At 61.1% G+C, this 230,686-nt stretch carries 198 protein-coding genes, 4 tRNA genes, 1 pseudogene and 1 riboswitch; of the genes and pseudogenes, 107 read left to right on the plus strand and 96 right to left on the minus strand.

Annotated elements, in window-relative coordinates; genetic code table 11:
- The coding region (locus E4021_RS18580) for a transposase (RefSeq protein WP_168797527.1) at positions 1–281 on the plus strand (281 nt) is incomplete at its 5' end.
- Between the two features lie 403 nt (positions 282–684).
- On the opposite strand, the gene E4021_RS08360 is transcribed toward E4021_RS18580, so the two are convergent.
- The 3 genes from E4021_RS08360 to E4021_RS08370 form a co-directional block, all read right to left on the minus strand.
- Positions 685–756 (minus strand) — tRNA-Glu (locus E4021_RS08360).
- A gap of 98 nt (positions 757–854) precedes the next feature.
- Positions 855–926 (minus strand) — tRNA-Glu (locus E4021_RS08365).
- Between the two features lie 124 nt (positions 927–1,050).
- A complete protein-coding gene (locus tag E4021_RS08370; RefSeq protein WP_136458309.1) occupies positions 1,051–1,773 on the minus strand; it encodes a hypothetical protein in 723 nt (240 codons plus the stop codon).
- A gap of 86 nt (positions 1,774–1,859) precedes the next feature.
- Here E4021_RS08370 and nhaD point away from each other — a divergent pair, with 86 nt between their 5' ends.
- The gene (nhaD, locus tag E4021_RS08375) at positions 1,860–3,284 is read left to right on the plus strand and encodes a sodium:proton antiporter NhaD (RefSeq protein ID WP_136458311.1); all 1,425 of its coding nucleotides are present in this window, start codon (positions 1,860–1,862) and stop codon (positions 3,282–3,284) included.
- A 12-nt stretch (positions 3,285–3,296) separates the two neighbouring features.
- Entirely contained in the window at positions 3,297–3,680 is a 384-nt protein-coding gene (locus tag E4021_RS08380) for a lipocalin-like domain-containing protein (protein WP_136458313.1), read from the plus strand.
- Here the strand turns inward: E4021_RS08380 and E4021_RS08385 are convergent.
- The gene (locus tag E4021_RS08385; protein ID WP_136458315.1) at positions 3,648–4,892 is read right to left on the minus strand and encodes an S-adenosylmethionine:tRNA ribosyltransferase-isomerase; all 1,245 of its coding nucleotides are present in this window, start codon (positions 4,890–4,892) and stop codon (positions 3,648–3,650) included. The genes E4021_RS08380 and E4021_RS08385 overlap by 33 nt on opposite strands.
- A 161-nt stretch (positions 4,893–5,053) precedes the next feature.
- Here E4021_RS08385 and sppA point away from each other — a divergent pair, with 161 nt between their 5' ends.
- Positions 5,054–6,832: a signal peptide peptidase SppA gene (gene sppA, locus E4021_RS08390; protein ID WP_136458317.1), complete on the plus strand. Its 1,779-nt coding sequence runs from the start codon at positions 5,054–5,056 to the stop codon at positions 6,830–6,832.
- 26 nt (positions 6,833–6,858) lie between these two features.
- Here the strand turns inward: sppA and E4021_RS08395 are convergent, their stop codons facing one another.
- The 6 genes from E4021_RS08395 to E4021_RS08420 form a co-directional block, all read right to left on the minus strand.
- Positions 6,859–8,610, minus strand: coding sequence for a BamA/TamA family outer membrane protein (locus tag E4021_RS08395; protein ID WP_136458319.1), 1,752 nt, complete (start codon positions 8,608–8,610; stop codon positions 6,859–6,861).
- Positions 8,610–10,373 carry an apolipoprotein N-acyltransferase gene (lnt, locus tag E4021_RS08400; protein WP_136458321.1) on the minus strand — a complete coding sequence of 588 codons (1,764 nt, stop codon included), beginning with the start codon at positions 10,371–10,373 and terminating at the stop codon, positions 8,610–8,612. The genes E4021_RS08395 and lnt overlap by 1 nt, the downstream gene beginning before the upstream one ends.
- A gap of 16 nt (positions 10,374–10,389) precedes the next feature.
- On the minus strand, positions 10,390–11,124 hold the full coding sequence (gene recO / locus E4021_RS08405; protein WP_136458323.1) for a DNA repair protein RecO: 735 nt from the start codon (positions 11,122–11,124) through the stop codon (positions 10,390–10,392).
- A gap of 525 nt (positions 11,125–11,649) precedes the next feature.
- Positions 11,650–12,777 (minus strand): 4-hydroxyphenylpyruvate dioxygenase, encoded by a 1,128-nt coding sequence (gene hppD, locus E4021_RS08410; protein ID WP_136458325.1) that lies wholly within the window; start codon positions 12,775–12,777, stop codon positions 11,650–11,652.
- 188 nt (positions 12,778–12,965) lie between these two features.
- A complete protein-coding gene (bamA, locus tag E4021_RS08415) occupies positions 12,966–15,506 on the minus strand; it encodes an outer membrane protein assembly factor BamA (RefSeq protein ID WP_136458327.1) in 2,541 nt (846 codons plus the stop codon).
- A 59-nt stretch (positions 15,507–15,565) separates the two neighbouring features.
- Positions 15,566–16,324, minus strand: coding sequence for an isoprenyl transferase (locus E4021_RS08420; RefSeq protein WP_136458328.1), 759 nt, complete (start codon positions 16,322–16,324; stop codon positions 15,566–15,568).
- Positions 16,325–16,550: 226 nt separating this feature from the next.
- Between E4021_RS08420 and E4021_RS08425 the strand changes: the two genes are divergently transcribed.
- Together E4021_RS08425 and E4021_RS08430 are read left to right on the plus strand one after the other, a co-directional pair.
- Positions 16,551–19,349 carry a TonB-dependent receptor gene (locus E4021_RS08425; RefSeq protein WP_136458330.1) on the plus strand — a complete coding sequence of 933 codons (2,799 nt, stop codon included), beginning with the start codon at positions 16,551–16,553 and terminating at the stop codon, positions 19,347–19,349.
- A gap of 35 nt (positions 19,350–19,384) precedes the next feature.
- Positions 19,385–21,034, plus strand: a complete 1,650-nt coding sequence (locus tag E4021_RS08430) for a T9SS type A sorting domain-containing protein (protein WP_136458332.1) — start codon at positions 19,385–19,387, stop codon at positions 21,032–21,034.
- 58 nt (positions 21,035–21,092) lie between these two features.
- Here E4021_RS08430 and E4021_RS08435 read toward each other — a convergent pair whose 3' ends face one another.
- Positions 21,093–22,139: a hypothetical protein gene (locus tag E4021_RS08435; protein ID WP_136458334.1), complete on the minus strand. Its 1,047-nt coding sequence runs from the start codon at positions 22,137–22,139 to the stop codon at positions 21,093–21,095.
- Positions 22,140–22,273: 134 nt separating this feature from the next.
- On the opposite strand from E4021_RS08435, the gene E4021_RS08440 reads away from it, so the two are divergent.
- Positions 22,274–23,062 (plus strand): SAM hydrolase/SAM-dependent halogenase family protein, encoded by a 789-nt coding sequence (locus tag E4021_RS08440; protein WP_168797528.1) that lies wholly within the window; start codon positions 22,274–22,276, stop codon positions 23,060–23,062.
- Positions 23,063–23,076: 14 nt separating this feature from the next.
- On the opposite strand, the gene E4021_RS08445 is transcribed toward E4021_RS08440, so the two are convergent.
- Positions 23,077–23,628 carry a DinB family protein gene (locus E4021_RS08445; protein ID WP_136458338.1) on the minus strand — a complete coding sequence of 184 codons (552 nt, stop codon included), beginning with the start codon at positions 23,626–23,628 and terminating at the stop codon, positions 23,077–23,079.
- A 47-nt stretch (positions 23,629–23,675) separates the two neighbouring features.
- The gene (locus E4021_RS08450; protein ID WP_136458340.1) at positions 23,676–24,377 is read right to left on the minus strand and encodes an alpha/beta hydrolase-fold protein; all 702 of its coding nucleotides are present in this window, start codon (positions 24,375–24,377) and stop codon (positions 23,676–23,678) included.
- 59 nt (positions 24,378–24,436) lie between these two features.
- On the opposite strand from E4021_RS08450, the gene E4021_RS08455 reads away from it, so the two are divergent.
- The 14 genes from E4021_RS08455 to E4021_RS08520 all read left to right on the plus strand — a co-directional run bounded on the left by E4021_RS08455 (position 24,437) and on the right by E4021_RS08520 (position 41,273).
- Positions 24,437–25,279: an alpha/beta hydrolase gene (locus E4021_RS08455; RefSeq protein WP_168797529.1), complete on the plus strand. Its 843-nt coding sequence runs from the start codon at positions 24,437–24,439 to the stop codon at positions 25,277–25,279.
- 49 nt (positions 25,280–25,328) lie between these two features.
- Entirely contained in the window at positions 25,329–26,120 is a 792-nt protein-coding gene (gene cysQ / locus E4021_RS08460) for a 3'(2'),5'-bisphosphate nucleotidase CysQ (protein ID WP_211096995.1), read from the plus strand.
- On the plus strand, positions 26,120–26,887 hold the full coding sequence (locus E4021_RS08465) for a glycosyltransferase family 2 protein (protein ID WP_136458344.1): 768 nt from the start codon (positions 26,120–26,122) through the stop codon (positions 26,885–26,887). The genes cysQ and E4021_RS08465 overlap by 1 nt, the downstream gene beginning before the upstream one ends.
- A 51-nt stretch (positions 26,888–26,938) precedes the next feature.
- On the plus strand, positions 26,939–28,177 hold the full coding sequence (locus E4021_RS08470) for a protoporphyrinogen/coproporphyrinogen oxidase (RefSeq protein WP_168797530.1): 1,239 nt from the start codon (positions 26,939–26,941) through the stop codon (positions 28,175–28,177).
- Between the two features lie 6 nt (positions 28,178–28,183).
- Positions 28,184–29,419, plus strand: coding sequence for a kynureninase (kynU, locus tag E4021_RS08475; RefSeq protein ID WP_136458348.1), 1,236 nt, complete (start codon positions 28,184–28,186; stop codon positions 29,417–29,419).
- Positions 29,420–29,664: 245 nt separating this feature from the next.
- Positions 29,665–30,573: a DUF3089 domain-containing protein gene (locus tag E4021_RS08480; RefSeq protein ID WP_136458350.1), complete on the plus strand. Its 909-nt coding sequence runs from the start codon at positions 29,665–29,667 to the stop codon at positions 30,571–30,573.
- A gap of 107 nt (positions 30,574–30,680) precedes the next feature.
- Complete coding sequence (locus tag E4021_RS08485; protein ID WP_136458352.1) at positions 30,681–31,187, plus strand: pyridoxamine 5'-phosphate oxidase family protein; 507 nt, start codon at positions 30,681–30,683, stop codon at positions 31,185–31,187.
- 136 nt (positions 31,188–31,323) lie between these two features.
- Positions 31,324–32,055: a hypothetical protein gene (locus tag E4021_RS08490; protein ID WP_136458354.1), complete on the plus strand. Its 732-nt coding sequence runs from the start codon at positions 31,324–31,326 to the stop codon at positions 32,053–32,055.
- 34 nt (positions 32,056–32,089) lie between these two features.
- Positions 32,090–32,575, plus strand: a complete 486-nt coding sequence (locus E4021_RS08495) for a peptide-methionine (S)-S-oxide reductase (RefSeq protein ID WP_136458356.1) — start codon at positions 32,090–32,092, stop codon at positions 32,573–32,575.
- Between the two features lie 120 nt (positions 32,576–32,695).
- Positions 32,696–33,310: a GldL-related protein gene (locus E4021_RS08500; RefSeq protein ID WP_136458358.1), complete on the plus strand. Its 615-nt coding sequence runs from the start codon at positions 32,696–32,698 to the stop codon at positions 33,308–33,310.
- 56 nt (positions 33,311–33,366) lie between these two features.
- Complete coding sequence (porM, locus tag E4021_RS08505; RefSeq protein ID WP_136458360.1) at positions 33,367–35,034, plus strand: type IX secretion system motor protein PorM/GldM; 1,668 nt, start codon at positions 33,367–33,369, stop codon at positions 35,032–35,034.
- 153 nt (positions 35,035–35,187) lie between these two features.
- Positions 35,188–36,096 carry a type IX secretion system ring subunit PorN/GldN gene (porN, locus tag E4021_RS08510; RefSeq protein WP_136458362.1) on the plus strand — a complete coding sequence of 303 codons (909 nt, stop codon included), beginning with the start codon at positions 35,188–35,190 and terminating at the stop codon, positions 36,094–36,096.
- A gap of 171 nt (positions 36,097–36,267) precedes the next feature.
- Positions 36,268–39,678 carry a transcription-repair coupling factor gene (gene mfd, locus E4021_RS08515; protein WP_136458364.1) on the plus strand — a complete coding sequence of 1,137 codons (3,411 nt, stop codon included), beginning with the start codon at positions 36,268–36,270 and terminating at the stop codon, positions 39,676–39,678.
- A gap of 125 nt (positions 39,679–39,803) precedes the next feature.
- A complete protein-coding gene (locus tag E4021_RS08520) occupies positions 39,804–41,273 on the plus strand; it encodes an arylsulfatase (protein ID WP_136458366.1) in 1,470 nt (489 codons plus the stop codon).
- Positions 41,274–41,305: 32 nt separating this feature from the next.
- Here E4021_RS08520 and E4021_RS08525 read toward each other — a convergent pair whose 3' ends face one another.
- Positions 41,306–42,058 carry a hypothetical protein gene (locus E4021_RS08525; protein ID WP_136458368.1) on the minus strand — a complete coding sequence of 251 codons (753 nt, stop codon included), beginning with the start codon at positions 42,056–42,058 and terminating at the stop codon, positions 41,306–41,308.
- A 420-nt stretch (positions 42,059–42,478) separates the two neighbouring features.
- Between E4021_RS08525 and E4021_RS08530 the strand changes: the two genes are divergently transcribed.
- The 4 genes from E4021_RS08530 to E4021_RS08545 all read left to right on the plus strand — a co-directional run bounded on the left by E4021_RS08530 (position 42,479) and on the right by E4021_RS08545 (position 50,341).
- Complete coding sequence (locus E4021_RS08530) at positions 42,479–45,322, plus strand: PQQ-dependent sugar dehydrogenase (RefSeq protein WP_136458370.1); 2,844 nt, start codon at positions 42,479–42,481, stop codon at positions 45,320–45,322.
- 31 nt (positions 45,323–45,353) lie between these two features.
- Complete coding sequence (locus E4021_RS08535) at positions 45,354–46,394, plus strand: sugar phosphate isomerase/epimerase family protein (protein ID WP_136458372.1); 1,041 nt, start codon at positions 45,354–45,356, stop codon at positions 46,392–46,394.
- Between the two features lie 323 nt (positions 46,395–46,717).
- Positions 46,718–47,881, plus strand: coding sequence for a LamG-like jellyroll fold domain-containing protein (locus E4021_RS08540; RefSeq protein WP_168797531.1), 1,164 nt, complete (start codon positions 46,718–46,720; stop codon positions 47,879–47,881).
- A gap of 150 nt (positions 47,882–48,031) precedes the next feature.
- Positions 48,032–50,341, plus strand: coding sequence for a glycoside hydrolase family 2 protein (locus E4021_RS08545; RefSeq protein WP_136458376.1), 2,310 nt, complete (start codon positions 48,032–48,034; stop codon positions 50,339–50,341).
- Positions 50,342–50,345: 4 nt separating this feature from the next.
- Here E4021_RS08545 and E4021_RS08550 read toward each other — a convergent pair whose 3' ends face one another.
- Positions 50,346–51,215 carry a DUF6503 family protein gene (locus E4021_RS08550; protein ID WP_136458378.1) on the minus strand — a complete coding sequence of 290 codons (870 nt, stop codon included), beginning with the start codon at positions 51,213–51,215 and terminating at the stop codon, positions 50,346–50,348.
- A gap of 156 nt (positions 51,216–51,371) precedes the next feature.
- Here E4021_RS08550 and E4021_RS08555 point away from each other — a divergent pair, with 156 nt between their 5' ends.
- The 7 genes from E4021_RS08555 (at position 51,372) to E4021_RS08585 (ending at position 60,642) form a co-directional block, all read left to right on the plus strand.
- On the plus strand, positions 51,372–51,689 hold the full coding sequence (locus tag E4021_RS08555; RefSeq protein WP_136458380.1) for a hypothetical protein: 318 nt from the start codon (positions 51,372–51,374) through the stop codon (positions 51,687–51,689).
- A gap of 43 nt (positions 51,690–51,732) precedes the next feature.
- Complete coding sequence (locus tag E4021_RS08560; protein WP_136458382.1) at positions 51,733–56,031, plus strand: CusA/CzcA family heavy metal efflux RND transporter; 4,299 nt, start codon at positions 51,733–51,735, stop codon at positions 56,029–56,031.
- Positions 56,024–57,265, plus strand: coding sequence for an efflux RND transporter periplasmic adaptor subunit (locus E4021_RS08565; RefSeq protein ID WP_136458384.1), 1,242 nt, complete (start codon positions 56,024–56,026; stop codon positions 57,263–57,265). The genes E4021_RS08560 and E4021_RS08565 overlap by 8 nt, the downstream gene beginning before the upstream one ends.
- Positions 57,266–57,341: 76 nt before the next feature.
- Positions 57,342–57,542 (plus strand): hypothetical protein, encoded by a 201-nt coding sequence (locus E4021_RS08570; RefSeq protein ID WP_136458386.1) that lies wholly within the window; start codon positions 57,342–57,344, stop codon positions 57,540–57,542.
- Positions 57,543–57,776: 234 nt separating this feature from the next.
- Positions 57,777–58,313, plus strand: coding sequence for a GNAT family N-acetyltransferase (locus E4021_RS08575; protein ID WP_168797532.1), 537 nt, complete (start codon positions 57,777–57,779; stop codon positions 58,311–58,313).
- 189 nt (positions 58,314–58,502) lie between these two features.
- Positions 58,503–59,306, plus strand: a complete 804-nt coding sequence (locus tag E4021_RS08580) for a phosphatase PAP2 family protein (protein WP_136458390.1) — start codon at positions 58,503–58,505, stop codon at positions 59,304–59,306.
- A gap of 172 nt (positions 59,307–59,478) precedes the next feature.
- Positions 59,479–60,642 (plus strand): MFS transporter, encoded by a 1,164-nt coding sequence (locus E4021_RS08585; RefSeq protein ID WP_136458392.1) that lies wholly within the window; start codon positions 59,479–59,481, stop codon positions 60,640–60,642.
- A 96-nt stretch (positions 60,643–60,738) separates the two neighbouring features.
- On the opposite strand, the gene E4021_RS08590 is transcribed toward E4021_RS08585, so the two are convergent.
- The 16 genes from E4021_RS08590 to E4021_RS08660 form a co-directional block, all read right to left on the minus strand.
- Positions 60,739–60,954 carry a heavy-metal-associated domain-containing protein gene (locus tag E4021_RS08590; protein ID WP_136458394.1) on the minus strand — a complete coding sequence of 72 codons (216 nt, stop codon included), beginning with the start codon at positions 60,952–60,954 and terminating at the stop codon, positions 60,739–60,741.
- Between the two features lie 43 nt (positions 60,955–60,997).
- A complete protein-coding gene (locus E4021_RS08595) occupies positions 60,998–63,247 on the minus strand; it encodes a heavy metal translocating P-type ATPase (protein ID WP_136458396.1) in 2,250 nt (749 codons plus the stop codon).
- 183 nt (positions 63,248–63,430) lie between these two features.
- Positions 63,431–64,024, minus strand: a complete 594-nt coding sequence (locus E4021_RS08600; protein WP_136458398.1) for a DUF2911 domain-containing protein — start codon at positions 64,022–64,024, stop codon at positions 63,431–63,433.
- 44 nt (positions 64,025–64,068) lie between these two features.
- On the minus strand, positions 64,069–64,206 hold the full coding sequence (locus tag E4021_RS18060) for a hypothetical protein (RefSeq protein WP_168797533.1): 138 nt from the start codon (positions 64,204–64,206) through the stop codon (positions 64,069–64,071).
- Positions 64,207–64,336: 130 nt separating this feature from the next.
- A complete protein-coding gene (locus tag E4021_RS08605) occupies positions 64,337–64,666 on the minus strand; it encodes a four-helix bundle copper-binding protein (protein ID WP_136458400.1) in 330 nt (109 codons plus the stop codon).
- Positions 64,667–64,683: 17 nt separating this feature from the next.
- Positions 64,684–65,136, minus strand: coding sequence for a DUF305 domain-containing protein (locus tag E4021_RS08610; RefSeq protein ID WP_136458402.1), 453 nt, complete (start codon positions 65,134–65,136; stop codon positions 64,684–64,686).
- 86 nt (positions 65,137–65,222) lie between these two features.
- Positions 65,223–65,774, minus strand: a complete 552-nt coding sequence (locus E4021_RS08615; protein WP_136458404.1) for a DUF3347 domain-containing protein — start codon at positions 65,772–65,774, stop codon at positions 65,223–65,225.
- 82 nt (positions 65,775–65,856) lie between these two features.
- On the minus strand, positions 65,857–66,426 hold the full coding sequence (locus E4021_RS08620; RefSeq protein WP_136458406.1) for a helix-turn-helix transcriptional regulator: 570 nt from the start codon (positions 66,424–66,426) through the stop codon (positions 65,857–65,859).
- 14 nt (positions 66,427–66,440) lie between these two features.
- The gene (locus tag E4021_RS08625) at positions 66,441–68,222 is read right to left on the minus strand and encodes an efflux RND transporter periplasmic adaptor subunit (protein ID WP_136458408.1); all 1,782 of its coding nucleotides are present in this window, start codon (positions 68,220–68,222) and stop codon (positions 66,441–66,443) included.
- A gap of 12 nt (positions 68,223–68,234) precedes the next feature.
- Positions 68,235–69,449, minus strand: coding sequence for a TolC family protein (locus E4021_RS08630; RefSeq protein ID WP_168797534.1), 1,215 nt, complete (start codon positions 69,447–69,449; stop codon positions 68,235–68,237).
- Between the two features lie 29 nt (positions 69,450–69,478).
- Entirely contained in the window at positions 69,479–73,228 is a 3,750-nt protein-coding gene (locus E4021_RS08635; RefSeq protein ID WP_136458412.1) for an efflux RND transporter permease subunit, read from the minus strand.
- A 71-nt stretch (positions 73,229–73,299) separates the two neighbouring features.
- The gene (locus tag E4021_RS08640) at positions 73,300–73,719 is read right to left on the minus strand and encodes an HYC_CC_PP family protein (protein ID WP_136458414.1); all 420 of its coding nucleotides are present in this window, start codon (positions 73,717–73,719) and stop codon (positions 73,300–73,302) included.
- Positions 73,720–73,860: 141 nt separating this feature from the next.
- Positions 73,861–74,184, minus strand: coding sequence for an ArsR/SmtB family transcription factor (locus E4021_RS08645; protein WP_136458416.1), 324 nt, complete (start codon positions 74,182–74,184; stop codon positions 73,861–73,863).
- Positions 74,185–74,187: 3 nt separating this feature from the next.
- Positions 74,188–74,661, minus strand: coding sequence for a DUF6428 family protein (locus E4021_RS08650; protein ID WP_136458418.1), 474 nt, complete (start codon positions 74,659–74,661; stop codon positions 74,188–74,190).
- A 94-nt stretch (positions 74,662–74,755) separates the two neighbouring features.
- Positions 74,756–76,768 carry a heavy metal translocating P-type ATPase gene (locus tag E4021_RS08655; RefSeq protein ID WP_136458420.1) on the minus strand — a complete coding sequence of 671 codons (2,013 nt, stop codon included), beginning with the start codon at positions 76,766–76,768 and terminating at the stop codon, positions 74,756–74,758.
- Between the two features lie 57 nt (positions 76,769–76,825).
- Entirely contained in the window at positions 76,826–77,395 is a 570-nt protein-coding gene (locus tag E4021_RS08660; protein WP_136458422.1) for an HD domain-containing protein, read from the minus strand.
- Positions 77,396–77,621: 226 nt separating this feature from the next.
- Between E4021_RS08660 and atpD the strand changes: the two genes are divergently transcribed.
- On the plus strand, positions 77,622–79,139 hold the full coding sequence (gene atpD, locus E4021_RS08665) for a F0F1 ATP synthase subunit beta (RefSeq protein ID WP_136458424.1): 1,518 nt from the start codon (positions 77,622–77,624) through the stop codon (positions 79,137–79,139).
- Between the two features lie 119 nt (positions 79,140–79,258).
- The gene (locus E4021_RS08670; RefSeq protein WP_136458426.1) at positions 79,259–79,570 is read left to right on the plus strand and encodes a F0F1 ATP synthase subunit epsilon; all 312 of its coding nucleotides are present in this window, start codon (positions 79,259–79,261) and stop codon (positions 79,568–79,570) included.
- Between the two features lie 81 nt (positions 79,571–79,651).
- Here the strand turns inward: E4021_RS08670 and E4021_RS08675 are convergent, their stop codons facing one another.
- Positions 79,652–80,485: an alpha/beta fold hydrolase gene (locus E4021_RS08675; RefSeq protein ID WP_136458428.1), complete on the minus strand. Its 834-nt coding sequence runs from the start codon at positions 80,483–80,485 to the stop codon at positions 79,652–79,654.
- A gap of 207 nt (positions 80,486–80,692) precedes the next feature.
- On the opposite strand from E4021_RS08675, the gene E4021_RS08680 reads away from it, so the two are divergent.
- The 29 genes from E4021_RS08680 (at position 80,693) to E4021_RS08820 (ending at position 100,433) form a co-directional block, all read left to right on the plus strand.
- On the plus strand, positions 80,693–81,286 hold the full coding sequence (locus E4021_RS08680) for an HAD family hydrolase (protein WP_136458430.1): 594 nt from the start codon (positions 80,693–80,695) through the stop codon (positions 81,284–81,286).
- A gap of 32 nt (positions 81,287–81,318) precedes the next feature.
- Positions 81,319–82,281, plus strand: coding sequence for a signal recognition particle-docking protein FtsY (ftsY, locus tag E4021_RS08685; RefSeq protein ID WP_136458432.1), 963 nt, complete (start codon positions 81,319–81,321; stop codon positions 82,279–82,281).
- A 269-nt stretch (positions 82,282–82,550) separates the two neighbouring features.
- Complete coding sequence (gene rpsL, locus E4021_RS08690; protein ID WP_104419864.1) at positions 82,551–82,925, plus strand: 30S ribosomal protein S12; 375 nt, start codon at positions 82,551–82,553, stop codon at positions 82,923–82,925.
- A 71-nt stretch (positions 82,926–82,996) separates the two neighbouring features.
- A complete protein-coding gene (gene rpsG / locus E4021_RS08695) occupies positions 82,997–83,473 on the plus strand; it encodes a 30S ribosomal protein S7 (protein WP_136458434.1) in 477 nt (158 codons plus the stop codon).
- Between the two features lie 46 nt (positions 83,474–83,519).
- Complete coding sequence (fusA, locus tag E4021_RS08700) at positions 83,520–85,652, plus strand: elongation factor G (RefSeq protein WP_136458436.1); 2,133 nt, start codon at positions 83,520–83,522, stop codon at positions 85,650–85,652.
- Between the two features lie 127 nt (positions 85,653–85,779).
- Positions 85,780–86,088 (plus strand): 30S ribosomal protein S10, encoded by a 309-nt coding sequence (gene rpsJ / locus E4021_RS08705; protein ID WP_099106033.1) that lies wholly within the window; start codon positions 85,780–85,782, stop codon positions 86,086–86,088.
- A gap of 124 nt (positions 86,089–86,212) precedes the next feature.
- Positions 86,213–86,833 carry a 50S ribosomal protein L3 gene (gene rplC, locus E4021_RS08710; RefSeq protein WP_136458438.1) on the plus strand — a complete coding sequence of 207 codons (621 nt, stop codon included), beginning with the start codon at positions 86,213–86,215 and terminating at the stop codon, positions 86,831–86,833.
- A 27-nt stretch (positions 86,834–86,860) separates the two neighbouring features.
- Complete coding sequence (gene rplD / locus E4021_RS08715; protein ID WP_136458440.1) at positions 86,861–87,514, plus strand: 50S ribosomal protein L4; 654 nt, start codon at positions 86,861–86,863, stop codon at positions 87,512–87,514.
- A complete protein-coding gene (gene rplW / locus E4021_RS08720; RefSeq protein WP_136458441.1) occupies positions 87,507–87,803 on the plus strand; it encodes a 50S ribosomal protein L23 in 297 nt (98 codons plus the stop codon). The genes rplD and rplW overlap by 8 nt, the downstream gene beginning before the upstream one ends.
- Before the next feature lie 87 nt (positions 87,804–87,890).
- Positions 87,891–88,727, plus strand: a complete 837-nt coding sequence (rplB, locus tag E4021_RS08725; RefSeq protein WP_136458443.1) for a 50S ribosomal protein L2 — start codon at positions 87,891–87,893, stop codon at positions 88,725–88,727.
- A 3-nt stretch (positions 88,728–88,730) separates the two neighbouring features.
- Positions 88,731–89,000, plus strand: coding sequence for a 30S ribosomal protein S19 (gene rpsS, locus E4021_RS08730; protein WP_136458445.1), 270 nt, complete (start codon positions 88,731–88,733; stop codon positions 88,998–89,000).
- A gap of 122 nt (positions 89,001–89,122) precedes the next feature.
- Positions 89,123–89,521: a 50S ribosomal protein L22 gene (gene rplV / locus E4021_RS08735; protein ID WP_136458447.1), complete on the plus strand. Its 399-nt coding sequence runs from the start codon at positions 89,123–89,125 to the stop codon at positions 89,519–89,521.
- A 6-nt stretch (positions 89,522–89,527) separates the two neighbouring features.
- Complete coding sequence (rpsC, locus tag E4021_RS08740) at positions 89,528–90,286, plus strand: 30S ribosomal protein S3 (protein ID WP_136458449.1); 759 nt, start codon at positions 89,528–89,530, stop codon at positions 90,284–90,286.
- Positions 90,287–90,576: 290 nt separating this feature from the next.
- Positions 90,577–90,996, plus strand: coding sequence for a 50S ribosomal protein L16 (gene rplP, locus E4021_RS08745; protein ID WP_136458451.1), 420 nt, complete (start codon positions 90,577–90,579; stop codon positions 90,994–90,996).
- A 62-nt stretch (positions 90,997–91,058) separates the two neighbouring features.
- Positions 91,059–91,319, plus strand: coding sequence for a 50S ribosomal protein L29 (rpmC, locus tag E4021_RS08750; protein ID WP_136458453.1), 261 nt, complete (start codon positions 91,059–91,061; stop codon positions 91,317–91,319).
- A gap of 8 nt (positions 91,320–91,327) precedes the next feature.
- Positions 91,328–91,762 carry a 30S ribosomal protein S17 gene (gene rpsQ / locus E4021_RS18390; RefSeq protein ID WP_136458455.1) on the plus strand — a complete coding sequence of 145 codons (435 nt, stop codon included), beginning with the start codon at positions 91,328–91,330 and terminating at the stop codon, positions 91,760–91,762.
- 33 nt (positions 91,763–91,795) lie between these two features.
- Positions 91,796–92,164 carry a 50S ribosomal protein L14 gene (rplN, locus tag E4021_RS08760; RefSeq protein WP_099106022.1) on the plus strand — a complete coding sequence of 123 codons (369 nt, stop codon included), beginning with the start codon at positions 91,796–91,798 and terminating at the stop codon, positions 92,162–92,164.
- 12 nt (positions 92,165–92,176) lie between these two features.
- Positions 92,177–92,545, plus strand: coding sequence for a 50S ribosomal protein L24 (gene rplX / locus E4021_RS08765; protein ID WP_136458457.1), 369 nt, complete (start codon positions 92,177–92,179; stop codon positions 92,543–92,545).
- The gene (gene rplE, locus E4021_RS08770) at positions 92,545–93,108 is read left to right on the plus strand and encodes a 50S ribosomal protein L5 (protein WP_136458459.1); all 564 of its coding nucleotides are present in this window, start codon (positions 92,545–92,547) and stop codon (positions 93,106–93,108) included. The genes rplX and rplE overlap by 1 nt, the downstream gene beginning before the upstream one ends.
- A complete protein-coding gene (rpsN, locus tag E4021_RS08775; RefSeq protein WP_099106019.1) occupies positions 93,108–93,377 on the plus strand; it encodes a 30S ribosomal protein S14 in 270 nt (89 codons plus the stop codon). The genes rplE and rpsN overlap by 1 nt, the downstream gene beginning before the upstream one ends.
- A gap of 63 nt (positions 93,378–93,440) precedes the next feature.
- Positions 93,441–93,851, plus strand: a complete 411-nt coding sequence (gene rpsH / locus E4021_RS08780; RefSeq protein WP_136458461.1) for a 30S ribosomal protein S8 — start codon at positions 93,441–93,443, stop codon at positions 93,849–93,851.
- A 60-nt stretch (positions 93,852–93,911) separates the two neighbouring features.
- Positions 93,912–94,469 (plus strand): 50S ribosomal protein L6, encoded by a 558-nt coding sequence (rplF, locus tag E4021_RS08785; protein ID WP_136458463.1) that lies wholly within the window; start codon positions 93,912–93,914, stop codon positions 94,467–94,469.
- A 13-nt stretch (positions 94,470–94,482) separates the two neighbouring features.
- Positions 94,483–94,836, plus strand: a complete 354-nt coding sequence (gene rplR / locus E4021_RS08790; RefSeq protein WP_136458465.1) for a 50S ribosomal protein L18 — start codon at positions 94,483–94,485, stop codon at positions 94,834–94,836.
- An 11-nt stretch (positions 94,837–94,847) separates the two neighbouring features.
- The gene (gene rpsE / locus E4021_RS08795) at positions 94,848–95,423 is read left to right on the plus strand and encodes a 30S ribosomal protein S5 (protein ID WP_136458467.1); all 576 of its coding nucleotides are present in this window, start codon (positions 94,848–94,850) and stop codon (positions 95,421–95,423) included.
- Between the two features lie 46 nt (positions 95,424–95,469).
- Positions 95,470–95,646, plus strand: coding sequence for a 50S ribosomal protein L30 (rpmD, locus tag E4021_RS08800; protein WP_136458469.1), 177 nt, complete (start codon positions 95,470–95,472; stop codon positions 95,644–95,646).
- Between the two features lie 107 nt (positions 95,647–95,753).
- Positions 95,754–96,200, plus strand: coding sequence for a 50S ribosomal protein L15 (gene rplO, locus E4021_RS08805; protein ID WP_136458471.1), 447 nt, complete (start codon positions 95,754–95,756; stop codon positions 96,198–96,200).
- An 11-nt stretch (positions 96,201–96,211) separates the two neighbouring features.
- Positions 96,212–97,582: a preprotein translocase subunit SecY gene (secY, locus tag E4021_RS08810; RefSeq protein ID WP_136458473.1), complete on the plus strand. Its 1,371-nt coding sequence runs from the start codon at positions 96,212–96,214 to the stop codon at positions 97,580–97,582.
- Between the two features lie 105 nt (positions 97,583–97,687).
- The gene (locus E4021_RS08815) at positions 97,688–99,079 is read left to right on the plus strand and encodes an MATE family efflux transporter (RefSeq protein WP_246050256.1); all 1,392 of its coding nucleotides are present in this window, start codon (positions 97,688–97,690) and stop codon (positions 99,077–99,079) included.
- A gap of 103 nt (positions 99,080–99,182) precedes the next feature.
- A complete protein-coding gene (locus E4021_RS08820) occupies positions 99,183–100,433 on the plus strand; it encodes a BaiN/RdsA family NAD(P)/FAD-dependent oxidoreductase (protein ID WP_136458475.1) in 1,251 nt (416 codons plus the stop codon).
- Here E4021_RS08820 and E4021_RS08825 read toward each other — a convergent pair.
- Both E4021_RS08825 and E4021_RS08830 read right to left on the minus strand, forming a co-directional pair.
- A complete protein-coding gene (locus E4021_RS08825) occupies positions 100,430–100,825 on the minus strand; it encodes a hypothetical protein (protein ID WP_136458477.1) in 396 nt (131 codons plus the stop codon). The genes E4021_RS08820 and E4021_RS08825 overlap by 4 nt on opposite strands.
- Positions 100,826–101,032: 207 nt before the next feature.
- Positions 101,033–102,595 carry a sodium:solute symporter family protein gene (locus tag E4021_RS08830; RefSeq protein WP_136458479.1) on the minus strand — a complete coding sequence of 521 codons (1,563 nt, stop codon included), beginning with the start codon at positions 102,593–102,595 and terminating at the stop codon, positions 101,033–101,035.
- A gap of 95 nt (positions 102,596–102,690) precedes the next feature.
- On the opposite strand from E4021_RS08830, the gene E4021_RS08835 reads away from it, so the two are divergent.
- From E4021_RS08835 to E4021_RS08860, 6 genes are all read left to right on the plus strand, one after another.
- Entirely contained in the window at positions 102,691–103,383 is a 693-nt protein-coding gene (locus E4021_RS08835; protein ID WP_246050257.1) for a M15 family metallopeptidase, read from the plus strand.
- A gap of 10 nt (positions 103,384–103,393) precedes the next feature.
- Entirely contained in the window at positions 103,394–104,929 is a 1,536-nt protein-coding gene (locus E4021_RS08840) for a BCCT family transporter (RefSeq protein ID WP_168797535.1), read from the plus strand.
- A 124-nt stretch (positions 104,930–105,053) separates the two neighbouring features.
- Positions 105,054–106,025 (plus strand): AAA family ATPase, encoded by a 972-nt coding sequence (locus E4021_RS08845; protein ID WP_136458483.1) that lies wholly within the window; start codon positions 105,054–105,056, stop codon positions 106,023–106,025.
- A 69-nt stretch (positions 106,026–106,094) separates the two neighbouring features.
- The gene (locus tag E4021_RS08850) at positions 106,095–106,457 is read left to right on the plus strand and encodes an SET domain-containing protein-lysine N-methyltransferase (RefSeq protein ID WP_136458485.1); all 363 of its coding nucleotides are present in this window, start codon (positions 106,095–106,097) and stop codon (positions 106,455–106,457) included.
- A gap of 685 nt (positions 106,458–107,142) precedes the next feature.
- Positions 107,143–107,796, plus strand: coding sequence for a hypothetical protein (locus E4021_RS08855; RefSeq protein ID WP_136458487.1), 654 nt, complete (start codon positions 107,143–107,145; stop codon positions 107,794–107,796).
- Positions 107,797–107,876: 80 nt separating this feature from the next.
- A complete protein-coding gene (locus E4021_RS08860) occupies positions 107,877–108,749 on the plus strand; it encodes a glycosyltransferase family 2 protein (RefSeq protein WP_136458489.1) in 873 nt (290 codons plus the stop codon).
- Here E4021_RS08860 and E4021_RS08865 read toward each other — a convergent pair.
- Genes E4021_RS08865 through E4021_RS08875 form a run of 3 tightly spaced genes read right to left on the minus strand, consistent with a single transcriptional unit; the run spans position 108,715 to position 111,253 of the window.
- Positions 108,715–109,692 (minus strand): L-histidine N(alpha)-methyltransferase, encoded by a 978-nt coding sequence (locus E4021_RS08865; RefSeq protein ID WP_136458491.1) that lies wholly within the window; start codon positions 109,690–109,692, stop codon positions 108,715–108,717. The two genes, E4021_RS08860 and E4021_RS08865, sit on opposite strands and share 35 nt — an antisense overlap.
- Before the next feature lie 3 nt (positions 109,693–109,695).
- Positions 109,696–110,955, minus strand: coding sequence for an ergothioneine biosynthesis protein EgtB (egtB, locus tag E4021_RS08870; RefSeq protein WP_136458493.1), 1,260 nt, complete (start codon positions 110,953–110,955; stop codon positions 109,696–109,698).
- 16 nt (positions 110,956–110,971) lie between these two features.
- Positions 110,972–111,253 (minus strand): DUF427 domain-containing protein, encoded by a 282-nt coding sequence (locus E4021_RS08875; protein WP_136458495.1) that lies wholly within the window; start codon positions 111,251–111,253, stop codon positions 110,972–110,974.
- Between the two features lie 76 nt (positions 111,254–111,329).
- Here E4021_RS08875 and E4021_RS08880 point away from each other — a divergent pair, with 76 nt between their 5' ends.
- Entirely contained in the window at positions 111,330–111,956 is a 627-nt protein-coding gene (locus tag E4021_RS08880; RefSeq protein ID WP_136458497.1) for a TIGR04282 family arsenosugar biosynthesis glycosyltransferase, read from the plus strand.
- Positions 111,957–112,011: 55 nt separating this feature from the next.
- Here E4021_RS08880 and aroC read toward each other — a convergent pair whose 3' ends face one another.
- The 3 genes from aroC to E4021_RS08895 are packed head-to-tail and all read right to left on the minus strand — an operon-like array spanning position 112,012 to position 115,133.
- A complete protein-coding gene (aroC, locus tag E4021_RS08885; RefSeq protein ID WP_136458499.1) occupies positions 112,012–113,094 on the minus strand; it encodes a chorismate synthase in 1,083 nt (360 codons plus the stop codon).
- Between the two features lie 57 nt (positions 113,095–113,151).
- The gene (locus E4021_RS08890; protein ID WP_136458501.1) at positions 113,152–114,126 is read right to left on the minus strand and encodes a glycosyltransferase family 2 protein; all 975 of its coding nucleotides are present in this window, start codon (positions 114,124–114,126) and stop codon (positions 113,152–113,154) included.
- Entirely contained in the window at positions 114,123–115,133 is a 1,011-nt protein-coding gene (locus E4021_RS08895) for a glycosyltransferase family 2 protein (RefSeq protein WP_136458503.1), read from the minus strand. The genes E4021_RS08890 and E4021_RS08895 overlap by 4 nt, the downstream gene beginning before the upstream one ends.
- A gap of 65 nt (positions 115,134–115,198) precedes the next feature.
- Here E4021_RS08895 and coaD point away from each other — a divergent pair, with 65 nt between their 5' ends.
- Positions 115,199–115,678 carry a pantetheine-phosphate adenylyltransferase gene (gene coaD, locus E4021_RS08900; protein ID WP_168797536.1) on the plus strand — a complete coding sequence of 160 codons (480 nt, stop codon included), beginning with the start codon at positions 115,199–115,201 and terminating at the stop codon, positions 115,676–115,678.
- Here the strand turns inward: coaD and recR are convergent.
- Positions 115,643–116,242, minus strand: coding sequence for a recombination mediator RecR (gene recR, locus E4021_RS08905; protein WP_136458507.1), 600 nt, complete (start codon positions 116,240–116,242; stop codon positions 115,643–115,645). The genes coaD and recR overlap by 36 nt on opposite strands.
- A 154-nt stretch (positions 116,243–116,396) precedes the next feature.
- Between recR and E4021_RS08910 the strand changes: the two genes are divergently transcribed.
- Entirely contained in the window at positions 116,397–117,734 is a 1,338-nt protein-coding gene (locus E4021_RS08910; protein ID WP_136458509.1) for a pyruvate dehydrogenase complex dihydrolipoamide acetyltransferase, read from the plus strand.
- Positions 117,735–117,752: 18 nt separating this feature from the next.
- On the opposite strand, the gene E4021_RS08915 is transcribed toward E4021_RS08910, so the two are convergent.
- Complete coding sequence (locus tag E4021_RS08915) at positions 117,753–119,930, minus strand: DUF6851 domain-containing protein (RefSeq protein WP_136458511.1); 2,178 nt, start codon at positions 119,928–119,930, stop codon at positions 117,753–117,755.
- A 146-nt stretch (positions 119,931–120,076) separates the two neighbouring features.
- On the opposite strand from E4021_RS08915, the gene E4021_RS08920 reads away from it, so the two are divergent.
- The gene (locus E4021_RS08920; protein WP_136458513.1) at positions 120,077–121,063 is read left to right on the plus strand and encodes a TerC family protein; all 987 of its coding nucleotides are present in this window, start codon (positions 120,077–120,079) and stop codon (positions 121,061–121,063) included.
- A gap of 18 nt (positions 121,064–121,081) precedes the next feature.
- Here the strand turns inward: E4021_RS08920 and E4021_RS08925 are convergent, their stop codons facing one another.
- Together E4021_RS08925 and E4021_RS08930 are read right to left on the minus strand one after the other, a co-directional pair.
- A complete protein-coding gene (locus tag E4021_RS08925) occupies positions 121,082–122,188 on the minus strand; it encodes a TRAP transporter substrate-binding protein (RefSeq protein ID WP_136458515.1) in 1,107 nt (368 codons plus the stop codon).
- Positions 122,189–122,352: 164 nt separating this feature from the next.
- Positions 122,353–123,024 carry an IMPACT family protein gene (locus tag E4021_RS08930; RefSeq protein ID WP_136458517.1) on the minus strand — a complete coding sequence of 224 codons (672 nt, stop codon included), beginning with the start codon at positions 123,022–123,024 and terminating at the stop codon, positions 122,353–122,355.
- Between the two features lie 823 nt (positions 123,025–123,847).
- Between E4021_RS08930 and queE the strand changes: the two genes are divergently transcribed.
- On the plus strand, positions 123,848–124,483 hold the full coding sequence (queE, locus tag E4021_RS08935) for a 7-carboxy-7-deazaguanine synthase (protein WP_136458519.1): 636 nt from the start codon (positions 123,848–123,850) through the stop codon (positions 124,481–124,483).
- Between the two features lie 124 nt (positions 124,484–124,607).
- On the plus strand, positions 124,608–124,817 hold the full coding sequence (locus E4021_RS08940; protein WP_136458521.1) for a hypothetical protein: 210 nt from the start codon (positions 124,608–124,610) through the stop codon (positions 124,815–124,817).
- A gap of 74 nt (positions 124,818–124,891) precedes the next feature.
- Here the strand turns inward: E4021_RS08940 and E4021_RS08945 are convergent, their stop codons facing one another.
- The gene (locus E4021_RS08945) at positions 124,892–126,358 is read right to left on the minus strand and encodes an NAD-dependent succinate-semialdehyde dehydrogenase (protein WP_136458523.1); all 1,467 of its coding nucleotides are present in this window, start codon (positions 126,356–126,358) and stop codon (positions 124,892–124,894) included.
- A gap of 94 nt (positions 126,359–126,452) precedes the next feature.
- Between E4021_RS08945 and E4021_RS08950 the strand changes: the two genes are divergently transcribed.
- Positions 126,453–127,004 (plus strand): type 1 glutamine amidotransferase domain-containing protein, encoded by a 552-nt coding sequence (locus E4021_RS08950; protein ID WP_136458525.1) that lies wholly within the window; start codon positions 126,453–126,455, stop codon positions 127,002–127,004.
- A gap of 278 nt (positions 127,005–127,282) precedes the next feature.
- Positions 127,283–127,356 (plus strand) — tRNA-Asp (locus E4021_RS08955).
- Positions 127,357–127,498: 142 nt separating this feature from the next.
- On the opposite strand, the gene E4021_RS08960 is transcribed toward E4021_RS08955, so the two are convergent.
- The 6 genes from E4021_RS08960 to E4021_RS08985 form a co-directional block, all read right to left on the minus strand.
- Positions 127,499–128,020 (minus strand): DUF937 domain-containing protein, encoded by a 522-nt coding sequence (locus E4021_RS08960; RefSeq protein ID WP_136458527.1) that lies wholly within the window; start codon positions 128,018–128,020, stop codon positions 127,499–127,501.
- Positions 128,021–128,102: 82 nt separating this feature from the next.
- On the minus strand, positions 128,103–128,342 hold the full coding sequence (locus tag E4021_RS08965) for an anti-sigma factor (protein WP_136458529.1): 240 nt from the start codon (positions 128,340–128,342) through the stop codon (positions 128,103–128,105).
- A gap of 91 nt (positions 128,343–128,433) precedes the next feature.
- A complete protein-coding gene (locus tag E4021_RS08970; RefSeq protein WP_136458531.1) occupies positions 128,434–128,868 on the minus strand; it encodes a DUF2147 domain-containing protein in 435 nt (144 codons plus the stop codon).
- 161 nt (positions 128,869–129,029) lie between these two features.
- Positions 129,030–130,427, minus strand: coding sequence for a peptidylprolyl isomerase (locus E4021_RS08975; protein ID WP_136458533.1), 1,398 nt, complete (start codon positions 130,425–130,427; stop codon positions 129,030–129,032).
- 8 nt (positions 130,428–130,435) lie between these two features.
- Positions 130,436–131,290, minus strand: a complete 855-nt coding sequence (locus tag E4021_RS08980; RefSeq protein WP_246050258.1) for a hypothetical protein — start codon at positions 131,288–131,290, stop codon at positions 130,436–130,438.
- Positions 131,287–133,230 (minus strand): peptidylprolyl isomerase, encoded by a 1,944-nt coding sequence (locus E4021_RS08985; protein ID WP_168797537.1) that lies wholly within the window; start codon positions 133,228–133,230, stop codon positions 131,287–131,289. Before E4021_RS08985 ends, E4021_RS08980 begins: the two co-directional genes overlap by 4 nt.
- 130 nt (positions 133,231–133,360) lie before the next feature.
- Between E4021_RS08985 and E4021_RS08990 the strand changes: the two genes are divergently transcribed.
- On the plus strand, positions 133,361–136,273 hold the full coding sequence (locus tag E4021_RS08990) for an FAD-binding and (Fe-S)-binding domain-containing protein (protein ID WP_136458537.1): 2,913 nt from the start codon (positions 133,361–133,363) through the stop codon (positions 136,271–136,273).
- A gap of 4 nt (positions 136,274–136,277) precedes the next feature.
- On the opposite strand, the gene E4021_RS08995 is transcribed toward E4021_RS08990, so the two are convergent.
- The 5 genes from E4021_RS08995 to E4021_RS09015 form a co-directional block, all read right to left on the minus strand.
- Positions 136,278–136,880, minus strand: a complete 603-nt coding sequence (locus tag E4021_RS08995; protein WP_136458539.1) for a trimeric intracellular cation channel family protein — start codon at positions 136,878–136,880, stop codon at positions 136,278–136,280.
- A gap of 329 nt (positions 136,881–137,209) precedes the next feature.
- Positions 137,210–138,151, minus strand: coding sequence for an NADP-dependent oxidoreductase (locus E4021_RS09000; protein ID WP_136458541.1), 942 nt, complete (start codon positions 138,149–138,151; stop codon positions 137,210–137,212).
- Positions 138,152–138,205: 54 nt separating this feature from the next.
- Positions 138,206–138,796: a DinB family protein gene (locus tag E4021_RS09005; protein ID WP_136458543.1), complete on the minus strand. Its 591-nt coding sequence runs from the start codon at positions 138,794–138,796 to the stop codon at positions 138,206–138,208.
- Positions 138,797–138,873: 77 nt separating this feature from the next.
- A complete protein-coding gene (locus E4021_RS09010; RefSeq protein ID WP_136458545.1) occupies positions 138,874–139,668 on the minus strand; it encodes an SDR family NAD(P)-dependent oxidoreductase in 795 nt (264 codons plus the stop codon).
- Between the two features lie 42 nt (positions 139,669–139,710).
- Positions 139,711–141,216, minus strand: coding sequence for an alpha-amylase family glycosyl hydrolase (locus tag E4021_RS09015; protein WP_136458547.1), 1,506 nt, complete (start codon positions 141,214–141,216; stop codon positions 139,711–139,713).
- 168 nt (positions 141,217–141,384) lie between these two features.
- Between E4021_RS09015 and E4021_RS09020 the strand changes: the two genes are divergently transcribed.
- Positions 141,385–141,900 (plus strand): PepSY domain-containing protein, encoded by a 516-nt coding sequence (locus tag E4021_RS09020; protein ID WP_136458549.1) that lies wholly within the window; start codon positions 141,385–141,387, stop codon positions 141,898–141,900.
- A gap of 41 nt (positions 141,901–141,941) precedes the next feature.
- Positions 141,942–142,598: a DedA family protein gene (locus tag E4021_RS09025; protein WP_136458551.1), complete on the plus strand. Its 657-nt coding sequence runs from the start codon at positions 141,942–141,944 to the stop codon at positions 142,596–142,598.
- Positions 142,599–142,628: 30 nt separating this feature from the next.
- Here the strand turns inward: E4021_RS09025 and E4021_RS09030 are convergent, their stop codons facing one another.
- Genes E4021_RS09030 through E4021_RS09040 form a run of 3 tightly spaced genes read right to left on the minus strand, consistent with a single transcriptional unit; the run spans position 142,629 to position 145,988 of the window.
- Positions 142,629–143,597 carry a succinylglutamate desuccinylase/aspartoacylase family protein gene (locus tag E4021_RS09030; RefSeq protein WP_136458553.1) on the minus strand — a complete coding sequence of 323 codons (969 nt, stop codon included), beginning with the start codon at positions 143,595–143,597 and terminating at the stop codon, positions 142,629–142,631.
- Positions 143,584–144,552 carry an ATP-grasp domain-containing protein gene (locus E4021_RS09035; protein ID WP_136458555.1) on the minus strand — a complete coding sequence of 323 codons (969 nt, stop codon included), beginning with the start codon at positions 144,550–144,552 and terminating at the stop codon, positions 143,584–143,586. The genes E4021_RS09030 and E4021_RS09035 overlap by 14 nt, the downstream gene beginning before the upstream one ends.
- Entirely contained in the window at positions 144,549–145,988 is a 1,440-nt protein-coding gene (locus E4021_RS09040) for an ATP-grasp domain-containing protein (RefSeq protein WP_136458594.1), read from the minus strand. The genes E4021_RS09035 and E4021_RS09040 overlap by 4 nt, the downstream gene beginning before the upstream one ends.
- 207 nt (positions 145,989–146,195) lie before the next feature.
- Here E4021_RS09040 and E4021_RS09045 point away from each other — a divergent pair, with 207 nt between their 5' ends.
- Positions 146,196–146,711 carry a hypothetical protein gene (locus E4021_RS09045; protein ID WP_136458596.1) on the plus strand — a complete coding sequence of 172 codons (516 nt, stop codon included), beginning with the start codon at positions 146,196–146,198 and terminating at the stop codon, positions 146,709–146,711.
- Positions 146,712–146,799: 88 nt separating this feature from the next.
- The gene (locus E4021_RS09050; RefSeq protein ID WP_168797538.1) at positions 146,800–149,628 is read left to right on the plus strand and encodes a TolB family protein; all 2,829 of its coding nucleotides are present in this window, start codon (positions 146,800–146,802) and stop codon (positions 149,626–149,628) included.
- 8 nt (positions 149,629–149,636) lie between these two features.
- On the opposite strand, the gene E4021_RS09055 is transcribed toward E4021_RS09050, so the two are convergent.
- The 4 genes from E4021_RS09055 to E4021_RS09070 form a co-directional block, all read right to left on the minus strand.
- Positions 149,637–150,296, minus strand: a complete 660-nt coding sequence (locus E4021_RS09055) for a CBS domain-containing protein (RefSeq protein WP_136458600.1) — start codon at positions 150,294–150,296, stop codon at positions 149,637–149,639.
- 25 nt (positions 150,297–150,321) lie between these two features.
- Positions 150,322–151,266, minus strand: coding sequence for an NINE protein (locus E4021_RS09060; protein WP_136458602.1), 945 nt, complete (start codon positions 151,264–151,266; stop codon positions 150,322–150,324).
- A 20-nt stretch (positions 151,267–151,286) separates the two neighbouring features.
- Positions 151,287–152,534, minus strand: coding sequence for a PP2C family protein-serine/threonine phosphatase (locus E4021_RS09065; RefSeq protein ID WP_136458604.1), 1,248 nt, complete (start codon positions 152,532–152,534; stop codon positions 151,287–151,289).
- Positions 152,535–152,613: 79 nt separating this feature from the next.
- Entirely contained in the window at positions 152,614–154,851 is a 2,238-nt protein-coding gene (locus tag E4021_RS09070) for a patatin-like phospholipase family protein (protein WP_136458606.1), read from the minus strand.
- A 23-nt stretch (positions 154,852–154,874) separates the two neighbouring features.
- Between E4021_RS09070 and E4021_RS09075 the strand changes: the two genes are divergently transcribed.
- The 3 genes from E4021_RS09075 (at position 154,875) to gyrB (ending at position 159,013) form a co-directional block, all read left to right on the plus strand.
- Positions 154,875–156,107: a class I SAM-dependent rRNA methyltransferase gene (locus E4021_RS09075; protein ID WP_246050259.1), complete on the plus strand. Its 1,233-nt coding sequence runs from the start codon at positions 154,875–154,877 to the stop codon at positions 156,105–156,107.
- Positions 156,108–156,162: 55 nt separating this feature from the next.
- A complete protein-coding gene (locus E4021_RS09080) occupies positions 156,163–156,861 on the plus strand; it encodes a glycosyltransferase (protein WP_136458608.1) in 699 nt (232 codons plus the stop codon).
- A gap of 187 nt (positions 156,862–157,048) precedes the next feature.
- The gene (gene gyrB, locus E4021_RS09085) at positions 157,049–159,013 is read left to right on the plus strand and encodes a DNA topoisomerase (ATP-hydrolyzing) subunit B (RefSeq protein ID WP_136458610.1); all 1,965 of its coding nucleotides are present in this window, start codon (positions 157,049–157,051) and stop codon (positions 159,011–159,013) included.
- An 87-nt stretch (positions 159,014–159,100) separates the two neighbouring features.
- Here the strand turns inward: gyrB and E4021_RS09090 are convergent, their stop codons facing one another.
- Complete coding sequence (locus tag E4021_RS09090; RefSeq protein WP_136458612.1) at positions 159,101–159,619, minus strand: Dps family protein; 519 nt, start codon at positions 159,617–159,619, stop codon at positions 159,101–159,103.
- A 78-nt stretch (positions 159,620–159,697) separates the two neighbouring features.
- On the opposite strand from E4021_RS09090, the gene E4021_RS09095 reads away from it, so the two are divergent.
- A complete protein-coding gene (locus E4021_RS09095) occupies positions 159,698–160,111 on the plus strand; it encodes a ribonuclease P protein component (RefSeq protein ID WP_136458614.1) in 414 nt (137 codons plus the stop codon).
- Here the strand turns inward: E4021_RS09095 and E4021_RS09100 are convergent.
- Positions 160,094–161,344, minus strand: a complete 1,251-nt coding sequence (locus tag E4021_RS09100; RefSeq protein WP_136458616.1) for a dipeptidase — start codon at positions 161,342–161,344, stop codon at positions 160,094–160,096. The two genes, E4021_RS09095 and E4021_RS09100, sit on opposite strands and share 18 nt — an antisense overlap.
- Positions 161,345–161,552: 208 nt before the next feature.
- On the opposite strand from E4021_RS09100, the gene E4021_RS09105 reads away from it, so the two are divergent.
- Positions 161,553–163,766: a M28 family peptidase gene (locus E4021_RS09105; protein WP_136458618.1), complete on the plus strand. Its 2,214-nt coding sequence runs from the start codon at positions 161,553–161,555 to the stop codon at positions 163,764–163,766.
- A gap of 49 nt (positions 163,767–163,815) precedes the next feature.
- Positions 163,816–164,304, plus strand: a complete 489-nt coding sequence (locus tag E4021_RS09110) for a hypothetical protein (protein ID WP_136458620.1) — start codon at positions 163,816–163,818, stop codon at positions 164,302–164,304.
- A gap of 112 nt (positions 164,305–164,416) precedes the next feature.
- Here E4021_RS09110 and E4021_RS09115 read toward each other — a convergent pair whose 3' ends face one another.
- Both E4021_RS09115 and E4021_RS09120 read right to left on the minus strand, forming a co-directional pair.
- Positions 164,417–165,517 carry a VWA domain-containing protein gene (locus E4021_RS09115; protein WP_136458622.1) on the minus strand — a complete coding sequence of 367 codons (1,101 nt, stop codon included), beginning with the start codon at positions 165,515–165,517 and terminating at the stop codon, positions 164,417–164,419.
- Positions 165,510–166,856 carry a serine hydrolase domain-containing protein gene (locus tag E4021_RS09120; RefSeq protein WP_168797539.1) on the minus strand — a complete coding sequence of 449 codons (1,347 nt, stop codon included), beginning with the start codon at positions 166,854–166,856 and terminating at the stop codon, positions 165,510–165,512. Before E4021_RS09120 ends, E4021_RS09115 begins: the two co-directional genes overlap by 8 nt.
- 723 nt (positions 166,857–167,579) lie before the next feature.
- Here E4021_RS09120 and E4021_RS09125 point away from each other — a divergent pair.
- Together E4021_RS09125 and E4021_RS09130 are read left to right on the plus strand one after the other, a co-directional pair.
- A complete protein-coding gene (locus E4021_RS09125) occupies positions 167,580–169,865 on the plus strand; it encodes a DUF5682 family protein (protein ID WP_136458626.1) in 2,286 nt (761 codons plus the stop codon).
- Between the two features lie 320 nt (positions 169,866–170,185).
- Complete coding sequence (locus E4021_RS09130; protein ID WP_136458628.1) at positions 170,186–171,295, plus strand: DmpA family aminopeptidase; 1,110 nt, start codon at positions 170,186–170,188, stop codon at positions 171,293–171,295.
- A 9-nt stretch (positions 171,296–171,304) separates the two neighbouring features.
- Here E4021_RS09130 and E4021_RS09135 read toward each other — a convergent pair whose 3' ends face one another.
- Entirely contained in the window at positions 171,305–173,218 is a 1,914-nt protein-coding gene (locus E4021_RS09135) for a TonB-dependent receptor plug domain-containing protein (RefSeq protein WP_136458630.1), read from the minus strand.
- Between the two features lie 140 nt (positions 173,219–173,358).
- Positions 173,359–173,553, minus strand: a riboswitch (cobalamin riboswitch).
- 129 nt (positions 173,554–173,682) lie between these two features.
- On the opposite strand from E4021_RS09135, the gene E4021_RS09140 reads away from it, so the two are divergent.
- Together E4021_RS09140 and porG are read left to right on the plus strand one after the other, a co-directional pair.
- A complete protein-coding gene (locus tag E4021_RS09140) occupies positions 173,683–175,905 on the plus strand; it encodes a DUF5916 domain-containing protein (RefSeq protein WP_246050260.1) in 2,223 nt (740 codons plus the stop codon).
- 89 nt (positions 175,906–175,994) lie between these two features.
- Positions 175,995–176,867, plus strand: coding sequence for a type IX secretion system protein PorG (gene porG, locus E4021_RS09145; RefSeq protein ID WP_168797540.1), 873 nt, complete (start codon positions 175,995–175,997; stop codon positions 176,865–176,867).
- A 3-nt stretch (positions 176,868–176,870) separates the two neighbouring features.
- Here porG and E4021_RS09150 read toward each other — a convergent pair whose 3' ends face one another.
- Positions 176,871–177,962 carry a quinone-dependent dihydroorotate dehydrogenase gene (locus tag E4021_RS09150; protein ID WP_136458632.1) on the minus strand — a complete coding sequence of 364 codons (1,092 nt, stop codon included), beginning with the start codon at positions 177,960–177,962 and terminating at the stop codon, positions 176,871–176,873.
- Between the two features lie 10 nt (positions 177,963–177,972).
- Entirely contained in the window at positions 177,973–178,788 is an 816-nt protein-coding gene (locus tag E4021_RS09155) for a universal stress protein (RefSeq protein WP_168797541.1), read from the minus strand.
- 122 nt (positions 178,789–178,910) lie between these two features.
- Between E4021_RS09155 and E4021_RS09160 the strand changes: the two genes are divergently transcribed.
- The 5 genes from E4021_RS09160 (at position 178,911) to lpdA (ending at position 185,465) form a co-directional block, all read left to right on the plus strand.
- A complete protein-coding gene (locus E4021_RS09160) occupies positions 178,911–180,224 on the plus strand; it encodes an ATP-binding protein (RefSeq protein ID WP_136458636.1) in 1,314 nt (437 codons plus the stop codon).
- A gap of 1 nt (position 180,225) precedes the next feature.
- Positions 180,226–181,470 carry a tetratricopeptide repeat protein gene (locus E4021_RS09165; protein WP_136458638.1) on the plus strand — a complete coding sequence of 415 codons (1,245 nt, stop codon included), beginning with the start codon at positions 180,226–180,228 and terminating at the stop codon, positions 181,468–181,470.
- A 90-nt stretch (positions 181,471–181,560) separates the two neighbouring features.
- On the plus strand, positions 181,561–182,703 hold the full coding sequence (locus tag E4021_RS09170; protein ID WP_136458640.1) for a DNA polymerase III subunit: 1,143 nt from the start codon (positions 181,561–181,563) through the stop codon (positions 182,701–182,703).
- Positions 182,704–182,796: 93 nt separating this feature from the next.
- Entirely contained in the window at positions 182,797–183,990 is a 1,194-nt protein-coding gene (locus E4021_RS09175) for a PSP1 domain-containing protein (protein ID WP_246050261.1), read from the plus strand.
- A gap of 71 nt (positions 183,991–184,061) precedes the next feature.
- Positions 184,062–185,465 (plus strand): dihydrolipoyl dehydrogenase, encoded by a 1,404-nt coding sequence (gene lpdA / locus E4021_RS09180; protein ID WP_136458644.1) that lies wholly within the window; start codon positions 184,062–184,064, stop codon positions 185,463–185,465.
- 155 nt (positions 185,466–185,620) lie between these two features.
- On the opposite strand, the gene E4021_RS09185 is transcribed toward lpdA, so the two are convergent.
- From E4021_RS09185 to E4021_RS09255, 15 genes are all read right to left on the minus strand, one after another.
- Positions 185,621–187,216, minus strand: a complete 1,596-nt coding sequence (locus E4021_RS09185; protein ID WP_136458646.1) for a M48 family metalloprotease — start codon at positions 187,214–187,216, stop codon at positions 185,621–185,623.
- Positions 187,213–188,175: a hypothetical protein gene (locus E4021_RS09190; protein WP_136458648.1), complete on the minus strand. Its 963-nt coding sequence runs from the start codon at positions 188,173–188,175 to the stop codon at positions 187,213–187,215. The genes E4021_RS09185 and E4021_RS09190 overlap by 4 nt, the downstream gene beginning before the upstream one ends.
- Positions 188,168–189,376: a CHASE2 domain-containing protein gene (locus E4021_RS09195; protein ID WP_136458650.1), complete on the minus strand. Its 1,209-nt coding sequence runs from the start codon at positions 189,374–189,376 to the stop codon at positions 188,168–188,170. Before E4021_RS09195 ends, E4021_RS09190 begins: the two co-directional genes overlap by 8 nt.
- A 6-nt stretch (positions 189,377–189,382) precedes the next feature.
- Positions 189,383–190,216 carry a hypothetical protein gene (locus E4021_RS09200; protein ID WP_136458652.1) on the minus strand — a complete coding sequence of 278 codons (834 nt, stop codon included), beginning with the start codon at positions 190,214–190,216 and terminating at the stop codon, positions 189,383–189,385.
- Between the two features lie 21 nt (positions 190,217–190,237).
- Complete coding sequence (locus E4021_RS09205) at positions 190,238–191,446, minus strand: caspase family protein (RefSeq protein ID WP_136458654.1); 1,209 nt, start codon at positions 191,444–191,446, stop codon at positions 190,238–190,240.
- Between the two features lie 46 nt (positions 191,447–191,492).
- Positions 191,493–193,907: a tetratricopeptide repeat protein gene (locus E4021_RS09210; RefSeq protein ID WP_136458656.1), complete on the minus strand. Its 2,415-nt coding sequence runs from the start codon at positions 193,905–193,907 to the stop codon at positions 191,493–191,495.
- Between the two features lie 123 nt (positions 193,908–194,030).
- Positions 194,031–194,561, minus strand: a complete 531-nt coding sequence (locus E4021_RS09215; protein WP_136458658.1) for a hypothetical protein — start codon at positions 194,559–194,561, stop codon at positions 194,031–194,033.
- A gap of 108 nt (positions 194,562–194,669) precedes the next feature.
- Positions 194,670–196,145 (minus strand): tetratricopeptide repeat protein, encoded by a 1,476-nt coding sequence (locus tag E4021_RS09220; RefSeq protein WP_136458660.1) that lies wholly within the window; start codon positions 196,143–196,145, stop codon positions 194,670–194,672.
- 106 nt (positions 196,146–196,251) lie between these two features.
- Positions 196,252–197,085, minus strand: a complete 834-nt coding sequence (locus tag E4021_RS09225) for a caspase family protein (protein WP_136458662.1) — start codon at positions 197,083–197,085, stop codon at positions 196,252–196,254.
- On the minus strand, positions 197,075–199,495 hold the full coding sequence (locus E4021_RS09230) for a caspase family protein (protein ID WP_136458664.1): 2,421 nt from the start codon (positions 199,493–199,495) through the stop codon (positions 197,075–197,077). Before E4021_RS09230 ends, E4021_RS09225 begins: the two co-directional genes overlap by 11 nt.
- A 230-nt stretch (positions 199,496–199,725) precedes the next feature.
- Positions 199,726–200,784, minus strand: coding sequence for an endonuclease/exonuclease/phosphatase family protein (locus tag E4021_RS09235; protein ID WP_168797542.1), 1,059 nt, complete (start codon positions 200,782–200,784; stop codon positions 199,726–199,728).
- Positions 200,785–200,789: 5 nt separating this feature from the next.
- Positions 200,790–201,797 (minus strand): rhomboid family protein, encoded by a 1,008-nt coding sequence (locus E4021_RS09240; RefSeq protein WP_136458668.1) that lies wholly within the window; start codon positions 201,795–201,797, stop codon positions 200,790–200,792.
- Between the two features lie 83 nt (positions 201,798–201,880).
- Complete coding sequence (locus E4021_RS09245; protein ID WP_136458670.1) at positions 201,881–202,747, minus strand: rhomboid family intramembrane serine protease; 867 nt, start codon at positions 202,745–202,747, stop codon at positions 201,881–201,883.
- A 66-nt stretch (positions 202,748–202,813) separates the two neighbouring features.
- A complete protein-coding gene (gene mutL, locus E4021_RS09250) occupies positions 202,814–204,661 on the minus strand; it encodes a DNA mismatch repair endonuclease MutL (protein ID WP_136458672.1) in 1,848 nt (615 codons plus the stop codon).
- A gap of 43 nt (positions 204,662–204,704) precedes the next feature.
- Positions 204,705–205,025 carry a hypothetical protein gene (locus E4021_RS09255; RefSeq protein WP_136458674.1) on the minus strand — a complete coding sequence of 107 codons (321 nt, stop codon included), beginning with the start codon at positions 205,023–205,025 and terminating at the stop codon, positions 204,705–204,707.
- Positions 205,026–205,240: 215 nt separating this feature from the next.
- Here E4021_RS09255 and E4021_RS09260 point away from each other — a divergent pair, with 215 nt between their 5' ends.
- The 4 genes from E4021_RS09260 to E4021_RS09275 all read left to right on the plus strand — a co-directional run bounded on the left by E4021_RS09260 (position 205,241) and on the right by E4021_RS09275 (position 208,146).
- A complete protein-coding gene (locus tag E4021_RS09260; RefSeq protein WP_136458676.1) occupies positions 205,241–205,726 on the plus strand; it encodes a DUF6702 family protein in 486 nt (161 codons plus the stop codon).
- A gap of 49 nt (positions 205,727–205,775) precedes the next feature.
- The gene (locus tag E4021_RS09265) at positions 205,776–206,852 is read left to right on the plus strand and encodes an ATP-binding protein (RefSeq protein WP_136458678.1); all 1,077 of its coding nucleotides are present in this window, start codon (positions 205,776–205,778) and stop codon (positions 206,850–206,852) included.
- Between the two features lie 190 nt (positions 206,853–207,042).
- Positions 207,043–208,005, plus strand: coding sequence for a methylenetetrahydrofolate reductase [NAD(P)H] (metF, locus tag E4021_RS09270; protein ID WP_136458680.1), 963 nt, complete (start codon positions 207,043–207,045; stop codon positions 208,003–208,005).
- Positions 208,006–208,072: 67 nt separating this feature from the next.
- A tRNA-Met gene (locus E4021_RS09275) sits at positions 208,073–208,146 on the plus strand.
- An 84-nt stretch (positions 208,147–208,230) separates the two neighbouring features.
- Here the strand turns inward: E4021_RS09275 and E4021_RS09280 are convergent.
- Positions 208,231–208,995 (minus strand): NIPSNAP family protein, encoded by a 765-nt coding sequence (locus E4021_RS09280; protein ID WP_136458682.1) that lies wholly within the window; start codon positions 208,993–208,995, stop codon positions 208,231–208,233.
- Positions 208,996–209,106: 111 nt separating this feature from the next.
- Between E4021_RS09280 and E4021_RS09285 the strand changes: the two genes are divergently transcribed.
- Complete coding sequence (locus tag E4021_RS09285; RefSeq protein WP_136458684.1) at positions 209,107–210,378, plus strand: alpha-amylase family glycosyl hydrolase; 1,272 nt, start codon at positions 209,107–209,109, stop codon at positions 210,376–210,378.
- Between the two features lie 58 nt (positions 210,379–210,436).
- On the opposite strand, the gene E4021_RS09290 is transcribed toward E4021_RS09285, so the two are convergent.
- From E4021_RS09290 to E4021_RS09315, 6 genes are all read right to left on the minus strand, one after another.
- Entirely contained in the window at positions 210,437–211,300 is an 864-nt protein-coding gene (locus E4021_RS09290) for an aldo/keto reductase (protein ID WP_136458686.1), read from the minus strand.
- Positions 211,301–211,435: 135 nt separating this feature from the next.
- Positions 211,436–214,837, minus strand: a complete 3,402-nt coding sequence (locus tag E4021_RS09295) for a HEAT repeat domain-containing protein (protein ID WP_136458688.1) — start codon at positions 214,835–214,837, stop codon at positions 211,436–211,438.
- Positions 214,838–215,135: 298 nt separating this feature from the next.
- Positions 215,136–215,618 carry a DUF4199 domain-containing protein gene (locus E4021_RS09300; RefSeq protein ID WP_136458690.1) on the minus strand — a complete coding sequence of 161 codons (483 nt, stop codon included), beginning with the start codon at positions 215,616–215,618 and terminating at the stop codon, positions 215,136–215,138.
- A gap of 232 nt (positions 215,619–215,850) precedes the next feature.
- Positions 215,851–218,691 carry an ATP-dependent Clp protease ATP-binding subunit gene (locus E4021_RS09305; protein WP_136458692.1) on the minus strand — a complete coding sequence of 947 codons (2,841 nt, stop codon included), beginning with the start codon at positions 218,689–218,691 and terminating at the stop codon, positions 215,851–215,853.
- A 14-nt stretch (positions 218,692–218,705) separates the two neighbouring features.
- Complete coding sequence (locus tag E4021_RS09310; RefSeq protein WP_136458694.1) at positions 218,706–219,770, minus strand: hypothetical protein; 1,065 nt, start codon at positions 219,768–219,770, stop codon at positions 218,706–218,708.
- On the minus strand, positions 219,760–220,338 hold the full coding sequence (locus tag E4021_RS09315; protein WP_136458696.1) for an RNA polymerase sigma factor: 579 nt from the start codon (positions 220,336–220,338) through the stop codon (positions 219,760–219,762). The genes E4021_RS09310 and E4021_RS09315 overlap by 11 nt, the downstream gene beginning before the upstream one ends.
- A 226-nt stretch (positions 220,339–220,564) precedes the next feature.
- On the opposite strand from E4021_RS09315, the gene E4021_RS09320 reads away from it, so the two are divergent.
- The 4 genes and pseudogenes from E4021_RS09320 (at position 220,565) to E4021_RS09335 (ending at position 223,716) form a co-directional block, all read left to right on the plus strand.
- Positions 220,565–221,227 (plus strand): transposase, encoded by a 663-nt coding sequence (locus E4021_RS09320; protein WP_136458698.1) that lies wholly within the window; start codon positions 220,565–220,567, stop codon positions 221,225–221,227.
- 276 nt (positions 221,228–221,503) lie between these two features.
- Entirely contained in the window at positions 221,504–222,586 is a 1,083-nt protein-coding gene (locus tag E4021_RS09325; RefSeq protein WP_246050262.1) for a mannose-1-phosphate guanylyltransferase, read from the plus strand.
- 20 nt (positions 222,587–222,606) lie between these two features.
- Positions 222,607–223,389 (plus strand): annotated as a pseudogene (locus E4021_RS09330) (RHS repeat-associated core domain-containing protein); the annotation flags it as partial.
- Positions 223,390–223,716: a hypothetical protein gene (locus tag E4021_RS09335; protein ID WP_136458702.1), complete on the plus strand. Its 327-nt coding sequence runs from the start codon at positions 223,390–223,392 to the stop codon at positions 223,714–223,716.
- Positions 223,717–224,322: 606 nt separating this feature from the next.
- On the opposite strand, the gene E4021_RS09340 is transcribed toward E4021_RS09335, so the two are convergent.
- The 4 genes from E4021_RS09340 to E4021_RS09355 form a co-directional block, all read right to left on the minus strand.
- The gene (locus tag E4021_RS09340; protein WP_136458704.1) at positions 224,323–224,751 is read right to left on the minus strand and encodes a hypothetical protein; all 429 of its coding nucleotides are present in this window, start codon (positions 224,749–224,751) and stop codon (positions 224,323–224,325) included.
- Positions 224,738–226,576 (minus strand): peptide MFS transporter, encoded by a 1,839-nt coding sequence (locus E4021_RS09345; protein ID WP_136458706.1) that lies wholly within the window; start codon positions 226,574–226,576, stop codon positions 224,738–224,740. Before E4021_RS09345 ends, E4021_RS09340 begins: the two co-directional genes overlap by 14 nt.
- Positions 226,577–226,696: 120 nt before the next feature.
- Positions 226,697–227,056, minus strand: coding sequence for a hypothetical protein (locus E4021_RS09350; RefSeq protein WP_136458708.1), 360 nt, complete (start codon positions 227,054–227,056; stop codon positions 226,697–226,699).
- A gap of 5 nt (positions 227,057–227,061) precedes the next feature.
- A complete protein-coding gene (locus tag E4021_RS09355; RefSeq protein ID WP_136458710.1) occupies positions 227,062–229,533 on the minus strand; it encodes a penicillin acylase family protein in 2,472 nt (823 codons plus the stop codon).
- A gap of 91 nt (positions 229,534–229,624) precedes the next feature.
- Here E4021_RS09355 and E4021_RS09360 point away from each other — a divergent pair, with 91 nt between their 5' ends.
- A complete protein-coding gene (locus E4021_RS09360; RefSeq protein ID WP_136458712.1) occupies positions 229,625–230,035 on the plus strand; it encodes a hypothetical protein in 411 nt (136 codons plus the stop codon).
- Positions 230,036–230,686: the final 651 nt, after the last annotated feature.

The following is a 230,686-nucleotide window of genomic DNA, read 5'->3' on the forward strand; positions in this document are numbered from 1 at the left end:
GCGCGAAGAAGCTTCTTGCGGACAGTGCTTACACGGGCCAATTTGCTGTGTTGATGAGCCAACTTGACCGAGTAGTATTTGAGTGCCCTAGCCGTCCGCCGGATCAGCGGGGTTTTGTCGTCGAAGCGAAGCGTTGGGTGGTTGAAAGAAGCTTCGCCTGGATGAATTTCTTCCGTCGAATCATCAAGGATTACGAGCGAACGATAGAAAATTCTGTAGGCTTTATTCTTATGGCTAATATTCAGATGGTTATATCGTCACTAGCCGCCGACGGCCCCTGAAATTTTTAGACATGCTCTAAATCGTAAATCCAAAAATTGTAAATTCTCCTGGGTCGAGTGATGAATCACTGAAAGAGGAGGGAAACGATTTATGATTGGCAAATTACCATTTACAAATTACCATTTGCCGTCGTCGGAGGCGGGTAGATTTACGATTGGCAATTTCAGATTTACAATATGCGGTCGTGTCAGGCAGCGTCGGGCGACGGCCAAAATGGTAAATCGTAAATCCAAAAATTGTAAATGGTAAATTGAAAACTCCTCTGTTCGGGCGCCAAATGGGCCGGAGGAAAATTTACGATTGACTACTGGTGATTGACAATTTGCGGTCAGGGGAGAGAGCTCCGCGAGGACGGCCAAATTGTAAATTGAAAGTGGTAAATCCAGCAATCGTAAATCAAAGTAGCCCGTAGGGGAATCGAACCCCTCTTACCAGGATGAAAACCTGGCGTCCTAACCGATAGACGAACGGGCCAAAATAATTCTGCTTGCAAGGTACAGTTGGCGGTCGATGGAAATGGATCCGGCGACGGACAAATGGTAAACTGTAAGTCCAGAATTGGTAAATCAAAGTAGCCCGTAGGGGAATCGAACCCCTCTTACCAGGATGAAAACCTGGCGTCCTAGCCGATAGACGAACGGGCCATATTAGTTTGCAAGGGATGAAGTTGACGGGTCGCGTAAATTTCATCCACCGGCGTTCCGGCTTTTGCGGTGGCAAAGATACTTAGTTGAGGGAAAATCGCAAGGAATTTCGGAGAAAAATCAATCAGGAGCCTTCTCCCTGCGGCCGTTCCTGGCGACCAAGCGTGCTGCGCAGGCGCTCAAGCCGGTCCCGCAAGGCCTCAGCCTGTTCGGCCTTGCTGCTGCTGGCGGCGCTGTTGCTGAGCTCTACGATGGTGTCTAGCTGAATGGTATCCTGTTCGATGCTGAAGCGGGTCTCTTCCACGGCTGCCTCATCATCGAAGTTGGTCCGGCGCAGTTCGCGCAGCTCCCGCCGTCGGGCGGCCATACTTTCCACGAGTCGGTGCCGGTCGAGGAGCTCGCGCAACTTGACCGCGCACTCGGAGAAAAAACTCGCCTTGGCGTGGCGCAGGCTGAACTCCGCTTCCAGTTCCTTGATGATGGCCTGGGCTTTCGCTACCTCCGCCTCGTCGGCGGCCGGGTTACGGGCGAGGTCGTCGCGCAGGGTGGCAATACTTTTCAGAATCCGTTCCCCCTCATCGCGGAAGCCTTCCTCGCGCCGACGGCAATCGGCCAACCGTTCGGACACCCGCCGGGAAAAATCAGACTCCGCACCGCCCTTCTTGCCCTTTTTACCAAAAAGGTCAGTGAGTTGGTTGCCGAGCAGAAAAAAGCCGACGGTAGCGCCGATAGCAAAGGCCATAAAGGCCATGGGTGGATGGATGCGGAGCAGCAGGAGCAGACTCAGAAGGGCCGCTCCGCCAAGGAGAAGAAGTCGCGTCAGGTCGTTTCCTTGTTCCGGTTTCATGCATAGCAAACTGTTTTTCGGCGGTGGTAGTTGCGTACTATTCGTATAATTGCCAGCAGGAGAACCTCCACCGTAAACCATTAACTATGATCGCAGCAATAGTAGCCTGTTTTGTCATCGGTTACATCGTAATCGTTTTCGAACACCCCCTCCGTCTTGACAAAACAGTCCCTGCACTGCTTATGGGTGCGATCTGCTGGGCCTTGCTCAGCCTCGGTTACAACGCGGGGCTGCTGGAGATCGTCAACACCGAGGGCGAGGTTTTCAATATGTATAACAGCCTCAGCGGCGATGCTATGGAAGTGGGCCACGCCGGTGCCCACGAAGTAGCCGAAGAGGGCTTCGTCGGGGCTCTGTTGCACCACCTAGGTAAAACCGCCGAGATCCTGATCTTCCTGATCGGCGCCATGACCATCGTGGAGATCGTCGACCTGCACCGCGGTTTCGACATCCTTAAAGGCTGGGTAAAGACCCGCTCGAAGCGCCGCCTGCTCTGGATCGTGGGCGGACTGGGCTTCATCCTCTCGGCCATCATCGACAACCTCACGGCCACCATCGTACTGGTCACCCTGCTGCGCAAGCTGGTGCCGGACCGCGACCAACGCATCTGGTACGTAGCCCTTATCGTGATCGCGGCCAACGCCGGTGGCGCCTGGTCGCCCATCGGTGACGTAACGACCACCATGCTGTGGATCGGCAAACGCGTCAGTACGGCCGGCCTGATGGAGTTCCTGATCGTGCCCTCCCTGATCTGTTTTGCCCTGCCATTCGCGGTGGCCAGCTTCCTTAAGCCCTTCCAGGGAGAAATCAATATGGTGGAAGTCGACGAGGACGACGAAGAGCAGGGTCGCCTGCTGTCCAGCAAGACAATGCTGTTCCTCGGCCTGGGGATGATCGTTTTCGTGCCCATTTTCAAGACCATCACCCACCTGCCCCCCTACCTGGGTATGATGCTGAGCCTCGGTGTCGTCTGGCTGGTATCGGAGTACATCCACCCCGAAGAGGACTTTACCGAAGAGCGAAAGGTGCAGTACTCGGCCCATAAGGCCCTGAGCCGGATCGAGATGTCCTCCATTCTGTTTTTCCTCGGTATCCTCATGGCCGTTGCCGCCCTGGAGACCGTGGTCGTCAACGGAGTAGGTGCCCTGCGGGCCGTAGCCGAAAGCCTGCGCGCCGTAATCCCCAGTGAGGATGTGGTCATCATCATCCTCGGATTCCTCTCGGCCATTATTGACAACGTACCGCTGGTTGCCGCCTCCATGGGCATGTACGACCTGCAGAATTACCCCATCGACGCCCGCCTGTGGCACTTCATCGCCTACAGTGCCGGTACCGGCGGCAGCATGCTCATCATCGGTTCCGCCGCCGGCGTGGCCGCCATGGGCATGGAGCGCATTGACTTCATCTGGTATTTCAAGAAAATCGCCTGGCTGGCCATGATCGGCTTCGCCGCCGGTGCCGTCGCCTTCATCATTATTGAGTCGGTGTTCAACATCGGCGTGACCCACTAACGCTCCCTCCGCTTGCTGCGACTGTCCTGCCTTTTCCTGTTATCCCTTCTATTCCTCCACTGCGAACGGGAAGACGACCTGCTGTACGGCGAATGGCGCGGTAGCCTGGTGACCGAAGACGGCGACAGCCTGAAACTTGATCCCCGGGAGATCACTTTCGACTTCCGGCCGGACAATCGCTACGAGTTCACCTCAACGCTGCGGTACCAGGAAGCGGGTACCTGGCGGTACGACGACGGATACCTCTTCGCCCAGGATACCACCCAGCCTACCAACCCCGAAAGGGTAGTGTCGGTGGAGAAGCTCACCCTGGATACCCTGATACTGCGTATGAAAGCCGACTCAGCCGAGCGGCTCGTGACCTTACTCCGCACCAGCGCTCCGCCGCCACAGTAAGCTGCTGTCGCCGTAACTGAGGAAACGGAAATCGTGCGCCAGGGCGTGATTGTAGATCCGCCGCCAGTCTTCCCCGACCATCGCGGCCACGAGCAGGAGCAAGGTCGACCGCGGCTGGTGAAAATTGGTGATGAGCCCGTCCACCACCCGCGGCCGCACGGCCGGCGTGAGCAGCAACTGGGTATAACCACTGAAGGTATCCCGGCCTTCCTGTTGCAGATGTTCCAGGAGGGCGGCAAGCGCGGGTGCCACATCCCGTTCCGAGAAGCGGGCATCGCTGGCTACCCACTGGTCGAGTGAATCACCCGCCGCTTCTCCGCAAAGCAGGCGGGCACCGAAGTAAAACAGACTTTCCAGGCAGCGCATGCTAGTGGTGCCGACGCTCACTACAGGCCGGCCGGCGGCGATTTGATCGTGGAGAGTCCGCAGCAGCGCGCGATCTACGCTGAAGTACTCGCGGTGCATGACGTGGTCGCCCAGGGTATCGGAGGTAACCGGCTTGAAAGTGCCTGCGCCGACGTGGAGGGTGAGGGTGCGGAACGCGCTACCGCCTTCCCTGAGCCGGGCCATTACCTCGGGCGTGAAGTGCAGGCCGGCGGTGGGGGCAGCCACCGACCCCTCCTGCTCGGCGAAGACGGTCTGGTAGCGGTCGCGATCCGCGGCCTCGGCGGGGCGGCCGAGATAGGGGGGCAGGGGAATGGAACCGGCGGCTTCCAACACTTCCCCGAAACTCAGGGGGCCGTCCGCGCGCCACGAAAAGGTGATGCGAAAGGTATTGTCCAACCGGTCCCCACGCGTAGCGGTGAGCCGGCATTCCAGTTTCCCCACCCACACGCGGGCCTCGATCCGGCCGCTTTTCCAACGGCGGTTGCCGCCCACCAGGCATTTCCATTCGACCGCTTCGGTGCTGCCGAGTGAGCGGGCGTAGTCGGCCGGGTCTAGTGGCTCGAGGCAGAATATTTCCAGGGGGCGCCCGTCGGGCAGCGTGAACAGCAGGCGGGCGTGGATGACGCGCGTCTGGTTACCGATGACGAGGGTGCCGGCCGGAAGGAGTTCGGGTAGTTTCGCGAAGCGGTGCGTATCGATACGCCCTTCACGGTAGTGCAACAGTTGGGCCTGCGCACGGTCGGGCAGGGGATAGCGGGCGATGCGTTCGTCGGGCAGGGAGTAATCATAATCGTCGATGCGCAGGGCGCGGGCGTCCGGAGTCATGGCCGCAAAGGTAGCAGTAGGGTCGCTTTTTGTGGATGGGGCGCGCGGCGGCGGGAAAACTCCGTCCACTTTATCGGCACGTTGATCGAAAAGGCCGGGGGCATGCACAACCCATTGCGTTACTTGTGGCCTTTACCACGGTACATCTTTAATCTTTCGGTATGCCTAATTTTCTGAAGCTTCTACTCGGTTCCTGCCTGGGCACCCTCCTGGCCCTCGTTGTTCTGATTCTCATCGGCTCCGCGATCGTGGGCGGAATCGCCGCCAAAGGTCAGGACAAACCACAGGTAAGTCAGAATTCTATCCTGACCATCGAACTGGATGGTCTGCCGGAACTTACGGGCAACGTAGCCGAAAGCGACATCTTCGCTTCCCTGAACGGTGAAGAGAAACTGGGGCTGCACGACATCATCCGCGCGATCGAGCACGCCGCCACCGACGACGATATCAAAGGTATCTACATCGGTAAGGAGCCCAGTGGGGTACCCTTCACCACCTTGCGTACCCTGCGTGAAGCCATCCGAGGCTTCAAGGAATCCGGTAAATTCGTGGTGGCGTACTCTCCTTACTATACCCAGAGTGCCTACTACCTCGGCAGCGTGGCCGATGAAGTGTACCTCGGCCCCCTGGGCGTAGTGGATTTCCGGGGACTGGGTGCCGATATACCCTTCTTCAAGAACGCCCTGGACCAGGCGGGCATCAAGTTCGAGATCTTCTACGCCGGCGATTACAAGAGCGCCACGGAACCCCTCCGCCGTACCGAAATCAGTCCGGAGAACCGCGAGCAGACCAAGGAATTCCTCAACGACCTGTTCTCCGTAATGCTGGAGGACATCAGTGCCTCCCGCAACGTTTCTACCGCTCAGCTCCACGCCGCGGCCAGCAATATGACCGGCTGGAAAGACCAGGAAGCGGTGGACGCCGGACTGATCGACGGCATCCGCCACCGCACGGAAGTAGACGAGCTCCTGCACGACAAGGTAGGCTTCGACTACGACGAGAAACTCAAGCTCATTGAGTTGTCCGACTACTACGCCGCCCGCCTGAATCGACTCGAGGGTGGCGACGACGAAATTGCCATCCTGGTAGCCGAAGGCGGCATCGTCGACGGCGACGGCGACCTGGGCAGCATCGGCGACCGGAAGTACGTCAACGAGATCGAAAAACTGGCCGAAGACGACGACGTACGCGCCGTGGTGCTGCGCGTCAACAGCGGTGGCGGCAGCGCCAGCAGCAGCGAAAACATCTGGTACGCCGTCGAAAAACTCAAGGCGGCTGGCAAGCCGGTGGTCGTTAGCATGGGCGATTACGCCGCCAGCGGAGGATACTACATCTCCGCGGCCGCCGACAGCGTCTTCGCGGAACCCACTACCATCACCGGTTCGATTGGGGTCTTCCTGACCTTCCCCGTGATCCGCGAACTGATGGAAGACAAGATCGGCATCAGCTTCGATACCGTAAACACCGCCGCGAATGCCAACGCCTTCAGCCCCTTCCGCGAAATGGGAGAAGACGAACGGGCCCTGCTCAATCAGCGTACGCAGTCCATCTACCAGACCTTCCTATCGCGCGTGGCCGACGGTCGCAACCTCCCCGTCGAGAAGGTGCGCGAAATTGCCGGTGGCCGCGTCTATAGCGGTACCCGGGCCCTGGAAATCGGTCTGGTGGACCGACTCGGCGGACTGGAGGAAGCCATCGCCTCCGCTGCTCACCTGGCCAATATGGAAGACGATTACTCCATCGCCCACTACCCCAAGGTGAAACCCTACTGGGAAACCATTCTCGAAGAACTGATGGGGGAATCGGACGACAACCGCGTCGTGAGCAAAGTGCTCAAGGACCAACTCGGCGAATCCTCCTATCGCCACTTCGAACTCATCCGCGACCTCACCCGTCTGCAGGAACCCCAGGCCCGACTGCCTTTGATAGTCACGTTTTAGGTCAAGAAGTAGTAGGCTACCGTTCCCTAGAATACACTCACGTAACCCAGGTGGACCTTGGGGGCACCCAGGTCCAGAGGCGCGGTATTCGTGCGTCCTAGGGCCAGGCTCAGGGCGAACAGCCCGGCACGGGTATCGAAGGTGACGCCACCGCCGAAACCCAGTGGGTAGTCGATCGGTACCGTGGGGCGCGAGGCGGTTCGGGCGTTCAGGCGGGCGCCATCGGCGAAGGCGAAGAGGTAGGCGCGCTCACCCAGGAGCAGTCGGAACTCGGCGGTAACCACCTGGTAGTCGGTCGCGAATAGTTGCTGCTCGTCAAATCCCCGCAGCAGGCGGGCCCCGCCGATCCTGAATTGCTCATTGGCCAGGACGGAGCGGTTGGTCAGTAAAGCCCGGCCGCGAAAGCCGAGGTACACCACCGTCCCCGGGAATGGATCGAAGAAGAAGTCCAGCGCACCGCTCAGCTGATACTGCGTACTCCGGGCGGAGAGGCTGTCGGCCACCTCTCCCACGAAGTTGACGTCGCGCAGGCGGCGGAAGCCGGCGGCCGCGCTCAGGTCCACGACGTAGCCGTTGCGCGGACTGAAGCGGCGATCCGTGCGGTTGCGCCTGAGCTGCAGTCCGAACAGCGACCGACTCACGCCCAGGGTGTCGGGCAGTAGTCCGTTGACCAGCCGGGTGCTGTCGAGGCCCGGCACGAGGGTGCGCCGCTGCTCCCAGAAGGCCGATACCCGGTCGTTGCCCTCCCGCAGGTAGGTAGCGGCCAGGTGCCAGCCGAGATTGAGGAAAGAGGTATCGCGGCGGTAGAGTTCCAGTTCGCCCTCAAATCCAAACGGCAGTCCGAGCAGAAAAGGATAATCCACCGCCAGCTGCAGTTCCTGGGTCTGCGGTTTGAGTTGCTCGAAGCGGGCGGCGATGCGTTCGCCCTGGCCGAATCCATTATATAATTCCCCGTTCAGCTCGCCGGTGATGAGGAGGCGGCCGGTCTGGTTGCTGTTGGGCAGTACCCCGATCACGAAGTCGAACCGGCTGGCCGGCCGCCGCTCCAAGGGCAGGTCGATAAAGGCGAGGCTGTCGCGAAAACTCACCGTCGGCTGCCCGGTAACGCTGAGATAGGGCAGTTGGGCCAGGCGGCTGCGCAAGCGCCGAACACGGCGCTGACTATACAATTCGCCGGGCACCAGGCCCAGGTACCGCTCGACGAATACACTGCGCACGCGCACGCTTTCCGGGACGCGGACGTCGCCGATCAGGATACGTGGCCCGGTTCGCACGTCAAGGGTGGCCGAGAGGGCACCCGGTGCGGTCCACTCGATGTCCGTCAGCCCTACGGAAGTGAAAGGGTAGCCCTCGGCGGCGGCGCGGGCGATCAGGGTATCGCGTACGCCCGCCCACGCCTGCGGCGAGAGGGGGCGTCCACGGGCGAAACGGCGGTCGCGGTAGCCGGCGCGGCGGGCCCAACGTTCCACGTCGGGATCCTCGGGAAGGTGGAGGGCCGTCCACACGTATTCCGGACCGCGGTGCAGTACAGCCGTCAATTCCCGCTCTCCGGTGGCGTAAAGGCTGTCGACCGAAGCTTCCCAGCGGGCGGATTCCAGCTGGCGTTGCCGCCATTCCTGCAAATAGGCCGCGATGGCCAGGGAATCGGTGAAGCGTCCCGGCAGCCGGTCGTCGAAGGAGAAGTCGGTGGAATTAACGCGCAGGGTCCAGGATCCCGGCACCTGCGTCCGCGCCAGAAGGGGTAGCAGGAGGGGGAGGAAAAAAAGTAGCGCACGCATCAGGGCTGCAACGCTCCGCTCCGCCGCCTTAGCGTATGGGCGATATTGGAAAGCAGGGCCATGACGGCCAGTAGCCCCGCTACGCGCGCTACGATGTCGCCGAACCGGACGTAGGGCGTGACTGCCGCGTTGAGCTGCAGGCTGCCGTTGAGGTAGCCGCGCTCGTCGTAGTAGGTACGGCTCTCGATGTGCCCCCGCTGGTCGATGAAGGCGCAGGCACCGAGATTGGCGGATCGCACCACCGCCCGACGGGTTTCGATGGCGCGCAGGCTGGAAAACCAGAGGTGCTGCCGGTGCCCTGGGGTATCGTCCCACCAGCCGTCGTTCGTCATCACAAAGGCCGCCTCGGCCCCCTCGCGCACGTAGCCGGTGAAGTATTCCCCAAAGACACTTTCGTAGCAGATCACCGGGGCCACCGCGGCCGGTCCGCCGGTGAAGGGAGTGCGCGTAGCCTGGGTACCCAGACCTGCCACGCTGCCGCCCAGGCTGTTGACCAGGGGCTCCAGAAAGAACAGCGCCTTGCGGAAGGGGAAACTTTCCGCGCCCGGAACGAAGACCCCCTTGCGGTAGGTCTGTACCTCGGCCGGGGTGGAGGTACTTACCTGCACCGCGCCGTTCAGGGCTTCGAGGGCAATTTCGCCGCCGTCCGCGGCGGGGTAGTAGCGCACGGCATCGGTCACCGGTTCGCCGGGATCAAAGCGGCGGTAGGAACTGACTCCCGTAACCAGGTAATCTACCCGGTCGGCGGACAGCTCGCGCAGGAAGGAGGCCAGGGCGGGGGCCGCCAGGGGATCCGTTTCCTCCACGCTGCTGAATGTGGTCTCGGGCAGCAGCAGGTAATCTACCGGTCCTTCCACGGCATTCAGTGCTTCCGTGGTCAGTTGCTTCAATACCCGGAGCTGCTCTTGCACGGGCAGGTTGAACTTCTCGAAGTGCGGCTCGAAATTGGGTTGAATGGCACTGACCGTAATGCGCTGACCCGCCGGCGGTGTGTAGGTTGCGTAGCGCAGCAGGGAGGCCGCCAAAGGAACCACGACCGCCAACGTGAGGGCGTAGGGGAAGGGGCGGGGCCGCGGCCGGAGCAGGTAACGCAGCACGAGCCAGTTGACCGCCAGGATCCATGCGCTGCCACCGAGCACACCGGTGATCTCGTACCACTGGATGAGGGCGGGAAACTGCGCCAGACCATTGCCGAGGGTCAGCCAGGGCCAATTCAGCGACCAGTTATAGTGAAAATGCTCGAAGCTTACCCAGAAGACGATCAGCGAGAGGTAGCTCACCTTGGGCGATACCCGGCTGGTCCAGTGAAATAGCAGCCACGGGATGCACATCAGCAGGCTGTTCACTACCACGGCGAAGAGCCCGGCGAAAAAGGCTGTGTTCGTCACCCAGAACGTGGCCAGGATATTGTAGAGTAGAAAGGCGTTGAAACCGTGCCAAAACACCAGGCGCGTGCTCCGTTCCTCCCGCTGCAGCAGGAGCAGGGGCACCCAGGCCACAAACAGCAGTATCGGAAGCGGCAGGTAGCCGGGAAAACCGAGTCCAAGCAGCAGTCCGCTACCCGTAGAGAGGAGGAGCCGGCGGCGCGCGGGTGCCGGGGCCCGTCGGCTCACGAGCAGGGCGGTTCCGGCCCAGGCCGACAAGTACAGCAGCAGGGGGAGGTAGCCCCAGAGTTCCTGTTGCTGGGCCCGGGCATACATCAGGTAAGCGGTCATCGCGGAAAGCAGCAGGCAGCCGATGGCGTAGGGTGTGCGGGAGCGCATGGCGGCAAAGATAACCTTACTTCCGGCTGGCCATCACGTCGCGCAGGATGCCGAGGGAGTTGATCTCGCGCATCCCCTCGATGTGGTGGCGGTAGTAGCGCATGAGGTCGGTAAGGAGGCCGGAGCGTTCCTCCCGGGTGGTCTGGACGTCCGCCAGGCCCGCGCGGTCGGCGTGGAGCAACCGGTACATGAGGGCGGCCCGCTTGTCGTCAAGATATTCGGTGTGCCCGGGGAAGCCACCAATGAATCGACCCTCCTTAAGGTCGAACAACGGCGTGGCGGTGGTATGCTCGCCGGAAGGCAGGAAGCCGAGGTGGGTGGTGAGTTCCAGCAGGAAGTGGAGGTGTATATTCTGGATGGGTCCCGTGGTGGTGTCCAGAAAGGCAAAGGCGTCGAACAGGAACTGGAACAGGGCCGTATTCTCCTCCGATTCGCGGATGCTGTTGCGGGCCACTTCCAGCATGAAAAGCCCGATCGTACCCCGCTCTACCTCGAAAGGAATCCGGGTGTAGATCTGGGCGGGCCTTACTTCCTTCATGCGCGTGAGCTCCTTGCCCGGCCGCTCGTAGGCGATGATGTCGACCAGATTCATCAGCTGCAGTTTGCTAGCCGGGGTAGAACTGCGCGCCTTGCGTACGCCGCTGACGATGTACTTCCGAATGCCCCGCTCCTCGGTGTATACCTCCAGAATAAGGGACGACTCCCCGTATTTTGTGGACCGAAAGATGATGCCGCGGGTTTTCAGGAGCATAGGTCAGGGGGTCAGGGGGTCAGGGGGTCAAGGAGTCACGGGGTCAAGGGCGTTACGCCTATCCCTCGCTTCGCTCGGGCAAGGTAAGGGGTCATAGGGTCAAGGTCGTAGCATTCATCCCTCGCTTCGCTCGGGCCGGGTTTAAGGAGTCAATGGGTCAAGGTATCAAGGGGTGAATGACATCGCGCTTATTCCTCACTTCGCTCCGGGCTGGGGCAATCAACACCTTGCCTCACCCACCCAAGCGAAGCGAGGGGTAGATGCAGTGCAATTGACACCTTAGCCAATTGAAACCTTAGCCCCTTGAACACCCACCCGAGCGAAGCGAGGGGTAGCTGCAATGCAATTGACCCCTTAAACAATTAACACCTTAGCCCCTTGAACACCCACCCAAGCGAAGCGAGGGGTAGCTGTAGTGCAATTGACACCTTAGCCAATTGAAACCTTAGCCCCTTGAACACCCACCGGAGCGAAGCAAGGGGCAGCTGCAGTCCAATTGACACCTTAGCCAATTGACCCCTTCACCTAAAGCGTGCCGCGCAGCTCCTGTTCCCGTTCAATAGCTTCGAAGAGGGCCTTGAAGTTGCCTTTGCCGAAGCTGGTAGCACCCTTGCGCTGGATGATCTCGTAGAACACCGTGGGGCGGCTGCCGATGGGGCGGGTGAAGATCTGGAGGAGATAACCTTCGTCGTCGCGGTCGACCAGGATGCCGAGTTCGCGCAGGGGGTCTACGGATTCGTCGATCTTGCCGACGCGGTCGAGCAGGTCATCGTAGTAGGTGGCGGGTACGCGGAGGAACTCTACGCCGCGGTCGCGCAGTTTGGTGACGGTTTCCACGATGTTGTCGGTGGCGACGGCAATGTGCTGGATGCCGGGTCCGCCGTGGAATTCGAGGTACTCCTCGATCTGGGATTTTTTGAGGCCGGGGGCCGGCTCGTTGATCGGGAATTTGATGCGTCCGTTGCCATTCGACATCACCTTGCTCATCAGGGCGGTGTACTTGGTGCTGATGTCCTTGTCGTCAAAGCTGATGAGCTGCTTGAAACCGAGGACGTCGGCGTACCACTGTACCCACTTGTTCATTTGTCCTTCGTCGACGTTGGCCACCATGTGGTCTACGAACTTGAGGCCAATGCTCTCGGGGCGGTACTCCGGCTCCCAGGCCACGAAGCCGGGCAGGAAGACGCCGTCGTAGGCCGAGCGCTCCACAAAAACGTGTACCACGTGGCCGTAGCTCTTCACGGCCGAGCGGATAACATGGCCGTGCTCGTCCTTTTCCTCGCGGGGCTCGAAGTACGCTTCCGCTCCTCGCTCAGTGGCGGTTTCGAAAGCGGCGCGGGCGTCGTCTACCCAGAGGGCTACGGTACGGACGGTGTCGCCGTGACGGTCGATGAGCTTACCGATATCGGTATTGGGCTTCAGGGGGGTAGTGAGCACCAGGCGGATCTTGTCCTGCACCAGTACGTAGGATTCACGGTCCTTCAGTCCGGTAGACAATCCGGCGTAAGCCAGCGGCTGGAAGCCCATGGCCGTCTGGTAAAAATGGGCCGACTGCCGGGCGTTTCCGACCAGCATCTCGAAGTAGTCGGTGCCGTTGATGGGGAAGGCATCGGTAGAAACGTCGGGCGTGGTGGAGGGGGCGGATTGGATCATGATCGTCTTATTTACTTGCTGTGACAACTATTGCAAACACAAATATAAGAATTGCGCGCCGGTTGCCTTCCCTAATTTACACATCTCTTTGTTTTCGCCAACGGCAAAGGAGGAAAGCGTCGGGTACTACACCCGGGCGGGAAGCAGGATCACATATTTTCGACAGCCCGACCGGGGATGACGTAATGCTATTCCGGTTCGAAGCCGAGAATGATGTTGAAGGTGCTCAGGTTACCCTTTTCGGTGAGGGCCTTGTTCTTGTCGAAGCCGTAGCCCCAGTCGAAACCGAGGGTACCGAACATCGGTAGGAATACCCTCGCGCCGAGGCCCACGCTGCGCTTGAGGTCGAAGGGGTTGAAGTCGCGGGAGGTCCGCCAGGCATTACCGCCCTGCGCGAAGGCCAGGACGAAGATGGTGCTCGACGGGTTCAGCGAAAGCGGGTACCGCAGTTCCACGGTGTACTTGCTGAAGATGGGCGTGGCGATCTTGCGTGAGCCGCCGCTTTCTGTAGTGATGAAGTTGTTGGGCAGGTCCTCGATCTCGTAGCCGCGCAGGCTGACGATGTCGACGCCGGCGAAGGCGAACTGCTGGTTGTTGACGCCGTCGCCACCGAGCTGGAAGCGCTCGAAGGGGCTCACGCCCACGGCATCGTCGTAGCTGCCGAGGTAGCCGATCTTGGCTTGTGTCTTGAGGATCAGCTTCTGGGTGATGGGGGTGTACCATTCGGCGTTGAGGCGCCACTTGTGATACTCGACGTAGCGGAAGCGCTCCTCGACGTCCTCGAGCAGGTTCGGGTTGTCGCGGATGCCCAGTTGGCGGTAGGGTGGGGTGGCCTGGAGGGAGAGCTCGATGTTGGAACCCTGTTTGGGATAGATCGGGTCGGTGGCCGTATTGCGCGACAGCGAGAACTGCAGGCTGAAGTTGTTGTAGTTGCCGGTGGTGACCTGCTCGTTCTGGTCGGTGGTGAAGAGTTCACCCCAGTTGTCGAGGGTCAGGGTCTGCAGGTTCAGGCCGGTGCGGAAGACGAAGTTGTCGTCCGGCCAGCGCAGTCGGGTACCGAGGCTGACGGCGGCCTGCTGGATGATCAGCTTGCGGGGCACCGTGCTGGTGCCGAAGTCGTACTTGTTGTAAAAGGCCGACACCGACAGCGAGGTGGGTCGCTTGCCACCCAGCCAGGGCTCGGTGAGGCTGGCGTTGTAGCTCTGGTAGAAGCGCCCGTTGGTCTGGGCCCGCAGCGAAAGGCGCTGTCCGTCGCCCTGCGGGAGGGGGTGCCAGGCTTCGCGGTTGAAGACGTTGCGGAGACTGAAGTTGTTGAAGGTTACGCCCAGGGTGCCGATCACCCCGCGGCGGCCGCCCCAGCCGGCACTGAGTTCCAGCTGGTCGCTGGGTTTTTCCTCTACGGTGTAGATGATGTCCACGGTACCGCGGTCGGGGTTGACGGGGGTCTCGATGCCGAGCGTTTCCTGGTTGAAGTAGCCCAGTCCGATAATCTGCCGCTGCGAGCGGATGATATCGGAGCGGCTGAACTTCTGGCCCGGGCGGGTGAAGAGTTCGCGGCGGATGACGTGCTCGTGCGTGCGGTCGTTGCCGTTGATGACTACCTTGTCGATGGTGGCCTGGGGGCCCTCGAAGATGCGCATTTCCAGGTCGATGGAATCCCCTTCGATGGCGACCTCGATGGGGTCGACGTTGAAGAAGAGATAGCCGTTGTCCATGTACAGGGAGGACACGTCGGCATTGTCCTGGCTGAAGCTCAGGCGCGTTTGCAGCTCCTCCTCGTTGTAGATGTCGCCGCGGGTGATGCCGAGTACGCGGGCAAGGGTCTCATCGTCGTAGATGGAGTTGCCTTTCCACGTGATGTTCCGGAAGTAGTACTGGTTGCCTTCGTTTAGGTTGATGTCGATAACCAGGTCGCCGTCCTCATCGCGGTAAACGCTGTCGCTGACGACGCGGGCGTCGCGGTAGCCGAGGGTATTGTAGTAGGCGATCACCGCTTCCTTGTCGGTCTCGAATTCGGAGGGGCGGAATTTGGAGCTTTTGAAGATGCGGCCCTTCTCGCTGGTCTCCTTCATTTGCTTGCGGAGCTTCTTGTCCTTGACGGCTTCGTTGCCGATGAAGTTGATGTCGGCGATCTTGACGCGGTCCTGCCGGTCGATGTCAAACTGCAGGCGCACGGAGTTGGGGCGGGTGGTATCGGGTATCTCCTCCACGGAAACGGTGGCGTCGAGGTATCCCTTTTCCACGTAGTAGCCGCGGATGGATTCGGCGGCGTTGACCTTGGCGTCCTCGGTGACGATGCCGCCGCGGACGATGTACTTGTTCACTTCCTCGTTGAGATCGTCGTGGCGGCTCTGCTTGGCGCCGGTAAAGTTGTGGCGCAGGAAGCGGGGGCGCTCTTCCACCCGAACGGTGAGGAATATGACGTCGCCGATGGTCTTTTCCTCCTCGATGGAGACGTTGGTGAAGAGGCGCAGGCGCCAGAGGTTGCGGATGGCGCGGGGAATATCGGGACCGGGAATGCGGATCTCCTGCCCCACGCTCAGGCCGGTAACGCCGATGATGGCGTTTTCTTCGGCGAAGTAGGCGCCTTCAATCTTGATGCCGCCGATCTCGTACTCCTGGGGTTCGCTGTAGTCGAATACGGGCTGGCCCAGGGTATCAGTCTGAGCGGAAAGAGTAGACCAACAGCCGAAGCAGACGAGGCAAAAAAGAAAAAAGCTAAATCTCATGCTAGTACGGTTTGCCGGCGGGGGAGCCGGCCGTCGGGGGTAAGGATAGAAACTAACGTTCAGGGGTTGGTCGCCTGCTTCAATTGTTCGCTCGTTTTGCCGAAGCGTCGTTCCCTTTGCTGGAAATCGACGAATGCGGCGTAGAGGTCGGGCTTGCGAAATTCGGGCCAAAATACGGGGCTGAAGTAGAATTCCGCGTAAGCCGCCTGCCACAGGAAAAAGTTGCTGAGGCGGTGTTCGCCGCTGGTCCGGATGATGAGTTCCGGATCGGGGTAGGCGTGGGTGCTCAGGCGGGCGCTCAGGGCGGCTTCGTCTACGGCTTCGGCCTGCATGCGGCCGGCGCCTACTTCCAGGGCCAACTGGCGGGCGGCCCGCGCCAGGTCCCACTTTCCGCTGTAGTTGAGCGCGAGGATCAGGGTCATGCCGTCACCCTGGCTGGTCTGCTCGATGCCGAAAGCCAGCGCATCGCGGGTGGCTTCGGGCAAGCCGGCGGTGTCGCCGATGGTCGCCAGGCGGATGCCGTTGTCGAGCATCATCTTCATCTCACTCCCGATGGTGTCGACCAGGAGTTGCATGAGGGCGCCGACCTCCATCTCGGGGCGATCCCAGTTTTCGGTGCTGAAGGCGTACAGGGTCAGGTAACCCACGCCGAGTTCGGCGCAGCCTTCCACGGTGGCCCGCACGGCCTCTACGGCGCTGTGGTGACCGAACACACGGGGCTTGCCCTGGCCCTGGGCCCAGCGGCCGTTGCCGTCCATAATAACCCCGACGTGGTGGGGCAGACGGTCCTTGTCAATTTGTTGCTTGAGCTCCTGCATAATTAAGGACGCGCAAAGGTAAGGGATTTAGTTTGGTCGGCCGGGGGGAGATTGGACGGGACCACTTGACATGGCTTGTTTTAGCCGACGGACCCGGCACCCGCGCTCCGCCGCAAAGTCGATTGTGAGGGGTGCTAGCGAAATTTCACTAAATTGCGGACGCGATGGGTGGATCTATATTCACCCCTTCAGTTTGATCATGTAGCCCCCTTTAGCCAAGAAAATAATGAGGTTATCTACCCTTCTAGCCGTTTGCTGCCTGGCGATCAGCGGTACCCTTTCTGCTCAGGTCACCCTGAACGGCACCATCCTCGACGCGGAAAACGGCGATGCCCTCATCGGGGCCACCGTGCTGGTCAAGGGAACGGCCAACGGCACCGTAGCGGACGTTGACGGCAGCTGGCAACTCACCGTCAGCGGCCTGCCGATCATCCTGCAGTTCTCCTATACGGGCTTCGCGCCGACGGAGCTGGAAGTGACCGATCCGGAGCAGGATCTGACCGTGCGCCTCGGCGACAACGCGGTGACCACCGACGTAGTGGAGGTGCGCGGCCGCCGCATCAGCGAAAAACAGCAGCAGGCCGCCCTGACCGTGGAAACCCTCGACGCCATCGCCATCAAGGAAACCGCGGCGGCCAACTTCTACGATGGCCTGGGCAGCCTGAAGGACGTTGACCTCACCGCCGCCAGCCTGGGCTTCAAGATCGTGAACACCCGCGGCTTTAACAGCACCAACCCCGTCCGCTCCCTGCAAATTATCGATGGAGTGGACAACCAGAGTCCGGGACTCAACTTCAGCCTCGGTAACTTCCTCGGGGCCTCGGAACTGGACGTCAACCGCGTCAACCTGGTGGTAGGGGCCTCCTCGGCCTTCTACGGGCCGAACGCCTTCAACGGCGTGATCGCGCTGGAAACCAAGGACCCCTTCCTGCAACCCGGCCTCTCGGCCCAGGTAAAGGTGGGCGAACGCAACCTTATCGAGGGCGGGGTGCGCTGGGCGCAGGCGCTCAAGAACGACGACGGCAACCCCTGGTTTGCCTATAAGCTTAACCTCTTCGGCTTCCGGGCCGACGACTGGGTAGCGGACAACTTCGACCCGGTCTTCGGAACCGAACTGGGCCGCGACAACCCCGGTGGCTACGACGCGGTCAACATCTACGGCGACGAGGCCAACAACTCCTTCGACTTCCGCCGCGACCGCCGCGCACCGGGCCTTGGCGTGATCCGCCGGCAGGGGTACAAGGAAGAGGACCTGGTGGACTACGACAGTGAAAACCTCAAGGCCGGGGCCGCCTTCCATTTTCGCCTCAACCCCTCGCGTACCCTGGAAAGTACCGAACTGCTGCTGGCCACGAACTACAGCACGGGTACGACCGTCTACCAGGGCGACAACCGCTTCAGTCTGCGCAACATCCAGTTCTATCAGCACCGGATCGAACTGCGCAACCGCGACAACTTCTTCCTGCGCGGCTACGTGACCCACGAGGACGCCGGCGACAGCTACGACCCCTACTTCACGGCCATTCAGCTGCTGAACCGGCATAAGTCAGACGCCCAGTGGCAGACCGACTACCGCAATTTCTGGCGGGGCAACATCTCGCCCCAGCTGACCAATATGGAAGGCTACCCAGACTGCTTCCCGCAATCGTGCGACATCACCGAGTTCCGCGAGCGCGTGGCCGCTTTTGTGGCGCAGCCCGCCATCCAGGCCCTGCTGCCCGGCTACCACCAACAGGCCCGTGAAGTGGCCCAGCGCGCCATCGCGCCGGGTACCGAAGACTACTACGAAGTGGGCACCCAGCGTTTCCAGGATGCCTTTGACGAGATCACCGGCACCCTGATCAGCGAGGGCGGCACCAAGTTCTACGACAAGAGCGCCCTCTATCACCTGCACGGGGAAAAGCAGTTCGCCGACGTCTGGCAACCCAATGAATCGAGTGACCTCGACCTGACGGTAGGTGCCAACTATCGCCTTTACACCCCCGACAGCAAGGGTACCATCCTGCTCGATACGATGGGCCGCAACATCGACACCTGGGAATACGGCGTCTACGGCGGCGGCACCCTTAACCTCCAGAACCGCTACAGGATCAGCGCCAGTCTGCGGGCCGACAAGAACAAGAACTTCGACCTGCTCTTCAGTCCGGCCGCCAGCTTCGTCTACACGCCTACCGACCGGACCACCCTGCGGGCCTCCTTCAGCTCGGCCATCCGCAACCCGACGCTCAACGACCAGTACCTGTTCTACAACGTCGGCCGGGCCATCCTGCTGGGCAACATCGACGGGGTGGAGAATCTGGTCACGATCCCCAGCCTGGTCAACTTCGTCAACAGCGGCGACGAAACCGTGCTGGAATACTTCGACGTTCCGGCCATCCAGCCCGAAAAGGTGAAGACCGTAGAGGGTGGTATCCGTACCACGGTGGGCAGCAGCCTGTTCCTGGACGCGACCTACTACTACAGCCGCTACGACGACTTTATTGGCTTCAACCTCGGTGCGGACGTTGACTTTTTCTCCGGCATCCTCAGCGGTGCCCAGGCCTACCGCGTGGCCGCCAATGCCCGCGACCGGGTTACCACCCAGGGCTTTAGCCTGGGTACCAACTTCTACTTCGCCGACTACTACGCCCTGAACGGCAATTACAGTTGGAACCGCCTGAACACCGAAACCGACGATCCCATCATTCCGGCCTTCAACACGCCGGAGCACAAGTACAACCTGGGCATCTCCGGCCGTAACGTTCCCGTAAACCTGCTGGGCGGCGCCCTGACCGATTTCGGGTTCCGTGTGAACTACAAGTGGGTGGACGGTTTCATCTTTGAGGGGAGCCCGCAGTTTACCGGCTTTATCGAGAGTTATGGCCTGCTCGATGCACAAGTGAACTTTGCCCTACCCGGTATCAATACAACCCTTAAGTTAGGGGCCAGTAACCTACTGGATAACCAGGTCTTTCAGGTATACGGCGGGCCCCGCATCGGTCGCCTGGCCTACCTGACGGCTACCTACCAGCTGGACCAACGCTAAATCGCTAATCGCTCTATTCTAACAACCTACTACTTATGTTAAGAACCTTTACCCTCTCTGTAGTCGTGCTGCTGCTGGGCCTGTGCACGGGCCTGACCGCGCAGACGCGCTTCATCGACCCCATGTTTGAGGTCAGCGCACCCACCACTGACACCTTCGGTCAGAACATCGACGTATTCCTCCGGGGCGTCAATCAGCTGGAGGTCGATGTGTACGAGCCGGCCGACGATACGACCACCCAGCTGCGGCCGGTAGTCGTTATGTTCCCCACCGGAAACTTCCTCATTCAGTACCTGAACCAGGGACCCTACGGCAGCCGCCGCGATTCCGGCCTGGTTGCCATCATGTCCGAACTGGTCACTCGTGGCTACGTAGGCATGGCCGCCGAATACCGCACGGGCTGGTTGCCCACCGCCCAGGATCAGGACGTACGCACCAGCACCCTGCTGAAAGCCGCCTACCGTGGCGGACAGGACGCCCACACCCTGGCCCGCTTCCTCCGCAAGACGGTTGCCGAAGAGGGTAACCCCTACCAGATCGATACAAGCCGTATCGTTTTCTGGGGACTCGGCACGGGCGGCTACGTCACCATGACGCACGCGTTCCTCGATGACGTAGAGGAGATCCTGGCCGACGACCGCTTCTACGACGTCAACGACCAACCCTACGTCAGTCAGAACATGGATTCCAACCCCCAGGGTACCCTGCCGGCCGCCATGCCCGACGGATCTGGCGGACAGGTCCCCACCAACATTCCCAACCATGTAGGCTACAACTCCAACGTGGCCATGTCGGTCAACGCCGGGGGCGCCCTCGGTGATCTCGACTGGATGGAAGGCAAGGAAGGCGAGCCGCTGGTAGTGGGTTTCCACAGCGCCAGTGACCCCTTCGCGCCCTTCTCGATCGGCGACGTTATCGTACCCACCACTGGTGACCTCGTGGTTGACGGCGTAGCGGGAACTGAGCAGATCATCGAAAAGGCCAATATGCTGGGCCTGAACGACGCCATCGCCGCCGCCAACACCACGGACCTGCCCGATATGTACAGTGACCTGTCAGTGGCCGTCAACGCCCGCAACGAAGTCTACAAGTCGATCGTCGTGGATCCCGATCCCGACAACGTGACCGGCGATGAGGAATACGAACTGTCGCACGACAACATGTACCCCTTCGTCTACCCCGGTGAAACCTTCAGCTCCCCCTACAACTGGATGGATCCCGCCAAGGTACGCGCCGAAATCACCGCCTTCAACTCGGTGACCGGACAGAACATCAACGCCGATTTCGTGATCGCGGGTGAGAACATGTTCAACCCCAACGCTACGGACGCTGCCGCGGCCCGTACGGTAGTGGATACCATGATCGCCTACTTCGTGCCCCGCGCCTACATCGGCCTGGACCTGGCCAACCTGTCGACCAGCACCGAAGAGGTAATCTCAAACGCCACCGTTGGCCTGGACCTGTTCCCCAACCCCACCACGGCCGGATTCACGGTACGGGTGGCCGAGAACCTGCGCATCCGCCAGATCGATATCTTCGATATCAACGGTCGTCGCGTCGCGCAGATCACCGGACTGGGACAGTCTTCCTACACCATCGGTAGGGGCGACCTGCCCAATGGACAGTACATCGTCCAGCTGCGGCTCGATGAAGGTACCACCGCCCGCAAGGTGATGCTGCGGTAAACTCCGCCGCTCACCCCGGGTAAAAGAACCCCGTCGGCTCCGGCCGGCGGGGTTCTTTTCATTTAATCAGTTCCTTCGGGGGTGCCAGGAACACCCCGATGCAGAAGAAGGGGCGGGCCTCGACCCTGGTCTCCAAATCAAGGTCGATATCCGAGGCAGGATTGAAACGGGTATTGACCGGCAGGTAGTAGCCCGCCTGCCCGAAGGCCCAAACCCAGGCGCTGAGGTTGTGCTCGTACTGCAGCATGGCGCGTACGCCGTTGTTACGGAGGAAGTACTGGCCGAGGTCCGAGAAATTGCCCCGGTCTTCGGTGTTCAGCGCGTAATATTTACTGTCGAAGGTGGCGCCGATCAGGAAGGTATTGACCAAATCCCGACCGACGTTGCGGCGCAGGTAGGCCTGGCCGGGCAGGGCGGTCTGGATGCCCCAGTGGGCGTTGAAGGTGCGGTTGTAAACAAAGAACGGTATGGCGATCTGCCGTGCCTTGTTGTTGCTGTAGGTGATGCCGACGGCCCATTCCTCGTCGGGGCTTACTTTCTTGCCATAGACCGCCGCGGCGCTGTAGGTACGGTAGATGCTGCCGAAGTCGATCAGCCCCTGGTAGTCGCCGTTGAGCGACATTCGGAACCGCCCGGAGGAATAAAAGCGCTCGTCCCAGCTGTGGGTGAAGTAGGCCGACAATTTGTTGGCCTTCAGCCGGCGCTCGTCGAGCAACTGGAAGAGGGTGAGGTGCTGTTCGTGCCCCGCGTAGGGATTACTGAAGAAGTATTTCTCGGTATCCCATTCGTAGCCTAGCAGGATCTTCGTCTGCGGCTTGTTCATCAGCGGCACCTTGAACTTGAAGGTGAACTGCTCCAGGTGGGTCACGGTCTGCTTGCCCCCGCCGAGGTCGTCGCCGGCATCCCATTGGAACTGCGGCTGGGTTTCGTAGCGGATCGACACGCCACGGCTTTGACTGCGGTAGCGGACGCCGGGTCGGGAGTACACCGGGTGGTCGTCGGTGAGTACTTCCAGGTTCCCCTGCTCCATTTCTATTTGCGCGGCCGCGGGTGCCGAGAACAGCAACAGGAGCAGAAAGGGTAGGTAGGGGTAGAGGTAGCACATGCGACGGAAGATGGATTTGATAAGAGAAAGAAAATCCACCTGGTATAACCTGGCCCGCCCGCCCCCGTGTTCGCGGCCAACGACTATCAGGTATTTCACCGCGATGCTCTTACTTTGCGGGAAACCCTGCGCCCTTGGCCACCGCTAATTCCCCTTTGCTGACCCTGACCACCGATTTTGGCCGCAGCGACTTTCACCTGCCGCGCCTGAAGGCCCAGTTGCTTTCCGCCCAGCCGGACCTGCGGATCGTCGACATCAGTCACGATATCCCCACCTACGATATCGTGCGGGCGGCCTTCATTTTCAACAAAGTATGGGACCACTATCCGCAAGGGACCATCCACCTGCTGAGCGTGTACGATTTTTACCAGCCGCGGGGCAGGTTCCTGGCGGCCTGCTATGGCGGCCATTATTTCATCGCGCCGGACAACGGCATTTTCTCCCTGATCTTCGGCGAGGTTCCGGAGCAGACCTACGTACTGGACGACTACGACAAGGACGCCTCCCTGAGCTCGATTTACGCCCGGGCGGTCAGCCACCTCGCGCGCCGCAAGCCGTTCCACGAAATTGGCGTACCGGCCACCCGCTATACGGAGCGCCTGGCCTTTCAGCCGGTGATCGGGCCTACTTACATCCGGGGATCGGTGGTGTTTATCGACCGCTTCGACAACGTGACCACCAATATCACCCGCGAGCTCTTCGAGCAGGTAGGGGAGGGCCGGGGCTTCCAATTGCTGGTCAAGCGGATGCCCCCGCTCGACGGACTCAGCTTTCGCTACCACGACGTGCCCGAGGGAGAGGCACTTTGCCGCTTCGACTCCGATGGCTACCTGGAGATCGCGGTCAACCTCGGCCGCGCCGCGCCGCTCCTCGGCATCAACGTAGAGGATACGGTGCAGATCGAGTTTTTCAGCGTCTCCTGACGTTAGGCGGCTGGTTATTGCGTCGGCCCGCCCTCGCCACCGCGGGCAAAGTGCTCCGCGTTGTAGCCGTCGGACGCACCCCGGGGGATGGACAGCGACTGCCAGTCCGTGCCCCGAATCTGCTTGGCAAGCAACACGATCTGCCCGACGTGGTAACTGTAATGGGCCAGTTGGCGGTTCAGGGCTTCGATTACGGTGTGGGCCTCGTTGCGGATGTAGACCACCGCAGTGAGCTGTTTCGGGGAGAGTTCCGCCAGGACGGTCTCCAGCACCCGCCACCCTTCATCCCAGGCGGCCTGCAGGGCGGCGCGATCCGGAAAATCGTCGATGAACTCGGTATCCCGCTGCCGCCAGGGCTTTTCGCCGTCGCTGTGGAGGAAGTCCGTCCACCGGCTCCGCATATTCCCGGCCAGGTGCTTGACGATCACCGCGATGCTGTTGGTGCGGGCTACATCGTCTTGCTGAAGCTCCGGGAAACTGAGCTGATCCATGGCCGCCTGCCCAAGCCGGCGGTAGTAGGCGAAGCGGGCGCGGTAGCTGGCGAGCAGGTGGCTGGAGAGGTCCATGGAGAGGTAGGATTTACGGCCGGGTACGGCACCCGCACTCCGGTGCCCTATATCAGACTGACGTAATGCGGGAACATTTGCAGCCAGAGGGGCCAGTCGTGCTCGATGTTGCCGCGGACGTCGAGCCAGTGGTCGATTCCCTTACGGCGGAGTTTCTCGGAGAACTTCAGGTTGGTGTCGAGGCAGATGTCCCAGTTGCTGGTGCCGAGTACGATCTTCATATCCCAGAGATGGGGATCGTTGGCGCCTTCGATGAAATCCATGGGATTGTTGAAGTAGGCGTTGTCGTCGTAGTAGCCGCGCAGGAACGACTTGATGTCGTAGGCACCGCTCATGTTGAAGAGGTGGCTGACCATTTCCGGGTGGCGGAAGGCAAAGTTGGTGGCGCTGAAGCCGCCGAAACTGATGCCCGCGCAGGCGATGCGACCGGAGGGTGTGTTCCAGCGGATCTGGGGAACGAATTCCTCGTGCAGGAACTTGTCGTACTGGATATGCCGCAGGAGCCGGTGCCGCGGATGAATGTTGGCATACCAGCTGGCGTCGTTGATACTGTCCGGACAAAACACCTGGATGAAGCCGCGCTCGACGAACCAGCGGACAGACTCGATCATGCCGCGGTCCTTGGCCTCGAAGTAGCTGCCGAGCGTGGTGGGGAATACCACGACCGGGTAACCGCGGGTGCCGAACGTGAGCATCTTGATGTTGTGGCCGAGGTGGTGGCTGAAAAATTCGGTGTAGGTTTCGTGCATTGCGGCGGGCTGAGGAGCGTCAAGGTAGCAAACCGCGCCAATACCGCTACCTTTGGTCCGTGAAACCGCTCTCCTTTTTCCGGCAACTCGCGGGCAGTCTGCTCTCTCCCCGGAAACGTTTACTCCGGCGTACCTACACCCTCCAGAGCGTTCACCTTCGCCGGAAGGTGACCCTGGATGTTTACCGCCCCGCCGTGCCCCCCTGGCGCCTGCTCTCGCTGGTCGTGTTCAACGACGGTCAGGACCTGCACCGGATGGACATGGCGGAGCGCCTGAGCCGCCTGTTCCGGTCGGGCAACCTGCCGCCCACCCTGGTGGTCGGCGTACACGCCGGCGATCGGATGCGGGAGTACGGCACCGTCGGCCGGGCCGACCACGCGGGCAACGGCGAAGGGGCCGCCGACTACGAGAAATTCATCACCCTGGAACTCCTGCCCTGGCTCGAGCAACGCAACAACCTGTTTCACGGGCCCGCGCGGCGTAGCATTGCCGGCTTCAGTCTTGGCGGCCTCAGCGCCTTCGATTTGGCGTGGCGTAACCCCGGGGCGTTTCGCACCGCCGGCGTATTCAGCGGATCGCTGTGGTACCGGTACGCTAATTTCGATCCGGAATTGCCGGATGCCAACCGCATTGTACACGATTACGTGGCCCGCAGCAAAATAGGGTCGATCCCCAACCGCTTCTGGTTCATGGCCGGTACAGACGACGAAGCGGCGGACCGCAACAACAACGGGGTGATCGACGCCATCGACGATACCCTTCAACTCATGGCCTTGCTGCAGGAGAAGGGCCTCAAGGTAGGAAAGGATATGGCCTACGTCGAAGTGGAGGGCGGTAAGCACGAGCCGGAAACCTGGGGCAGGGTGATCGGAGACTTTCTCACCTGGGCGGTGAAGAGCTGAGTCCCGTACGGCTGCTGGACAACCACAACATTCGTCCTACCTTTGCTGCATGCAGATAGACTACCTGAAACTGGCCGAGGAAGTGGGCCAAATCGCCCGCCGCGCCGGCGCCGCTATCCTGGATATCTACAATGGCGAAGACTTCGGCGTGGAGCAGAAGGCCGACGACAGCCCCCTCACCAAAGCCGATAAAGCCGCCAATGAGGTGATCGTAGCCGGCCTCAGAGAGCTGACCCTGCAAGCCCCCGTGGTATCGGAAGAAGGGAAAGACATCCCCTACCGCGAGCGGGAACAGTACACCCGCTTCTGGCTGGTCGATCCCCTGGACGGTACCAAGGAGTTCATCAAGCGCAACGGTGAGTTTACGGTCAACATCGCCTTGATCGAGAATGGCCGGCCGGTGCTCGGGGCCGTTTACGTCCCCGCCACCGATGAACTGTATTATTCGGCGCAGGACCGCGGCGCCTGGCTGGATGGTACCGGCCGCATACAGGCGGCTTCCTTCACCCTCCAGGATTCTAACCTGCGCGTGGTGGCGAGCCGCAGCCACCTCAACGATAAAACCCGGGAATTCATGGACCAGCTCAACGAGCCGGAGATCGTGAGCCGGGGCAGTTCCCTGAAAATACTCGAACTGGCCCGGGGCGCCGCCCACCTCTATCCCCGCCTGGCCCCGACCATGGAATGGGATACCGCCGCCGCCCACGCCATCCTGCTGGAAGCGGGCGGCCACCTGGTGAACGACGAGACGGGCAAGGAACTCGTCTACAACAAAGAGGTACTGCGTAACCCCCACTTCGTGGCCTACGGGCAGGTCAGCGAGGGGCAGCTGAGCTGCTGATGCGCCGCCCGCTGTCGATCATCTATACCACCTTCAACGAGGTCGATATCATCGAGCCATCGCTGCTGAGCGTGGCGGGGTGGACCGACGACCTTCACGTGGTCGACAGTTTCAGTACCGACGGAACGGCAGGACTGCTGGCGGCCCGCTCGGACGTCCGGCTGAGTCAGCGGAAGTACAGTGGGCCATCCGACCAGAAAAACTGGGCCATCGAACAGGCCCGCCACGAGTGGATCCTGCTGCTGGACGCCGACGAGATAGTGCCGCCCACCCTGCGCAGCGAGATCGCCTTGCTCCTTGATACTCCTAAACTGCTCGACGCCTACTGGATCGGGCGCGATAATTTCTTCATGGGGCGCCGCATCCACCACAGCGGCTGGGGCAACGACCGGGTGGTCCGGCTGTTCCACCGCGACCGGGCCCGCTACAACCGCAAGCAGGTCCACGAGGAAATCGAGACCGCGGGCCTGCAGGTAGGCCACCTTAAGGGCAGGCTGCAGCACTATACCTTTAAAAGCGTCGACCACTTCCTGGACAAAACCCGACGCTACGCCCGCTGGAAAGCCATGGACCAAGCCGCGACCACCCCCCGGATCGGTCTGTTTCACCTGCTCATAAAACCGATCTTCCGTTTTTTTCGCCAATACGTGGTGCAGGGGGGCTTCCGCGACGGCCGGGAGGGGCTGATCATCTGCACCGTGGTGGCCTACGGCGTCTTCCTGCGTTACGTATACCTGCTCGCAGAGCGGCGGGAATCCGGCAAATGATTGGTCTGCCTCGGCTTAGTTTCCCATCTTTGCAGCGCTAAATACCCAGTCTTGACCGATACCAAGTTCGTCATTGTCGGGGGAGGCGTGGCCGGATTGGTCGCTGCCCTCACCCTGGAAGCCGCCGGCCATGCCCCACTCTTGCTCGAAAGCAGCGATGAAGTGGGGGGTAGACTGCGCACGGACGAGGTCGATGGTTTCCGCCTCGACCGCGGCTTCCAGGTGCTGCTCACGGAGTATCCGGAAGTAAAGCGGTACCTCGACCTGGAGGCCCTCGGCGTTCAGGCCTTCCGCCCCGGTGGCCACGTACACACCCGCCAGCAACACTTCCGCTTTGCCGACCCACTGCGCGAACCCGCTCAGTTGTTCCGGTCGCTGCTTTCTCCCGTCGGCACCCTCAACGACAAGATTCGCCTGGCCCAACTGGGCTTCAAGGTGATGCGGCTCACCCCCGAGGAATGCTTTGACGACCATACGTCGCAGGCTACGCTCGACTTTCTTTGGGAGTACGGGTTCAGCGAACAGATCGTGGAGCGGTTCTTCCGTCCCTTCTTCGGGGGCATCTTTCTCGAACAGCAACTCCAGACGCCGGCCGCCCTCTTCCGCTACATCCTTAAAATGTTCGCCCAGGGCAAGGCCGTACTGCCGGCCGACGGTATCCAGGCCATCCCCCGCCAGCTCGCCGGCCGACTGGAACGCACGGAAATCCGCACCAACTGCCGGGTCACCGCCGTAGAAGGTGATGTAATCCGGCTCGACGACGGTAGTACCCTGCCGGCCCGTGCCATCATCGTGGCCTGCGCCCCCGGCGAACTGTTTCCGCAGTTGGCGGGCTACCCCCAGCGGTGGAAGTCCACCACCAACCTGTACTTCTACAGCAAGCGCCGGCAAAAGGAAAATCGCCTCATCAACCTGGTCTCCGACCCCACCAGCACCATCAACACCTTCTGCGTACTGGATGAGGTAGCGCCCACCTACAAGCTGAACCAGCAGGGCGGCTCCCTCATCAGCGTCAGCCTGAAGGAGTGCCCCGAGAGCGACTCCGTGGCCCAGGTCGAACAGGACCTGCTGCGCCACACCCGCCTGCCGAACGATGCCCTGAGCTTCATCCGGCGGTACGACGTACCGCACGCCCTGCCGGAAGTGAACCCGGTGGCCTATCAGTACGATGCTACCCACAGCCGGCTCATCGACCGGGTCTTTCTGGCCGGCGACCAACAACTCAATGGCTCCCTCGACGCCGCCATGCGCAGCGGACGCCTCGCGGCGGAGGGGGCACTACGCACCTAGCCAACTATGTTACGCCACGAATTCCACCTGCCCAGCGGCCGCGACGGCCAGCCCCTGATCTATTTTTGCGGCAACAGCCTAGGGCTGCAGCCACGCGCCGCGGCGGATCGCCTGCAACAGGAACTTGACAGCTGGCGCGAGCGCGGGGTGGAAGGCTGGTGGGGTGGCCCGGAAGGCGGATGGCTTGGTTACCACCGCCGCCTGCAGGAAGGCCTGGCCCGAATCGTCGGCACCCGTCCTGAAGAAGTGGTAGCCGCCAATGCGCTGACGGTCAACCTCCACCTGCTCATGGTTTCTTTCTTCCGGCCCGCGGGCAAGCGCCGGAAGATCATCATGGAGCGAGGCGCTTTTCCCAGCGACCAGCACGCCGTGCAGGCCCAGTTGCGGTACCACGGACTGGACCCCGCGTCGGATCTGATCGAGGTGGGCCCCCGCCCGGGCGAGACGACCATCGCTACGGAGGATATTATCGACGCCATAGAAAGGGCCGGGGACGAACTCGCCCTGGTGCTGTGGACCGGCGTGCAGTATTACACGGGACAATTCTTCGATCTGCAAAGAATTGCGGACGCGGGCCGCAGGGTAGGGGCTACCATCGGTTTCGACCTGGCTCACGCGGCCGGCAACGTGCCCCTGGCGCTCCACGACTGGGAGTGCGACTTCGCCGTGTGGTGCAACTACAAATACCTCAACGGCGGGCCGGGCGCGCCGGGCGGCCTTTTCGTGCACGAGCGCTACGCCGAGCGACCCGACCTGCCCCGCTTTGCCGGTTGGTGGGGGCACCGCGAGAGCGACCGTTTCCTGATGAAGCCCGCTTTTCACCCGGCCGCGGGTGCCGCCGGGTGGCAGGTTTCCACGGCCCCCGTGCTGGGGCTGGCGCCTTTGTTGGCCAGTCTGCCCCTCTTTGATCGGGCGGGCGGGATGTCAGCGGTACGGGCCCGCAGCCTGGAGCTTACGGGGCGACTCTACGCCGATCTACAGGAAATGAAAGGTATGCAGCTGCTCACGGGTGGTGATCCCGCGCAGCGCGGTGCGCAGGTGTCCGTCTACGTGCCCGGCCACCGTCCCGATCTGGAAAAGCAACTGTCGGAACTAGGGCTGATCTGCGATTACCGGCAGGATAACCTGGCGGGAAGTGAGGGTGGGGTGCTGCGGCTTGCCCCGGCCCCCCTCTACAACACCCTAGAGGAAGTGGCCCGCATCCCCGACCTGCTGGAGCAGGCCCTCCACCCAATTCGGTAGCCGTGCAAACTTCTGGTAAAATATCAGGGTTGTACCTACAACTATCCGAACCAAAACATGACAATATTTCTCCTGGCCATTCTGGCGCTTATTGGCGTCTACCTTTCTCAGGACACGCGCGTCCACCAATAATTCCGGGGGCCTTCCTCCTTATATGGCTGGTGTTTTCACTGGCCGGGTGCGCCTCTGTGCCACCGCTTCCCGGCACCGGCGATCTGCCTACGCCTCCCCAACCTGATTATGGAATGACCGCCAATTGGGCGGCACTTCCCTTCACCGATGATCCCGCCGATCGTACTCCGGGCGACAGTCTTCGCGATCAACAAGCCTCGGCACCGGCGGATGTCTTCTTCATTCACCCTACCATTTACACCGCTACCCGGAAGGACAATCGCTTCTGGAACGCGAGCCTGAACGACGCCAGGTTGAACGCCGCCGTCGACGAATCGACCATCCTCAACCAGGCCAGCATCTTCAACGCCGCGGGGAAAGTTTACGCCCCCCGCTATCGGCAGGCGCACCTCAGTGTATTCTACGACGACGGCGCGGCCGTGAAGCAACGCGCCCTGGATACCGCCTACGCCGACGTGCTGGCCGCCTTCGATTATTATCTGCGCTACTACAACCACGGTCGCCCAGTAATCATCGCCGCCCACAGCCAGGGCACCCTGCACGCCGAGCGGCTGCTGGCCGACCGCTTTGACGGGAAACCCCTGCGCGATCAACTCGTGGCCGCTTACCTGGTGGGTATGCCGGTCATGCGCGATCAATTTTTTGATATCCCGGTGTGTGAATCGGCCGGGCAGACGGGCTGCTTCGTGAGCTGGCGCACCTACCGCGACGATTTCGTGCCGCCACCCGGGGCCGACCGGCCGGGCGTAGCCGTGGTCAATCCCCTCACCTGGACTACCGCTACCACCCGCGCGCCCGCCGAGCTTAATGAGGGAGGTGTACTATACAACTACGACGCCGGTCCCATTCCGCATCTGGTAGGGGCCGAGATCCGGGGCGGCGGCCTGTTTACCGACCGACCACGCTTCTTTGGCGATATTTTCTTTTCTACCCGAAATTATCACGTCGCGGACTACAATCTCTTCTGGGTGAACGTCCGAAAAAATGCTCGGACGCGGGTGCAAGGCTTCCTCGGAAATTAGCCCGGCACCTGCGGCCGCGCCCACCCTTACGATTCGGTAACGCTTTAACCCCCGCCGGGGCCCGAACCGGCGGTGGAAACCCTACGTTTGGCTAACAAAAAACACCCATGGGCAAGACCGAAAACCTCTTCAGCCGCGAGGCCATCGAAAAAATCAAGAAGATCACCGACGATACGCGCACCTGCATGTTCTGCACCAACCTGGGGCAGAAACCCTTCAGCAGCACGCCCATGGCCACCCAGAAGGTAGAGGACGATGGCTCCATCTGGTTCTTCAGCGCGAAGGACAGCGACCGGAACGCCGACCTGCAGCGGGAGTCGGAAGCCCAACTGATCTACAGCAGCCAGAAGCACGAGGAATACCTGAGCTTGTACGGTGATGCGGTAGTCCTCTACGACCGCCAGAAGGTGGAAGAATTGTGGTCGCCCCTGTCCAAGGTATGGTTTCAAGAAGGTCCGATGGACCCCAACCTCAGCCTTATTCACTTCAAACCACGGGAGGGTTACTATTGGGATACCCAGCACGGCAAGGCAGTCGCCTTCGCAAAAATGGCCGCTTCGGTGGTGATTGGCAAGACCATGGACGATGGAGTACAGGGTAAGGTAAAGCCTTGATTAACAGGATGGTGCACAAGTATATCCGTTTATAAACGTATATATTCGCAAGTAAACGGATAGTTGACGACTGTTGGATTGCGGTGACCGGAAGTTTGGGACGAAATCAAATCATTCATCCCAAACGCCTTGTACCGTGACCAGAACTGAACTTACCTCCTACCTCCACGCCCTTTACAGCGGCTTCGATCCTGCCACCAATCGACCCGCGGGCCGGGGAAGCTGCCTTGCCGATCCGGACGTCCACCGCGGGTTGGGCCATTTGCTGCGCGGGCTGGCCGACCGCGATACCGCCGCGACGGCCATTACCCAGCCGGAAATTGACTCCCTTACCAGTGATCTGCGGGCGATGGGGTACGAACCGACCGCTACTCAGGTGGCCAAGATCCTGATCGGCAGCGCCAGTATCATCGATCCCCGGTTGCGGTGCCTGCCCGCCTTTCGCAAGTACCGGGGCGTATTTCCCCGGCGGGCCATCGTGGCCGCGCTGCGACCGTACCTCGAGAACAGCCACGTGGAAGATACTTTCGCCGAGCCCGCACCGGACGATTGGGAACGCGAGGAATTCTTCGACACCGGGCACTTCGACAAACTGAGCAATGAGAAAGCGGAGGAATTGCGCGAGGAGATCGGGCAGCTGGGCCTGAAGAAAGCAACGGAGAAACTACCCGCCTACATGCAGCGGGCGCGGCAGCGACTGCCGCGGTCGTTCGAGCCCTGGACGCGGGAGGAGCGCGGCCTTCTGATTGAAGCTATGTGTTATACCAACGACAGCGAACGGCTGGCCGGACTCTTCGGGCGTTCGGCGTCGGCCATACGACGGGAAGGGAAAAGACTGATCTGGCAGAGTCGTCAAAAGGCGGCGTGAGCATCTAAAATTACCCTGCCGGTGTTTACGGGGGGTGCGTGAACAACAGCGGATAGGTTTAGGTGGCGGATGTCACTGGTGTACGGAGGGCGTATTCGTCTCACTTGCCGGCGTTGACCGGGTGGATCAGGGGTGGATCGCTTCCGTAGCGCCGGATACGTCCTATTCCGAAGCGGTCATCGTGTATTACGATCCGGACCGCATATCCCTGCGTGAATTGTTGGCCGTACACCTGGAAACCCACGCTGCCAGCAGTTCTCACGCCCTGCGTAAGCGCTACCGATCGGCCGTCTATACCTTTTCGGAGGAACAGGATCGGCAGTGCCGGCACTTGCTGGCCGAGCTGGCAAGGGCGTACAGCAGTGGGATAATAACCCGTGTATTGTCTTATGGTGCCTTCCGGCAATCCCTGCCGGAGCACCAGGACTATTACCGCAGTGATCCTGAGCGACCGTTTTGCCGAAGGTATATCAGTCCGAAGCTAGAGCGGCTGCGGGCTGACCGTCCATACCTTTTTTGATGCATAAAGCAATAAGGGCTATGTTCACGCTGTTAAAACCCCGTTCATTACCATGGTGCGGCTGCCGCAGTCGGCTCGCCTCCCTTTTCTCTCCCGTTATTCCTAATCCATACTACTCCTATGGGCTTTTTTAAATCCCCCACGTTCAAATACATCAAGAACTTCATCATCGGTGTCGGCGCGGCCGTCGTCATGCTTGGAGCGCTTTACAAGATCCAGTCCTGGGAAATGCCCACCATTGGTGGCGTTACGATTGACTTGCTGACCCTCGGACTTGGGGTGGAGGCCGGTCTCTTCCTGCTGATCGGTATCCTGGGTCCCGACCCGGACTACTACTGGGACAAGCTGTACCCCGGCCTGTCGAGCTACGACGGCGACGTACAGCCCCTCACCCCCGGTGCCGTCACCACTACTCCGCAGGTTGCCGCGCTGAACGGCGAGGTGGTCGAGGAGCAACTCGGCGGCATGCTGGTGGAGCTTCAGACGATGTCGAAAAGCATGAGCAGCCTCAAGGCCCTGCAGGACGCCGACTTCAGCGGCACCTCCGCGCAGATCAAGCAGATGGGCAACTTCTACGCCAAGCTGAACGAGGCCATGGCCGACCTGGCCGCCACTTCCGACGAGACCAAGATCTACCAGAAGAACCTGCAACAACTCAACGGTAACCTGAGCACCCTGAACAGCGTGTACGGTAACATGATCAGCGCCATGCGCGCGCCCGTGGCCAAAGTTTAATCCCAATTCTAAACTCCTGACCGCCCCCGCCCCGGTGGTCCCAACTTTTTCATTGTATGTCAATTCCAAAGGAACCCCGGCAGTTGATGATCAATATCATGTACTTGGTATTGATGGCACTGCTGGCCCTCAACGTCTCCGCTGAGGTGATGGATGCCTTTCAAACCCTCGACCAGGGCAACAAGAACAGTATCGCCACCGTAGACGAACAGATTGAAGAAACCGTTGCCAGCCTTAACGACCTCCTCCAGGACGAGTCGAAAGCCAAGTACCGGGTACTTCAGCCCGCCATCGAAGACATCCGCCGGGAGGTGGTCACCTTTAATACCTACGTCAGCGGCCTGCGCGACACCCTCATCGACGTCAGTGGAAACAACGACGGAGAAGTCACCATGGAAGGTGACTACATCGAGAGCCATGGTGTACTTGCCCCCAAGGGTAAGAAAAACAAAGACGTGACCACCCGCCTGCTCGTGCAGGGCCCCAACGGGTCGATCAAGGAAGGTGTAGGTGCCGGTGAAGAACTCAAGCAACGCATCATCGAGACCCGCCAGCGCCTGATCGACATTTACAGCAACCTGCTCAACGAGCACGGCGAAACCCTGCAGCTCAACGAAGCGCAGCGGCAAGCCCGCATCGCCAGCGTGGCCGAGAACATGCCCTTCAGCATCGACGACGAAACCTGGCGCACCTCCAACAACAAGAAGGTGAGCTGGGCCGACCACAAGTTCGGTCACATGCCCCTGGCCGCGGTACTTCCCCTGATGTCGCAGATCCAGTCGGACCTGAAGGTATCGGAGGCCAACCTCGTCAACGACATCGTCCAGATGGCCGGCGGCAAGCAGATCGTCTTTGACAAGTTCTTCCCCGTCTTCCAGGCCGACAAGAGCTACGTCATCGGCGGCGAACGCCTCAACGCCAAGGTGTCGGTAGGCAGCTACTCCTCCGCCCTGCAGCCCGAGAACATCGACCTGCGGGTGAACGGACAGCGCCTCAACATCAAGCCCGACGGTACGGCCGATTTCAGCCTGGTCGCCAGCGGATCGCCCGGTCCGAAGACGATCCAGACCAGCGTAGCGGTCACCAACCCCCTCACCGGCGAGGTGACCCGCGAGAGCGGCACCTTCACCTACGAGATCGGCACCCGTTCGGTAGCCGTTTCTGCCGACAAGATGAACGTATTCTACATGGGTGTCGACAACCCCCTCACCGTAGCCGCTGCGGGTGTAGCCTCCAATGACGTGCGCGTCAGCTTCGGCGATGCCATTACCGGCTCCGGTTCCGGCAACAGCTACGTGGTCCGCGGCGTACGCCCCACCGGCAACGGTACGACCAACGTTACGGTAACCGCCAACGGCCAGACCCTGGGTACCTTCCCCTTCCGCGTCAAGCCCATCCCCGATCCGGTACCCACCATGGGCGGCGAGCAGGGCGGCGACATTGCCAACTCTACCTTCCGCGCCCAGCGGGGACTCTTTGCGGAGCTGAAGAACTTCGACTTCGACGCCCGTTGTGAGATTGCCGGCTTCCAGATGCTGTACGTTCCCGCCCGGGAAGACGCCCTGGTGGCCTCCAACCCCGGCGGTGCCTTCGGCGGACAGGCCGCAGCCCTCGTGGGCCGCGCCAAGCCCGGCGACAACTACCTTTTCAAGAACATCAAGGCCAAGTGCCCCGGCGACAGCGCCCCGCGCGACCTCGGTACGATGTCTTTCACCATCCGATAAGCCTCCGGCCGGCCACCTGGCCGACCAACCGCACCGGGCCGGTAGCAGTTCCCGCTGTTACCGGCCCGTTTTCGGTGAGGGGCATACCACGGCGCGGTCGAACAACGTTGTGGCTAAGTCAGTATGATTAATTTTCAAACCACCTCATTCCACATGAAGGCAGCCTATAAGATGGTTCTGTTGCTCCTGCTCGCGGCGTCCGCCGTAGCCACGGCCCAGCAGACCCCCACCAACCCCGAGCAGCAGCCCAGCACCTTTACGCTCCCCGGTGCCGGTGACGACAATGTCCTCATGCAGGACGGTGAGTTCGAACCCCCGCTGAACGATATTGTCGACGGCACCTCGATCCGGGAGCGCCGCGTGCTGCCCTACGAAAACCTTCGTGAGGCCGACATCATGTGGAAGCGCCGCATCTGGCGCCTGATCGACGTCCAGGAAAAGATTAACCTCCCCTTCATCAACCCCCAGCGCCCCCTGATCACCATCCTGCTGGAAGCCGCCCAGAGCGGTGACCTGCGCGTGTTTGACCCCATCGGCGGAGACAACTTCTCCATGCTGATGGATGAGCAGACCCTGCAGCAGATGGCCGGCGGAATCGACACCGTACTGGTGACCGACCCCAATACCTACGAGCAGGTAGAAGTATACGAGGAGCGCCTCTTCGACCCCACCAGCGTGATGCGCTACCGGGTGCAGGAGATGTGGTTCTTCGACAAGGAGAGCAGTACCATGAAGGTCCGTATCCTCGGCATCGCCCCCATGATCCAGGAAACCACCGAAAACAGCCGCACCATCGAGCGCCCCATGTTCTGGGTGTACTACCCTGAGGCCCGTCAGCTGCTGGCCAACGAGAGCGCCTTTGCCTACGGCAACGACGCGGCCAACCGGAGCTGGGAAGACGTTTTTGAATACCGCTTCTTCAACAGCTACATCACCAAGGCCAGCAACGTGCTCGACGAGCGCATCGACCGGCCCGAACGCAGTGGCCGCGAGCAACTCCTCGAGTCCGAGCGCATCAAACAGGAAATCTTTAACTACGAACAGGATCTCTGGAGCTACTAGGTAGCTACCATACATCACGACACTGTATCAGGCAGGCTCGGAGCAATCCGGGTCTGCCTGTTGCTTTTCCGACTAACCGTGACGCCAGCGCGGGTGCATCGGAGGCAAGGCCAAACCCTTTCCCCCGGCCGGTGGTTACTTTATCAACCCCTACTCCCAAACCTTTCCCTTTTGAATCCGACCGAGCAGTTAGTGCAGCGTTACGCCGATAGCGACCGGGTAGCGAAGATCCTATCCTTTACCCAGTCCGCCGGCGGCTCCGCCCCCCGCGTGCAGTTGCGCGGACTCGCCGGTGCCCTCGAAAGCTTTCTCGTAGCCGGCTGCTACCGCAAGGCGGGCGGTCACTTCCTGGTGGTGGCCACCGACAAGGAAGAAGCCGCCTACATCCAGAACTCCATTGCCGCCCTGCTGCCCAAAAAGCAGGTGCGGTTACTGCCCGACAGCTTCCGGCGGCCCCTGTACTTCGACGTATTGGATAACACCAATGTGCTCATGCGCACGGAGACGATCAACTACCTCACCCACAGCCAGTCGAAGGGGGAGATCGTAGTGACCTACCCGGAAGCCCTCTTCGAGCAGGTGGTGGCGCCAAGCGTGCTCACCGCCAGCCGGATCGAGATCACGAAGGGGGAGGACATTGACGTCGACACCATCATCGAGGTACTGGTGGAGTACGGCTTCAAGCGCGAGGAATTCGTATATGAGCCGGGGCAGTTCAGCATCCGCGGCGGCATCATCGACATTTTCAGCTACGGTAACGAGTACCCCTACCGCATCGAGCTGTTCGACGATGAGGTGGAAAGCATCCGCACCTTCGACCCCCTCCACCAGCTTTCGGTGGAGAGCGTCACCTACGTAAGCATCGTACCCAACATCAATACCAAGTTCGAGCGCAACCAGAAGACGAGCATCTTCAACGTGCTGCCGGAGAATACGACGATCTGGCTCAAGGATTTCCAGCTCCTGCTCGACCGGCTGGGGGAAGCCTACCGCAAGGCCGAGGAGTTCGGCAAGAATCTAACCCTCATCGACGACGATGAGCTCAAGCAGCTCTTCGACGACCGCGCCTTCATACGGCCGGGCGAGGTCATGGACGACGTCAGTGGCAAACCCCTGGTCTTCTTCAGCGATTACAAGCAACCCGTGAAGATCGACCACAGCATCGATTGCCGGGCTAAGCCCCAGCCGAGCTTCAACAAGAACTTCGAACTGCTGATCCGGAACCTGCTGGAGAATACTTCCTCGGGCCTTACCAACTACATCTTCACCGACAACCCCAAACAGATCGAGCGCTTCTACTCGATCTTCCGCGACCTCAACGCCGACGTACGCTTCGAGCCGGTGCCGGTGAGCATCCACGCCGGCTTCATCGACTCCGAACTCGAGGCCGCCTGCTACACCGATCACCAGATCTTCGAGCGCTTCCACCGCTACAAGCTGCGGCGCGGCTTCACGCGCGACCAGGCCCTGAACCTGCGCCTGCTCCGCGACCTTACGCCGGGCGACCTGGTGGTGCACATCGACCACGGCGTCGGACGGTTCTCCGGGCTGGAAAAGCTGGAGATCAACGGCAAGGTGCAGGAATCGGTACGCATGGTGTACAAGAACAACGACATCCTCTACGTCGGCATCAATTCCCTGCACAAGCTCTCGAAGTACAGCGGCAAGGACGGCCAGTTGCCCCGCCTCGACAAGATCGGCGGCGACCACTGGAAGAACCTGAAGTCGCGGACGAAGAAGAAAATGAAGGACATGGCCGGAGAGCTCATCAAGCTCTACGCCAAGCGCAAGGCCACCCCCGGCCACGCCTTCCCCCCCGACGGCTACCTGCAGAACGAACTGGAAGCCAGCTTCATCTACGAGGATACCCCCGACCAGCTCAAGGCCACCAACGACGTGAAGGGTGACATGATGAAGCCCCACCCAATGGATCGGCTCATCTGCGGCGACGTGGGCTTCGGCAAGACCGAAATTGCCCTGCGCGCCACCTTCAAGGCCGCCGCCGACGGCAAGCAGGTGGCCGTCCTAGTGCCAACCACCATTCTGGCCCTGCAGCATTTCCGCACCTTCAAGGAGCGGCTGGATGAATTCGGGGTGTCGGTAGACTACATCAACCGCTTCCGCAGCGCCAAGCAGAAAACGGAGATATTCAAGCGCCTCAAGGAAGGCAAACTGGACGTGCTGATCGGCACCCACGCCATTCTGAGCAAGCGGGCGGAGTTCAAGGACCTCGGACTGCTCATCATCGACGAGGAGCAGAAATTCGGCGTCAAGGCGAAAGAGAAGCTGCGGGCCATCCAGGTCAACGTGGATACCCTTACCCTCACCGCCACTCCCATCCCCCGTACGATGCAGTTCAGCCTCATGAACGCCCGCGACCTGTCGGTGATCCGCACGCCCCCGCCAAACCGCCAGCCCATTCACACCGAGGTGCGGCAGTTCAATGAGGAGGTCATCAAGGAGGCCATCGAGAATGAGGTGTACCGCGGCGGACAGGTCTTCTTCGTGCACAACCGCGTCAAGAGCCTCACCGACATCGTGACCATGCTGCGCCGGCTGTGCCCCGACGTGCAGTTTGCCGCCGCCCACGGGCAGATGGATGCCAAGGAACTGGAACAGACGCTGATCGAGTTCATCGACCGCAAGTACGACGTGCTGGTGTCGACCAACATCATTGAAACCGGTCTGGACATTGCCAACGCCAACACCATCATCATCAATAATGCCCACCAGTTTGGCCTCAGCGACCTGCACCAGCTGCGGGGCAGGGTAGGGCGGTCGAATAAGAAAGCCTACTGCTACCTCATCGCGCCCGCGTTGAGCGTACTTACCCCCGACGCGCGCAAGCGACTGCGCACCCTGGAGGAGTTCAGCGAGCTGGGCAGCGGCTTCAACATTGCCATGAAGGACCTCGACATCCGGGGCGCCGGTAACCTGCTGGGCGGTGAGCAGTCGGGCTTCATCGCCGATATCGGCTACGAGACCTACCAGCGCATCCTGGAAGAAGCGGTGCGGGAGCTCAAGCAGGGCGAATTCCGCGACGTATTCGCCGAGACGATGACCGAGGGCAGCGACTTTGTCCGTGAGGTCACCATTGAGACGGACACCGAGATGCACATCCCCACCGACTACGTCGAATCCACCCAGGAGCGCCTCCGCCTCTATCAGGACCTGGACAACCTGGAGGACGAAGCGGGACTGGAAGCCTTTGCCAACGGCCTCAAGGACCGCTTCGGGCCCATCCCCGGAGAAGTGAATGAACTCTTCGATGGCCTCCGCCTGCGGTGGCTGTGCCGGGAATTGGGCTTCGACCGCGTCGTGCTCAAGAACGACAAGCTCATGTGCTACTTCGTGGAAGACGCCCAGTCGCTTTACTACGACTCGGCCATTTTCAAGGCGCTGAGCGGCATCATCGCCCAGGAAGGCAAACTGCGCGGCTTGCAGTTGAAACAAACCCCACGCCGCCTGTCCCTGGTCAAGGAGCGGGTGTTCAATCTCACCCAGGCCCAGGACGTACTGGAATCCCTCGGCAAACGGGTTGAAGAGGTAAAGAACGAAAAGGAACTGGAAAAGGCGATCTAGCGCCTGCTGCGGCAGGCTGGTTCTTCCGGAATCCTATATTCGTGATCCCGCCGTCTGCACAACCGGTCCGGCCCCCTCCCGGGGGGAAAGGACCCATGGCGGATCAACCCAGTACAGGATTCCGCATGATCTACTTCAGACTGATTTCTCTTTGTCTCTTGGCGGCCACGATCGTGAGCTGTACGTCCGGGCGGCGCGCCGCGTCCGCCGGTGTGAAAACTCCGGAGCGCCCCAACATCATTTTCGTCCTGGCCGACGACCTGGGGTACGGCGACCTGAGCAGCTACGGGCAGGAGCACTTTTCCACCCCGCACATCGACCGGTTGGCAGCCCGTGGCCTGCGCTTCACCCAGCATTATTCGGGCGCAACGGTGTGTGCGCCCTCCCGGTCGGCACTGCTCACCGGACAACACACCGGACACACCTTCATCCGCGGGAACTACGAGGTGCAACCCGAAGGCCAGTACCCGCTGCCCGATAGCATCTTCACGCTCGCCGAATCGCTCAAGGCGGCCGGGTACGTCACCGGCGCTTTCGGAAAGTGGGGATTGGGCTTTCCGGGCTCGGAGGGGGACCCGGTCAGGCAGGGGTTTGATCGCTTTTTCGGCTACAACTGCCAGCGGCTGGGTCACAATTACTACCCGCGCCACTTGTGGTCGGACCGCGATTCCCTGGTGCTTGCAGACAATACCGGATCGCAGACCGGCACCTACGCCCCCGACCTCATCCACGACCAAACACTGGCCTTCCTGGAGGAAAACGCCGACACCACCTTCTTTCTCTACGTGCCCAGTATCATTCCCCACGCCGAACTGATCGCTCCGGATTCCATCCTGGCATCGTTTCGGGGAACCCTGCTTGAGGAAAATTCCTACGCCGGCACCGAACCGGGCGATGAGCGCTACCGCACCGGCGGGTATTCTTCCCAGGAAACGCCGCGCGCCGCCTTTGCAGCCATGGTGCACATTCTCGACCGGCAGGTCGGAGAGATCGTGCGTAAGCTGGAAGAACTGGGAATCGCCGACAATACCCTCATCGTATTCACTTCAGACAACGGTCCGCACCAGGAAGGCGGGGCCGACCCCGATTTTTTCGACAGCAACGGGCCCTTGCGCGGGTACAAGCGCGACCTGTACGAAGGTGGCATCCGCGTACCGATGATCGCCGTCTGGCCAAACCGCATCGCCGCCGGCGGGGTGAGCGACCACGTTTCAGCCTTTTGGGACTTCTTCCCGACCTTTTCAGAACTGGCCGGGGCGCCCGGTCCCGTGCGGCCGGACGGCCTCTCGCTGGTACCCACCCTGCTCGGGGAAGGAAGACAGGCGGAACACGATTACCTCTACTGGGAGGTCCACGAGCGCAACGGCCGGCAGGCGGTGCGCAAGGGCAAGTGGAAGGCCGTACGCTACAACGTGAACGACGTAGGCCTGGAAGGAGGGGTAGAGCTCTACGATCTCAGTACCGACCCGGGTGAGACCGAAGACCTGCAGCTCCAATATCCGGAAGTGGCGGAGGAAATGAAGGAGATCATGCGAGTGGCCCGCACGCCGTCCAGCGTCTTCTCGTTCGCACAAGAAGCCTACCGGGGCGAGTAACCCGCCGGATCTCCAATCGTTTTCTTCAGGGGTTACTTGATCACCAGGTAGTCCGTGAATTCATCGTCCTCGGCTCCCGCGAGGAACCGACCCAGGTTCTCGTCGTTGTTGATCCAGTCCCAACCCTTTTCGAATTCGCTGTACATCTTCGAGGGTACTTCCGATTCGGGAAAGTAAAAGTCGCGCGTCTCCTCGGAGTCGATCAGCCAGATGTAGCCGTACTCGCCTTCGCGTGCCCCGCTGACGGCTTTCAGGAAGATCAGCTTGGAATCGGGCAGGGCATCGGAGCGGGTGGGCGACCAGATTTCACGGATGAATTCCTCGAATTCTTCATTGTCCACGTCGGGCTTGAGCAACAAGTGGTGAAAACCGAAGATGGTTCCCGGCTTCAACCAGTTCTCATTGATGGGTTTTCCCGTCTCGATGATCACGTAGTCGGTCGAAAGCTCTTCATCCACTCGATCGGAAGGGGTGAAGGTAGCCGAAGTGTCGTAGGACAGGCGCAGCAGGAGGTCCCGTTTTTCGTGGACCCCCCGTTCCCCTTTCAGGTAGTGCACCTGACTGTTTTCCGTTGCCTGCAGGTCCTGGAAGGACGGCTCCTCGTCGGTTTTGATGAACTGGAAACTGAGCAGGGCACCCTGTTTCAGCATCAGTTGCTGTTGGGGTTCTTCGTCCATGTTCATGCCCAGGTCCGCCAGGTCGTTCTGCGCGAACACCGCACCCGGCCAGCCGGCGAGCAGTAGAAGAAATAGGACAAACCAGCGCGAAAGGGGATACGTGTTCATAGCAAAGCGTTGAAGGTTTAAGGAAGAGACGCCGGGTTCCGGACCGGTGCCGTGTTCCTTCCTAAGATACCGGTATTGGGCCATACCGCGCAATAGAATACAGTTGTTGTGACAACCTTGGCGCAATTCGCTTCCCTGGGGGCGGCGGAGCGCGGGTCCCGTACGCGTCCGGATAAGCCGTTTTGGAGGGCGCTGACCCGGTGCCTGCCACCGGCCCCGGCATTCCGTGGCCAACCCGGCACCCGCGGTCACGCCCCCGATACTTTTGGGATGAAAGGTTACCCGGCGGGGATTATCCTTCCGCCAAATCAACGGAAAGGGTATCTTGGTCGACCGTTTGGCGCCACGCGCGCCCTACCCCCAATAACCGTTGATCCCGCTGATATGACCTTTTTTGCAATCCATTGCCAGAGCTTTTCAATGCGCGCCCTTATTGGCATGTGCGTATTGGCGACCGGCGTCTTTTCCTGCCAGTCGGAGGGTGCGAATACCGTCGTCGACGACGGCAGTAAGCCCGAAGAGAACCGCTTTACCACCACCATATTGACCGATCCGGGATCACTGGACGAGCCTATGGCCTTCACTTTTCTGAGCGACGACGAACTGATGGTCGTGGAGCGCAAGGGCGGCGTGAAGACCTTCAACGTGGCCGAGCGGGAGATGCAGACCGTGGGGCAAATCCCGGTGAATACGATCTATACCAACAAAGAGGGGCAGTCGCGCCCCGCCGAGGAAGGGCTTATGGGCGTGGCCGCCGACCCCGACTTCGTCGACAACCACTGGGTGTACATGCTCTACGCCCACCCCGAGGAGCCGAAGCACGTGCTGTCGCGCTACGAATTCAACGGTGATTCCCTGCTGCTGGGCACCGAAAAGGTAGTCCTGGAGTACCACGCCCAGCGGGAGGTCTGCTGCCACACAGGCGGCGGCATTACCTTCGACAAGGAGGGTAACCTGTACCTGACCACCGGAAACAACACCGCCAACCCGCCCATCGGCACCTCCAATCTCGACGAGCGCCCCGGCCACGAAACCTCCGACGACCAGCGCACCGCCGGCAATACCAACGACCTGCGCGGCAAGATCCTGCGCATCCACCCGGAAGACGACGGCAGCTACACCATCCCCGAGGGCAACCTCTTTGCCGAAGGCACCGAGGGAGCCCGCCCCGAGATCTACACCATGGGCCACCGCAATCCCTGGCGCGTGAGCGTGGACAGCAAGACCGGCTACATCTACTGGGGCGAGGTGGGCCCCGACGCCTCGGAAGACTCGCGCTACGGCCCCCGCGGCTACGACGAGTTTAACCAGGCCAAATCAGCGGGCTTCCACGGCTGGCCCTACTTCATCGGCGACAACAAGCCCTACACCGATTACGATTACGCTACCGATTCGGTCACCGGAACCTTCGACGTCAACCACGTCGTCAACAACTCGCCCAACAATACCGGCCTGGCCGAGCTACCCACTCCCGTTCCGGCCTTCATCTGGTACCCCTACCGCTACTCGGAGGAGTTTCCACTCATGGGCAGCAGCGGGCGGAGCGCCACTGGCGGACCCATCTTCCGGCAGGAGGACTTCCCGGAATCCGATTTTCGTTTCCCCAGCTACTACGAGGGCAAGTGGCTGATGGTGGAATTCATGCGCGGCTGGATCATGGCCGTCGAGATGGACGAGAACGGTGATTACGTGGGCATGGAACCCTTCCTGCCGGGCGAGAATTTCTCGAGCGCCATCGATATGCAGTTTAGCCCCGACGGACGGCTCTACGTTCTGGAATATGGCTCCGCTTGGTTCCGCGGCAACGAGAATGCCCAAATCAAGCGCATCGAGTACAACGGCGGCAACCGTCCGCCGGTAGTGGTAGCCAGCGCCGACCAGACCGCCGGCGCCCTGCCGCTGACGGTACAACTCTCCTCGGAGGGTACGGTGGATTATGACAAAGACGAACTGGAGTACCGCTGGACGGTGAGCTCCGATAACGGGTTCTCCGAAACCTACGACGAGGCCAACCCGACCGTCACCCTCGACCAGGAAGGCACCTACACGGCGACCCTGGCGGTAACCGACGCGGCCGGCAATTCAGACCAGCAGAGCTTCGAGCTCCTGGCCGGTAACGCACCGCCGGAAGTGGACATCGTGATTGAGGAGGGCAACCGCTCCTTCTTCTTCCCCGGCAGCCGCCTGAAGTACGACATCCGCGTGGCCGATCCCGAGGACGGTTCCCTCGCCGACGGACAGATTTCCGCAGATGCCGTGGCCGTCAACTTTGACTACGCGCCCGAAGGCTACGACCCGATCGAGATCGCGCAGAACCACGTCAGCAGTGACGAATGGGTGATCTACGCCCGCGGCAAGGAACTGATCAACGAAAGCGACTGCCTTTCCTGCCACCGGGAGGACGTATCCTCCGTAGGCCCCAGCTACCAGGCGGTGGCCGAAAAGTACGCCGGTGACCCCAGTATGAAACCCGTGATCGTCAAGCGCATCATCGAAGGCAGCGTAGGCCTCTGGGGCGACCACGCCATGAGTGCCCACCCCGACCTTTCGGAGCGGGATGCCGGAATGATGGTGGACTACATCCTCAGCCTCGATGGTCCGTCGCCCGATCAGCAGTCGGTACCCCTGGCCGGTACCTACGTCACCGAAGTACCCGAACGGCAGAACGGAAAGGGCGGATACCTGCTGCGCGCGGCCTACACGGACCGCGGCACGGGTGACCTGAAGCCCCTGACGGCCGAGAAGATTATCGCCCTGCGCAATCCGGTGCTGGACGTTGAGAATTCGGACAAAACCGAGGGTACCCAGCTGCTTACCACCCCGGGCCGCTCCTTTAACGTGGTGGAAGACGGTGGCTACGTGGCTTACCGTAAGCTGGACCTTACCGGCATCTCCGAAATCGAAATCAAGGCCGAAGCCAGCGGCCGCTCCGGCGCGGCGGGAGGCGTCATTGAGGTGCGCTCCGGTGGGCCGGACGGAGAGCTTCTCGGCTCCACCGAGCAGATCAGCGTTCAGGACATCGACTTCGGGGCGGAACTGGGCAAACTGAAGGCCGAATGGGAAGCCGGTGGTAAGAAAGGCCCGGAGCCCGGCTGGGGTACCGTGCGCGAGAAGTTCCAGCCGCGGTACACCATCCCGATCGACGGAGTGGAGGGACTGCATGACCTGTATTTCGTAGTACGCAACCCGGAAGTAAAACCCGGCCAGATCCTGGTTCAGCTCCAGAGTATCGAATTCAAAAACACTAATCGCCTGTCCCGGTAAAGACTACCACCACGGCACCAACACGTCCATCATGTCATATCCAGAACACTCCCGCCGCAACTTTCTGCGCACTACGACGGCCCTGGCCGGCGGACTCCTCCTCGCCGGGCCGGCCGTACAGGTGGCCCCGGCCATCCTGCGGCGGTACAATAAGCCCGACTCCCGCATCAATGGGGTGCAGATCGGTACCATCACCTACTCCTTCCGCAGCATGCCCGACCAGAGCGCGGAGGCCACCCTCGGATACATCACCGACGCCGGCATCAGCGCGGTGGAACTGATGGGCGACCCCGCCGAGACCTTCGCCGGTGCCCCCGCAAACCCCGTGAGCATGGGCAAGATGTGGGGCATGATGCGCAAGCAACGGGATGGAGAATTGTCCGAGACCGAGCAGGAGGAACTGACCGAAATGCGGGCCCAGATGGAAGCCTACGGCAAGGAAATGGCCGCCTGGCGCAGCCGCGTGGGCATGGAGAAGTTCAAGCAACTCCGGAAGATGTACCAGGACGCGGGCGTGAGCATCTACGCCTTCAAGCCCCGGGCCTTTGGCAAGGACAATACCGACGCCGAGATCAACTGGGGCATGCAGGCCGCCAAGGCCCTCGGTGCCAGCCACGTTACCCTGGAGCACCCCGGCGACGATGCCCACACCCTGAAGCTGGGCAAGATGGCAAAGAAAAACGGCGTGAAGGTCGCCTACCACGGACACGAGCAGCAAACGCCGACCTTTTGGGATACGGCCCTGCAGCAGTCGAAGGGCAACGCCATGAACCTGGACATCGGTCACTACGTGGCCACGGGCGAGGACCCCATCGCCATCCTCAAAGCGCACCACCGCGACATCGCCAGCATGCACCTGAAGGACCGGCAGACGCCCGCCAACGGCAAGGGTAACCTAATGTGGGGGAAGGGGGACACGCCCATCGACCAGGTGCTTACGCTGATGAGCCGGGAGAAATACACCTTCCCCGCCACTGTCGAACTGGAGTACGACATCCCGGAAGGATCCGACGCCGTACAGGAAGTGGCCCGCTGCCTGGAGTACTGCCGCAAGTGCCTGGAAAAAAGCTGATTCCGCGCTAAACGAGTCTGTTTGCGGACCCCGTGCCTGGTTGCCAGGCACGGGGTCCGCTATTTATTGTACGCTGGGGCAAAAATATTTTCTTAACGGGCAATGTCCGAGCATCTGTGTAGTTACATCTATACATCCAGCGGTGCATGGCTAGCGACCGGTGGATTGACTACTGAACCGTCATTTGGCGATCAGTAATGGTGTGGATCTTTCTGCGGTGTAGTGCCAGGGAAGGAAGATTTTATAAGGTTTTAAAGAGACATCGAATGAACACTTGCAACTTACTTGCAGGCCTACTTTTGTGGGCTGCACCCCTGGGGCTTATGGCCCAGGCCCCTTCCACCGATGGCCTTGTCGCCTACTGGAAATTCGACGAAAGCTCAGGTACGACGGCAAACGATACGGCTGGGATTTACAATGCGACCCTTAATTCCGGTGCGTCCTTTGCCCCCGACCAGGGACAGTCCGGTGGTGCCCTGAAGTTAAATGCCCTTACGGGTGGAGCCACCGTCCCCTCCTTCGACCTCAGCGGCAGCGCCATCACCATCTCGGCGTGGGTAAAGGCCAACCCCACTACCAGTGGAGCCAACCGCCGCGTCCTGGGCAAGACCAACCCTGCCAATTCTAACGATTATTCATTCATCCTGAACGTGACAAGCCAGGAAGCAGTGGAGATGAAATTCATGCTGAACGGTTCCACCGCTAACGCCAGTACGCGGGGCCGGGCGATCGTGGAAGGGCAATGGCACCACATAGCGGCAACCTACGATGGGTCGGAAATTGTGATATACGTTGATGGAGCATCGGAAACAACCTCCAAACAGAGCGGAACCCTTGTGAATACAGCCAATATGAAGTTGGGGATCGGAAACCGCCCCCAGGGCGCGGCGTCTGATCACCCCTTTGACGGGTTGATTGATGAGCTGCGGGTCTATGACCGCAGCCTGAGCGCGAGTGAGGTAAGTAACCTGACCACTCCCCAAGCCTACCGCCAGCTGCCGGTAACCTTTCTCTCCTTTCGTGCCGCTGCTACTTCCGCAGGAGTACAACTGGATTGGGCGGTAGCCGACCAACAAGACAATGCCGGGTTTACGGTAGAGCGGTCGAGGGACAGGCAGGAAGGCTTCGGCGACGTCGGCTTCGTTCCGGCCCACCAGTCCGGCGACTATCGTTTCGTGGAATACTCTGCCCCAACCGGTACGTTGTATTACCGCCTGCGGCAGGAAGATTACGACGGGACCATCAGCTACTCCGATCTGGTCACCGTCCGGGGCGAGGAGGCAACGGGATTGTCCATTTTCCCCAATCCGGCTTCCAGCTACGTCACCCTGCGGGGGTCGGGAACCTACCGTATCGTAGACGCAATGGGCCGCCGCGTTGCCACTGGCTCGATTGCAGACCAGCAGTCCATTCCGGTAGCCGATCTGCCGGCGGGAACCTACACCATGCTTTGCGCCGGGGAGCAGGCGCGGTTCGTGAAGCGCTAGACGGTCGGAGCCGTAAAGGGGCGGGGTAGCGCGGGGGCTTGTTTGTGGGTATGGCACCTGCGCTCCGCCGCCAAGAGACAGTCTGGCAAGCGGATAAGGGGAAAGTGCTACATTTCACGTCCTTTCCTTCACCGTTTACCTTTTCTCCCCATGCGAATCCTATTGCTCGTTGTTTGCTGGTTCACCGTAACTGCGGCGGTGGCCCAGGACCGCGGCGTACTCGATTTTGAACTGTCCACCCCCTGGACCGACCGGGTAGACCGCAGCAAGCCCTGGGACGTCTATCCGCGCCCCCAGATGACCCGTGCCGGGTGGACGAACCTCAACGGATCGTGGGACTACGCCATCCGCCCCGTGGCCGAATCGCGGACACCGACACGCTGGGACGGCAAGATACTGGTCCCCTTTGCCGTGGAATCACAGCTCAGCGGGGTTAAAAAATTGGTGGGGGAAGACAACCATCTGTGGTACCGGCGCACCTTCACGCCGCCCCGACTGGCCGACGGCGAAAGACTGCTGCTGCACTTCGGCGCGGTGGACTTTCGCGCGACCGTCTACGTGAACGGCCGGGTGGTCGGTGGCCACGAGGGCGGCTACGTACCCTTCAGCTTTGACGTGACACCATACCTGAAGGGTAGGGGAGCGCAGGAACTCACCGTCCGGGTATGGGATCCCACGGATGCGGGCCTGCAGCCGCGTGGCAAGCAGGTCAACGAACCCGGTGGCATCTTCTACACCCCCGTTACCGGCATCTGGCAGACAGTCTGGCTGGAAGTGGTGCCCGGTGACCACCTCACCGACCTGCGCATCACCCCGAACGTGGATGAGGGGGCGGTGGACGTACAGCTGCTGACCAGCTCCCTGCAGCGCGACCTGACGGCCCGCGTGCGCCTGACCCAGGCGGACGGCCGGGAAGTGTCGGTGCGGGAACTACCGCTGGTAGCCGGAGCCACATCTACGGCGGTGCGCCTGCCGCTGCCGGATGCCCGACTGTGGACGCCCGAGGATCCCTATCTCTATACCCTGGAATTAGTCCTTACCGATAGGAACGGCGGGGTAGTGGACCGGGTGGAAAGCTACGTGGGCATGCGCAAAGTCAGTCTTGGCAAGGACGCCAACGGCCATACCGTCATCCTGCTTAACGACCTGCCCTATTTTCAGTTTGGACCGCTCGACCAGGGATGGTGGCCCGACGGATTGTACACCGCGCCCACGCCGGAAGCCATGGTCTTCGACATCGAGATGACCAAAAAGTGGGGCTTCAACATGCTGCGCAAGCACGTCAAGACCGAACCGGCTACCTTCTACCACGCGTGCGATACCCTGGGCGTGCTCGTATGGCAGGATATGCCCAGCGGCTATATCCACGACAGCACTTTCGTGGCCCCCGAGGCCGTCCGCGACGCCCGACAGCCCCTGGCCGACCGCCTTCACTTCGAGCGGGAATACCGGGAAATGATCGACGCCCTGTACAACTTCCCGAGCATCGTCTTCTGGGTGCCGTTCAACGAGGGGTGGGGGCAGTACGATACCGAGCGCATTGCCGACTGGACGCGCGCTTACGACCCTACGCGCCTGGTCGACGCTCCGAGCGGCTGGACCGACCGCGGCGCGGGCGACGTCTACGACGCCCACCTCTATCCGGGGCCCGGCATGGAGGCACCCGAGGAAGACCGTGCTTCGGTGCTCGGTGAGTTCGGCGGCCTCGGCCTGGTGGTGCCCGAGCACCTCTGGTGGGACAAGCGCAACTGGGGCTACCAAAGCTACACCAATCAGGAGGAGCTAAATGCCGGCTTCCGCTCCCTCATCGAGGCCCTTTACGGATTGCGCGCCCGGGGGCTCGCCGCGGCCATCTACACCCAGACCACCGACGTCGAAGGTGAGGTGAACGGACTGATGACCTACGACCGTGAGGTGATGAAACTGGACACCGCCCTTTCCCCTGCACTGTTTGCTCCCCTTTACGCCCCGGCCCCGCGCAACCGTACCCTGCTCCCGACTTCGGAAACGGAGCCGCAACTGTGGCGGATGGCCACCGCTTCCGGGGAAGACCTGCTGGTCGAAGGGCGGCTGCCGGCGCAGGAGCCGGTGCGCCGCGTCAATGGTCCCTTTGCTACCCACGCCGACTTCTTCCAGCCCAAAGGCACTCAGTGGAAGGCGGATGAATACCTGTACCTCATCCGCAGTTTTCGCGTCGACCAACTTCCCGAACACCTCTTCGCGGAATTTTATAATCAGCGGGTGGATTTCCTGGTCTACCTGAATGGTGAGGTCCTGCTGGACGTGAAAGCCGGTGGCGGCGGATTCGGCCACTACAACGTGCGGCGGATCGACGAAGGCCTCGACCAGCTCCGGCAAGGAGAAAATACCGTGACCATACGGGTAAACCGGGCGGGCGACGCCGAGCATTTGTCTTTCGACTTCGGCTTATTCGGCACGGAGACCACCGGCGGCCGGTAAATCGCTACTTCGGCAGGTCGTTGTACACCCGGGCTTCGGGGGGCATGGCGAAAAAGTCATCTCCGAGTTCGGGGCGGAAAGCGTAGTCCGTTACCTGGATGTCGGTGACCTTCTCACCGGGGTTTCCCTCGTTCCAGTAGTGGGTGTCGTAGCCAGTGGGCAGGGTGATGCCGTCGACCTTGGTCTTGCCGGTGATCTTCATCAGTTTCTCGGGCGTCTGTCCGCCGTCGGGGAAGTAGCCGGGGTAGGAAACGATGTACCGCAGCGCGTCGAGCTGGCCGGTGTCGGGGTTCAGGTAAAGGACGTAATAATCCTGGTCAGCGTCACCCGTCCCTTCGTCGTAGGTCACCTTCACCATGTCGTAGGTGGTGCCGTCCATTTCCTGGGCGGGAAGCGCTTCAAAACGGATGCCTTCGTCGGCCAGTACAAAGGGCAGTCCCACGAAATAGTAGGGCGTCAGCGACCAGAATCGCGGGCTCATCCCGTCCACGCGCTCACCGGTCATCGACCAGGCCTGCTCCCCGTCGAAGCCGTACCGCTGGGTGGTGTCGGTGGCCAGCAGGTGAACGGCCCGGCTGTTGCGGTAGTCGTTGTAGGCCAGTGTGTTGCGCGGTGATCCATCATCCAGCGGCTGGTAATTGAAGTGGAAGTAAAGCGGGCTGTTGGCGTACCAGGCCTCGAGTCCGCCGTGCGCTTCAATGGCGCGTAATACCTGTTGCGCCGGAGCGCTGGTGCCGAGGCGTTCATAGGCCGCCGCGATGCGGTCGGCGAAGGGCTCCGTGGTAGGTTGCGTTGTCGTTTCCTCTTTGGGGCCGGTTGTGTCGGTGGTGCATGCCGTCAGTAAGAGGAGGGCGAGCAGAGCGAGGTAGTGCATATGGTTGGGCTTTGGTGGAGGACGTTTGGCGCGGCGGATGGTTCAGGGGGGCTGTCAGACGTCGGATCGGACGTCTGTCAAAATGACAGACGTCCGACGTCTGACAAGTTGTCCCCACCCTCAACCCTTCACCCCGTCGGCTTGTCTTTATCCATCATGCGCGTCGCCTTACTCTTCCTGCTGGCCCTTCAGATGACCTTCCTGGCACTGGCGCCGTGCGGAGACCTGCTCAGCGGTGCCGAATGCGGAGATCCAGTGGAACGCTCCGATCACGAATCGCCGGATCACGACGACGATTGCACTCCCTTTTGCTGCTGCTCTTGCTGCGGTATGCTGGCCGAAGCTCCCCCCGCCCTGGCCGTACTGGAAGAAGCTCTACCGATACCGCCCGCGGGAAGCACCCATCCTGTCTGCAGTCCCGACTGGAAGACCATCGTGCCTACGACCGGACTCGGTCCGCCCCCCCGCGCTTAGCTTCGCCGCTTTCTTTTTCCCGGTTTAGCTAAGTCTCCCTTACATGTTTGATGCTATTATCGCCTATTCCGTACGGAATAAGCTGTTGGTCGGACTCTTCGTCTTGGCCCTGATCGGCTGGGGTATTTTCTCCCTGCGCCAGATCCCCATCGATGCCGTCCCGGACATCACCAACAACCAGGTGCAGGTCATTACCACTTCGCCGACGCTGGCCACCCAGGAGGTGGAGCAATTTATCACCACCCCCGTCGAACTGGCCCTGCAGAACCTCCAGGACCTGGTGGAGATCCGCTCGATCTCGCGCTTCGGACTCTCGGTGGTCACCGTGGTCTTCGAGGAGGATACCGACATCTACCTCGCCCGGCAACTCGTGGGCGAGCACCTGCGCGAGGCGACGGAGGACATTCCCCCCGGCCTGGGGCAGCCTACGCTGGCACCCATCTCCACCGGACTGGGGGAGATTTACCAGTACGTGCTGCGGCCCGGGGCGGGGTATGAGGACAGGTACTCACCTACCGAATTGCGCAGCATGCAGGACTGGATCGTGAGCCGCCAACTCTCGGGGATCGAGGGCGTGGTCGAAGTTAACAGCATGGGCGGTCACCTCAAACAGTACGAGGTAGCCGTGGATCCCGACCAGCTGAAGGCCATGTCCGTGACCATCGGCGACATCCTCACCGCCCTCGAGAACAGCAACGAAAACACGGGCGGGGCCTACATCGAGAAGAGCCCCCGCACCTACTACATCCGCACCAACGGCATCGCCCGCACCCTGGACGACATCCGCCAGATCGTGGTGGCCGTGCGCGGCGGGCGGCCGATCCTGGTTCGCGACGTCGGCACGGTTGGCTTCGGTGCCGCCCCCCGTTACGGAGCCCTGGTACGCAACGGAGAGGAAGTCGTCGGCGGCCGCGTCATGATGCTCCGGGGCGCCAATTCCGCGGCCGTCACGCAGCGGGTCCGCGAGCGGGTAGAGCAGGTCAACCGGTCGCTGCCCGAAGGCGTCACCGTCGAGCCTTATTTGGTCCGCGACAAGCTCGTCTCCACCGCCGTGCGCACCGTAGCCACTAACCTGATCGAGGGGGGACTCATCGTAGTATTCATCCTGGTGCTGCTGCTGGGCAACTGGCGCGCCGGCCTGGTGGTGGCCTCCGTCATTCCCCTGGCGATGCTGTTCGCCATTTCAATGATGAACCTGCTGGGCATCTCCGCCAACCTGATGAGCCTGGGGGCCATCGATTTCGGGCTGATCGTCGACGGGGCGGTCATTATCGTGGAAGCCATCGTGCACCGGCTGGGCACCCGCTTCGCCGGTCAGCGCCTCACGCCCGTTCAAATGGACGAGGAGGTCACCACCGCCGCCGTGCGCATCCGGAGTTCGGCCGCCTTCGGGGAGATCATCATCCTGCTGGTCTACCTGCCCATCCTCGCCCTGGTGGGGATCGAGGGCAAGATGTTCCGTCCGATGGCCCAGACCGTCATGCTGGCCATCGCCGGCGCCCTGATCCTCTCCCTCACCTACGTTCCGGCGGTTTCGGCCCTGGTGCTGAGCAAGCACATCAACCCCCGGCGCACCGTTGCCGACCGGATCATCGCGTTCTGTCAGCGCCTCTACGCTCCTGTGCTGCGCGCCGCCCTGCGCTGGCAAGGGCTTATGGTAGCAACCGCTACCGTGCTATTCCTGCTTAGCCTCTGGCAGTTCACCCGCCTCGGGGGAGAGTTCATTCCCACCCTGGAGGAGGGCGACCTGGCCATGCAGCAGATCCTGCCGCCGGGCACCTCCCTTTCGGAAAGCGTGGAGATTACCCGCAAGGTCCAGCGCCGCATCCTGGAGAAGATCCCGGAAGTGACCGACGTGGTCACCGCCATCGGTTCGGCCGAGATCCCCACCGACCCGATGCCGGTCGAAATTGGCGACTACACGCTGGTGATGGAGGACCGCGACGACTGGGAAACGGCCGACGACCGGCAGGGGATGTTCGAGGCCATCGAGGAGGCGCTGGAGGTATTTCCCGGAGTCGGACTGGAATTTTCCCAGCCCATCCAGCTGCGCTTCAACGAACTCATGACCGGCACCAAGGCCGACATCGCCATCAAACTGTACGGGCCCGACCTCGACCTGGCCTACCGCAAGGCGCGGGAAGCCGAGGGGATCATCGCCGGCCTGTCAGGCGCGGCCAGCGTGACCGTGGAGCAGACCACCGGCATGCCCCAGATCGTCGTCGACTTCGACTACGGTAAACTGGCCCAGTACGGCCTGCGCGTCCGCGACGTAAACCGCGTCATCGAAGCCGCCTTCGCCGGCACCTCCGCCGGCACCGTGTACGAGAATGAGCGGCGGTTCGACCTGACGGTTCGCCTGCAGGAAGCCAACCGCACCGGCCTGCAGGACGTAGCCAACCTCTACATTCCGGTGCCGAGCGGCGGGCAGGTGCCCCTGCGCGAGGTGGCGATGGTAAGGCTCATCGACGCCCCCATGCAAATCAGTCGCGAAAACACCAACCGCCGTACTGTGATCGGGGTCAACGTAGGGGATACCGACGTGGAAAACCTGGTCAAGGATATTCGCCAGGCCCTCGACGAACAGCTGCAGTTGCCGGCGGGCTACTACCTCACCTACGGCGGACAATTCGAGAACCTGCAGGCGGCGAGCGCCCGACTGGCCGTAGCGGTACCCGTGGCGCTGGCGCTGATCTTCGTCTTGCTGTACTTCACCTTCGGTAGCCTGTCGCAGGCCCTGCTCATATTCGTGGCCATTCCCCTTTCGGCCATCGGCGGCGTGTGGGCCCTGGAAGTGCGCGGCATGCCCTTCAGCATCTCGGCGGGGATCGGATTCATCGCCCTCTTCGGCGTGGCGGTACTGAACGGGATTGTGCTGGTGGGCTACTTCAACCAATTGAAGGAGGAGGGTTGGACCGACGTGCGCGACCGCATTGTGGAGGGTACGCGCGTTCGTCTGCGACCGGTCATCATGACGGCCGCGGTGGCCTCGCTCGGATTTCTGCCGATGGCCCTGTCCAATTCGGGCGGCGCGGAGGTCCAGCGTCCACTGGCTACGGTCGTCATCGGGGGGCTCATTACCGCCACTTTCCTCACGCTGGTGATCCTGCCGATCGGCTATTCCTGGCTGGAGCGGTGGCAGACGCGGCGCTCCGACCGCAAGCGGGCGTTGCTGGTGCTGCTCCCCCTGTTTCTCCTTCCCCTGGGCGGCAGCGCGCAGGTGCAAAGGGTTTCCGTGGAGAAGGCCGTATCGGTGGTACTGGGCACGCATCCAGAGTTGCGGGCCGCCGATCAACGCCTGGACCGCAACCGGAGTCTGCTCGACCTGCCCTACGCGCCGGGCACGACCGACCTGAGCTACAACGGCGATGGCTTGTTCCGTGAAAACAACCAGCGCGTCAGTCAGCTCTCACTCATCCAACGCTTCGATCACCCCGGGGCGGTACGGGCCGCCAACGCCGTGCAGGAAGCCGTCGTAGCGGGTGACCTGGCCGCGCGCGATCTGACCGCGGCGGAACTCCGACTTTCGGTCCGTACCCTCTACGGCCGGCTGCAGTACCACGAGTCATTGGAGCGCCACTTCGGGCGGTTGCTGGATACGTACGACGAGTTCTACCGTATCGCGCAGTCGCGCGCATCCGCCGGCGCGGCCGGGCGATTGGAGGATCTGCGAATCGAGGCCGAACGGGAAGTTATCCGCCAGCGGGAAGCGGCAAACGCGGTGGCCATGGAGGGCCTCAAGCGACAGCTCAGTCTGCTGGCCGGGGGTGCGACCCTCTTGCCCGCGGATACCCTGCGTTTGGTGGAGCCACCCGGCAACGAGCCGCCGGAAAATCCCGCCGTGGCCCTGGCCCGGCAACGGGTCGTCCAGCGCCAGGCCGAAGTGGGCGTAGTGGCCGCAGAAACCCTGCCTACTTTCCGCCTCGGGTACTCCGGGCAGCAGTTTACCCAGGGGGGCTATCTGAGCGGGCTGGAAGCGGGCATTACCCTGCAATTGTTCACCGCCCCCACCCAGCGCCGCGTCCAGGCCCGGCAAATCGACGTCGAGCAGGCCGAAAGCGATTTGGCGTCCACCCGTCTGGCCTACGCCCGGGAGCTGGCCCGCCTGCAGACGGACATCCGGCAATCGGCCACCAACGTGAACCGCTTCCGCGAACGGGCCGAAGGGGTGATCGCCGAACTCATCCGCGTTACCCGGTTGAGCTACCGCGCCGGCGAGCTCGGCTATCTGGAGGTGCTCGACGCCCTCGAAACCCTGGCCGAAACCCGCCAAAACATCCTTGAAGAAACCCTGAACCACAACCTCGCCCTCTACCGCCTTCAATACCTACGCAATGAATAATCCCGGCCATCCCCATCCCCTTACGGCGGGAACTCCGTACCGGTCCCTGCTGGCCCTGCTTTTAGCACTTTCGCTCGGCACCTGCGCGCCGGCGCCCGAGCCCCCTGCGGAAAACGAGGTGGAACACCACGACGACGGGCACCGCGATGAAGAGGAGCACGCCGAGGGCATCCACCTGACGGCCGAGCAGCTTGACGCCATGGACATCCGCTTCGGGGAGCCGCGCCAACTGAAACTCAACGACTACCTCACTGCCACCGGCACCCTGGGCCTGCCGCCGAACGGTTACGCCGCGGTGAGCGCCCGCGCCTCGGGTTTCGTGCGCGACGTGGCGAACTACGTGGAAGGCGACTACGTCAAACGCGGGGCGCTCCTGGGCTACCTGGAAAATCCCGACTTCATCGACTTGCAACAGCGCTACCTAGAAGTGCAGGCCGAACTGGCCTTTGCCGAACTGGAACTGGCGCGGCAGGAGCAACTCTTCGCCGACTCGGCGGGCGTGCTGAGGAACGTGCAGCGATTGCAATCGGAAGTGGACGTCCGCCGGGCCACCCTCTCCGGGCTGGCGCAGCGGCTGGCATACCTGGGAATCCGGGCCGGTGACCTCAATCCGGAAACGATCACGCAGCGCATCTCGCTGGTCGCGCCCCGCGCGGGCTACATTACCTCTATCGTGCTGCACGACGGGCTCTTCGTGGAGCCGCGCACCGAACTGATGGAACTGATCGATGAGGATCACCTGCACCTGGAACTGGACGTTTTCGAACGTGACATCAGCCGGGTGGAGGTAGGGCAGCGGGTCACCTACCGCATCCCCTCCGTGAGCGGGGAAGTCTACGAAGCGGAGGTACACGTGGTTGGTAAGGACTTCAACGACGAGAACAAGACAGTGCGGGTGCACGCCCACTTGCGGGGGCAGCAGCCGCCCTTCATCCGCGACCGCTTTGCCGAGGCCCGTATCTGGCTGGAGGACGGTACGGTGAGTGCCCTGCCGGAATCGGCGATCGTGCGGGAAGGGGAACTGCACTATGTATATGCCGCGCCGCCCGGGGCGGGGGAGGAGGAGGGCGAGATTGCCTTCACCCCGTTGCGGGTGAACCCCGGCGTGAGCGAGGATGGCTTCACGGCGGTGCGCTTTATTGATTCCTTGCCGCGGGGCTTCCGGCTCGTCACCGAGAACGCCTACTTCGTCCAGGCGCAGGGCATGGCCGAGGAGCTGGGGCACGAGCACTGATTTTTTGGCAGACGTCGGACGTCTGCAATTTTGACAGACGTCCGACGTCTGCTAAATTGGCAGAAAAGCCGATACCATGCCCGATACGCCACACACCCGTCCCATTACCGAAGATGATTTCGGGCCCTCCTTTTACGACTATGAGTCCGAATTGCGGGAAATGGCCGTGGAAATAGGTAACGAGCTCCAGCGCAACGAGCCGGAGAAGCCGCGATCGGAAATCGTACGAACTGCCTTACAACGGGCCCGCCGGTGGTGGCTCGACCGCGCAGGATGAAGGTGAAGAACCGTCGGTGCTTCTGACTATCAATTCTATTTGGTAGCGAATAATTACATATCTGTTAACGGCGTAGGCCACGGTAATGGGATGCGTCACTTTGCCATCACCTGAGGTTGAAGGGGCAGTATCAACTGGCTTCGGTGGGCCTCGTCGTGACTTCGAAGCCTGCCACGTCGGACGTCTGACAGCATGTCAGACGTCCGACGTGGCAGGCCAAACTACCTTCGCAACATGCAAGCACCCGCAGCAGACATCAGCTACCAAGCCCTGCAGGAATCCGATCAGCCTCGGCTGGAGCAGCTCATGCAGCGTATCTACCCACCGGTCTACGCCCACTTCTGGCCCGACGGCGGCCAGTGGTATCTCAACAGTCAGTACGGATGGGAGAATTTTGCGCGGGAGTTGGCCCAGTTGGAGGCCATTTACCGGTTTGTGCTGAACGACGGCCACGTTGTAGGCATAGTTCGAACGCTGCCGGGCCTCGCCCCGCCCGGCGACAAAGAAATCAGGGCCACCAAGCTGCACCGCTTGTACCTCGACCCTGTGGTGCACGGCTGCGGCATTGGCCAGCAGGTGATCGAGGACGTAAGCAAGGCGAGCCGCGAGCGCGGCGACGAACTGCTTTGGCTCGAAGCTATGGACTCCTCAACCGCCGCCCTCGCTTTCTATGAGCGAGTGGGATTCGAACGCATGGTGCATTTTACCCTCGACATGCCGCGCATGTACCCGGCCCGCCGTGGAATGTGGCGGCTCGGAAAGCGTTGGTAGCCTGGACAAGTGTCACCTCTCTGGCACAGCCGGTACAATAAACAAACCGGAGATAGCGACTATATTATAGGGTGACTCAGGTGACTTATTCAACCTGCACCATCCCATATCCTAATGTCCCTGTGTTCCCGTCGGTCCATGGCCCAGCGGCGAGTACGATATTGTTGAAGCTTCCGTATAACCGGCAACATGCGTTTAATCGTAATAATTTTCGTTTTTCTGTCCCTCCTGTTGGCGAGTCCACATTCCCTTTGCGGACAAACGAGAGCGGGGGAGAAGCCCTACTACCTGGGCCTCAAGCGCGATCTGCTCTACGGTACCGGAGCTGCGGGATCGGTTGTACTCGGAAAGGTTCTGCGCGAACGCACCCCGGACATTGTACTGGCTGACCTGCGCCTAGCCAGCGTCCCTGAATTTGATCAGGTTGCGACGGAGTTCAGTTCTGATACGGCCCGGAAATGGTCGGACCACTCCCTCTATGCCTCCTCCGCGCTTCCGGCCTTGCTTCTGCTTTCCCCGGCCGGTCGTCAGTACGCTGGAACGATCGGGTTACTGTTCGCGGAAACCATGCTGCTGAATCAGGGGCTGACCGACATCATCAAATCATCGGCGAAACGGCCGCGGCCCTACGTATTCGACGAAAACCTCCCGCCGGAAACCGTGATCAAGGGGAACGATCGAGCAGCTTTTCTGTCGGGTCACACCAGCACTTCCGCGGCGGCCGGTTTTTTCTTCGCCAGGGTGTTTGCCGATACTCACCCCGAATCCAAATTACGGCCCTACGCTTGGGTGCTCGGTGCGGGACTGCCGGCCCTCACGGGTTACCTGCGCATACGTGCGGGTCAGCATTATCCGTCCGACGTACTGGCCGGCTATGCGCTTGGCGGACTGATCGGCTACCTGGTGCCAGCCCTTCACCGGCGGCCCACGCGAAAGCGGCGGGTATCCCTGGCCCTGGATGGCGCGGGCGGTCGTCTGGTATATAGATGGTAGTGCACCATCTGGCGGTGACGCCCGTAAGATACGCCCCCCGGGTGCCTGCCCACTTTTCAGGAAAATTTTGGGGTGCCCACCGCCACTCCATCCGGATTCCGGGTTACAACCGTAACAGGGGAGTGACCGCTGTTCTTACCCTGGGACACTTCAGACGGTAGCCCGATTATATATGCTCCCCCAGATCATCACCCGTACGGTATTTCTGCTTGGATTGGTGAGTTTGCTCACTGACGTGGCCAGTGAAATGCTTTATCCGGTTATGCCGCTTTACCTCGAAAGCATCGGCTTCTCGGTCGCGGGTATAGGACTGTTGGAGGGTGCTGCTTCGGCTACGGCGGGACTCAGCAAGGGATATTTCGGACAGTGGTCCGATCGACTCGGGCGGCGGCTGCCGTTCGTGCAAATCGGCTATGGCATCAGTGCGCTGGCCAAGCCGCTGATGGCTGTGTTCACCGCCCCGTGGTGGGTTTTCGTGGCCCGCACCGCCGAGCGGCTGGGCAAAGGCGTGCGCACCGGTGGCCGCGACGCCATGCTGGCAGGTGCGGCCACCGCCGAGACCAAGGCGCGTGTGTTCGGCTTTCACCGGGCCATGGACACCACGGGTGCCGCATTGGGGCCCCTGCTGGCCCTGGCCTTTCTTTGGGCGTACCCGGGGCAGTACCGTTGGTTGTTCATCGCTTCGGCAGTGCCAGGATTACTTGCGGTGGCGGCTACCTTACTGCTCAGTGAACAGCGGGTTGCGCCGCAGGAAGGGGGGCGGCCCGGCATTCTGGAGTTCGCGCGCTACATCCGGGCGGCCGATCCGGCATACCGACGCTTGTTCTGGGGTCTGATCGCGTTTGCCTTGATCAACAGTTCCGACCTCTTCCTACTGCTGATGCTTAAGCAGGCCGGGCTGTCCGACACGGCCCTTATCGGCTGGTACGTATTCTATAATCTGGTGTACGCGGTGCTGGCTTACCCGTTCGGTGGACTGGCCGATCGCTTCGGCCCAAAGCCCGTGTACATCGGTGGGCTACTTGTATTTGCCGGGGTGTACCTGAGCCTGTCGCAGGCCGCGGAGTGGTGGCATTTCGGCGTCTTGTTCGCCGCCTACGGACTATACGCCGCTGCAACGGAAGGGGTGGCCAAGGCCTGGATCAGCAAGCTGGTCCCACAAAGGGATCTGGGTACCGCGATAGGTACCGTAAGTGCGGGCGAAAGTCTGGCTACTCTGGTAGCTAGCACGGCAGCGGGGATCGTCTGGGTTGCGTTTGGGGCCGAGGTGCTCTTGATCGGTACGGCGGTCCTTTCGGTCGGGGTGGCCGCTTACGTGAGCCGGTTGCAAGCTTAAAGACCGCTGAGTGGGACCGTGATGGGGCGACCTTGTGCCATATTGGCAGACGTCGGACGTCTGTCACATTGTCACACGTCCGACGTCTGCCAGTCACTAGTTGATCGGTTGGGCGTTGAAGCCAGCGTCGGCCACCACCGCACTCACCTCTTGGGCCGTAATCTTGTCGTCGGCCTCGACGGTGAGGATACGGTCGTCGCTATCCAAATCTACCTGCCAATGATGGATGTGCGCATTTTCGTTCAGGGAGGGAGTGACGCCGCGGACGCAGCCGCCGCAGTTGATGTTGGTCTTGAATTTCAGGGTCTGCATTTAAGAGTTGTTTTGGATTAGGAATAGATGTCGCGGCGCATCCTTAGCCGATGTCGCGCATCCTCAACCGCAAACTGTTGGTAACTACCGACACTGAGCTCAGGGCCATGGCAGCACCGGCGATCATGGGGTCGAGTAGAAAGCCGTTGATGGGGTAGAGAACCCCTGCGGCGATGGGAATACCGATGAGATTATAGATGAAGGCCCAAAAGAGGTTCTGACGGATGCCCTGCACGGTGAGTTTGGACAGCTCCAGGGCCTTGGGTATAGCCTGCAGGTCGGAAGTGATCAGGGTCATCTTCGCCACGTCCATGGCGATGTCGCTGCCGTGGCCCATGGCAATGCTCACGTCGGCGGTGGCCAGTGCCTGGCTGTCGTTGATCCCGTCGCCTACCATGGCCACTACCTTACCTTGTTGCTGTAATTCCTTCACGAAGTCGGCCTTGTCCGAGGGCATCACCTCGGCCCGGTACTCGGTGAGGCCCACTTCCCGCGCGACGGCCGCGGCGGTCTGGGCATTGTCGCCGGTCAGCATATATACCTCCACCCCTCGCTGTTGCAGCTTGCGTATGGCACTGGCGGACGAATCCTTGACGCGATCGGAGATGGCCAGCAGGCCGCGTACCCCGCTTTCATCAGCGAAGTAGACAACCGTGCGGGCGGCGTCGCGCAGGTGCGAGGCCCGATCCGAAAGCGAGGTCGGCAGGTTCAGCCCGTTTTCCCGCATGAGGTGCTCGTTGCCCACCCGGTAGGTGGTGCCGGCGTGGACTACGGAAATACCGCGGCCGGTCAGGCTCTCGAATTCGGTAACCGGCGCGGCGGGAACCCCCTCGGCCTCCAGCCGGTCGGCGATGGCCCGGGCCAGGGGGTGCTCGGAGCGGGATTCCGCGGCCAGCAAAATGGATTTCAGTTCCTCCACCTTCGCTTCCGGGCTCCAATACTCGTCCGTTACTTCGGGGCGTCCGATGGTGATGGTACCCGTTTTGTCCAGTACGATGGCGTTGACCCGCTTGCCGAGTTCGAGGCTCTCGGCGTCCTTGACGAGGATGTTGTTTTCGGCCCCCTTGCCGATGCCGACCATAATGGCGGTTGGGGTGGCCAGGCCCAGGGCGCAGGGGCAGGCGATGACCAGCACCGCTACCGAGGCCAGCAGGGCGTGGGAAAAGGCCTCCTCGCCCCCCAGCAGCATCCATACGACGAAGGTGATTACGGCAATGACCAGGACGGCAGGCACGAACACCCCCGCGATCCGGTCCACCAGTTGCTGCACCGGGGCCTTGCTGCCCTGGGCCTCCCGGACCAGCCGAATGATCGAGGCCAGTAGGGTAGTGCTGCCCACCTTTTCCGCGATCAGGCGAAAGCTGCCGCGCTGGTTCACGGTGCCGGCGAACACCGCCGCCCCCTCCTTCTTGCGTACCGGCACCGGCTCTCCAGTAATCATACTTTCGTCGACGAAGCTGTCGCCTTCGCTGACCTTACCATCCACCGGGATTTTCTCGCCGGGGCGGACGACGAGCGTCTGTCCGACCGTGACTTCGGAAATGGGAAGCTCTACTTCTTTGCCGCCCACGAGGGCGTGAACGGTATTGGGCTGTAGCCCCATCAGTTTCTTGATGGCGGAGGAGGTATTGGATTTGGCTCGCTCCTCCAGCAGTTTGCCCAGGGAGATGAATACGATGATCACCGTGGCGGTTTCGAAGTACACGTGGGGCTCCAGTCCGCGCGACAGCCAAAAAGCCGGGTAGACGGTATTGAACGCACTGAAGAGGTAGGCGATTCCGGTACTCAGGGCGACCAGGGTATCCATATTGGCTACCCCGTGCCACGCCTGCCGGTAGGCGCCCTCGAAGAAGTGACGTCCGAACCAGAAAAGCACCACAGCGGAAAGCACCAGCGAGATCCAGCGGCCGGCCTCCCATTCCATGTAGAACATACCGATCACCACCACGGGTACGGTGAGCACGGCCGCCCATATGGTTCGCTGCCGGATGGTCTGGTAGGCTTCTTCCCGCAGTTCCTCCTGCGCCGCGTCCGGGTCTTCCACGTCGATGATGAGGTCGTAGCCCACCGCCTGCACGGCGTTTCTCAGCTCGGCGGCCGAGATCCGGGCGGGGTCAAAGTCCACCTGTGCGGTGGTGTTGGCGTAGTTGACACTCACGCTGCGTACGCCGTCCACCTTCGAAAGGATGGTTTCCACGCTGGCCGCACAACTCGCGCAACTCATTCCCGTAACGGGGAAAGCGGTGGGAGAAGCGGTCCGGTCGGTGGTCAGCGGTTCGGTGTGTGCACTCATCGGTTGGTATTTACCCGGTCATCAAGATTGTGGTGCACACCCTGGTTCCCGTCGCCACCGGGCCTGCCCGGCAGCCGGGGAATCTTGGCGGTGTGTCCACATACCAAACAGTTGGCCTTCCGCCAAGTTGGGGCGGCGCTGGTTGCGGCAGTCGTGGCCGGTTATGATCATGGCCAGCGGTTTTTATTCAGTGGCAGAAACGGGTAGGGCCACCTTCAGGGAGTCCCAGGCGACAGTGATGGCCCCGCCGGCCCCGTCGGCCGAAGGCTCTACGGCGTAAGTGAGGGATTCTACCGGCTCCGGCAGTTTTTCCGGTTGTACGGTTACCCGGATCAGGTCCAGGCTCTGATCGTAGTCGTCGGCCAGGTGCTGGTCGTAGTTCTCATTCAGGATGATGATCCACTCTTCCCGCCCGGGAATGGTGAAGAAGCCGTAGGTACCGGCGGCGATATCGGTGTCCCCGACGCGTACCGGTTCGCTGAAAGTGACGGCCGTAGCATTGTGGGCGCCCGTCGACCAGACCTGATCGTAGGCCACCAATCCGCCCCAGATGGTGCGGCCCCTTACGCTTGGTGAGGAGTATTCAATGTGGACGTGGGCGTTTCCGATGTTGCCCATGGCCGTGGTGTGGGGGCTTTTGGATTTCCCGGCGGTGGCATTGGCCGCGGGGGCAGCTTCATGGTGGTGGCTCCCGTCTTCGGAGGCCTCGTTTCCAGCGCATGTGCCCAGAAACAGCAGTAACACCAGGAAAGTCAGGGAGCGAAGTGTAATCAGCATAGTAAAGGAGTAGGAGAGTGAGTGATTGAGATTATTCAGGTGAATTATCCGGCCAGGGCTTTCAGCAGCGCGAGCACTGCGCCACCAGCCAGGACGAGCACGACGACGATGGCCGTCAGTTTATTCAGCAGCCGTTTTACGGGGCCGGCGGAAGTGTTCTTGGGGTTGCAGCAGTCTTTCATAGGATTATCAATGCCCGGTCGATATTGCCGGTATCGTATTTGCCCGGTCGTTTACCCCGCATAGCTGCACATAACGGAGGGGGAATTAGGAAAAAAAGGCGCTGCACCATCCGGTACAGCGCCTCCGGCCTTAGGCGGCCATCTTGCGGCACTCCTCGGCGCACTTGCGGCAGCTCTCGGCGCAGCGCTGGCAGTGCTCGTGGTCGTGGGCCTCGCAGTGCTCGGCGCAGTATTCACATACCTTGGCGCAGAGCGCGCACATCTCCTTGCTGAATTTGCTGTCGGCGGCCATCAGACCGATGTTGGCCTCCAGCACCTCGATGCACTGGATACAGCAGTAGGGACAGTCGTTGTCGGACTCCATGCCGGCCATTTTGGTCAGACAGACCTTGCAGTCGATCAGACAGGCCTGGCAGGCTTCGAGGCAGTCCAGATACTTTACATTTAGGTTGGCACTCATAGGTAAAACGGGTTTGGTTATTCTTGCTGTTCGAGCCGGTAGATCATCCGTTTCATCTCGGCGATCTCCCGCTCCTGGGCTTCGATTATCTCTTCGGCCAGCTTGATGGCCTGCGGGTCGGTCAGGTGCGCTTTTTCGCTCACCATGATGGCGGAGGAGTGATGGGGTATCATGGCCTTCATCCACTGCACGTCACTCACGTACGACTGCTGCCGTAATCCGGCGTAACACAGGATGAAGGTGACCACCGCAACTCCCAAAATGAGGTAGTTGACCAACTTGTTCTTATACATCCCCCACATGAAGCCCATCATGATCACCACCATCGGCGCGATCATGAGGAAAGTCATGTACGTGCGAGTAGGACTGAGGTACACATGGTCGAACACGTCGACGTTCAGGAACATGATCGCGTACATCACCACGAAGGAACTGGCCATCATCAGACCAAACTTTACGTAGGGGTTCATGAAAATCAGTTTTCCGGCCAGGGTTGCGGCGGAGCGCCGGTGCCAGGCCAAGTAAAAGGAAAGCGGCGTGCTGGGGATCCGGCAGGCTACATTTCTATGGTTTCCGTCACCTTACCGCAGGTGAGCATTTTCTCACCGTAGTAGGGATTACGTACCTGATCCACCTCCGAGTACCAGTCGGCACCCGCGCCGTCGAAGGCCATGGGGCAATGCATCCGGTAGATGGTTCCGGCCGAGAGTTGCTGCTCCAGCAGTTCGCCAAGTTCGGCGGTCAGGGCACTGAAGTGCTCCCGCTGCACGTCCAGGTCACCGGCGTCTGCGATTTGCTGGGCGTGGTTCTTGAGTTCCGCCCGGTCGGTGGGGAAGGATTCCGCCATGTTGCCGGCGGCTGCAGCGGCTGCTGCCTGGTCGGAATCGACGAGGGCACTGCGCAAGTGGAGATAGTTCTGGAAGACCTTGTCGACCATGGGGTCGCTGAACTCAGCGTCGGCCCGGGCCACTTCGTCGTGATCAGATTCCGTTTCGGCCGGGGCGTCCATGCCTACCTCGGTGGCGTTTTCGGTGCTGGAGCCGTCCTGACAGGCCGTGAAACCGGCGAGGAGGAAAAAGAACAGTATGGATAGGTTGAGAATACGCATAGAATAAAATTTGCTTTATGAAAACACCCTTTATAGGTTCGGTGCTTTCTCATTGTTTGCGAATGCTTACTGAAATTTGCGGTCAGAGCTCGTCGAGCGGTCGGGGCTGGTACACGCCCCGCTCCCGGAACTCCCGGGGGCAGAGTCCGGTGGCTTCCTTGAATGCCGTGGTAAATCGACCACCCGTTCCATAGTGCAGCCGGTACGCGATGAGGGCGATCTGTTCGTCGGTGGTCACCAGCAGTTGCCGCGCCCGCTCCATGCGCTGCACCCGGTAGTAGTCGGCAATTGTGCGCCCCTCCTCCCGCCGGAAGACGCGGCTCAGGTGGGGGTAGCTCTGCCCGATGTCCTTGGTGATCAGGTCGGAAAGCGGCACCGTGGAGTCCGCCAGGTCATCGTACACGTAGGCGATGATGATGCCCTTGATCCGGCTCACCACGCCCCCGGCGTCGCGGCGCAGGCTGAAGCCGAGCCCCGACAGCTGACGCGACAGAGGTTCCAGGGAGGGGCCCGGTTCCGGGGGGACGGCGGTGAGCCGCCCCAGTTCCAGGGATTCAATACGCCAACCTAGGTTGGTGACTACCTGGCGGACGGCCATTTTGCAACGGTCGCACACCATGTTTTCTATGTAGACGGTATGAGGTTTACACATGAGAGTTGAAGGTATTAGGGGGTAAGGGTATCGACGGTCGAGCCACACGTGAGCATGGCCTCACCGAAGTAGGGGTTGCGAATAGATAGGTCGGCACTCAGCCAGTTGGCCCCGGCATTATCGAAGGCCATGGGGCAATGTTGGACGTACAGGGTATCGTCGGCGGCGCCGAAGGCCGTCAGGGTGTTGATCAGGGCTTGCGACAGGAAACCGAACTGGGCCCGCTGTTCCTCCATTTCCCCGGCACCCGCGAGCGCGCCCAGATGGGAAGATAGGGCGTTAAACTGCTCCATCCAGTACTGGTGGGGCTGGTCTTCCAGGAGGGTCATATCCACCTGCGCCAGCGCGTTGCGCAGGGGTAGGAGCAGCTCCTCATCGGCGGGTTGGGAAGCCACCATGCGGTCTTTCAGGGGGAGGTAGGCGTCGACCACTGCGGCCAGCTGCTCCTGGAAGGCAGCCGGTGTCTCTTCACTGAAGTCGGGCAGGGTCATAGCGGTTACGCCCCCGGCTTCGCGGCCGCGGATGACTACGTCGCGGTTCATCATGCTGGACTGGTTGTTGAGCTGGGCGGCGGCGTCGATCTGGAATACGCCGTTGGTGACCACGCGTTCGCCCGGCTCGAGGCCCGACAGTACCCGGTACCCACCCGCGGAGGCCGTGCCGAGCTCGACTTCCCGGAACTGGTAGGTGGGCACCGCGGCATCGGGCACTTCCACGTAGACTACCGAGCGGTTGCCGGTCCAGAGTACGGCGGTACGCGGCACGTAAAGCTCAGTGGTGCCTTGGGCAGCGGTGGCCGGGGAGCCAGTTTCAATCGTACCCGTGATGAACATCTCGGGCTTCAGCCGGCCGCGACGGTTGTTCACTTCCGCGCGGATGCTCGCGGTGCGGGTGGCGGGATTGATGAGGGGGTCGATGAAGGTCACCCGGGCGGTGAACTCCTCCCCGGGCAGGGAAGCCACGGTGAAGGTGACCCGATCGCCCACGTCCACGGCCGACAGGTCCCGCTCGTAGGCATCGAACAGGGCCCAGAGCTGGCTGAGGTTGGTAAGGGTGTAGAGGGCCTGTCCGGCGCTCACGTAATCGCCGACCCGGGCGCGGACTTCCAGTACGGTGCCGCTCCGTTCAGCGAATACCGGAAAATCGGTGATGACCTCACCCGACTGTTCTATTTCGGCGATCTGTTCGTCGGTGATCTTGAGGTTGCGCAGCTTGTTGCGGGCGGCCACCAGCAGCTCGGGGGAAAGCTCTTGCAGGCGACGGGCCTCCAGCAGTTCCTGCTGGGCCACCACCAGTTCCGGGGAATAGATGGTCGCGATGCGTTGTCCGGCCGTGACCTGTTCGCCCGGATAAGTAATGCGCAGCCGCTCCAGCCGGCCGGGGTAGTTGATGGCCTGCACCTGGGTCGATTGCTCGTCCAGCGCCAGCCGGCCGGTGAGGCGGCGGGTGTCGGGGCCGGGGGCATCGGCACCTTCCGCACGGCCGCCCACGGTGGTGGTACGTACCCGGGCCAGGGCCACGGCGGCCTCCGTCATGGTCAGCACCGTGGGGTCGGACCCCACGCCGGTTTCCAGCGGGATGAGATCCATGCCGCAGATTGGGCAATCGCCCGGCTCATCGCGCTGAATCTGGGGGTGCATGGAGCAGGTCCAGGTGGTACCCGCCAGGGAGTGATCGTGTGAACTTTCGCCGACGGTCGCCTCGGAGCCGCTTGCACGACCGCCGAAGAGCACGTATCCGCCGAACAGACCGATCAGGAGCGCCAGCAGGATGAAGAGGAGGACTTGAATTTTCATATCGCTTAAGATTTAGCGCCGGGGCAGGTAGCGGTCGACGGTGGCGGCCTGGATGAGAAGGGTGCGTTGGGCCTCGATGGCTTCGAGGCGGTACTCGATGAGCTGGTCCTGCACCTCCAGCAATTCATCGAAGGGTCGCTGGGAGTTGGCGTACTCGCTGCGTGCGATCTGCAGGATGGCCCCAAGGGTAGCGATCTGGTCGGCCAGAAAGTCCAGGCGCGCCGTAGCATCCAGCCGGGCGATTTCGGCGCGTTCCAGGGCCGCGGTCAATTGCCGGGTCACGGCCTCCCGGCGGGAGGCGATAGACTGCAGGCGAAACTGTTCTTCGTCGCGCTTAGCCCGGTACTTTCCGCCGCTGAGGGGGACGCTGACCATCACGCGGGGCATGATCGCGTCGCGTCCATTGCCGTTGGGCCGCATGTCCATACGCTTGCCCACGGCCACGTAATCCATCCCGATGCTGAAGTCGGGGCGGGCCTCCAGATCGTTCAGTTCGATGGCCCGGCGGGAGATTTCTTCCTGCAGTCGGAAAATCCGCAGGAGCGGATGCCCTTCCAGCTCCGCCGCGGCCGGCAGGGGCCGGACCAGGGGCGGATCGACGGGGTAGGGTTCGCGGGGCAATTCCCGGTTCACGAGTTCCTCGATCATCGTCCAGGCCAGGGCCTGTTCGGCCCGCAGTTCCTGGATGCGGCGCTCGGCCGCAGTGAGCTGCAGTTCGGCGCGGTAGACGTCTACCGAACTGCCCCTTGAGGATTCCACCCGACTCAGGGCCAGTCGCCGCAGGCTGCCGTAAAGCTGCAGGGTAGTGTCGAGCACCTCGATCTTGGCTTCGGCGGCCAGCACCTCGAAGTAGTTTGTCTCTAACTGGTAGAGCAGGTCGAGTTGTACGGCCGCTGCTTCTTCCAGTACGGGTTGTGCCTGGGCGTCGGCCAGGGCTGACATGGCGGCCAGGGTGCCGGGCCACGGCAACATCTGGGTGACGCCGAACCGTGCCTCCTGGGGCCCGAGGCGGGTCTCTACGGGCATGACGGACACCATGGTGCCGATTTCCAGATCGGGCAGCTGGGACATCTGGCGACCGACGGAAAGGTTCGCCCGGTACTCGTAGGCCAGCGACTGCAGTTCCGGGTTGTTCTCCCGCAGCAGTTGCCGCAGGCTATCCAGCGGCTGGGCGGCCACCGTACCGTTTAGGGCGAACAGCAGCAGGGGCAAGAGCCGTAAAAACATCTTCCTGAGATGTTGGGTTGGATTCATTTTCATTGCTGTGCTCTTTTTAGCCGCCGTTTGATTTTCCATTCCGCCCGTATTGACCACAGTACCGGCACGGTAAACATGGTCACCACCTGCAGCAGCATGCCGCCGAAACTGGGGATAGCCATCGGTACCATAATATCGGCCCCGCGCCCGGTAGCGGTGAGTACCGGGAGTAGGGCCAGGATCGTAGTGGCCGTGGTCATCATAGCAGGACGTACCCGGCGCAGCCCGCCCTCCACGACGGCGTCGCGGGCCTCCTGCACCGTGGCGGGTTCGTTGCGTTCGAAGCTGTCGCGCAGGAATGTGGCCACCAGCACCCCGTCGTCGGTAGCAATGCCGAACAGGGCCAGAAAGCCCACCCACACCGCCACGCTCAGGTTGATGGTCCGCATCTGGAAGAAGTCGCGCAGGTTGGTGCCGAAGAAATCGAAATTCATAAAGTCGGGATCCGCATAGCCGGCCAGCATCAGAAAGCCGCCGCTGAAGGCAACGAATACCCCGCTGAAGACCATCAGTGCCACGGTGATCGACCGGAACTGGAAGTATAGGATCAGGAAGATCAGTCCCAGGGCGACGGGCAGCACGATCTTCAAGCGCGCGTCGGCGCGCACCTGCTGCTCATAGTTGCCGGCAAAGCGGTAACTGATGCCGGCCGGTACGGCCAGTTCATCCCGGGCGGTGAGGCCGGTGAGGTAGGCCTGGGCGCTCTCCACGATTTCGACTTCCGAGTAGCCGTCTTCCTTGTCAAAGAGTACGTAGCCTACCAGGAAGCCGTCTTCGCTCTTGATCATCTGCGGCCCTTGCTCATACTTCACGTCGATGAGGTCGCCCAGCGGAATTTGCTGGCCGCCACCCACGGGTACCAGGATGCGACGGATCGACTGCGGGTCGTCACGCAATTCCCGCGGATAGCGCAGCCTGACCGCGTAGCGTTCCCGCCCCTCCACCGTGGTGGTCAGGGGCATGCCGCCCACCGTGGCCATGATCTGCGCCTGAACATCGGTAACGGAAAGCCCGTAACGGGCAATAGCGTCACGGTTCACGTCCAGCAGCAGGTAGGGCTTGCCCACGATGCGGTCGGCGAACACGGCGGCGTCCTTCACGCCCTCCACGTTTTTCAGCTCGCGTTCCAGTTCCAGGCCGAACTGTTCGATGGTTTCCAGGTCGTTACCGCGCACCTTGATGCCCATGGGGGCCCGCATGCCGGTCTGCAGCATGACGAGGCGGGTCTCGATGGGTTGGAGTTTGGGGGCCGAGGTGACGCCGGGCAGGTTTACCACGCTCACGATCTCGTCCCAGATGTCGTCCGGACTCCGGATGTGGTCGCGCCACTGCCGGAAATACTGCCCGTTGGGGTCGGGCAGGAGTTCTTCAACCGAGGGGACCGCGTTGCCATCCAGGGGCGTGCCCGCCCGGGTAATGAAGTTGCCCTCGTCGTCGACGGCGAACCGCAGGCGATGACCGTTCTCGTCGGTGGCGTATTCACTTTTGTACTGGATCAGGTTTTCGTACATCGACAGCGGGGCCGGATCAAGGGCGCTGTTCACGCGTCCGGCCTTTCCAACGATGATGTCCACTTCCGGAATGGTGGTGACGGCCATGTCCAGGGTGCGCAGGTTGTTCAGGTTCTCTGCTACGCCGGCATGGGGCATGGCGGTGGGCATGAGCAAGAAGGCACCTTCACCGAGCGACGGCATGAATTCCTGGCCGATACCGCGGTAGACGCCGATTCCCGCGATTACAAGCAGCCCCACTAACAGCAGGAACAGGTACTTCACCCGCAGGAGAAAGCGAAGAATGGAACCGTAGTAGTAAATGATCAGCCAGAAAAAACCCAGCAGCGACCCCGCCACCACCACCACGAAGATGAAGTTGTAGGCCTGCGAAGCCTGGACGCCTAGCGGCAGCCAGTAGCCCGCCAGCAGCCAGGCGAGGGTGAGGGCGATCAGGACGTTCACTAAGGTGGGGAGCCACTGCAGGCTGCGGTTGCGGAAGTCTCCGGCACCCGCGCTCGCCGCCCCCTGCGTATCCGACGTGCCGAGGGCAACAGTCACGATCCCGAGCAATCCGGCAAGAATGGCGATGGCACCCAGCCACCAACTGACGTACACCCAGGCGGCGATACCGGCCACGATCAGAATGGCATTGCTGATGATCTTGCGGCGCCTACCGTGGCGGTCCAGCCCGAAGAGGGAGTCGGCCAGGGCCGGGATGAAGGCGATGGCCACGATGATGGCCGCCACCAGCGCGAAGGTTTTGGTGAAGGCCAGGGGGCGGAACAACTTGCCCTCGGCGGCCTCCATCGTGAAGACGGGCAGGAAGCTGATGATGGTAGTCGCTACCGCCGTGATGACTGCCGAGGCTACCTCCACCGTAGCTTCGTATATGCTTTCCCGGCGGCTCTCGCCCGGTGGGGCGTTGTTGAGGCGGTACACCATGCTTTCCGTCAGTACGATGCCCATATCGGTCATGGTGCCGATGGCGATGGCGATGCCGGAAAGAGCCACTATGTTGGCGTCGACGCCGAAGTACCGCATGGCGATGAAGCACATCAACACGGCCACCGGCAGCGTACCGGCAACCAGAAGGCTCGACTTCAGGTTGAACAGCAACAGAATGACCACGATAGCGGTGATTAGGATCTCCAGGCTAAGGGCCTCCTCCAGCGTCCCGATCGTTTCGTAGATCAGGTTGCTGCGGTCGTAAAAGGGAACAATGGTCACCTTGCTCACCGTACCATCCTCCAGTACCCGCTGAGGCAGGCCCGGGGCCAGCTCGGCCATTTTTTCCTTTACGTTATTGATGACCTCCAGCGGGTTGGCACCGTAACGGGCCACCACGACCCCACCGACGGCCTCGGCGCCGGATTTGTCCAGCAGGCCCCGCCGCTCCTCCGGGCCTACGTTGATGCGCGCCACGTCACCCAGGCGGATCGGTACGTTGTTAACTTCCGCGACCATGCTGGCTTCCAGGTCCTCGAGATTTTCCAGGTACCCGAGTCCGCGCACGAAGTATTCGGCCAGGTTGATCTCCAGGGTGGCCGCGCCGATGTCCTGGTTGCTGCCCCGCACGGCGTCCATCACCTGGTTGAGGGTGATGCCGTAGACGCGCATCTTTTCCGGGTCTACGTCTACCTGGTATTCCTTCACGTGGCCGCCGATACTGGCCACTTCACTGACGCCGCCGGCCGCGCTTAGGCCGTAGCGTACGTAGAAATCCTGCACGGACCGCAGTTCGTCCAGGTCCCAGCCACCCACGGGTTCGCCGTCGGGGGTGCGGCCTTCGAGGGTGTACCAGTAGACCTGGCCCAGGGCCGTTGCATCGGGCCCGAGGGCGGGCACGGCGTTTTCCGGCAGCAGGTTCGGGGGCAGGCTGTTGAGCTTCTCCAGGATGCGGCTGCGCGTCCAGTAAAATTCCAGGTCCTCCTCAAAAATCAGGTAGATGCTCGAAAAGCCGAACATGGAGGTCGACCGCACGCTCTTGACGCCCGGTATTCCGAGCAGGGTAGTGGTGAGGGGGTAGGTGACCTGGTTCTCGACGTCCTGTGGTGATTGGCCTGGCCAGTCGGTAAATACGATCTGCTGGTTCTCCCCGATATCGGGGATGGCATCCACGGCCACGGGGTCGCGCGGCAGGCCGGCGAGCTCGAAATTGAAGGGCGCCGTGGCCAGTCCCCAGCCGATCAGGATGAGTAACAATAGCCAGACGACCAGCTTGTTTTCCAGGAAGAAACGAATAATGGCAGCTAACATATATTTGCCTTTTCACAACGAGAGAAGCCCTCTACGCGGGCGGTAGAAGGCAATCGGGGGAAAGGCGTATGCTACAAACGGAAGACCTGCCAGCGGCTCGGCACGTCGATGACGAGCGGGGGCGGTCGGTAATTTTGAAAGCGGCGCAGGGCGGCGTCGCGCAGGTGCAGGGCAAATTCGGGAAACAGCGCGGGCGGGGTGGCAGGCAGTGCCCAGGCCAACGCGGGCAACGGGATCGTTTCGCTGAGTTGGCGATCGTCGTCCCACTGCACGAATTCGTGCTCATCGTCGCAGCAGCCTTTTTTGGCCGGGGCGGCGTGCATGGGGCAAACCGGTGCCTTGACCTTTACCTGCGCCATATCGCAGGGCTGCTCGTCACCGAACAGACTGAGTGACTTGAGCTCCCCCATACAGAAATGGCGGTTCACCGTAACGCCGACGGAGCCGACGAGCATGGTAAAGGCCAGGAAAAGGGGAAGAATTTGGTTCACGTCAGTTAGCTAACGAATTAAGATACAGATAGCTTGTGCATCGGGTTGAAAAGGGGAAGGATAATTGGCGATCGCCGCGGTATTGCGCGTTAATTCACGATTATATGGGTGTTACTGATCCGCGGCGGGTACCGGGCAACCTCAGCACGTGCCGTCCCGAAAACGGTTAAAAAGCCCATTGAGGGCCGCTTGTACTTCCCGCCAGCGTGCCGGATTGATGCAGTAGCTCCGACTGTTTCCGGCGGTGCTACCCACGATGAGGCCGGCATCGCGCAATTCTCCGAGGTGACGGGAAAGGCTGGGCTGGGACAAGTCGATCACCTCGGTCAGGTCCTGGCAAATGCAGCAATCCTGTTCCAGCAAGTGCTCCAGGATGGCGATCCGCGCGGGGTGGCCGAGAGCTTTGTACCATCCGGCCATCTGGAGTTGCGCCTCGGTATAGGCTTCTGTTTTGGTGACGCCCATGACCTAGCAGCAGCCGCTTCCGGGCGTACAGCCGCCCGCGGTGGCGGCGGTGAACGCGGACAGCGAAGTGAATTTTTCAGTGGGTACGCCGCAGGCTTCCCGAGCCAGGCAGTCTGTGACCAGACTGGTCAGTTGAAGTTCGCCATCCCGCTCCTCCAAACCGAACTTTTCAACCGTTACGGCACCCTGGTATTCTACCTCCAGGGGGAGGTCGCCGAGGCCAAGTTTGGCTTCCGCCAGCTCCAGGATGTGAATCAGCTTGCCGGGCGCCAAGCGGTGATCGTAGTCGTCCGCGGCCCAGAGTTGCAGACTGACCGCCCGCTGCCGGCGCAGGGTGCCGCCGCAATCGATGAAGTTTTTGGTCACTTCCCCCACCTCGGTGACGTGGAAATGGCCGGGAACACGCGCGCCGTCCGGCAGCGCAATGGTGAATCGTTCGCGCGACCGCAGGAAATGCTTGAGCTCGGAGACTTTCATGGCAGATATTTTTACAATATAACAATATTGTTATAAATAACCGGTGGTTGTCACTGGGGTTGAATGGTTGCTCAAATTTCTTTTGACTTGCTCTTTACCGGTCGTAGGCCAGTAGGCGCAGGGCATTCAGGACGACGACCATGGTAGAACCTTCGTGGGCCACTACGGCCGGGCCGAGAGTGGCGATGCCGAGCAGGGTGAGGGGAACGAGGATCGCTACCACGCCCAGGCTGATCCACAGGTTTTGCCGGATGATGTGCCTGGCGGCGCGGCTCAGTCCGATGGCAAAGGGCAGGTTGTCGAGGCGGTCGGCCATGAGGGCTACGTCGGCGGTTTCCAGTGCCACGTCGGAACCGGCGGCACCCATGGCTACGCCTACGGTGCTGCTGGCCATGGCGGGCGCATCGTTCACACCATCGCCGATCATGGCTACGCGGCCCTCTTCTTGCTTCAGACGCAGGATGGCGTCCACCTTATCTTCGGGGAGCAGGCTGCCGAGTGGATCGGTGATGCCGATCTCTGCGGCCACGGCGTTGGCCACGCGCTGGTTGTCGCCGGTCAGCATGATCATGCGTTCGATGCCCAGGTCTCTGAGGGCTTCCAGCGTGGGCCGGGCGCTGGGCCGCGCTACATCCATTACGGAAATGATGCCCAGGTATTCCTTCCCGCGGTGCACGATCATGGCCGTATGCCCGGCCGTTTCCAGTTCGGTCATCTGCCGGTCGATTTCGGTAGGCACTTCCGATCCGGTAGTTTCCTGTAGCAGACGGCGATTGCCAATGTGTACCGTTTCGCCCCGGTAGCGGGCCCGGATGCCGCGGGCGGTCAGGGCTTCCAGCTCGCTGGCCTGGTCTTTCACACTGCCGTTCAGTTCGGCCTCGCCGCCCTCCACGATCGCGGCGGCCAGGGGGTGATCACTGAGTTCTTCCACGGCTACGGCGGTGGAGAGCAGGTCTCGCCGGGTAGTGCCGTTGGCGGGCAGGACGGCCGTCAGTTTGGGTTTGCCCTCGGTGAGGGTGCCGGTCTTGTCGAAGGCGATGGCGGTAAGCCCACCCAGGTCTTCGAGCGGCCGTCCGCCCTTTATCAGCACTCCTTTTTGCGCCGCGCGGGCCACGCCGGCGAGTACGGCGCTCGGGGTGGAGATGGCCAGGGCGCAGGGGGAGGCGGCTACCAATACGGCCATGGCGCGATAGAAACTTTCGGCGAAGGTCTCATCCAGTACCAGGAAAGCCAGCAGCAGGACGCTGACGAGCAACAGGACGCTGGGCACGTAATAGCGCTCAAATTTATCGGTCAGGTGCTGGGTCGGTGATTTCTGGTTTTCGGCCTCCTGCACCAGCACTACGAGTTTGGCCAGGGTACTGTCGCGGGCGGGCTTCAGAACGCGGATTTCCAGCACCGAACTGCCGTTGACCGTGCCGGCGAAAGTGCGGTGTTCAGCCGGCAGGGTCGCTAGGTCGAAGGTCCGGTCGGGTTCCGCGACGGGTAGTTTTTCCACCGGTACGCTTTCCCCGGTGATGGCCGACTGATCGACCGCGCTGTTGCCGGTGATCACCACGCCGTCGGCGGGGATCTTACTGTTCGGTTTGACCACCACCACGTCGCCAACTGCCAGCTCTTCCACGTCTACCTCCCGGGTATCGCCGTTCTCGTCGCGGAGCAGTGCGGTGGCCGGCGCCAAGTCCGCCAGGGCGGAAATGGATTTGCGCGCCCGGGCCATGGCGTAGTGTTCCAGTGCGTGACCCAGGCTGAAAAGGAACAAGAGCAATGCGGCTTCTCCCCATTTGCCGAGGGCGGCGGCACCCGCGGCGGCGACGATCATCAGGAAGTCGATCTGGAAGCGTCCGGCGCTCACGCCTTCGTATGCCTCTATAGTGGCGTAGTAGCCACCGAATAGGATAGCGGCCGCAAACAAGCCGATGCTCACGGTTTCGGGGAGGTCCGCGAACAGGACCAACAACAGACCCGCGGCCCAGAACACCCCGCTAGCAATGGCGAAGTAGAGTTCCGTACGCTCGCCCAGCAGACCATGTGCCCCGCCGTGGTCGTGCGCGTCGGATGCGGGGGCTGGAGTGCCGTCCGGACTGGGTGGGGGAGGGTGGGCCATGCTGTTCCTTGGTGGGTGCGGGGTACAACGGTGACCCGGCACGTATTGATCGACGGCCTATACGGTTTTTCGGCTTTCCAGATTCTCCCGCCCGTATTCGGTGAAATAGTGGTGGCCGGTCAGGAAGGCAGCATTCTGTTTGTTCCAGTCCTCGTCACTGACCTCGATGCCCAGTTCGCGTCGCCACTCCTCGCGCAGCATTTCCTGGTAGTGGTCGTAGGTGTTGAAGGAAAGGTGGTACAGGTCAGCGTCGCAGATCACGGCCTCCATTTTCGTTTCGGGGCGCTGGGGCATAGTGGTCACCTCGATACAGCGTAGTACCGATTCGATGCGGGGAGCGGGGTATTTCTCCCCTTCCAGCCAGTCGCGGGCGATTTGCATGCTGACCTGTTCGTGGCCCGTGTAGGTCTTGATGTGGCCGGTATCGTGAAACCAGGCGGCCAGCATAACGATCTCCAGTTCCTCGTCGGTCAGTTGCTCCTCCTGTCCGATCTTCAGGGCACCCTGGGTGACGTTGATCGTATGGTGGAGATTGTGGAACACGCGATCCTTGGGCAACTGGTGAATCAGCAGCTGGGTCACGTAGCGGCCGGCACGGTAGAGGATGGTCCTGCGGTGGTGATTCATGGGTCGGAAGGTGGCGAAACGGAGGGGGTGAACGCGCGGAAAGCCGCTCGTGCGCCCGGACCACTAAAAGTAACACACAATATTAATAGCCTGCATTTTATAGCGTTAACCGGCCCAAACGGAGCGTCTGATCAGGGAATCTTGTCGCCGGCTCCCAAGTTTGGAAATCCTTTCTTACTTTTGCGCCTCAATTGTAACCCCTTCCCTTACTAAGAAGCTCAGATAAATGGCCAACATCGGTAAAGTCCAGCAGGTAATCGGACCCGTCGTCGACGTATCCTTCGCCACCGAAGGCGCCACGCTGCCCGCCATCCTCAACGCCCTAGAGATTACCCGCACGAACGGGGAAACGCTGGTGCTCGAAGTGCAACAGCACCTGGGCGAAGACGCCGTCCGGACCATCGCCATGGATGCCACCGACGGACTGACCCGCGGAATCGACGTGGTTGACACCGGTATCCCCATCGCCATGCCCGTCGGCCCGGCCATTAAAGGACGCCTCTTCAACGTAGTAGGCGAACCGATCGACGGTATGCCCGCCGTGCCGAAGGGAGCCAACGCCCGGCCCATCCACGCCGAGGCCCCCATGTTTGAAAACCTGGCTACCGACCGGGAGCCCCTTTTCACCGGCATCAAGGTGATCGACCTCATCGAACCCTACACCAAGGGTGGCAAGATCGGTCTCTTCGGCGGTGCCGGAGTAGGCAAGACGGTACTCATCCAGGAGCTCATCAACAACATCGCCAAGGGCTACGACGGTATCTCGGTATTCGCCGGGGTAGGAGAGCGTACCCGTGAAGGAAATGACCTGCTGCGCGAAATGATCGAAGCCGGCATTATCCGCTACGGCGATGCCTTCAAGGAGGACATGGAGCATGGCGGCTGGGACCTCAGCAAAGTGGACATGAAGGAACTCGAGCAGTCGAAGGCCACCTTCGTCTTCGGACAGATGAACGAGCCTCCCGGCGCCCGCGCCCGGGTAGCCCTTTCGGGACTGACCATCGCGGAATACTACCGCGATGGCGACCTGAGCGACCCCACCGGCGGTCGCGACATCCTCTTCTTCGTCGACAACATCTTCCGCTTCACCCAGGCCGGTTCGGAAGTATCCGCCCTGCTGGGCCGGATGCCCTCCGCCGTAGGCTACCAGCCCACCCTGGCCACGGAAATGGGTCTGATGCAGGAGCGGATCACCTCCACCAAGCGGGGATCCATCACCTCGGTGCAGGCCGTATACGTTCCCGCGGATGACCTTACCGACCCCGCCCCCGCAACGACCTTCGCTCACCTTGATGCTACCACGGTACTGAACCGGAAGATCGCTTCCCAGGGCATCTACCCCGCCGTAGACCCCCTCGACAGCACCAGCCGGATCCTCGATCCCGCCATCATCGGTGAAGAGCACTACAACACCGCCCAGCGCGTGATCAACATCCTGGCCCGTTACAACGAGCTGCTGGACATCATCGCCATTCTCGGACTCGACGAACTGAGCGAGGAGGACAAACTGGTCGTAAGCCGCGCCCGCCGGGTACAGCGCTTCCTCAGCCAGCCCTTCCACGTAGCTGAGCAATTTACCGGCCTCAAGGGAGTATTCGTCGACATCAAGGATACCATCAAAGGGTTCAACATGATCATCGACGGTGAAGTCGACAAGTACCCCGAAGACGCTTTCAACCTGGTCGGCACCATTGAGGACGCCATCGCCAAGGGAGAAAAGCAACTCGCCGCTAACGTAGCGTAATCAGTACGGCAGTGCCAAAGTACCGTAGTACGATTGTACATAAGTACCGTACTACGGTACTCTGATACCGCCGCAGTCACCGCCCCTCAGACCGTACCGACCCACCGAACGCGACTACTATGAAGATTTCCATCCTCTCCCCCGACCGCACCATCTTCACCGGTAACGTAGCCAGGGTCACCCTGCCCGGAACCGACGGTAGCTTCCAGTTGCTGGACAACCACGCCCCCCTGGTTTCCAGCCTCACGGAAGGTCGCGTAACCATGGTGACGGCCACCGGCGATTACAGTTACTACGATGAGGATAAGAAGGGCATGTCCAAGGACAGCACGCCCAACCGCAGCCTCACCTTCACCATTGATCGCGGATTCGTGGAGGTGCTCAATAACGAGGTGAATCTTCTCGTACAGGGCGCGCGCAACATGCGCTAGGGCACTCGGCCCTCCATTATTCTATTACGGTTTTTCACAGGAGTTCCCTCGCCGGGTAGCCCTTATCTGCGTTGATCCCGGTCAGGGGGTGGCCGAATGTGTGGTCACCGTCACGGGCTTACCAAGGAATTTCAGCACAGCCTCATTGAAGCGCTGCACTTCTTCCAGGTTGCATAGGTGGCCGCAACCCTCCAGCACTACGAGCTGGGCGTGGTGGGCCTGCTTCTTGGCGAAGCGCTCGGCGGCCTCCAGGAACACGTGATCCTGCCCGCCCATGACGATCAAACTTGAGGTGCGCAGCTTGCGCCGGTAGAACCTCTTCACGATGGAAAAGAAGTCGCGGTACAGGCCCAGCCACTTGAGAAACTCACCGGGCGTGAGTTTCTTCGACTGCAAGCGGTAAAGTCGGCGACTGGGCGCGTGGTTCTCCCGCGGCAGCACGATCAGGATGAAGGTGTCGTAAATCCAGCGGAAGGGAACGAAGTAGCTGAGGAACTTCCCGCTGTGTGCGAACAGCCTGATTTTCCAGTCGGCCTTGAACACCCCGCCGGCCATGATCATGGACTCGATGAGTTCGGGGCGGCGGTCGTAAAGCCGCTGCAGTACAATACTGCCCAGCGAAAGGGAGAGGAAGTGTGCGCGGGTCACGCCCACGTGGTCGATGGTGCGCAGCACGTCATCGGTCACGATGTCGAAATCGTAGCTGCTGTACTCGGGCTCCAGGTCCTTGCTGTACCCGTGGTCGCGCATGTCGATCAGCAGGAGATTGAAGAAGGGCTTAAAGGCCTTGACCTGGTGCTTCCAGGTGATGGAGCTGCCCCCGGCGCCGTGAATGAATACCATCCACTCGGCCGGCGCGTCCTGCCGGTAGATCGTGTGGTGTAGAATGCCGGCCGCGCGGACTTTTTGCTCCATAGGGGTACTAACGTCGGACCATCGTTAAGGGTTTGTAAGGTAAAGCCCCGAAAAGCGCCGCTGGTATTAAGCCTACATTAAATCCGGGCCGCAAGCGGGCGCGGCCTAATTCTATGCCTTAAATTCACGGTCGCAAACCGCTGCCAGCCACTGTTTTAGTGCAGCACAAAATTATTCTATCACCCCGTGACCTTTCACCCAAGCAGGATGAGCGATCGTCATCTCCAACTCGCCGTTTTCCGGCTCAACGACATGTGCGTTGGGGTGCAGGAGGGTATGGACCGCTTCCTGCCCACCGCTTCCCTGGAGAAGATGCCCGGCGTGGAAGCCACCTTCACCTGGTTGCGCAAGCGCGGCGTGCGCATTTGCCTGCTTAGCGATTACGACCGCGACGATACGCGGCTCCTGCTGCGCCGCCTGGGGTGGTCGGTCGACGAGACCGGAACGGTACAGGAGATCATCACCCGGCAGTCCGAAAAGGACAATCCGGTGCGTCTGGCCCAGGAGAACGCCGGCCTCGACAGCCCCGGCCTCTGCTTCGTGGCGGCCGATACGCCCCGCCTGCTCGAGCAGGCCTTCGCGGCCCGCGTACATTTCGCCCTGGCCATTTGCAACGGGCGTCACACCTACAATGAACTGGCCGTGGCCCCCCACCACGCCATGCTGGACTCCCTAATCCAGTTGCCCAACTTCTTGCTGCAGCACCTGCCGGCCGCCGGAGAGTGTCCGCCGGCGAAGCCCCGCACTGGTGGTTTCTCCCTGCCCCGCTTGCGCTTGCCCCGTCCGCTATCCAGGCGGTAAACGTTACCTTCGCGGCTGCAAACAGCCGACGTATGAGTTTCTTCAAGAAGTTTTTTACCCCCGAAAAGAAAGAGGACCTCGACAAGGGCCTGGAAAAGACCAAACAGGGATTTTTCAATAAGCTCGGTCGGGCCGTAGCCGGCAAGGACCAGGTGGATGAGGAAGTGCTCGACGAGCTCGAGAGCGTGCTCATCAGCAGCGACGTCGGGCTCGACACCACCATCAAGATCATCGAGCGCATCGAGGCGCGCGTCGCCGAGGAACGTTACCTCAATACCAGTGAGCTGAACGAGATCCTGCGCGACGAAATCGTCAAACTGCTGGCCGAGCAGAACCAGGAAGACTACGACGACTACGAGCTGCCCACCACCGAGCGCCCCGCCATCATCCTGGTCGTCGGCGTCAACGGGGTAGGGAAGACCACCACCATCGGCAAACTTGCCCACCAGTTCCAGCAGCGCGGCCACAAGGTGGTACTCGGGGCGGCCGATACCTTCCGTGCCGCGGCCGTTGACCAACTGGGCATCTGGGCCGAGCGCGTCGGGTGCGACTTCTACAGCAAGGGCATGAACACCGATCCGGCAGCCGTGGCCTACGAGACGGTGCAGTACGCCAAGAAGAACAACTGCGACGTGGCCATCATCGATACGGCCGGTCGCCTCCACACGAAGTTCAATCTGATGAAGGAGCTCTCCAAGATCAAGCGCTCCGTCACCAAAGCCATGCCGGGTGCCCCCCATGAGGTGATGCTCGTACTGGACGCCACCACCGGCCAGAACGCCATTGAGCAGGCCAAGGCCTTCACGGAAGCCACCGAGGTGAACGCCCTCACCCTCACCAAGCTAGACGGCACGGCGAAGGGCGGCGTCGCCATCGGAATCACCGACCAGTTCCGCGTCCCGATCCGCTATATCGGGGTCGGGGAGGGCATCGACCACCTGCAGGTCTTCAACAAACGGGCCTTCGTGGACAGCCTTTTCGGAGATACTTTCTAAATTTTCCGCTTGGGATATCGGGCCGCCGGAGCGCGGGTTCCAGGGTCCGGCAAAGGCGCCAGGGGAGTGGGTACGGGCAATCCGGCTTTGCCACCCTGTGCGGCAGCGCCTGCGGCTGACGCATGCGGCACCGGCGCTCCGCCGCAAAAAAATGATACGGAGCGTCAGTACGTTAGGTTTTACCAAAAGAAAATTATACCTTTGTGCTCGCTTTTTCAGGAGGTAGGCCTCTGGTAATATAAAAAGCGTTCGTAAAGCAAAGAAAACGTATGCCTACAATCAATCAACTAGTGCGGAAGGGCCGCAAGCAGATCAAGGAGTCGAGCAAGTCGCGCGCCCTGGATGCCTGTCCGCAAAAACGCGGCGTCTGTACCCGTGTGTACACCACCACGCCCAAGAAGCCTAACTCCGCCCTGCGGAAGGTGGCTAAAGTGCGTCTTACCAACGGTATCGAGGTGATCGCCTATATCCCCGGTGAAGGACACAACCTCCAAGAACACAGCATCGTGCTGATCCGCGGCGGTCGTGTAAAAGACCTACCCGGTGTGCGCTACACCATCGTACGTGGAGCCCTGGATACGGCCGGCGTTGCCAACCGTAAGCAGGCCCGCTCGAAGTACGGTGCCAAGCGTCCAAAAAAGTAATTAATAAGTAAGAGGTGCACCTCCCAATAGGTGGCCACCGGTCGGGAACGACCATCTGAAGCTAAGCAACAATGCGTAAAAGAAAACCAAAACTCCGGATCGTTACTCCGGACCCCCGCTTCGGGGACACGCTGGTCACCCAGTTCGTTAACAACCTGATGTACTCCGGTAAGAAGAGCACGGCATTCGCCGTCTTCTATGATGCCATGGACATCATCAAGGAACGGATCGCCAACGAAGAGATCGACGAATACGAAGTGTGGAAGCGCGCCATCAACAATGCCATGCCGCAGGTTGAGGTCCGCAGTCGCCGCATCGGCGGTGCTACCTTCCAGATCCCGACCGAGATCCGCGGCAAGCGGAAAATGTCGATCGGCATGAAGTGGCTCGTTCGTTTCGCCCGCCAGCGCAGCGGCAAGGGTTTCGCCGAGAAGCTCGCCGCCGAACTGCTCGCCGCCAGCCGCAACGAAGGACTGGCCGTAAAGCGGAAGGAAGAGACCCACAAGATGGCCGAATCCAACCGTGCCTTTGCCCACTACGGGCGGTAAAATTGACCCCTTTCAATTTTACAACTAAAATTTAAAACTCCCTGCCATGGCAACGGATCTGAAATATACCCGAAACATCGGTATTGCTGCCCACATCGATGCGGGTAAGACCACCACTACCGAACGCATTCTTTACTACACCGGCATCTCCCACAAGATCGGTGAGGTGCACGACGGTGCGGCCACCATGGACTGGATGGAGCAAGAGCAGGAGCGTGGTATCACCATTACTTCGGCCGCTACCCACACCAAGTGGATCTGGAAAGATCAGAGCTATACCTTCAACATCATCGATACCCCCGGCCACGTGGACTTTACCGTAGAGGTGAACCGCTCGCTGCGCGTACTGGATGGTCTGGTATTTCTGTTCTGCGCCGTATCCGGTGTTGAGCCCCAGTCGGAAACCAACTGGCGCCTGGCCAACAACTACAAGGTGCCCCGCATTGGATTCGTCAACAAGATGGACCGTTCGGGCGCTGACTTCTTCGCCGTCGTCAAAGACGTAGAGGAAAAGCTCGGTTCCAAGGCGATCCCCCTGCAGGTACCCATCGGTGCCGAGGAGCGCTTCAAGGGCGTAGTTGACCTGATCACCATGCAGGCCATCGTCTGGAACGAAGAGGACCAGGGCATGACCTTCGAAGTGATCGAAACCCCCGAGGATCTGGTCGAAACCGTTGGTGAGTGGCGCGAGAAGCTGCTCGAAGCCGTAGCCGAATACGACGAAAGCCTGCTGGAAAAGTACTTCGAGGATCCCGAAAGCATCAGCGTAGAGGAGGTCCGCAAGGCTGTCCGCGACGCCGTCACGGATGCCGCCTTCGTACCCATGATGTGCGGTTCCGCCTTCAAGAACAAGGGTGTACAGGCCGTGCTTGACGCCGTCTGTGCTTACCTGCCCAGCCCGATCGACGTACCCCCGATCAAGGGTACCCACCCCGACGATGAGGAGAAGATCCTCACCCGTAAGCCCTCCGTGGACGAGCCCTTCGCCGCGCTGGCCTTCAAGATCGCCACTGACCCCTTCGTGGGCCGCCTGGCCTTCATGCGGGTCTACTCGGGTAAGCTCGAAGCTGGATCCTACGTGAAGAATACCCGCAGCGACTCCAAAGAGCGGATCTCGCGCCTCTACCAGATGCACGCTAACAAGCAGGAAAGCATCGACAGGGTAGAAGCCGGTGACATCGCCGCCGCCGTAGGTTTCAAGGACATCCGCACCGGAGATACCCTGTGTGATGCCGACCACCCCATCGTGCTGGAAAGCATGGTGTTCCCCGACCCCGTGATCGGTGTAGCGGTGGAGCCCAAGACGCAGAAAGACATCGACAAGCTGGGCATGGCCCTGAGTAAACTGGCCGAGGAGGATCCCACCTTCCAGGTCAAGTACGACGAGGACACCAACCAGACCGTCATCAGCGGTATGGGTGAGCTACACCTGGAAATCATCGTGGACCGCCTCAAGCGCGAGTTCAAGGTGGAAGCCAACGTCGGTGCTCCCCAGGTTAACTACAAGGAGGCACTCTTCAATACCGTCACGCACCGTGAGCGCCTGAAGAAGCAGTCCGGTGGTTCGGGTCTGTTCGCCGACATGAGCTTCGACCTCGGCCCCGCCGACGAAGAGTTCCTGGAAAGCGAGGACTTCAAGAGCGGCAAGGAAAGTTTGCAGTTCGTTTGGGACATCGTAGGTGGCTCGATCGACAAGAACTACCAGAAGCCGATCCGCGACGGATTCAAGGCGATGATGAAGAACGGCGTCCTGGCCGGCTACACCATCGACAGCATGAAGGTTCGGGTATTCGACGGTGCCATGCACTCGGTCGACTCCAAGCCGATCGCTTTCGAACTCTGTGCCAAGGAAGGCTTCAAGGCTGCCGCCAATCAGGCCCAGCCCAAGTTGCTCGAACCGATCATGGAAGTGGTCATCATCACCCCGGAGGAATACACCGGTAACGTGATCGGCGACCTCAACCGTCGCCGTGGCCTGCCGAAAGGACAGAACCCCGTGACCGGTGGTGCCGTGCGGATCACCGCCGACGTGCCCCTGAGCGAAATGTTCGGCTACGTCACCGACCTGCGTACCATCACTTCCGGCCGTGCCAACTCCAGCATGACCTTCAGCCACTACGCCGAGGCCCCCCAAGGCGTAGCCAAGGAGATCATTGCCAAAGCTCGCGGCGAGGCTTAAACACTAATCAACCCCGGAGAGAATGCTCTTCGGATCTCAAGGGCTAAAGGCGTAAGGGAGTTTTATCGGGCTAGGCCCGCACTCCTTTACTCCCTTACTCCTTACCATCTTGAAATTTAAAACTGGCATGAATCAGAAAATTCGCATTAAGCTGCGGTCCTACGATCATAACCTGGTAGACAAGTCCACCGAGAAGATCGTCAAGACCGTTAAGAACAGTGGGGCCATTGTAACCGGCCCGATTCCGCTGCCCACCGAGAAAGATATTTACACCGTTCTGCGCTCGCCGCACGTAAATAAGAAATCCCGGGAGCAGTTTCAATTGCGCACCCACAAGCGCCTCATCGAGATCTATACCCCCAACCAAAAGACGGTGGATGCCCTGGCGAAGCTGGAGCTTCCCAGTGGGGTAGACATTCAGGTGAAGCTGACGTAAGCGCTGCTCGCTTGCCGCTTCGGCGGCGGTTGGACCATTATTTAGTTAACTGCTCCTTTCCTCAGTAGGCCGGGAGCATACCGCCCGCTCCCCATCAGCGGGGAAGGCGGATAAATTTAGACCAATGAACGGTATAATTGGTAAGAAAGTCGGGATGACATCCATCTTCGACGATGCGGGCCGCAACGTGGCCTGTACGGTCATTGAGGCCGGACCCTGCGTAGTTACGCAGGTTAAAACTGACGATACGGATCAGTACAACGCCCTGCAGCTGGCCTACGGCGAGCGCAAGGAAAAGAAGACCAGCAAGCAGCTGGCCGGCCACTTCAAGGCCGCAGACACCTCTCCGAAGACCGACGTCATCGAGTTCCGTGACATGAACCTCACCAAGGCGCTGGGCGACACCGTCACCGTCGATGAGGTATTCGTGGAAGGCGACCTCTGTGCTGCCGTCGGTACCAGCAAGGGTAAAGGTTTCCAGGGCGTAGTAAAGCGCCACAACTTCAAGGGCGTAAACGACGCCACCCACGGTCAGCACAACCGCCAACGGGCCCCCGGCTCGATTGGTGCCGCCAGCTACCCCGCCCGCGTTTTCAAGGGCATGCGGATGGCCGGCCGCGACGGTGGTGGAAGGGTCACGATCAAGAACCTTCGGGTACTGAAAGTATTCCCTGACCGCAACCTGATCCTGGTAAAGGGCGCCGTACCCGGACCCAAGGGGGGAACCGTAATTCTTCACAAGTAAGGCACCCGCCACAAAAAACAGATAAACATGAAACTGCAAGTTCATAGTGCAACGGGTGCCGAAACCGGCCGTGAGGTCGAGCTGCCCGAAAACATCTTTGGCATCGCTCCGAACGAGCACGCCGTATACCTGGCCGTCAAGGCCTACCTGGCCGCCCAGCGGCAGGGTACCCACAAGGCCAAGGAGCGCGGCGAAGTAGCCGGTTCCACCAAGAAGCTGCACAAGCAGAAGGGTACCGGTGGATCGCGGAAGGGCGACATCAAGAACCCCCTCTTCCGCAGTGGTGGACGCATCTTCGGCCCCCGCCCCCGTACCTACGGCATCAAGCTCAACAAGCGCGTCAAACTGACCGCCCGGGCTTCCGCACTTTCGGCCAAGGCCGCTGACGGAAAGATCAAACTGGTAGAAGATCTCCAGTTCGATGCCCCGAAGACCAAGGAATTCGTTAAATTCCTGGATGCCGTAAAGGCCACCGAAGGAAAGGTACTGCTGATCACCGCCGAGAACAACGCCAACGTCTTTCGCAGCGGCCGCAACCTGCCCAACAGCACCATCGTCAGTGCCGGTGCCCTAAACACCTACGAAGTAATGCGCGCCTCCACGATCCTCATCGCCGAGGGTGCAATTGATAAACTGAAGGAGCAATTCGCCCCCTTCGAAACCACAACGACCAATGGCTAAGAATATCCTCATCAAGTCGGTAGTTTCGGAAAAGGCCGAGCTACTCAGCGAAAACCAGGAACAGTACACCTTCGTGGTGGACAAATCCGCGAACAAGATTCAGGTCCGCAACGCCGTCGAGGCCCGCTACGGGGTAACCGTAGATTCGGTCAACACGATGAACATGCCGGGCAAGACTAAAAACAGATCGACCAAGTCGGGCGTCATCCGCGGTCGGGTATCCGGTTACAAAAAAGCCGTTATCACCCTGATCGAAGGCGACACCATCGACTTGTACAACGAATATTAAAAACCCCGGTGGGTGGGGAGCAGCGGGCCAGGGTCGATCTGGGTACCGTCTTTTTGCTCCGAGATTCACCGGACAACCAGAGCAATAATGCCAATTAAGAAGTTTAAGCCGGTATCAGCCGGATCCCGCTTCCACGTAGGTAACAAGTTTACCGAACTGACGGGAGACAAGCCGGAGAAGAGCCTGCTGGCCCCCGTGAAGCGGACCGGCGGACGTAACCGCACCGGCAAGATGACCGTGCGTCAGCGCGGCGGTGGCCACAAGCGCCGCTACCGTATCGTCGATTTCCGCCGGGAGAAAGACGGCATCCGTGCCGAGGTGAAGACCATCGAGTACGATCCCAACCGCACCGCCTTCATCGCCCTGGTCGAGTACACCGACGGCGAGAAGCGTTACATCATCGCCCCGCAGGGCCTGACCGTAGGAGATACCATCAACAGCGGACCCGACGCAACCCCCGACATCGGGAATTGCATGCTGCTGGGTGACGTACCCCTGGGTTCGCAGATCCACAACATCGAGCTGCAGCCCGGCAAAGGTGCCGCCCTGGCCCGCTCGGCCGGAACCAATGGTGTACTGATGGGTAAGGAAGGCCGCTTCGTATCCGTCAAGCTGCCCAGCGGTGAGGTTCGCCGCATCCTGAAGACCTGTCGTGCCGTCATCGGTGCCACCTCCAACCCCGACCATGCCCTGACCGTTGCCGGTAAGGCCGGTCGTAACCGTTGGTTGGGCCGCCGTCCCCGCGTCCGTGGCGTAGCCATGAACCCGGTCGATCACCCCATGGGTGGTGGTGAAGGACGTGCATCTGGCGGTCACCCGCGTTCACGCACGGGTATCATGGCCAAGGGCCAGAAGACGCGCAACGTCAACAAGGCAAGCAATAAAATGATCATCAGCCGTCGCAAGACCAAGAATAAGAAGTAAATTATGGCACGTTCCCTCAAGAAAGGCCCCTACGTATTTCACAAGCTTTACGATAAGATCGTAAAGTCGCAGGAAGGCGGCGGTCGCAAAGGCATGATCAAGACCTGGTCGCGGGCATCCATGATCGTTCCCGATATGGTTGGCCTGACCATCGCGGTCCACAACGGCAAAACCCACGTTCCGGTGTACGTCACGGAGAACATGGTAGGACACAAGCTCGGTGAGTTTGCCCCTACGCGTTCCTTCCGCGGCCACGGCGGCAAGAAGAAATAGTCCTTGATACACTAGTCCGGTGCTTCCGGGCTAGTGTACTTAACAGAGTGAAGGAAGAGTAGGTCCTCGTCGGGATTCCGGCCCGGCTTACTAACCCGTTCCCTCGTAATTTATCCTATCTAATGGAAGCAACAGCAAGTTTAAATAGCATTCCGATGTCGGTCCGCAAGATGCGGCTCGTCGTCGACCTGATCCGCGGCAAGCGGGTAGGTGAGGCTCTGGGTATTCTGGAGTACAGCAAGCAGGAAGCCGCCATCTGGCTGCGCAAGAACCTGCTTTCGGCCATTGCCAACTGGGAGTACAAGACCGACGGCCTGGAAAGTGCCGATGAGTATGACCTGGTGATCAACGAGATCTTTGCCGACGCCGGTGCCCAGATCAAGCGGTTCCGTCCGGCCCCCCACGGTCGTGCGCACCGGATCCGGAAGCACAGCTGCCATATTACCATCAAAGTATCCAACAGCGTTCCCCTGCCCAGCGAGGGAGTGGAAGCGTCCGAACCCGAAACCGTCCAAGAATAACATACCATGGGTCAGAAGACAAATCCAATTGGTAACCGACTCGGTTACATTCGCGGCTGGGACAGCAACTGGTTCGCCGATAAAGACTACGCGGCCAACGTCATTGAAGACGAAAAACTGCGCACCTACCTCGAAACCCGTATCCACAAAGGCGGTATCGCCCGGATCATCATCGAGCGTACCCTTAAGCGGGTCACCCTCACCATCCACACTTCGCGCCCCGGTATCATTATCGGTAAGGGAGGTAAGGAGATCGACCAGATCCGTGAGGAGCTGCGCCGGCTTACGGACAAGGACATTCAGATCAACATCATTGAGATCCGCAAGCCGGAACTCGATGCCAATATCGTGGCCGAATCCATCGCCAATCAGATCGAAGCGCGTATCAACTACCGCCGGGCCATCAAGACGAGCATTGCCTCGACCATGCGTGCCGGTGCTGAAGGTATCAAGATCCGCATCTCCGGTCGTCTGAACGGTTCGGACATGAGCCGCACCGAAGAATACAAGGAAGGCCGTACGCCCCTGCACACCTTCCGTGCCGATATCGACTACGCCCACAAAGAAGCACACACCGTTTATGGCCGCATCGGCATCAAGGTATGGCTCTGTAAGGGTGAAGTTCTCGGCAAGCGCGACCTGAACCCCAATGCCGGACTGGCCACCAAAGGTGACCGCGACGATCGCCGCAGTGGCGGTGGCGGAGGTGCCGGCGGAGGCGGACGCGGAGGCCGCCGCGGAGGCGGTGGTGGCGGACGTCGCTAGCCATAGCAGAATACTACTTTGCCGGTAGCCTTTCTTTCCAACCCATAGCGGGCGGAGAGTGAGCACGCCAGCCGACTTAACCGCCCTGGGCGAGAACAACTGAACCGGGGACCATCAAAGTGAAGCTTTGCGCTGGTCCTCATCCCTGACAAGCAGGGTAGCAGCCGGCAAGACGCCCGCTGCTACCTTGCTTTCTTTTGCTCGGAAGAAAAGGGGCTGTGGATTTTCGATTGTCCCAGGATAATCGTACCTTTGCCCCGCTCTAAGAGAGCCCTCTTAAAAATAGTAAAATGTTACAGCCGAAAAGAACGAAATACCGCAAGCAGCAGAAGGGGCGCAACCGTGGCCTGGCTGGACGTGGTACCTTGGTATCCTTTGGAAGTTTTGGGCTCAAGAGCCTTGATTCCGGCCGGATCACTAACCGGCAGATCGAAGCCGCGCGTATTGCCATGACCCGCCACATGAAACGGGAAGGCAAGGTGTGGATCCGCATCTTCCCCGATAAGCCCATCACCAGCAAGCCGCTCGAGGTACGTATGGGTAAGGGTAAGGGTGCCCTTGATCACTGGGTTGCCCAGGTACAGCCCGGACGTATTCTCTTTGAACTCGACGGCGTGAGCCGCGAAGTTGCCGAGGAGGCCCTGCGTCTGGCCGCACAAAAGCTGCCCGTTCTGACCAAGACCATTACGCGAGTAGACTACCAGGGATAAACCCTGCATTCAATAATTCAAAGCTAAATCCGCCGGCCTGCCGCGCGGTAAATCACTTTCCGATGGCGAGTAATAAAACCTTAGAGCTGCGGGACATTTCCGACGCTGATCTTCAGGATCAGCTGAAGGAGTCCACCACCAGCCTCCAGAAGATGACCTTCGATCATACCGTGAACGGTATTGAAAATCCTCTGCAGTTGCGTACCGTGCGTCGTGATATTGCACGGATCAACACCGAAATCCGCCGCCGTGAGCTTGAGGCTATGCCCAAGGAAGAGCTCGCCAAGCGTGACAACATCCGCCGCCGTCGTCGTAAAAAGTAACTGATAACATGAGTAACGAGGAAAAGAACACTCCGGAGAACGAACAGGCCAAGGGCCAGACCCAAGAGGGTGGCGTTCTGGAAACGATTACCGGTGCCGCCGATTCGTTGGTGAAGACCGCTACCCACGCCGTGGAGCAGGTCGCCGAGACCTTCTCGGGCACCAAGGGTGAAGATGCAGAGGACACCTCCGGTCGCAACGAGCGGAAGACGCGCGACGGATACGTAGTGAGCAACAAGATGGACAAGACCATCGCCGTTGCCATCGAGCGTCGCCTGCAGCACCCCATTTACGGCAAGTACGTAAAGAAAACCAAGAAGCTGATCGCCCACGACGAAGCCAACGAATGCCAGATCGGTGACCTCGTTCGCATCATGGAGTGCCGGCCACTCAGCCGGCGCAAGCGCTGGCGCCTGATTTCCGTACTGGAAAAGGCCAAGTAACCCATTCGTAAACGGCAGTAAAAGAAATTTGAAATGATCCAACAGGAATCACGTTTGCGCGTAGCCGACAATAGCGGGGCCAAGGAAGTACTCTGTATTCGGGTACTGGGAGGTTCTAAGCGTCGCTATGCCACCATCGGCGATCAGATCGTTGTCAGCGTCAAGGAGGCATCTCCCGGCGGCAACGTTAAGAAAGGCTCGGTCTCCAAGGCCGTTGTCGTACGCACCAAAAAGGAGATCCGCCGCAAGGACGGATCCTACATTCGCTTCGACGACAACGCAGTGGTACTGCTCAACGCCGCCGAAGAGCCCCGCGGAACCCGCATCTTCGGCCCCGTGGCCCGAGAACTTCGCGACCGCGACTACATGAAGATCGTATCACTCGCCCCCGAGGTACTCTAAAGAAAAGCAGCCATGGCTAACAAAACCTATAAAGACAAGCAGAAGCGGCACACGCCCAAGCTGAAGATCAAGAAGGGCGATCGGGTGGTCGTAATCAGCGGTGCCTATAAGGACCGCACCACCGCCCGCGAGGTGCTGGAAGTATTTCCGGCCGAGAACCGGGCCCTGGTCGACGGCGTCAATATCCGCAAGAAGCACCAGAAACCCACGGAGGATTCCGCCGGCGGCATCGTCGATAAGGCTTCTCCCATTCACCTCAGCAACCTGATGCTGGTCGACCCCTCCACCGAAGAGGTGACGCCCACCCGCGTGGGCCGGAAGCGGGACGAAAACGGTAAACTCCAGCGCTACGGTAAGCGTAACGACAACATCATCGCATAATGAGCTACACGCCAAGACTAAAGAAAAAGTACGACGAGGAAGTACGCAGCAAGCTGCAGGAGCAGTTCGGCTACAAGTCTCCCATGGAGGTACCTCGTCTGCTCAAGATCGCCATCAACCAGGGCGTTGGTAAGGGTACCCAGGACCGCAAACTCGTAGAGAATGCCGTCAAGGAAATGAGTCTCGTAGCCGGTCAGCAGGCCGTTACCACCAAGGCCAAGAAATCGGTCTCGAACTTCAAACTGCGCGACGGTATGGCCATCGGTGCCAAGGTTACCCTGCGCCGGGAGAAGATGTACGATTTCCTGGATCGCCTCATCTCTACCGCCCTGCCCCGCGTCCGCGACTTCCGCGGTATCAACGACAAGAGCTTCGACGGCCGTGGCAATTATACCATGGGCGTTTCCGAGCAGATCATCTTCCCCGAGATCAGCCTGGACGACGTGGCCAACATCACCGGATACGATATCACCTTCGTGACCAGTGCCAACACCGATGCCGAGGCCCTCGCCCTGCTCCGTGAGCTGGGCCTTCCTTTCAAGAATCAGAATAACAACCAATAATGGCCCGTAAATCCCTCATCGCCCGCGAACGCAAGCGGGAGCGCATGGTCGCCAAGTACGCCGAAAAGCGTGCCGCGCTGAAGGCCGCCGGAGAATGGGAAGAGCTGGACAAGCTCCCCCGTAACTCCAATCCCATCCGTCTGCACAACCGCTGCGGACTTACCGGTCGCCCCAAAGGCTACATGCGTAAGTTCGGCCTGTGCCGCGTCAAGTTCCGTGAAATGGCACTCGACGGCAAGATCCCCGGTGTCCGCAAGGCCTCCTGGTAATTACCCAAATTTTAACAGCCCCGGAAGTTCCATACGGAAAACCACAGGGCGCAATCTCCTATAATGGCAGTCACTGATCCTATCGCCGACTATTTGACCCGCATCCGCAACGCTCAGATCGCCGGTCACCGTGTAGTTACGGTCCCCGCTTCGCGCACCAAAAAGCGCATCACCGAAATTCTCTACGATCAGGGCTTCATCCTGAAGTACAAGTTCGATGACGAAGCCGGGAAAGGTCAGCAGGGCACGATCTCCATCGCCCTCAAGTACGAGCGGGAAACCAAGCGTCCCGTTATCCGTAAACTCGTTCGCGTATCCAAGCCCGGTCTGCGGCAGTACGCCAAATCCGACGCCATGCCCCGCGTGATCAACGGCCTGGGTATCGCCATCGTCTCCACCAGCAAGGGTGTGATGACCGGTCGGCAGGCAACGGAGCAAAACGTCGGCGGCGAAGTTCTGGCCTACGTATATTAATCAGTATAGTCCACCTCTGCAGGCAAGCCGCGCGCTTGCCGTAAGACCAACCTCAATATTATGTCTAGAATTGGCAAAAACCCGGTAGCGATCCCTTCGGGCGTTACCGTGTCCGTCTCCAAAGGAAACGTGGTGACGGTTAAGGGCCCCAAAGGTGAGTTGACCCAGCAGGTCGACCCCGACATGGGCATCGAAATCAAGGACGACGAAGTCCAGGTTACCCGCCCCAGTGACAGCAAGCGGCACCGCAGTTTTCACGGCCTTTACCGCTCCCTGATCGCCAACATGGTGGAAGGTGTGACCAACGGTTACACCCTGAGCCTCGAGGTCATCGGTGTAGGTTACCGCGCTGAAAACAAGGGCAACCTGCTCATCCTTACCCTCGGCTTCTCCCACCCGATCTACTTCCTCGTCCCGCAGGAGGTAACCGTGGAAACCGTCAACGCCAAGGGTAAAAACCCCATCATCAAGCTCAGCAGCAACGACAAGCAACTGGTCGGACAAGTAGCCGCCAAAATTCGCGCCCTGCGTAAGCCCGAACCCTACAAAGGAAAAGGTATCCGCTTCGAAGGCGAGGAAATCCGTCGCAAAGCCGGTAAGACCGCCGCTAAGAAGTAAAAAGATAATAGCCATGCAACTAACGAAACTGAAGCGGCGCAAGCGGATCCACAGCCGCGTCCGGAAAAAGATCCAGGGTACGGCCGAGAAGCCCCGCCTGAACGTATTCCGTTCCAACCGCTATATCTACGCCCAACTCATCAACGACGAGAACGGTACCACGTTGGCCAGCGCTTCGAGCTACGAAGCCGCCGTTGCCAACGAAGGCAATAAGTCTGACCAGGCCAAGGAAGTCGGTAAGCTCCTCGCGGAGCGCGCCAAGGCAGCCGGCATCGAGAAGGCCCTCTTCGATCGGGGCGGTTATTTGTATCACGGTCGGGTGAAGTCACTCGCTGAAGGCGCCCGTGAGGGTGGCCTCAACCTTTAAACTAAGCTCCAATGGCTGATAATAGAAACAACAGCGGCGGCGGACGCAGCAACCGGCGCGACAACCGTGACAACCGCGGACGTAACAACCGCGGCGACCAGCACGAATCCGATCTGAAGGAAAAAATGGTAGCCCTCAACCGGGTTTCCAAAGTGACCAAGGGTGGACGTACCTTCACCTTCGCCGCCATCGTGGTGGTCGGTGACGGTAAAGGAAAGGTAGGACACGGCATGGGCAAGGCCCGTGACATCTCCGAAGCCATCCAGAAGGCAACCGACGTGGCCCGCAAGAGCATGATCAAGATCCCGCTCTACAAGGGTACCATCCCCCACGAGCAATTGGGTAAGTACGGCGCCGGTAAGGTGCTCCTGAAGCCCGCCAGTGAGGGTACCGGTGTAATCGCCGGTGGTGCCATGCGCGCTGTCCTCGACATTGCCGGTGTACACAACGTACTGGCCAAGTCGCAGGGATCGTCCAACCCCCACAACGTGATCAAGGCTACCATCGATGCCCTGCAGAAGCTGCGCAGCCCCCAGCTGATCGCCAAGCAGCGCGGCATCTCCATGGAGAAACTTTTCGAAGGCTAGCCCTTATCCCCAACCTCCCGGCCCCCGCCGGAACAAACCATGTACCATGGCAACCCTTAGAATCACCCAGGTCAAAAGTGTAATCGACCGGCCCAAAAGCCAGAAGGACACGATGAAGGCCCTCGGTATCAAAAAAATGCACCAGACCGTCGAGCGTGAGGATACTCCGGTAATCCGCGGAATGGTTAATAAAGTGTCCCACCTGGTCGTAGTAGAAGGCTAAGGAGCCCGGAAGCAGGGACGGGACGGGCCCCGGGCTTAGCCCGACAACCGCCCCGCCTTTAGCAGATACCGTGGCCAACCTCCTTCAGCGACCTAAATCAAGAAGTAATGGAACTTAATAATCTCAAACCCGCAGCCGGCTCTACCAAGTCTGGAAAGCGGATCGCCCGTGGGCAAGGCTCCGGCCGTGGTGGTACTTCCACCCGCGGTCACAAAGGTGCCAAGTCGCGCAGCGGTTACAAGAGCAAGCGGAACTTTGAAGGTGGCCAGATGCCCCTCCAAATGCGTCTTCCCAAGCGTGGATTCAACAGCCCGAATCGCGTAGAATACGTAGCTTTGAACCTTGGAAACCTCCAGGCCATCAGCGAAAAGCATGGCCTGACGGAGATCACTCCCGTATCCCTCTACGATGCCGGTATCCTCAAGCGGGATGTACGGTACAAAGTACTGGGCAACGGTGAACTGACCACCGCGCTGACCATCACGGCCCACGCCGCCAGCGCCACCGCCAAAGAGGCTATCGAGAAAGCAGGTGGTACCATTACCATCGCCTAAATTACCCTGCCATGAGGTTCATCGAGACTATTAAAAATATCTGGTCGATTGAGGAGTTGCGTAACCGCATCCTCTTCACCCTCGCCCTTATGGCCGTATACCGCCTCGGTTCCTTCATCGTTCTTCCCGGTGCAGACATTGCTGCCCTCCAGGCCAGCCTGGCCAATCGGGGAGACGCCAATGACCTGCTCGGACTGATCAACCTGTTCACCGGCGGTGCATTCAACAACGCCTCGATTATGGCCCTGGGCATCATGCCCTACATCACGGCCAGTATCATCGTGCAGTTGCTGGGTTTTGCCGTTCCCTACTTCCAGAAACTACAGAAGACGGAAGGAGAATCGGGCCGCAAGAAACTGACCCAGATCACCCGTGCCCTCACGGTAGCCATCACCCTGGTACAGGGTGCCGGATACCTTACCTACATCCGGTCACAGGGTGGCGTCAGCCCCGCGGTTTCCGAATCGGTGTTTTGGATCTCCGGAATCATTATCCTGTCGACCGGCACCATTTTCGCGATGTGGCTGGGCGAGCGGATCACGGATCGCGGTATCGGTAACGGTGTTTCCCTGCTTATTACGGTAGGCATCATCGTCGGACTCCCCGCCGCACTCGGCTTTGAGCTGCAATCCCGCCTCCAGGCCGGTGCCCTGCTCATTTTCGTGCTCGAAATGCTGGGCTTCTTCCTGGTCACCATGGCTACGGTAATGATCGTCACCGGCGTACGCAAAATCCCCATCCAGTTCGCCAAGCGTATGGTTGGAAGGGGCAAGGGTGCCGCGCCCTCCACTACTGCCCGCGACTACATTCCGCTCAAGGTGAACGCCTCGGGTGTTATGCCGATCATCTTTGCCCAGGCACTGATGTTTGTTCCCGCCAGTCTCGCCGGCTTTGCCGGTGGCGATGCGGAGACCAGCTGGCTGGCCCTGCAGTTTAACGACTTTACCTCTCCGATCTACAACATTGTGTACTTCGTTTTGGTGGTTGCCTTCACCTACGTCTATACGGCCCTGGTGGTCAATCCCAGCCAGTACACCGAGTACCTCAAGCGCCAGAATGCCTTCATCCCCGGCGTGCGCGGTGGAACGGAAACGGAAGAATACATCGACTCCATCACCAGCCGGATCACGCTTCCGGGTTCTATCCTGCTCGGCCTCATCGCTATCTTGCCCGCTTTCGTAGCCGGTATGGGCGTCAACCAGCAGTTCGCCATTTTCTTTGGCGGTACCTCCCTGATCATCATGGTGGGTGTAGTCCTCGATACCCTACAGCAAATTGATACATATCTGCTCATGCGCAAGTACGACGGCCTCTCTAAAGAGGGTCGCCTGCAAGGCCGGGGAACCGGTAGCCGGATGCAGCAGATCGGTGCCGATTTCTAGCCTTCAAAATCTTAAGTGTAACGGAACGGATGCCCCTAGGGCATCCGTTCTTTTTTTGGACCATACCCCGGTCCCGTCCTACTTCCTCCGGTAATCGATCCTCCCGTGCGCACCAATCGCTTCCTGCAACTCGTCCTATCCGCCGTCCGGGGAGAGGCGTACGACTACACTTCGGGGAGTATCCGCAAGTCCATCATCCTGCTCTCCATTCCGATGATGCTCGAGATGGCCATGGAAAGCGTTTTCGCCCTCGTGGACACCTTCTTCGTGGGCCGCATCGGGGTGGAGGCCCTGACAACTATTGGCCTCACGGAAGTGATGATGACCCTTATCTACAGCGTAGGGGTCGGACTGAGCCTCGCCCCCATGGCACTGATTGCCCGCTTCGTAGGCGAGAAAAATCCGGCCCAGGCCAGCCGGGCTGCCGGACAATCCATCGTCCTGACGCTGCTGATCAGCTTGCTCATCGCGGTCCCCGGCTTCTGGTACGCTGAGGAGTTACTACGCCTGATGGGTGCGGATGCAGCCGTAGTGGCCGCCGGCGTCGGCTACACCCGCATCATGTTTGTCGGCAACGGCATTATCATGTTGCTGTTCCTGCTCAACGGCGTATTCCGGGGCGCGGGGGAGCCGGCCACGGCCATGCGGGTGCTCTGGTTGGCCAACGGCATCAACGTTCTCCTCGACCCGCTTTTCATCTTTGGTCTCGGGCCCATTCCCGGATTTGGCGTGGAGGGGGCTGCCATCGCTACTACGATCGGCCGCAGCGTTGGGGTGGCGTACCAGCTCTACATTCTTTTTTCGGGTCGGTCCGTGGTGCGCATCCGCCTTCAGGGGTGGAAGATCGACTTCGCCATGCAATTGCGCATTTTCCGGATTGCGGCTACGGGGGCATTTCAGTACCTGATCGGTTCCGCCAGTTGGATCTTTTTGGCCCGCATCGTCGCCGGTTTCGGTGCCGCGGCCGTGGCCGGGTACACCGTGTCCATCCGGCTCATCCTTTTCACCCTGCTCCCCGCCTGGGGGATTTCCAACGCCGCCGCCACCTTCGTGGGGCAGAACCTGGGCGCCGGCCGTCCGGCCCGGGCAGAACGCGGGGTATGGTGGGCGCTGGGCATCACGAGTTTATACCTGGGCGTGCTTTCCGTTGGCTACTATTTTTTTGCGGGACCGCTGGTGCGGGGGTTCACCCAGGATCCGGTAGCCGTAGGTTACGGAATCGATGCTTTGCAGATCTTCGCGATCGGCTACGTGATCTTCGGTGTCGGTCTCATTCCGATTCAGGCCTTCAACGGGGCCGGGGATACCGCCACCCCCTCGCTGCTCAATTTCGTCTGCTTTTGGCTGCTTGAGATCCCCTTGGGTTACTACTTGGCCGTGGAGCGTGGCTACGAAGTGGGTGGGGTCGTATGGGCGGTGGTGCTGGCGGAATGCGTACTGGCGGCGATCGCCATCATCCTGTTCCGACGTGGCCGGTGGAAAACAAAGGTGATCTGAGCGTCTTTTACGGGCGAAGCTGCCCCGCCACTCTTCGTTTCTCGACGGGCATTCGATTTTTTACATTAATGATTTCTTTTACCGGTTTCAGTTTCCTTTACCTATGACCACGGATACCCTCATCATCGGCGGCGGCGCGGCCGGCTTTTTTGCGGCTATCCACCGTGCCCTGCACCGGCCCCAGGAGCGGGTTGTCATCCTGGAGCGGGGCCGCTCGATACTTGAAAAAGTACGTATCAGCGGCGGGGGGCGTTGCAACGTGACCCACGGCTGCTGGGATCCCCGGGAATTGGTGAAGTTCTATCCCCGCGGCGGCAGGGAATTGCTGGGCCCCTTCCACAAGTTTGCCTGCGGGGACACCATGGCCTGGTTCGCGGATCGCGGCGTAGATCTCAAGATCGAAGACGACGGTCGCGTCTTTCCGGTATCGGACGACTCCCAGACCATCATTGATTGCCTATGGGGGGAAGCGAGGAGATTGGGTATTGGTGTAATCACCGGTGCCCGGGCGGAAGCCATTACGGCACCCGCGCCCCGCCGCCCCGAAACGGATGCAGCCGATGACCGTTGGACGGTCGTGGCTGGTGGCCAGCGGTACTTCGCCCGCGAACTGGTGATCACCAGCGGGAGTAATCCGGCCGTCTGGAAATTGCTGACCGAGCTCGGCCATACGGTGGTGGACCCCGTACCCTCACTCTTCGCCTTCAATATTCGGGATCCGCGACTGGAGGGGTTGGCTGGTATCAGCCTGCCCTGGGCCCAGCTTCATATCTCAGGCGATAACCTGAAGGCCGAAGGGCCTCTGCTCATCACCCACAAGGGTCTCAGCGGACCCGCCGTCCTGCGCCTCAGCGCGTGGGGCGCGCGTCACCTGCACCCCCGTCGATACGATTTCCCCCTCTCCGTCAACTGGGTAAATCAGCGCGCCGGGGACGCCCGGGCGATGCTCGCGGAACTTCGCAACGACCGCAGTCGACAACAGGTAGGAAAGCGGGCCCAGTTTGACCTGCCGCTGCGCCTCTGGCAATCCTTGGTGGATGCCGCCCGGATTCCACAGGACCTGCAGTGGGCGCAGGTGTCCAATGCCCAATTGGAAGCGCTCACGCGCGAACTAACGGCCGGAAAGTACCGGGTAAGCGGGAAGGCAACCAACAAGGACGAGTTTACAACGGCGGGTGGGGTGGACCTGCGGGAGATTGATTTCCGGTCTTTTCGCTCAAAGAAGTATCCAACGCTCTACCTGGCGGGTGAGGTGCTTGATATAGACGCCATTACCGGCGGTTTCAATTTTCAGGCCGCCTGGACGGGGGGCTGGCTTATCGGCCAGCAGGACCCCGTTACTGACGCAGGCTAAATTCCCTCTACAAATAATCCTTTTCCGGTTGATTCGTGCCGTTTGGGGGATGTTGGTGTGGACTGTACGGCGTAGGAAACGGAATCTTTCTGGGGGGAGGGTGGGGTCCCGGCCAGAATGGCTATCGGCTCAGCGGGCACCGTCGCACAGTTCTGCGGCGTGGTCAGCGAAGAGATTGCTTCCCGCGCGGGAGCTGTAAGAGAGTAACCCGAGGCGTAGCCGTCAAAGGTGAATGTGGAAGCGGCTTCGGTAGGGGAGGGCGCGGCAACGATAGGCTGGGTTGATGCTGCTGTTGCATCAGTCGGGGGGAAATAAGCTTCCCTGACAGTTCCAACTACCATATAGATGATAGTTGCCACCGCCATCATATACGGCGAGGTTAAAAACTTCATGTTGTGTTGTTCATGCGAACCAAAAGGCTCAGTGTAGCTAAGTCAAGACCAAAAGTTAACAGCTCGGCAATAGGCCGGTACTGTCTTTAAGTAATATAGGGGATAATATGTTCTCTACGCAAGTCTGCACAGAGATTAAGAATAGAGAAATTGTCTGGGCAATCGTTTATTTTGTCACGTCATGGACATTTGCAGAATTTTTAGCCCCTAATCGGTGGTGTTTGGTGGTGCCATCCGGTCCGCAACCCGGGATAACACAAAGCTCGCCAGCAGGCCACTCAGCATGGCCGCCGTACGAAACGGGAAGTCGGCGGGGTAAGGGAGGTAGGCGGGAAGTCCCAAGGTGTCATCTCCCCCGCCAAAACGCAGCAGTGCGGCCAGGGTAAAGCCCGCCATAGCCCCGTAGCGGTTGGTCCGCGGATCGAACAGCGCGCACACCAGGGCGGGAAACAGGAGGCAGTACACGAAGTCGGAGCACAGGAACCACAGAGCATATACGCTCTGCACCTGAAAGGCGATCAGCGTGGCGGCCACTCCCACGATCCAGATGCATCGCTGGATGAGGACGGCCAGTCGGCTGTCCGGAAGGTCCGGTTTGACCAGCGGCTTATAGACGTTCCAAACGCCCATGCTGCTGGCGCTGAGTACACTGCTGTCCACGCTTGACATGACGGCAGCGGCCACCGCTCCCAGCCCGACGACGGCCACCACCGGGTTTGTCAGGTAACGCACCACCCAGGGCAGGGTAGCGCTGGCGTCCGGCGGCGGACCGGCGGGCAGCAGCGACCAGTCTACGGTAGCCGACACCATCCCGATCAGTACCGGCGCGACTGCGGCCAGTAGGCATACCACTCCGGCGATCAGACTGAGCTTCACGGCCGTGCCCTCGTCGCGGGCCGCCAGGACGCGCTGGAAATACACCTGCCAGGGAATGCCCCCGAAGACGAGCAGCAGGGCGTAGTCCCACCAGGTCCAGTAGGCATCCCCCAGGGCTTCCCGGGAAGGAAAGGGGCTGGCCGCTGCCCCGAACTTATCGGTGTACGCGGCGTAGGTGGCGCCGAGGCCGCCGGTATAAGAGAGCGCGAAGGGAACAATCAGGGCAAGCCCCAGGAAGAGGATAAGGAGTTGCACGACATCCGTCATGGCCACCGCCCACAGTCCACCGAGCGCCGTATAGGCCACCGCGATGGCGGCGGACAGGAGTATGGCGGTGGTAAGGTCGATACCGAGTACCGTGCCGAAGGTGGCACCGAGGGCCGTGAGGATGGCGGCCGTCCAGAAGAGTTCGCCGGTCAGTGCGGGAAGGAAGAGTACGGCCGTCATGCGTTCTCCGTAGCGTTCGGTCAGCGGATCTAGCATAGTGCGGTACCGGCGCCGGCGCATGATCCGGGCGAAGAAAAGTCCGCCGATCACCAATGAGAGCGCGTACCCCCACGGGGCCTGCACCCATACGAGCCCCTGGGTAGCCGTATACTCGGCGGTGCCGTTGATGAAACCGCCGCCCACCCAGGTGGCGCTCATGGTGAAGATGGCGATGTAAAGGGGCAGGCTGCGCCCGGCCAGCATCATTCCGTCGGCGTCGTTGTCTTCCCCCCGTCGGCGAGCGGCCGCCCGGGCCCCGATCACGTACACTACCGCGTAGAAGACGGCCATGCTTAAGAAGGCCGGCCAGTGGACATCCTCATTCGTGAACCAGTAGAGATAGGCCGCCGCTCCCCCCAGCAGCACGCCAAGAAAGAGAAGGGGCAGGCCTTGGCGGCGGAGGGACATGTACGGGGGTTGGCGGTAGCTTAAGGGTGCACAAAGTACTCTTCCGTTCCCTTTCCCCGCCTGGAGCGGCGGCAAATTCCCTACTTTACCCTGCCATGTTGCGTTACCACCTTTCCTGGCTCCTGGCCGCCCTGCTCTGCACCTGCGACCGCGCCCCCGAACTGCCGCAGGCGGAGATCGCCTTTCCCGTGGCCCTACCCGCAGTGATGCCGCCCCCGCCCCAGCCGGCCATCGACTACGATACTACGGAGTGGACGGAACTGATCCGCCTGGACTCCTCCATCGTCCTGGAGATACGCTACGCTACCGACAGTAATTTCATGGAGCGCCGCATTTACGACTGCGGCCGCTGCTTCTACCGACCGGCGGTGGCCCGTGCCCTGCTGGCCGTCCACCACGATCTGCGGCCGCTTGGGCTGGGCCTAAAGATGTACGACTGCTACCGACCGGGCCCCTACCAACAGCGGCTTTGGGACGTGATGCCCGACGCCCGCTACGTGGCCCACCCCGCCCGCGGCAGCGTACACAGTCGCGGGGCGGCGGCGGACCTGACCGTGGTGGAACTGGCCACCGGACGCGAGCTGGATATGGGTACTCCCTACGACTTCTTCGGCGAGGAAGCCTATACCACAACCACCGACCTGCCGGAGCCCGTCCTCAAAAACCGCCGTACGTTACAGGAAGCCATGCGCCGCCGCGGCTTCTCCACCATCCGCACCGAATGGTGGCATTTCAACTACGGCGGCCCCCGCTTCCCGCTCAGCGAGTGGACGTGGGCCTGCCCCTAGCTCCGCACCCTTGCTCAAGAACTTCCAACGAATCCGCTATACCGTCCTGCTACCACCTCTGGTGCCGCTGGTGATCTGCGCGGTGGTTGCCCTGCGCAATCCGGTCGGACTTATCGCCTACGCGCAGGGGGCGAGCGACTGGATACTGGTGCACTTCGACTGGCTCTTTTCCTGGTCCTGTACCGCCTATCTCCTTTTGCTGGCGGTGGTGTACGTTTCGCCCCTGGGGCGGACCGTCATTGGCGGGGCGGGGGCGGAACGACTCCTTACCCCGTGGCGGTGGTTCGCCATTACTGCGTGTACGACCATCGCTACCGGTATCCTGTTCTGGGGGATCGCCGAGCCAATATATCACCTGAGTGCGCCGCCACCGGCGGGGGAAGCGGAGCCGGCGGAGTTCGCCCTGTCGACCCTGTTCCTGCACTGGACGCTCACGCCCTACGCCATCTATACCGTGGGTGGACTGCTGTTTGCCCTGGGCTTCTACAGCCACGGACAGCCGTTCTCTCTGAGTACCCTGCTGCGGCCGGTCTTCGGCCCGCGGGTGCACGTTCGGGCGGGGGCCATCGTGGATGCCCTTTGCCTGTTTGCCCTGGTAGCGGGTATGGCGGCCGCTTTGGGTGCGGGAAGCCTGGCGCTGAGCGGGGGGCTGTCGGGTTATCTGGGCGGCGCAGCGACGGGTGCCACGCCTTTCCGACTGGCCGTCATCATCGGTTGCATCGTTGCGGCCTTCAGCGTATCGGCCGCGACCGGCCTGCAGCGGGGCATCCGGCTATTGTCAAACTACAACATCATCGGGTTCATCTTACTGGCGGCCTTCGTGCTGCTGGCCGGCCCCCTGTGGGAGACGGTACAGCTGGCGGGGCGGGGGCTGCTGGATTTTGCGGACAACTTCCTGGCGCGCAACCTGGGCATTGACCCCGGTATTCCCGCGGCGTGGAGCCACGCCTGGACGAGCTTTTACTGGGCCAACTGGTACGCGTGGGCGCCGATCACGGCGCTGTTCCTCGGTCGGCTGGCGCGTGGCTATTCGGTGCGGCGCTTCATTGAGGTCAACCTGCTCTTCACCTCCCTGTTCGGCGCCGGCTGGATGGTGGCCTTCGGCGGCACGGCACTCGTGCTCGACGGGCAGTCGGGCGGTGCCCTCACCGGCGCCCTGAATGCCGGCGGTCCGGAAGCGGTGGCCTACGCCTTGCTTGCCCAACTGCCGGGACTGTGGTTTACCGCCCTGGTGTTCCTGGTACTGATCTTTCTTTCCTACGTGACGGCGGCCGATTCCAACGTATCGGCGATGAGTGCCCTGTGCATGCGCGATGTGGGGCCACACTCCGCCGAAGCTCCGGTGGGGATGAAACTGTTGTGGGGCATCACCATCGGGGTAACTTCCTGGGTGCTGGTGAGCTTTGCGGGGCTGGACGGCATACGGCTCATCTCCACGCTGGGCGGATTTCCGGCGATGCTGCTCTTCCTTCTCGGGGCGGTGGGACTGGCGCGTCTGGTCTGGAAAAGCTACCGCGGGGGCAACAATCGGGCGCACCAACCGTAACTATGACATACCTTGATACCGGATTGCCGCCGCGCCTGAGCGTCGGGGTTTCCTGCCGCTTTTTCTACGAAGGGGTAGGTTTGCCTTCCCGTTTTACCCCATACCCATTGCTACCGAACTGAACATGGCCACCCCAAGATATTCTTCCGACGTAGAAGCCGTCGATGCCCTAGCCCAAGCTTACCAGGACCTGCGTACGGAGATCGCCAAAGTGATCGTCGGGCAGCAGGAAGTCGTGAAAACCGTCCTGATCTCGCTGTTCAGTAACGGCCACTCGCTGCTGGTCGGAGTACCGGGCCTGGCCAAGACCCTGCTCGTCTCCACCATCTCGGAGGTGCTGGAGCTTGATTTCAAGCGTATACAGTTCACGCCGGACCTGATGCCGACCGACATTACCGGGTCGGAGATCCTGAATGATGAGCGACATTTCGAATTCAACCGAGGTCCGCTCTTCGCCAACATCGTCCTGGCCGACGAGATCAACCGCACGCCCCCCAAGACGCAGGCTGCGCTGCTGGAAGCGATGCAGGAACGTTCGGTCACGGTAAGCGGTGTGCGGCACGCCCTGCCTGCCCCCTTCTTCGTGTTGGCTACCCAGAACCCCATCGAACAGGAAGGAACTTATCCGCTACCCGAGGCGCAACTTGACCGCTTCATGTTTAACATCCCGCTCGACTACCCCTCCTACGAGGAAGAACTTGCCGTGGTGCGGGGCACGACGGGGGTAACGCGTAATAGTGTACAGCACGTATTGAGTGGGGAGGACATCCTGTATTTCCAGCAGCTGGTCCGCAAGATCCCCATCAGCGACAACGTCCTCGAATACGCGGTGAAGCTGACCGGCAAAACGCGTCCGAACACCACACGGGCCGGCAAGGACGTCAACGAGTACATCAGTTGGGGCGCCGGGCCGCGCGCCAGCCAGTACTTGGTACTCGGTGCCAAGTGCCACGCCGCCATCAACGGCAAGTACAGTCCCGACATCGAGGACGTGCAGGCCATAGCCAGCTACGTGCTGCGCCACCGGATCGTGCGGAACTACAAAGCCGAGGCCGAAGGCATTACCGAAGAGCACGTCATCCAGGGACTGTTTTAGGCTGCCGCTGCCCCGGCGTAAGCGTACCGCACTGGCTGGCCGGGTATTCATTCCCTATCCACGATCGACATGCTTCACTTGCCGTTCCTCTACATCCGTCAGAGTCCCCTGGGGGGGCGCGGCGTCTTCACGTCCGAAGCCATAACGGGAGGGACGGTCGTTGAACTGGCTCCAGTGGTGGTGGTCAGTCCGGAGGATCGCAAAATCATTCACGGGACGGGCCTTCACGATTACTACTTCGTCTGGGACGGCGACGGGGCGGCCATCGCCCTGGGGTACGGTTCGTTGTACAACCACTCCACGACTCCGAATCTCGACTTCGAAATGGACTACGACTTCGAGCAGGTGCGCTTTACGGCCCGGCGGGACATTGCGCCTGGGGAGGAACTGCTTATCGATTATGTCATCGGGGGTGGGGAATTGTGGTTCTGAGAACCCCACTCGCTTAATTTTTCTTCCGTGCAACGAAAGATCAGGCGATGCCCTCTTCGAGCCAGCAAAACCCACTTGCCATTTTCACAAGATGAGGCAGCAAACTGAGTCCAGTATTGCGTTATGTTCAATGCAATGAATGTATTGATGAATATAGCGTAATTATTATCCAAAATCGTTGCGAATGCTTGTATAGTAAGCCCAATTGATTGCATCTTTGCTAATGCAAGGACGAAGCAACGGCGACGTTCACAATTTGTAAGGTGATGAAATTGGCAGCCATGCCCGCTTGTCTCGCGGGTGGGGAGGTCGGGATAAACCCTTTTTCAGTGCTCCGTAAGAGCGTGGCTCCCCGGAGCACTGAATCGGGCTAACCGCCCCGTGCAGGTTCGACTCCTGCCCTTACAGCCACCGGGCGCAGCAGATCAGGTCAAGTAGCTTTTCTACTGCGTCAATTTTGTAGGGTGATGAAATTGGCAGCCATGCCCGCTTGTCTCGCGGGTGGGGAGGCCGGGATAAACCACCGTTCAGTGCTCCGCGTGAGCGCCGCTCTCCGGAGCGTTGAATCGTGGCTAACCGCCCCGTGCAGGTTCGACTCCTGCCCCTACAGCTACTTTACCGCGTGCCGGATATGCGATTTGCGCTTGGCGTTGTTTAATCGGAAATCCGACCGCTACCCACTGCCTTGTTACTCCTTGACCGCCTGTTCTCCCTTGCCCGGCTCCGCTGGCGCCGGCTCGTGGGGCCGCTGCCCCCGACGGTGGTCAATACCGGTGGGGCCGATCGCGTCTTTCAGGTACTGGATCTGCTTTTTGTCTTTGACCTCTACGAGGCGTTGACCAACTGGCTTACCCCGGGCTTGCGCCGTCTGTCCACCCGGGAAATAAGGCTGCTGAGGCCCATCTTCGGGGAATCCGTGCCTTACCAGCGGATCCGGATTGACGAGCGGGCGCACCTCGGCCCGCGCCGCTACCGCTTTCTGTACGTAAGCTTTCATACGATCAACGGTTGGGGCCCCTGTTCCGATCCCACCCTGGTACACGAGGTGGTGCACGTCTGGCAGTACGTTCATTTCGGTGCCATCTACATTCCCCGGGCACTGGCCGCGCAACGTACCGCCGCGGGCTACGACTACGGTGGACCTAGCGGATTGCAGGCTGCCCGCTCCCTGGAAGACTTCAACTACGAGCAGATGGCGGATGTCATCGAAGACGCCTTCCGACTGGCGAATGGCTACCCCGCGCAGTGGATCGGAGGCCGAACCGCGGAGGCTTTACCGAACTATTATCGCTTTATGTACGATCTTAGGGCACGGGTACTACCCGCCGCCTATCGTTAGTCGCACGGTGAATAAAGCGACGCCGTCCGCGTTTTAGATTTGAAGGACGTTGTATTACTATACCCCACTATACCAGGTGTATGCTTTCCATTTGTATTCCCGTATATGGGTACGATGCCCGGCCATTGGTGCGGGAGTTGATCCGACAGGCTGGCGCCGTTGAGGAGCCGGTCGAGGTACTCGTGTACGACGATTGCAGTGCGGACCAGTTCCGGACGCTCAACCGGGAGTTGCGTCAACTACCAAGCGTACGATACCACGAACTGCCGAAAAACGTCGGACGTTCCGAGATCCGGAACCGTATGGTGAGTGCCGCGGCGGGGAACCGCCTGTTGCTTCTCGACGTTGACAGCTGGCCGAACCCCCATCTGCTGGAGCGCTACCTCAACGCCCCGCCGGCGGCCGTGCTGGTGGGCGGCAGGACCTACGCGGAAGACGAACCCGAGGACCCCGATTACTTTCTACACTGGCAGTACGGCCGCCGCCGCGAAACCGTTGCACCCGCGCGCCGCCGCCAGGGGGAATACCTGCAGTTTCAGAGCAATAACTTCATGGCTGAGCGCGCCGTGCTCCTTACCCACCCCTTCCCGACCGTGGCGGGTTACGGACACGAGGATACGCTGTGGGGACAATTGCTGGCACCCGACGGCATCCGGATTGAATACATGGACAATCCCGTGGTGCATCTCGGGCTGGAGCCAACGGAGGTGTTTCTCAAAAAGCAGCGGGAGGCCGTCCGGAACCTGAAGGTGCTGCGGCAGTCTTACCCGACGCTGACTACGCGACTTACGCGCTTCGCGGATCGGTACCCGGCGCTTTCGCAGCTGCTGGAATACATTCCCGAGCGCGTGCTGCTGAAGTACCTGCTCCGTACGCGGAACCTGAATGCCCTGGACCTGCTCAAACTGAAGTGGTGGATCAGCGGCTGGGCACCCGCCATAAACTATCGCTGAAGTAGCCACGGCGGTCCTGCAGGTGGCGGACGCACTCGTAGCCCGACGCGTCGGCCATGCCTTCGATCTCGCGCAAGCTGTATTTCTGACTGATTTCGACGGAGATGGCCTGCCAGGCCCGGAAGGTGAAGGTCTGCTCCAGGGCCGTTATCGTCACTTCCTGCTTTTTGGTGGGCAGCAAGTAGCTGCGGGCCGCGCCGGAAGCGGGGTCGTAGGTTTCCCAGTGCCGCCAGTTGTCCGGCTGGAAGTTCCCGCCGAGTTCGCGGTTGATCCGGTGCAAAAGGTTGAGGTTGAAGGCGGCGGTGTGCCCGGCGGGATCGTTGTAGGCGGCCAGGATAACGGCCGGATCCTTTTTGAGGTCAAAGCCGGTCAGCAACAGGTCGCCCGGAGCCAGGAATCCGCGGATACGTTGCAGGATGGCTGTCGCCTCGCCGGGGGAGAAATTACCGATGTTGGCGCCGGGAAAGAGCACCAGGCGCCGCCGCGAGCCGGAGGAACGGCCGAGCCGGTCGAGGGCTTCGAAATAGTCACCCTGAATGGCCTGGAATTCCAGGGCCGGCCACCGGAGGCCGATGATTTCACGGACCTCCGAAAGGGCCGCGGCATTGAGGTCGATGGGCCGGTAGGCGAAGCGGGCGCCGGCCGCCAGGAATCGCTCGATTAGTAGTTGGGTCTTGCTGCCGTCTCCCGCCCCAAGTTCGATCATGTCGAAGGTAGCTCCCTGGATTTCCTCCAGGAGTTCGGAAGCGGAGTTGCGGTAGATTTCCGCCTCAGCGTCGGTCAGGTAGTACTCCGGGCACTGCATAATCTGCTGAAAGAGTACGTTGCCGCGCTCGTCGTAGAACCATTTGCTGTTCAGCTGGGGGTTTGACTGGGATAGCCCGCTGAGGACGTCCCGGGCAAAAGGCGATAGGGTAGTGGAAGTAGTAGCGGAACCCGTCATGGTTTAGCGGTCTGTGGCAAGCCGGATGCCCGTGAATTGCCAGCGTTTGTCGGTTTGGAAAAAGTTGCGGTAGGTAGGGCGGATGTGGCTCACGGGTGTGGCACAGCTACCGCCCCGCAGGACCATCTGATTGACCATGAACTTGCCGTTGTATTCCCCCAGCGCGCCTTCGGGGCGCGGATAGCGGGGGTAGGGCAGGTAAGCGGAGTTGGTCCATTCCCAGCAATGGCCTAGCAGCTGATGGTCATCCGCGTTGCGGGCGGGGGTGGGGTGAAAATCCTTCCGCTCGACCCAATTGCCTCGTCGCGGCACCTCCGGCTCGAGTTGGCGGCAGGCAATCTCCCATTCGAACTCGGTGGCCAGGCGCGCACCGGCCCACCGGGCGTAGGCATCGGCTTCGTACCAGCTGATGTGGGTTACGGGCAGGTGAGGATCGATATCGGCAAGGCCGCCATTCAGGGTATAGTGTTTCCAGTCGCCACCTTGCGGGTACCAGTACAGTGGGGCCTTGATCTCCAGTTCGCGTGCCCAGGCGATGCCTTCCATCTGCCAGAGTTCGAACCGTTCGTAGCCGCCATCTTCCATGAAGGCCCGGTATTCACCATTGGTCACCAGGCGGGAGCCAATCCCGAAATCCTCCACGAGTACGTCGTGGCGGCTGAGCTCATTGTCCCAGCAGAAGCCCGGTCCGGAATGCCCTATGGTGTACTGCCCACCCGCAATCGATAAGAAAGTGTGGGCGACGGAGGTAGCCTTTTCCATTTCTCCTTGCCGATACACGGGGTAAAGGGGGTTACTCCCCAGAATGTACTTTATGTCCGTGAGCAATAGTTCTTGGTGCTGCTGCTCGTGGTGCAGGCCTAGGGTGGTAAGGATGCGGACGGTTTCGTCGTCCTTTTCCAGCAACTCCTGCATGGCGGCATCGACGTGGCGGCGGTAATCGAGGATCACTTGCAGGGTGGGGCGGGTCATGTTGCCGCGCCGGCTGCGCAGGATGCGGGGCCCCTGACTTTCGTAGTAGCTGTTGAAAAACCAGTTGAGGCGTTCGTCGAAGTGCCGGTAGCCGGGGGCGTGTTCGGCGAGGATGAAGTTTTCGAAGAACCAGGTAGAATGCCCGAGGTGCCACTTGGGAGGGCTGACGTCCTCGGTGGGCTGCACGGTATAATCCTCGGTTTCGAGGGGCGTGCAGAGGTACACCGATTGCTGCCGTACGCGATCGTAATGCTGGCTGATGCGGAGGGAAGTGGCTGGGGTAGTGGTCACGGGTGTTCGTTAGGGCTTATTGGATCTGTACCCCTTTCCAGAAGGCGACGTGGCCTTTGATTTGGGCGGCCTTGGGGTAGGGGTCGGGGTAGTACCAGGCGGCGTCGGGGTTGGTGTTCCCGTCGACTACCACATGGTAGTAGCGGCAATCGCCCTTCCAGCCGCAGAAGGTCGTGGTGTCGCTGTCTTTAAAGTATTCCAGACGGACGCTGTCGGGGGGAAAGTAGTGATTGCCTTCCACCACTTGGGTGCGGTCGCTTTCGGCCAGGACTTGGCCCTTCCAGGTCGCTTTAATCATAATCGGGTCGCTCGGAGGTCATGTAACCCGGTCCGGGCCCCGGGGGTTTGGCGGCCAGGTGGCTTATCTTGCCGCCATGCAGCAGCCCGCCCTTATCCTCATGGTCAAGAATCTAATCGCCGGTAAAACGAAAACGCGCCTGGCGCAGGACGTTGGTGATGCTATGGCCCTGCAGATGTACGGTATCCTTTCGCGGCACACCCGCGACCAGGCGCTGGCCCTGGAGGGCGTGACACGTTACCTGCACTACTCCGAGCACGTAGAGGTGGACGATCTCTGGCCCAACCATCCCTTCATAAAGATGGTGCAGGTAGGTGCCGGGTTGGGTGAGCGGATGACGGCCGCCTTCGACCACGCTTTTGCGCGCGGGCACCAGCGGGCAATTATCATTGGTAGCGATTGCCCGGGGCTGACCACCGGTCTGCTCAACCGGGCCTTCGGCGAGTTGGAGGAACACGACGCGGTAATCGGTCCGGCTAATGACGGTGGGTACTACCTTCTGGGGCTGCGGCAGCCCCACCCGGAGCTTTTTTCGGATATGGAGTGGAGCACCTCGTCGGTACTGGAGGATACTTTGGCGCGGGCGCGGGTGCAGGGACTCTCGGTAGCCACCCTGCCCGTGCTTTCCGATGTCGACCACCTGGAGGACTGGCTGGGTTATGGCTGGTCGATCCCGGAAGTCGAGCCGGGTGCGTCGGAGTGAGGCGCGGTGCGTTGACTACCTTTCTTACTTTCGTGGTTTGGGGATGCCGCGGTGGCTATAATTTGTTGTTGCGTGCGCGCAGGCAGTGATCGGCCAGGACCAGAGCTGCCATGGCGTCGACAATGGGCACGGCGCGGGGCAGTACGCAGGGGTCGTGACGACCTTTTCCGACGACCGTAACTGATTCACCAGCTTCGTTGACGCTTTCCTGGTCGGAGATAATCGTGGCCACCGGTTTGAAGGCCGCCCGAAAGTAAATGTCCTCCCCGTTGGAAATACCCCCCTGAATACCGCCGCTGCGGTTGGTACGGGTGCGGACCTTCCCGTCGGCGTCGGTATAGAACGCGTCGTTGTGGGCGCTGCCCCGTAAGGTCACTCCGGAGAATCCGCTGCCGTACTCGAATCCCTTACAGGCGTTGATGCTCAGAATGGCCTTGCCGAGGTCGGCGTGCAGTTTATCGAAGACGGGCTCCCCCCAGCCCGCAGGGACACCACTGATGACGCACTTCACCACACCACCGATGGTGTCGCCGGCCTTGCGGACGGCCAGGATTTCCTCTTCCATTCGCGCGGCCGCTTCCGGGTCGGGACAGCGCACGTCGTTGGAGTCGATGAGGGAAAGGTCGAGTTCGCCGTGCGTCTTGCCAGTGGTGATGTCGCCCACTTGGTCTACGTAGCTGCTGATGGTGATGCCGTAGCGGGCCAGCAATTGACGGGCGACGGCCCCGGCCGCGACGCGGGCGGCGGTTTCGCGGGCGGATGAACGCCCTCCGCCGCGGTAGTCGCGGTGCCCGTATTTAGCCGCGAAGGTATAGTCGGCGTGGCTCGGGCGGAACTTGTCGTAGATGTGGCTGTAGTCCTTGCTGCGCTGGTCCTGGTTGTAGATCACCATCCCAATCGGCGTGCCGGTGGTTTTGCCCTCGAAGGTGCCGGAAAGCAGTTGTACGCCGTCTTCTTCCTTTCGTTGAGTGACAATGCGGCTCTGGCCGGGCCGCCGCCGGGCCATCTCCCGTTGGATGGCTTCCAGATCAAGTTCCAGGCCGGCCGGGCATCCGTCGATCGTTACGCCCAGGCCGACGCCGTGGCTTTCTCCGAAAGTGGTGACGCGAAAGAGGGTACCGTGGGTGTTGCCGGACATAGGAGGTTGGATCAGGGAGACGAAAAGCGGGAGGTGCCCGGCCGCTAAGGTAAATACTTAGGCCTTGAGCCGCCGCTTCAGTGCTTCCGGTAATACGGTGGCCAGTGCCAGCCGCAGGCGCTCCAGGTTGCGAAAACCGAGGTAGGGATACAGACGGGTGTAGCGGCCTACCAGTTCGTAGGACTGGTCGATGGCCCATTCGTTGGGATGTCCGAAATACGCCCGGTACGCATCGGAGGCGGACTCGAGGTCAAAGGTTGCCAGCATACGGATGGCACGTAGCAGGGCCCCCAAGAAATAAGGTGCGTGCTCCCGCCAGTACTCAGGTCGGTGAGCTATCAAATAACTGTTTGCGGCCGCGAGCATCTGAACGCGTCTCTGGCAGCCGCCGGCGGGGTCGCGGTGGGTAATGCGGTCCGCGCTGTCGTGATGGTGATAGAAACTGCCTACCACCGGGTCGATGACGTGCGGGGTTTCGGCCTTCAGCAACCGGAAGACCAATTCGGGATCCTGATTGCTGGCCAATCGTTCATCCCACCCACCTGCCCGGTCGAGGGCCGTCCGCCGCAGCAAATGCGAGTGGGTGCAGCCCGTCCGGAAATCATGGAACAGACCCAGCCAAAGGTCGGCGTGCGGTATGGAGTCTTCGGTACTGCCGTCGGGGTACAGGTGCCGGTAGGCACCCACCACCCAATCGGCGGAATGCGCCAATTCAAGTTGGCGGGTAATTTTATCGGGGGCAAGGGTATCGTCGGCGTCGAGGAACTGCAACCACTCGCCGGAACTGAGGGAGGCACCGAGGTTGCGGGCAGCCGCGGCCCCGGGTGTGGAGCAGGTCGCCAGGCGGATACGTCCGGAGTGGTCCTTTACCGCTCGCTTCAGCAAGTCAAGGGTTCGGTCGCTTGAACCATTGTCCACCGCTATGATCTCCCAGGGGCCCGGCACCTGCGCGCCGGCGGCCAGTGCGCTCTTCAGGGTGCGTGGTAGAAAGCGCTCCGCGTTCAGGGTGGGGATGATGATGGATAGTTTCATCGGAAGCTGGCTTTTTCCAGCCGCCGGCGAACCATTCGCCGCAGACCCCGGGGCTCACCTGCCAGGTAGGCCAACAAAAAAGGGATGCGGTGGAGGCGGCCGGAACGGATAGCTGAAAACAGAACCTCCTTGGCCAGGCGGGCGGCGAAAGCACTGTACGAATCTGTCAGTCGCGTGGCCGGAAACCGCGTTCGGTACAGCCGCATGTCCTGGAGATGGCGGAGTTTGCGCTCTTCCGATAGGTAGTGATCGCTGTTCGTAAGGCTGCAAGGCTGTCGCTCGTTTACGGAAGCTACACGATCTTCGTAGTAGGCCGGTCCGCGCTGACTAATTAAAAGGAAGAAATAGTGGTCGGCGGCGACCACCTCTTCCATGTCCGGTGGCCAGTTGCCAAATATCCGGGTACGAAAAAAGAAGGAACTGGTATGGACGCGGATATTGCGATCGGCGCAGAAATGTTCGTGGGGGTAGAATCCGGTGGCTCTTCTCGGGGTTCGGGAGGAATGACTTCGCAAGAGGGGTGGTTCAAGGAGTTCGCCCCGTTCGTTGACTTCTTCGCAACGGGTATCGTGCAGACTGATGCTGAGTTCCGGATAGCGTTCCATGGTGTCGTATTGACGCTGCAGTTTGTTCGGATCGACCCAGTAATCATCACCGTCCAGCAGGGCGGTGTAACGGCCACGACAGGCCATAGGGTTCAGCATATTGTTACGCCGTCCCGGGGTGCCGGGCAGCCGATGGTCATATAAGAGTAGACGGATGATGTCCGGGTAGCGAGACTGGTAATCGAGGAGGATTTCGCGCGTGCCGTCGGTACTGCAGTCGTCGCCTACGACGATTTCCCAGGAAAAATTCACTTGCTGCGCGAGGATACTATCCAACGCCCTACCAATAAGGTTGTGCTGATTATAGGTTACCACCGAAACGCTTACCTCGGGCCAATCGGATTGGCGCCAGTTCTGCGGCTCCGGGGGGAGGTGATAGGGCGACTTGGGCGGCGTACGCATCTCTGGCAAAGCTAACTATAGTGAACTTAGCTATTTTGCGCTTTAGCTGCACTAACCAAATGACCATGAAAACCGCCGTCTTCCCCGGATCCTTCGATCCCATCACCCGTGGTCATGTCGAGCTCGTGAAGCGGGCAGCGCCACTCTTCGACCGGATCGTTGTAGCCGTAGGGATCAACAGCCAGAAGCAGACCCTTTTTGATCTGGAGCAGCGGATGCAGTGGCTGCGCGAAGTTTTTGCGGAAGAGCCTAAGGTAAGTGTTGACAGCTTCGAGGGGCTTACCGCCCATTTCTGTCAACGCATTGGTGCGCGTTACCTGCTGCGCGGCCTGCGCAACGCCAGTGACTTCGACTACGAGAAAACGATATCCCAGCTTAACGAAATCGTAGGCGAGGGGCTGGAAACCATCTTTCTCATCAGCCAGCCGGCATACAGCCACATCAGTTCCACCATCGTGCGGGAGATCATCAAAGGAGGAGGGAACGCCCGGCCTTTCTTACCCGACCAACTACAGCTTCCGGCGCGCTACAATACTACGCCCTAGCGTAACCTCATCAGCGTACTCCAGCTCACCCCCGAAACTGACGCCCCGGGCGATGCTGCTGATCTGTACCTGGGCATCCGCCAATTGCTTGTTCAGGTAGAAAATGGTGGTGTCGCCTTCGATGGTCGGACTGATGGCCATGATCACCTCCTCCACTTCGGATTCCCGTGCCCGCGTGATCAGGGTGTCGATGTTCAGGTCGGCCGGGCCCACGCCTTCGATGGGGGAGATCACGCCGCCGAGCACGTGGTAGACTCCCCGGTACTGCTGGGTTTCTTCGATGGCCATCACGTCGCGGATGCTTTCCACCACGCAGATGGTGGAACGGTCGCGCCGTTTGTCGCGACAGATGCCGCAGGTGTTCTGATCGCTCAGGTTGCCACAGACGATGCAGTGCTGAATGTTCTCCCGCATGCGGGCAACCGAGCGGGCCAATTGCACACTGTCTTCGGTAGGGCGCTGTACCAGGTCGAGGACGAGCCGCAGGGCCGTTTTCTTGCCGATCCCGGGAAGGGAAGCGAAGGCATTCACGGCGTCTTCGATGAGGCGGGAAGAAAATTGCATGCAGTAGAGGGTCTATGAACGGAAAGGGTAAGGTCGAACCTGGGAAGAACACCACGGCCGGAGAAAAAACAATCGGCGTGCCATTGAGTTTGTTTATCCCGGGAATAGGCCGCAAATTTGCCGGTCCCCGACAACGACCTAAAATAAAGAGATTATGGCTGAGGTGATACGCATGCCCCGGATGAGTGATACCATGGAAGAAGGCAACATCGTTGCCTGGCTCGTGGAAGAAGGTGACGCGGTAGAACCCGGCCAGACGCTTGCGGAAGTGGAAACCGACAAGGCCACCATGGAGCTGGATTCTTTCTTCGAAGGCACGCTGCTCCACATCGCCGTCAAGGAAGGCGCCGTGCCCATTGACGGCGTGATCGCCGTGATCGGTGAGGAAGGTGAAGACTGGAAGGCTGCCATCGAAGGGGCCGGGGGCAATGGTTCTGCCGGTGAAGCCACTTCCGACCAGGACGAACCGACCGCCAGCGACAACACCGCTCCCGCCGAAGCGGCTCCCGCTACCCCCGGTCGTACCACCACCACCGAGACGACCGAATCCACCGGCGGAGACGACCGACTGAAGGCTAGTCCCCTCGCCCGCGCCATGGCCCGGGAGGCCGGGATCGATCTCAAGGGCATCAGCGGTACCGGTGAAGGAGGTCGCATCGTAAAACGCGATATCGAGGAAGCCCAATCAGCCCCCGCAGCCGCCCCCCAGCCCCAGACGCCGCAACCCGCTCCGGCCCAGCAGCCAAGCCCCAACGTTGCCGTTGAAGCACCCGCACAGAAAGTACCCGCCTTTTCCTTCGGCGGCGGCGAGGCCAACTTCGAGCAGACCAACGTCAGCCAGATGCGCAAGGTGATCGCCCGGCGCCTCGGGGAGTCCAAGTTCACCGCCCCCCACTTCTACGTTACGGTGGAGATCGAGATGAGCAAGGTATGGGAGTTGCGCAAGCGCATCAACGAGGTATCCCCCGTCAAGATCAGCTTCAACGACCTGGTAGTTAAGGCCTGCGCCGTGAACCTGCCCAAGCACCCCGCTATCAACTCCAGCTGGCAGGGCGACCACATCCGCGTGAACAAGGACGTCAACATCGGCGTCGCCGTTGCCATCCCCGACGGACTGCTGGTGCCCGTGATCCGCTACGCGAACATGAAGTCGCTCAGTCAAATCAACACGGAGGTGAAAGAGCTTGCCGGCCGCGCCAAGAACAAGAAACTGTCGCAGGATGAAATGACCGGCAACACTTTCACCATCTCCAACCTGGGGATGTTCGGCATCGAGGAGTTCACGGCCATCATCAATCCGCCCGACGCCTGTATCCTGGCCGTCGGCGGCATCAACGACAAACCCGTCGTTCGCGATGGAGAAGTCGTCCCCGGTAAGATCATGAAGGTTACCCTGAGCAGCGACCACCGCGTAGTCGATGGCGCTTCCGCCGCCGGGTTCCTCAACGATGTCAAGGCGACCCTCGAGGACCCCATCCGTCTGATGGTATAAGCAAACGCTTACACCACCTCAGAATACCTGAATCTTTACCGCAGCCTGCCGGCCGCCCCGCAAGCGCAGGAGGTACACGCCCGGTGCCAGACTTTCCGTGCTTACGCTCCCGCGGGATGCGGTCAGAGTAGTGGAGGATATGCGCTGTCCCAAACTATTGTACAGGTCGAGTACTCCGTCCGAAGGATTATCTGTCCCCGAGACTTCCACGGTGAACCTGCTTCCGCCCGGGGCGGGATTGGGGTAGACGACCATTAGATCGCGGTAACCATCAGGGTAATCGGTGGTGGGCGTTGCGTCTCCCCGGAACAGTTTGTCCGCCCGCTCGTAGGCGTCGCGACCCACTACGCGGCCGATCCGCCGACCAGGAATGTCATCGGCTGGGGGGTGGATGCCTCCCCAGATGCGGCTCAGACTGGTTTCCGCCGCCGCGTCCTGGTAGGTCGCCCACTGCAGTACCACATCTTCCGTGGGGCCTTCCTCGAAGACCAGAAATTCATTCTTGCGGGCCACGAACTCGCCCACGCCCCCCGGGAAGTAAGGGGAACCGGTTAGTGCCGTTAGCACCGTGGCCGCCGTACTGCTGAAGGTGGAATGCCCGGATACGTAGCCCGCGAAGTTGGGCGTCACGAAATTGGGGCGCTGGTAGGGCTCCCAGACCGAGGGATTGATCCAGTCGACGCCCGCCGATTCCACATCGGCGTTATCGATGAAGGAGTTGCCGATCCAGGCCCGCGCCTTTACGGTCATGAGGGCGGTATTGTTGACCACCTCCTGCGCACTTTCCACCAGCTCGATATAGCCGGGGTCCAGTCGTATCCCGCCGGGGTCGTAGAAGCGGTGGCCCTTTACGCTGGCTTGTCCCTGGCTCGCCAGAAAGCGGATAGCGCTGATCGGGCGGATGTAATCGTATTTACCCTTGATGCTCCAGGCCGTAATGGCCGCATCGTGCATGGCACCGCCAAGGGTGAGGTAGGCCTTGATGTCGTACTCCAGGGCGGGCAGTACCTCCCCTTCACCCCAGAGGCGACGGATGAACCGGGGGTGGTCCATCACGTAATTGAAGATGGCGAACCAGTGCCCGGGCGGAGTTTCTGAACTGGGCCCGTCCGCCCAAAATTCCGCCAGTACGCGGGTGTAGTCACCCCGCAGGACAAAGTTATCCGCATAGGGCATTCCGGTGGCCGGGTTCACCGGGTGGCCACTGCCCGGTTGCCCGCCTTCGTGTTCGTTGTAGAAGGCCCGGTACTCCTCGGGGGTTTTCGGCAGATCCGCGGGGCCGTTACCGCGGGCACCGGGAGAAATGTTCCAAACTACGCCGTCCGCGGGATCGAGGTGGCTGGACCACTTCAGCACCATTTCAAAATTCCAGCGGTAAAGATTCAACTGGGCGGTATCCGTCAGGTCATACTGCGGCGGCGGGCCGGGGTCGTGGTAGACCGGGCTGTCGCCGTAGATGGGGTTGGTGCGCGTGGGCATGGTCAGGGCCGAGGGGGGCAAGGCAAAAGGCTTTACCCGGCCCCAGCTGGCCCCAAGGAAACCGGGTATGTTGCCGATGGGGTTGCCGGATTGATCAACGACCACACCCGGGAAGGCCAGCGGCTGCCAGTGGTTAGGGTCCTCAAGCCTTAAAATACTGAATGGCCGGTCGAGAAAGAGGGGCGGATTGACCGGGTCGGGGTAACCAGCGTTGGCGTAATCCCCCAGCTCATTGGCACCATCCTCTTGCCCGTACGCAATGATGGCGGCGGCAATGTAATTGCCAAAGGCGGCCGGGTTACCGTTGGTGTAGTCGGTGGAAACGTAGGCTCTGTCCAAACCCAGCTGGGTCATCAGTTGGTCGGCGGCCGTGCGGATCTTCCCTAGTCCGGGGGCCTTATCGTAGCGGTAGAGGAGTAACCGGTAGGCGGCGTAGCTAACGGCGGTTTCGGAGGCCAGGCTCGCGTCGGGATAGGTGGGCAGACCGGTGGTGTCCCGGATCAGGACCGGGATGCCCCGGCGGTTGACGAGGGCCCAGGCATCGTACATGGCGGCCGAACTGTGATACAGGTTGCGGGCGTGCACTACCGGACGGGCGAAGTCGTTGCGAATGGCCAGCAGGTACAACTCATTCCATTGCCGGGCCACGGAATGCCCGGTTTGCGCGCACAGGCCGGCACTTAAAAACAGAAACAGAAACAGACAGCAACGGCGCATCAACGGAGGATTAATTCAGACTCCTAAAGGTAAACCGAACCGGCGGGCGGCGGCGCGCTGGTGCCGTGAATAAAGGTCGGGCAGCAGGCACCGGCTACGGGGAACATACGTTTCGGCTATCCGTTATAGGCCTACAATAATCGTCAATGCCTTATATCTGGATCGGCTTCGCCATTTTCGTGGCGTTGCTACTCTTCCTCGATCTTTTCGTTCTGAACGCCAAGGACCACGTGCCCCGGACCCGGGAGGCCCTGGGCCAGACGGCGATCTGGATGTCGATCGGACTGTCATTCAGCGGATTCGTCTATCTCGCCTACGACCAGGGGTGGGTGGTTTCGAACGATCTGCCCCGGACCGCGATGATCAACTACCTTACCGGTTACCTGGTGGAGTTGTCCCTCAGCATGGACAATGTGTTCGTTATCGCCGTCATCTTCGGCTATTTCCGTGTGCCGGCCAAATACCAGCACCGGGTGCTGTTCTGGGGTATCCTCGGAGCGGTATTCTTCCGCTTGGCGATGATTCTGGCCGGTGTGTACCTGTTGGATCAGTTCGACTGGATGTTCTACGTTTTTGGCGTACTCCTGCTCTACAGTGCCTACAAGATGGTGGGTAAGGGAGACGAGGTCCACCCGGCCGATAACCCCGTCATCAAGGTCGTCAAGCGCGTGGTACCGGTAACTCACGAGTACCACGGACATGACTTCTGGATTCGGGTGAATAACAAACTCCACGCCACCCCCCTCTTCGTCGCTCTGGTAATGGTGGAGACCACCGATATCATTTTCGCGGTGGATTCTATCCCCGCGATCCTGGGTATTACTACGGATTCCTTCCTGGTCTTTTCTTCCAATATCTTGGCGGTACTGGGTCTGCGGGCGCTCTATTTCGTCCTGTCTTCGATGATCGACAAGTTTGGGCTCCTCAAGTACAGTCTGGCCTTGATACTAACCTTCGTTGGTGTAAAGCTGATGCTGCACGAAATCTGGCACCCGGCGGAGTGGGTCAGTCTGACCGTGATCTTTGTTACGCTTACGGGGGGCATCGTCCTGTCCCTGCTGCGCAAGGCTCCTACCCCGCACCCCATCGATCCAACCGAGATCCACGAGCCCACGGAAGTGCCGGATATTTAGAACATTTCAGGTTTTCCTTCAGGTCAGGCTGTCATAGAACCACTGTTCGGTGATCTCGTTCCACGGTTTAGCCAGTCGCCTGAAACGCTGGATCGACTCGTATACCTTGCCAGTCGTGGCATCGGATTCGGCGTACTCCTGCATGACTTCCGTGGCTGCCTGCCGGGCCCGGTCCAGCAACTCCGCGGGGTAGGGCCGGATGGAGAGCGTCGGCACCTCCCTTAATTTGGCGAGGTACTCCGCATTCTTGGCTTCGAAGGCCGATAGGGTGTACATATTGATGTAGTGAGTAGCCACTTCGAATATGCGCTGAAGGTCCGACGGAAGTGCCTGGTACTTTTCCGCATTGACAAAGAATTCAAAGCTTGTCCCAGGTTCATGCCAGCCGGGATAGTAATAATAGCGAGCAATTTCGTGAAAGCCCATGATGTAGTCGTGGTACGGACCTACCCACTCGGTGGCGTCCAGGATGCCGCGTTCCAGACCGGTATAGATTTCTCCGCCCGGCAGGAGTACCGGCGTGCCACCAAGTCGCTCCAGCACCCGCCCCCCGAGGCCCGGCATCCGCATTTTTAGTCCGCGGAAATCTTCAATCCCCCGAATCTCACGGTTAAACCAGCCCCCCATCTGCACACCCGTATTGCCACCCGCGAAGGGTATGAGCCCGACACCGGCGTACAGTTCACGCCACAATTCCATGCCACCACCCGCGATCAGCCAGGCGTTCATCTGCTGGGCATTCAGCCCGAAAGGGTAACCCGCAAAGAACTGGGCCGCGGGGAGTTTTCCCGCCCAATAGTAGGCCGCGCCACTGCCTACTTCGGCCGCACCCTGGCGGACGGCGTCAAAGGCTTCGAGGGCCGGTACCAGCTCGCCACCTCCGTATACGGTGATATTGAGCCGGCCGCCGGACATCTCACGGCACAGGTCGGCCAATTTCTGACATCCCTCCCCCAGAATAGGAAAGCCCGGTGGCCAGGTGGTCACCATCTTCCAGTTGAAGCTTTCTCCACTTACCGTGGATTGGGCAGATTGGGCCTGTCCGTGGCCGCCCAACAGGCGCAGGGCGACCGGGAGCCCGATGGTCGCGGCCGCTACGCCCTTGATGATCTTCCTGCGGTTCATGGGATTAAGGTACGGTGACCGGGCGCGTAACAGCGGTGACTTTGCCATTGGAAGTGGAATACCGCTGACACGACTGTCCTGCTGACGCGCTGTACGAGAGTAAGCGATTAGCTACCAACTGGGTTGTGACCAGAATCTACGGTCGGGTAACGTCGCAAATGGGATTAACGAGGATTTGTCGGGTTGACGGATACCTTTAGTCCCTCAACTTCAAATTCATCATCCACCGTCTCCAGATACATGCCCGCTACGGAAGCTTTCAGCGCGCGAAGGGTGGACTGGGTTTCGGATTCCGGCAACTCCAGCGTCACCCGCGCCCGTTCGGAAAAGTCCTGGTCGGCCATCTCCAGGTTAAGTTGGCTCAGGGCACTCATCACGGGCGTCATCAAGGCGTATCCGAATTCGAGGGTCACAGTAGTGGTTACCGTTCGCAGACCCCGGGGTGCTGCTTCCAGGGCCAATCGGGCAGCCTCCCGGTAGGCATTGATGAGACCAGAGGTACCCAGTTTCGTGCCACCGAAATAGCGGGACACCACGATCACTACGTCGCTGATTCCAAACTTATCGATCTGACCCAGGATGGGTTTGCCGGCCGTACCGCTGGGTTCACCGTCGTCGTTTGCCCGCCACCGATCGGTGCCCCGACCTAGGCGGTAGGCATAACAGTGGTGGTTACATTTGGGGTGGGCGCGCTGCTGCTCCTGCTGCACCTCTAGGGCTTCGGCTTCGGTGCTTACCGGGCGAAGTGCCGCTACGAATTTGCTTCCCCGATCGCGAAACTCACTTTCGGCGGGCCCGGCGGGAACGGAATATTGATCAGGCAGAAAATTTTCCATGGGCGCAACTGCGGCAATATACGGTGGGGTAGGGCGCAGCGCACGAGACCTGTCCAAAACAGAGCGGGTACTTTAATCCGTCCCGCAGTTACCCTGCAACCATGCTAAATCCTGTAACGATGCGGCGGAACTGGACAATTCCACGGTTTGAGTCCGTATTCGCCGAGTACCCACCCTCATGTGGCAAGTGGAAATCACTGAGCTTCCGCGGACGGATGTACACCTCCCAACAGCAGGAACTCGGGCATACGACCCCCGCGTGTACATGGCCAGGCCTTCGGTTCCCACGTTTGGATTGAGCAAGCACACGGCTGGCTCTCCATAAGCGACGGCTGAGTGGCAAATGATTGCGGTGGGCGCGTGAGCGGGCGGGCGGTTCCGTGGACGGATCGGTGATGAATGAATGCTGCAGGTTATGGATCTCCCATGACTCCTGACGGAGATGGATGGACAGACGGCTCCCCTGAGTGGGTGGGAGAACCCACCCGACCGCCGCCGCGCCGACTCCCCCCATCCGCCCTAACCACCGCCCACGCCGGTGGCCCTTCCGCTACCTGGCCTGAAGGTGCGCGGATCGAGGGTTAACCGACAGTCCGCCAATTCACCGTCCGGTACCGGGGCACGGGGTGGCGGGCTGTCTATGAAATGTGGATGCCCGATGGGGTTGGTGAGGTCAGGAACTAATTCATACGGTCGAATCACCATCGGCAGAGATCAATAGTAGGACAATTTCCCGAATTGTGCAAACAATTTGTGTTTTTATTGGGCGACACCATCCCGATTTGTCATCAACCGCGACCCTGGCTCAGTTGTCTTGATTCCCATGCCGCACACCTACAAAATCAAAGAATGCTTCTACACCCTCCAGGGCGAGGGTGCTCAGGCTGGCCGGGCGGCCGTTTTCCTGCGGTTCACGGGTTGCAACCTGTGGAGCGGGCGCGAGGAAGATCGCCACTCCGCCGTATGCAAGTTCTGCGATACGGATTTCGTCGGCACCGACGGCACCAATGGGGGCCGGTACACGCTGGTGCAATGTGTTGAACTGGCTACCGCGCTGTGGCCAGGTGGCGGGCGACCCTATATCGTCTGCACGGGGGGTGAGCCCCTCCTGCAACTCGATGTTCCCCTGATCGAGGCCCTGCAGGCGGCCGGATTCGAGGTGGCGGTCGAGACAAACGGCACGTTGCCGGTTCCTGCGCAGATCGATTGGGTATGCGTGAGCCCGAAAGCCGATGCCCAACTCGCCGTATCCGGCGGCGACGAACTCAAGCTAGTCTACCCCCAATCCGAGCCCACGGCCCGTCCCGAACGCTTCGAATCGCTCGCATTCACTCACTTTTTTCTGCAGCCCAAAGACGAGGTCGGCCAAAACCACCTACCGGCCACCGTCGCCTACTGTCTTCAGCACCCCCGGTGGAGGGTTAGCCTGCAAACGCATAAGATCATGGGAATTGAATAGCGAGCTGAAAACAGGCTTATTTAGTCTGTTTATAAACAGCGGTGTTTCAGTGGTTTAGCCGAACAATAAATGGCCGAAAGGCTTTTTATCAGTGTATCTTTCAACCAGCTAAACTAATAATGACATGGAACCTACCTGCAAAAACTGTAATCACTGGGAACACGAAGCTCCCGCTGTGCAAAACCGCGAAAATTTCGGCGAGTGTGAAGTACTCAGCGAAAGCGGTATGAAGTACGTACTTCCTGTACTGCAAAATCAATCCGCCCCCACCGGCGCTGAATTCCTGACCGAAGCCAACTTCGGCTGCAACCACTTCTCTCCCGGCCGCGGCTAGGCGAGCATTTTTATCCAAATCAAAGCCACGCAACCCAAGGGGTTGCGTGGCTTTGTCGTTGTTGGCAGTTGGGGTCAGAGCGCCTCACCGATCCCACCCCAGCACAGATACTTGACCGTCAGATAATCCTCCAGGCCGTACTTGGATCCTTCCCGACCAAAGCCGCTTTCCTTCACCCCACCGAAGGGTGCCACCGTCGTGGATATCAACCCCGTATTGATGCCCACCATCCCGTACTCCAGGGCTTCCGCTACCCGCCAGATGCGGGCGTGGTCGCGACCATAAAAATAGGCGGCCAGGCCATAGGGGGTATCGTTGGCCTGGGCCACCACTTCCGCCTCCGTGTCAAAGCGGAATACCGGAGCCACAGGGCCAAAAATCTCTTCCCGCGCCAGCTCCATTTCGCCGTTCGCGTGAAGCAACAAGGTGGGCGCGTAGCACAACTCACCCGCGGCCGACCGCCGGCCACCGCAGGCTACTTCGGCACCCTTGTCGATGGCGTCAGCGACCATACGCTCTACCTTTTCTAAAGCAGCGCGGTTGATCAGGGGGCCGATGTCGGTGCCCGCTACGGTTCCCGACCCTACTTGCAAGTTTTCTACTGCGGTTTTCAACGCCGCCACGAAGTCTGAGTAGATGCCCGACTGTACAAAGATCCGGTTGGCACAGACGCAGGTCTGCCCCCCATTGCGGTATTTGGAAACCATGGCACCCGCGACCGCGCCCTCCAGATCCGCATCGTTAAAGACGATGAAGGGGGCATTCCCACCCAGTTCCATAGATAGGCGTTTCAGGGTGCCGGCGGACTGCTCCATCAGCTTTTTTCCCGTGGCGGTACTCCCCGTAAAGCTCAGTTTCCGGATGCGGGGGTCGCTCGTCAGTATCCGGCCGACCTCGGTGGGGCGACTACTGGTCACAACGTTCAATACACCAGGGGGAAGGCCCGCTTCGGCCGCCAGATAGGCCAGCGCCAGTGCACAGAGGGGCGTGTCTTCCGCGGGCTTTACCACTACCGTACAGCCCGCCGCCAGTGCCGGGGCCACCTTGCGGGTGATCATGGCCACGGGAAAGTTCCAGGGCGTAATGGCGGCCACCACCCCCACCGGCTGCTTGATGGTCAGGATGCGCGTGTCGGTGCGGTGACTCGGCACCACGTCGCCGTAAGCGCGGCGCCCCTCCTCGGCGAACCACTCGATGAAGGATGCTCCGTAAGCTACTTCGCCCCGCGCTTCGGCCAAGGGTTTCCCCTGCTCAGTGGTCATGACGAGGGCCAGGTCATCCTGGTGCTCGTGCAGCAAATCAAACCACCGTCGCAGTACCCGGGACCGATCGCCCGCCGTGCGCTTGCTCCACTCCGGGAAAGCCGTGTGTGCCGCCTCCACTGCTCTGCTGGTTTCCGCAGCACCCAGGTCGGCAACTTGGGTGATGAGGTCGCCCGAGAAAGGATCGATGACGGGAAAGGTGGTGCCATTGTCGGCCGGGGTCCACTGTCCGTTGACGTAGGCGGTAGATTGCAGGAGCTGGGGGTGCTGGAGGTCCATTTAGCGGGAATTATAGGGAGCGGGATAGAAACCGAACAACACAAAGGGCCCAAGGGTAATAGAAATACCTGAAAACAAACAAAAGCAATTAAATATGCAACTCGACAATATTAAAGTTGCCGCACTGGCCACTGCCGGATTCGAAGAAGTAGAATATACCAAACCCCGCAAGGCGCTGGAAGAAGCCGGCGCCACCGTGCACCTGGTGAGCCCGGAGTCCGGCTCCATCAAGGCATGGGACGGCGACGACTGGGGCGGAGAGTACGAAGTGGACGTGGCCCTTGACCGTGCTGATGCTTCCCGCTACGATGCCCTTTTGCTCCCCGGGGGTGTACTTAGCCCCGATAGCCTGCGCATCAACGACAAGGCGCTCAGTTTCATCAAATCCTTCTTTCAGGATGACAAGCCCGTTGCCGTCATTTGCCACGGCAGTCAGACGATGATATCCGCCGGCCTGGTCAAAGGGCGTACCATGACGGGGTACGTGGCGATTCGGCCGGATCTGGCAAACGCCGGGGCTACCGTAAAGGATGAGGAGGTGGTAGTGGACGGGAAACTGGTGTCAAGCCGCAATCCCGGCGATATCCCCGCCTTTAATCGGAAAATGATCGAAATCTTCGCCAAGCACACCGTTACGGCCGGGTAGTTTACGGCCGAGGAACACCATCCTGTAGCGGGTCAACAGTCCCTAGAGAACACCCCATACCGTTTCCCGGGCCGCAAACTTTCTCGGTCAAGCGAAGGGCAAGCCGTATCCCACCGGTATCGACCAACTTCTGTCGGGAGTAAGCTTCTGAATGCCAGCAAACTACTCCGCGCAACACTACCTTAATCGAAAATTTTGCTCGATTTCCTTGCACCGTCGTTGCGCATGATGGTATATTTGCGTCGCAATCGGGCAGGAAGCTGCTCAAGAGCACACCAGGTTTGGTAGTTCAGTTGGTTAGAATGCCGCCCTGTCACGGCGGAGGTCGCGGGTTCGAGTCCCGTCCAGACCGCAAAGGGTCTCCCAGTTTGGGAGGCCCTTTTGCGTTTTACGCCAGTCCGTAGCATTTATCCGGCTCACCCTACAGCAAAAGGGCTTACCCGTGCGGGTAAGCCCTTTTGAAGACTGTCCAGTGGTGTAAATTTTCGCCGGGCTTATTTGAAGAGATTGCCCAATCCGCCGGCGAGGCCCCCGGATTTGTCTCCGTCCTTCTTCCCCCCCAGCATTCCCTTGGTGAGTCCACCCAGCAAGCTGCCCGCGTCGAGGCCGAGTACCGACATGAGACTACCCTGGTCGATGTCGTCGCTGTCGCCGGCTTCCCGCGTTTGGCCGGCCAGTTTGTTCAGGATCATGGGCAGGGCGATGCTGGATACCTTTTGCGCCATGGTTTCGGGGATGCCTAGTCGGGAGGTCAGTTTCTGGATGAGTTTTCCGGCGATGCCTTGGTAGACGAGATTTTGGGCAAGACCACCCCCGGCGGCTCCACCCGAGGCGCTTTTGACCATGTCGAGTATTCCGCCGATGTTACCTCCGGAAATGGCGCTGGTTACCCCTTCGTGAATGGACTCCTTAGCCAGGGGAACGGCCTGTTCGGCCTGGGCGGCCCCGAGACCGGTTTTTTCGGTGATGGTGGAAACTACCTGGCCTTTTACGGCGTCGATGATTGATTCTAGCATAATGTCTGTATTTGGAAAGTAGTATAACAAAAAAAGCACTACCGGGAGGGTAGTGCTTTCTCGTTTGCTGGTCTAGTTTATTCTAGTAGCAGAGTTGCGGTGCCGGCTCGTTGCGGGCGTACCGCAGGATGGCATTCACAATGCGCTTGCGGGGGCTGAACCGCACCTTGGGCAGACTGGCCTGGGCTTCGACCAGGCGGGTAAGCTCGGTGACCAGGGCGGGGTCGGCCGCGAGGGCGGCTTCGGTGGCCCGGATCTGATCTCGGTCGGCTTCACCGTAAACGTAGGCGACTAAATCTTCTTGGGTAAATTGTTGCTTCATGGAAAGAGTGCTTGTGTTATTCAAAAGTGTAAGGAAAAGACGCACTGGGGGGGTGAAACGTGGTCTCCGCCCAGGCCATTAATGTAGGGATTTATTCCCTAATCCATTTTTGGGTTCTGTACAAACCGGTCCAGTGCCTGCCGCGGACGTACAGCACATCGGAATTATCATCTTCGTACCATACCGAAAGGCGGTAGGTAGCTCCCTTCTGGGGGTCAAGGATCGTGCCGCCTTCCCATTCGCCCGGCGAATCGTCGTCGGCCTGAAGGCCCTCAACGATCACCATGCCCAGGATCGGCTTGTTCTTCTTGCTGCCTTCGCAGGCCTCGCAAACGGCCGTGGTGTTGCCCGTCAGGATCTCGGCGACCTTACCATAATATGCGCCACCTTTGGCGTATATCTCAACCACACTCTTGGCTTCTCCCGATTCTTCATCGGTGGTGGTCCACCGTCCTTCGGGGGTGGCCAACTGCGCAGATAAGTTGCCGAAGGCCACTAAAGAGAGTATGAAAAGTAAGTGTTTCATCGCTTTGTTGGTGTTATAACGGGCCATGGGGGGGGCATGGTGTTGGGTTAAGGTATTTTATTTATTATACCCTTAGACCCGCCTCCAAAGTCGATGATATCCAGAAAACTGGGTGCCGTTTCCGCAACGGTCGGTCAGTGGCGGAGAAAGGGGCGGATTGATTAGCGACCGGTTACGATCTTCCCTTCCCGGTTGCCGACGGTGATCTTGCGGCTGTCTTCCAGCCAGACTTGAATCTGGGGGCAGCCGTGGTAGCGCTCGTCCACGTCAATAAAGGTGGAGCCCACTTTTTTCTGAATCCAGTCGCTCAGATATTCTTGCTGCTTTGCATTACGGGTAGCGTCCTGGATCTTGGCGTAATCCTGGCTGAGCGTGGCCCGGTGGGGGGAAGTACGCGACTGCAACTGCACAATCCGGAGCAGGGGGTCGCCCGAAGGCCCGCGAAATTCCAGTACATCGCTCAGTGAATCCAGTTCGAGTTCGTCGATGGCGAAGTATATATCGGGATCCAGGTCGCCAATCTCAAAGAAGGTATTGCCGCTGGCCGGATTGGACATGCGGCCGTCGTTGTTGTAGCTCTGCACCTTGTCGTAGCCGAACCGCTTGACGGCGTAGCTGAAGTCGAAAGAGTCAACGCGGATCAAATGGGCGATGCTGTCGAGGAACTGCCGGGATTCCTCCATGTCGGCCTCCGTAATTTCCGGTTGCATCAGGATATGGCTTACGCGGATCGAGTTGCCCCGGCGCCCTACCAGCTTGATGAGGTGGTAGCCGAATTCGGTTTCCACCACGCCGCTGATCTCTTCCGGGTCCAGGTTGTAGGCCGCGGCCTCGAACTCAGCCACGAACTTTCCGCGCTTCGTCCAGCCCAGGTCGCCGCCGCCGCGGGCACTGCCGTCGGCACTGAATTGCCGGGCGGCATCCTCGAAGGTGATCTCCCCGCTCATGATCTGTTCCCGCAGCCCCTCCAGCCGGTCGATGATGGCCTGCTTGGTGGAATCGTTGGCGGTTGGCCGGACGACGAGTTCACCGACCTCAACCTCTGAGTTGAAGTAGGGGAGGCTATCGCGGGGGATTTCCGCGAAGAAGTTCTTTACCTCGGCCGGGGTGACTTTAACCTCCCGCACTACGGAGGCGCGCATCCGGTCGATGGCGAGCTGCTCCCGGAGGTCTTCCCGGAACTGTTCCTTGGTGGCGGTGATGCTCTGTCCGTAGTAATCCTCAAACTGGTTGATGTCGCCGCCCATATAACTAAGGATACGGTCGATGCGCGCGTTCAGCTGCTGCTCCACCTCGGCGTCGCTCACTTCGATACTGTCTAGCTTAGATTGATTGTAAAGCAGTTTGCCCACCAGCGTCTGGTCGAGCATGGCGCAGCGGGCCGCGGGGGGCAGCGGGCCGTTACTTTGCGACTGGGCCAGGGCGTACTGCTCCTCCAGGTCGGAGAGCAGAATATATTCGCTGCCCACGCGGGCGATCACCTCGTCGATCACGGTGCCCTGTTGGGCGTAGGTACTGGCGGTCAGGAGGCACAGCAGTAGGGCGAGGATGTTGTTCATGGTTCCGATTAACGGTTGGTAAAAAATTCAATGTTGTCGCGGCGGAGCTCCCGTTCGAAGATGTCCTCCCGCGTCCGCTCCAGTACTTCCCGCTTGCGGGCGTGCAGAATGGCCCGGCGGGCCTGGTTCTCCACGTAACTCAGCGGGGCGATTTCCTTGCGCGGCTTCATTTCGAAAAGGCGAAAGTAATACCTGTAGGTCCCGTCGAGCTGACTGAACTCCCTTTTCGAGTTCACATTGTCCGCGGTAAGCGTGCCCTCGGGCAGCTGCTGGGCGATCTCATCGAGGCTGTACCAGGCGGAATCGTTGAGCAAGGCCACCTCCGCGTACCGGCGCGCATAGCGGGCCAGGGCGGCGGTATCCTGGGGTTTTCCATTGTTCCAGAGGTCCAGGAGGGCTTCCTCGCTGGGCGTAGGGTAGGGCACCCGCATGAAAAGACAACGCACGATCGGCTTTTCAAGTTGGTACTGGTCCTTGGTAGCCTCGTAAAAGGCTACGAGTTCTTCCTGGGTGATGGTACTGTCGAGCTTGGTGCTCACCAGTTGTTCCTCGTAGCTGCTGCGTACCAGGCTGGCGCGGTAATCGCGCACCAGTCGGTCGAGGTTGAGGTCGCTCGGGGCGTTCTGTTCGCTTTCCCAAAGCAGGATGGCGTCGCGCGCCCAACGGTTGGCGAAGGCTTCGATGATGACCGCGCTGTCGGCGGGCGTGGCCCCTTCCGGGAACATGCCCTCCATTTCGGATAGCCGCAATTCGCGCTGGTAGACGCGGGCGAGTACCGGATCGTCCGGATTGTCCGGCTCCGGCTGGCTGCACCCCAGGGCCAGTAGCAGCCCTGCGACGGCGATTCCGTGGATTTTCCTCAAGATTCGATCAGTTGGGCCAGGATTTTCTTGTTGCGTTTCACGGTGAACTTCTTGCGAAGGGATTCCACCCATTCTCGCTCGAGTTGGTCCTGGTAATCGGCAATCACGTACCCCCGGGCTTCCTGCAGTTCTTTCCGGCGGGCGGGCAGGACCTCGGCGACCACCTGGAAGGCCTGGGTGCCGGTACTCACTTTGTTCTCGGGTGCTGAGCGGCTTCCCTCCTCCAGGGTGAGGCCGGCGGGGAGCCGATCGGCTTCGAAAAGGTCTTCGCTGCTGGATACGCTTTCCGGTCCGAAGTGCTCCACCACGCTTTCGCGATCGTGGTCGGCGGCGTAGGTCATCACTTCCTGGATGTCGGGGCCGCCCGCGGCGATCTCGTAGCGGATCACCCGGGCCCGCGGTCCGAATCGGTAGTCGTCGCGGTGGGCATCAAAGTATTGTTGCAGGCCGGTGGAATCTTCACTGGCCTTGTCCCACACCTCCAGTTTGGTCGCTTCGAAGAGCAGGATGCCCTCCCGGTACTCGCGCATGAGGGCGCGGAACTCAGGAAATTTATCCTCCAGCTGGCCTTCGGCGTAGGCCTTGACCTGCTCCTCGGTCCACCCCTCAAACAGGGTTTCAGCGGCACCGTCGGCCTCGTACCGGCGCTCCAGGCTGGCCCGCAGGCGGGCGTTGCGCTGCAGGTAGTCGTTGAAGTCGCTGGCGCGCAGTTCCCGTTCCCCAATCTTCAGCAGCACCGGGTCGCCGGCGGGAGCGGGCAGGGTAGCGTCGAGTTGAAAAAAGGTGGTATCCAACTGTGCGAGGTAGGCATCGAAGTTAGCGTCCATGGTTTGGGTTCCGTACTCTTTTTCGAGCCGGTCCAGCAGGGCACGTTGGGCTTCCGCGTAGCGGGTATCCTGGCGGACGGCGGCTTCCAATAGAGGGCGCTGATCCTCCAGGGGTTGTACGCCACGGTGGGAAATCCGCTTCAGGATGTGGAAGCCGACGGGGCTCTCGATCACTTCGCTGATCTCCCCGTCCTCGGACAGGGCAAAGGCCGCCCGTTCGAAGACCTTGTCGTAGCGGTTGATGCCGAAAAAGCCGATATAACCGCCCTGGTTACGGGTTTTGTCGTCTTCACTGTATTCCGCGGCCACCTCCTCAAAGGGTACCCCGTTCGTTAGGGCCTCGCGGGCTTCATGGGCGCGTTGACGGGCGGCGGCCGAATCACCTTCGTCTTCCTTGCGCAGCAGGATATGCGCGATCTCCACTTCGCCGTAGGCTGGCCGGCTGCCGTGCCGGAGCACCAGGTGGTACCCGGCAGGCGTACGGACCGGACCGAATACCACGCCGTCGGGCGCCTCGTAAAGGGCCTGTTCCAGCCGGTGCATGCCGCGGGGCAGGGGCGCGTTCACGAATCCGATGCGACCGCCTTGCTCGCGGCTGTAGCGGTCCTGGCTCAATTCGGCGGCCTTTTCCGCGAAGTTTTTCGGAGTGATCTCCCGCAGCAGTTGCTGGGCGCGTTCGTATACGGCCAGGGTATCCGCCGGTTCGTTGGAGGGGATCGTCAGCAGGAGGTGGCTGAAGTCGACGTCCCTCTGCTGGCGGTCGTAGAGCTCGCGTACCAGTTGGTCGGTGACCTCCCGGTCGATCAGGTAGTTGTCGGCGAGTTGCTTGCGGTAGCCCTCGAGCTCCTGTTGCAGGGCCGAAACCGTGTCGAGGCCCATCTCGCGGGCCCGGGCCACCTTCAGTTTGAAGCGCTCGTAGAGGTCAAGGTACTCCAGCACGCTGGCCTCGCTAAAGTCGGCCGCCTCGCCGTTGGTTTTGGTGTAGATGTAGCGAAATTCGCCCACCGTAACGGGCTTGCCGTCAACGGTGAACAGGATGTCGTCGTTGCTCTGTGCCAACAGGGGCAGGGAAAGGAATAACGCGCAGGCGAGTCCGAGAAAAGACTTGATCATGTATGACATTTGTGTCCAGTAGCGTAATGCTGCCCAGCCAACGCAGGGCGCAAAAGTAACCATTTTCGACCGCTGCTTATTGTGAAGCCCCTCGCTGCGGCGGATCGGGGCCGCGCCGTACATTCACCCCATGCCTGAAACGCCGTCACCGCCCTGGTCCGATCTGGCCGCCCGCCTGGCGGGCGAACTGGAAACCGACGACCTTCACCGTATCCTCTACGCTACCGACGCGAGCGTTTACCGGGAGGTGCCCCGCGCCGTGGCTTTCCCCCGTCACGAGGCGGACATAATAGCCTGTGTCGACTTCTGCCGGGCGCACCGCATCCCCATTACGCCGCGGGCCGGAGGCACCAGTCTGGCCGGGCAGGCGGTCGGCTCCGGGCTGGTACTTGACGTGAGCCGGCACCTCCGCAATATAGTGGAGATCAATCCGGAAGCGCGCTACGCCATCGTCGAGCCCGGCGTGATCCGCGACCAGCTCAACGCGGCCCTGCGCCCCTACGGCTACTGGTTCGGACCCAATACCAGCACCGCCAACCGCTGCACGCTGGGCGGGATGTTTGGCAACAACAGCTGCGGAAGCACCAGCATCACCGTAGGCAGCACCCGCGAGCACGCCCTGGAAGCCCGGGTGGTGCTCTCCGACGGAACCGTACATACCCTGGGCGCCGGCGCGCGGGTGCCGGATTCCCCCCTACTCGCCGGGGTATATGGTTTCCTCGACCGCACCCTGGCCGACAATTCCCTGCGCGGACGCATCCTTAATGCTTACCCCAAAGCCGGCGTTACCCGCCGCAACAACGGCTACGCCCTCGACGCACTGGCGCGGCAGGCGCCCTACGATCCTGCCGGTCCACCCCTCAACCTCTGTGCCCTGCTGGCCGGATCCGAAGGTACCCTGGCCCTGACCACCCGCCTGAAGGTCAATATCCTGCCCCTGCCCCCGGAAGGGTCCGCGGTGGTGGCCCTGCACTTTCGCAGTATCGACGCCAGCCTGCGCGCGACCCAGCAGGCCATGCTTACCGAACCGTTCATGTGCGAGCTCATGGACGACACCATCCTCCAACTCGCCCTGCAGAACCACGACCAGCGCAGGAACGCCTCCTTCGTAGAGGGCAACCCCCGTGCCCTGCTGCTGGTGGAATACCGCGCCGCTACCGACGAGCAAGCCCTCGCGCAAGCCACCGCACTCGGCGAACGGCTCACCGAACCCGGATTGCTCGCCGAGCCCCCCTACGCGGCACCCGCGCTCGCCGGCCAAAGCCGAACCAACCAGGTATGGAACCTGCGCGCCGCCGGCCTGGGCATCCTGGGTAATATGGTCGGCGACGCCAAGGCCGTGGCCTGTATCGAAGACACCGCGGTGGCCCTGCCCGACCTGGCCGATTACATCGCCGAATTCGAGGAGCTCATGCGGGTGTACCGGCAATCGCCCGTCTTTTACGCCCACGCCGGTGCCGGAGAACTGCACCTGCGCCCCATCCTGAACCTCAAGGAGACCACCGACCGCCAACGCTTCTACGAAATCACCCGCGACGTTGCCCGCCTGGTGAAGAAATACCGCGGCAGCCTCAGCGGCGAGCACGGCGACGGACGCGTGCGCGCCCAGTTCCTCCGGGAAATGCTCGGAGAAGAAGTGTATGCCCTGCTGGTGGAGCTGAAGCGTACCTGGGATCCCGAGGGCCTCTTCAACCCCGGCAAGATCGTGGAAGCGCCCCCGATGAACGAGAGCCTGCGCTACGAAGCCGACGCATCGGAAACCGATTACCGCACGGAACTGGACTTCAGCGACGACGCCGGCCTGCTGCGCTCGGCCGAGAAGTGCAACGGATCGGGCGATTGCCGCAAACTTTCGGGGGGCGCCATGTGCCCGAGCTTCCGCGCCACGCTGAACGAAAAAGACAGCACCCGCGGCCGCGCCAACGTACTGCGCGAACTGCTTACCCAAAACCAGCACGAGGACCCCTTCACCCACCCGGCCCTGGCCGAGGCGATGGACCTCTGCCTGAGTTGCAAAGCCTGCACCAGCGAGTGCCCAAGTACGGTCAATATGACCAACTTGAAGGCGGAATACCTCTTCCAAAACCAACAAAAGGAAGGTACCTCCCTGCGCACCCGCCTGATCGCGGCCAACGAGACGCTGTACCGGCTGGGCGGTAAGGTGCCGGGACTGGCCAATGCGCTGCTCGACCTTACCGGACCCCTGGTGAAGCGAATGGCCGGTATCGCCGCCGGCCGCTCACTGCCGCGCTTCCCGGAAGAATCGCTGCGCACCTTCTACACCCGCGAGCGACCCGCAACTGAGACCGGCGGGCGGGGCCGACTGTACTTTTTCGGCGATGAGTTCATCAACTACCAGGATGTGGCCGTAGGGAAGGCGGCCCTGCGACTGTGGTGGAAGCTGGGCTACGAGGTCCTGTGGCCGGACCACGCCGGCAGTGGGCGGGCACAATTGAGCAAGGGCTTGCTGCGGGAGGCCCGACGACGCGCCACCGACAACGTCCTTTGTTTCCGCAATCGAGTGGGGGAGGACGCCCCCCTGGTCGGACTGGAACCCTCGGCCATCCTGGGCTTCCGCGACGAATACCCCAAGCTGCTGCGGGGAGAACTGCAAACCCAGGCCACCGTGCTGGGCACCCACTGCTTCACATTTGATGAGTGGCTGTACCGGGAACTCAGCCTGGGCCGGCTGGGCCCGGAAGATTTCGGTACCCGGTCCCGCCGGCTGGTCGTCCACGTTCACTGCCACGAAAAGGCAATCGGGGAGGCCGGCAAATGCGCGGCGGTACTTTCGCTGCCGCCTAACTATACGGTATCGCTCCTCGATAGCGGGTGCTGCGGTATGGCCGGTAGCTTCGGCTATGAAGCCGAGCACTACGAGGTGAGCCGCACCATCGCCGAACAGTCGCTGCTCTCCAAGCTCCGCGACCGCTTCCCGGATACCCTGCTGGTGGCCTCCGGAACCAGTTGCCGGCATACGGTCAAGGACGAACTTGGGGAACGGGCCTGGCACGCGGCGGAGATACTGCTCGACAGTTGGTAGGAAATTACACCCCTACGCGCAGCGACCAACCACGCCGCACCGATACGTAGCGAATGATCAGCACCGTCAGAATAGCCACGACGGTGCTCAGCGAAGGCAGCTGGGTGACCGATTCCAGTCCGAGATAAACGATCCCGCCGGCCAGACAGGCCGTGGCGTAGATCTCCTTGCGGAAGATCAGCGGTACCTCGTTGGTCAGTACATCGCGCAGCACCCCGCCGAATACGGCCGACACTACGCCCATGATGAGGCACACTTCCACATTGAGGCCCGCGGCCAAGGTGGTGCGCACGCCCAGCACCGTGAATACCGCAATGCCGATGGTGTCGAACAGGAACATGCTGCGCCGGAGCTTCAGGATCGTACCCCGGAACAGATATGCCGCCAGCAGCCCGCCGGCAATGACCAGAAAGTAGTGCCGGTTGGTGAGCCAACCCACCGGGAACCGGCCGATCAGCAGGTCGCGCAGTGTACCCCCGCCTACGGCCGTCACGAAACCGATGATCAGGGAGCCCACCAGGTCGAAGCGTTTATCGATCGCGGTCAGGACGCCGGACACGGCAAATACAAAGGTGCCGATAAGGTCAAGGGGATAGATCCAGTTCACGGGCGGGCTTATGAGGTGAGGTCACCCAACACCCCGTCCGGGCCGCGGGTTGCCGCTCAGTTCCAAAGCCGTATCCCGGCTAGGTTCAGGAGTAATATTCTTCGCATGATGGTTCATTTGGGGTGAGGGGAAAATAAAAAACCTACCGTACGGGAGGACCGAAGAACGTGGTGGAATATTCACCCATAAAAGGTGAAACCCCGGGCCCCAGAGGGGGGTGTCGTTCGGTGGCGCAAAGGACTATTTAAGCGCCGGCCTAACCAAGGATGTCCTGACAATTGTTACAAAAGGTACGATCCGTGTGCTGGACGGTGCTCAGGGTAGGGCGATCAAACTTCCACGACGATCTTACCCTGTGCCTTGCCGCCCTCGAGTTCGCGCAGGGCGCTGGGCAACTGCTCGAAAGAGTAGGTCTGGGACACATGGGCGCGCAGCCTGCCGTCGGCCAGGCGGGCGGCGATGGCGGCCATTTGCTCACCGTTGGATTTTACGAGGTGATGATTGAGGGCCACCGTCTTCCATTCGGCGCGCTCCTGCAGGGTATCGCTTAGGCCCGCCGCGATGGTCATCAGCCGGCCGCCCGGTTTCACGATCTGCAGCGACCGCAACAGGTGTTCTGGCCCCAGCGAGTCCAGCACCAGGTCAACCGGCTCCAGCACATCTTCAAACCGCTGCTGCTCGTAATCGACGTGTTCATCGGCACCCAGTTCGAGCACGAAGTCGCGCTTACTCCCCGAGGACGTACCGATCACGTAGGCCCCCCGCTCCCGGGCCAGTTGGACGGCGAAGTGACCGACCCCGCCACCGGCCGCGTGGACGAGTACGCGCTGTCCGGCCTGCACGTCGGCCAGTTCGTACAGGTTTTGCCAGGCGGTCAGGGCCGCCAGGGTAGCCGCGGCGGCTTCCGCGTGGCTGATCCCTTCCGGTTTCTGGGCCAGGTGCGCGGCCGGAGCCACTACGTGGGTGGCGTAGGCGCGACCGTGGCCGGGGAAGTTGACCATACCAAATACGGCGTCGCCCGGCCGGAAAGCCGTCACATCCGCCCCCACTTCGCGGACCAGGCCGGAGACATCCCAGCCCAGGATCAGGTTTTCTTGGGTTTGCAGGGAACCGTAGAGGGCCTTGCCCCGGCCGGTCTTGAAATCTACGGGATTAAGGCTGATGGCGCGCACCTCCAGCGACACCTCGTGTGCCCCCGGGGTGGGATCCGGCAGATCACGGAGCGTAAGACCGTCGGGTCCGTCGGGAGAAGTGAGGGTATAGGCACGCATAGGGGCGATATTTACGTCAGACCTCTGAAACGTAAGGCTCGGTCAGAGGTTGGCTCAGTCGCCGACCCGGCCCCGAAAGTGGTTTACGCGGGGGTCGGCGGGGTTACCCGAGGCGCGCCGGAAAACGACCAGTTGGCCGGTGTGGTAAATAGCGTCGGCCAGGGGGCCGTTGATGAGGTTCCAGACGGGGAATTCGGAATAACTAGCGCCCGCGGAAAAGCGCAGGCGTTGTTCCGCCAGCCCGGTTGCGGACTGCCCGCGGAATAGACGGCTGGCTTCCTCTAGACCGCGAAGGGTACGCTCCCGCAGTTCATTGAAGTCGCTGGTCGGTTCTCTATCTCCCCGCCCTAGGGTATCGCGGCGGGCCGCGCTGAGGATCATATCGCTGAGCCCCTGGATGTGTTCCAGGGTTTCGATGGTACTGCGTCCGTCAGAGGTTGGCCGGTACGCCAGGTCCTCATCGCGCAGTCCGTGGGTGGCCCAGTAGTACCGGAACCCCAGTGCGTCGATCATTCGGGACAGGACACTGCCGGGCGTGTAATCGGTGGGGTAGGCGGAAATATCGGCGTAGGGCAGCGTGTCGCTTTGGGCGCCGCAGCGCAGGAGCGGTACAAGGACCAGAAGAAGCAAAGGAAAGTGGCGCATCGCCCAAAGGTAGGTACCGTTGGCGAGGGTAATTCCACCCAACGGTGCATCATCAAGGGGTAACCCTGCTCCTTCCTTTACAGCTGAATCGACTGTACGGAGCCGCCGTCGACCCGGTAGTTGGCACCGACCACAAAACTGGCCAGCTCGGAACACAGGAAGGCGATTACGGCAGCCACTTCCTCGGCCCTGCCCCGGCGGTGCAGGACCAGGTGGGGGCGTTGCTCGTTGAGGAAAGTATTGACCGCCACGTCCACGCTGGTGTCGAGTTTCTTGGCGCGCTTTTCCATCATACCGTCCGTCATGCCTGTTTTGATGAAGGCCGGGGCTACGGAATTGATGCACACGCCGTCGATGGCGTACAGTTGGGCCATGCCCTTCACAAAAGTAAGCAGCGCGGCTTTGGCGGCGTTGTAGACGGCTTCGTCGGAGTAGGGCTGCGCCACGTTCTCGGAAGTGACGAATACGGCCCGGCCCCAGCCGCGCTTCCGCATGCCGGGAATAAAACTGCGGGCCATCTGTACGCCGGTCAGGAAATCAACCTCGAAGGCCTCACGGTAATCGTCGAGGCTCACCTCCTCCAGCGGATCGCCCTTGGCGCCGGTTACGCCACAGGTGTGCACCAGGATATCGATCTCTCCGGCCGCCTTGGTCACGGCCTTTACTCCTTCCGGGCGGGTGAGGTCGGCCACCACGGTGGATATTCGGTCGCCCCCGCCGAGGCGGTTGGCGGTCTTGGCCAAGCCGTCTTCGTCGATGTCGGTCAGGATCAGTCGGACCCCTTCGTCGAGGAGCAGGCGGGCGGTGGCTTCACCCATGCCGCCGGCGGCGCCGGTGATAAGGGCTGTACGGTTCTTAATCTTCAGGTCCATACTCCAGTAACCCCGCGGCAAAAGCGAGGTTCGGCTCCGGCCCTAGCGGTTGGAAAGCACGGTGTACTCCCAGGGCCCGAGTTGCCGCTGCATGCCGGGCTGTACTTCGACCTGCTGTTTGTTGAATACGTCGGTGTAGGTGCCACGGTAATCGCCCTCGCCGAGTTCGAACGATTGTGGGTCGGCGGAGAGGTTGATCATGACGACCACCCGGTCGCCGTTCTTTTCGCGGGTGAAGGCGTATATGTTTTCGTCGTTGCCGGTCTGGATCTTGACCAGTTCGCCGCCGTAGCTACCGTTCCAGAGGGCCTGGTTGCGTTCCTTGAGGTCAAAGAGCGTCTTGTAGAAATCGGCGTACTCGTAATTACCCCATTCTACTTCGTCCTTGGTGAAGAACTCGAATTGCTTGTCTACGGCGGATTCCTGCCCGGTGTAAATGAGCGGCATACCGGAGAAGGTGGCAGTCAAGACCGCAAAGGCCTTGTGGCCCTCACCCATGCGCTGGAATTCGGTTCCCGACCAGGAGTTCTCGTCGTGGTTGGAGGTGAACATCATCTTGTAGCCGCGCCGGTACTGATCGTTGTACTTTTCCAGGACCCGGTCGATATCCAGGGCTGTGGCTTTGTCTTCGGCCTTGGCCTCCTCGCGGGCGATATTGCTGCCGTCGGTGGCGGCGGCGCGGCTCGCGCCCTGGCTGCTGGCGATCTGGTTGAGCACGTGGTGCATCTCCCAACCGTAGTCCATAACGAAGGCCCCGTTATTGACGATCTCCGGCACTTCGGCTTCCGCCAGCATAAAGAGCGGCTTCATGCGGTAAAGGGAGTCGGCGGCGTGCTCGATAAAGTCTACCGGAATACCGTGGGCGACGTCGACGCGAAACCCGTCGATGTCCGCTTCCCGGACCCAGAACTGCATGGCGGCGATCATGCTGTCGCGCAACTCGGGATTGTCGTAGTTCAGGTCGGCAACGTCGGTCCAGCCCCAGCTTTCGCCGGTACCAGGATTAATGGGATCGGTGATCTTGCCGTCCTTCTTCGTGTAAAAATCGGGGTGTTCGGTGATCCAGTTGTTGTCCCAGCCCGAATGGTTGGGGATCCAGTCGATGATGGCATACATCCCGGCGTCGTGAACGGCCTCGATCATCGACTTGAAATCGGCCAGGGTACCAAAGTCGGGGTTGACTCCGGTGTAATTGGCCACGGCGTACGGACTGCCCATCTCTCCTTTGCGGTTCTTCTCACTGATCGGGTGGATGGGCATGAACCACAGCACGTCAACGCCCATCTCCGCCAGGCGGGGGATGTGGGACTCAAAAGCAGCAAAGGTGCCCTCGGGCGTGTAATGCCGCAGGTTGACCTCATAGATCACGGCATCCTTTTCCCATTCCGGCACCCGCGGCTCCACCGCCATATCGGCTACCGGCGTTTCCTCCGCGGTGCTGACTCCCAGGCCGGCATCCGTCTCGGGCCGGGGCTCGCAGGCGGTGAAAAACAGGAAGGTCGTAAGGGCGGTCAGACCAAGCGAGGGAAGGAAAGGTATACGAAGCATGACTGAAAATTGGTAAGGGAATGAGGTTGCGCGAGGCAATGAATTGGAAGGTCGGAACAGGCCCGTTGTTTGGTGGCGCAAGGTTAAATTTTTAGTCGCGGTAGGACAAATCGGCGCGAAGTTTAACTTTGTGGTTTATTAGACTAATTCCAAATAACCCCGACTTACATGGCTTCCTCCCGTCCGACCAGCGCCACCATGCGCATTCTGCACCGTTACCTGGGATTCTTTTTGGCCGGTGTCATGGCTGTCTACGCTATCAGCGGCATTGTATTGATCTTTCGCAACACCAATTTTCTGAAGCACGAAGAGACCGTGGAGCGGCAACTCGAGGCCAATTTGGAGCCGGAGGCGGTGGCCGAGGAACTGCGCCTGAAAGAAGCTACGGTGGAGCGTGCGGAGGGCGAAGTGCTCTACTTTGCGGGGGCTACTTACAACGCGGCCACCGGCGTATCCACCAAACAGGAAATGAAGCTACCCTTTCTACTGGACAAAATGACGCACCTGCACAAGGCAAATACCAAAAGCACCTTGTTCTATTTCAACATCTTTTTCGGTCTGTCGCTGCTCTTTTTCGTGATTTCGGCCTTCTGGATGTTCCTTCCCGGCGGTCGTATTCTGCAGAAGGGACTTATCTACACCGCGGCGGGGGTTGTCCTCACGCTCATCCTCTTGTTTGTGTAAGGCTGAAACATTAACCGCGGCTGTACGATTATTCCAGGTACATGGGTGAGCTAGCGGATTTTTTCTTTCACATTGACGACAGTCTGCGGCAGGCGACCTTGCTCTACCCCGTAGCCACGTATGGGCTGCTCTTTGCGGTGATCTATACGGAAACGGCCTTCTTCCCGCTGGCGCCATTCTTCCCCGGCGACGGTTTGCTGTTTGCCATTGGCGTACTCTGCGCCGCCGCGCTGCTGAACCCCTGGATCATCTTTGGCTTGCTGACGATCGCGGCTACCCTGGGGGCCTGGACCGGCTACCGGCTCGGTCACCGGCTCGGGCCCGTGCTGTTTGAGCGATTCACCTGGCTCAACCGGAAGCACTATTTCCGGGCGCATGCCTTTTACCGCAAGTTTGGAGCCACCGCCCTGTTCACCTCCCGTTTTCTGCCCATTGTCAAAGCCCTGGTGCCCTTCATTGCCGGGGTCTCGGAAATGGATGCCGCCCGCTTCGCCCGCTACAACTTTCTGAGCGCCGCCCTGTGGGTGGGCTCGCTGGTGGCGCTGGGATACTTCCTGGGCAACGTTCCCTTCGTCCGTGACCACCCGAGTTTGCTGGTGATCGGCCTGGCGGCCGTCTTCGTGACCGGCCTGGCCGTCTCGGCCATCGTCAAACTGGTACGCACGTACCGGCAGAGACGCGCAGGCCGGACAGGCTAGGGGATTAATCTCGGTCGCGCGCGATCGCCGTCAAAGTATGCCGAGGTGCAGGACGCGGCCCCCGCTGCGGTTCACCGGCATGGTGCTCTTGCCGATCACCACCCCGTCTTCTGGGGCCAGGTACTGTTCTTTCAGGCTGCCGAAGACGTCGCGCTGGGTGGCGATCAGGTCGCCGGCCTTCAGGGCCCGCAGCAGTTCGACCTCAAGGGTCAGCAATCCTCCCGTGTGGGTGTAGATCCAGTAGCTGCGCTTGCAGATTACGGGCGGAGATACAGGGGCAATAATCTCGTCGCGGGTCATCTTCAGGTAGGAGAGTACGTTGTGTACCCCTTCGGTACCATTGCGGATGAGCTGCCGCTGGTAGACGCCGGGGTTGCCCACCTCCAGCGTTACGGCCGGGATATCCAAAGCATCGGCGGCCCCCCGCAGGGTGCCGTCGCTCGGGGGATTGTGGACGATCAACTGGGGATTCTGCAAAATGGCCAGTTGGCGGGTGGTCTCCTGCGACATATCGGCCCGCACGTAGTAGGTATTCACCCGGCCGCGGCTGGCCGTGTGCAGGTCGAGCAGGAAGTCGAAATGCCGGATGACGCGGTCCATCAGCCGGAAGGCATACACCTCACTGGCGCGTCCGTTCTCCTTGCCGGGCATCACGTGGTTCAAGTCGAAACCGTCGGTATACACGCGGGTCTGCCGCAGAAAGGCCGGCACGTTGACCACCAGTACGCCCATAATTGTGCCCCGCAGTTGGGTCACGTCCAGGTCCGCAAACAGGCGCTGGATAATCCGGATGCCGTTCAATTCGTCGCCGTGTACGGCGGCGGTCACCCCCAGGGTGGGGCCATCCTCACTGCCGCGGGCGCAGAGGATGGGTACCCGGACGGGTTCCCCCAGTCCGTCGCTGATGACCCGCAACCAGTACTTCCGGATCGTGGCGGGCGGCTGGTCGATCTCTTCGAGACTCAGGATGGTGGGGATTTCGGTGTTAGCAGCGGTCATAGCAGTAGGAGAATAGTTCGTCAATGGCCTGCCGGAGAATGGGCCGGCCGGTCTGGGCTTCGGCCTGAGGAAATCCGCCGATGCTTAGCGTATTTATTTCGGAGAGCACCCGCTCGCCGAAGTCGTTGACCAGCGTATCAATGCCCGCAAAGCAGATGCCATGGTCGAGCAGGTGGGGAGTGAGTGCATCGACCATGGCCTGCTCCCGGGGCGTCACCTCGGCGGCCACCGAGCGGCCACCCTGGGCCACGTTGCACAGCCATTCACCGGGCGGCGGAATGCGCAGGGAAGCGGCCAGAATGCGACCGTTGACCACGAGGATGCGCTTGTCGCCCTCACTCACGTTCTTCAGGAACTTCATGGCCAGATAGGCGGTGCCCCCCGTGGGGAAAAGCTCCTCCACGTCCTGCTCAGGGTGGTCGACCCGCACGATCCCGTGGCCCCCGTAGGCGCGAAGCGGCTTGAGCACGATAGGGAACTCTCCCGCGAAAGCGGCCACTTCGCCGGGCGTCGCCACGAGGCGGGTCGGGGGCGTCAGGTCCGGAAAGTTGGTCAGGAAAGCCTTGGTACTGGTGGCCCGTATACCCTCGGGATCATTTACTACCAGCGGGGCGCAATCGCGCAGTCGCTCCGAGAGCCGGTTGAAAAAGCCTTCGCCCACCGGGTGGGGGAGCCGCAGCCAGACCACGTCGTAGTCGGCAGGATCAAGCTCGGAAAGCCCGTGCTGAAATCCACTGCCGTCCGGTAGGTAGCGCAAGCTTTGCTTTACGGTAAAGCCGTGCACCCGCGCGCCGCCGCCCGCAAAGAAGTCGCGGTTGACCGCATGCCCCCGACTGGCCAGATCGACCCGGGCACAACGCGGATCGTCCGCCAGGGTATTGACCAGGGCGTACAGCGAGTTTTGATCGGAGTGACCGCTGTGGTCGGTAAGGACGAGGAAAGTCAGGCGCTTCATGGAAGGATTTCGGAAAGCAGGGTGGGGTCGTCGTTCAGGCTGGAGAAGAGGCGCAGGCTGAACTTGCCCTTACTGTTGAACAGTTTTTGGGCCATCTGGTCGATGGCGATGGTGCTCAAAACCGTCTGGATGTAAGCCTCGATGAGGTCGTCGAGCCCGATCCCCAGTTTGTTGAAATCGCGGCGGTCCATCAGCAGCAGGCGGTCGGTGTCGCTCGTCCACTGGTTGTCGCCGAGTTTTTCCGAGAGGTTGGTGCCGAGCATCTCCCACGACTCGGCCGAGCCGTCGAGCTGATCGGCCAGGGGGGTGCCCGCGCGGCGGCTGTAGCAGCACAGCGGGCGGATGCCGCTTTCGGTACTGCTGACCATGAGGCGGACGTCGCTCACGTAGGTACGTCCTTTTTTGTCGGGGATGGTGCCTACGTGGAAGAACTTGCCCTCGCCCCCGGAAGAGCTCCAGTTGTAGTTGCCGATGAGGCTTTGCACGATGAAGCGCTCGTAGTCGATCGGTTCGTTCATGAATTCCTCCAGCTCCCGCGGATTGGTGATGGTGTATACTCCCTGTCCGGCGTTGCTGTAGGGCACCTTGACCACGGCCTGTCCGCCGAGTTTGGCAACCCAAAGGGGTATTTCGTCGTGGCTGACGTCCCAGATCGTTTCGGGCGTGTGGATTTTTAGGCCGTACTTCCGGATCTCCCCGTTGAACATGTCGTAGGCCTTGGCCGCCACCATCTTGTTGCGCCCGCCGGCGAGGCAGGTGACGATGGGGTTCAGGATCCGCGTTTTGCAGTTGGTGGGCAGGCGCGTCCAGGGCCGCTGGGTGACGTAGCGGAAAGCCCCCCGCAGGCGCAGCCACTCTCCCTCGTGCAGGGCAAAGAGCCAGCCGTCTTCCACCCGTAGGTTGCGTTCCGGGGCGCCGAGGTAGTCGCTTATGTAGAGCACGTCCTCCTGAAAAGCGTCGGCAATGGCGGCGGCGTACCCGCTGGCCTCCATGGGGTTCTTGTCGTAGATCACCGCCAGGCGACCGTCCTTTTTGGATTGCCGCTTTTCGACCATCGGCTTGAAGGTGCGCTCGATCAGGACCCGGTAGCCACCCTCCTCCTGGTGGTCGTCGAGCAGGGGCATCGATTTTTGTCCGGACGGGCAGCTGTTGTTCTCGATGATGACCATGCGCCGCCGCCCATGGGCCGTGGTGGCGTTGATGAGGTCTGCACCGCCCCACAGGAAAAACTTACACTGGTAGGTAAGCATCTTGCGCAATCCGTCGGGGTCCACCAGGGGGTTGAGGTGGCAATAGCGCGATACCATCCGCTCCCGGTCGAGGTTCAGGAAGAAGCTGACCATCGGGTGGATGGTGGCGTTCAGGGCCTTCGGGTACCAGTGGGCCTCGGCCTTGAAGGTACCGGGAGCGACGATTTTAACGGGCGAATTAATCAAGAGAAGCTATTGGGTTTAAGTGCGCGAACGCAGGTACGGTGCAAAGGTTAAACCGCGGGGTGATACGGTGTGTGTATTTTTGTCCGGCCCGCCAACGCAGCCGCCTTCAGCAACGTCTTCGCCGGGACCGGTGCGGTACACGCGGGGTACTTTGCCCCGAGGAACAACCCCCGCAAGGGGTGCTGCGCCGGCCTACATCAAAGAGATATGCGAAACTTACAATACCTCTTATCGGGCCTGCTTTTGCTGGCCCTGCTCGCGGGCTGCGCGGAGCGGCCGGCCACTTCCGCTACCGACGCGCGCGGCGAAGACGTCTTCATCTTCGGTTACCGCGGCGGGTTCGGGTCGGAAGCGTACTTCCGCTTCGCCGACGGAAAGCTCTACGCCGGCCGCTACAAACACCTGAGAAGCAACGAGCCGGAAAACCGCTTTAACTACGACAGCATTGCTACCCACGAGGGGAACTGGGACATGCTTGCGGACCCCTCCCTTACCCGCCAGGCCGCGACCCTCTACGGTGAGTTTCCCGCCGAAACATTCGACACCCTGCCCCGGCAGGCGTGCGATGCCCTGGCTTTCGACGGCAGCTGCCCCTACGTGGGGTGGTACCGGCAAACATCGGACGTGTATGACGACTGGCACGGCACCTACGAAGCGGTGCCCGCGGCCCGGGATTTTATGGAGCGGGTAGAAGCCCTGGTCTCCGACCTGCGCGAAGACTGAGTTCGGTAAGCCAACCACGCGAAGGGCGGTTGGCGCCGGCCGTAAGCGGGATTTGTCCAATATTGTGGCTGCCCCAGAAGGCTACGCCATGAAACCGATCCTTACCGCCCCGCTGCTTTTCCTTTCCTGTCTCCTTACCGCCCAGGGGATTGGCCTGCATCCGCCGGAAGTAAACTGGCAGCAGCTGCGGGCGGACCACGTCAGGGTGATCTTCCCCGAAGGCTACGAGAGTCGCGCCCGCCGGGTGGCGAGCCTGGTCGACCAGCTGGCCGTCAATCACCGCCGCAGCGTCGGGGACCAACTGTACGACTTCGACCTCGTACTCCAGACCCCGAACATGACGATCAACGGCTACGTGGGTTTGGGGCCTTTCCGTTCCGAATTCTTCGTGACGCCGCCGCAGGGCTTCAGTCGTCTCAGCAATACGGACTGGGTCGACTTGCTCACGATCCACGAATTCCGGCACGTGCAGCAGACCAGCAACGAACGGCGCGGCCTTACCCGGTTGGCTAGCATACTGCAGGGACAGTTGGGGTGGGCCGTGCTTTCCGGGATTGCCACGCCCAATTGGTTCACCGAAGGGGATGCCGTAGTGGCCGAAACCGCCCTGACGGCCGCGGGCCGCGGCCGGACGCCCGCCTTCAGCGGCGACCTGCGGGCCCTGCTCCGCCAGAATGTGATCTACCGCTACGCCAAGGCCCGCAACGGCAGTTTCCGCAGTCTGGTGCCGGACCACTACCGCTACGGTTACGCCATGGTCACCTACGCCCGCGAGCAATTCGGGAACGACGTCTGGAAGCCCGTCCTGCAGGAGGGGGCAGCCTTTCGCGGCCTGATTTACCCCTTCAGCCGGGCCCTGCGGCGGCGGACGGGGCTCACGACCCGCGGCCTGTACTACCGCACCATGGCTGACCTCGAGCAACTGCAAGACAGCTCGCTGCAGGTGCGCCGGCCCCTGATTGAGGGAGAAACGGTCGGCGACGCAAGCCGGCGCGATATCCGCGACTACCGCTTTGCCTTTCGGGACGGCGAGGGCCGGCTGCTCGCCCTGCGCAGCAGTTACCGGGAGCTTCCGGCCCTGGTGGAAGTGGGTCAGCGCGACCGCGTCATCACCCGGGTCGGCATTCAGCGCGAGCCCTGGCTGGCCGGCTCCCCACGCTTCGTGCTCTGGACGCAGTACGCACAAGACCCCCGCTACACCAATCAAAGTTATTCCGATCTGGTACTCTACGAACTGGCAACCGGCCGCCGGCGGAAACTTACCGAGCGGGGGCATTACCTTTCCGGAACTTTCGGACCGGATGAACGCAAGATCGCGGCGGTGTGGTTTGACCCCCTGGCGGATGCCCCGGAATTGCACCTGATCGACGTGGCCACCGGGGCGGTGGTGCAACGCCGTTCCGTGCCGGCCAACAACCTGGCCTGGCCCCGCTTTTCGCCCGACGGATCGCGGGTGTACTTCCTCGCCCAGGACTTCTCGGGCGTGGCGATCCAGTCCTGGCAGCCGCAAACCGACGAAGTGACTACCCTGCGCCCCCATTCGCCGCAGCCGGTGGACATGCTCGCGGTGGCGGCGGATGGTGACCTGCTGTTCTCCGGTGGGCGTACCGGGGTGGACAACATCTACCGCCTGGAGCCGGCTACCGGGCGGCTGGCCCAGCTTACCGACGTAGCCGTCGGGGCCTATTATCCTTACCTGGCGGGCAATGAACTCTACTATTCCACTCCGACGCCCCACGGCGAGCGGTTGCGGCGACTGGTGGTGGGAGAGGAAGGCGCGCCGGCCGGGTTCGCCGTCGGCCCACTCGCGCCCAGCATCTTTGAGCGCCCCGCCGCCTTCGCCGAGGAAGCCGTGGCGCTGGCCGACAGTCTGGTGGTTAACGACTACCCGATCCAGAATTTCAGCAATACGCTCGGAGGCATCAAGCTGCACAGCTGGTCGTTCAACGGCAGCTACGTAACGCCCGGCGTAGCGGTGGAACTTGCCAATGCCCTAAATACCGCGGACCTGACCCTGGACGGGCAGTACAACATCAACGAGGCTCGCTATTCCGGGGGCGTCACGGCCACTTACGGCGGTCTTTTTCCGGTGATCGACCTGGCCGCCCGCTACCGCGATCGCAATACGATCGCGCAGGTCGACGGGATAGACAGCCTGGCCTTCCGCTCGCAGGAGTTCAGCCAATTCACCATAGGTCCGACCGCGAGCGTGCCCCTGCAGTGGGTGGGCGGCAACCTCGTGACCACGCTGGTGCCCGCCCTGGGCTTCCAGTACTATGCTTTGCGCGACGCTGAAGAGGGCATTCTTCCGGGCAACTTCGGCAACCTCTCGGCGGGGCTGTCCTTCAGCAGCCTGTTGCGTACCGCCTTCCGACAGGTGCAGCCGCGCTGGGGGGCGCTGGCGTCCCTCACTTACGACCTGGCCCTCGGCGCGGAGGCACCCGGGGAGCGGTTGCTGTTACGTACCTCGGCCTACCTGCCCGGGCTATTCCGGACCCACGGCATTCGACTCGACCTGGACGTGCAAAGGGAGCAGGCCGAAAACCTCTACCAGTACCCGGATGCCTTCCGCTACGCGCGCGGTTACGCCGCCCCGCTTAACGACCGGGTATGGCGGTTCGGGGCCAATTATCATTTGCCATTGCTGTATCCGGACATCGGGCTGCTGGGCATCACCTACTTCAAGCGGGTCAGGCTGATCGGCTTCTACGACCTGAGCCGTTTCACGCTCGACGCGCCCCGCGAACTCAGTTTTAACGAGAACAGCGTGGGTGGGCAGCTCTACTTTGACAACGTCTGGTTGAACGCGCAACTGATCACCGTGGGGGTGGAGGCGGCCTACCGGCTCAACCGGGATTTTTTCTCAAGCGATACCGACGATCTGCAGTTCCGGCTGCTGATCAGCGGAAGTTTTTAGGGTTCTTACTAGACGTTGAGGTAGTTAATTAGGCTGTCGAAGCGCTCGCGGAGGGTGTCCTGCAGTTGCTTTTCGTTGAAACTCGCCTTGACCACGTAGTTGAAGCGCTCGAAAGTGGCGATCGTGCCACCGATATTCTGGCTGTTGAGCTTGAGGGTTACTTCGACCTGGTTGGTATCCGCCGAGCCGCGTACGAAGGAACTTAGTACGATGGCGTTGTCGCTCTCCACGATACGGGCGATCTCGGAGAGGCTGTAATCGTGGCGGCCCACTTCCAGGACCACGATGGAGCCCGGATCGCTGAAGGTGCTGGACTGGGCGAAGAAGCGGAGCAGGTCTTCGCCGGTGACCATGCCTACGTAGTCGCCGTCCCGGTTGATGACGGGAACCACCGTGAGGTTGTTGTCGACCAGTTGCCGCATGACGTCGTACAGGTGGTCGTCGGGGTAGACCGAGGGCGGCAACTGGGCCACGCGGTAAGTGGCCACGGCTTCCTCGGGGTCGGCGTCCAGGACGTCGTTCTCGGAGATGACCGATACCAGTTTGGTGCCGTCGACCACGGGCAGGTGACGGATGTAGAATTCGTTCATGATCTCCAGGGCTTCCTCGCCGGTGTCGGAGGGGCGCAAGGGTACGAGGGTATCGGTAAGGAGGAAGTCGGCAGTCATGGAGGGGGAGGGTAGCGGTTAAGGATCAGCCGAGCAGGCGACGCTTTTGGGTGTCAAACTCGACTTCGGTCAGCAGCCCCTTTTCGCGGAGACGGGCTAACCGCTGTAGTTGTTCCAGCAGCTCGTCGTGGACCACGGGGGCCGTAGGAGCTTCGGAGGTTTCGGCGGCCACCAGGGGGTCGTCGGTATTGTTGACGCGTTGGGGTTCGGCGGTGGCCAGGCGAAAGTTGTTGCGCTCGAAGCCGGGGAAGCTTTTCTGGATGCGCAGGTAGGCCAGGCTGTCGTGGTTGCGGATGCGGTCGAAGTCGTCGAAGCCAAGGGCCACGGCGCGGTCAAGGTGGTAGTACGCGCGGTCCGCTTCCTCTTCCACGGAGTAGGCGCAGGCGATGTTGAAGTGGGCGGCCACGTCGCGGGGGTTCTTGGTCAGGGCTTTCTGGAAAGCCTCGATGGCCCGCCGGTACTCGTATTCCTTGAAGTAATGAACCCCACGCTCCCGGTCGGCACGGCCCAGGTCGCGCCGCGTAGCCCGCTGGGGGGTGGGTTCGGTGCGCTGGTGGTTACGCTCCTTCGCGCGCAGCTCCCTTTCCCGTTCCATTTCGGCCCGTTGCCGTTGTCGCTCCTGGAAGCGGCGTTCTCTATCGGTCATACTGCCCGTGTTGAAGGGTGGCGCGGCGTGCCCGCTCTGGGGGGAGGTCTGCGCCAGGGGTTGGTTGTATTTAAGGTCGAACTCGCGCTGGTCCATGGACAGCAGCGTAATGGCATCGATAATGCCGAAGATAGCCGCCAGCGAGATAAGCATGATGGTAAAGGGACTCGGGCCGGCGGAGAGGGCGAGCACGAAAAAGAAGAGGTGAGCCATACCGAGTCCTTTCTGGCCGAGGTAAAAGCGCTGGAGGCCGACGATGCCCCCGAAAAAAGCCAGTATTGCCGCGATCGTCTTCTCTTTCATCTCACTCTTGGAAACGGACAAACGCTGGTTTTCGTTCTGGCTTAATCGCCAAAAATGCGGCAGGTAAGTATGGTTAGGTCGTCCGGATACTCATTGTCCTGACGGAATTCTTCCAGCTTGGCCAGCAGGTTCTCGTTGAAGACCTTGGCGGAGCGGTAGTATTGTCGGCGGGCGAACTGATAAAGGATCTCTTCCTCGAATGGCTCCCCGGCAGCGCTCTGCAAATCGGTCAGTCCGTCGGTGTAGGTAACAATGAGCGCCTGGGGCGGCAGGTCCACCACGCCTACCTCCAGCATGGGCAGTTCGTCCATGGAGCCGAGCACCGTGGTGCCCTTGGAGAGGAGCTGAAATTCGTTCTCGCTCACCAGCACGGCGGGTGGGTGGCCGGCGTTCACGTAGCGCAGCTGGTGCACCTCCCGGTCGTACTCGGCCACGAAGAAGGTCACGAAACGCTCGCCATCCGTGATGCGGAATACGCTCTCGTTGATCTCGGTCACGAAATCGTGCAGGTCGGTACGCTTGCGTATGAGCGTATGGAAGTTGGCCTGGAAATTGGCCATCAACAGGGCGGCGCTGACTCCCTTGCCGGTAAAGTCACCGATGCAGAAAACCAGTTTGCCGTCCACAAACTCCCGAAAATCAAAGTAATCGCCGCCGACCCCAAGCTTGGGACGGTAGATGGCGCTGAGCTCGTAGTGGTCGTTGGCGGGCAGGTCTTTCGGGATGAGCATGCCCTGCACCTTGGCACCCAGGTCAAGATCGGCCTCCAGTCGCTCCTGCTCGATCTGCCGCCGGAACAGTCGCTTGTTCTCGATGGCTACCGCGATGACGTTGCTGATGGTGGTGATGATCTGCACCCGCTCGTACATGTCCTCCTCATCGCTGAAGCTGCCAATGAGAATGAAGGCGATGGGCCGCTCCTTGTGCAGCACGGGGATCACGTGCTCGAACTGACTGAACAGGGGGTGGTCGGGATCGTAGACGGTCACCGTTCGTTTCAGTTGCTGCAATTCCTGCCCGTAATCGATGTCGGGGGGCAACTGGACGTCCTCCAATCCGAGGGAGGTAGCCATGCGCCACGACTCATCGTGGTCGCTGTGGCGTACGAACAGCGCCATCTTGTTCACGCCCAGTTCCTGCCGGAGGAAGGCCCGGTACATCTGGAAGAGGTCGTCGGCGGAAACGTTGTTGTTGATGGCCTGCGTCATCTGCAACAGCCGCCGTACCTGTAGCTGGCGCAGGTGGAGCTCGCGCTCCAGACGGTTGATGCGGGTGAGAGGTTGTGACATGGCGGTAAATATAGCTTACGGAGCGGGGCTGCGGGTGTTCTCCCGGCGCAATTTCACGGTCCGCACGGCGGGGGAGGGGTCAGCGGGGCATCAGGCGCAGGAGCTCGTCGATCTGTCGCTGGTGGTAGGGTTCGTCGAGTGCGCGTAGTACGTGACTTTTCTCGAAATCGGTAAGGTGGAGCGAAACGGAGGTGCTCAGTGGGTCGTCGGCCTTGGGCTGGTAATTGAAGCGAAACAGGTGGAAGCGGTCGGGACCCAGGGAGCGGAAGAGGCCGGCCAGCAGTTCCTCCTGGTCCAGGATCTGTAGGCCCAGGATGTTGCCGGCTACGCCCAGCGGACTGAACAGACCTGAGATCACCCCCCCGCGCCCGTCGTCGGCGATGCGCTGGTCGCGGAAGGCGCTGATCTGAATGAGGATTACGCCCGACGTATTCTGCTCGATCCAGTCCTCGAAAACGTGAATGAAGCGTGCAGCGGAGGCGATACCATAGTTGTCGCGATAACCCGCGTCCATGAGCCGGATCAGGGGTTCGGTGGGCAGGTTTACCTGTGGCAGTACGTAGGGGTAGGAGGCACTGGCGCGCAGGGCCGAACTGAGGCGTAGGCTGTCGGCCTCCTGCCGCCGCAGCAGCCTGCCGAAATCGACCATGTCGGGCAGCAGCCGGACCCCGCGCGTGTCGGTCACCGGCGGGGCCATCATGTAACTGACGCCCTGGGGGGAGATGACCATCCGACGGCCGTCCTCCACAATGCTCGGCGTCACGAATAGCAGGGGTACCTCGGCGGTCCGCTCCGGTTCGCGGTATTCCACCAGGGGCCGGTTGAGCAGTTGGCTGGTCGCCCGGTTATACGCCTGCTCGAAGGCGTAGCCGCGGTCGCGGCGGTAGTATTCGTCCCCGACCCGCACCCGCCGGAAGGGCAGGAAGATGTCGTTGCTGACGATGGAAAAGGCGGTGGGGTTGAGCAGGTCGGTGCTTACGTGCTCCAGCCGCTGCAGGTGCTCGCCGGTGAAGGTGGCGCGGTCCAGGTAGGACTCGCGGAGATAGGCAAGCCCCAGAATCCCGCCGCTGGCACCGGTGATCAAGGCCGTGGACCGCAGCAGGCGGCCCTCGCTGCAGGCTTCGATGCTCTGCACCAGATGCGTGGCCCAAAGCGAGGCGGTAAGTCCGCCCCCGCTGGCGCAGAGGATGACCAGTTTCGGCCGCTCGGTGGGTTGCTTGTCGCGCCAGCGGTCGAGGATGGCCGTCGTGTTGGCCCTGTCCTCGGCCAGTGCCGTGGGCTCGTAGAGTGAGCGCAGGGTGTCCAGAGAATAGGTGGCGTGGCTGTCGTAGCTGAGGCCGTAGGCCTGGTTGCCGTGGTCGAAGAAGGGGGTGCTGGTAAGGAAGTTGACCAGGAAAAGCAGCATGATCAGCAGAGGAAACCGCCAGGCGGCGAACCAGTAGCTGACGGCCCCGATGATGGAAACGAACAGGCTGAAGAGGATGAAAAAACTGGCCCCCGCCGGCAGCTGGAAGGCGGGCCGGTCGACCAGTACCCCCAGCACCACCAGGATACCGATGGAGGCGAACTGCAGGATCAGGGCGTTGAGGTGGTTCTGGCGGAAGATGTTGCGCAGCAGGGCCGTATCGTAGTGGGCCACCGAGCGTACGCGCTGCACCCGCAGGTTGGCGTTGAGGTAGAACCGTACCTGGAAGGGGTTGTCGTACTGATTGACCAGCTGGGGCCCCAGCGGGGTGCCGCGGTAGGGCCGGTAATCCGAGAAGCCGGGCCGGCTCGGTCCCTGGTTGGGCGGCGGATCGCGGTAGCCGGTGTAGTAGTGGATGTCGCGGTTGGTCAGGTTGAAGTAGATCGCGTAGAGGAACAGGCTGAGGGTGAGTCCGACCGCCAGTCCCGAAATGCCTTGCACCTGCGTCCCCGCCCCTTCAGCCAGGCGGTGGAAGCGCACCAGTTCCACGCAGTAGGTGATGAAGAAGGCCAGCGGCAACAGGGCGTTGTTGAGGCAGTACTTGAAGAAGGGCCGCGACAAACTGGCCAGGAAATTGAAGTAGCCGCCCAGCAGCAGGTAAGTGCTCAGGTTCCAGGTCATCACGAAAAAGCCGAAGGCCAAGCCGACGATCACGAAGGAGAAATAGTCCGACCGCCCCAGGTACTCCGGGTCCAGGAAGAGGTACTGCAGCCCCAGCCGCGGCCCCAGTGCCCCGCTCATCATCAGCAGCAACAGAAGCCACATCGCCAGCAGCAGGTAGTGCGTGCGGAAGTGCAGCAACAGCAGTTGCACCGGAAAGGAACGGTAGATGTTGTAGAGGGCTGTGCGCATGCCGCAGCAAATTACCGTTATATTTGCCGCCCGCAAATCCTCCCCCGGACATCCCACACCCCGCCCCCACTCCCGCCCGCCTCGCTACCCGGCTCACGCCCCAGGGCGAACGCATCCTACGCTCCGGCCATCCCTGGCTTTTCGACGGGGCGGTGGAGGCCGTCAAGGGGGAAGGCCGTCCCGGTGACCTGGCCATTGTCTTCGACCGCAAAAAGGACCGCTTTCTCGGCGTGGGGCTGCTCGATCCCGCCTCGCCCATCCGCATCCGGGTGCTCCACCAGGGTGGACCGGTGAAGATCGACACCGCCTTCTTCGCCGACCGCATCCAGGCAGCGCGCAAACTTCGCCTGCCCCTGCTCAAGAAGAACACCAACGGCTACCGCCTCATCCACGGTGAAAACGACGGATTGCCGGCCCTGGTGGTTGACGTTTACGCCAGCGTGGCCGTCGTGAAGCTGTACAGCCCGATCTGGTTCCCTTACCTGGACGAACTGCTGCCCCTGCTCCAGCGCGCCGCCAAGGCCGAGACCGTGGTTCTGCGCCTGGCGCGGGTAGTGGATTCGCTGGGAGAGCTCACCGACGGAGCCGTGCTGGCCGGTACACTCCCGGACCCGGAGATAATATTTCGGGAGCACAACCTCGAATTCCTGGCCCACGTGGCCGACGGGCACAAAACGGGCTTCTTCCTTGACCACCGCCACAACCGCAAGCGGGTGGGGGAGTTGTCGGAAGGGCAGGACGTGCTCGACGTATTCAGCTACGCCGGCGGCTTCAGCGTTCACGCCCTGGCCGGTGGTGCCTACCGGGTCGTGAGCCTCGACATCAGCGCGCCCGCCCTCGAGGTGGCTCGCCGTAACGTGGCCCTCAACTTCGGCCCCGACCCCCGCCACGAAATCCTGGTTGGCGACGCCTTCCAGGAACTGGAGCAACTGGCCCGGCGGCGGGAAGAATTCGGGGTAGTGGTGGTCGATCCGCCCAGCTTTGCCAAGCGCGAAAAGGAAGTGCGCGGCGCCCTGGATGCCTACCGCCGCATCAATACCCTGGCCGTACCGCTCGTCAAGCCCGGCGGGATTCTCATGGCCGCTTCCTGCTCCTCTCGCGTGAGCAACGACGACTTTTTCGGCACGGTGGAGAAGGTGCTCAAGCGCAGCGGCCGCGGCTACCACTCGCTGGAGCGCAGCTTTCACGACGTGGACCACCCCATCGGTTTTCCGGAAGGGGCCTACCTCAAGGCGGCCTATTACCGACTAGACTGAACCCGAACCCAGGCGGCCGCCGTACATGATTGCGGACCCGATGATTCCTAGCCCCATGCGCCTTCACCTGATCATTCCCGTAGTCAACGAGCGTAAAAACCTCCAACGGCTCCTGCCGTACCTGCTGGACGAACTCGCCGGCCGTGGCACCATCACCGTGGCCGACGGCGGCAGTACCGACGGAACGGAAGAGTATCTGGGGCGGCAGGCGCGGGTCCAATACCTGTCGTGTAGGCAACGCGGGCGGGCCCAGCAGATGAACGAGGCGGCCGCACTGGATACGGCGGACTACGACGTGATGTACTTCGTCCACGCCGACACAAGACCGCCGGCGGGCTTCTACGCCGACATTCGCCGCAGCGTGGCGGCCGGACACCCCGTGGGCTGCTACCGCTTTCGTTTCGATTCCGCGCACCCCCTGCTGGCGATCAACGCCTTCTGTACCCGCTTCAACGGACTGGCCTGCCGCGGCGGCGACCAGTCGCTGTACCTGACCCGCGAAGCCTGGGACGAGCTGGGTGGCTTCAACGGCGAGATGCAGATCATGGAAGACTACGACATCATCCAGCGGGCCTGGGAGCGCTTTCCCTTTCGGGTAATACCCCGCGCCGTGACGGTCTCGGCCCGCAAGTACCGCGCCAACAGCTGGCTGCGCGTGCAGCTGGCTAATCTGACGGTATTCCGTATGTACAAAAAGGGGGCCCCGCAGCGGGCGATGGTTGAGGAATACCGCAGGCGACTGCGCCCCTGGTAGGTACCCCGGAACGGGTCATTTGGACCCATTACGCGAGCACTCCGTGGGCAGGTAACAGCACCGGGCAGTGGTACCCGCGCAGGCGGCTTTTGCGCCTTTGTCAGGCACCCGCGACCGCGCCCGATAAGACCTTTTTCGGGGGGCAAATGCTTAGGAAAGCTGGCACAATTTTTGTACTTTTGTAGCTATGACAGTAAATAATGAGCTGGCCTCAAAAGGGAACTACGGTGCGGATAACATCACCGCCCTCGAAGGGCTCGAAGCCGTCCGCAAGCGCCCCGGTATGTACATCGGCGGCACCGACACGCGCGGCCTTCACCACCTGGTATGGGAGGTGGTCGATAACTCCATCGACGAACACCTCGCCGGCTACTGCAGCCGGATCGATATGATCATTCACCCGGACAACTCGATCACCGTCAAGGACGACGGTCGGGGCATCCCCGTGGGCAACCACGCCAAACTTGGCAAGAGCGCCCTGGAGGTGGTCATGACCGTCCTCCACGCCGGCGGTAAATTCGACAAGGATACCTACAAGGTGTCCGGCGGTCTGCACGGGGTAGGCGTATCCTGTGTGAACGCCCTGTCGAGCCACCTCCGCGCCACCGTCCACCGCGACGGCAAGATCTACCAGCAGGACTACAGCGAAGGCAAGCCGCAGAATGAGGTACACGTGGTGGGCGAGGCCGAGAAATCCGGCACCACCATCAACTTTACCCCCGACGCCACCATCTTCGAATCGCTCGTCTACAAGTACGAGACGCTGGCCAACCGCATGCAGGAACTCGCCTTCCTCAACAGCGGCCTGCAGCTCAGCATCACCGACGAGCGGCAGATCGGCGAGGACGGCAAGCACGTCCGCAAGGAGTTCTACAGCGAAGGCGGCCTGGCCGAGATGGTCAAGTACCTCGACGAAGGCAAGCAAGACCTCATCGAGGAAGCCATTTACGTGAAATCCAAGGAGGACAACGTAGAGGTCGAGGTGGCCATGCAGTACAACACCACCTACCAGGAGAACATCTACTCCTTCGTAAACAACATCAAGACCCGCGAGGGCGGTACGCACGTCAACGGTTTCCGCCGCGCCGTCAACCGCCTGTTCACCAAGTACGGGGAGGAGAACGGACTGTTCAAGAAACTGAAGTTCAAGGTCAGCGGTGAAGACTTCCGTGAGGGCCTCACCGCCGTGGTCTCCGTCAAGGTACCCGAGCCCCAGTTCAAGGGGCAGACCAAGGGTGAGCTCGGCAACAGCGAGGTGACCGGCATCGTGAGCCGCGCGGTCGGCGAGAGCGTAGGCCACTGGCTGGAGGAGAACCCCGACCAGGCCAAGCGGATCATCGACAAGGTGATCATAGCCGCCACCGCCCGCCACGCCGCCCGCAAGGCGCGCGAAATGGTGCAGCGCAAGAACGTCCTCACCGGCACCGGACTGCCCGGCAAGCTGGCCGACTGCTCCAACAAGGACCCCGAAGGCTCCGAGATCTACCTCGTCGAGGGCGATTCGGCCGGGGGTACCGCCAAGATGGGCCGCAACCGCGCCTTCCAGGCCATCCTGCCCCTGCGTGGTAAGATCCTCAACGTGGAGAAGGCCATGGAGCACAAGATCTACGAGAATGAGGAGATCAAGAACATGTTCACCGCCCTGGGCGTGAGCATCGTGGAGGGCCAACACGGCGAACGGGTACTGAACCTGGAGAAGTTGCGCTACCACAAGATCATCATCATGTGTGACGCCGACGTCGACGGCAGCCACATCGTGACCCTCATCCTGACCTTCTTCTTCCGCTACATGCACGCGCTGGTCGACCAGGGCTACGTCTACATCGCCCAGCCGCCCCTCTACCAGGTGCGCCGCGGCAAACAGTTCCGCTACTGCTGGACGGAGGAGGAGCGCCGCGAGGCCATCGCCAACTACAGCAAACACGAGAACGACGGCGCCGTAAAGGTGCAGCGCTACAAGGGTCTCGGTGAGATGAACGCTACCCAGCTCTGGGAGACGACCATGGACCCCGACACCCGGATGCTGCAGCGCGTCACCATCGAGGAAAGCTCCGAAGCCGACCGCGTATTCAGTATGCTGATGGGCGACGAAGTACCCCCGCGCCGCGCCTTCATCGAGGCCAACGCCAAGTACGCCAAGGTGGACGTGTAGTTCCGCCTACCCGCTGCGGCAAAAGAAAAGCCCCGACACGGTGTTCCGTGTCGGGGCTTTTTCATTCGATTTTAGTGCGACGAGCGCTTATTCCAACTCGCGGGTCGCCTCGAAGAGGAACCACGTCCGCCGTTCGGTGGCGTTGATGTAGTCCTCGAGTAGGCTGGCACCGCCGATGTCATCGGCTTCTTCGCAGATACCGTGGGCCTCGCGCAGGTTGTGAGCCATCTTCTTGTTCTCTTCCATCAGGTCGAGCAGCATATCGCGGGGGTGAACCTGGGCGTTGTCGTTGTCCTGTACCTTCTGCAGCTTGGCGATCTGGCCGATACTGGTGATGGTGTTGGCGCCGAGTTTCCGCACGCGTTCCGCCAGGGGATCTACGGTGGTGATCAGTTCTTCACTCTGGTCGTCGAGCATGCGGTGGTAATCGCGGAAGTTGCGGCCCGACATATGCCAGTGGTAGTTCTTGGTCTTTACCCACAGGGCAATCAGGTCAGCGACCAGTGGATTGAGGGCCTTGGCCACCTTTTCGACGTTCTTCGGGTCGAGGTCGGTGGGGGTGTTCAGTTCTTTTTTCTTAATGTTGTTACCGGGTGACTTGGTCATGGATTGTTTATTTGTGTTACTCTATCACAACGGGAAGCCCCCTGACCAGGTTCGTTATTTTCCCACCAAGCCCCCAGCATGTCCCAGCGCTTTCCTCCTTCCGAACGCCTCAAGTCGCGGCGGGAAATCGGCCGTCTTTTTTCGCCGGGCACGCAGTCGGTGGCTTCCTATCCCGTACGCCTGCTTTACCGCGAGGCGGAGGTGCCCCGGGGTGATCAGCCGGTTCGGGTGACCTTCGTGGTGCCAAAGCGACGCTTCAAGCGGGCCGTCGACCGCAATCTTCTCAAGCGGCGTATGCGCGAGGCCTATCGGCTGCATAAGCAGGAGCTGGCGGGGACGCAGGTTCCGGAAGAGCACGGGGCGGAGCCGCCGGGCCAGTTGGTTCTGCTGCTGATGTACACCGGCAAGGAGGCCCAACCCTACGCGACCATCGAGCGGAAGGTGAAAAAGTTGCTGTCCCAGGTAGCCGGCAAGCTAGCCGCGCGCGGATGAAGCGGCTTCTACGGCACGCCAAACGCGCAGTACGTTTCCGGAGAGGATTTTCTGAATGTCTTCGTCGGTGTAGCCGCGCTTGAGCAGGGTGTAGACCAGGTTCGGGTAATCGGCCACGTCTTTGAGGCCGGTGGGCAGGCTGTCGCCCACGCCGTCGTAGTCGGAGCCCAGTCCTACGTGGTCAATGCCGGCGAGTTCCACGACGCGGTCGATGTGGTCGGCCACCATTTCCACGTCGGAGTAGAGGGTGGGATTCTCGAGTTGGAAGCTGTCGGCCAGTGCCTCGGCCGCTTCCGAACCGTTTTCCAGATTACGCTCGGCCAACAGGCCACTATACACTTGCCGGAGGCTGTCCTGCCGGCTGCGCAGCGCCCCGTCGAGGAAGGTGGAACCGAAGTTGATCTGGATGACCCCGCCGTTTTCGCCCAGGCGCTTGATCATCTCGTCGTTCATGTTGCGCTCGAAGTCGGGCGTGAAGTGCCGTACCGAAGAATGGCTGGCGATCACGGGCACGTCGGTGATCTCCATGATGTCCCAGAAGGCGGAGTCGCTGATGTGGCTCACATCGACCATGATGCCTACGCGGTTCATTTCCCGCACTACCTCTTCGCCGAAGGGGCTCAGGCCTCCGTTGGTGCCCGTGGTATCGTAGCTGCTGTCGGAGATCAGGTTGTCCTTGGCGTGGGTGAGGGTGATGTACCGGATACCCTTGTCGTAATACGCCTGCACGCGATCGAGGTCGTCCTCAATGGGGGAGCCGTTTTCCATGCCGAGCGGCAGGCTGATCAGTCCGTTGCGGAAATTGCGCTCCACGTCATCCGGACTCAGGGCCCGGGCAAATTTGTCGGGGTGGGCGTCAATGATGCCGTTCACCATGTCGATCAGGCTGTCGGCCAGCGCCGGGGAGGCGCCGGGTTCTTCCTGCAGTCCGCTGGGGATGTAGATGGACATGAAGGGAGCATCGAGGCCACCCTCCACGGCGCGGACGTAGTCGAAATCGCCCTCGTCGGTTTCGATGGGGATGCCGAGCATTTCCCGCTCGAGCCGAAAGTTCCTGACCTTGAGCCGGTAGGGGAGGTCCACGTGCCCGTCGACGATGATGTAGGCGTGGGCGAGGCTGTCGGCGTGGGCGCGCAGTTCGACGTCGGTCATTCCTGCGGGCGCGTCATCGGACGTGGGGCCACAGGAGTAGAGCAGCGTTGCGGAGAGGCAGAGCGAAAGGAGGCGAAGCATAAGGGCGAATTTGTGGCGTGGGTCGGATCGATCGACTCGGGTGCGCCGGGGTGGGCAAACATAGGTAAGTTTCGCGTGAATTTGGTCCGTGGGCTAGTGGTCGGAGGACTTACCGGTCGGACCACTTAGTGGTCCGACAACTGAACGGGAGACCACTAGTAAGAAAGATTACCTACATTTCCAAGCCACTAATCGACAAATGACCCCCATGCGCCAACTCTATCTTCTGAGCTGCTTGTTGTTCCTGACCTGTTCACTTTTGGCCCAGCAGGCCGACCCCCTGATGGGCTTTAGCGCAGAGGGCAGTGAGGCCCAGCGTAGTCTGGAAGCGGACTACGACTCCCGCGTCAAGGCCGCGAACCTGGATGAATGGATGAAGTATATGACCGCCCGCCCCCACCACGTGGGTTCGCCCTACGACAAGAAGGTTGTCGACTTCATGGCCGACAAGTTCCGGTCGTGGGGGTACGACGTCAAGGTGGAACGCTTCGACGTACTCTTCCCCACACCGAAAGTGCGAAAACTGGAGCTGATAGGCCCCAATCAGTATACCGCCATGCTGCAGGAGCCGCCGGTGGAAGGGGACGCGGCCACCCAGCAGACTGAGGAAGCCCTGCCGCCCTACAACGCCTTCTCGATCGACGGCGACGTGACGGCAGAACTGGTATTCGTCAACTACGGCGTGCCGGCCGACTACGAGGAACTCGAAAAGCGCGGCATCGACGTAACCGGCAAGATCGTAATCGCCAAGTACCAGGGATCCTGGCGGGGCATCAAACCGAAAGTGGCAGCCGAGAAGGGGGCCATCGGCTGTATCCTTTACTCCGACCCCGAGGACGACGGCTACTACCAGGGAGAGACCTACCCCGACGGAGCCTACAAGAACGAATACGGCGTACAGCGCGGTGCCGTAGTCGACCTGCCCCGCGCCCCGGGCGATCCGCTCACCCCCGGCTACGGGGCCACGGAAGGCGCCGAACGGCTGCCGCTGGAGGAAGCGGAGGGCCTGACCGAGATCCCCGTGCTCCCCATTTCGTACCACGACGCGCTCCCCCTCCTGAAGGCACTCGGTGGCCCGGTAGCGCCAGCCTCTTGGCGCGGCGCGTTGCCCATCACCTACCATATTGGTCCCGGCCCGGCCGAGGTACACCTGCAACTGGAATTCAACTGGGACCTGGCCCCGGCCTACGACGTGATCGCCACCCTGGAGGGAAGTGAGTACCCCGACGAGTGGATCCTGCGCGGCAACCACCACGACGCCTGGGTGCACGGTGCCAACGACCCGGTAAGCGGCATGGTCGCCGTGATGGAGGAAGCCCGCGTGGTGGGTGAACTGGTAAAACAGGGCTGGCGGCCGAAGCGCACCATCAAGTACGCCGCCTGGGGTGCCGAGGAGCCCGGACTGCTGGGTTCCACCGAGTGGGTGGAGACCCACGCCGACGAGCTGACCGAGAAAGCCGTCGCCTACATCAATACCGACGCTACCGGACGCGGTTTTCTGAGTGCGGGTGGATCCCATACCCTGGAAAAGTTCTTCGGCCAGATCGCCGAGGACGTCAAGGACCCCCAGACGGGCGTCAGCGTTTTCGCGCGTCGGAAAGCCGAGGCGGCCGTGAACGACGGCGAGGACCTGGAATATTTCCCCCTTTCGGCACTAGGGTCGGGATCCGACTATTCCCCCTTCTTCCAGCATCTCGGTATCGCGGCGTTCAATATGGGCTTCGGCGGCGAGAGCAGCGGCGGCGAGTACCATACCATGTACGACAGCTACGATCACTACAAGCGATTCAAAGACCCCGACTTCAGCTACGGGGCCGCCCTGGCGCGGGTGGCGGGCCGCACGACCCTGCGCCTGGCCAACGCCGACGTGCTTCCCTTTGAATTTACCCGCCTGTCGAAGACCCTGCAGGAATACGGAAAGGAAGTGATGCAACTCGCCGAAAAAACCCGGGAAGAGACCGCCCGCAAGAACCGCCTCATTCGCGAAGAGGCCTATCAGCTGGCCGCCGATCCTACGCAACCCTTCGTCGCCCCGCAACCGCAGGAAGAAGTGCCCTACCTCAACTTCGCCCCCCTGCAGAACGGCCTGAGCCGCATCAGTTCCCTGGCCGACGATTACAGTGCCGAGGCCGCCACCCAATTGCCGGAGGCGGAACGCGAACGCCTCAATCAGTTGTTCATGGACCTGGAGCGGCAGCTCACCCGTAAGGAAGGCCTGCCGCGCCGCCCCTGGTTTATCCACCACGTCTACGCGCCAGGCTATTACACCGGTTACGGGGTCAAGACCCTGCCCGGCGTACGCGAGGCCATCGAGCAACGGCAGTTCACGGAGGCCCAGGAACAGATTGACAAATTGGGAGAAGTGCTCGACGCCTACGCTCAACAGATGGAACGGATCATAGGAGTTACGGCTACGCGGTAGCCAACTATCTTCGTGCGGCTACTGTCTCTTCCGCAACTCACCCTCCGGTATGCGCCTGACCCTACTGCTATTTGCCCTGTTATACTGCACCTGCGTACCCGCCCAACGCGTGTTGCTGTTCGAACAACTGACGAACTCGAAAAGCGACCGGGTGTATGAGGGGGAGGCACTGCGCTTCCGCATGAAGGGCGATGATTTTTGGCAGGAAGGCTACATCCGGGAAATGCGCCCCGACATCCAGGCGCTGGTCATCAACGACCGGTACATCCTGCTCGACGAGATCGACGCCGTCTTCCGCGGGCACACCATCGCCAGCCGGCTGGGGCTCGGGCTAATGACCTTCGGCGCCGGCTGGTCGTTCTTCGCGGCCCTGGGCTACGCCACCGACAAGATCGACGAAACGAACTACAGCGTGGACGATGCCCTCGTGACGGCGGTTTCGGTGGGTACGGGATTTCTACTGGTGAAGGTGCTGGGTAGGCGGAAATTCCGGCCGGGGAAGTATAAGCGGCTTCGGGTGGTGGATCTGAATTTTTAGTCATTGGGTTGTTGCGTCTCTGCTCCTCTGCGGCTTGCGCTCCTTACCGGTACATCGCTGATGTTTTGCTTGAGCCAATAGTGGTGTGCTGGGCTGGGATTAGCGCTTGCGGTCAGCCGTAGAGGGCTTTGGCTAGTACTTCGGGGAATGCCTTGGGGGTGGCGGCGAAGGGTTTTAGTCCTAGCTCGGTAAGGAGGGCGGCAACTTGCTGGTCGTAGGCCGGGGCGCCCTGGTCGTTAAGGGCGAGGAGGGGCAGGAAGGTGAGTCCGGAATGGAGGAGGCGGCGGACGGATTGCAGCATATTGGGGACCGAGCCGCCTTCGAAGAGGTCACTGAGCAGGATCATGACCGTGTCGCGGGGGGCAACGTTGAGTTGTTCGGCGTAGCGTAGTGCCCGGCCGATGTCGGTACCGCCGCCGAGTTGGAGGGCGAAGAGCAGTTCGATGGGGTCGGGGAGGCGGGCCGTAAGGTCTACCACGCTGGTATCGAAGGCGACGACGTGGGTCTTCACGCTGGGCAGACTGGCAAGAATACAGGAGAGCACCCCCGCATATACTACGGAATTGGCCATGGAGCCGCTCTGGTCGATGAGCAGGATGACGTGCTTCAGGCTGGTGCGGCTGCGGTGTTGTCCGCGCAGGTTGACGGGCAGTACGGTGCGGTGCTCGGGTTGGTAGTGCTTGAGGTTGACGCGGATGGTCTGGTGCCAGTCGATGTCGCTGTGGCGGGGTCGCCGGTTACGGGCGTTCTGGCGCTTGCGGCCGCTCAGGGCCTGGAGGAGGGGTTGCCGGAGTTGCTTCTCGATATCTTCCACCACGCGGCGCACGACCAGGCGGGCGGTTTCACGACTGCGCTCGGGCAGGACGTTCTTCAGGGTCAGCAGCGTGCCGACCAGGTGGACGTCCGGCTGGATGGTTTCCAGCAACTCGGGTTCGAGGAGCATTTCCTGTAGCCCCAGGCGTTCCAGGGCATCGCGTTGGAGCAGTTGTACGGTATCGGTGGGAAAGTATTCGCGGATGTCGCCGAGCCAGCGGTTCACGTTCGGACTGGAGGGGCCGAGGCCGCCCTTGCGTTCGTCGCTGTTGTATAGGGCTTCGAGCACCGCATCCATGCCGGCGGCGCGGGCGGGGAGTTCCGGACCGCCCTCGGCACCCTGGGCGTCCTGACCCAGAATGAGACGCCATTTGCGTAGGTATTCGTCGTAATCACTCATAGGCGACGAGGATACGTTGGATGAGGCCGTCGAAATCGGTCACCTTGTCGTCGGAATGGCCGAGCCGGGCGATTACCAGTCCGTGGCTGGGCAGGATGAACACCCGTTGGTCCTGGAAGCCCCGCATCATAAAGGCGTCGGCCGGAATGGAGGGGGTGTCCGGTCCGGGAAGCCAGAGCTGGGCCCCGTAGATGCCCTCGCTTCCCGCGGCGGGTTCGCGCATGAATTCGATCCATTCGGCCGGTACCAGGGTATCGCCTTGCCAAATACCCTCCTGCAGCATCAGTTGTCCTAGTCGGGCCCAGTCGCGGGTGGTGGCCCAGCCGTAGCTGCTGCCGACGGGGCGGCCGCTCTGGTCGGGTTCGATGAGCAGACTGGGGGCCACGGGGCGGAAGAGGGAGTCGACAAAGGCGTAGAGGCCAGCGTTGTCGCCGATTTCTCCCCGCAGGTATTCCATGAGGATATTGGTGGTGCCGCTGGAGTAGTTCCATTCCCTTCCCGGCGTTGCGGTCAGTTGGCTCCGCAGTGCGAAATCGGCAAAATCTGGCCGCTCGTGCAGCATGACGGTAGCGTCGGTGATGCTGCCGTAGCCTTCGTTCCAGGCGAGTCCGGAGTTCATCCGCAGCAGGTCGGCCAGCGCGATGTCCGATCGGGCGTCGGTCCAGTAGGTGGGGAAAAGTCCCGTGTTCTGTTTTGCCGCGTCCGCGGGTGCAGTATGGGTTGCCGAATTGCGGTAGAGGTAGGCGCCCACCGCCAGGCCGGTCAGGGTCTTGGTCATGGACCAGCCCAGAAGACGGCTGTTGTGATCGCAGCCGGGGGCGTATCGTTCGCCCGCGAGCTGGCCGTCCTTGAGGATGACCAGTCCCCGCGCCCCGCCGCCGGGAACGGCTTGCATGCCGAAATCTAGTGCGGCGGACAGGTCTGGCGTGAATGTAGTCACCTGCCCAGTATCGTTCGGGGCCAAGCGAAACGCTTGCGGCTCACGGGCAGTTGCAGGTTTGCCGTCGGCCGGGGGCAGCGAGAGTTTGGGATCATTGATGAGCACACAGCCCCGACCGGGCAGATGGACCGCACGCCGTTCCATGAGTCCGGGAAGTGAGGCGCGCACCGTATCGCCGAATCGTTCCAGGGAGTAGCGGCCCAGTACGCTGAAATTCAGATCGTGTTCGCTGATTTCCTCCAGGGCCCGCCCCTGCAGAAAGTGGCAGCTGCAGGCGTGTTTGGCGGCGTAGCCCCCGCCGATGCTGAGCAGTGGCTTGACCCACAGGTAAGCGCTGAAGAGCAGGACGATAAACAGGGTGAGGCCGACGAGCCAGCGTTTGAGGGGGGAGGTATGCACGGGACGAAGATAGTGCGGGTCGGTCCGCAAAGGAGGATTGTCGAGCTGAGGCAAATCTGCGACAGGGTCAAAACTAAAACATTTTGTTGTTTTAGAAAAATGACTTACTTTTACCACACTACGGCGGTGAACTCCTAGCACACCATTTCTACTTTCTGATGCACCCAATCCCGCCGGCTCAATCATAAACTACATAGGCAGCGCGCCGTGCCGTGCCCCGGTACCGGACGGTAAAAGAGCGGGCTGTCGGTTAACCCTCGATTTGCCTGCCTCAGCGGTAACGGCGAAAGGGCCACCGGCGTGGGCGGTGGTTTGGGCGAGTGGGGGGAGTCGGCGCGGCGGCGGTCGGGTGGGTTCTCCCACCCACTCTTCGGAGCCCTACGCCCGGTGGTCAACCTAGTCCGATTCCTGGCCGTCCAAACATGAAAATTCATTACGTTTTTACAGTCTGGTGCTTCACTTCGTGGTTGTATCCTCCCAGATCCTTTTCTTATGATAACCCAGTTACGCCGGACCCGTCCACGCTGCGGGTAGCGGGGCCGGGTACCGGTTTCCCAACGGCTCCTGCGCTGTTTTCAAAACCTCCGACCGGCGGTTACGTCGTCACTTAACGGCGATGCTTCCTCTTCAGCGCTCATTTTCAATTCCAATTTGGTCGGTACCGGCATCTTCCTGGCTCGCCAAATCTGTCAGGCTCCCCCCAATCCACCCTACCTTCACCCCATGCAGCTGCGCACCCTAGGTATAAGGCACCACGGCCCCGGCTCCGCCCGGCGCTTGCGCGACGTGCTGGAGCGCTGGCAACCCGACCTCATCCTGTTGGAAATGCCGGCCGATAGCCAGCCGGCCCTGCGACAGCTCACGGCCCGCGGCATGCACCCGCCCCTGGCGCTGGTGCTTTACGACGCCAAGGACATCGAGCGCGCCAGTTTCTTTCCCTTCGCCCGCTTCAGTCCGGAATACCAGGCCCTGGCGTGGGCCCAGGAGCACGGCGTCGAGGTGCGCCCGATCGACCTGCCCGCCCGCAATTTTCTGGCCGTCCGGGAAGAAGAAAAATTCATCCTCTTTCCCACTGAGGCTCCGGACGAGCCCTCCCTCATACCCGGAAAGTCACAGCGGGATCTCGCCCGCCAGCTGCGGAGCGACCCCCTGGCGGTGGTGGCCGAGCTGGCCGGTTATCCCGACAGCGAAAGTTGGTGGGACGCCACCCTGGAACGCAGCGGTTCGGGGGCGGACGATACTTTTCAGGCCATCCTGGAAGTGGTTACCGACCTCCGGCGAACCTTCCCCGAAGCGTCCAACGACGAGAACGAACAGCGGGAAGCATTCATGCGCACCGAGATCCGTAAGGCCATGAAGGAAACCTTTGAGCGGGTAGCCATTGTAGTCGGTGCCTGGCACGGCCCGGCGGTGCAGGACACCCCAAACCGCAAAGCGAGTACCGACAAGGCCATTCTGCGCGGTCTACCCAAAGTGAAGGTGAGCCTGGCCTGGGTACCCTGGTCCTTTCCCCGGCTGGCCCGCAGCGGCGGCTACGGCGCGGGCGTAACCTCCCCGGCCTGGTACGCCACGCTCTTCGATCATCCGGAGCAGGCGGTCGACCGCTGGATGGCCTCCGCCGCCCAACTTTTGCGGGAGGCGGGTTTCGAGGGCAGTCCCGCCATGGCCACGGAAGCCGTAGGACTCGCCAATACCCTTGCCACGCTACGCGACCACGAGAGACCCGGCATTGAAGAACTTGAACAGGCCGTGCTCGGTACCCTGGCCGCCGGACAACGCGAGCGCCTGGACCTTATCCACCGGCGGCTGACGGTGGGGGAGCAGGTCGGCTTCGTGCCGCCCGGGGTCACCACCGTACCCCTGCTGGAAGACCTGCGCGCCGAAATCAAGAGTACCCGGATGAGCAAATGGTGGGAGACCGCCGGGGAGAACTACCTCAAGGCCACCAAGTCCGACCCGCGGGGCGGGATCGACCTACGGTCGCCCAACGACCTGCGCAAGAGCCACCTCCTCCACCGCCTCAACCTGCTGCACATCCGGTGGGGTAAGCTACAGCCCCAGGGGCCGGACAGCCTCAGCAGTTTCAAGGAGGTCTGGCTCCTGGAGTGGCAGCCGGAATTCAGTCTGCTCGTCATCGAGCGTGGCAGCTATGGAAACACCGTGGCCACGGCCGCCAGCGCCTATACCCTGGAAATTGCCGCGGGACTTACGATGGTGAAGCCCCTGGCTGAACTAACCTTGAGCGCCCTGCAGGCCGGCTTGCCCGACGTAGTGCCGCCCCTGATGAAGCTCCTACGCGACCGCGCCGCGGAAACCTCCGACGTTGCCGCCCTGCTCGCCACCCTGCCGGCGCTGGTGCAGACTAGCCGGTACGGCGACAGCCGCAAAACGGACACCACCGCCCTGCTGCTGGTCATCGACGAACTCCTGCCCCGACTCACGGCCGGACTACCCGCCGCCGCTACCAACGTCGACGACGAGCGCGGTCACCATCTGGTGGAATTGCTCTCCGCGGCCCATTATCACCTCGCTCAACTCGACAACGAAGCACTGGACGCCCTGTGGCTCGACGGACTAACGCGCACCTCGACGGCCAGCGTACACCCGGCCGTCGAGGGCCACTGCCTGCGACTACTCTCCGACCGCGAAGTCATTCCCCCCCGCGAAGCCGCCACCCGCTTTTCCCGTGCCCTGTCCCGCGCCCGGGGCGCCCAACCGGTAGCGGAGTGGATCCATGGCTTCCTGTACGGGAGTGGTCAACTGCTGCTTCACCACCCGCCGCTTTTCGCCCTGATCGACGAGTGGGTGGCCGAACTGGAGTGGGAAGACTTCGAAAGGGTGGTGCCCCTGCTCCGACGTACCTTTTCGGATTTTTCCCGCTACGATCGAAAAAAATTAATGGAAATGGTAACCGTGCCAGAGGTGCCGGAAGGTCCTGAAATCCAAGGTATTGCCACAGAAAATTCGGAAGAACCCCTGATTGCGGACCTGCTCCGGTGGATTGCGTAAAATATTTTTTCTTACGCGTGACCGAAAATGTGACTGGCCCCCAAAACCGCCGTCTGAAGGGTGTTTAAAGGCTACATCACACCCCCCCAACAGATTTGCAAAACTCTACCGGGGCCTATGAACAGAGACACAATTTCGGATTCAGGCACGATTAAAGAGAGAGACGCTACCCTAAACAGAGACACCATTTCATAAGACATACTTATTCTAGGTTTTTGATAATTACCGCTCACCTTATTGAATAATGTTTGGCGCGTTTCCCCTTCCGGGAAACGCGCTTTTTATTTTGTACCCGTGCCGCGACGGTGTACATTCCCCTTATGTCGCCGCGCCATCTGTTCCCCTTTCTCCTGCTCATGCTCACTTCCCTTTCCGCCTTCTCCCAATCCCGACCGCGTGATCTCGGCGTACAGCTCGGCGTTATGGCACCCGGGCCCTTGAACGCCATCACCGACGTGGCGGGCGTACGCGTGGGCCACACTACGCTGATCGAGGGCGACAGCATCCGGACGGGGGTGACGGCCATCCTGCCGCACGGCGAAGATCTGTACCAGCAAAAAGTACCCGCCGCTATCTATCTCGGTAACGGCTACGGCAAACTGGCGGGCTACAGTCAGGTAAGGGAACTCGGGGAACTGGAAACCCCCATCGTGCTTACGAATACCCTAAGCGTACCAACCGCCATGAGTGCCCTGGTGACGGCCTGCCTGCGGGACAACCCCGACGTGCAAAGCGTTAATGCCGTGGTAGGGGAGACCAATGACGGTTACCTCAACGATATCCGGGGCCGCCACGTCACGGAAGCGGACGTCCTGGCCGCCCTGCAAAACGCCGCCGACGGGCCCGTTCCGGAGGGGAACGTCGGCGCCGGTACCGGCACCAGTTGCTTCGGCTGGAAAGGGGGCATTGGTACGACCAGTCGCCGCCTGCCGGAAAGCCTGGGCGATTATACCGTCGGCGTACTCGTACAGACCAATTTCGGAGGCGTGCTCCAGATCGGGGGCGTACCCGTCGGCCCCCTGCTGGGACAATATTATTTCCGAGATGAACTGGAAAGCCACGCCGACGGCAGTTGCATGATCGTCGTGGCCACCGATGCACCCCTGGGCCCCCGCAACCTCGAGCGCCTGGCCAAGCGCGCCATGCTCGGCCTGGCCCGCACCGGCGGCATCGCCAGCAACGGCAGCGGCGACTACGTGATCGCCTTTTCCACCGCTCCGGAAAACCGCATCCGGACGGACGGCGGCCGCACCAGAACGGTTACGGAAATGTCCAACGGCGCCGTGTCCCCACTCTTCCTGGCCGCCATCGAGGCCACGGAGGAGGCCATCATCAATTCCCTCTTCGCCGCCGAAGCCATGACCGGCCGCGACGGCCACCACCGCGACGCCCTCCCGGTAGAGAAGGTGCTGGAAATGCTGAAAAAATAGGCTGCCTGTTCAGAACGACCAGGCCACTCCGGCCCGTGGCGTCACGCCGAGGGTGCTGAAGCCCGTCACCTCCGTGAAGTCCGTATCGGTGAGGTTACGGACTTCCCCGAAAAGCGTCAGGTTCCGGGCCTCCAGGAACTGGTACTCCGCGTAAAGGTTGACGATTAGGTAAGGATCCAGCTCCGTGGTGAAGCGGGCAAAGTCGGCGTCAAAGAATACGTCCGGCCGCTCCCCCGTATAGCTGCCCGTCAGCCGGACCGTGAAGGGCTTCTCTCCTTGGTAGGTAAAGCCCAGCAATCCCGTAAGGCGTGGCCGCCGGAAGAAGTCGGTCGTCTTCACCGTACCCCCCTGCCCGTCGGGTGAAGACAGGCGCCCTTTCACGTAGGTAAAGTTGCCCAGCACTCCCAACCTCCGGCTCAGCCGGGTGCTGGCCTCCACTTCCACGCCGCGGTCGCGCAGCGCATCCTGGTTCTGGTAGCCGATCGTAAAATCATAGGTGACGATCCGTTCGATGTTGCGTTGGAACAGGGTCACTACGGCCCGGCGCTTCCCGGCGGAATCCTGCACCCGCGCACCCGCCTCAAAAGAAGTTGACACCTGGGGCTGCAGGTCCGGGTTGGCACCAAAGGGGCCGCCAAGCTGGTCCAGCGTCGGACTCTGGAAGGCCGTGGCCACCGATAACCGACTGCTCACCACCGGAGAATGGCGGTAACCGACGGCGGCCGAGGCGTTCACCTGCCCGCCGAAACTGGAGTGGTGGTTATAGCGCAGTCCGGCCTCCAGCAGCAGTTTCTCGGCTACGTTGAGGTTGAGTTGGACGTACGGACTCAGGTTGCTCGCCGACAGCGTATCGGCTTCCTCCGTTGCGGCCTTCAGTCGTTCGTGGCGGAGCTGTCCACCCACCGTCAGGGCCAGGGCCTCGGAGGGCAGCAGGTTCACGAATACGTCGGCTTGCTGGGCCCGGCCACGGTACACCGCCTCACCAAAAGCGGCGTCCTGGAAGGTACGGTCGGTGGCGGAGTAGGTGTAGCGGCCCCCCACCGAGAGGTCATCCTTGCGGTAGTCGATGGCCAGTCCCGGCAGCCACAGTGCGTTGGAGTAGCGGTTGTCCGCGTCCTGGAAAGCCCCGGCGTCGTAGTCCCCGTCAAAGGTGCCGCGCCGCACGCTGGGCCGCAAGGTGAGGGCATCCGTCGGGCGGTAAGTAAGGGTTCCGTAGAGAGTCTGCCGTTGGGCACCGTCGCGGCCGAAAATTACCGGACTATTTTCCGGCTCCCGGGCCTCGCTGATCCCCCGGGTGGTGAAGTAGTCGTAGCCGAGGCGGTAGTCGAGTCGGCGGCTGTTGCCGGCTACTGAGGCCTGTCCCTCAAACGTACCGTAGCGCTGGGCGGCGGCGCGCAGGTGCAGGCGGGGTCGGGGGGCGGGGCCGCCGGCTATGGTGGTTGCCAACGCCCCGGGCTTCTGGGTGACGAGGTTAATCACGCCGGCCACGGCGTCGGAGCCATACAGGAGGGACCGGGCGCCGCGCAGGATTTCGATGCGTTGGAGCCCTTCCAGGGAGAGCAGTCGCAGGTCCACCGCTCCGCCGAGGGAGGAGGGGTCAATGAGCGGCTGCCCGTCGATCAGGATCAGGGTGTACTGGTTGGCGCCGTTTCGCATGAAGATGCTCCGGTCCTTCCCGAAATTGCTGTAGGCCCCGTTGACCACGATGCCCGCTTGCTCGTTTAACAGGGCGGCGAGACTCGTCGACCGCGCAATGGCCGCGGAGTCGATCACGGTCACGTGCTCGGGGCTGTCGGCCGGGCTGCGCGCGTAGCGCGTGCCGGTGACGATCACTTCCTCGGTGGTAGCGGCCAGCGGGGGGGCATCCTGGGCCTGGGCCCGTAACGAAAGCAGGAAAATGGTTAACAGCAGCAGCCGGGTCATAGCGTAGAGGGGTTGGCGGCGGGGCGCAGCGTACTCAGGGTGGGGGAGCGACGGGTGGGCCCATTGGACCACCGCCGTTCCGCAGTGCCTTACGCACTGCCCGACTGAATGCTACTCGCCCTTTCTCACCGAAGCGCAAAGAGGTATGACGCTACCGGGCAGGTCTTCTGGCTCGCCCCACCTGGCCGTCGCCTTCCCGGACCGGGTGGGTCCAGTGGCGCAATGACGGCAGGCGCGCGGGGCTTACAGCTGCGGGGACAGCTCCGGTTTCTCACCGGATTCCCTTATCCCGATTGCGCGGCGAAGGTAGAGATTCCGGATAAGACACGATAAGCTTTCGCGGCCCCGTTAATTCTTGAATTCAGTTACCTTTAACGCTTTACCGCTTGCCGAACCGACCACCCCGGAGTACCGAATCGGGAATAGGTATCGGATTCAAGTAACCCTACGCCACCAGTTAGTACGTGAAACTTTTTCTCTCCAGCCTGCTCCTCCTGCTTGCCCTCAACGCGGCGGGACAATCCCTGCAGTTCAACGAACGACAGGCCAACCTCCCGCCCCTCGCCACCGCCGTGGTTTTCCCCAACGGTATCCAGCTCGACGGCCGCGTCGATGAACTGGAATGGCAGGGCGGCCAACCCGCCAAGGACTTTTGGGAAACTTTTCCCAGCGATACCTCCTACTCAGCTTACCCCACGGAGATCTACTTCGGCTACGACGATCAGAATCTTTACGTTGCCGCCATCTGCCGCACGCCGGGCAACCGCTTCATCATCCCCAGTCTGCGCCGCGACTACCGCGCCGGCGACAACGACAACATCACCTTTGTTTTTAACCCCTTCCGCGACAAGACCAACGCCATCGTATTCGGAATGAACCCCTACGGGGTCAACCGGGAAGCGCTCATCTACAACGGCGGGGAGAACCGGGAGGACTTCCGCGAGGAATGGGACAACAAATGGCGGGGCGAAAGCTACATCGGCGATGATTTCTGGTCCTGCGAACTGGTCATCCCCTTTTCCAGCCTCCGCTTCCCCGACGGCGCCGCCGAGTGGTTCTTCAACAGCTACCGGATGGACACCCAGAGCAACACCCGCAGCACCTGGCACCGCATCCCCCAGAACCAGATCATCATGAGCCTGGCCTACATGGGCTCCCTGAAGTTCATCGACGGCGCCCCCCGCGCCCAGGGCAAAAACATTGTGGCCATCCCCTACGCCGGTGGCAGCATGCGCCGCGATTACGAGGCAGACACCCCCACCGAGTTCGACGGCGACGTGGGCGGCGACGCCAAGATCGGCATCGGCAGTGGCCTGAACCTCGACCTCACCGTTAACCCCGACTTCAGTCAGGTAGAGGTCGACCGCCAGGTGATCAACACCACCCGCTTCGAGGTCTTTTTCCCCGAGCGCCGCCAGTTCTTCCTGGAGAACGCCGACCTCTTCGGTTCCTTCGGTTTCGAACGGGCCAACCCCTTCTTCAGCCGCCGCATCGGCGTGACGCGCGATACCACCACCGGGGAAGGCCTGCAGAACCCCATCTATTTCGGAGCCCGGCTCAGCGGCAAGGCCGACGACAACTGGCGCATCGGCCTGCTCAATATGCAGGCGGCGCGGAACCTCGAACAGGGTTTGCCGAGCTTCAACTACACCGTGGCCGCCACCCAGCGCCGCCTCGGCGCGCGGAGCAACGTAGGGGGCATCTTCGTCAACAAGCAGAATTTTACCAACTTCTCGGACAGCACGGAACGCAACGCCGACTTCAACCGCGTGGTGGGTTTCGACTTCAACCTGGCTACCCGCGACAACGCCTGGAATGGTAAGACCTTCGTCCACCGCAGTTTCTCCCCCCAGGAAGGCGGCGACGACTACACGCACGGACTCAACCTCGAGTACCGCCACCGCAACTGGAACGTGGAATATGACCACCTGTACGTCGGCGAGGACTTCAACGCGGAAGTGGGCTTCGTCCCGCGGCGCGGCTACTTCACCAGTGGGGTGGAAGCCGCTTACATCCGCTACCCGGCCAGCCCGCGGGTGATCCAGAAGGGCCCGGTGATGGAAGCGCGGATGTTCTCCCAACCGGGCGACGGCCTCACCGACCGCAACCTCATGGCTGGATACCAATGGCGCTACGCCAACACCAGTCGCTTCAACATGGGGGCCGGGTACGAGTACATCTTCCTGTTCAACGATTTTGACCCCTCCCGCACGGGGGCCACGCCGCTGCCCGGTGGGCAGGGCTACGGCTACTGGCGCGCCGGCGCGGAATACGCCAGCGACGGACGCAAGCGCCTGAGTACCAGACTGGAAACGGAGGCCGGCCAGTTCTTCAACGGCTACGGTTACAGACTCTCCGGCAACCTCGAATACCGCTACCAGCCCTACGGCAGTATCGACTTGCGGTTCAGCTACCAGTACATTGACCTGCCCGAACCCTACGCCTCTACGGCGCTCTTCCTGATCGGTCCGCGGATCGATTTCACCTTCAGCAAGTCGGTCTTCCTCACCACCTTCGTGCAGTACAACGAACAGATCGACAACATCAACATCAACGCGCGGCTGCAGTGGCGCTTCGCCCCCGTAAGCGATTTCTTCCTGGTTTATACCGACAACTACGACAGTCTGGACATGGGCATCAAGAACCGCTCCCTGGTCGCGAAAGTCACGTACTGGCTCAACATTTAGACGGGGCGCGGACGCGGGTACCGGGCTCCGTGACTGGGGTGCAATCTTTCCCGGCGGGCGGTCGTTACCCCTCCCACTTTACTTGGTACATGCGGCAAACTATCATTCTCTTTTTCCTGGCTTTCGTCTTCGTTTTACCTGCCGGTATGCACGCCCAGCTTCAGATGCGGGGACTGGAAGCCGGTGTCTGGGCGGGAACGGCCTATTACCTGGGAGATCTCAACACCGAGTTCCGGTTCAATCGCCCCAACCTGGCCCTCGGCGCGGCCGGGCGCTACAACTTCAACCACCGGCTGGCCGCCCGCGCCAGCATCAACTACGGCCGCGTGTCGGCCCGCGACAGCGACAGTAAGAACACCTTCGAGCGGGAGCGGAACTTGAGCTTCTACTCCGACGTCTACGACATTACCGGACAGTTCGAGTTCAACTTCCTGCCCTACTACCACGGTAGCCCGGATTACTTTTTCACCCCCTACGCTTTCGTTGGTTTCTCCGTCTTCGGTTACAACCCCAAGGCCCTCACGAACCGGGGGAGGGTGATCGCCCTCCAGCCCCTGGGCACCGAAGGACAGCCTCAGGGACAGGAATACAAGCGCATCAGCGCGGCCCTGGCTTACGGGGTGGGAGTGCGTTGGGACCTTACCTACGAGCTGAGCCTCGACGTGAGCCTGAGCCTGCGCAACACCCTTACCGACTACCTCGACGACGTAAGTACCACCTATCCGGACCTTGACCGCCTGCGGGAGCAGCGCGGCGACTTGTCCTACGTCATGAGCGACCGCAGCAAATCCCCGGTGGAAGGGGAGCGCACGCCCCGCAGTTTTACCCAGCGGGGAGACGACTCCCTCAATGATCATTACATGTTCCTCGGTATGGGGATCAATTATTACTTCGGCGATGTCCTTTGCCCCAAGGTCCATAAGGGCAAAAAGCCCCGTAAGCCTAAGCGCCCCAAGCACTGATGATCATCCAGGCTGGACGAGTGACTTTTTGATGCGCCGCACCAGACCCGGCCCCGCGTAGACCAGTCCGCTATACACCTGAATAAGTCGTGCCCCGGCCGCGAATTTCTCCTGCGCGGAAGCCACATCGTCGATGCCCCCAACCCCGATAATGTCCAGTTCACCACCGCTCTGGGTACTGAGGTAGCGGATTACCTCCGTCGACCGTTCCCTGAGGGGCGCGCCGCTCAGCCCGCCGTTGCCAAGCGCGGCCACCTCTCCGGCTGCCGTGGCAAGGGGCTCCCTTGCGATGGTGGTGTTGGTGGCAATGATGCCGTCGATCCCCGATGCCGCAACGATTTCCAGGATATCGTCCAGTTGCCCCTGCGTTAGGTCCGGGGCAATTTTCAGCAGGATCGGCTTGCGCTGCCACAGTTCCCCGGGGCGGCCCAGCTTACCGTTCGTCTCGGTCTTCGCGGGGCGGGTCAGCTTTTCGTTCAACTCCTGGAGGGTGGTCAGCAGGGCCGTGAGCGGCTCCCGTTCCTGCAGGGCGCGCAGATTCGGAGTGTTGGGCGAACTTACGTTGACGACGAAGTAGTCGACGAGCGGGAACAGCCGCTCGAAGCAAATGACGTAATCCCGGGTCGCCGATTCGTTGGGCGTCACCTTGTTCTTGCCGATGTTGCCGCCGAGGATGACTTTGGGGGGGCGGCCGTCGCGCAGTAACCGGCTGGCCAGGGCGTCCACCCCCTCATTATTGAAGCCCATACGGTTGATGAGGGCCCGGTCGGCGGGCAAGCGGAACAGACGGGGCCGGGGATTGCCTTCCTGCGGGAGGGGCGTGACGGTGCCCAGTTCCATGAAGCCGAAACCCAGGCTGGCCATATCCTTGTAGTACTTGCCGTCCTTGTCGAAGCCGGCCGCCAGGCCGACCGGGTTATGGAAGGGCAGTCCGAACACCCGGCGCTTCAGGCTGCGGTCGTGGTAGCGGTAGCGGGCCCGGAATAGATCGCTTACGCCTGGAGTTGACAGGGTAGCGGCGAGGCCCTGGACCGTTAAGCGGTGGGCTTCTTCCGGCGGCAGTTTGAAAAGCAGGGATTTCAGGGCATTATACATGGACCCAAAGCTACGCATCCTGTAGCACGAGCATGGGGACTTCGCTGGCGAAGACCACCTTACTCACCGTACTCTCGTTGAACAGGCGGCCGAAGAAACCGTGGTCGTGGTACACCATGCAAAGCAGGTCGGCCTGGTGGAGCTTGACGGCGTTTTTGATGCCCTCGCTGATACTTTCGCTTTTTCCGCTGCGCACTTCCAGGCGGTAGTCGACCCCGGCCAGGTATTCCGGCAGTCGGGGATCGTAACCCTTGCCGTCGCCGTCTTCATCGCCGTGGTACACGATGAGTTCGGCGTTGTAGGCGCGCAGGATGCTCAACAGCGGCTCCAGTACGTGGGGGCCATCAAAGGGCTGCTCGTCTACCGACAGGATGACCCGGCGGATGTCGCGGAAAGGGCAGGTGGTGGGAACCACCAGCACCGGCAGTTGGGTATTCTTGATCACGGAGTTGGCTACGCTACCCGTGAACATTTCGCGGGCCGCGGTGGAGCCGCGGGTACCCATGACGATCAGGTCGTAATCCTTGGCTTTCGCCACGCGGGTAATCGTGGGCCCCGGGGCCCCGTCGACGGTGTGCGTATCCATCGTGGCGCCGTTCTTCAGCTGGCCGGCGACCTCGCTCTGCACTTTTCCCATGGTCTCCATAGCCTGTTCGCGAATATGGTCGCGCATGTTTACCAGCACGCCCGCGGAGCTCGAATAGGGCTCTTCAACCGCGGAGACCAGCGACACCAGGCTTCCGAAGTGGTTGGCCAGCGAAATGCTGTAGGTCACGGCCGTGTTGGAGCTGTCGGAGTAATCGGTGGCTACCATTATCTTTTTCATGGGAAATTTTTGTTTTTGAACGGGATTACCGCCTGGGGGTTTGCGGGGCGGTGGGTTGAACCCGCAATCTAGCACCCCCAGCATCGTTTTCCGTTGACCATCCTTTGTATAACTTCCCCTCCATGAACGAGCAGACCATTACGGGACTGCGTGCGGCCCTGGTCCACTCTCCCTCCAACCTCCCCCTTCGTCTCTTGCTGGCAGATTCCCTACTCGCTCTTAATCGGTTAGCCGAAGCGGAGGAAGAATATAGCCAGGTTGCCGGTCAGTCGGCCGATCCCCAGGCGAGCGTTGGTCTGGCGACCATCTTCTTTCGCCGCGGTAATTTTTCGGCCTGCAACGTCATTCTCGAGGAAACGCTGGCGCGTCACGAGCCGGACCCCGCGGTCCTGGTGCTGTACGCGCGCGCCCTCCTTCGGGAAGGCGACACGGCCCGCGCCGTGGAAAATTACCGCAGGGCCGTTCTGCTGGACCCCGGACTGGAGGACACGGAACTCGACGGCGAACTGCGGTCCCGGGCTGAAGGCCCCCAGGAGAATTTGGTTGATCCCGCAGATACGGATACCCGATTCCTTCAACGCCCCGGCGTCACTTTTGCGGATGTCGGGGGGATGGACGCCATCAAGCGCGAAATCGAACTCAAAATCGTCAACCCCCTCCTTCACCCCGAGCTTTACGCGGCCTACGGAAAGAAGGTGGGTGGTGGGATTTTACTCTACGGCCCGCCGGGCTGCGGGAAAACGTTCATCGCCCGTGCCACTGCAGGTCAGGTACGCGCCCGGTTCATCAACGTTACGCTGAACGACATCCTTGACATGTGGATCGGCAACAGCGAAAAGAACCTGCACGATATCTTTGAACTGGCGCGCGCCAACGCGCCCTGCGTGCTCTTCATAGACGAGATTGACGCCCTCGGGGCGAGCCGGCGCGATATGCGGCAGTCGAGCGGTCGCGGGCTGATCAATCAGTTCCTCCAGGAACTGGACGGCATCGACCACGACAACGAGGGCGTGCTGATCGTCGGCGCCACGAATGCCCCCTGGAATCTCGACGCCGCTTTCCGCCGACCGGGTCGGTTCGACCGCATTCTGTTCGTGCCGCCGCCCGACACGGTTAGCCGCCGGTCGATCCTGTCGCTAAAACTGGCGGGGAAGCCCGTCGCAGCCCCGGACCTGGACAAAGTCGCCCGCAGAACGGAGCACTTTTCCGGCGCTGATCTCGACGCCCTCATCGATATTGCAGTTGAAGAGAAACTTGAGGCCGCCTTTGCGGATGGCATTCCCCGCCCGCTCGATACCGAAGACCTGCTGCGGGCCGCAAAAAAACACCGACCCAGTACCCAGGAGTGGTTTGCCACCGCCCGAAATTTTGCTCTTTACGCCAACGACGCCGGGCTGTACGATGACATCCTGGCTTACCTGAAAATCAACAAGTAGGGTGGACGTGCAAGGGGCCGTGGCCCGGATCGAGCAGCTGCTGAGGCTGGAGAAGTACGACGCGGCGCGTCGAATCATCGATGCAGGACTCCGCCGGGAACCGGAAGAAAGGTGGCTGCATCTATGCCTCGCAGAATGGGAATTCCTCGCCGGGAACCGGGATGAGGCCTCAAGGCAGGCGGATACGGTGGTGGGGCAACATCCCGATTGGTGCCGCGCCCACTACCTCAACGCGAGAATCAGGGTCACGGAAGGGGATTTCCCGGCGGCGGGGGAGGCGATCCGCGCCGCACTGGCCCTATCGCCGCAGGTGCCGGAGTACCTCGCTCGAATGGCCCATATTCAGATGGTCTTACATGAGCCCGACAAAGCCATCGCTTCGGCCTCGGCGGCCCTGGCGATTGGCCCGGCCAACGTGTTGGCGTTGAATGTACGTAGTCGCTCCCTGCTTGCGCAGGGGCGCATGGAGGAGGCCGCCGAAGCTTATCGGGTCGCCCTTGCGATCGCACCGGATGATGCGTATAATCATTTGAATTATGCCCGGTATCAGATAGTTGTTGACAAATACCGCTTGGCACAGGAGCACTACCGAATTGCCTTGCAGTTACGTCCCGGACTCCACCAGGCGCGGGCCGGACTGGTGGAAGCGGTAAAGCTGGACCACCGGAGCTACCGGGGGTACCAAAAAGTCCTGGTCTGGAGTGCCGGTTCGGAGGCCCAGAGCGTAATGTCCTCCCTGGCGGTAGTGGGTGGGAGTATGGGGGGCATGGCCGTGCTCAAGACCCTGCCTTCCCCCCTGTCCCTGTACGTCTTGCTGTTCGGATTCCTAATCTTGTGGGCGATGTTGGGGTTTAGGTACCTGGTTAATCCTATCACAAACTGGTTCCTGTTCTCCAATCGGGCGCACCGGACCCTGCTAGGGCAGCGGGAATGGCGGCTCACCTACGTCGTCACGGTTTGTGTAGCCTTGGGACTGGTCGGGGCACTGGCCTTTTTGGCTACGGCTTCCAGTACCGCCCTGGCGGTGATGACCTACGGGGGTACACTCGTCATTCCCGCCTATGCGATCTTCGGCGATCAACGGGTGACCGGGCCCGGCTGGTGGTTTGCGGTCGCCCAGCCGCCGCTGGCCGTGGCGGGTATCCTGGCGACGCACTACTGGGTTGCTCCGGAACCCCTATACGCCCTCTCCTTCATTTGCCTAAGCTGCCTGGCGGGGGTGATGACCCGCCAGGAGTCCTTATAATGGATGAAACCAGCCTTTCTGCGTACCGGTGACCGATCGCTATTCCGGCGGGGGCGCACCCGCCCCGTTTCGTACCTTTGCCCACCGATCATGACGTTCGATCAACTCATACACCACCCCCCCGGGCTCAGCCAGCTTCGGCAGATGGCGGCGGCCGACCGCCTGCCCCACGCCAACCTGCTTTTGGCCCCCCCCGGCGGCGGCGGATTGCCGGCCGCGCTGGCCGTGGCCAACCTGCTGCTGTGCGAGAATCGACAGGGGGAAGCCGGTGATACCTCCTGCGGCCACTGCCGCGCCTGCCGCAAGACCACCGGGGTCGTCCACCCCGACCTGCACTTCACCTTCCCGACGGTCGGCTCAAAGGTTACCAGCGATCCCCTCCTGCCCCAGTGGCGGGAAGCCCTGCGCGATACCCCCTACCAGGAGGCCAACGACTGGCTGCAACGCATCGGGGCCGAGAACAAGCAGGGCAACATCAACCGGGAAACCTGCGCCGCCATCCTGCGCAAGCTCAACCTCAAGATCTTCGAGGGCCGCTACAAGATCATGCTCATCTGGCTCCCGGAATACCTCGGCGCCGAAGGCAACCGCCTGCTGAAGATGATCGAGGAACCACCGGAGCGGACCATCTTCTTCCTGGTAGCCGAACGCATCGACCTGATCCTGACCACCATCCTGAGCCGCTGCCAGCTGACCAAACTCCTGCCGCCGAACAACGAAGAGGTAACCGCCGCCCTCCGCAACCGGGGCTTGCCTGGCACCCGCGCCGCCGCCGCCGCCCGCCTTGCCAATGGCAACTTCAACGTGGCACTCTCGCTGGCCGAGAGCGAGGCCGACAGCCACGGCCCCCGCCTGCTCGACTGGATGCGCGCCTGCTTTCAGGGCAGTCCGGCCCGCCTCGTCGAATGGACCGACGACTTCGCCGGCCTCGGCCGCGAAACCCAGAAACACTTCTTGCGCTACTGCCTCCACTTCTGGCGGGAGTTCCTGCTGCTGTCCGTCACCGGCAACGCCGACGGCCGCGTACGGCTCCCCCCGGAAGAGCTGGAAAGCGCTTCCAAGCTGTTGCCACTGGTCGACCACGACCAACTGGCGGCCATAACCCGACTGTTGAGCGAGTGCGCCGAACACATCGAACGCAACGCCAACCCCAAAATCCTATTCCTGGATGCGGGTATCCAGATCCACCAACTCCTCCGCCACCGCAGTCCCGCCGGGGCCGCAAGGGCGTAAACATAAAAGCGACTCACTATGGGATGTACATCCTGCGGAACCCCGCAAGGCTGCGGCAGCAAAGGCAACTGCGGCACGGGTTCTTGTAACAAGATGAGCACCTTCGACTGGCTCACCCACCTCGGCATTGACGACAGCTACGCCACCGATATCGTGGAGGTGAGTTTCAAGGACGGCGCCTCGAAGGACTTCTACCACGCCCCGCCCCACCTGGGCGTGTATACCGGCGACTACGTAGCCGTGGAAACGAGCAACGGCTACAACGTCGGCTGCATCACACTGAGCGGAGAACTCGTGCGCCTGCAGCTGAAGAAAAAGAACATCAAGGAGGTCAAGGTCACCGCCAGCGTACTGCGCAAGGCCAACGATCGCGACCTTGAAAAGATGCACGAGGCCCGGCAACTGGAGTACCCCGCCCTGCTCAAGGCTCGCGTCATCGCCCGCACCAACCACGTGCCCATGAAGGTCACCGACGTCGAGTACCAGGGCGACGGCCGCAAGGCCACGATCTATTATACCGCCGACGACCGGATCGACTTCCGCCAGCTGGTGCGGCAGTTCTCCCACCAGTTGCGCGTCAAGATCGAAATGCGCCAGATCGGCCCCCGACAGGAATCCGGACGCCTCGGAGGCATCGGCAGCTGCGGGCGCGAACTCTGCTGCTCCACCTGGCTGAGCGACTTCCAGAGCGTCAATACCGCCGCGGCCCGCTACCAGAACATCGCCATCAACCAGAGCAAACTCTCCGGGCAGTGCGGCCGCTTGAAGTGCTGCCTTAATTACGAGCTCGACACCTACATGGAAGCCCTTGAGGCTTTCCCCAAGAAAGCTGACAAGTTGCGTACCGAAGCCGGCACGGGCATCCTCATCAAGACCGACATCTTCAAGGGCCTGATGTACTACACCTACCGCGAAAACCGTGGCCTATTGTTCCCCATTCCCGTGGAAAAGGTGCACGAGATCGTGGCCCTCAACAAGGAAGGGCAGAAGCCCGCGGACCTGCAGTCCTTCCAGGCCGTGGTGGAAACCAAGGACGACGTTTTCGAATACGAGGACGTCACCGGAGCCGTAGAGCTGCCCACCGAGAAGCGCCGCCGCAAGGGCAAGTCGAGCAAGAGCCGAAAGTCCGGCGGCCGCCGCAAGAAGTCGGCCGAAGGCTCCGGCGAGACCAAAGCCGCAAATGCCCCGAAGGCCGAGAAAAAGGAAGACAAAGGCGGCGGCAAGAAGCGCCGCTCCCGCAACCGCAACCGTCGCCGTCCGCGCAAGGACAAGGGCGGCGGGGAATAAACCCGGCCCCGGCCTCATCTTTTTACCCCCCGGCAAGTTTCTTTACCTGACCAATACAACCAGACACCCCCATGGATTTTGACGTTACCATCGTAGGCAGTGGTCCGGGAGGCTACGTGGCCGCTATTCGCGCCGCCCAACTCGGATTCAAGACCGCCATTGTCGAACGCTACAACAGCCTCGGCGGCACCTGCCTCAACGTTGGCTGTATCCCCTCCAAGGCACTGCTCGACAGCTCCGAGCATTACCACAATGCCCACGAAAAATTCACCGAGCACGGCATCGACCTGGCCGACCTGAAGGTGAACATGCCGCAGATGATCAAGCGGAAGGACGAAGTGGTGGACCAGACTGTCAAGGGCGTCGAGTTCCTGATGAAAAAGAACAAGATCGAGGTCCTTTACGGCCACGGTACCTTTACCGGCCCCCAGGAACTGCGCTTAGCTATGAACGAGGGGGAGGACCGCACCGTCACCTCGAAGTACTTCCTCATCGCCACCGGCTCCAAACCCATCACGCCGGGCATGTTCAACTACGACAAGAAGCGGGTTATCACCAGCACCGAAGCCCTCAATATCACCGAGGTGCCCAAAAGCATGGCGGTCATCGGCGGCGGTGTTATCGGACTGGAACTCGGCAGCGTCTTTGGGCGCCTGGGCACGGAAGTCGACGTCATCGAACTCGAAGACCGCATCCTGCCTACGATGGACAAGGACTGCAGCAAGGAACTCATGCGTGCCCTCAAGAAGACGGGCCTCAATTTCTTCCTCAGCCACAAGGTAACCGCCGTTGAGGGCGGGGACGCGGGTGCCAAAATCACCTTCGAAAAGCAGAGCAACGGGGAATCCACCACCAAGGAATACGACTACTGCCTGCTGGCTATGGGCCGCCGCCCGTACACCGACAACCTGGGACTGGACAAGGCCGGCGTCGCCCTCGACGACCGTGGAAGGATAGTCGTAGACGATCACCTGCAAACCTCCGTACCCCACATCTACGCCATCGGCGACGTGATCCGCGGTGCCATGCTGGCCCACAAGGCCGAAGAGGAAGGCATTTATGCCGTAGAGCACATTGCCGGGCAGAAGCCCCACGTGGATTACAACCTGATCCCCGGCGTGGTCTATACCTGGCCGGAAGTGGCCGCCGTTGGCAAAACGGAGGAAGAACTCAAGGCCGCGGGCATCAAGTACAAGTCGGGTAAATTCCCCTTCAAGGCCCTCGGCCGCGCCCGCGCGAGTACCGATACCGAAGGAATGGTGAAAGTGCTGGCCGACGCCACGACCGACGAAATCCTGGGCGTCCATATGGTAGGCGCCCGCGCCGCCGACATGATCTCCGAAGCCGTAGCGCTGATGGAGTTTCGGGCCAGCGCCGAGGACGCTGCGCGCATGAGCCACGCCCACCCGACCTACACCGAAGCCTTCCGCGAAGCCGCCCTGGCCGCTACCGACAATCGCGCGCTGCACGTGTAGTCGGTTGGTCCAGGATTTCTTCCAGGGTTATCCACAGCCTTATCGACGCGCGATGGATCTGGCGGTAGCGTAGCTACCGACGGGCCGGACCAGCACGGGACGTCGGTGTAGATGAAAACGGAAACCTACAGTCTGAGCGGAGAAACAGCCGCAACCTACCGCTCCGCGTAAAGGAACCACGATGCCACCGCTCCGTTGCGCAGGCAGAAGGCCAGTTGGTGGTCGGTGTACACCAGCACCTCGCCCCCCGCGGTAGCAATACTGTAACCCGGCGAGCCGTATTCCTCGATTACCCGGCTGCGGGGTTGTCCGCACCCGATCTCCAGGGCGGTTGTACCCACGTACCCGGGCTGTACCCAGGCCAGCAGCAGTTCTTCCTCTCCGTCGGCCGCGGAGTGGTGCAGCACGGATACCGTTTCCGCCGGCGGTTGCCGCCGGACCAACCGTAGGGGGTAGCTGCCGTTCTCGATCCGCCGGGCCGAACCCTCGATCTCGGGGGCCAAACGCATATCCGCCAGTCCCTGCCCGCCCACGGTTTCGGGAATGATGAAGCGCTCCGCCTGTCGGGCCGCGGTCCGGGGAGGTACGTGCCCCGTCCGCAAGACGGTCCGGTTCTCCACGGCCAGAGGGTTTTCCCCGGCAAGCAAGGCTTCAGCCGCCAGTGAATCGCGGCGTTCCGCGGCCAATATGCCCAGCAATACGCGGGCGTGGTCGGCGGTGGTGGGGTTGCCCATACGGGCGGCTTCCCGGGCACGCAGCGTAGCCTCCAGCTGCCGGTCGGCGGCCAGTTCCCGTTGCAAGCTATCGGGATCGGATTCCAGCAGTGAGGCGGCCAGCAGTGCATGGGTGCTACCCAGATTAAGTACGGCCGGGGCGTAGGCGGGGTCCAGCAAGCGGGCCCGCTCGAAATAGCGGCGGGCGGTGTGCAGGTAGGCTTCCCGGGTAGCGCGGTCGGTGGTCAGGGAGCGGGTTTGCCCGTCCAGCCGAGTCCGCAAATCAAGCTCAATAGGGTAGACGTAGCGGAGCGTGGTAGGCTGAAAGAGCGGCAGGGCGGCCCGGGCGTATACCACCCCGGCGTTGTTGTAGATTTCACGGCTGGGGAAGGACTGCAACAGGTGGTCGTAATAGGGGGCAGCTTCCCCGTATCGATCCAGTGCCGTCAGGGCAACCGCCATCTCGAATACTTCTATCAGTTCCTGAAGTTCGCGGTAGGTGCGGTCGGCCAGGGCCTTGCGCTCGTTTAGGGTGGGGTAGTCCGTAAGGGTGTCGGGCAGTCCGTAGGCGTTGTACAGCCCCTCCAGCACCCGGGGCATGACGTTGGAGGTGGGGTAGCCCGCCAGATAGGCCAGGAATCCCCCCCGGTAGTCGGCTTCCGCCTCCCGGTCATCGGGCCCGGGGTCGGCGAGCAGTCCGATGCCGGAACCACCGCGCGCGTGCCCCGCGTAGTAGTGGATCAATTCGTGGGCGAGCACGGTAGCCAGGGCGTAGTCGGCCTCGGCACCGAAAGACATGCACAGGTCATACGCCGCCTCCTCCAGCACGATGAGGTTGCCCTCCACCCTGGCTCCGCTTCGGCGGGCCGCGGTGAGCGTGAAGTAGGGCGCCGGCCGACTGCTCTCACCCCAGGCATCTACCAAGCGGTCGAAGACGGCCCGGGCCGTAGCTTCCTTATCGGGGCCATGCATTGTCGCTCCCGGCAGGGTGCCGGCCAGCAGGAACCACCACAGTACTATGTACCAGCGGGCGTTCATCGGGGGTGGATTAGGTCGCGGGCCGCGGACCGCTGGTTCCACCGGGCCAGAAAGGCGGCGTAGTTGCGGCGCAGCGGGTAGGCGTCGGTAGATTGCCGGATGGACTCCTGGTACAGGCGGTCGGCGGCGTAGAGGTAGCCTTCTTCCTCCAGGACCATCACTTCAAGCAGTTGGCGCTGCTCCTGAGTGGTGGAATCCCGGTAGAAGGGCGTCTGCCGGAGGTCGGCGAGTACCTCCTCGCAGGGCATCTCCCGATAGGTAAAGCGGATACGTACGCCGGTCGCGGAGGCCGAGGGGCGGCCCAGACGGGCCGGAGCACCGGGCTGCGGGAAAACCTCCCAGAAGTAGCGACCGCCGTCGCGTAGGTCCAGGGCGCCCAGGTCCACCAGCACGCTGGTATCCTTGGTGACCACCGAGAGAAGGCTGGCGTCGGTGAGGCTGTCCACGATTCGCACGCGGTAGGTAGCGTCCGCGGCGGCCGCCGGCCACGTAAAGGGAGTAGGTTCCGGGCAGAGGGTACCGCCGAAGGGCTTGAGGCCGGCCAGCCCGGCGTCGCCGAAGCCCTCCACGTTGCCCTGGGAGTTGCCCTGGTTGCTGAGGTAGGCCCGCTCCAGGTCCTGGTCGGTGGCCGACTGGTCGAAGCCGCGGCGGACAAACTCAATGAAACGCTTCAAAAAGCCCGTCGCCGGCGGTTCCTTGGCTAGCAGGTCGGTCAAGGCGTAAGTGCCCGGGTCCTCGATGCGGATGTAGCAGTTCCGGTGGCCGATCTCCACGCCGGCCCCTTCGGCCACGGTGATCTGACCGGGGCCTGCCAGGTAGGTGCCGGTATAGACGTTAATCGGACGCTTCTCGGGGGCGGAGTAAGTCACTTCCCCGCGCGCGAACAGCACCAGCGGTACGGCGGACTCCTGGGACCCCGCGAACAGGGGCAGCAGGAGCAATAGCAGTATTCTAGTCATGGTCGGAGGCATTGAGGTAAGGAATGCGCTTCCGGATGAAACTTTCGTAGATCATCACCATGTCGTACGCCACCACGAGGGCCAGGAATCCGACGGTGAAGTCTATTTTCAACCGGAAATAATAAAATAATAAGGCCACCAGGAAGAAGAGCAAAAAAAGTTCGACCAACTGCATGATCCGCGTGACCCCGTGGTAGCTGTCGGGCAGATTGTGATATATCCAGTGGATAACCACCACGTTGATGTAGGTAAATACAATGACCATCAGGGTCACCAGCCAGTTGGGTAGTTCGTAGATGTAGCGGCCATCCAGCAGCATGGATACGATGTTGGCGTGGATCACGGCACCGTACATGTCTGGCAGACTGCGCCCGGTATAGGTAGGGTTTAGCGGGGTAAAGTACCGGTCTTCCATCGGCGCGTCGGGCTGCCGGCTGTCGATGAATCCGACAATTACGATCCGGTCGCGGAACACGACCAGGGCCTCGGGGTCATCGGAATCCAGCACGGTTTGCCCGTCCACGCGCAGGAACCCCCGGTAGTCTCCGCTGTAATTGATCCGCAATGGCCGGTCGCCCCGCCTCCAGGCCAGTTTGCCGACCCGCTCGGGGGTGTACCGGCGCGCCAGGGCCACCGCAAAGGCATCGTGCCGCTCGCCGTTAAGGGTGCTGATGAAGGGGCTGAACAGGCGGATGGTATAGTCGGTGCCGGACAGGAAATTAGTATAGGCGCTTTCCACGCCCGCGGAGAAAAGGCTGTCCGATGTCCGGATACCCGGTATCCCGGCGCGGTCGGCATCGAAGGGAAGCAGGTTGGCCGCCAGGACGATCAGGTCCCGGTGGGCCGCGATGGACGCGGCCAATACGTAATCCCCCGCGGGCTCCTGTGGCTCCGGGAAGAGAATGTCTACCCCGATCACGGCGGGAGATTGGGAGGCGATGCGGTCCAGCAGTTCCCCGATCTGCGAACGGTCAAACTTGGAGACGTGCACCAGCACCACGCGATTTTCCCGCTTCACTTGCTCCGGGTCGCGCAGTTGGGAGAATAGAATATCAGTTACTTCGTAGTCCCGAATGCCGTTGTTGAAGGGGGCAAAGTAGTGGGAATTAAAAGTCACCAGATCGAGGAACCCAATCAGCAGGAACACCATGCCGGTGATCAGGGCGGCGTGGAGGTAAGCGGTTGGTCGCGGTAAGCCCACCGCCGCTTAAAAGTCGTAGGCCTCGGCTAGCTCCCGGTACGCGTCCGTGTCGCGCAGTCCGTCCAGATCACCGTCCTGCCCGGGGTCCACGCTGTACTCGTCCAGCAAACCGAGTTCCAAGGCTTCCGCCAGGTAATCCAGGGCCATTTCGGTGCGGCCGGCCAGGGCCAGCGTGCTGGCGACCATGTAGGCGTTGCCGGCATCTTCGGGCTGCCAATCCAGGATTTCGTGGAAATGGTAGGCGGCCAAGTCGTACCAGCCCAGGTCGTAGTAATTCCAGCCCAGTTCTGCGTGCATCTCGGCAGCGTCCGCTGGTGGAGGGTCGTTGGCCAGATAGGTATCGGCTACAGATTCGGCCTTTTCGAACATCGCTTCGGCTTCCTGCTCCATTCCCCGCTCCTTGGCCCCGTCGGCCAGGAGGTTGTACAGATAGAATACCGAAAGTACCGCATCCAGATCCCCGTATTCCAATTTCGCTTCCGCTACGGCGAGGTATTCCCCCGACAGGTCGTCCCGTCCGGCATCCAGGTAATAGTACCCCATGCCCAGTGCATCTTCGAACCCACTCATTTCCTCGGGCGGCATCTGATCACCACTTTCCACCCTTTGCTCGGCTTCCTGCCGGGCCCTGAGCAGGCGGGCGTCTTCTGCCACGGGGGTGGTTGCCCCGCGTCCAAGGCCCATGCCCTTGTCGCGCGTCCGCGTCGTGGCGGTCTCCGAACCCGTAAAGGTGCCCGAGGGCGGCGGCTCTTCCGACCAGGTGTCGTCCCCTTCGGGCTCGTCGAACTGGGCCATGAGGGGCGCGGTAAGGAAGAATAGCAGGTAGAGTAGGTATTTCATCGTGTTGTTCAAGGCGGCCGTTTAGTCGGCCAGTGATTGTATAAATTGGTCGGCAGACTCCCGCAGGGGTCCACTCAGCTCCGCATAGAGGAGCCCCGCATAGTCGGTCTCCTCCTCGAACCATTCGGGATCTTCCTCCAGGTCCGTGAGGGCCAGGTACAGGTCCTCGAGGCTTCCCTCGGGGTAATGCGCCGCCAGCAGTTGTTCGTAGAAGGATTCAATGGCGTCGAGTCGGGCGTCAAAATCCTCCTCCCCGGTACTGACCCGGTAAGCAATGTCGACTAAAAGATAAGGCAACAGTTCGATAGCCTCCGCACGATCCTCTTCCGCTTCCCAGTCGGCGGTGTAGTACGATTCCTCGAGTGCCCGCACTTCCCCCTCGCCGGGGTAGCGAATGTCGGGGTCGGAGTATAGCTCGGAATCCCCCCGGTTGACCATGAAGTGGGCCTCCTGCTCCTTCTTCCAGTGCTGCCGCACCACCTTGTCCGTGCGCCGCAGGATGCTGGGCCACGACACCTCCCGGTCGGACTGCAGGGCCTCGGCCAGGGTGTTCACCAGGGCATCGACGTAGTACGAACCGATGGCGTCGTTGAGGTAGGCGATCTGTCCCGGGCGGGCGGAGGTAGCCAGGATGTGCCCCCGAAAGTCGGTAAACAAGTCGATGCCGTAGTGCGTGCTTTCCCGCCCGCCGTCATTGTCTTCCCCCGCGAATTCGGTCCGGCGTGATGCAGCACCCGTGCTGGCGGCACCTTCCGGCTCGGCGTTGCAGCTGCTGCCTACGGTCACCGACATCCGGGCCCCGGATTGCTTAATGGATTCGTGAACGTCCCACAGCGATACGCCACAACCCGCCGCGTCGTGTACCCCGTTGCCCTCGGCGCAGTAATACAGCAGCGGCCAGCGCGGGGCCTCAGGATCGGCCAGCCCGTGTCCCGAATACAGGAAAAAAACGGCATCTTCCGGCTCCACGTAGAATCCCTCCAGAAATTCGCTCACCTCGTTCGGTGTAAAGCCCGGGTTATGGCGCCGTACCTGCATGGGTATCCCTTGGCGGGCCAGACTTTCGGCGACGTAGTTGAAAAGCTTATCGACGTTGCGCGCATCCACCTGACAACCCTGGGCGATCTCGTCGGCGGGGTGAGGATTTATCGTCGTGATCACGTGTAGGGTCTGCTGTCCGGAAAGGACCGTCAGGAATAGACCGCAGCCAAGGAGAAAAAGTAGTCGCATAATAGAAGTTTGGCGGATGTATGTGGCGGGTACGCGGGTGCCGGGGTCAGTCGGCGGGAGCCGGTATATCGCAGTAGGTTTGGTAAAGCTGGCGGTAAGCCGGCGCCTTGCGCAGGGCGGTGAAGTCGGCGTCGGCGGCAAAACGTTCACAATACTCCGCCGCCCGGTCCTCGGCACGGGCGTTCTTCAGCAGGGCCCTCAGAGCGGCGATCGCTTTGTCGTTCTGCCCGGTCGCGGCGAGAAAGGCGGTTAGGTTAAAACCCTGGGCCAGGTAACCGCGGCCTCCCCGGGCGGCGAAGCGCAGACTGGCCTCCCCCTGGTTGAATTGTCCGGCCCGAAAGAAAAGGAATCCAAGTTCGGTAGCCACCGCGCGCTGCAGGGAGTCGGATAAGGCGGCCCGCCGCAACCCCCGTAGCCACTCGTCGGAGGTAGTATCTACCAGAGCCAGGTTGTAATAACCGGCGGCGGAGGCCGGCTCGCGCTCGATTAAGCGGTTGAAGTACGCCCGGGCCTCGGCGTGCTGCCCGGATTGCTGATAAGCTTCCCGCAGGCCCAAGTAGGCCCGTGCCGGCTTGGGACTGCGCTCGATGGCCAGCCGCAGCTGCAGGAGGGCGGAGTCGGGCCGACCCATGCGCAGGTAGAGCAATCCGCTCTCCCGCAATGCGTCCGCTACCAGTCCGTAATCCTCATCCACGATACTAGCGAACAGTTGCTGGGCCCGCTCTGCACCGGCCGTATCTTCCGCCAGCAACAGGGCCAGATTGTACCGTACGTAGGTATCGCCGGGGTTAAGAGCATAAGCTTGGCGCAGCATAACCGCCGCACTGTCAAGCCGGCCGGTCTCGTACATGAGGTTCCCGTAGTTCAGGTAGACCCCCGACAGGTCGGGCTTGAGGGCCAGCGCCCGGTCGTAATAGGCCGCAGCCACGTTATAGTAGCGCTCTGGGTGCCGCTGCTTGTACAGCATGCCGAGATTGCTGTAGGGGAGGGCCCAGGTCGGTGCCAGAACCGCCGCTCGCCGGAACCGCTCGTAGGCCTGTCGCGCCTCTCCGAGCCGCATCAGCAACAGACCGCTTTCGTTGTGCAGGTAGGCCGCCTCGGGGTACAGGTCCAGGGCCGCTTCGAGGTATTCGTTGGCGCGGTGGTAGCTGCTGTCCGCGGCGTCACTGCGGTCGGCCCGCAATCGCAGCACCACCCCGCGGAAGTACTGCGCCCGGGCCAGAATGCCGGGGTGGCGGGGGTCGTTCTCACCCAGGATGCGGGCCGCCTCGTCCAGGTACCGGGGGAAGACGGCGTACTTTTCATCGATCCGGTCGCGATCGGACAGTTCGGCGGGGTCGGCGGCGAGGTAAGCCAGGATGGCCTGCTGTACCGAGTCGAGGAGGGCCACGGTAAGCTGTTCGTCGAGCATTCCCCGCAGGGCGATCAGGTCGGGTTGCCCGCGGAGCCGTTCGTAGAAGGAGAGGGCGGATTGCCCGGACGGTTGCACCAATTGTCCGTCGGCCAGTGCCCGCTGAAAGCGTACGTAATCGCGTTGCGCCTGTGGTGTCACGGTGGCCAGCAGGGTAGCTTCGAGCGTCTCGGTAAGTTCCGCCGACCGCCGCTTGAGCTGCTGCTGTTGCCGCTCGGCGGATAACGTCACGAGGGCCTCGTCCATCCGCCCCCCGCTCAGCAGCGGATGTTGGGCGCGGTCCGTATCCTCACTCACGCGTGCCCTCACGTAAGCGTCCAGTTCGTAAAGGTCTACGCTGCGGTCGCTGTTCTCGTCCGCTGCTCCCCGCATCCCCCTCTCCAGATAATACGAGAATGCCCCCCGTCCCCCGCCCCAGCGTTCGCCTTCGTGGGCCAGTTCGTAGGGTTGGCAGGAAAGCATGCGGATCTCCCGACCCCGCCGCTGCATCAGGTGGGTGGCGGTCAGGGTACGTCCTCCTACGGCATCTCCGGCCAGCGACCCGGCATGACAGGCATCGGTAATGAGTACCACCCGCACCTGGCGGGAAGTGAGCGCCGCCAGGTGATCGTTGAGGTAGGAGACGCTGAGCGCCAGCAGATCGTAATTGTCCGGGGGAGTGTCGTGGGCCAACAGGTAGCCGCCGGAAGCCAGGTCCTGGGCCGCCACGTCGCCGTGCGTGGCCAGGTACAGGTAGGCTGTGGTACCGCTGTCGGCTACGCTACGCTGCCACTGCAGGGCCGACTGGACCGCGGCTAGCGTAGCTTCGTCGTTCGTGAGCAACCGCAAGCGATCGGCCGGCAACCGTCCTCCGGCGGGTTCCGCCAGAAAATCCGCGAAGGCCGAAGCGTCTTGATCGGCGTATCCCAGTTCGGTTACGTTGGGATGCTGGAACCGCGCGATCCCCACCACGACGGCGGTCGACTGTCCCGCCGCCGCACCGGGCAGAAAACAGGTCAGCGCAAGCAGGGTATGCCAGCAGGCTAAAAGAAAAGAAGCAGAGAGGTTCATAGCGGTACGTTCCACGCCGCGGTCGCGTGTAACCGTAAGATAAAACAATTCACCGGCAAGCCAATCGCTCCGACTCAGGATCCATCATACGTACCCGCTTCACTCCCAAACCATTGTCGTACTCTAGTCGCTCCCCACCCGCAGGGAGTCGCGGGCGCGCATCCGCTCGCGCAGCAGGTCGCCGAAACCCATGGACTTGGTTTGGGCGGGAGGCCTATCGTCTCTTGGCGTGAAAATGGTGCTGCCGCCGGAAGCGAAACTGTACAGCGAAGCATCGTTTACAATCAATAAGTAATCGCTCAATGTCCCCTTGTCCCTGTCCAGTACTTCCCTGAGCAGCACGCCAGGTACATCATCCATCATGAATCCTGATCCCTGCAATTCCTCCGCGGGAACGAACAGTTTGAAGGGCCTCTTGTCAATCGTGACATCCAACGTATCTGTGAAGCGCAGATCGGAAATGTTGTCGATGCCATCACCGCGTGTAGTCCCACGGTCGATATCGAAACTGGAGTCGCCCAGAATAAGCGTAAAGATGGAGTCGGTGAAGGGGGCCTGTTGAAACGTATTGCCGGCAGCAGCGGGATCGTCTCGACGACAATGCGCAAGCAGGATCAGCAGCAATATTCCGCATAGGACTTTAACAGGGTTCATTCAAGGGTGGTTTTAAGTTCGCTCACTAGTAAAGTGGGGAGGAACGGACTAGGGGCTGGTAGGTAGTTAGAAGGAAGGATTTGTAGAGACACGGAGGTTCCGGGGGACTTATGGGCAAGTTACATTCCATATAATGTTAGTACAATTCGATTTCAATCCATTATAAAACCCGTTCCCCTGGTTGATGATTATACATCGCAAATTATCGAATAATGCAGAAGCGCTTGTTTGCAGATCATCTAACTCATTACAAATAGTGTTATAATTAGGCCCACCCGGTTTAAGCAGCATAATGTCCAGGTAAGTATGATGGGCGGTTACAATATGATCAAACCTGTTATTACCAATAATAGCCCACTCCGCTACATCTTTAGCGCTTTGATAATGTCCACTTCTGTATAATGCTACGGCTATATCCTGAATGATTTTATAAGTCGAGTAATTGCCACCCAATTGAGTCTTGATTTCGTTTAGCCGGCCTTTCCAACCACTTCCATTAAGGAGAACGTAAGCCGCATATGCTTCAGGAATAGGGTTATTCGGGTTCAGTTTGTTTTGACGGAGGTACTGCGCGCCTGCCGAAGAGTTTCCTTTTTTCTTCTGGGCTTCCCCAAATCGCATATAACTCCCTTTATTAACGGCTTTGTCTCCAGGAAAGGATTCAATGACTTTCTGGTACTCTGTGATAGCATCGTTATAGTGGCCTTTTGATTCAAAATGGTATCCTAAGGCATAATGCGCTTTACCTTTCCCGCGCCCGTTTGTTGCAGAAACAATGGTGTTATACTGATTTATTGCATCGTTGGTACGGCCCTGCTGCATCAAGCCACGTGCGTAGCCGTATCTCATCTCAAACACATCTTTTTGCCAGTTGAAAGCCTGCTCGAGATGGTCACTGTACGTGGGGTCGTCTTGGGTAAGTAGTAAATTCCCTATCCCGAGGTGAGCGGCGGCAAAGTCACTTTTTTCCCTTAAGGCCGTGGCATAAGTACTTTCTGCGCTGATGGTCTTACCTTCCGCAGCCAGTACATTCGCCAAATTACTGTGCGCTATCGCCCAGGGTTTTGGTTGTCCACCAATGTTGACGTTCAAGACCGATCGATACAAAGAAACGGCGTCCTGATAGTTACCCTGCATTTCACTGATTATGCCCTTCTCATTGATAATATAGGGTTTGGGGTTCGCACCATCCGCAGCATCCGCAGCATTGATATATCCCATCGCTTCAACCAACTTCGCATCCGCGTCATCTGGATTCGTGTCTACAAGCTTTTCCGCCCCCATCCGGGCTGCCAGGGCCTGGAAGTACTGGAATTGTGCCTCTTGCTTTGGTGTTCTGAGTGGAATGCTTTTCAAGCAATTAACGTAGTCGCTATACTTACTGGAGTAGGTGGCCCGGTCGCGCAACTCATCGGACTCTGAATTCAGATATGCTTCAATCGAAGCGTCTGTAGAACACACATTCGGTTGTGACGACGATTTTGATTCAACTCCTTCGCTACGACCACCCGCCTGCCAGGCAGTAAAATCGGAGGCCAGGGGCCCCAGGAAAAGCAATAGGGAAAGGTATTTTAAAGTGTTCATAGTGGTAAAATATTACACGGTTAAAATCCCTGATGTAATGCAATACTATTTGAAGGTATACAATTATTGCGAATAATTAAATGTTTTTTAGCTGATAATCAATATTTTAATGTAATGAACACTGGGTGGTTGCCACGCAGTACTGAATATCTTGCTTTACACCGTATTCCAAGCGTACCCGCTCGCCGGTCCGTTGGAGGATTCGCCCCCAAGAGGCACCCTCTTCGTCGACGATCCCGTCGATGAGCGAATGCAAAAAAGCCCGCACAAAGAAGGAACCGTCTTGATCCGTCAGGTAAGCCCGCTGTCCCGACCGACTGGCCGACGCCAGAATGTGGCCCCGAAAGGCGGTCAGGAGTCCGAAATCCATATTGACCGCTTCTCCCGACGGGGACGGCAGCGTCATTTCCCACCCATGGCTGGTTAGGCTTTGCTCTCCCGGGTCCTTCAAAGGGTTGTGATTACAGCTGCTCGCCATGGTCAGCGTCATACGCACGCCCTTGGCCTGCAAGAGATGGTAGATGTCCTGGAGCGGGAGTGCGCATCCCGTATAGTCGATCCGCTCGGTTGGCTCTGCGCACAGGTAAAGCAGAGGCCAGGTGCACGTGGTGTTATCCTGAATTCCGTGACCGGAATACACAAATACGATTGCGTCCTCCGGGTCGGTACGCATGTGCTCCAGGTACTCGCTTATGCCTGCCTTACTGTAATCGGGATAGTGGTAGGCTACGGCCAGGTCGTAACCTTGTAGAACCGCAATCTCCTCAATGGCCGTGAAGAGGTCCACCGTATTGCGCACATCCGCCTGACAACCTGCGTAAATGTCCTCCTCCACAAACACGTTGGCGGCGTACACCAAGTGAATGGTCTGTTGCCCAAAGCCCGGTACGGTCCAGACCAGCAGGGAGAGGAGCATGGCCCACGGTGTGTTACTCTTCATTTGGTGGATATTTCCATTCCGGACAATGCTTTCCGTATAGCGACTGTAGTACTCCCCGCTCTAGCAGCGGATCGTACAGGTCGACCTCCAGTACATACCGACATTGCTCTTCGAGGTCTCCGTTTTTTCGGGCGATGGACAGGGCCCGCCGCGCGGCGTCCTCCGCCTCGTCCCACCGCTCCGTTACCAATAAGATGTCGGCCAGATAGCGGTGCGCGACCGTCAGTCGGGGATACAATTTTGCGCCGAGTTGGGCGGCCTCTACGGCCAGCGGCAAGGCATTCAGATGAAACATTTCTCCGGCAACCGTTATGATCAAATTGAAGTGTTCCTCCTCCGGCATTTCAATTTTCGCTAGCGTTTTGCTCCACTCCGCGCTCGTGGTGTCGAGCATGGCGGAATAAGCATAGCCGTAGGGCAATCGGGGCTGATCCCGCATAAGCCTGCTGAAATAAGCTCTTCCCTCGGGAACCCGGTGCCGGGCGTATATCCGGGCCAATCCCGGATAGAGGTAAGACTCCAGTCGGGAGTCCGGAAGGGTAAGGGCGTGTAAGTAATAATGTATCGCCGAGTCCAGCTGCCCTAGTTGTTCGTAGCCGTAGCCCATTCCGTAAACGGCAAGACCCATCTTGGGGCGATCCGCGACCACCGAGCGGTAGAGATCGATCGCCTCCGGTAAGGAAGCGGTATCGTACACCAGCATACTAGCCAAATTATACCGCGCCTCCACCAAACCAGGGGTCACTTCCACTGCGCGCCGCAGAAAATCCCTGGCCAGCGCCAGGCTGTCTACCGACCGGTACAGGATGCCGAGGTTCATATAGGCGGCACCGAGGTCGGGGCGCAGTTCAATCGCCCGCTCGTAACCGTCAACGATGCGCGCGAAGTTTTCCTCCTGGTCGACCTGCCACAGCAAATTGCTCAGGTTGTTGTAGGGCAGGGCCCAGGTGGGTGCCAGTTGCTGGGCCCGTTCGTAGGCCAGGCGGGCCAGGGAGTCCTGGCCGCCGTATTCGTAGACGATCCCGAGCTCGTTGTGCATATAGGCGGCTTCGGGGGCCAGTCGGACCGCCTCCCGCAGGTGCGCTTCCGCGGCCGTGAGCAAGGAATCCTTCTGAGCGGTAAAATGGGTGCGCAGCCGCAGGTTCAGGCCTTCGAAGTACCGCTGTTTTGCCTCGATGCCACGGTAGCGCGGGTCTTCTTCGCCCAGGATATCGGCGGCCTCCGCCAGGTACCTTGGAAAGACGAGGTATTTTTCGTCCAGCCGTTCCCTTTCGAGCAGTTCCTTGGTGTCGGCGTCCAGGTAATCCTGAATGGCTTGCTGTACGGAATCGAGCAGGGCCACGGTCAGCCGGTCGTCCAGCAAGCCGCGCAGGGGAAGTAATGTCCGGTTGGCGCGCAGTTTGCGGTAGTAAGCCAGCGCGCAATCGGCTTCCGGCAGCAAATAGGCACCCGCGTCCAGCGCCCTACGAAAACGGACGTAGTCTTGCTGGGCATCACGGGGGGCGAGAGCCAGTTGCGTTTCCTCGAAACTGGCCTCCAGATCCTGACTTTTCTTCGCCAGGAGGTTTTGCTGATCTTCGGCTACGGGAGGGAAGGGGCTTTCGTCCTTGCGTCCACCGACCACTTCCGGGTGTTGCTCGCGGTCGGTTGCTTCACTTACGTGGTGCTGCACGAATTGCTCGAGTTCGTACAGGTCGATCCGCCGGTTCAGGTCTTCATCGGCCGCACCACCCAGCGCCCGCACCAGGTGGTAGGAAAACACCCCGCGCCCCCCGCCCCAGCGTTCGCTTTCGTAGGAAAATTCGTAGGGCTGACAGGATAGCAAGCGGACTTCCGATCCGAGGGGGGCCATCAGCTGGGCGGCGGTCAATCTGCGCCCGGCCACCGCATTTCCGGCCAGGCTGCCGGCGTGACAGGCGTCCGTGATCAGGATGGCCTGTACGTCCTTTTCCGCGAGTGCGGTCAGGTGTTCGTTGAGGTAATCTACCCCGAGGGCCAGCAGGTTGTAATTGTTGAAGGGGGTGTCGTGGGCCAGCAGGTAGCCGGACGCCGTCAGGTCGGCGGCCTCAATGTCGCCGTGGGTAGCCAGGTAGAGGTAGGCTACGCCGCCGGGTTCACTCGCGGACAACTGCCACGACAGAGCCGATTCGATGGCGGCAAGCGTAGCGGCCCCGTTGGTCAGCAGGCGGATGTGATCCGCGGAAAGGCCACCGCCCCGGTCGTCGCTCAGGTAAGCCGAAAAGGCTTCGGCGTCGCGATCCGCAAATCGCAGATCGGCAATCGCGGGATCCTCAAAATCGGAAATGCCCACCACCACCGCCGTTGCTCCACCGGTATATTCCCCCCGCAATCCGAAAGGAAGCAGACAGTAGCCCAGCATCAGGACCAGCACACGGGAATATGGCAACATGTTGCGACAATGGGTTAGGCGCCCGCCTCACGATCAAATTAGGGAAATTTACAGTTTGATGCAAGGCGCGTACCCTGATTTAATCCATCGCCCAGGGTGATCGTGGCCATTTTGGACCCGCGTTTGCGGTACGGGCGCGGCCGCGGGTGCCGCGTGAATTCCGAATGTGCCGTGTACCGCGGCAGGTCTACCAATGGCTTGTCGAGCGGTGCTGTAGCTCAACCAGAAGGTCACTCTCCGGTGGTCTCGGCCCGCTTGCCGATTACCATGCGCAGCGGCCGGTGGTCCGACCAGTTGGGGCTGAGCCGCTCGATGTGCTCCACCCGTAGACTGGTATCGACCATGAAGTAGTCGATGCGCAAGCCGGGAAGGGGCCCCGTGAAGGTTGCCCCCAAACCTCGGCCCCGACTTACCCACGCGTCGCGCAGGCGGGGAGAGAGGATCTGATTGTAGGTATAAGAGGAAGGCACGTCGTTGAAGTCGCCGCCGAGCACTACTGGGTGGGGACTGGTTTCCACCGCGGTGCGGATTTGCTCGGCCTGCTGGGCCCGCAGCCGTGAGGTACGCCCGTAGCCGGTGAGCATGCGACCGAAGGTTTCCAGGCGGTTGCGGTAGCTGCCGTCCTCCTGCATATTGTCGGCCATGCCACTGATCTGGTTGCTTTCGAGGTGGGCGTTAATGACACGCAGGGTGCCAATTTCGGTTTGCACGTCGGTCACGATGTAACCGTTGTACTCGTTTGGCTCGGAAAAGGAAGCCGTCACCGGTTCCAGGTCGGCGCCGTAAGTGGCAATGAGGGTACCCTCCTTTTGGTGGCGCTCCCTGAGTTGCTCAGCGGTCTGGATGGAAGGGATGAAACTCAGGCGATTTTTGGGGGGGCGTACCTCCTGCAGAAGGACCACGTCGGCTCCGTAGTCCTGAAAAACCCGGGATACCCGATCGGGGTCCACGTCGTGGGCGTCGTAGGATCGAAACAGGCGCTGGTTGCCCGTCACTAAGGTGACCGTAGGGCCGCCGGGGGCGGCTTCTTCCTCACCCGGCCAGGCGAAAAGCTGGTCGAGTACCGGCACCGCAAAGAGGATCACGGCCAGGGGCAGCAGGGCGGAGAGCCAGCGGCGCCAGAAGAGGGCAAGCAGGGCGTAGAGGGCGGTCAGGACCAGAAGGCCCGGGAGCAGCAGGGCCACGATAGCCGGCGGCCAGAATACCTGGGGGGGTACGTAGCGGGCCAGCAGCCCGAAGGCGGCAGTAAGGGCCAGGAGATTGCCGATGAGAGAAACTAGCCAACGCACTCCGGTCAATTGCGGTTACTGGCGTTAAACAGAAATTCCTTCTCTTCCTTCGAGAGGCTGTTGTAGCCGCGCTCCTTGATCTTGTCGAGGATGGCGTCCAGCTGTTCCTGGTGCGTGGCCTCGCTGTCGAGCGTGGTGGTGCCCCCGCCGGACTGGGGCGTGGTGCTGCCCCCGGCCCGCCGCAGGAAGCTGGGGCGCTGGGGACCGGCCGTTTCCTTGACGGATTTGCCGCCCCGGAAGGCGGCGTGGGGGCCGCGCCGGGAATGGTCCTTACTGGGCCGCACCAGGCTGTGGTAGAGGTTGTCGACGCCCCGGATGGCCGACTGTACAGGAGTGGTAAGGTCGGTGCCCCGACGCAGGTACCAGGCGAAGAGGAAGCCCATGGCTATACCGCCGATGTGCCCGAAGGTGCCGCCGGTATTGACGTTGCTGCCCAGGCTGATGATGTTCATGATGACCACAAAGGCCACGATATACTTGATGCGGACGTTGCCCAGTAGTAGGAGGCGAATACTGTAGTCGGGGGCGAAAACGCCGGTGGCCACCACGATGCACATCACGGCCGCACTGGCCCCGAAGGCGTAATGTGGTACCGAGCCGTCGCCTGCAAAACCAGTCAGCGCGGCACCTAGGAAGAAGAACACCGCACCCGCGAGCCCGCCCAGAATATAGAGCGGCAGCACGCGCCGGTCGCCCAGCAGATCCCCGAAGATGCGGCCGAACCAGAAGAGCCACAGCATATTGAAGAGGATGTGCCAGAAGCCCTCGTGCAGAAACATGTGGGTGAGAATCGACCAGGGGTGGGTGAGCATGTGCCAGCCCGAGTTGGAGATCGCCAGGAAGTTGCGAATGTCGAGGTAGAGGTTGGGGGTTTCCCAGCCGTTGAAGATCCGCAGGAATACCCACGCCAGGTTGATGACCAGGTAGATAGCGGCATTCACGATGATGATGCGGCTGATCATGTTGCCATAATCGAACTCCCGGCGAATGTCGTCCCAGATGGATTGTAGCATAATTGGCGTAGGTCTGCCTGTAAAAACGTTTCGGTGGCGAAAAGATTTAGAAAGGGAAGCTTAAAGCCCTACAAACTACAATTTTACCGCGGCACCCCACCGTCCCAGCGCCGCGATCCGGCCGGCGGATCGCTCCGGTACCACAGATAGGCCAGGCTTCCCCCAACCAGCGCCCCGCCGAGGTGGGCGAAGTGCGCGATGGGGTCCCAGCTGAACTCCATGATGCCGAGAAATAGATCGACGGCCAGCAAAACGGGTACGAAGTACCGCGCCCGAATGGGTACCGGGAGAAAGATAAGCATGAGTTTGAAGTCGGGATACAAAATCGCGAAGGCGGCCACCACGCCGTACAGGGCACCCGAGGCACCTACCATGGGTACGTTGGTCTTGAAGTCGATGTACTCCTGCATCATCCCGACGCCGTTGCGCAGCGTTTGCTGCGGATCGCCGCCGCTGAGCACCAGTTCGTTTTGGATATCGGCCACCACGGCGCTGAGGCGGGTCCCGTCGTCCATGTACAGGTCCTTGGTGTTGACCGACTCAAAGAAAGCGTTGAAGTTGGCCAGGCTCGGGCTGTTGCTGAAGGCCGCCACGATCTCTTCCATCTGGCCCACCTGCCACCAGGTGTATCCGAAGTGAAGGGCTACCGCCCCGGCCGCGGCCGCCAGGTAGAGGATAAGGAAGCGCTGGCTGCCGTAACGGGCCTCCAGCAGGGGGCCGAACATTACCAGGCCGAACATATTGAAAAAAATGTGCGCCAGCCCGCCGTGCACGAAGAAGTGGGTCACCAATTGCAGGGGGTGGAAGCGGTCGCTGGTGGGGTAGTGCAGCGCCAGAAAATCGGAGAGCTCCCGTGTATCTATACCGAGGTAGGGCAGCAGGAACAGGATGGCAAACACCGCCACGTTAATGATCAGCAGGTTTTTAACGACGGGGGTCAGCGGCGGCATGCGGGCAGGGATTTGTTAACTAATGCTTAGGGGGGGCTTCCGGTTTCCGCAGCCGCCGGTCCGGACTTACTGGCCCTGGAAGAGCCGTTCCACTTCCTCGAGTTCGTACTTCACGTAGCACCGCTTTCCGTTGGGGGCCACCCGGGGTTGACCGCAGGCGAAGAGGCGATCAATGAGCGACCGCATCTCCGTGTCGTCAAGGGCCGTACCCCGCTTGATGGCCGCGGTGCGGGCCAGGGTGCGGGCCAGTCGCTCGTGGCCGTCGCTGCTCAGGTCGAGATTGTTTTTGTACTGTTGGAGCAGCTTTTCCAGCAGTTCCAATTCGTTGTTCCTGCCGGCCAGTTCGGCGGGAATTCCCCGGACGATGAAGCTGCCCCCGCCGAAGGCTTCGAGGTCGAAACCGAGCTGGTTGAGTTCCGGCAGCAGGGAGGACATCAGGTCGGCGTCGGCGTGCGCCAGGTCGAGGGTCTGGGGGAATAGGGATGCCTGGGAGGCGGCCGGTTTCTCGCGGAGGGTAGTCAGGAAGTTTTCGTAGAGGATGCGCTCGTGGGCGGCTTGCTGGTCGACGAGCAGCCAGCCGCTCTTGATGGCGCTCACGATGTAGCGTTGGTGCAACTGGTAGGGGGCCCGCCCCTGGGCCGGTGGGGAGTCGTTCTCGTCTTCCCGGCCCATCCGGCTTTGCAGAACCTCACCGGTATCGGTATCGACCTCCACGCTGAGGTTGTCGTACAGTTTTTCCCAGTTGCGCAAGTTGCTGGCGTGGCGACCGGCTTCCGATCCGCCGGAGGGGGTGTGCGGCGTCTCGCGGTTCATTTTGCTCGGCAGTGCCTCGTCGGAATCGAGGGGCGAAACGTTCGGCTGCAGGGAGGTCCGGGAGGGAGAAAAGGGGTTGTCGGCTTCGAAATCGATGGTTGGCATTATGCTCGCGCGGCCCAGTCCGTGGCGGATGGTGGCCTTGAGGTAGTTGTAGATGAGCCGCTCGTCCTCAAACTTGATCTCCTGCTTGGTGGGGTGGACGTTGACGTCGATGCGCGCCGGGTCGATCTCCAGGAAGATGACGTAGAAGGGGTAGCTGTCCTTGCTCAGCAACTCATCGTAGGCCATTGTAACGGCGTGGTGCAGGTAGCTGCTGCGGATGTACCGGTCGTTGATGAAAAAGAACTGCCCGACCTTGCTTTTGCGGGCCGCTTCCGGCTTGCCGACGTAGCCGCCGATGCTGAGGACGTCGGTGGCCTCTTCGATGGGGACGAGCAGGTCGCGGTACTTCTTGCCGAACACCGCGATAATCCGTTGCCGCAGATTGCCGGCGGTAAGCGAGAGGTCCAGCCGGTCGTTCACGTGCAGGTCAAAGCGAATGGAAGGGTGCGCCAGGGCGATGCGGATATACTCCTCACGGATGTGGCGCAGTTCCACCGAGTCGCTTTTCAGAAAATTGCGGCGGGCCGGCACGTTGTAGAACAGGTTGCGCACGGACAGGCTCGTGCCCGGCGGGGCGGCGGCGGGCTCTTGCGTGATCACTTCGCTGCCTTCGATCACCAACCGGGTGCCGAGTTCGTCGGTGGCCCGACGGGTTTTCATTTCCACCTGGGCGATGGCTACTATACTGGCCAGCGCCTCGCCGCGGAAGCCCATGGTGTGCAGGGTGAAGAGGTCTTCGGCGGTGCGAAGCTTCGAGGTGGCGTGGCGCTCGAGCGACATGCGCGCGTCGGTTTCCGACATACCGCAGCCGTTGTCCGTTACCTGAATCAGCGTCTTGCCGGCGTCCTTGACGATGAGGTTGATCTCGTCGGCTCCGGCATCCACCGCGTTTTCCACCAGTTCCTTCACCACGCTGGCGGGGCGCTGAATGACTTCGCCGGCGGCGATCTGGTTGGCAATAGCGTCGGGGAGAAGCTGGACGAGGTTATCCGTCATAGCGGGGCATCAACGGTTGAGAGAAGGCACAAAGTAACAAAGATTAGCCCAGCATCCGCTCCAGTTCCGGCATGTATACGTTGTACAGAATGTAGGTGATGATGACGAGCACCACCATGATGATCACCAGGCTGTAGTTGGATTTACGCACCCTTTCGTTGCGGTACCGTCCGGCGGCTTCGCCACCTGCTCCCTGGCGGAAGCCGCCGCGCAGTCGGGTCTTGATGCCTTCCACACCCCCGTTCTGCAGGGTCTCGATACGCATCCGCCGTTCTTCGGCTTCCTCCTTCTTGGGGTCCCAGTACCGGGGCTTGTAGGAGAATTGCTGATTCTTGGGGGTCTTGAAGAGGCGTAGGAAAGCCATGCGCGCGGTGTTTTATTGGTCAAAATAACGTTTCCGGTAAAGAAAAGATGCAGGCGCGCTGCGGGGTGGCGGTGGCCGGATGGTGAGTGGTCCGACGATTTAATGGTCGGACCACTTGGTCGTCCGACCACTGAGCGGACGGACGAGGTGGTACCACAGAGCAACCCTCCGCCCGCTTAATCGGTTACCTTGGTACCCCCGAAACACCATTCGAGATGAATCTATTCCTCATTCTGCTATTCCTGATCAGCCCCACGGCGCACGACTACCACGTATCCAAAACCAACGTCCGCTACGTAGCCGAACGCGGGCAGGTACAGGTGGAAATGCAGGTCTTCGTGGACGATCTGGAAGACGCGCTCGCCGATGCCGGTGCCCCCCGCCTGGATATCGGCACCCCCGACCAGCACCCCGACACCGACCGCTACCTTACCGCCTACCTGGAAAAGCACTTCCAGATCCAGTGGAACGATAAGGCCCTGCCGGTACAACTGGTCGGTTACGAATTGGAAGACGATATGCACGGGCTGTGGATTTACCTGGTGGCGGACGAAGTGGCCGACCCCCAGGGCATCACGGTGCAGAACAGCGTACTGACCGAGTACTACGCCGACCAGAAAAATATCGTCAAGTTGTTCAACGGCCAGCAGCGCCTGGCCACCCTTCTTATGGACCGCAACCGGCCGGCCGGTACTTATTGATGCGCGGCCATTGCCACCCGCTACCTTTACCGCCGGAGCCACCCACCGTATGACCGAAGCAGAAATTCTCCGCCCCCACGCCGAAGTAGCCTACGCCCACGAACTCCGTGCCCTGGAGGCCCATGACACCGGCGTGCGCCCCACCGGCTGGCGCCTCAGTCCGAAAGCGGTAGTACGCTACATCGTTGGGTATACCCTCCCGGACGGGACCGAGATCACCACCAAGTACTTCGGCGATCGCCGCCTGATCGAGGTGGCGGTGGCCAGTCTGGTCACCGACCGTGCCCTGCTGCTCGTCGGGGTGCCCGGTACGGCCAAGACCTGGCTCAGCGAACACCTGACGGCCGCCATCAGCGGCGATTCCACATTGCTGGTGCAGGGTACGGCGGGCATGAGCGAGGATGCCCTGCGGTACGGCTGGAACTACGCCCGCCTGCTGGCCGAGGGTCCGAGTGAAGCGGCCCTGGTGCCCTCACCCGTGATGGTGGGCATGCGCGAAGGCAAACTGGTGCGGATCGAGGAGCTTACCCGCGTTCCCAGCGACGTGCAGGACGCCCTCATCACCGTGCTGTCGGAAAAAATACTGCCCATCCCCGAGCTGAACCGCGAAACCCAGGCCCGGCGGGGTTTCAACGTCATCGCCACCGCCAACGACCGCGACCGGGGGGTCAACGAATTATCGAGCGCCCTGCGCCGCCGCTTCAATACCGTAGTGATGCCCCTGCCGGCCACCCTGGAAGAAGAGGTACGCATTGTCGTCGACCGAAGCCGGGCCGCCGCTGAACGCATGCAGCTTCCGCCCGTGATGCAGGATGCCGCCGCCGAGATCACGAAGTTGGTCACCATCTTCCGGGAACTCCGCAACGGCCGCACCGAGGACGGCCGTACCCAGCTCAAATCGCCCAGTTCGACCCTGTCTACCGCCGAGGCGATCTCGGTCGTCAACCAGAGCCGGGCCCTCAGTTACCACTTCGGCAACGGCGACATCGAAACCGAACACCTGGCCGCCAGTCTCTCCGGAGCGGTAGTCAAGGAGCCCGAGCAGGACGGCGCCGTCTGGCGGGAGTACCTCGACGTGGTGGTCCGCAACCGTAAAGGTTGGGAAGACCTCTACGCCGCACTGTAGCGGGCGGATTGCACACCGTAGATCAGCAGCGCGAAGACCCCACCATAAAAAACCGGACTGATTACCTTTGCGTTCCCCAAACCGACACCTGCCCGAACCGACTGCGGCGGCAGGACCTTCAACAAAGGGGAACCCGGTTCCACCATCATTTGGCGAAGCCCGCAATGGAGCGATAGCCCACTAATTATCTATGCGCGTCACCGAACACTTTGAACGGGCCAACGGCCAGACCCTCCTTAGCTTTGAAGTACTTCCCCCCCTCAAGGGCGGCAGTATGCAGGCCATCTTCGATACCCTGGATCCGCTGATGGAGTTCGAGCCCCCCTTCATTGACGTCACCTACCACCGGGAGGAGTACGTCTACAAGAAGCGCCCCAGCGGCTACTACGAGAAAACCGCCATTCGCAAGCGGCCGGGGACGGTCGGCATCTGCGCGGCCATCATGCACCGCTACGGCGTCGACGCCGTTCCCCACCTGCTGTGCGGGGGCTTCACCAAGCAGGACACCGAAAATGCCCTCATCGACCTGGCCTTCCTGGACGTGCAGAACGTACTGGCCCTGCGCGGCGACGCCCGCAAGTTCGAAGGGAAGTTCGTGCCGGAAAAGGAAGGCCACCACTACGCCTGCGAACTGGTAGGGCAGATCGTGGACATGAACAACGGACATTACCTCGACGAGCTCATCAAGGACGAGCACGCCAGCAAGACCAATTTCTGCATTGGCGTGGCCGGCTACCCCGAGAAGCACTTTGAAGCCGCCAACCTGGAGCACGACCTGCGCTACGTGAAATCCAAGGTGGAAGCCGGCGCCGACTACATTGTCACCCAGATGTTCTTCGACAATCAGAAGTACTTCGACTACGTCGACGCCTGCCGCAAGGTGGGTATCAACGTACCTATTGTACCCGGCCTGAAACCGATCACCAAGCTGTACCAGCTGAACGCCCTGCCCCGGATGTTCCACATCGACCTGCCGGACGATCTCGTCACGGCCATGACCAAGGCCAAGGACGCGGAGGCCCGCGTACAGGTCGGGATCGAATGGTGTACCGCCCAGAGCAAGGAACTCAAGGAACGCGGCGTACCCTGCCTCCACTACTACACCATGGGCGACAGCTCCACCATCAAAGCAATCGCCGAGCAGGTGGCTTAAAAGGATTCCCCGCAAACGTTGCAAGTTTGGCCAAAGCCCGTATATTTGCGGCCGCTTCTGGCAAAATGGCGCGGTAGCTCAGCCGGTTAGAGCGCAGGATTCATAATCCTGAGGTCGGGTGTTCGAGTCACCCTCGCGCTACAATAAAAGGACCTCTCCGAATTCGGAGAGGTCCTTTATTTTTTAACCTCGAGGCAAATATCAGTTGTCACCGAGCCATGCCCATCAGGCGGGCACCAGGAAGGTGCGCTGAATATTGGACACCGAATTGGCGAACTCCGGCAGCACCTTGATCCGGTTCCATTCGGGGTGGGCGCCGAACTTGGCCCAGTTGGCGTCGCGCTCTTCCATGTCATCGAATTGGAGGAGGTAAGCCAGGGCGGGGCGGTGGGGCCCGGCGATCAGGTTACCGTAGAAGACGGCATCCAGATCGGTGTCCTTGAATATCTCCAACTCGTGGTCGTTGAACATGCGAATCTTGCGGCGCACGGCGTCTTCGGAGTAGCCTTCGTATACCCGCAGTTCGAACAGCCCGGCGTTCGGGTCGGTGCCGATTGACTGCGGCATCCCGGCGAAGGCCTCAAGCAGCCACGAGGTGAAGCGGGTGTAAATCGGCTTGTCGGACGTCACGGCATCGTACTCCTGGGCGGCCTTTTGGTATACCTCGTCGTCGGTCAGCGACTGCCCGGCCACGAAGGTGGCCGCATCGGGGAAGCTGATCATCACGTGAAGCTTCGCGGGGTTGGGGTTGCCGTATTCGTGGAAGAGGGCAAACTGGGTTGCTCCCTTGCGCAGCAGGGCGGGGTAGAGGGCGTTGGTGAGGTAATCGCGCAGCAGTCCTTCGTTGCCGCCGAAGTTCATCTCGTAGATGCGCCACTCGATGATCTCGCTACCGGCTGCGGACTGAGGTCGGCTTACCGCACCCAGCTGGCTTCCGGCCACGGCCATGGCACCTGCGGCACCCGCCTTGATGAAATTTCGTCTTTGCATGGTTGATCTTTTTCGGAAAGATAGAACTTCTGAGCCGGCCGGCGACTATACCATCATCGGGACACCTCCCCCGGGAACCCGCCCTTCCCCTAAAACTTAAAAGTAGCCACCGTGCAGCACCCCGACTGGTCCAAAAGCGCCGTCCTCTACCAGATCAACACCCGTCAGTTCACCCCCGAGGGAACTTTCCGCGCCGCCACCGCGCAACTGCCCCGCCTGCGTCAGTTGGGAGTGGATATCCTATGGCTTATGCCCGTTCAGCCTATCGGCGAAAAGAACCGCAAGGGGGAACTCGGTAGTCCTTACTCGGTCCGCGATTACTACGGCGTGAATCCGGAATTCGGCACCCTCGACGACCTGAAGGACTTCGTCCGCCACGCCCACGAACAGGGCTTCAAGGTCATCCTCGACTGGGTAGCCAACCACACGGCCTGGGACAATGTGCTCGTGGAGCAGCACCCGGAATGGTACTCACGGGATTACAAGGGCGATTTTCGGCCCACGCCCTGGTGGGACTGGTCGGACATCATCGACCTCGACTATCGAATCCCGGAATTGCGGGCCTATATGCGCGAGGTCATGGAGTGGTGGGTACGCGAAGTCGATATCGACGGCTACCGCTGCGACGTGGCGGGCTACGTGCCGGTAGACTTTTGGGAGGAAGTGCGCCGCAGCCTCGACGAGATCAAGCCCGTTTTCATGCTGGCCGAGTGGGAGAGCCGCGACCTGCACCGGGCCGCCTTCGACGCCACCTACGCCTGGAGCTGGCACGAGACCCTTCACCGCATCACCCACGGCAAGGATGGGGTAGGGGCGCTCTTCGTCTACTACTCCTGGAACGAGCGCGCCTGGCCGGAAGACGCCATGCGCCTGGCCTTCACCGACAACCACGACAAAAATGCCTGGGAAGGCACCATGTACGAGATGCTGGGCGACGGGCTCGAGGCAGCCATCGCCCTATCCTTCATCGGCGAGGGTATTCCCCTGATTCACAACGGACAGGAAGCGGGGCTCGACAAGCGTCTGGCCTTCTTCAGCCGCGACCCGATCGAGTGGAAGGAACACCCCTTTGCTGAGCTCTTTGCCCGCCTCAGCGCACTAAAAAAGGAGCATTCCGCGCTGGCGAATGCTCCCTGGGGGGCCACGATGATTCGGGTCCCCAACAATTATGAGTCCGAGGTGCTGAGCTTCGTTCGCCAGGACGAGAACGGCAAAGTCTTCGCCATCTTCAATTTTTGCGGCGAGGCGCGGGTGCTCCGCTTTTCCGAACGGCTGTATCCGGGGGTTTACACCGACGGCATCACCGGCCGGCAGGAGGAAATCTCAGTAGACGAAGACGTGGCCATGCAGCCCTGGGGGTGGCGGGTCCTCATCGGGGCCTAGGCCATTGGGTCATCGGGGAAGATTTTACAAGCTGCCCCGATGACCGCCGGGCCGTAGGTCAGACCAGTTCGTCCAGTGTACGTACGTCCTCTTCCTCAAGCTCAATCGATGCGGCCCGGGTGTTTTCCCTGAGGTGGTCGACGGAGCTCGTGCCCGGGATGGGCAGGATATTATCGCTGTGCGCCAGCAACCAGGCGATGGCGATCTGGTAAACACTGCTGTCGTACTTTTTGGCGATTCGCTGGAGGTCCTGGTTTTCCAGTGCTCCGGCATCCAAGGGGTACCAGGGGATAAAGGCGATGTTGTTTTCGCGCGTCCAGGCGACCTCATCCTCCCATTGCCGGTCGGTGAGGCTGTACTTGTTCTGTACGCTTACCACCTCAAAGTGCTCTTGGGCTTGCTTGATCTGGTCTACGTTGACCTCCGAAAGTCCGAGGTGACGGATCAGGCCCTGTTGCTGGAGTTCGGCCAGTTTGCCGAGGAATTCGTCGGCGGGCACCTTCTCGTCGAAGCGGTGGAGTTGATACAGGTCGATGCGTTCGAGTTTCAGCCGTTTAAGACTGCCCTTCAGGGCGGCTTCCAGGTGTTCGGGGCGGCCGTTCACGGGCCACTGGTTGGGTCCGGTACGTTCCAGCCCGCCCTTGGTGGCCACCAGTAATCCTTCGGGGTAGGGGTGCAGGGCTTCGGCGATGAGTTCCTCGGAAATGTTGGGCCCGTAACTGTCGGCCGTATCGATGAAATTGATGCCGAGATCCTGGGTGGCTTTCAGTACCCGGATGGCTTCGGCCCGGTCCTTGGGCGGACCCCAGATTCCGTCTCCGGTGATGCGCATGGCCCCGTATCCGAGGCGGTTGATGGTCAGGTCTCCGCCCAGGGTATAGGTACCCGATTGCGCGGCAATGTTGTTTTGCGTACTTAACATACTAAAGTTTGATAGTTTAAAAATGCACGAGGACGCTGCCGGGGCGTAATCATAAAAAAACCCGGCGCGCGCTCTCCTTTGGTAACGGGAGAGCACGCGCCGGGTTCTTGAAGGTGCCGGCTTGCCGGTATGCGTTTAGGTATCGTTCCCGTCGAGGCTGCCGAGGAAGGCGACCAGGTCGCGGATCTCCCGACGCGTCAGTTTCTCTTCCATACTGGGCATGCTGGACGGCAGGGTTTCCTCCTCCGCGATCTGGCTGCGGGGGATGGTCTGGATGTCTTCCTTACCTACCTTGATCTTGATGGCTTCCTCGGTGCGTTCCATCACGATTCCCGCGGTGGCGGTGCCGTCGTTCAGGGTCAGGTATACGGTCTCGTAGCCGGGGGCCAGCCGGGCGCTGGGGCGGATCAGGGCCTCCAGCATCTGCCGGTGGGTGAGTCGCTCGGCGATTCCTTCCAGACCGGGGCCTACGTTGCCCCCGTATTCGAATACGGCGTGGCAGCGTACACACTGCGCCGCCTCGTCGCGGTAGAAGATGTCCCGTCCGCGGCGTACATCGCCCCCTTCCAGCGCCAAGGCGTAGAGCCCGAGGTCGCTGTCGACCTCACCCGCGTAATCGGTCAGCAGGGCATTGAGCTTGGGATCTCCGTGCTGCTCAACGGCCTCGGCGAGATCGAGTCGGACTTCCGTCGGGATGTTGCCCTTTTCCAGGCGCTCCAGCAGGCGGGCAAAGAGTTGGGCGGAAGCCTCGCCCTTCATCTCCGACAGTCCCTGCAGGGCCGCCTGTTGCTCGACGATGGTACCCCCTTTCATGACCTTATCGTACAGCTCCATGGAGCGTTCCTGCGGAATGCCGGAACTGGGGAGGATCTCCAGGGCGCGGGCGCGCAGGTTGCCGTCGCGGGCCGCCAGGGCGGTTTCAAGGCTGCGGTCCAGATCGGGGGCATCAAGATTGTTCAGGGCGTTCAGGGCCGCGATGCGCACGGCCGGGGTGCGATCCCGCTCCAGCAGTTTGGTCAGTTGGGGGATGGTCTCGGATAACCCGAGCCGGCCTGCGGCCTGGATGGCCGCTACCCTTACTTCCTCGCTTCCGCCGGACATCAACTGCGCGATGGCGGGGGCGATCGCCTTGGAGGCCACGGTGGAGTCGCGATTCCACTCACCCCGGTAGCGGCCGTCCACCCGGTCGAGGACCGAGGGGTGGCCCCAGGTAGCCAGTGTAGAAAGTGCCTCGGCCCGCAGGACGGCGGGAGCATCCCTGCGCTGCACGTAGCGCACCAGGCGCTGCACGCTTTCCTCTCCCCCTACCCGGAGGTTGGCGTTAATGGCCCGGCGAACGAGGGGTTCGGAAGTAAAGCGAGCTTCGTCGAGCGTCGCGGCGAGGGCCGGCAGCGCTTCGTCGATCGAGTAGTCGTCGTTGATCGCGCGGGCGGCCTCGGCGACAATGTATTCGTCGCGGTCGGTCAGGAACTCCGCCACTTCGGGCGACTCCATCCGACGCAGGGCCACCACTGCTACGGTGCGCAGTTCCCGGGAGGGATTGTCCTTCAGGGCCACCATCGCTTCCACGTTTCCGATACGGCCCAGAGCGATCATGCCGGCCATCCGGATGTAGATGTCCTGGCCGTCGTTCTCCTCCAGCACTGCGAGGATGGGCTCCACGGCGGCTTTGTTCTCGGTGCGCCCAAGGGCCTCGATCGCCATGAATTTGACCCGGGGCTCCGGGTGGTTAAGGGCCTGGATCAGCTCCCGGCCAGCACCCTTGTAGCGGACGTCGCCGATCATGCGGATGGCCTGGGCCACGATCTCGGAATCCTTATCGGACAACAGGGGCACTAAGGCCTTTGCCCGTTCAGCGTCCTGGCGGGCCAACTGCCCGACCCCCCAGATGCCGTGGATGCGGCCCAGTTGGTTGGTGTTGTTCTTTGCGGTGGCCAGCAGGACGTCGAATCCCTCGTCGCCGCGCTTGACCAGCTCGAACTGGGCATTCCGCCTCACCCGCTGGTCCTGGTGGGCGAGCATCAGCTGCAGGGAATCCAGCGAGACCTTGCTCACGTCGGTGGTCAGCAATCGCTTGGTTTCCTGCCGAATGGGCGAATCCGCGCCGCCCGGGACGTCGAGTTTCCAGATCCGGCCCTCTCCTTTGGGGTTCCAGCCGTTGATCCAGTCGCCGAAGTATAGCGCTCCGTCCACCCCAAAGTCGAGTCCGGTGGGCAGCAGTCCAGACACCACTTCCTTGGTCGTTCCCAGTTTGAAGCCGGCCCCCTCCGGTTCGAGGGTGAAGGCGTGAATGGGCGAATTGGCCGGGTTACCGCGGAATTCGGCGACGAAGAAGTGCTTGTAATACTGGGGCCCGAGGGCGGTGCCGGGGTTGTAGACAAAGCCGGTGGGGCCGTTGACGTAGTTCTGGATCGGGGGGAGGAAGTAGGCGGCCTGCCCGTCCCAGCGCGGTTCGTACATGCGCTCGTCCATCCACACCTTGTAGTCGTTGTTGTCGGGGTCGGTGTATTTGCCGAACTGCCAGTTGATCCGCCAGCCGGTATCCGATCCGTCGATCAGGTAGACCAGCCGTTCGCTTTCCCCGCTGTGGTCGCCGTCGTTGTCCTCGGAGATCAGGTTGCCGTAGTCGTCGAAGACGAACTCGTGGGTATTGCGCAGTCCCATGGCGAATACCTCGAAATTACTGCCGTCGGGGTCGCAGCGGACGACGGTACCGCGGTTGGGGTATTTGTGTTCCTTGCCGTCCTTGTCGATGACGTTCATTCCTACGTCGCCCGCGCCCCACCAGATGCGGCCCTGGGGCCCGACGGTGACGCCCGACATGCCGTGGCTGCCGAATCCGATATGGACGATCCAGCCGTGGCTCAGCGACTCCTTCTCGTCGGCAATCCCGTCGCCGTCCTTATCGCGGGTGCGCCAGAGGTCCGGACCCACCGAGATGTAAACCTCCCCGTCGTGGTACTCCACGCCGTTGGCCAGGTCGGTGATCTCCTCGTTGAAGTCTTCGAGGTACAGCTGCGCGCGGTCGGCCACGCCGTCGCCGCTGCGGTCTTCCACGAACCAGACTTCCTCCTTTTCGTGGGTGAGGTCCCGCCAGTCGAGCTTGCCGTCGCCGTTGAGGTCCTTCAGGAAGCGCTCCGATTCTTCGCTGCCTTCGGTGAAGGTCTTGCGCAGGAAGGCGCGCCGGTCCTCCACGGATTGAAAGGAGATCGAGGCCGTCATCCAGTCGCGGTGACCGCGGATGTCGAATTCGGAGTTTTCCTGGCGGGTTGCACTGGTGTAGTAAATCCTTCCGTCGGGGGCCACGCTTATCGCTACCGGATCATTGACCAGCGTATCGCTGGCCCAGAGGGTGAGCTCGAGGTCGTCCTCCAGTTGAATGTTGCTTTCGGCGCGAATCTTGCCGGCCAGGTCGGCCGCGGCAGCGGGGTCGATCTCAACGGCCCGTACGGGATAGATCGGGTCGGTTTTTTCGGGTTGCTGGGAACAGTAGGCCAAGGTCATCAAGCCTAAAAACAGGGGGAACAGTCTTTGCATGATCGGGGGTTAATCGGTCGCTAAAGATAGCGGGTGACCCCCAACTTTCCGGTCCGGAAAGGGGAAAAAGCGGTAAAGTTGTCAAATTGACACATTACGGCGATTCTCCGCTTGCCCCGGCACCCGCGCGCCGCCGCCCGCGGAAGGTTTTTTGGCCCATTCGGTAACCTCGGGGAGGCCTTGGACAGACGGCTCCCGGCAGCAGGGAAAACTTTAGCTCACCCTCTGCCGCGGAATGTATCCTGATTAAGACCGGCACTCCGCTTCACGCCAGGGGTCGGAAGTCCGCAAGGAGTGATTATCCCACCAAGGTTCCCCGACTCGTGTAGGCGTTCTCTGCCCCCGCCTTTTTCTCCAGACGGGCATCCACGTAGCGGGTGAGAAGGTAAGAACCAATCAGGCTAACGGCGATTCCCTCCATTATGATAAATACGCTGGCGGTTATGGGGGTGAGGGCGGTACCCAGTGGCGTAGCGGCCTGTAGGTCGGCCATAAGGCCATCGTCGGCGATCAGGAAAAGGAGGAGGAAGATGGCGAAGGCGACGGTGCCTACCGTACCGATGTACAGCCCCTGGGCCACGCCGCTAACGTAGTTCTGGTGGGTGTCGGGTTGTTTGATGCGTAGCTCTTTGATGCCGTAATACAGTATGGCCATGTGCAGGACACCGTTCACCACCCTCAGCTGGTAATTTGCCGCAAAGCCCAGCAGGTAACTCAGTAGGAATATGGCCACCAACCCACCGAAAAAATACAGGCCATACTTGAGCGCGATCGTTTTCATAATTTTGCAATTGAACAAAGTATCCAACTTCAATTGTGTATACTTAGTTCAACCCAAAATATTGTTTGACCATACAGGGGATTTTCCGATCAGTTTGCGAGTGCGCTTGTCGGGCTGGTTATCCTCATTTAAGGCGGCCTGATTTTCTGCCCACCTCTGCAAACGCGACGGCGTGAAGAAACTGCGGGGTGGTATCCGCGGCGATTGTGGAAGGGTCAGGAGCCCGCCAGCGTTACGATTTCTTGGCTTGCTCGGTAGCGTCCAGCAGGTCCTGGGTGGCCTGTTTGAGCTCGTCAACGGTGCCTTCGGGCGCGGAGTCTTCCCCCTCCTCATCTTCCGGCTTCTTTTTGCCGCGCCGGCGGGTCTTCTTGTGCTCGGTCTGGTCGGCGGCCGACTTCTCGCGGGCGACGGCTTCGGCCTCGGCGGTGTCTTCCGGACTGCTGCCCGCCGCCGGGGTAGCCGGGAAGGGCTCCTTGCTGAATTCCAGCTTATCGTTGCCCAGGTCGGCGTAGATGGTATCCCCGGCGATGAACTTGCCCGCGATGAGGTCCTTGGATAGGGTGTCTGCCAGGTCGGCCTGCAGCACCCGTTTCATGGGGCGGGCGCCGAACTGGGGGTCGTAGCCGCGTTCCGCCAGCCAGCCCAGGGCGCGGTCGCTGATCTTGATCACCATGCCCTGGCGCGCCAGCATTTTTTCGGTCTTGCGAAGCAGCAGCCGCGCGATCTGCTTGATCTCCTCGCGGGTGAGCGGGGTGAACATGATGCGCTCGTCGATGCGGTTGAGGAACTCGGGGCGGAGATTCTGCTGCAGGGTCTCGAATACCTCCTCCTTGGTGGTTTCGATGATTTGCTGCCGGTGCTGGTCGTCGACGTGGGCCAGGTCCTCGAAATTCTCCAGGATCGTATCCGAGCCCATATTCGAGGTCATGATGATGATGGTATTCTTGAAATTGGCTACCCGACCGCGGTTGTCGGTCAAGCGGCCATCGTCGAGCACCTGCAGCAGTACATTGAAGGTGTCGGGGTGGGCCTTCTCGATCTCGTCGAGCAGCACGATGGAGTAGGGTCGCTGCCGCACGGCCTCGGTGAGTTGTCCGCCCTCGTCGTAGCCTACGTAACCCGGAGGCGCGCCCACCAGCCGGCTCACGGTGTGGCGCTCCTGGTATTCGCTCATGTCGATGCGGGTGATGGCGCGCTCGTCGTTGAAGAGTACCTCGGCCAGGGCTTTGGCCAGTTCGGTCTTGCCCACGCCGGTGGGCCCCAGGAAAATGAAGCTGCCGATGGGGCGGTTCTCGTCCTGTAGCCCGGCGCGGCTGCGGCGCACGGCGTCCGAAACGGCGTGGACGGCCTCCTCCTGCCCGATCAGCCGCTTATGGAGCTCGTCCTCCAACAACAGCAGCTTGTCGCGTTCGCTCTGGAGCATCCGCTGTACCGGGATGCCCGTCCAGCGGGCCACCACCTCGGCGATGTCGTTGGCGGTCACCTCTTCGTTGGTGAAACGTTTCTCGTCGGGCAGGTTTTCCAGTTCCTTGTCGGCCGCGGCGAGCTGCCGCTTCAGGTCCTGCAACTGGCCGTAGCGGATCTTGGCAACGGTCTCGAAGTCGCTGTTGCGTTCGGCGCGGGCGGCTTCGTGCTCAAGTTCCTCGATGGTCTTTTTGATGTTCTGGCTCTGGTCCACGAGTTCCTTCTCGTTGCGCCACCGTGCACGGAGGCTGTCGCGCTTTTCGCGGGCGTTGGCGATCTGCTCCTCGATGATCTGGAGCTTGGGCAGACTGTTCTCTCGCTTGATGGCCTCGCGCTCGATCTCGAGCTGGCGTACACGGCGGTCCCATTCGTCTATCTCTTCGGGCACGCTGTCCAGCTCCAGTCGAAGGCGGGCGGCGCTCTCGTCAATGAGGTCGATCGCCTTGTCGGGAAGAAAGCGGTCGCTGATGTAGCGGTTGCTCAGTTCGGCAGCGGCGACCAGCGCCTCGTCGAGGATCTCAATCTTGTGGTACACTTCGTAGCGTTCCTGCAGGCCGCGCAGGATGGACACGGTGTCCTCCACGCTGGGCTCCTCTATGCGCACGGTCTGGAAGCGGCGCACCAGCGCCTTGTCCTTCTCGAAGTATTTCTGGTACTCATCCAGCGTAGTGGCTCCGATGGTGCGCAGGTCGCCCCGCGCCAGGGCGGGTTTGAGGATGTTGGCGGCGTCCATGGCCCCGTTGCCGCCGCCGGCCCCGATCAGGGTGTGGATCTCGTCGACGAAGAGGATGTACTGGCCGTTGCTGTTGTTCACTTCCTTGATTACGCCCTTGAGCCGTTCCTCGAAGTCGCCCTTGTACTTGGCCCCGGCTAGCATTCCGGCGATGTCGAGCACGAAAATGCGTTTCTGCCGCAGGCTCTCGGGCACATCGCCTTTCACGATGCGCCAGGCGATGCCCTCGACGATGGCGGTCTTGCCTACGCCGGATTCCCCGATGAGCAGGGGGTTGTTCTTTTTGCGGCGACTGAGGATCTGCAGCAGCCGGCGGATCTCCTCGTCGCGGCCCACGATGGGGTCGAGTTTGCCGCTTTCGGCCCGCTCGTTGAGGTTGACGGTGTACTTCTGCAGCAGGTTGTAGGTGTCGTCGCTGGAGGGGTCGGAAACGGTCTTGCCCTTGCGCAGTTCCTCGATGGCCCCGCGGATGCCGTCGTTGGTGGCGCCCAGGTCCTTGAGGATGCGGGCTCCCTTGTCGCTGGCGCCCTGGATGATGCCGAGCATCATCAGTTCGATGCTGATGTACTGGTCGCCGAAATCGACGAGCATTTTCTTGGCGCGGCTCAGGGCGCGGTTGGCGTCGCCGGTGAGGTACTGCTTCGATTGCCCCTTCACGCGGGGGTAGTCCTGCAGGATCTGCTTGAGTTCGCGGCGCACTTCCGGCAGCCCTACGCCGACCTTTTTCAGGATGAAGTCGGCCACGCTCTCGTCCACCGTAATGATGCCGGCCAGGAGGTGGGGCGTATCCACCTGCTGCTGGTCCATCTCCTTGGCGATCTTCTGGGCCTGGATGATGGCTTCCTGTGCTTTGGTGGTGAAGTTTTCGTAAGTCATGTGGCTAGTATAAGCTATTCAAATCGCAAGGTAACGTAAACGCGCACCGCTTCCTGCTCTGGCACCACCCGCCAGGGTGGAGATTCGACGAGTGCGCGCCGCACGTATTCCTGGGTGGCCGGGTCGGCAGGGCCGCGAAATTGCGGATCGGTAAGGCGGCCGTCCGTAGTAACCACGAAACTCAGGTTTACGTTGCCGGCGGGTACGTCGGCGGGGCGATGGTCAGCGAGGTACTGCCGCAAGGCCGCATAGTCCGCGGCATCACTTGACTCGACCAATGGCGCCGCCGCTGCCGCCCGGATCATGCCATTGGCCGATCGGTCAGCCGCGACCGACAGGGGTTCGAGGTCGATGAGGAGCGCGGCGTCGTCTTCGCGCACGCTGAGGGTGTCTTTCCGGGTGCCGGGCAGTCCGACCACCAGCTCTACGGGCAGCCGTACGTCGGCCAGGGTGAAATGGCCCGCACTGTCGGTTCGCACTTCATTTCCGTTTTGTGCCGTTTGTATTTCCGCTCCCGCCAGGCCTTCGCCTTTGTCGCCGATCACGCGGCCGGTGAGTCCGGCGGCGGGGGGTGGGGCGCTCATCTTTCTGGCGGCGGGCGCGGGATTGTAAGTGGTCGGCGCGTCGGCTTCGCGGGCGGCGGGGGCGGTTGCCTGTTCCGGGGCGGATTCCGATTCCGATGGGCGGCGGGGCGCGGGTGCCGGGGGCGCGGCCTGGGGAGCGGGGGGTGTGGTTTCGGTGTCCAGGGCTTCGGTCATGGCCGTGATCTCCTCCGGCTGCCCGAAGTAGCGCGGCAACAGCAGGGCGGCCGTAGCCAGCAAAACCAGCAGGGTAGCGGCCACGGCGTAGCGCGTGTAGCCGATCCGGCGCACGGTCGCTTTGGGGCGTACCCGGTCGACCATGGCGTCGATGCGCGCGCGGTGGTCGGCTTCCGGTGCCTGGGTGAGTCCGGCGAGCGCTTCCCGCAGACCCTCATCCCTGGCGGCACGGCGCGCCAGCTCCGCTTCTTCCGGGGCGGTCAGTGCGCCGCTGAGGTAGCGGCGCAGCAGTTCGTCGTCGTGGGTGGATTCAGTTGACACGTGGGTCGATGGTTGCTTGGCGTCCTTCCAGACAGATTTTGAGGTTGCGGCGCCCGTTCTGTAAATGAGAACGCACCTGGCCCACACTTAGATTCAGGCGCTCCCCGACGCTGGCGTAGCTCTCGCCGGGAGTGAGGTAGAACAGCCGGATGCATTGCCGTTGTGCCTCGTTCAGTTGCTTCAGGCAGTGGTGCAGGGGGCGGGTATCCGGGGGCGTTTCTGCTGTTTCCTCTGCTTGATGCGGCCATGCCCCGAAATGCACAAGCGGATCTTCACCTTGCCGGACCGGGTCCCGCTTTTCCCGCCGCAGCTGCATCAGACAGTGGTTGCGGACGACCGTCTGCAGCCAGGATCGGAAGTTGGTTACCTCGTGGCGCGGCAGCTGCTCCAGCAGCACGGTGAAGACCTCAGCACCCGCGTCCTCCGCCCGTTGTGGCGTCCCCAGGTAGCGCAGGCACCAGGCGTAGATCAGTTCCGCGTAGCGCTCGTACAGGGGCAGCAGTCGGGTGGCGTCCGGCTGCCGACGGAATGCGCGCAAAAGATCCAGGTCCGTGACTTCACTGGCCATACCACAAAGTAAAACACGGCCTCCAACCACACAGTACAATGCGGCCTCAGGCCGCGCAAGTACAATGCGGTCTCCCGACCGCGCCAGCAAAAAGCGGCCTCAGGCCGCGCCCGTACCAAGCGGCCTACCCAACAGCCACCACCACCCAAGCCAAATAAAAAATTAATTGTTGTTTTCAACAGAATAAAAAACAAATCCTATATTTATACACCCAAAATCACCCACCATGCGCACCCTCTACCTCCCCAACTCCCCCACCCACATCACCTACCGACTGTACGGCAGCATTCCGAACTTGCCTCTGCAGAAGCTCCACAGCAGCCACCGCCTGCAGCGGTTGCGACTGGAGGAGCAATATCCTCAGGTCCGTCGCCGCGCGGATCAAGAGTTGCGCGAAGAATACCTGGAAGCCTGCCGGGCGGCGGAAATTGACCACTACCTCAACTACGACCGCATGCTCGACGCGGCCATGACGGGGCCCCGCTACCTGTGCGGCAGTAGCGCGAAAAGGATCGTTTTAGATTCCTGGCACCACCTGGCCCGGCAGCACAATCTGCGGATCTATGCCATCAGCGTGATGGATAATCACGTCCACGTACTCCTGGAGAACCGCTCGGCGGATCAGCTGGTCTCCCTGGTCGAATTGCTCCGCAACCATAAGAAGTACACCGCCACCCAGCTTAACCGCCTTCACGGCACCCCGGGACGGCGGGTCTGGGCCGAAAAGGAGTACACGCGTACGGTACGCCGGGGTGGGTTCGAGCACGTGCTGTGGTATGTGCTGAATAATCCGGTAAAGGCAGGACTGACGGACGAGCCGCTGTCGTGGGCGGGCAACTGGTGGGCGGATGAGCTGTACGAGGCGTTTATTTTGAGCCGGGTGGCTTAGCGCGACCGGAGGTCGCGTTATGCTGGCGCTGCCTGAGGCAGCATCGTGCTTGCGCTGCCGGGAGGCAGCATTTTACTGCCGCTGACCTGAGGCCGCTTTGTACTAGCGCTGCCTGAGGCAGCATTGTACTGGCGCTGCCGGGAGGCAGCATTTTACTGCCGCTGCCCTGAGGCCGCTTTGTACTAGCGCTGCCTGAGGCAGCTTTGTACTGGCGCTGCCGGGAGGCAGCATTGTACGGGGTGGCGTACCTTTCGCGCCAATTGCAGATCGTACCCCATGGATAATCATACCTACGTAGCCATAATGGCCGGTGGCGTCGGCTCCCGTTTCTGGCCCGCCAGTCGGGAAGACAAGCCCAAACAGTTCCTCGACATCGCCGGAGACGGTCGCAGCCTGCTGCGGATGACTTTCGAGCGCTTTCTCAAGCTGACCTCGGCCGACAAGATCTACATCGTCACCAACGCCCGGTACAAGGACCTCGTACTGGAACACATCCCCGAGATCGACGCCGGACAGGTGCTCTGCGAACCCAGCCGCAACAATACCGCGCCCTGCGTGGCTTACACGGCCTTCAAGCTGCACAACCTCGATCCCGAAGCCAACTTCGTGATCGCCCCCAGCGACGCCCTCATCGTTAACGACGGCCTTTTCGCGGCCAACATCAACAAGGCCCTGCGCTTCACGGCCGAAAACGACGCCCTGGTCACGCTCGGCATCTCTCCCGACGCCCCGCACACAGGCTACGGCTACATCCAGTTCATCGACGAGCAAACCGGCACCGAAGACGTCTACCGCGTAAAACGGTTCACCGAAAAGCCCGACCTGGAAACGGCCCAATCCTTCCTCAGCAGCGGCGACTACCTCTGGAACGCCGGCATCTTCATCTGGCGCGCCAAAACGATCCTGGACGCCTACGAGCAGTACGCCCCCGAGATCTACGCCCTCCTGAGCCAGGGCCTCAACTACTATAACACCGAGGAAGAGCAGTCCTTCATCGATGAATTCTACCCCCAGACGCCCAGCATCTCGGTAGACTACGCCATCATGGAGAACGCCCGGAACATCTACACCATCCCCGCCCAGTTCGGCTGGTCCGACCTCGGCGCCTGGGGCGCCCTCTACCACGAAACGGAGAAAGACCCCGACGGCAATGTCCTGTCGGGCAACATCATCACCGAAGACACCCACAACAGCTACATCCGCGGCCCCCAGGGCAAGCTCGTAGTAGTGGGCGGCGTCGATGACCTCCTCATCATCGATGAGGGCGACGTCCTGCTCGTCTATCCCCGCAACCGCGAACAGGAAATCAAGGCCCTTCGCGCTAAGGCCGAAGCGGAGCATGGGGAGCGGTATGTTTAGATGGGGTAGGTTGGTACCGCTATAATGGCAAGGAACTGAACGAGGAGTTGGGGCTTTATAAGTACGAGGTGCGGTGGTATGATCCGAGTATTGCGAGGTGGACCTCGGTCGATCCGCTGGCGGATAAAATGCCGGGATGGAGTCCCTATAACTACACGATGGGCAATCCGATCAACCTAGTTGCTCCAGATGGTCGCGAGCCGATCAAGCCTTTTGTGGGTACCGCAGCGCAATTCAAAGCGTTGCTGGATAATAGTCCCAGTAAAGTAGGTCAATATACCGGCCAAGCTGCAAATAGATATGTCGGCAGCCTAGGTAATACCGAGTTTAGCTGGAAACAAATGCGCCCACTACCTACTCAAACGGGATACTTCAATCAGAAAAAAGGTAGGTATATCTATACTGAAAAAGGGGGCTGGGTTGATATGGCTCACTTCATGTTTTATGCAGGGAAAGCCCATCAATACAAAGCCGATGGACACGAGAATCCAGTTGGTGAAGCTGTTCAAGATGGCTTTGCTCAAGAAGCTAGCGATAGCTGGGTTGCAGGGCACTCTGCTTACAGCTATGAAGATTTACCTAGCGACAAGTTTGGGGCCGATTTTGCCACCAATTACTTCGATCCAGATAGTGATGCTACACTCGGAGAGCAGATCCTTTCGTATCTCAATGAAGTGTTAGGAGCTACAGATCCGGAGAATGCTCCAAACTATGATCAACTGCCAGAAATGGATGGAGAGAGAAATGTTCCTTCTAGACAGAACAGAACTACAACTCCTGTTTACACTGAAGATAATCGATAGATGAAATACTTAAAAGCAAGGGGGTGGCTAAATGCTTTTCTAGCTTTAGTTATTTTCGTCGTCGCTACATTGTTCGCGTTACAGTGGAGGGAGACTAGTCAAATGAGAAGTCAGGGAAAAGTTATCGTCGACTTAGTGGAGAGGTATCGAGTAGAACAAAATAAGTTGCCACAGTCGCTTAGCGATATTGATTACCAGGCTAATATGGGTAATGGTCCTTACTATGAAGTTCTCGACAGTGCAGACTACCGGATATACTTCACGATTGGTTTTGATGAATTATATCAATACAGCTCAAAGAATAACCAGTGGAAAGAGGTGCCGTAAGTTTTGCAACTTACTATCATGTTTATCATCCCTTGTCGCCCAATGAGCAGCGCCAACGCAGCCCGACGTGAGGAGGGTTGACGGTGGCGCTTAATATTAGCTTCGCTGCTACTGCGTGGTGGGCGGTCTTCTTGACTTCTTTTCTGTCACGTTGACGGGCACGAGCACGAAGTACTGCGCAGCAAAAGGCGACCATGCAGCTCCGCTGCGAGTCGCCTTTCGTGCTTAACGAAGGCCGGTTTGGCGCGGAATACGACCGAACGACTTGGGGGCCGAAGTGAGCGAGACCAAGTCTAAACATTTGACCTCGTGACACGGAGCGTCAGCATATACCACAAAGCACGTCACCACACCACCCGCCCAAGTCGGAAATGGCAAAGCCAGGAAGGTGAAAGTATTCAGTACCGGCTATCACCCCAGGCCGTCACGTACTGCCAGGAATAATTCACTTAAGGCCCCCATTTGCGCCACCACAGAGCCCGGCCGTTCCCGACTTACCCGGCACCCGCGGCCCCGCCCCATACCAAAGACGAGTTGCGGTACCAAGAGACTGCCGCCCTAAGGAACTAACGCCCTAAAGAACTAACGCCCTAACCCCCTAAAGAACTACCCATACCGTTCAGCAAACTCCTCCACCGTAGGCCGAAACCAATAGAACACGCCAAGCATCAGTACCACCAAGGCCAGGGGTTCGAAGTTGTAGGTCAGCAAGGAGATGACGGTCAGCAGCAGGGTGGCGCTCTCGATGATGGCAAGGCGGATGAGCACGGTTGCCCGGTAGCTGCTCGCGGCGCGCTCCATGACCCGGGGCAGGCGCTTGATGGAGCGCACGCGGAACTGGTCTATAAACCAAGCACCCCCCACCATGCACACGGCGTAACCGGCGATGATGTAAAGGTCCGTCTCCCCGTCCATAAAGAAGCGCGGCTCCTCACCCCGGATAAGGAACCACACGATGATGGCAAACACGAGCTGCCCCATCAGCATGGCGTAGAAGATCGTCTGCAGCTTCTGGAACCACCTATTCGATTCCATGCATCATCTTTTTCATCCACCCGCTGATGGCGATGAAGATCACCGCGGCGGTGATGGGCACGGCGGCGAAGATGGCGAAGAAGCCGCTCAGGCCGATCTGCTCGGCGATGGGATCGATGTAGGAGCCCGTAAGGCCGGCGGCGAAGTTGGCGATGAAGTTGGCCACGAAGAAGACGCCGAACATCAGTCCGACCAGCCGCACCGGGGCCAGCTTGGATACGTAGCTCAGTCCCACCGGCGAAATGCACAGCTCACCCAGGGTGTGGAAGAGGTAGGCCGCGATGAGCCAGAACATGCTCACGCTGGCGGTTTTGGCCCCGTCGGGGATGCTGAGGGAGCCCACCGCGAGGATGGCGAAGCCGATACCCAGCAGCGTCAGACCGAGGGCAAACTTGATGGGGCCGCGGCGCAGGAAGGAGATCCGCTTCTCCCACAGTTTGGCGAAGGCCGGCGCAAAGCAGATGATGAACAGGCTGTTGAAAATCTGGAACCAGCCGGCGGGTACCTCGGGGGCTTCGGCCGTGAACTGTTCGAAGAGCATGTTGCCCAGCAGGCCCCAGATGCCTACGAAAGCCAGCGCCAGCATGAGGTTGGAAACGGTATACTGCCGGAAGGTCACGGCAAACAACTTGCTCAGTACCCACGTGAGAACCAGCACCGGAATGACGGTGATGAGGGTGTTCGCCACCCGGAAAATCTGGGCACTTCCGCCGTCCAGCGTCCGGTCAGTATAGTCCAGGGCGAAGATCGTCATCGATCCCCCCGCCTGCTCGAAGGCCCACCAGAAGAAGATGATGAAGAAGCTGAAGACGACGATCGACCACACCCGGTCGCGCTCGATCTTGGTGAGGGCATCATCCGAGACGATCCAGCCCACGAAGGCCACCACGGAACCGAGAATGATGGGCGGCATGAACTGCCTGCTTACGGTTTGTATGAAGTTGGGCTGGTCCCCGCCGTACGCGTCGATGAGCCAGTAAAAGGCCCCGGCGATGAAGAGGCCGATGAGGGCCCAGGTAAAGGCGCGCTTGCCATCGTCGTCGCCGGCTACCGAGGGGGCGGTGGATTGCTCCCTGGTCCGGAGGGTGCCCATCGAACCATCGACCGTATAGCCCTCCGGCTCCACGGCGGCGGTTTCGGTTTCGGTAGATTTGGGTTGATTCGAAGGATTATCGGGGTGGTTCGGCGCAAGGCCGATGTTGCCGAAGATATCCTGGGCCAGCCAGAACTGCACCAGTCCGATGAACATGAAGACACCGGCCAGTCCGAACCCGTAGGCGTAGCCGTACGCTTCGCTCTCCCCGTAGTAGCTGCACAGCAGGATGCCGAGGAAGGCCCCGGCGTTGATGCCCATGTAGAAGATGGTGTAGGCGCCGTCCTTCAGGTCGGTGTCTTTCTCGTATAGCTGACCGACGATGGAGGAAATGTTGGGCTTGAACAACCCGTTGCCGATGATGAGCAGTCCGAGTCCCGTATAGAACAGGCCCGCCGTCTCGAAGGCCATGGACGCGTGGCCCAGGGTCATGATCAGCGCCCCGAGCACCACGGCGCGGCGGTAGCCCAGCAGGCGGTCGGCCAGGATGCCCCCGATCATGGGCGTGAAGTAGACCAGTCCCGTATAGATACCGTACAGGGCCAGGGCGTCGGCACGGTCCCAGGGGTTGTCCGCGAAGGCGACGTCAACCAGAAATACCACCAGCAGCACCCGCATTCCGTAGTAGCTGAAACGCTCCCACATCTCGGTGAAGAAGAGCACGAATAGACCGGGGCGGTGGCCGAAAATGCTGCCCCCGTCTTCCGGGTGTCGTAGGGTACTTGTATCCATCAGGTTTGGTTAAGGTTAGTGTGGCAGGGCGACCGGGCGACCGGCACTGCCGTAATCGGTGAATATCAGCAATAGTAATTCGCGCACGCCGGGGTGAGCGACGGGACCAAAGAAACGAAATTACCGCTTACCCCCGGCCGCCGCCACGCGCACCGCGGCGCCCAGCAGTCCGCCGAGGCCCGCCGTGAAGCCGCCCCAGAGCGCGGTGATCACCACCAGTACCCAGCCCGTCGGTACCCCAAAGGTCACCGCCAGCCGGTCGCCGAGGCGGCCTTCCGACAGCAGGTGCAGGTAGCCGGAGTAGCAGCCCCAGACCATGACCGCAGCCAGGAACGGAAAGTAGAAGCCGGCCCGCCGCCACACCGGCAGCAGGCCCGCGCTCACCGCCGCGCCGATGGCCGGCACGTACCACGGCCAATCGAGGTAGAGCGTGGCTACGCAGATCAGCAGAACGAGAAGAAGAAGGAAGAGGCGGTACATAGTCGTTATTCAAAGATCCAGCTGCCGATGGGGTCCTGGGGGCGCGTCCAGCGGGTGAGTTCGTGGTAGCGGCCCTCGGCCCACTCCTCGAAGCCGTTGTCGTAGAATTCGCTGCCCGGATTACCGGAAGCACCGCCCGGCAGTGCCCCCCAGCCGCGGGGCTTTTCGCCCAGCTCGACGACCATGCGCCAGCTGGCTCCGAAGTTGTCGTCGACCACCCGCGGCGTCATACGGGCCCCCGGGGTGGTGATCAGTGGAGAGCCGAAGCCGGGGATCTTGCCGAGGTGATCGATGTGGGCATCGCGGCGTTCCGACCAAGTGACGGGCAGCTCGCCGTCGAGCTCCTCCACGAGTTCATCGAAAACGCGCTGGGTCAGCATCGCGGCCGTTTCGCGGAAGTCGGGCGTGGCGACGACGTCGAAGATGGCGTTGCCCGGATCGTCGCGCAGCAGGTCGTTGAGTTTCCACCACTCCGGCCGCAGCAGTCCGTCTTCGCGGGGCAGCTCGTCGAAGGTGAGGGTGTACAGGCGTTCGCGCCAGTCGTCGAAGAGGGTAGGGGCCCGACTATCGCCGGTATAGCGGTAATCCCATTCGGAGAGCACCCGCAGCAGGCGTCTTCCTTCTTCGTTGAGTGCCTGCCGGTTGATGCGCGCGATCAGGAAGGGGGCCAGCTCCTCGGCGAGCAGGGAGTAGGCGTCGAGCTGCAGCTCTTTCATCCGCCGCTGGTTCATCGTGGGCTGGTGGTCCAGCACCCGGTTGATGTAGCGGCCGCGGTATTCGTCGAAGCGGCCCAGGTAGTAATAAGGATAGCTGGCATCGGTGGTCACCTGGTTGGCGGAACTGACGTAGCCGCGGGCCGGATTGTAGGAGACCGGTCGCTTTTCAAAGGGGATCCAGCCCCGCCAGGCGTTCTTCAGACTGTCGCCCTCGCGGATGAAGCGGCCCTCCTCCGGTTGCCGCAGCGGGAAGAAACCATTGGGCCGGATGGCGATGTCCCCGTCGCGGGCGGCAAAGATGAAGTTCTGCGCGGGGTCCACGTAGCCCCGCAGGGCCGCCACATAGTCGGCGTAGTTGCGCGCTTGCATCAATTTCAGGAAGGTGGCCACAATGGTGTGCGGGCGCACGGCCTTTCCGGGTGTATCCTGGGCGCGCCAGCGCATGGCCATCTCGGCGTAGGGGCCTTCGGTGTTCGGCACGGGACCGAAGACCGTCCAGGGTACCTCAACGATCTCGTCCGGAGCCCCTTTCACGCGCAGGGTGTCGGTCACGAACTTTGTAGGTACTTCACGTCCGTCGAGCCGATAGGCACTGCGGTCCGCCGCGGTCCAGTGGATTCGGTACCAGTCGGTCACGTCGTGGCCCACGTTCGTTTCGCCCCAGGCCACGTAATCGTTGAAGCCCATCATGAGTCCGGGCGCGCCGGCCAGTCCTACCCCCCGGGCGTTGCAGCCGGGGAAGGAGAGCTGGATTTCGTACCACACGCTGGGGTAGGATAGCGAGAGGTGGGGGTCGTTGGCCAGGATGGGAGCGCGGGTGTTCGAGCGGCGCCCGGCCACGGCCCAGTTATTGCTGCCGTTGTCGGGGTCGGGGGGGAAGTACCGGTAGGACTGCTGCCTTTCCTGCTCTTCCGTCAAGGGGTTTTGGGCGCCGCGCGCGGGTGCCGTGTCGGTACCGCGGGAAGCGGATAGCGTCGGCAGGGGCAGGAAGGAAAAGCGGCTCACCCGATCGTTCGCGGTGGTGGTATTGGCCGTGGGCACTACCGGACTGGCCCTCGGAAAGCGTTCCGGGAACAGGTCAATGAAGTCGTCGCGGCCCAGCCGCTGCAGGGTCTTGGTGGCTTCGGCGTCGTTGTAGGCGCCGCTGAGGCCCGAGGACATACCCTTCATGAGCAGTGCCGTGCGGTAGGGCGACCACCGCAGCGGTTCGTGGCCGAGGAGCTTGTACTCTACGGGGTAGTCTTCCGGTTTAAGCTGGTCGAGGTAGGCGTTGATGCCATCGGAGTAGGCCTTCAGCGCGCGGTAATCGTCCGGAAACTCCAGGCGGATGGTATCCACGGTGCGGCGGGCGATCTCTCGGAAGCCCTTGCGGATCTGAACCAGATCGCGTTGCGCCATGTCCGGCCCCAGCACCTGCGCCAGCGCCCCCTCGGTAGCCCGGGTACTGATGTCCATTTGCCACATGCGGTCGTAGGCGTTGACGTAGCCCTGCAGGAAGCAGGCGCTTTCCAGACTGCCGGCGATGATGTGCGGTACCCCGCGGTTGTCGAAGTGGATCTCGCCCCGCGCCAGGGAATCGGGGAGGTGAAAGTTCAGTTGTTGGGTGCGGGGGCCTTCGCCGGCGTTTTGCCAGAAGCCCATTCCCGGATTGAAGAAGGGGCCCAGGGCGGGCAGGGGAAGTCCGAAGGGTTGGGCCAGGCTTCCGAAGAGGAGCCAGCCGGTCAGCAGCAGGGCGGCAAGGGCGGGGGGAATCCAACGCATATCGAGGGGTAGGGCAGTCCGCGAAGGTACTAGCCCGTAAACGAACCAAACGCGGGGAGCCACATTATACCTCCTCAATCTTGCCGGTCAAATGCGCTTTCTGTCACTTTGCTGCCTCTGCAGCCTGTTGCTCCTTCCGGCCTGCGACGGGCAGACCCGCGAACGCCGCACCGCCCGGGGGGAGGATTTCGTGAGCGACCCCGATCACCTGTACTTCCGCAACGTCCGCAGCCGCGATTACCGCGCGGTCACCCTGTCTGAAGGCCTGGAAGCCTACTACCACGACGATCTGGAGGGAGAGCCATCCCTCATCATACGCGACAACTGGCTCGACGACCGCGCCGAACTCCTGCTCGGCGACCGGCCCCTGAGCCTGCCGGAGGTGCGGGAGCTGTACGACCGGCTTCGGTCCGGCTCCGCTGAGTCTCCATACTCCGACGACCGCCAGCGCCGCGCCGCCACGGAGGTGGTGGAGGATTACCTGCGCCTGATCGGCGGGTAGCGGCTGTAGCGGCGACTTTCAGTCGCCTTGCTGCATGGGTTTTCCAGCAGCTTGCCGGCTCAAGTCGGCCCTACATTACCTGTTGCCGGTACATATAGCAGTGTGGTCGGAGTAGCGGCGACTTCCAGTCGTCATGCTGCCTGTATTTTATAGCAGCTTGCCGGCTGAAGCCGGCCCTACATTACCTGTTGCCGGTACTTATAGCAGTGTGGTCGGAGTAGCGACGACTTCCAGTCGTCATGCTGCCTGTATTTTATAGCAGCTTGCCGGCTGAAGCCAGCGCAACATTTCGTGCTGCCCGTATTTACAGCAGAGTGTTTATAGTAGCGACGACTTCCAGTCGTCATGCTGCTTGTATTTTATAGCAGCTTGCCGGCTGAAGCCAGCGCAACATTTCGTGCTGCCCGTATTTATAGCAGAGTGTGTATAGTAGCGACGACTTCCAGTCGTCATGCTGCCTGTATTTTATAGCAGCTTGCCGGCTGAAGCCGGCGCTACATTACCTGTTGCCAGTACTTATTTGCAGTGTGGTCGGAGTAGCGACGACTTCCAGTCGTCATGCTGCATGTATGTTATAGCAGCTTGCCGGCTCAAGCCAGCGCAACATTTCGTGCTGCCCGTATTTACAGCAGTGTGTTTAGAGTAGCGACG

The organism is Neolewinella litorea (assembly GCF_004803465.1).
Taxonomy (GTDB): domain Bacteria; phylum Bacteroidota; class Bacteroidia; order Chitinophagales; family Saprospiraceae; genus Neolewinella; species Neolewinella litorea.

Bases quoted from the DNA above. Each gene is read 5' to 3' on its own strand.
- E4021_RS08370 (WP_136458309.1), bottom strand. From the start codon at position 1,773: ATGAAACCGGAACAAGGAAACGACCTGACGCGACTTCTTCTCCTTGGC.
- nhaD (WP_136458311.1), top strand. From the start codon at position 1,860: ATGATCGCAGCAATAGTAGCCTGTTTTGTCATCGGTTACATCGTAATC.
- E4021_RS08385 (WP_136458315.1), bottom strand. From the start codon at position 4,892: ATGACTCCGGACGCCCGCGCCCTGCGCATCGACGATTATGATTACTCC.
- sppA (WP_136458317.1), top strand. From the start codon at position 5,054: ATGCCTAATTTTCTGAAGCTTCTACTCGGTTCCTGCCTGGGCACCCTC.
- E4021_RS08395 (WP_136458319.1), bottom strand. From the start codon at position 8,610: ATGCGTGCGCTACTTTTTTTCCTCCCCCTCCTGCTACCCCTTCTGGCG.
- lnt (WP_136458321.1), bottom strand. From the start codon at position 10,373: ATGCGCTCCCGCACACCCTACGCCATCGGCTGCCTGCTGCTTTCCGCG.
- recO (WP_136458323.1), bottom strand. From the start codon at position 11,124: ATGCTCCTGAAAACCCGCGGCATCATCTTTCGGTCCACAAAATACGGG.
- hppD (WP_136458325.1), bottom strand. From the start codon at position 12,777: ATGATCCAATCCGCCCCCTCCACCACGCCCGACGTTTCTACCGATGCC.
- bamA (WP_136458327.1), bottom strand. From the start codon at position 15,506: ATGAGATTTAGCTTTTTTCTTTTTTGCCTCGTCTGCTTCGGCTGTTGG.
- E4021_RS08420 (WP_136458328.1), bottom strand. From the start codon at position 16,324: ATGCAGGAGCTCAAGCAACAAATTGACAAGGACCGTCTGCCCCACCAC.
- E4021_RS08425 (WP_136458330.1), top strand. From the start codon at position 16,551: ATGAGGTTATCTACCCTTCTAGCCGTTTGCTGCCTGGCGATCAGCGGT.
- E4021_RS08430 (WP_136458332.1), top strand. From the start codon at position 19,385: ATGTTAAGAACCTTTACCCTCTCTGTAGTCGTGCTGCTGCTGGGCCTG.
- E4021_RS08435 (WP_136458334.1), bottom strand. From the start codon at position 22,139: ATGTGCTACCTCTACCCCTACCTACCCTTTCTGCTCCTGTTGCTGTTC.
- E4021_RS08445 (WP_136458338.1), bottom strand. From the start codon at position 23,628: ATGGACCTCTCCAGCCACCTGCTCGCCAGCTACCGCGCCCGCTTCGCC.
- E4021_RS08450 (WP_136458340.1), bottom strand. From the start codon at position 24,377: ATGCACGAAACCTACACCGAATTTTTCAGCCACCACCTCGGCCACAAC.
- cysQ (WP_211096995.1), top strand. From the start codon at position 25,329: ATGCAGATAGACTACCTGAAACTGGCCGAGGAAGTGGGCCAAATCGCC.
- E4021_RS08465 (WP_136458344.1), top strand. From the start codon at position 26,120: ATGCGCCGCCCGCTGTCGATCATCTATACCACCTTCAACGAGGTCGAT.
- kynU (WP_136458348.1), top strand. From the start codon at position 28,184: ATGTTACGCCACGAATTCCACCTGCCCAGCGGCCGCGACGGCCAGCCC.
- E4021_RS08480 (WP_136458350.1), top strand. From the start codon at position 29,665: ATGACCGCCAATTGGGCGGCACTTCCCTTCACCGATGATCCCGCCGAT.
- E4021_RS08485 (WP_136458352.1), top strand. From the start codon at position 30,681: ATGGGCAAGACCGAAAACCTCTTCAGCCGCGAGGCCATCGAAAAAATC.
- E4021_RS08500 (WP_136458358.1), top strand. From the start codon at position 32,696: ATGGGCTTTTTTAAATCCCCCACGTTCAAATACATCAAGAACTTCATC.
- porM (WP_136458360.1), top strand. From the start codon at position 33,367: ATGTCAATTCCAAAGGAACCCCGGCAGTTGATGATCAATATCATGTAC.
- porN (WP_136458362.1), top strand. From the start codon at position 35,188: ATGAAGGCAGCCTATAAGATGGTTCTGTTGCTCCTGCTCGCGGCGTCC.
- E4021_RS08520 (WP_136458366.1), top strand. From the start codon at position 39,804: ATGATCTACTTCAGACTGATTTCTCTTTGTCTCTTGGCGGCCACGATC.
- E4021_RS08525 (WP_136458368.1), bottom strand. From the start codon at position 42,058: ATGAACACGTATCCCCTTTCGCGCTGGTTTGTCCTATTTCTTCTACTG.
- E4021_RS08530 (WP_136458370.1), top strand. From the start codon at position 42,479: ATGCGCGCCCTTATTGGCATGTGCGTATTGGCGACCGGCGTCTTTTCC.
- E4021_RS08535 (WP_136458372.1), top strand. From the start codon at position 45,354: ATGTCATATCCAGAACACTCCCGCCGCAACTTTCTGCGCACTACGACG.
- E4021_RS08540 (WP_168797531.1), top strand. From the start codon at position 46,718: ATGGCCCAGGCCCCTTCCACCGATGGCCTTGTCGCCTACTGGAAATTC.
- E4021_RS08545 (WP_136458376.1), top strand. From the start codon at position 48,032: ATGCGAATCCTATTGCTCGTTGTTTGCTGGTTCACCGTAACTGCGGCG.
- E4021_RS08550 (WP_136458378.1), bottom strand. From the start codon at position 51,215: ATGCACTACCTCGCTCTGCTCGCCCTCCTCTTACTGACGGCATGCACC.
- E4021_RS08555 (WP_136458380.1), top strand. From the start codon at position 51,372: ATGCGCGTCGCCTTACTCTTCCTGCTGGCCCTTCAGATGACCTTCCTG.
- E4021_RS08560 (WP_136458382.1), top strand. From the start codon at position 51,733: ATGTTTGATGCTATTATCGCCTATTCCGTACGGAATAAGCTGTTGGTC.
- E4021_RS08565 (WP_136458384.1), top strand. From the start codon at position 56,024: ATGAATAATCCCGGCCATCCCCATCCCCTTACGGCGGGAACTCCGTAC.
- E4021_RS08570 (WP_136458386.1), top strand. From the start codon at position 57,342: ATGCCCGATACGCCACACACCCGTCCCATTACCGAAGATGATTTCGGG.
- E4021_RS08575 (WP_168797532.1), top strand. From the start codon at position 57,777: ATGCAAGCACCCGCAGCAGACATCAGCTACCAAGCCCTGCAGGAATCC.
- E4021_RS08580 (WP_136458390.1), top strand. From the start codon at position 58,503: ATGCGTTTAATCGTAATAATTTTCGTTTTTCTGTCCCTCCTGTTGGCG.
- E4021_RS08585 (WP_136458392.1), top strand. From the start codon at position 59,479: ATGCTCCCCCAGATCATCACCCGTACGGTATTTCTGCTTGGATTGGTG.
- E4021_RS08590 (WP_136458394.1), bottom strand. From the start codon at position 60,954: ATGCAGACCCTGAAATTCAAGACCAACATCAACTGCGGCGGCTGCGTC.
- E4021_RS08595 (WP_136458396.1), bottom strand. From the start codon at position 63,247: ATGAGTGCACACACCGAACCGCTGACCACCGACCGGACCGCTTCTCCC.
- E4021_RS08600 (WP_136458398.1), bottom strand. From the start codon at position 64,024: ATGCTGATTACACTTCGCTCCCTGACTTTCCTGGTGTTACTGCTGTTT.
- E4021_RS18060 (WP_168797533.1), bottom strand. From the start codon at position 64,206: ATGAAAGACTGCTGCAACCCCAAGAACACTTCCGCCGGCCCCGTAAAA.
- E4021_RS08605 (WP_136458400.1), bottom strand. From the start codon at position 64,666: ATGAGTGCCAACCTAAATGTAAAGTATCTGGACTGCCTCGAAGCCTGC.
- E4021_RS08610 (WP_136458402.1), bottom strand. From the start codon at position 65,136: ATGAACCCCTACGTAAAGTTTGGTCTGATGATGGCCAGTTCCTTCGTG.
- E4021_RS08615 (WP_136458404.1), bottom strand. From the start codon at position 65,774: ATGCGTATTCTCAACCTATCCATACTGTTCTTTTTCCTCCTCGCCGGT.
- E4021_RS08620 (WP_136458406.1), bottom strand. From the start codon at position 66,426: ATGTGTAAACCTCATACCGTCTACATAGAAAACATGGTGTGCGACCGT.
- E4021_RS08625 (WP_136458408.1), bottom strand. From the start codon at position 68,222: ATGAAAATTCAAGTCCTCCTCTTCATCCTGCTGGCGCTCCTGATCGGT.
- E4021_RS08630 (WP_168797534.1), bottom strand. From the start codon at position 69,449: ATGTTTTTACGGCTCTTGCCCCTGCTGCTGTTCGCCCTAAACGGTACG.
- E4021_RS08635 (WP_136458412.1), bottom strand. From the start codon at position 73,228: ATGTTAGCTGCCATTATTCGTTTCTTCCTGGAAAACAAGCTGGTCGTC.
- E4021_RS08645 (WP_136458416.1), bottom strand. From the start codon at position 74,184: ATGGGCGTCACCAAAACAGAAGCCTATACCGAGGCGCAACTCCAGATG.
- E4021_RS08650 (WP_136458418.1), bottom strand. From the start codon at position 74,661: ATGAAAGTCTCCGAGCTCAAGCATTTCCTGCGGTCGCGCGAACGATTC.
- E4021_RS08655 (WP_136458420.1), bottom strand. From the start codon at position 76,768: ATGGCCCACCCTCCCCCACCCAGTCCGGACGGCACTCCAGCCCCCGCA.
- E4021_RS08660 (WP_136458422.1), bottom strand. From the start codon at position 77,395: ATGAATCACCACCGCAGGACCATCCTCTACCGTGCCGGCCGCTACGTG.
- atpD (WP_136458424.1), top strand. From the start codon at position 77,622: ATGGCCAACATCGGTAAAGTCCAGCAGGTAATCGGACCCGTCGTCGAC.
- E4021_RS08670 (WP_136458426.1), top strand. From the start codon at position 79,259: ATGAAGATTTCCATCCTCTCCCCCGACCGCACCATCTTCACCGGTAAC.
- E4021_RS08675 (WP_136458428.1), bottom strand. From the start codon at position 80,485: ATGGAGCAAAAAGTCCGCGCGGCCGGCATTCTACACCACACGATCTAC.
- E4021_RS08680 (WP_136458430.1), top strand. From the start codon at position 80,693: ATGAGCGATCGTCATCTCCAACTCGCCGTTTTCCGGCTCAACGACATG.
- ftsY (WP_136458432.1), top strand. From the start codon at position 81,319: ATGAGTTTCTTCAAGAAGTTTTTTACCCCCGAAAAGAAAGAGGACCTC.
- rpsL (WP_104419864.1), top strand. From the start codon at position 82,551: ATGCCTACAATCAATCAACTAGTGCGGAAGGGCCGCAAGCAGATCAAG.
- rpsG (WP_136458434.1), top strand. From the start codon at position 82,997: ATGCGTAAAAGAAAACCAAAACTCCGGATCGTTACTCCGGACCCCCGC.
- fusA (WP_136458436.1), top strand. From the start codon at position 83,520: ATGGCAACGGATCTGAAATATACCCGAAACATCGGTATTGCTGCCCAC.
- rpsJ (WP_099106033.1), top strand. From the start codon at position 85,780: ATGAATCAGAAAATTCGCATTAAGCTGCGGTCCTACGATCATAACCTG.
- rplC (WP_136458438.1), top strand. From the start codon at position 86,213: ATGAACGGTATAATTGGTAAGAAAGTCGGGATGACATCCATCTTCGAC.
- rplD (WP_136458440.1), top strand. From the start codon at position 86,861: ATGAAACTGCAAGTTCATAGTGCAACGGGTGCCGAAACCGGCCGTGAG.
- rplW (WP_136458441.1), top strand. From the start codon at position 87,507: ATGGCTAAGAATATCCTCATCAAGTCGGTAGTTTCGGAAAAGGCCGAG.
- rplB (WP_136458443.1), top strand. From the start codon at position 87,891: ATGCCAATTAAGAAGTTTAAGCCGGTATCAGCCGGATCCCGCTTCCAC.
- rpsS (WP_136458445.1), top strand. From the start codon at position 88,731: ATGGCACGTTCCCTCAAGAAAGGCCCCTACGTATTTCACAAGCTTTAC.
- rplV (WP_136458447.1), top strand. From the start codon at position 89,123: ATGGAAGCAACAGCAAGTTTAAATAGCATTCCGATGTCGGTCCGCAAG.
- rpsC (WP_136458449.1), top strand. From the start codon at position 89,528: ATGGGTCAGAAGACAAATCCAATTGGTAACCGACTCGGTTACATTCGC.
- rplP (WP_136458451.1), top strand. From the start codon at position 90,577: ATGTTACAGCCGAAAAGAACGAAATACCGCAAGCAGCAGAAGGGGCGC.
- rpmC (WP_136458453.1), top strand. From the start codon at position 91,059: ATGGCGAGTAATAAAACCTTAGAGCTGCGGGACATTTCCGACGCTGAT.
- rpsQ (WP_136458455.1), top strand. From the start codon at position 91,328: ATGAGTAACGAGGAAAAGAACACTCCGGAGAACGAACAGGCCAAGGGC.
- rplN (WP_099106022.1), top strand. From the start codon at position 91,796: ATGATCCAACAGGAATCACGTTTGCGCGTAGCCGACAATAGCGGGGCC.
- rplX (WP_136458457.1), top strand. From the start codon at position 92,177: ATGGCTAACAAAACCTATAAAGACAAGCAGAAGCGGCACACGCCCAAG.
- rplE (WP_136458459.1), top strand. From the start codon at position 92,545: ATGAGCTACACGCCAAGACTAAAGAAAAAGTACGACGAGGAAGTACGC.
- rpsN (WP_099106019.1), top strand. From the start codon at position 93,108: ATGGCCCGTAAATCCCTCATCGCCCGCGAACGCAAGCGGGAGCGCATG.
- rpsH (WP_136458461.1), top strand. From the start codon at position 93,441: ATGGCAGTCACTGATCCTATCGCCGACTATTTGACCCGCATCCGCAAC.
- rplF (WP_136458463.1), top strand. From the start codon at position 93,912: ATGTCTAGAATTGGCAAAAACCCGGTAGCGATCCCTTCGGGCGTTACC.
- rplR (WP_136458465.1), top strand. From the start codon at position 94,483: ATGCAACTAACGAAACTGAAGCGGCGCAAGCGGATCCACAGCCGCGTC.
- rpsE (WP_136458467.1), top strand. From the start codon at position 94,848: ATGGCTGATAATAGAAACAACAGCGGCGGCGGACGCAGCAACCGGCGC.
- rpmD (WP_136458469.1), top strand. From the start codon at position 95,470: ATGGCAACCCTTAGAATCACCCAGGTCAAAAGTGTAATCGACCGGCCC.
- rplO (WP_136458471.1), top strand. From the start codon at position 95,754: ATGGAACTTAATAATCTCAAACCCGCAGCCGGCTCTACCAAGTCTGGA.
- secY (WP_136458473.1), top strand. From the start codon at position 96,212: ATGAGGTTCATCGAGACTATTAAAAATATCTGGTCGATTGAGGAGTTG.
- E4021_RS08820 (WP_136458475.1), top strand. From the start codon at position 99,183: ATGACCACGGATACCCTCATCATCGGCGGCGGCGCGGCCGGCTTTTTT.
- E4021_RS08825 (WP_136458477.1), bottom strand. From the start codon at position 100,825: ATGAAGTTTTTAACCTCGCCGTATATGATGGCGGTGGCAACTATCATC.
- E4021_RS08830 (WP_136458479.1), bottom strand. From the start codon at position 102,595: ATGTCCCTCCGCCGCCAAGGCCTGCCCCTTCTCTTTCTTGGCGTGCTG.
- E4021_RS08835 (WP_246050257.1), top strand. From the start codon at position 102,691: ATGTTGCGTTACCACCTTTCCTGGCTCCTGGCCGCCCTGCTCTGCACC.
- E4021_RS08845 (WP_136458483.1), top strand. From the start codon at position 105,054: ATGGCCACCCCAAGATATTCTTCCGACGTAGAAGCCGTCGATGCCCTA.
- E4021_RS08850 (WP_136458485.1), top strand. From the start codon at position 106,095: ATGCTTCACTTGCCGTTCCTCTACATCCGTCAGAGTCCCCTGGGGGGG.
- E4021_RS08860 (WP_136458489.1), top strand. From the start codon at position 107,877: ATGCTTTCCATTTGTATTCCCGTATATGGGTACGATGCCCGGCCATTG.
- E4021_RS08865 (WP_136458491.1), bottom strand. From the start codon at position 109,692: ATGACGGGTTCCGCTACTACTTCCACTACCCTATCGCCTTTTGCCCGG.
- E4021_RS08875 (WP_136458495.1), bottom strand. From the start codon at position 111,253: ATGATTAAAGCGACCTGGAAGGGCCAAGTCCTGGCCGAAAGCGACCGC.
- E4021_RS08880 (WP_136458497.1), top strand. From the start codon at position 111,330: ATGCAGCAGCCCGCCCTTATCCTCATGGTCAAGAATCTAATCGCCGGT.
- aroC (WP_136458499.1), bottom strand. From the start codon at position 113,094: ATGTCCGGCAACACCCACGGTACCCTCTTTCGCGTCACCACTTTCGGA.
- E4021_RS08890 (WP_136458501.1), bottom strand. From the start codon at position 114,126: ATGAAACTATCCATCATCATCCCCACCCTGAACGCGGAGCGCTTTCTA.
- E4021_RS08895 (WP_136458503.1), bottom strand. From the start codon at position 115,133: ATGCGTACGCCGCCCAAGTCGCCCTATCACCTCCCCCCGGAGCCGCAG.
- coaD (WP_168797536.1), top strand. From the start codon at position 115,199: ATGAAAACCGCCGTCTTCCCCGGATCCTTCGATCCCATCACCCGTGGT.
- recR (WP_136458507.1), bottom strand. From the start codon at position 116,242: ATGCAATTTTCTTCCCGCCTCATCGAAGACGCCGTGAATGCCTTCGCT.
- E4021_RS08910 (WP_136458509.1), top strand. From the start codon at position 116,397: ATGGCTGAGGTGATACGCATGCCCCGGATGAGTGATACCATGGAAGAA.
- E4021_RS08915 (WP_136458511.1), bottom strand. From the start codon at position 119,930: ATGCGCCGTTGCTGTCTGTTTCTGTTTCTGTTTTTAAGTGCCGGCCTG.
- E4021_RS08920 (WP_136458513.1), top strand. From the start codon at position 120,077: ATGCCTTATATCTGGATCGGCTTCGCCATTTTCGTGGCGTTGCTACTC.
- E4021_RS08925 (WP_136458515.1), bottom strand. From the start codon at position 122,188: ATGAACCGCAGGAAGATCATCAAGGGCGTAGCGGCCGCGACCATCGGG.
- E4021_RS08930 (WP_136458517.1), bottom strand. From the start codon at position 123,024: ATGGAAAATTTTCTGCCTGATCAATATTCCGTTCCCGCCGGGCCCGCC.
- queE (WP_136458519.1), top strand. From the start codon at position 123,848: ATGCCGCACACCTACAAAATCAAAGAATGCTTCTACACCCTCCAGGGC.
- E4021_RS08940 (WP_136458521.1), top strand. From the start codon at position 124,608: ATGGAACCTACCTGCAAAAACTGTAATCACTGGGAACACGAAGCTCCC.
- E4021_RS08945 (WP_136458523.1), bottom strand. From the start codon at position 126,358: ATGGACCTCCAGCACCCCCAGCTCCTGCAATCTACCGCCTACGTCAAC.
- E4021_RS08950 (WP_136458525.1), top strand. From the start codon at position 126,453: ATGCAACTCGACAATATTAAAGTTGCCGCACTGGCCACTGCCGGATTC.
- E4021_RS08960 (WP_136458527.1), bottom strand. From the start codon at position 128,020: ATGCTAGAATCAATCATCGACGCCGTAAAAGGCCAGGTAGTTTCCACC.
- E4021_RS08965 (WP_136458529.1), bottom strand. From the start codon at position 128,342: ATGAAGCAACAATTTACCCAAGAAGATTTAGTCGCCTACGTTTACGGT.
- E4021_RS08970 (WP_136458531.1), bottom strand. From the start codon at position 128,868: ATGAAACACTTACTTTTCATACTCTCTTTAGTGGCCTTCGGCAACTTA.
- E4021_RS08975 (WP_136458533.1), bottom strand. From the start codon at position 130,427: ATGAACAACATCCTCGCCCTACTGCTGTGCCTCCTGACCGCCAGTACC.
- E4021_RS08985 (WP_168797537.1), bottom strand. From the start codon at position 133,230: ATGATCAAGTCTTTTCTCGGACTCGCCTGCGCGTTATTCCTTTCCCTG.
- E4021_RS08990 (WP_136458537.1), top strand. From the start codon at position 133,361: ATGCCTGAAACGCCGTCACCGCCCTGGTCCGATCTGGCCGCCCGCCTG.
- E4021_RS09000 (WP_136458541.1), bottom strand. From the start codon at position 138,151: ATGCGTGCCTATACCCTCACTTCTCCCGACGGACCCGACGGTCTTACG.
- E4021_RS09005 (WP_136458543.1), bottom strand. From the start codon at position 138,796: ATGCGCCACTTTCCTTTGCTTCTTCTGGTCCTTGTACCGCTCCTGCGC.
- E4021_RS09010 (WP_136458545.1), bottom strand. From the start codon at position 139,668: ATGGACCTGAAGATTAAGAACCGTACAGCCCTTATCACCGGCGCCGCC.
- E4021_RS09015 (WP_136458547.1), bottom strand. From the start codon at position 141,216: ATGCTTCGTATACCTTTCCTTCCCTCGCTTGGTCTGACCGCCCTTACG.
- E4021_RS09020 (WP_136458549.1), top strand. From the start codon at position 141,385: ATGGCTTCCTCCCGTCCGACCAGCGCCACCATGCGCATTCTGCACCGT.
- E4021_RS09025 (WP_136458551.1), top strand. From the start codon at position 141,942: ATGGGTGAGCTAGCGGATTTTTTCTTTCACATTGACGACAGTCTGCGG.
- E4021_RS09030 (WP_136458553.1), bottom strand. From the start codon at position 143,597: ATGACCGCTGCTAACACCGAAATCCCCACCATCCTGAGTCTCGAAGAG.
- E4021_RS09035 (WP_136458555.1), bottom strand. From the start codon at position 144,552: ATGAAGCGCCTGACTTTCCTCGTCCTTACCGACCACAGCGGTCACTCC.
- E4021_RS09045 (WP_136458596.1), top strand. From the start codon at position 146,196: ATGCGAAACTTACAATACCTCTTATCGGGCCTGCTTTTGCTGGCCCTG.
- E4021_RS09050 (WP_168797538.1), top strand. From the start codon at position 146,800: ATGAAACCGATCCTTACCGCCCCGCTGCTTTTCCTTTCCTGTCTCCTT.
- E4021_RS09055 (WP_136458600.1), bottom strand. From the start codon at position 150,296: ATGACTGCCGACTTCCTCCTTACCGATACCCTCGTACCCTTGCGCCCC.
- E4021_RS09065 (WP_136458604.1), bottom strand. From the start codon at position 152,534: ATGTCACAACCTCTCACCCGCATCAACCGTCTGGAGCGCGAGCTCCAC.
- E4021_RS09070 (WP_136458606.1), bottom strand. From the start codon at position 154,851: ATGCGCACAGCCCTCTACAACATCTACCGTTCCTTTCCGGTGCAACTG.
- E4021_RS09080 (WP_136458608.1), top strand. From the start codon at position 156,163: ATGCGCCTTCACCTGATCATTCCCGTAGTCAACGAGCGTAAAAACCTC.
- gyrB (WP_136458610.1), top strand. From the start codon at position 157,049: ATGACAGTAAATAATGAGCTGGCCTCAAAAGGGAACTACGGTGCGGAT.
- E4021_RS09090 (WP_136458612.1), bottom strand. From the start codon at position 159,619: ATGACCAAGTCACCCGGTAACAACATTAAGAAAAAAGAACTGAACACC.
- E4021_RS09095 (WP_136458614.1), top strand. From the start codon at position 159,698: ATGTCCCAGCGCTTTCCTCCTTCCGAACGCCTCAAGTCGCGGCGGGAA.
- E4021_RS09100 (WP_136458616.1), bottom strand. From the start codon at position 161,344: ATGCTTCGCCTCCTTTCGCTCTGCCTCTCCGCAACGCTGCTCTACTCC.
- E4021_RS09105 (WP_136458618.1), top strand. From the start codon at position 161,553: ATGCGCCAACTCTATCTTCTGAGCTGCTTGTTGTTCCTGACCTGTTCA.
- E4021_RS09110 (WP_136458620.1), top strand. From the start codon at position 163,816: ATGCGCCTGACCCTACTGCTATTTGCCCTGTTATACTGCACCTGCGTA.
- E4021_RS09115 (WP_136458622.1), bottom strand. From the start codon at position 165,517: ATGAGTGATTACGACGAATACCTACGCAAATGGCGTCTCATTCTGGGT.
- E4021_RS09125 (WP_136458626.1), top strand. From the start codon at position 167,580: ATGCAGCTGCGCACCCTAGGTATAAGGCACCACGGCCCCGGCTCCGCC.
- E4021_RS09130 (WP_136458628.1), top strand. From the start codon at position 170,186: ATGTCGCCGCGCCATCTGTTCCCCTTTCTCCTGCTCATGCTCACTTCC.
- E4021_RS09135 (WP_136458630.1), bottom strand. From the start codon at position 173,218: ATGACCCGGCTGCTGCTGTTAACCATTTTCCTGCTTTCGTTACGGGCC.
- porG (WP_168797540.1), top strand. From the start codon at position 175,995: ATGCGGCAAACTATCATTCTCTTTTTCCTGGCTTTCGTCTTCGTTTTA.
- E4021_RS09150 (WP_136458632.1), bottom strand. From the start codon at position 177,962: ATGTATAATGCCCTGAAATCCCTGCTTTTCAAACTGCCGCCGGAAGAA.
- E4021_RS09155 (WP_168797541.1), bottom strand. From the start codon at position 178,788: ATGAAAAAGATAATGGTAGCCACCGATTACTCCGACAGCTCCAACACG.
- E4021_RS09160 (WP_136458636.1), top strand. From the start codon at position 178,911: ATGAACGAGCAGACCATTACGGGACTGCGTGCGGCCCTGGTCCACTCT.
- E4021_RS09170 (WP_136458640.1), top strand. From the start codon at position 181,561: ATGACGTTCGATCAACTCATACACCACCCCCCCGGGCTCAGCCAGCTT.
- E4021_RS09175 (WP_246050261.1), top strand. From the start codon at position 182,797: ATGAGCACCTTCGACTGGCTCACCCACCTCGGCATTGACGACAGCTAC.
- lpdA (WP_136458644.1), top strand. From the start codon at position 184,062: ATGGATTTTGACGTTACCATCGTAGGCAGTGGTCCGGGAGGCTACGTG.
- E4021_RS09185 (WP_136458646.1), bottom strand. From the start codon at position 187,216: ATGAACGCCCGCTGGTACATAGTACTGTGGTGGTTCCTGCTGGCCGGC.
- E4021_RS09190 (WP_136458648.1), bottom strand. From the start codon at position 188,175: ATGACTAGAATACTGCTATTGCTCCTGCTGCCCCTGTTCGCGGGGTCC.
- E4021_RS09200 (WP_136458652.1), bottom strand. From the start codon at position 190,216: ATGAAATACCTACTCTACCTGCTATTCTTCCTTACCGCGCCCCTCATG.
- E4021_RS09205 (WP_136458654.1), bottom strand. From the start codon at position 191,446: ATGCGACTACTTTTTCTCCTTGGCTGCGGTCTATTCCTGACGGTCCTT.
- E4021_RS09210 (WP_136458656.1), bottom strand. From the start codon at position 193,907: ATGAACCTCTCTGCTTCTTTTCTTTTAGCCTGCTGGCATACCCTGCTT.
- E4021_RS09215 (WP_136458658.1), bottom strand. From the start codon at position 194,561: ATGAACCCTGTTAAAGTCCTATGCGGAATATTGCTGCTGATCCTGCTT.
- E4021_RS09220 (WP_136458660.1), bottom strand. From the start codon at position 196,145: ATGAACACTTTAAAATACCTTTCCCTATTGCTTTTCCTGGGGCCCCTG.
- E4021_RS09225 (WP_136458662.1), bottom strand. From the start codon at position 197,085: ATGAAGAGTAACACACCGTGGGCCATGCTCCTCTCCCTGCTGGTCTGG.
- E4021_RS09230 (WP_136458664.1), bottom strand. From the start codon at position 199,495: ATGTTGCCATATTCCCGTGTGCTGGTCCTGATGCTGGGCTACTGTCTG.
- E4021_RS09240 (WP_136458668.1), bottom strand. From the start codon at position 201,797: ATGCTACAATCCATCTGGGACGACATTCGCCGGGAGTTCGATTATGGC.
- E4021_RS09245 (WP_136458670.1), bottom strand. From the start codon at position 202,747: ATGCCGCCGCTGACCCCCGTCGTTAAAAACCTGCTGATCATTAACGTG.
- mutL (WP_136458672.1), bottom strand. From the start codon at position 204,661: ATGACGGATAACCTCGTCCAGCTTCTCCCCGACGCTATTGCCAACCAG.
- E4021_RS09255 (WP_136458674.1), bottom strand. From the start codon at position 205,025: ATGGCTTTCCTACGCCTCTTCAAGACCCCCAAGAATCAGCAATTCTCC.
- E4021_RS09260 (WP_136458676.1), top strand. From the start codon at position 205,241: ATGAATCTATTCCTCATTCTGCTATTCCTGATCAGCCCCACGGCGCAC.
- E4021_RS09265 (WP_136458678.1), top strand. From the start codon at position 205,776: ATGACCGAAGCAGAAATTCTCCGCCCCCACGCCGAAGTAGCCTACGCC.
- metF (WP_136458680.1), top strand. From the start codon at position 207,043: ATGCGCGTCACCGAACACTTTGAACGGGCCAACGGCCAGACCCTCCTT.
- E4021_RS09280 (WP_136458682.1), bottom strand. From the start codon at position 208,995: ATGCAAAGACGAAATTTCATCAAGGCGGGTGCCGCAGGTGCCATGGCC.
- E4021_RS09290 (WP_136458686.1), bottom strand. From the start codon at position 211,300: ATGTTAAGTACGCAAAACAACATTGCCGCGCAATCGGGTACCTATACC.
- E4021_RS09295 (WP_136458688.1), bottom strand. From the start codon at position 214,837: ATGCAAAGACTGTTCCCCCTGTTTTTAGGCTTGATGACCTTGGCCTAC.
- E4021_RS09300 (WP_136458690.1), bottom strand. From the start codon at position 215,618: ATGAAAACGATCGCGCTCAAGTATGGCCTGTATTTTTTCGGTGGGTTG.
- E4021_RS09305 (WP_136458692.1), bottom strand. From the start codon at position 218,691: ATGACTTACGAAAACTTCACCACCAAAGCACAGGAAGCCATCATCCAG.
- E4021_RS09315 (WP_136458696.1), bottom strand. From the start codon at position 220,338: ATGGCCAGTGAAGTCACGGACCTGGATCTTTTGCGCGCATTCCGTCGG.
- E4021_RS09320 (WP_136458698.1), top strand. From the start codon at position 220,565: ATGCGCACCCTCTACCTCCCCAACTCCCCCACCCACATCACCTACCGA.
- E4021_RS09325 (WP_246050262.1), top strand. From the start codon at position 221,504: ATGGATAATCATACCTACGTAGCCATAATGGCCGGTGGCGTCGGCTCC.
- E4021_RS09335 (WP_136458702.1), top strand. From the start codon at position 223,390: ATGAAATACTTAAAAGCAAGGGGGTGGCTAAATGCTTTTCTAGCTTTA.
- E4021_RS09340 (WP_136458704.1), bottom strand. From the start codon at position 224,751: ATGGAATCGAATAGGTGGTTCCAGAAGCTGCAGACGATCTTCTACGCC.
- E4021_RS09345 (WP_136458706.1), bottom strand. From the start codon at position 226,576: ATGGATACAAGTACCCTACGACACCCGGAAGACGGGGGCAGCATTTTC.
- E4021_RS09350 (WP_136458708.1), bottom strand. From the start codon at position 227,056: ATGTACCGCCTCTTCCTTCTTCTTCTCGTTCTGCTGATCTGCGTAGCC.
- E4021_RS09355 (WP_136458710.1), bottom strand. From the start codon at position 229,533: ATGCGTTGGATTCCCCCCGCCCTTGCCGCCCTGCTGCTGACCGGCTGG.
- E4021_RS09360 (WP_136458712.1), top strand. From the start codon at position 229,625: ATGCGCTTTCTGTCACTTTGCTGCCTCTGCAGCCTGTTGCTCCTTCCG.